Source organism: Enterococcus sp. DIV0561 (assembly GCF_050539875.1).
Classification (GTDB): Bacteria; Bacillota; Bacilli; order Lactobacillales; family Enterococcaceae; genus Enterococcus; species Enterococcus faecalis.
On the sequence record NZ_CP172927.1, the window covers coordinates 1,250,858 to 1,481,543 of the forward strand.

The window sequence follows — 230,686 nt, forward strand, 5'->3', positions numbered from 1 at the left end:
GTTATAAAAAGAAAGCATGTAACTAGACCAACTTTGATAAAAATTCCAATTCCTCTTTTATTTATCATTTTTTGGTTGTTTACACGGTCTATACCAGTTATAATAGAAGAGGAGATGAACGAAGAGGAGGAAGCGTAAATGGTTCAAAATATACCAATTTATATTCAAATTCACGATAAAATCAAAGAAGATATTGAAAAAGGTGTCTGGAGTATCGGGGATCGTTTGCCCTCTGAGCGAGAATTAGCCTTGAAATTTGATGTTAGTCGAATGACCTTACGCCAAGCCATTCAGACTTTAGCAGACGAAGGGATTTTAGAACGAAAAATTGGTTCAGGAACGTATGTAGCACGTAAGAAAGTTCAAGAAACAATGACTGGTACCACTAGTTTTACAGAAATTACCTTGTCTCAAAATCGCGTTCCTTCTAGTCGGACGGTGTCTTATTTTGTAGCGAAACCTAGTTCTAGTGAGATGGAAAAATTACAACTAGGTCCAGAAGATTCAATTTTACGAATGGAAAGAATTCGGTTTGCGGATGACATTCCGATTTGTTTTGAGGTGGCGAGCATTCCTTATTCATTGGTCTCGCAATATGGCAAATCTGAAATCACGAACTCTTTTTATAAAACTCTTGAAGCTAAATCTGGCCACAAAATTGGCCACTCTAACCAAACAATCTCTGCTGTTCAAGCATCGGAACAGATCGCAGAATATTTAGAGATTAAACGAGGCGATGCGATTCTGCGTGTGCGCCAAGTATCCTATTTTGAAAACGGACTACCTTTTGAATATGTTCGTACGCAGTATGCAGGAAGTCGATTTGAGTTTTATTTAGAGAAGTAGAGAAATGATAAGTATGGAAAAATGCCGAGGAATAGGCTGAGGTAAGATATTTTAACCCCCAAAAGTTGTATCTGAAAAATACAATTTTTGGAGGTTATTTTTATGAACTTATAAGGTAGAATTCAAATTAAAATTAGTGAAAGCATCTCAATTCAAATAAATATTGAATAGAGTAGCAAGTCTGAATACCAGAAAAGTGAGATGGTTTGTCCCGCTATAAATATTGTTAAAAATAAACTTATAATAGCTGCTAGTTTATTTGCTTCTGTTCTTTTTTTGGCTGTAGTTCGTTCTTGTCCATTTTTTATATTTCTTTTTTAAACTGTAACCTAATATAAGATATACCCGTTCAACGCTTTAATCAAAAAGTTGCAAAATTATCAGTTGTTTTGCAAATTGTTACATTGAAATTGTTAATTATTACCAATCAATAATACTTATGATTGTCAAAGTTATTATATAGATATACTGAAAGAGAAATTTATTTTCTTTTTCAATAAAAAGTTTAGCGGAAGGAGTGATGCGGAATGAAAAAAATTAACGTACGTAAAGCCGATACAGTTGATGCAACAGCATGGTGGATTATTATCTAATTTGATAACCAAATAACGGTTAGACGAGATAGAAATATCTCGTCATTTTTTAATAAGGAGTGAAAAAAATGAAGTATAAATATCCCAGAATAAAACCAATCTATCCATTGTATCAATTAAATAAAGAGAGATTTAGAGTTGGGGCCCAATTAGGAATCACTATTGAATTTGATGATGATGAAGGTCAATTTTGGACATTATCTAATTTACTCGATGGAGTTAGATCATTTGATGAAGTTGTCACAGAAATGAAGAGGAAATATCCGGAATTAACAGTAAAAGATATCGAAGAAGGGATAGATTTTTTAAATGATGAAGGTCTAATCGAGGAGACGTTTCCTGGTAGAATGATTGAAGATAGATACTTAGCTAATGTGAATTACTTTAGTAGGTACTGTAAAGCTGATGATGATAGATTTGAAATACAGGAAAAGATAAATAACTTGAAAATACTATTATTAGGTCTTGGTGGAGGAGGATCAAATATTCTAACGTTACTAGCGGGTCTTGGCCCCAAGATGATCAGAATGGTGGACTATGACCGAGTTGAAACAAGTAATTTAGGTCGTCAATTACTATATAGAGAAGCAGATATTGGTGAGAAGAAAACTGTAGTTGCTAAAAGAGCCATTAATGAAATGAACTCAAATATTAACGTTGAAACTGTAGATAAAAAAATAATAGATGTGAATGATGTTGTTGAATTGACAGAAGGAATAGATATCATTGTTTGCGCTATTGATGAACCCCCTTTCCTTATACATAGAATTGTGAATGAAGCTATTGTAAAAGTTGGTTTGCCGTGCGTGTTTGGTGCCTCACAGGTTAGCCGAGGAAGAGTATACACTGTAATACCCCAGAAAACAGGATGCTTTGATTGCATGAATTTGAACTTCAGTAAAAATGACCCTAAATTTGTTGAACAATTTGTAGGTTTTAGAAATATTCAATTTGCTCCCCCATCCATAGCTTATGGTCCTGGTATCTTTCAATTAACAGCATCAATTGTAGATGAGTTAATAAGAGTGGTAACAAGATATGCTGAGCCAAAAAGTTTGGGAACGCAATATGAAATTAACTATGAGGACGGAAACTCGTTCACACATAAAACTTGGCCAAGGTTTGAGAGTGAATGTCCAACTTGTGGTAAAGGAGATGTCTCCCAATGGGAAATATTTCAATATTATCAAGAGAAGAAATAGGCCGAGACTATACCGAAGCTCGTACGTTAAAACGTAAGCTAAACAATGGCGATTGGGTTTATGTATCAGAAGAAAATCAACTATTAGTGTTGAGTGATGAAGTGGCGAGACAAATTAATTCATCCGAACTAATCGAAGAAGAGGTACTTAATGAATTAGTTGAAAATAAAATTATGATAAAAAAAGCCGATCAGAGAGATGATTATAAGCCGCTATTTGTCGAGCCTAAGAATATCTTATTTAAAAGCTCCTCTTTCCTGATTGATGTTAACGGTATTGTTGCGTTTACGATTAGCATATTTTTATTCGTAATCAAGGGGTCTCCTTTTGGAAGTGCAGTAAATGTTTTGTTTACAAATCCTTTAAAATTTCTTCTAATTGCTATTCTTGTCTCAATCGTATCTACAACTTTTCATGAATTTATGCACATTATATTTTCAAGGAATTCAAGGAAAATCAATTTAAACATAGTTAAAGCCGTTGCTACGATACCTATGACTCATGTATGGACGTGGAGTAGGTTTGGTAGAATCACGGCGATCACCTCTGGAATGTCGTCGGATGCAATATTCTTGTTAGTTTTTTTGATTATGAATAATAAAAGTGTTGGAGTTAATTCTATTGCGGCATCAATACTTATAACAAGGATATTGTGGCAATTTATCATTATACAAAAAACAGATATTAACATTTTGATTTCTTTTGTGGTTGATAATCCTTTCTACTTTGAAGAGGTCGCAATTATGAAATTAATCATTATTAAAGTAATAAGCATAAGTGTGCTAGCAATGATAATTTGGTTATGGTTCCAACCTGTTATCAATCAATTTAATTAAGTCTAAATATAGGAGGTTTGCTTTGAATCAACAGTTAGAATTACATTCGCTAAGTAAAAAGTACAAGAAATCAGAGAGCTATGCAAATGATAATATAAATTTGCGCTTTAATAAAGGTGAAATAACTGCCATAGCTGGACATAATGGCGCTGGTAAAACAACAATGTTGAATCAGATTATAGGTATAACGAAATCAACAAAGGGCTCTATAACATTTAATGGTCTATCATTTGCGAGAGATAGTAAAATTGCAAGAGAATATGTCTCTATGATGCCTCAACTACATGCTCCCTTGGCAGGTATAACGATGGCTCAATCTGTCGAGTCAATAATAAGAATAAGAGGAGGCAGTCAGAAAATAGCTGAAGAAGAGTGTATTAAAATTTTAAAAGAATTAAAAATAGATGGATGGAAAGATATACCAGGACAGAAACTTTCAGGCGGACTTAGAAGGCTCACTTCATTTGCAATGGCCGTTGTATATCCTTCTCCAATAATAGTCCTTGACGAACCTACTAATGATGTGGATCCTATTAGACGGCAAAAAATATGGAGATATCTGAAAGAATTATCTAATAAGGGGCATATAATCATCGTGGTCACACACAATATTTTAGAAGTTGAAAAATATGCTGATAGATATATTCTAATGAATCATGGAAAGGTTCTTGAGGATAAGAACTTAAAAAAACAGTCTATAAAAATAAACGATCGAAATTATATGACTGTTAACTTTCTTAATCTAAGTGATTTGAAGAGTGTAATAGTACCGAGTGCAATTCAGACTAACATAAACGATGAGGAATTAATGATAGAAATGGAATTAGAGAACAGTCAAGTGTTAGAAGCAGTTGACTGGGTCATGAAATTAGTAATAGAAAGAAAAGTTCAAAATTATAAAGTTTCCCCAAAATCCTTAAATGAAACCTATGGAGAGTTAATAGATGAAAATGATAAAAAATTATAGAAGAAAATCAATGATTAAGGAATTATTTGCTTTAGTAGGGTGGAGTTTATTAAGACATAAATACTTATTGCCTGTTTTTACATTAACTCAAGTATTTCTATCATTAGCAATTGTCTACGGGTTAGCACTTCTAATACCAGATGTGAATAATCAGACAGCTATCTATCTGTCATCTGGAGCAACTACTCTTGGGATTATTGCGGTAGGGTGCGTTCTTGCTGCTCAAATAGTAAGTACAGCAAAACAGGAGGGCATTGTGGACTATCAAAGGACATTGCCAGTTTCTCGGTTGAACATATTAATTTCCGACTTTATAATTTGGGGAATGGCCTCACTACCTGGGGTGTTTATGTCATTTTTAGCGGCATATTTAAGATTCGATGTCCAAATTAGATTCTCAATGAAGGCCCTAGCTATTCTTAGTCTAATTCAATTATGTATGATCTCTATAGGTTTTGCTTTGGCATATTGGTTAACACCTAATGTAGTAGGATTAGCAACTCAGATAATTATGATAGGTGGACTTTTATTCTCGCCTATTACTTATCCAACAGATAGATTGCCTTCTGCTTTAGTGAACTTTTTTGAATTTTTACCATTTGTTCCATCGAGTAATTTGATAAGATCACTGTTTTATGAACAGAATACTGTTAATATTTCTAATATTATTGTAGTTTGTTTTTGGTTCGTGTTAACTACATTACTTTCACTTATTTCATTGTCAAGAAGGGACTGAATTGCAAAATGCAAACAATAAATATAAATAATTTATATAAAAAAGTAAGTGATACATTCAATTTAAAGGTTGATCAATTAGATTTAGAAGTAGGGAAAATTTATGGATTAGTTGGTCCGAATGGTGCAGGTAAAACAACTTTGATGAAATGTCTATGTAGTTTGCTTAGACCTGATAGTGGAATACTTAAAATAGACAATCGGCAAGTAGAAATAGCAGACCCTAAAATATTATTGCAAGTGGGTACTAACTTTGTTAACTCAGATAGTTTAAATGGATTTATGCTTGAAGATATATACAATGACCATGCTTTTTATTACAAGTTAAAAAATTTGTTAATGATAGAGACTCTATTAATGGATGTTGGTCTAAATGTAAATAAAAAAAGAAAGTTTAATACGATGTCTTTAGGAATGAAACAAAGGTTTTTGCTAGGTCTTGCTACAGCTCACAACCCTTCATTAGTATTATTAGATGAGCCATTTAACGGTTTAGATCCTGATGGTGTAGAGTTATTTATTGAGAATGTTAAGACCTTGTCCGAAAATAGAGTGTTGATAATTAGTAGTCATATATTGAGAGATATGGAAACATTTCTTGATGACGTTATATTTATAGAGAAAGGCAATGTACAAGAACCAAAATCAATGGTTGAGATTCGAGAAGAGTATAGAGAGGGGTTGAAAGAGTATTATGATGAACAAAAGAGAAAACATGATTAGTGACTCAAAATTGAATGTTTATAGATATGAATTAGATAAAATTAAAAATGTTTGGTTTAAAGTTTTCTTAATTACACTGGTAATCCAAATGTTATTTTTTATGTTTTTCTCATTTGTGGGAGTATTTGATGAAAGTGCTGATACGATCTCGTCATTTCAAGGAATTATAGCATTATCGAACACTGTTTCTATGTGCGGCATATCAATTTATGGAGCTGTATTACTAAGGAAAGAGCTTGTACGATTTTATGTTGGCAATCACCGGAATAGAACGTTTCTTTTTCCGATTGATCGAAAAGAGCTTCTCGTAAAAAAAACAAGTTCTTTTTACGTGATAATCTTATCTAGCTTTGGAAGTGCGCTTCTTATTTCATTTGTGACTGAGGTTTTGCTTAACTTAATTTTGAAGTTTCATAGTTCAAATTTATTTTTTGAAATTTACCTTGGTTTTATTACCATAGTTACAAGTTGTAGTCTACTATTCGTAATTTTGATATTGTCAGAAATAATTTCAATTTGGAAACAATCGGAAATTGCTTCAATAATAACGTCAGTGGTACTAATGCTAATATATTCGAATTTTTCTGCTATGGGTCTTATGAATTTTCCAACTATAACGTTCCTATTTTCAACGATTATGGGATTGATGCTTGTTTGGTTATTTTTGAAATTTTCTGATAAATTATGCGACATGGAAGTATACTAACAAATGCGGTGATTTACTTGATTAGTTATCACCGCATTTGTTTCCTTTGTATACATTAAATATAACTATAGTTACAAAATATCTACGTTCTTTCGTCCAGTGACGTTGAATACCACCTAATTGTTGTAAGAGATCACCAATGTTTTTCATTCCTAAACCTTTATCTTTTCTATGTTTTCTTGTAAAAATTTCTTCAGAATTATAGTTATTAGATACTTCAATAAATAAATCATTATTGACTTGCTTGATAATTATATTGACATATCTGTCAATCGGCTTGATTCTCTTTGATGCTTGTATGGCGTTATCAATTATATTTCCAATTACAATAGTTAGAACGTCATTATTAATTTTTATATTTTTAGAGACAAATATCTGATGATCAACATTAATTTGATTCTTTCTTGCTTCAGCAAGCTTTTCATTCAATAGGTAGTTTAATACTCCATCGGCAGCATAAGTTTTTGTTGGTGGTTCTAAAATATCAAAACTACTCTTAATATAATCGATAGCTTCATTAACTTCTTCATTTTCGATAAGTCCGAGGATTGTTAAGTATTGATTCTTCAAATCATGTTTTAATTTTAAAACGTTAGTTCTGTTTCTCTTTATTTCATTTAAAATTCTATACTCCACTTCGATATTTTTTTTTCTCAAAGTAAGATCATATTGATTTTTTTGATATTCTATAGTAATTTTATAAAGAAAAATTACACAGATGTTTAAAAATATGACACTAATCGTAATAGTAATCTCAGAAATTTTGTCATTGTTGTTTCCTATTAAAAGCCCAAATAAAATGATTATTGATAGTATGGGAATAGGTAATAAAATCACAATAAATGATAAGTTTGTCGATAATTCAGACTTTGCTTCTTTAACTATTGAAAATTTAAGTATGACTATCCAGGCTACCCCAATCAAAGTTGTAATTGTTATTGAAGTTATGAAAAAAGTAGGGCTACCATAGGATGTTAATTCTGCATTTAAAATTATTTTCGTAAAGTGTAACGACAATACTTCACAGATTAAATTTATTGATATAAGTGTCATTGTCCATACGGCCGAGTCGAGATAAGGGACTGAGTGTAGCATAGCAATAGTGTAAGTTAAAATGAAACTTAGTAATAAGTTAAGATACGGTAAATAAATGTTCGGTATGTAAGCATTGGATAATATAATCGTAACCATGGCTGATATGATTATAACAATCCAGATGACATTATAAAATTCTCTATGATTTTTAATAGCTGTTGACCAATTAGAAAAAAAATAAGAGATAAGAAATAAATAAACTAACAAACTTAGGCTTCGTAATGTTATATCAAGCATTATATCTTTCCTCTCATGGACATAACTATACTTTTATGAGCGGCGGCTTTGAAGCGCCTACTTATTGGTATTTCAATACATTTTTCTTTAGAATCCATTAATAGGAAATTTTTTCCTAACTCTTTTATATAAGCGCAATTTATTATGAAAGAAGAGTGGACTTGCACAAAATTCGTATCAAGTTGTTCGTTTATCTGATTCGTTGACATATAGGGTTTGTAGATTTCTCCAACTGTATGAATCAATACTTGTCTTTTATCTTTTTCGAAATAAATGATATCTTTGGTTGGTATTTTATAAGTAACTTTGTTACTAGAAAATACAAAGTAATTTCTTTTTTTTTCTAGCTGTTGTCTCAGTTTTTCCAAAACTTGGTGCAACCGATCTTCCGTAGGCGGTTTCAATAAATAATCAAAAGTTTGTACTTGGAAGACTTCTTCCATGTATTCTTTGTAACTCGTCAAAAAAACGATAGGTGATAAAATATCACGTTCTCGGATTTTTTTTGCCAAGTCTATTCCGCTCATTTCACTCATTTCTATATCTAAAATAAAAAAGTCAAAATTTTCTTGGTCAAGTTGATTGACTAACTTGAGAGGATTGTAGTAGGTATAGGTTTCAAATATATTTGGGTTATAATTAAATAGCATCGTGTTTATTTTTTCGGTTAACGTTGGATTGTCATCACAAATAGCAACTTTCAACAATAAAACCTCCTTTTTTTCATTCTATATATATTATGAATTAAATTATCTTTAAAAACAATCATTTTTTTGTTAGCACAACTGATAAACCGACATAAGTAATCTGGATAAAGATATCAAAAATTCAGCTTACTGACAAACATTTAATTAGCATCTAAAAAATAATCATGTAAATTAAATGAACAGCGAAAGCATCAGTTAGAGTGCTATCAATTTTTTTAAATCTACATATGATTAAAACTTGATGCTATAATGCTAGTAGTAAGGTTAATGTATACCATAGCGGTACTTGAGAAGAGTAGAAGTGTTTCTGATGAACAGATGGATTAGTGGATATTGATACTGAACAGTCAATTGTTTAAAAAAGTGATTTTCAAACGGTAACAAAAGTATATTTAAAGGAACTTGAATTTTCAGAAAGTAGCTTCAAATTTAGTTTGAAAGAATAGCTTTCGGCTATAAAAAAAGTTAAAAGGAGCCTGCCATGTTACAGAAATATATAGAAATTTTAACAAGAGACGAGGCCATCTTTCGTAAAAAGCCAGATGGAACAGAAGTAAATTATTTTCTATTTCCAGAGTTTGAAATACATATAAATAGCTTGCCAGGAAAAACTGTGCAAGGTTGGCATAGGCATCACGAAATCGAAGAAGTTTTACTTGTGCAGTCGGGAAAAGTGAAAATAGAAGAGCTAGAAAATCAGCAAATTATTTCAAGAATTTGTGCAGGAGGAGAACTTATTCGGATGCATAATAGTCTTCATCGGATTAGTAATCCTGATACGTTATCTGCATCATTTACAGTATTTCGTTTTGTTCCACAAGGGCAAAATCAACAAGAATGCATAAAAAATGATAAAGAAGAATTCTCTGATGCGGCAGTACAACGGCTTCTAAAAATAAATGATTCATTGTGATCGTTATTTTTAAACTTTTCTTTTCCCCCTCCTAGAAAACACAAAACCGTGGTACAATAACTTACGTAATAGACACACCTACTCCGAATGTCAAAAAAGGGCAGAAAAGTAGACAAGAAATTGTTTAAGGAGTAAAGTAAACTTACTTAAAATTTTGGGGGAAATAAAATGTATGATGTAATTATCATTGGTGCCGGTCCTGCTGGGATGACGGCAGCACTTTATGCATCACGGTCCAATCTTTCTGTATTGATGATTGAACGCGGTGCGCCTGGTGGGCAAATGAACAACACTGCTGAGGTAGAGAATTACCCAGGCTTTGATTCTATTATGGGTCCAGAATTGGCCTATAAAATGTATGAAAATGTAGAGAAATTTGGTACGGAAAATGCGTATGGCATTGTGATGGGCATTGAAGACCACGGATCTTATAAAGAAGTGATTTGTGATGACAAATCTTATGAAGCTAAAGCGGTAATTATTGCAACAGGCTGTGAACACCGAAAATTGGGTGTAAAAGGCGAAGAAGAATTTGCTGGCCGTGGTGTTTCTTATTGTGCCGTTTGTGACGGTGCTTTCTTTAAAAATAAACGCTTAGTAGTCGTTGGCGGCGGCGATTCTGCAGTTGAAGAAGCAATCTATTTAACGCAATTTGCTTCTGAAGTAGTGATTGTTCACCGTCGTGATGAATTGCGTGCGCAAAAAATCATTCAAGATCGTGCCTTTGCAAATGAAAAGATTTCCTTTGTTTGGGATACAGTTGTCGAAGAAATTGTTGGCAATGAAATGGTTGTGACAGGTGTGAAAGCCCGGAATGTCAAAACAGATGAAGTTTCTGAAATTGAAGCAAACGGCGTGTTCATTTACGTGGGGCTAGATCCATTAACAGAACCATTTAAGAAAGCTGGTATTACGAATGAGGCTGGTTGGATTGAAACAGACCAAGAAATGAGAACAAAAATTCCTGGTGTTTATGCCATTGGTGATGTCCGTGAAAAAACATTGCGTCAAATCACTACAGCGGTCGGTGAAGGCGGTATTGCTGGACAACAAGTATTTAACTACATTGAAGAATTAAAATAAAAAAATGCTTTTGCCTTTATTATTAAAGGCAAAAGCATTTTTTAATAGGTTCCTTTAATGCCAAAATAAGAGCCGCGAATGGTTCCAGCTAATTTTGATTTTTGACGAGCAAATTTGAATTTTCCTTCAAATTCTGCAGGAATTGCCATACCGTCTGAAAGTTTAAACCCAACGGCGCGTTTGCCTTCATCAGCTAATGTGTACATCACGTTAACTGCTAAGCCATTTTCATAAAATACATAGGCCATTTTTATGCCATCTAAAGTGAAAGAAGAAATTTCAAGTGGCTTGTAAGGGAAATGTAATTCTCGTTCTAATAAAATTTTTTCAATCCAGGCCAATGTTTCTGGAGCTTCAGAGGCAGGGACGGTCGTAAAGCGATGTTTGTATTTATTCCAAAAATAGCGAGCTTCATTCGCTCTTAGTCCAGCAAGAACAGGTGCCACTGGTGAACTTTCTAAACCAAGAGTGGCTACTTCTTTAAAATCAACTGTATAAACCATGAATTGATACTCCCATCTTTTCTTTTAAACTAAGTATAACGGTAGCAGGGGTAACGAACAATTATTATTGCTTAAAAGAATGAAATTAGGACAGAACGATCGGCTTCAGAAAATGTTAAGCTTTCCGAAAGCGTAGGTTCTGTCCCGAAGAGTATTTTAAGATTTGGTTATTTAGTGATAAGTTATACGCTTGTACTTATTTATTGGCATCTAAAGTAACTTTTTCATCTGCCGTAGTCGTTTTAACATCTACTGTATAAACAAGTTTGTTGTTATTTTTGGTTAACTTCCAAGTCAAAATACGTGGAGAAAGTCCTCCAACTTCTTTTTTTGCTTTGGATAAGACGTCGTTAACAGCGCCTAATTCTTTGACTTCAGCAGCTGAAAAGGCTGTCTCGTTTTCGCCAAGTTGATTTGCTTCAGTATTTTTGGTGACTTTTCCTGTTTCAGGATTCACGTAGAGTGTTTCTGTATCGTTGGTAAAGATATAGCTGTAGTCACTTTCTGGTTTTGTATCAAATTGGACATTTACTAATGGTTTACTGTTGCCGGCTTCTTTTTCGTAGATTTCAGCAGCTTGCTGCAAACTAACTTTGTACTTAGTATCTGTGACAGCATCTTTTCCTATGCCACAACTAGCTAAAATAAAAATAGCTCCTAAAAGTGAAAAAAATAGTAAAAATGGTTTTTTTAACATGAAATTACCTCGTTTCCTTTTATTAAGTATTCACAATCACTTAGTATACGGAGGTTTTATAAGAAATACAAATAAAAAACAATCCTTTAAGAGAAATTAAAGGATTGTTTTTTGTTATTTATTCTGCACGTAAAGCAACTGCCGCATCTTTTTTCGCTGCCATTCGGGCAGGAATATGGCCACCAATCATGGTTAAGATTGTGCTAATTACAATCAAAATAATCCCGTGAATTGGATTTAAGGTGGCAACATTTTCTAAATCAGTCAGGTTATAGAGTACTGCGTTAATCGGAAATGTTGCGAGAAAAGCAATCACAACACCAAGAATGCCAGAGGCAACACCTAAAATAGCAGTTTCGGCATCAAACACCCGGGTAATATCTTTTTTACGAGCTCCTAACGCTTTCAGGATACCGATTTCTTTGGTTCGCTCAATGACAGAAGTATAGGTGATGATTCCAATCATAATCATACTTGTAACAAGGGAAATCCCAGCAAATGCAATCAGCACATAGGTGATGGCATCCATTAAACCACCTGTTAAGCGGGTCATTGTTCCAGCTAAATCAGAATAGATGATTTGGTCTTTTTTATCTTTTCCTTTGTTATAAGCATCTAAATAATCAAGAATTTTATCTTTTGATTTGAAATCGTTTGGATAAATCATAATACTTGAAGGAATTTCATTCGCTCCTAAATAAGACAACAGGTTTTCTTTCGCGGAAGCATCTAATGTTTCGTTAGTCATAACGTTAGTATTGCTGGCTTCTTGCGCTTTAACAATGTCAGAGGTTTTGTTTTTGGCAATCATATTAGTTGAAAGTGCATCGCTATAAGCAATTCCAGGTGCTAATAGATTCATTGTTGAAGAATCTTTAATTCGCAAAATCCCTGAAATTGTTAATTCAGTATTTTCTGGGTTATCGTAAACAGCTTGCAAATCTTGGTTAGGAATGAAGTTGCCTGTCGGTAATTTGGTGTAAAATGCATTATTATTGGCTAATTTCATTTTTGTGCCAACAATGTCTGAAAAGGCAATCTTTTGATTATCTTTCACGTCAAAGCCAAGATTTTTTAAAGCATTAATATTGGTGGTATTGTTACTATCGACGATTAAAACGACATCGGTTTCTTTTTCTGGATAATTTCCTTCAAGCAACGAGTAATTGTCTTTTAAGAAATTGTTTTTTCCATTTTCTAGTTGTTTAGGAAAAGCAGAAACGCCGACGCCAGTTTGGGCAGCCATCATAGAAGCCATCGCGTTTGATTGGCCGTCGGGCGCATCGTTTGAAAATTTGACAGTTTGTGCTTTCCCGTTGATTTCTCTTAATAAGTTCATATTGACTAGACGAGTATAGCCGATATTATTACTTAATTCAGGATCAATGTGATTGACATAGTCAATAAACTTTTGATCAATTAAATTCGTGTGTTGCGCACGGTCCGCATCGCTAATTTTAGCAGTCACTTCTTTTTCTTTCGGGAAGGTCCCTTTTTTGTCCTGATTATTGAAACTTTCTGGATCTTGATCTGTCGCTATTTTAGAAATGGTAATCGGAAATTGCGCTAACGTTTCCGACTGAGTTTTATCAATTTGTTTCTGGAATCCTGTTGAAAGAGAAAGGACAATCGCGATACTGATAATTCCGATACTTGAAGCAAAGGCGGTTAAAAAAGTTCGCCCTTTTTTAGTGCGGATATTATTAAAAGACAAACGCAGCGCAGTCGTGAATTTCATTTTGGTGCGTTTCAATTCGAAAGGTTCTTTTTTTTCATGTTCAATATGAGGACGCGAGTCATGACGAATTTGGCCATCTGAAAATTCAATAATTCGATCAGCGTATTCATGAGCTAATTCAGGGTTGTGGGTCACCATAATGACTAATTTTTCTTTCGAAAGTTCTTGGATAAGTGCCATAATTTGCAGACTGGTTTCTGAATCCAATGCACCAGTTGGTTCATCACAAAGTAAAATATCGGGATCATTAGCTAAAGCACGAGCAATGGCAACCCGTTGCATTTGACCGCCAGATAATTGGGAAGGTTTTTTATGGATATGGTCCTTCAAACCGACACGGATGAGTGCATCTTCGGCTTTTTGGCGTCTTTCTGCTTTTGAAATACCACTTAGTGTCATACCAAGCTCGACATTATCCAAAATCCCTTGATGACTAATTAAGTTGTAACTTTGAAAAATAAAACCAATTGAGTTATTCCGATAAGCATCCCAGTCGGCTTCTTTAAAATTTTTTGTTGATTTGCCGTTAATGATTAAGTCACCAGAATCGTAATTGTCCAATCCGCCAATTACATTCAACATCGTCGTTTTACCAGAGCCGCTGGGACCCAGAATGGCTACAAATTCTTGTTTTCGAAAAGCGACAGAGACGCCATCTAAAGCTTTAGTGGTCGTTCCGCCGACAGTATAATATTTTTTTATCTCTTTGAGTTCTAGCATATTTTTCGCATCCTTCTTCCAATTTATCAACAACACAACCTTAAGTTAGTGTATAACGTAACATAATAGTTAACAAAAATCAATCATTACCATTTGATAATCAAGTGAATTTAGTATACACTAGGTGGGAAACGAGGGAGAACATATGGATAAAGAGAAGCATTCATCAAATTTAGATATTAGTGTCTTTACTGAAATTTTTTCATATATGAGCCAATTGCTTTTTAAAGACCTAGACTTGGAGGATCTAAAATTAACAAAGTTAGACATGTTAATTTTATTAATTGTGGCAACGAATGAAGGAATCAGTATGACAGAGTTAGCCAACCAAGTAGGAACGTCGAAAGTTCAAGTGAGTCGCTCTATTGCGGGGTTAGAAGAACGAGCGATTGTTCAACGTCGCCATAATCAGGAAAATCGCCGCGTGGTTAATGTTTATACGACAAAAGAAGGCGAGAAGCTCTTTAAGCAAAAAGAAAATCAAGTAAAACAGCAACTATCTGAAACACTTAGTGTTCTTTCGTTAGAGGATTATCAAGAAGTCAATCAACACTTTTTGGCGGTCATGAAAATTTTGTCCAATTATCAAGCGCTACGAAGAAAAACGTGTAAGGAAAACAACGCCAAAAAATAAAAAAACATCGTTTGGCTATAAACCAAACGATGTTTTTTCTAGCCTTTGACAGAGCCAGAAGTCACGCCTTCTACATAGAAACGTTGCATTAATATAAATAAAATAGTAATTGGAATGGCAATTAGCACACATCCAGCTGTAAAAGCCATGAATAGTGAATTAGCTGTTGATTTGGTCATCATCGAAAAGAGACCAATCGCAACGGTGTAATTTTCAACTTTATCACCCATAATAACTTTTGCGAAAATAAAATCCATCCAAGGACCCATGAAGGCGGTTAAAGAAGTATAGACAATAATTGGTTTCGATAATGGCAACGTAATTTTTGTGAAAATTTGCCACTTGTTGGCACCGTCAATCATAGCCGATTCGTCTAAAGCCATCGGAATGGTATCGAAGAACCCTTTGGCGATGTAAAAACCTAGCGCCGAGCCTGCAGAGTAAACCAGAATTAAAGCGAATAAACTTTCAGTTAAATTTAAGGCTTTTAAAATATAGTAAACGGCAATCATACTCATAAAACCAGGGAACATATTTAAAACGAGCGCCACTTTTAAAAATGGTTTTCTTAAGCGGAAACGCAACCGTGACAGCGCATAAGCCATTGCGATTGTAATAAAAGTTGATAACAGACAGCTTGCGATGGAAACGAACAAGGTGTTCAAAAACCAACGGACAAAGGGGAAGTTGCCAGTCTGATTTGTTAATAATACTTTATAGTTTTCTAAAGTGAATGTTTTGGGAATGATATAGGGAACAAATGCACCGCCTTCGCCACGAAAACTTGTTAAGATAATCCACACAATAGGGAACATCCAAAAAACTGCTAAAATGGTTAAAATGATGTAAACGCTGGTAAGTGCAGTACGTTGTTTTTTCTGGTAACTTTTTGCTTTAGCCATAAGTTACGCCTCCTTAAATGAATTCGTCCGTGTATAGGCAATTAAACTGAAGACTGCGGAGAGAATGAAGATTAAAATACCAATCACAGAGGCTAAATTGTAATCCATTGTATCGACAGTCAATTTGTATAACCAGGTAACTAAAAGGTCAGTTGAGCCTGCACCGTAGAAGTTAGAATTGGCTGGCCCACCACCTGTTAATAGATAAATGACATTGAAGTTATTGATGTTGCCAATAAACTGTTGAATCAGCGCCGGGGTCATCACAAATAGAATTTGTGGAAACGTAATACTTTTAAAAATTTGCCATTTATTGGCGCCGTCAATTCTAGCAGCTTCGATTTGATCTTCAGGGAGATTTTGGATAATCCCTGTAGAGATTAACATCGTAGCAGGAATACCAATCCACATATTGACAACAATAATGGTTAATTTTGCCCAATTCGGATCTGTTAAGAAGGGGATAGAAGAATCGATTAAGCCCCAGTTTAACAACAGAGCGTTGATAGGTCCGGAACCATTTAAGAGGTTTCGCATAATTAAAAGTGAAACAAACGGAGGTACGGCCATCGTGATGACAAAAATAGTCCGCCAAAACGCTTTATATTTTAAGCCTTTTGTATTGATAAGCAAGGCTAAAATGATTCCAAAAAAGAAACAAGTTGCGGTTGCAAAAACAGCCCAAATCAAGGTCCAGCCAAGTACTGGAAAGAACGTTGAAGCCATATCGCCTGTGATTACATTACCTAAATTTGCCAATCCAACCCAAGTAAAAAGGTTTTTCGGTGGCAAATGGTTATGGTCGTAGTTGGTAAAGGCAATGGAAATCATATATAACAACGGCAAGATGGTAAAGAAAAGAACGCCTAGTAAGGGAATCGTCATTAAAGTTGCATGGAAACGTTCGTTTAACAAGCTACGTAAATCATCCATAGTTGTTGGAATTTTTTTGCCGGCTGTCTTTAATTCATATAGGTGACGGGCGCTTTTTAAATTGATTACATATAAAATGATTAGCGATAAACAGACTAAAATTGCTGCAATTCCGAATAATAATAAGAGCATTGAATTATCGCCTTCTTTTAGAACTTCAATCCCTAAAGAATCATCATATACTAATCCTTGCTGTTGGGTCCCTAGGGTTCCTAGCATCATTAATGCGTGGAAACCATTACGGATTAACCAATAGATAAAGCCAATTTCAGCTGTTAAAAAGATGATTCCCTTTAACCACTGCTTGTTGGCGAAGTTTGCAGCACCCATAACTAAAAAAGATAGTTTTGTAGCGAAGTCGCCTTTTTTAAAGACCTCTCGAAATGACGTCTGGGCTTTCTTTTTCTTGAACATCTTCGTTCACTCACTTTCTACTTAAATAAAAAAGATAGAGGAAATGGGACAGCAGATTGAAGCTCGTCCCATTTCCTCTATCTTTTTATTCTTTTGCTTCTTTTGATGTGTCTTGGACTAATTTATCTAATTTTGCTTGATAATCCGCAGGTTTGATATTGCCTTTGTACGTATCATTGATCACTGCATCCATCGCAGGCCAGAATGAAACGATTTCTGGGATTTTTGGCATTACCACAGAGTGAGTTGGTTGCGCCATTTCTAAGATAGCTTTTGCAACAGTATCTTGTGTGATTTCTTCGTTTGTTTGTAATTTTTTGTTTGAAGGGACAAAACCGATTTCTTTGAAGTAAGTCATTTGTGATTTTTCACTTGTTAAATAGTTTGCTAATGTCATTGCGGCCAATGGTGCTTGTGTTTGTTGGTTGACAGCAAAACTACGAACGCCCAAGAAAGCTTTCATTTGTTTTTCTCCATTGCCAAAATCAATGGTTGGATAGGCAGCAGCCCCCATTTTGTCGCCAAGAGCTTTTTCTACATCGTTTTTAGACCAAGGACCAGAAAGGAAGGCATCCGTTTTGCCAGAACCTAGATTAGACAATGCTTCTGTATTTGATTGGATCACACCAGGATTATTTTTTTGATCGGCAATCCATTGTAATACTTCTATACCTTGTTGGTTATTAAAGTTGGTACCTTTTGGATCTTCGCCATTTTCACCATATAAGTAATCGCCGTTACTCATAAATAGAGGACCGAAGATATAATTTGCGCCATCTTCGCCAAAATTGGTACCGATTTTGCCTTTTTCAGTTAAAGACTTCCAAGTTTTAATTTCCTCTGGAGAATACGTATCTTTGTTATAATAAAGAACTTGTGACTCTACGGCATAAGGGTAGGCATAGACTTTGTCTTTCCAAGTGACCCCTGCAACTGCTGAGTCGATATTGTTTTCTTTGACTTCTTTTTCATATTTTGTGTTAGGGTAAATCAGACCAGCTTCTGCCATTTGACCAATTTGATCATGTGGCATCATGAAAACATCTGCGGCAGCTTTAGGATCTTTTGCAATGTCTTTTTTAGCATCTGCCGAATTTCCAGCAGTTAAGTTAACTTTAATATCGGGGTTTTCTTTTTCAAAATCGGCGACAACTTTTTTAAAGACGCCCATATATTCAGTATCAACCCATAATTTTACGTCACCAGCTGCTTTATTTGCTGAACCGCTTTCATTTTCAGCTTTCGTTTTTTCTGCGCCACCACAGGCAGTAAGTAAAACCGCAGAAGCACTTAAAAGGATACCGCCCATTAAAATCTTTTTCCAATTCGCTTTCATTTTTGAACCCTCCAAAAATTATTTTTTACAAGTCTTATTATGCAACCGATTGCGGAAATAATCAAGTGTTTTTCATAAAGAAAGTTAAAAAAGTTTTTTTGTTATAAATAACATACTGTTTGTTTAAAGTGGTGTATACCACTAATTAAGCATTTTAAATAAAAAAATAAAAAAGGGTATACAAATGCAATCGTTTGCGCTAAAATGTGTTCGAGTATTAGAAAATACACGAAAAGCGACAATTAAAGGAGAGAATTAAATGAACACTGCTGCAATCTACCATCGTCCAGAAAGTGAATTTGCTTATCTTTATACAGAAGAAACCATGCATATTCGTTTGCGTACGGCAAAAGGCGACATTGCCTCTGTCCAATTAGTGCAAGGAGATCCTTATCTTTTAGGAAAAGAAAAGTGGTATCAACAGTCGTTAACCATGGAGAAGTTAGTATCTACGGAGTTATATGATTACTGGTTTATTGCATTAAGTGCAAAATTTAAACGCCTTTCATATGCTTTTACTTTAGTAGGGGCGGATGGTTTGAGGGCGTTTTATGGCGAACACGGCATTTATCCTTTAGAAGAAAAGTATTTAGAGATGGCGAATAATTATTTTCGGATGCCGTATTTTCATGAAATCGATCGTTTTAAAGCACCTGAATGGGTAAAAGAAACGGTTTGGTATCAAATATTTCCAGAGCGTTTTGCAAATGGTGATCTCGCCAATGATCCTGAAGGGACGTTACCGTGGGGATCTAGAAGACCAGATCGACAAGATTTTTTTGGTGGGGATTTGCAAGGGGTGCTAGATCATCTTGATTACATTGAAGATTTAGGTGTTAATGGCTTATATTTTTGCCCGATTTTTGAAGCGTTTTCTAATCACAAATATGATACGATTGATTATTTAAAAATTGACCCAGCTTTTGGTGATGGCGCTACCTTTAAGCGTTTAGTCGAAGAGTGTCATCGACGGGGCATCAAGATTATGTTGGACGCCGTTTTTAACCATATGGGGGACACTTCGCCTCAATGGCAAGATGTGTTAAAAAATGGCCAGGACTCAATTTATGCCGATTGGTTCCACGTAAATGAGTTTCCAGCTAGCTATGAAGAAAGTGCTGATTTTGAAGAAGCAAGCAACATTACCTATGATACTTTTGCATTCACTCCGCATATGCCTAAATTAAATACAGCAAATCCAGAGGTGCAAGCCTATCTTTTAGAAATTGCTCGTTATTGGATTGAGGAATATGATATTGACGCCTGGCGTTTAGATGTGGCAAGCGAAGTGGATCATGCGTTCTGGAAAAAATTCCGGCAAACATGTGATGACGCAAAAGAAGATTTTTATATTTTAGGAGAAATTTGGCACTCGTCGCAAAGCTGGCTCCAAGGAGACGAATTTCATGCAGTGATGAATTATGCATACACAGATGCGATTATGGGCTACTTTGTCAAGCAAGAACTGTCCTTGGAAAAGATGCTTTCTGAAATGAACAACCAGTTAATGCTCTATCGCCAACAAACGAATCAAATGCAGTTTAATGTTTTAGATTCCCACGATACACCACGCTTATTGCATGAAACGAAAGAGGATAAAGAGTTGATGCGCCAAGTATTAGCGTTTACGTATATTCAACCAGGTGTCCCTTGTCTTTACTATGGTGATGAAATTGGTATGACAGGTGATATGGATCCTGATTGTCGTCGTTGTATGGTTTGGGAGGAAAATCAGCAAGATTTGGATTTGAAGGAATTTGTAAAATCATTGATTGCCCTTCGCAAAAAGTATGCGGCTGTTTTTTCTGGTGGAACAATCGATTGGACAGGAACTTCTTTTGAAACGGGGTTGATTAGACTCGCTTGTCGTTTGGAGGAACAAACGATCTATGGGATTTTTAATACTGGCCAAGAGACACAATTTGTTGATAGAACTGATCGAGAAGTTTTGCTAAGTTCTTCTATCGAAATTGCTTCAGAACAGATAATGGTTTTACCAAAAGGTTTTCTTTTATATCAAGCATAATAATTAAGCAAAGGAATGTGAAGAAGAATGGAAAAACATTGGTGGCAAGAAGTCGTGGTTTATCAGATTTATCCTCGCAGTTTTAAGGATAGCAATGGAGATGGCATTGGAGATTTACCAGGAATTATTGAAAAATTGGATTATTTGGAAACGTTAGGCATTGGGGCTATTTGGTTATCACCAGTTTATCAATCACCCAATGATGACAATGGTTATGACATTTCTGATTATGAAGCGATTATGACAGAGTTTGGGACGATGGCGGATATGGATCGTCTAATTGAGGAAGCGAAAAAGCGAAAGATTGAAATTATTATGGATTTAGTTGTTAACCATACGTCAGATGAACATCGTTGGTTTATTGAAGCGAAAAAAAGCAAGGAGAACCCCTACCGAGACTATTATGTATGGGCTGATCCTGCTTCAGATGGCGGTGTGCCTAACCGATTGAAATCTGCCTTTTCGGGTTCGGCGTGGACGTTTGATGAAGCGAGTGGGCAATACTATTTGCATTTGTTTAGTAAAAAACAACCAGATTTAAATTGGGAAAACCAACAAATGCGTCAGTCGGTTTACGAGATGATGAATTTTTGGATTGATAAAGGAATTGGCGGTTTCCGTTTAGATGTAATTGACTTAGTGGGTAAAATTCCAGGAGAAGAGATCACCGCGAATGGACCTCATTTACATCGTTATTTACAAGAAATGAACGCCGCGACATTTGGAGGCAAAGAGCTGTTAACTGTAGGTGAAACATGGGGGGCCACACCTGAAATTGCAAAAATGTACTCTAGTCCAGAGCGTCATGAATTATCTATGATTTTTCAGTTTGAACATATGAGCTTGGATCAACAACCAGGTAAAGAAAAATGGGACCTTCAGCCAATGGAAGTTGCCAAGTTGAAACAGGTTTTTGCAAAATGGCAAACAGAATTAGGAAATGATGGCTGGAATTCTTTATTTTGGAATAACCATGATTTACCGAGAATGATTTCGCGTTGGGGAAATGATCAGGAACATTGGTTGGAAAGTAGTAAGTTATTCGCTATTTTACTGCACATGATGAAAGGCACACCTTATATTTATCAAGGGGAAGAAATTGGTATGACCAATACGCCGATTACAGATATTCGTGAAGCGCGGGACATCGAAACGATTAACATGTACCATGAGTATCTAGAAAAAGGATATTCTAAAGAAGAAATTTTGCTGAAAATTAATACTAAAGGTCGCGACAATGCACGCCGGCCTATGCAGTGGACCGCTGAAAAAAATGCGGGCTTTACGACTGGTACACCTTGGATTGATGTTAATTCCAATTATCAAACGATTAACGTCGCTGCTGCTTTGGCAGATAAAAATTCACTATTCTATACGTACCAAGAAATGATTCGTTTGAGAAAAGAACATCCTTTAATTGTTTGGGGCAACTTTGAATTGCTGGAAACGGTGGACGAAGTGATCAGTTTTTATCGTACCTATGGTGAGGAACGCTGGCTTGTTGTAACGAACTTTTCTGACAAAGTTCAGCCATTTTCTGCAGACGTTCATGTAGAACAAGTAATGATTGAAAATATGCCGACAGATGTCACTGCTTTAGCAGACTATTCGTTAGCGCCTTGGCAAGCATTTGTTGTGAAAGTGAGTCAATAAGATGGAACAATGGTGGAAAAATGCTGTCGGTTATCAAATTTATCCTCGGAGTTTTAAAGATAGCAACGGGGATGGCATTGGTGATTTGCGGGGAATTATTGAGAAATTACCGTATTTAAAAGAACTAGGGGTCGATTTTTTATGGTTAAATCCGATTTACACTTCGCCAAACGTTGACAATGGTTATGATATTGCGGATTATCAAGGGATTCAGCCAGAATTTGGTACGATGGAAGATTTTCAAGAACTTTTGGATCAAGCGCATCAATTAGGTTTGAAGATTATTCTTGATCTGGTAGTCAATCATACCAGTGATCAACATCCGTGGTTTGTTGAAGCGAAAAAAAGTTTAGATAATCCGTATCGTGAGTATTATTTATGGGCCGATGCGACACCAGAACGTATGCCGAATGAATGGCAAAGCTTTTTTGGTGGCTCGACTTGGACGTATGACGAGGGTACAAAGCAAGCATATTTTCATGTGTTTGCAAAAGAGCAACCTGATTTGAACTGGAAAAATCCTAAAGTTCGTGAAGAGATTTATGCGATGATTCGCTGGTGGTTAGATTTGGGAATTGATGGTTTCCGATTGGATGCGATTAGTCATATCCAAAAAGAACCTTGGGATTTTAAAATTACCACGAATCCATGGGCTCCCTTTATGAATGTAAAAGGCATTGAAGACTATATGCTGGATTTGAAAGTTATTTTTGCTGAGTATGACATCATGACAGTGGGGGAAGCTAGTGGCGTTTCAAGTAAAAAAGCGGTGGAATGGACCAATGATGCGGGCTATCTGAATATGATTTTTGAATTAGAGCACAATGTTCGAGAAGGAAAGCCAGGAGAAGAACGGTTAAATATTTTAGGCTATAAAAAAGTAATGGCTCGCTGGCAAAAGCATTTAGGGACAGAAGGCTGGAATGCATTATATGTAGAAAATCATGATAATCCCAGAATCAATTCGATTTTAGGCAATGAAACCTCTCATTCTGCTAAGGCGATTGGAACAATGGCCTTGCTCTTGCGAGGAACGCCGTTTATTTATCAAGGACAGGAAATCGGCATGGTTAATTATCCGTTTCAACAGATTGACGAGTTAGATGCTAAAGATTCTCATAACCATTATCGTTTGCTTATAGAAAGTGGCTACGATGCGAAACAAGCATTAAAAGAAGTGGCGCATTGGACGCGGGACCATTCGCGTACGCCTATGCAGTGGACGAGTCAAGAGGCAAGTTCATTCACCTCGGGGCATCCGTGGTTAGCAATTCATCCCAATTTCAAAGAAATAAATGTGGCTGACCAAGAAACGGATGCACAATCCGTGTTGAATTATTATAAAAAGTTAATTGCGCTGCGGAAAGAAAATTCAGTCTTTACAGATGGACAGTTTGAACTATTAGCGCCCAATCATCCGTCTGTTTTTGCTTTTTTAAGAAAAACAACTGAGGCAACAGCGTTAGTGATTGTCAATTTAAGTGGAGAAAAATGCCAATTTGACTTGCCAAATAAATTACTAGGCAGAAAGTGGCAACAATTGTTAGGGAATCAAGATTTTACAGTGGAGAAACGAATGCAGTTAGCACCTTATCAGGCAGGAATCTTCCAATAACTGATTTGTTCTATAACGAGTGTAAGAGGCTTACTTTTAAGTAGGACTCTTGCACTCGTTTTTAGGAACTTCAACAACCGAGAGACTTCATAAATAATTGAATTTTTACAGAAATGCGTTATACTTACTTTGGGTAAGTTATTTAATTTTATGAAAGTAGGAGAAATGATGCCGAAAACACGTGTAGAAGCATTTACAGATGCAGTCATTGCGATTATTTTAACGTTATTAATTTTAGAATTAAAAATTCCTGAAAAAGCAGATTGGTCTGCTCTGACCCAATCTGGACACAAAATCATTATTTATTTAATTAGTTTTGTTACTTTATTGATTTATTGGAACAATCATCATCATTTATTTCAAAGCGTCCGTAAAATTGATGGACGTGTCCTTTGGATGAATAATTTTTTAATTTTGACGTTGACGTTTTTCCCGTTTGTTACTGGTTGGGTAGGTGAACATCCGTTTTCTTGGCCGCCACAAGCTTTGTATGGCTTAGTAGTATTAGGAGCTGATGTTGCTTATTATCTAGTGGTGCGGGCATTGATTCAGGCAAATGGGCCCAAATCCGAAGTACAACGTTTGTTTGGCCACTATCCAAAATTAACGCTTTCGATTGTGTTGAATATTATTGCGTTGATTGTGGGTAAAATGGTAGCGCCAATCGCTGTCCTGATTATTGATACGATTGTTTTAGTCATGTGGTTTATTCCTGAGCGAAAAGCAGAAATAAAGGAAACTTTAAAGTAGTTATTTTTTATTTATAACAAAAAAGTCATAAATCTTTTGACAAGAATGTCAAACTCCTCTATTATAAGAAGTGGATAAAAACTGAATAATTGTTAGGTGAGGCTCCTATTTGGACAAATGCTGCTGCCGCGAAAGGATCGAGAGACCCTTAGTTGGTTGAACAGGAATAATCGTGAAGGTTATTCATAATGTAGCTGATACATGTTATCTACGCCCTATAGTGCTAAAGCTCAACGATAGAGAATCTTATTTAAAGATGGTATTTTGGGACGTACTCTATTGTTGAGTAGGTCCTTTTTTGTGTGTTTGGCAAAAAAGCAATTATTCACTGGAAGTATAAATAAGAAAAAGAAAGGATGACTGTCATGGAAGACCCTGGAAGTGAACAGAGAAACAAAATACAGTCACCAACGAAAGGAGAAGATTTTAGTACTCTTTTCGGCAGGTGACCACAACCTTGGAGGAAAAGAAAATGATGAACAAAAAAACAATGGATATGAGAAAAGCAACCAAAGATCAAGAATTACGTAAATTGGCGTTGCTTTCTGAACGGGAATTAATGATGGAATTACGGACATCTGAAAAAGGACTCTCGAATGAAGATGCCGAAAAAAGATTAGAGGAATTTGGACCAAACGAAGTTTCTGCACAAAAGCCAACCCCAGCAATTATTTTATTTTTAAGTGCATTCAAAGATCCATTTGTCTATGTCTTAGCCTTATTGATGGTCGTTTCAACTTTAACGAAAGATTTCGAAGCCGCTATCGTGATGGGCGTGATGATTTTAGCCAGTGTCTTGATTGCTTTTATACAAGAATATCGTTCGCAAAAAGCGAGTTTGGATTTAAAAGAATTAATTGAAAACACCGCTGCAGTGACACGGGAAGGGATTACGAAAGAAATTCCAATGGACGAAATTGTTCCAGGAGACATTGTAACTTTAGCTACAGGAGACATGATTCCTGCAGATGCCGTGTTGATTTGGACCAAAGATTTATTCGTTAATCAATCGTCGCTAACAGGCGAATCCATGCCTGTCGAAAAATTTGTGGATGCAGGTGTGGATCGTCAACAAACAGAGGTTTCTGCATTAGATATGCAAGACCTAGTGTTTATGGGCACAGATGTCTTGAGTGGACAAGGAAAAGCGATTATTTTAAAAACTGGGCAACATACATTTTTTGGTGATATTGCTAAAAATGCTACGACGCAACGAGGAAAAACTAGTTTTGACTTGGGCTTAGCAAAAGTCAGTAAGTTTTTATTACGAATGGTAATGATTTTGTTTCCAATCGTTTTCTTGATTAATGGTTTAACTAAAGGTGCTTGGGGCGAAGCATTTTTCTTCGCGATTGCCGTTGCAGTTGGTTTGACACCAGAAATGTTGCCAATGATTGTTACGAGTAACTTAGCCAAGGGTGCATTATCCTTATCGAAACATAAAGTCATTGTTAAAGAATTAGCGGCTATCCAAAATTTGGGTGGTATGGATGTGCTCTGTACAGATAAGACTGGAACGATTACCGAAGATCGTGTAGTTTTGGTTCAACATTTGAATCCATTAGGTGATTTGAGTGACGAGGTTCTAAATTTAGCCTACTTAAATTCTTCTTATCAAACAGGTTGGAAAAATTTAATGGATATTGCCGTTATTAATTTTTATGAAGAGCATCAATGGAAAACGCCGTTTAAAAATGTCACTAAAATTGATGAAATTCCTTTTGATTTTTCCAGACGCCGCTTAACGGTTGTCGTAAATGCAGATGATCATCAATTGATGATTACGAAAGGCGCCGTGGAAGAAATGGAAGAAGTGTGCACGCATGCGCAAATTAATGGCGAAATTGTACCATTAAGCACTGCTGTACGAGAAGAACTACGCCGAGTGAATGTTCAAATGAACAAACAAGGGATGCGTGTGTTAGCGGTAGCTGTTAAAAAAGATGTCCATAAAGAAGCAGTTTATTCAGTTGAAGATGAAAAAGAGATGACATTGATTGGGTTTATGGGTTTTCTTGATCCAGCAAAAGAGTCAGCTGTCAGCGCTATCCGCTCCTTACATGAACATGGTGTCAACGTGAAAGTGCTAACGGGCGATAATGACATTGTCGCCAAAAAAGTCTGTAAAGATGTAGGCATTGAAGTTTCCCATGTGTTATTAGGTTCTCAAATTGAAGCAATGACAGATGAAGAGTTGCGGGCGCAAGTAGAAGAAACTAATTTATTTGCCAAATTAAATCCAATGCAAAAATCTAAAATTATTGAATTGCTACAAGCAAAAGGTCATACGGTTGGTTTTATGGGGGATGGGATTAACGATGCACCAGCATTACGAAAAGCTGATGTGGGCATTTCAGTAGATACTGCAGCTGATATTACTAAAGATGCTAGTTCGATTATTTTACTGGAAAAAAGTTTAAATGTACTGGAATCTGGTGTGATTGAAGGACGAAAAGTATTTAGCAATATGATGAAATATATTAAAATTACTATCAGTTCTAATTTTGGGAATGTCTTTTCAATTTTAGTAGCCAGTGCCTTTTTACCATTCCTACCAATGCTTTCCTTACAACTCTTGATTCAAAATTTGATTTATGATGTGGCTCAGTTGACAATTCCTTGGGATAATGTCGATGAAGAAGAGTTATTAAGCCCTGTTCGTTGGGAAACAAACGGCCTAGCGAAATTTACAGTATGTATTGGCCCGGTAAGTAGTATTTTCGATATTCTAACGTATCTTGTCATGTGGTTTGTGTTTAGCGCCAATAGTTTGGCAACTCAACATTTATTCCAAACAGGTTGGTTTATGGTGGGACTTGTTAGTCAAACATTAGTTGTTCATATGGTCCGGACGCGGAAAATACCATTCATTCAAAGTCGTGCGTCAATGCCTGTGATGTTAAGTAGTTTAGGCGCAATTTTACTCGGTTTCCTGATTGTAGCAACGCCTATAAGAGAGGTTTTTGACTTTGTGAAACTTCCGGCTAACTACTGGCCATGGTTCTTTGGAATCATCATTGCGTACATGTTAACTGTTGAAGTAGCTAAACGTTTATATATTAAAATTACCAAGGAATGGATTTAGTAAAATCTACTGAAAGAGAAAAGAATTTGCTAAGCTGTATTACTCATTTTGCGAAAATTTGGTGATTTTACGCAATGAATGTTCGTGATAAAACCTAAGGTAAAGTATTTGGTAAAAAAACGAGCAAAAAAAAATAAAAATTAACGAAAAAAACTTTGTTCTCTAAAAAATAAAAAACCGCATGCTGAGTAGGTTACTCGGCTGACGGTTTTTATTTTTTGGTTTTTTCAAGATAATTTTCATGAAAACACAAAGTTCGGAAATCAGATTACTAGCCAGCTCGGGGATAAGGGGGCTTGAATTAATAGAACTGTTATATAATATTTTCAAAATAGAATATAACAGTTAGAAGAAAAATAGTACAGAAGAAGTGTGAAACAGAAACCGTTTTCTTGTTTGTGAAAATTATCACTAAACCGCAAAAACATGCGGTTTTGCTCTTTTGTGAAAAAATGAAGAAATTAGAGTTTTTTTCTTGCGCTTTTTCGAATTTAGTGATAATTTGTTAAGTGTAGTCGATAAAAAGTAATACAGTTTCGCACTCTGTTTTACTTTTATCGAAATTAAAGAAACGTAATAGAGAGGATTGTGTGACAAAATGGCAAAGGCTAAGAAACAAAAACCTATTGACTTTAAAGAGCTAATGGCTAAAGTCGACGCTGATTTCCCAACTTTCCAAATCTTGGATCAAGATGGAAAAATTGTGAATGAAGATTTAGTACCTGATTTATCGGATGAGGAATTAGTTGAATTAATGACACGCATGGTTTGGTCTCGTGTGTTAGACCAACGTTCTACTGCATTAAACCGTCAAGGACGCTTAGGATTCTTCGCGCCAACAGCTGGACAAGAAGCAAGCCAATTGGCAAGTCAATTTGCAATGGAAAAAGAAGACTACTTATTACCAGGTTACCGTGATGTACCTCAATTAGTACAACATGGTTTACCATTAAGAGAAGCTTTCTTATGGTCTCGTGGTCACGTAGCAGGGAACTACTACGCGGAAGATTTAAATGCATTACCACCACAAATTATCATCGGTGCTCAATACATCCAAGCAGCTGGTGTTGCTTTAGGATTGAAAAAACGTGGAAAAGAAAATGTTGTCTTCACTTATACTGGTGACGGCGGTTCTTCACAAGGGGACTTCTATGAAGCAATTAACTTTGCTGGTGCTTACCAAGCAAACGGTGTCTTCATTATCCAAAACAATGGTTTTGCGATTTCTACACCTCGTGAAAAACAAACAGCGGCTAAAACTTTAGCTCAAAAAGCTGTTGCAGCAGGAATTCCTGGTATTCAAGTTGATGGTATGGATCCATTAGCAGTTTACGCAATTGCAAAAGAAGCACGCGATTGGTCAGCTGCAGGAAACGGTCCAGTTTTAATTGAAACATTAACCTATCGTTATGGTCCACATACTTTATCTGGAGACGATCCAACACGTTACCGTTCAAAAGAGATGGATGACGAATGGGTACAAAAAGATCCATTGACTCGTTTCCGTAAATATCTAACAGATAAAGGCTTATGGTCTGAAGCAAAAGAAGAAGAAATTATTGAAAAAACAAAAGAAGAAATCAAAGTAGCAATTGCAGAAGCGGATAAAGCGCCAAAACAAAAAGTTTCTGATTTCTTGAAAAATATGTTTGAAGTTCAACCTCAAACAATTAAAGAACAAATTGCATTTTATGAAGCGAAGGAGTCGAAATAAAAATGGCACAAAAAACTATGATCCAAGCAATTACAGATGCCTTAGCTCTTGAATTAGAGAAAGACGAAAATGTCTTAATCTTCGGTGAAGACGTTGGTAACAACGGTGGGGTTTTCCGTGCAACTGAAGGTTTACAAGAAAAATTTGGTGAAGACCGCGTCTTCGATACACCTTTAGCTGAATCTGGTATCGGTGGATTGGCTTTCGGTCTTGCCTTGCAAGGTTACCGTCCAGTTCCTGAAATCCAATTCTTTGGTTTCGTTTTTGAAGTATTTGACGAAATCGTTGGTCAAATGGCTCGTACGCGTTACCGTATGGGTGGAACTCGTAATATGCCAATTACTGTTCGTGCCCCATTTGGTGGTGGTGTTCATACACCAGAACTTCACTCAGATAACTTAGAAGGATTAATCGCACAATCACCAGGTGTTCGTGTTGTTATTCCATCAAACCCTTACGATGCAAAAGGACTATTAATTTCATCTATTCGCAGCAACGATCCAGTTGTCTACTTAGAGCACATGAAATTATACCGTTCATTCCGTGAGGAAGTGCCAGACGAAGCTTATGAAGTGCCTTTAGATAAAGCGGCTGTAACTCGTGAAGGAACAGACGTATCAATCATCACTTACGGCGCTATGGTTCGTGAAGCGATTAAAGCAGCTGATAGCTTAGCGAAAGACAATATTTCAGCAGAAATCATTGACTTACGTACAGTGGCTCCTTTAGATGTGGAAACAATTATTAACTCTGTTGAAAAAACTGGCCGTGTGGTTGTCGTTCAAGAAGCACAAAAACAAGCTGGCGTTGGCGCTATGGTTGTTTCTGAAATTTCTGAACGTGCCGTATTATCATTAGAAGCACCAATCGGACGTGTATCTGCTCCAGATACAATCTTCCCATTCGGACAAGCAGAAAATATCTGGTTACCAAATGCGAAAGATATCGAAGCAAAAGCTAGAGAAATCGTCGAATTTTAATAGTTATTCGAAGTAGATAAACGAAGAATTAAACAGGTGGATTACGGCTATAGGCATGAAATGTTCAGCTACTATAGTCGTTTCCCCGCGTTTTGCTCCTAAGAAAATAGACAGATCCAACGAAGAAGGGAAGACTTAAAAAATGGCTTATCAGTTTAAATTACCGGATATCGGTGAAGGGATTGCCGAAGGCGAAATCGTTAAATGGTTTGTAAAACCTGGCGATACAATCAACGAAGACGATACGTTATTAGAAGTACAAAATGACAAATCAGTGGAAGAAATTCCATCACCAGTAACAGGTACTGTAAAAAATATTGTTGTACCAGAAGGAACAGTTGCAAACGTTGGTGACGTGTTAATCGAAATCGACGCACCTGGTCACGAAGATAACGATGCAGCACCAGCAGCTCCTGCACAAGAACAAACACCAGCACAACCTGCTGCTGTACCAACAACAGAAGCAGCTGGCGGATTTTTCCAATTCAAATTACCAGACATCGGTGAAGGAATTGCCGAAGGCGAAATCGTTAAATGGTTCGTTAAAGCGGGCGACACAATTAATGAAGATGATTCATTATTAGAAGTACAAAATGACAAATCAGTAGAAGAAATTCCATCACCAGTAACAGGTACTGTAAAAAATATCGTTGTACCAGAAGGAACAGTTGCCAATGTGGGTGACGTGTTAGTTGAAATTGACGCACCTGGTCATAATTCAGCAGCACCGGCAGCCGCAGCACCAGCTACTGACGCTCCTAAAGCGGAAGTATCAGCTCCAGCCGCTTCAACAGGCGTAGTTGCAGCCGCTGATCCAAACAAACGCGTTTTAGCAATGCCATCTGTTCGTCAGTATGCGCGTGAAAAAGACGTTGATATTACACAAGTAACTGCAACTGGTAAAGGTGGCCGTGTCATTAAAGCGGATATTGATGCCTTTGTCTCTGGTGGTTCTCAAGCAGCACCAGCTACTGAAGCTGCTACAACAGAAGCAGCACCTAAAGCGGAAGCCGCTGCACCTAAAGCAGCGCCAAAAGCCTTTACTTCTGATTTAGGCGAAATGGAAACACGTGAAAAAATGACACCAACACGTAAAGCAATTGCTAAAGCAATGGTTAACAGCAAACACACTGCTCCTCACGTAACATTACATGATGAAGTAGAAGTTTCTAAATTATGGGATCACCGTAAGAAATTTAAAGATGTTGCTGCTGCAAATGGTACAAAATTAACATTCTTACCATACGTTGTAAAAGCATTGACTTCAACTGTTCAAAAATTCCCAATCTTGAATGCATCAATTGATGACGCAGCACAAGAAATTGTTTACAAAAATTACTTTAACATTGGTATCGCTACTGATACAGATCATGGCTTATATGTACCAAATGTTAAAAATGCTAATACGAAGAGCATGTTTGCTATCGCTGATGAAATCAACGAAAAAGCAGCATTGGCTATCGAAGGTAAATTAACTGCACAAGATATGCGTGATGGTACAATCACAATTAGTAACATTGGTTCAGTCGGTGGCGGCTGGTTTACACCAGTAATCAACTACCCTGAAGTTGCTATTTTAGGCGTTGGTACAATTGCACAAGAACCAGTTGTTAATGCAGACGGCGAAATCGTTGTGGGACGCATGATGAAATTATCATTAAGCTTTGACCACCGTATCGTTGACGGCGCAACTGCTCAAAAAGCAATGAACAACATTAAACGCTTATTAGCTGATCCAGAATTACTATTAATGGAAGGATGATTAACAAATGGTAGTAGGAGATTTCGCCATTGAACTAGATACAGTCGTAATCGGAGCTGGACCTGGAGGATACGTTGCTGCAATTCGTGCCGCAGAAATGGGTCAAAAAGTTGCGATTATCGAACGTGAATACATCGGAGGCGTTTGTTTAAACGTTGGATGTATTCCTTCAAAAGCTTTAATTGCTGCTGGACATCATTACCAAGAAGCACAAGATTCTTCAACTTTTGGTGTAACAGCTAAAGGAGTCGAATTAGACTTTGCCAAAACACAAGACTGGAAAGATAACACAGTTGTTAAATCATTAACAGGCGGCGTTGGCATGTTATTGAAAAAACACAAAGTAGAAATTATTGAAGGCGAAGCATTCTTCGTTGACGAAAATACATTGCGTGTTATTCACCCAGACTCAGCACAAACTTACTCATTCAATAATGCTATTGTAGCAACAGGTTCTCGTCCAATTGAAATCCCAGGATTCAAATTTGGCGGACGTGTGTTAGATTCTACAGGTGGTTTAAACTTAAAAGAAGTTCCTAAAAAATTCGTTATTATCGGTGGCGGTGTCATCGGTGCTGAATTAGGTGGCGCTTATGCTAACTTAGGTTCAGAAGTAACAATTTTAGAAGGTAGCCCATCAATTTTACCAACTTATGAAAAAGATATGGTTAAAGTTGTCACAGACGACTTCAAGAAGAAAAACGTAACAATCGTGACTTCAGCAATGGCTAAAGAAGCTGTTGACAATGGCGATAGCGTCACTGTTAAATATGAAGTTAACGGAAAAGAAGAAAGTGTTGAAGCAGATTACGTAATGGTTACTGTTGGACGTCGTCCAAACACAGACGACTTAGGCTTAGAACAAGCGGGCGTTGAAATTGGCGAACGTGGTTTAATCCCAGTTGATAACCAAGGACGTACTAACGTGAAAAACATCTTCGCAATCGGCGACATCGTACCAGGTGCTGCGTTAGCGCATAAAGCAAGCTACGAAGCAAAAATTGCTGCTGAAGCAATTTCTGGTAAGAAAGTTGCAGTTGATTACAAAGCAATGCCAGCTGTTGCCTTTACTGATCCAGAATTGGCAAGCGTTGGTATGACTGTTGCAGAAGCAAAAGAAGCGGGAATCGAAGCAAAAGGTTACAAATTCCCATTTGCTGGTAATGGCCGTGCAATCTCTTTAGATAAAACTGAAGGATTTATGCGTTTAGTTACAACTGTAGAAGACAATGTCATCATCGGTGCACAAATTGCCGGTGTCGGTGCAAGTGACATGATTTCTGAATTAGCTTTAGCTATTGAATCTGGCATGAATGCAGAAGACATTGCTTTAACAATCCACCCACACCCATCATTGGGCGAAATTACTATGGATACAGCTGAATTGGCTTTAGGTTTACCAATTCATATTTAATAGTATCACTTTGTCGCACGACAGATATAATGCGCCTTTTGCACTTGTTGCATTAGCCACAGCAAGAGCAAAAGGTGTAAAAAAACAACGACTTCTAGGAGTCGTTGTTTTTTTATGTTCTGTTCTTTCTTTTACGGTATTTAAGGGGTGTTTCACCCGTTTCTTGTTTAAAGATACGGACAAAATAGCTATCTTCAACAAACCCTAAATCTTCACTGATTTGGGCAATTGTTTTATCTGTCTCCAAAAGAAGTTGTTTAGCCCATGTGATTTTTAATTGTCGATAAAATTGACTAAAGGGAATACCAAACTCCTCTTTTAATAAACGACTTAAATACGTCGGTGTCAAATGAACAAGGTCTGCCAGTTCTTGTAAATTTAAACGCAGCGATTTGTTTTCCCAAAGGGCATCTAAAACCGGTTGTAATTGCTTATTTTTAGTTTGATAGGCACTTGAAGGAGTTAATTGAGCAGTTAATAAAGTTTGTTGAATATCTTTTTGGATCATATTCAATGGCTCCAGCTCTTCTTTTCGCGAACTAATCTGTAAGGATTGTTTGTACGTATTGATTAAATAATCTTTTTTGATGGCTTCAGAAATAATATATTGGCTTAGATCAGCGATTAATGTCGCGCTCTTTTCTAAGTCTGCTAGTTCTAAAACAGGGTATTGTTGATACAGCTCTTGGTGTGTTACTAAAAATTCTTGAATGAAGGCATCATTCATGGTTAAAACCTGTTCTAACTCTTCTTGGTGATCTTCGAGCAAAACTTCACCAGCCATAATGGCTCCTACATACTGGTTATCAACAATAATGGGGATGGCCATATCAACGATGTTAAAGTGACAACGGTAGATAAAAGGCTGACCAGTGCGAACAGCTTCCAAGCCACCACGAGCATCACATTTTTCACAAAGTTTCGAGAGCTCAGGGGAGTGACGTACCAGTTGGCAAAAGGGTTGAACTTGACTATGTTTCGTCACAGGTCGACCTTTATAATCGACTAAAATAATGGCTAAGCGAGTGCTTAAGGCCAATGATTCTTGCAATTTTTCCCACTTTTCTAAATCTAAAATATTTTTTAATTCTACAGTCATAAGGCAATCCTTCAATCTAAAGTTTAAAAATCATAATATTTTATTATTTCACAAAATAATTCTATCATTTTTTGCAAGAAAACGATACCAAAAGTTCAATGTTTTTCGGATGAAAGCGTTTTATACTATGTATGTAAACAAAATATAGGAGGCTATCAACATGAGAAAAGCATTGATTTTACCAACGAAATATGTTCAAGGGGAAGATGAATTACTAAACTTAGGTTACTTCGTTTCAACTTTTGGAAAAAAAGCGTTACTAATTGCAAATCCTGCTGACGTTGATCGTGTACGTCCACAATTGGAAGAAACAGCGAAAAAGTTTGACATTACCTTCGTAGAGGGTGGCTTTAGTGGAGAAGTAACGCGTGAAGAAACAAAGCGCTTGCAAAACGTTGGACAAAAAGAACAAGCAGACTGTATCATTGGTTTAGGTGGCGGTAAAGCAATCGATGCTTCAAAAGTCGTAGCAGAAGGTGAAAACTTAATTATTGTACCAACGATTGCGGCTCAAGATGCACCAACTTCGCATTCAGCTGTACTATATCATGAAGATGGCTCATTTGATGATTATGCTTACTTTAAACAAAGTCCAAGCGTCGTGATGGTTGATACAAAAGTGGTTGCCAAAGCGCCAACTAGATTTTTAGTTGCTGGAATGGGGGATGCCTTATCCACATATTTTGAAGCACGCGCAACACACAATTCATATTCTCGGGTTAATGCTAGTTTGCCAATGGGTTCAAGAGAAGGCTTAACGCCCGCTGCTAGCGGCACATATGCAGCTTTGGCCATGGCAAAACTTTGCTGGGAAAACCTACAGGAAGATGGGTTAAAAGCGAAATTAGCTTGTGATGCAAATGTGGTTACTGAATCATTGAATAAGATTATCGAAACAAATATCTTACTTTCAGGGTTAGGTTTTGAAAGTGGTGGTTTAGCTGCAGCGCATGCGATTCATAACGGTATGACAGTCTTACCTGGTGCGCACAGTTATTTACATGGTGAAAAAGTAGCCTTTGCAACGATTGCACAACTTGTATTAGAAGATGCAGCAAAAGACGAATTAGAAGCTGTTTTAGACTTTAGCGCTTCTGTAGGTTTACCATTAACTCTTTCAGATATTGGTGTCGATGAAATCACTTATGAAGAAGCGTTGGAAGTAGCCAAAATTGCTTGCATTCCAGAAGAATCAATTCATTCAATGCCATTCCCAATTGTCGTTGAAGAAGTAGCGAATGCAATCATTGTTGCAGATAAAGTCGGACAAGAATATAAAACAAGACATAAATTAGATTAAGGAAGTGTCCACATGAAAGCAGATATTTTACTCGTTTCACATAGCAAAATGATTACAGATGGTATTAAAGAGATGATTGAACAGATGAACGCCAGTGAAGAAATTACGATTCATTCACTTGGTGGCACATCAGATGGTTCATTAGGTTCAGATCCAATGAAAATCATTGACACGATTAACGAAGCGGACTCTGACCGAGAATTTTTAATTTTTGCCGATTTAGGCAGTGCCGTTTTAAGTTCAGAATTAGCTTTTGATATGCTAGAAGAAGACCAACAGAAACATTATCATTTAGTCGATGCACCATTGGTTGAAGGTGCCTTTGCGGCAGCAATTACTGCAGGTGTCTCAGATGATTTGACGCAAATTTTAGCAGAAGCTCAAAATGCTGGTAAGAAAGGGTGGAACTAAATGAAAAAAATTATTAATGAACCTGGTAAAATTGTCGAAGAAATGCTCCAAGGAATTGTGAAAAGCTATGGAAACCTTGTTCATCAAGTCGAAGATTCTCGCGTGATTGCTCGCAACGACTCAAACAAACAAGTTGGGCTAGTATCTGGTGGTGGAAGTGGTCATGAGCCTGCACATGCTGGGTTTGTTGGTGATGGAATGTTAAATGCCGCAGTTTTAGGTGATGTCTTTACTTCACCAACACCAGATCAAATTTTAACAGGGATCCAAGCGGCAGACCAAGGGGCCGGTGTTCTGTTAATCGTAAAAAATTATACAGGCGATATTTTGAACTTTGAAATGGCCAAAGATATGGCTGATATGGAAGACATTCATGTAGAAATGGTCGTTGTCGATGACGATATTGCAGTCGAAGATAGCACCTATACCGCTGGAAAACGAGGCGTTGCCGGGACTGTTCTTGTCCATAAGATTTTAGGACATCATGCCCGCCAAGGTGCTTCTTTAGAAGAGCTCGTTTCTTTAGGAGAAAAGATTGTAGCAGCCACGAAAACAATTGGAGTGGCTTTAAAAGCAGCCACTGTGCCTGAAGTTGGCAAACCAGGTTTTACTTTACCAGAAGATGAAATTGAATTTGGCGTAGGGATTCACGGAGAACCAGGCTATCGTCGTGAAAAAATCCAACCATCGAAAGAGTTAGCGAAAGAATTAGTTGAAAAAACATTAAGTAGCTATGAACAACAACCACAAACAGTGGGGGTACTTGTCAATGGCATGGGCGGCACGCCATTAATGGAACAATTTGTATTTATGAACGACGTGCTAACATTATTAGAAGATAAAGGTGTTCAAGTGACCTTCCATAAAGTGGGTAACTATATGACGTCTATTGACATGCAAGGATTATCTTTAACGATGATTGACTTGGCGACAAAAGACTGGCAAACAGCGCTAGAAAGCAATGTAACAACAATTTCTTGGTAAGGGTGATAAAAGATGGAATTAACAGTAAAAGACATTCAAACATGGTTAGACAATTATTCAAAAGTTATTGAAGAAAAAAGAGACTATTTAAGTGAATTAGACACGCCGATTGGTGATGGGGATCATGGTAACAACATGGCTCGTGGTATGGCTGAATACAAAATTGCGTTTGACAAAAAAGTACCAACAACAATCACGGAGACATTTAAAGTCCTATCCATGGCTTTGATTTCAAAAGTTGGCGGAGCTTCTGGTCCTTTATATGGTACTGCGTTTATGAATATGACTAAAGCGACAAAAGATTTGGAAACCATCAGTTCGCCAGAGCAATTAAAAGAAATTGTTCAGCAAGGTCTAGCTGGGATTCAGATGCGCGGCAAAGCTGAACCAGGAGATAAAACGATGGTTGATGTCTGGGCACCTGTTGCTGAAGTAATTGGAACGGAACAATTTAATGAAGAAAAAATTGAACAATTTGCTGAAGCAACAAAAGATTGGGTGGCGAAAAAAGGACGTGCCTCTTATTTAGGGGAACGAGCAATTGGTCATATTGATCCAGGCGCAGCATCTAGTGCATTATTATTTGAAGAACTAGTCAAAGTAATCAATCAATAACAGTGAGAAAAAAGTTTAGCAAGTGCCTCTCTTGAAGCGCTTGCTAAACTTTTTTATAAATAATGGTTTCTTTTGTTCATCTATGGGATAATTTAAGTAACAAAAAATAACAAAGATAAACAAATGGGGGATTTAAAGATGAAAAAGCATGTGATTGTGGGATGTTTATTAATCGTTAGCTCAATGTTTGTAAGTGCTTGTGGAAGTTCGTCAGACGTGACCACGGAAAAAACCAGTGTCACAAAACAAGTCGAAGCTACGGGACAAAGCACATCCTCTTCCGTAGACCAAACCAAGTATGATGCCATTATTACAGAAGCTAAAAAGTTAACGGCAGAGGGGCAATATAAAGAATCAGAAGAAAAATTAGCTACGATTCCTGTTAGCGATTTAGGGAAACCTCATTATTCAATCGTTAAAGAAACGGTTGAGAAACTAAATAATCAAAATAATGAAGGCTTAAAAAGACAAGAAGAAGTCGCGGTTGAAAAGCAAACGAAGTCGAGTCCGGCACCAACGGAATCACTTAAACCAATTCCAGATGGATTTGCTAAATGGGCAACCACGTATCTTTTTTATTATCCACGAGGAGATCAAAAGCAAGCGGGTTTAATCATTGAAGCGAATGGAGCGGTCACGCAGACGAATACGAATGGCGAAATTTACACAGGAAAAGCCGAAATAAGTGGAGCTTCGGGCACTATTTTAAGTTATGATACGACTAATTATCGCCCGACGACCCAACCAGCTACAAAATCGATTACTCCAAATGTTAAAATCACTGTTACTTGGAACAATGGCGGCGGTGTTGATGTTTATTATGGCTACGTTTCTTATTCACAACGTTTAGCTTTGACAGATGGTATCGCCGTGACAGACGGGGTCAAAGAAGTTTGGCTTTCATAAAAAGAGCTAGACATTCAAGCAAAAACTTGAATGTCTAGCTCTTTTGTTGATTGAATCGGGGGATTTAAATACTTAGTTTCGATAAGAACGAACGGTATTATTAATAGCAGAAATACTATATTTTAATTCATCTTCTAACGTTTGATCAATGTCTGTGTCTAAAGTTTCTGCAAACATGGCTTCATATTCAGCGATAGAAAGTTCTGTCCGATTATCCAGCAGTGCTAAATGAGTTTCTTTTTGTAAATGATTTTGATAACCAGCTACTAATTCACCAGTGAAAAATTCAGCGACAGCACCAGAACCATAACTGAATAACCCAATTTGATTGCCTGCGGTTAAAGTCGTTGCATTTTCTAAAAGGGAAATGAGTCCCAGATAAAGTGAACCCGTATACAAGTTTCCTACGCGACGACTATAGATGATACTTTCTTCATAACGAGCTAAAATTCGTTCCTGTTCTGCTTCAGTTTGGTCAGAGATTTTTGCTAATAAGGCTTTTTTGCCCATTTTTGTGTAAGGAATATGGAACGCTAAAGCATCATAATCTGCAAAATCAAGACCGGTCCGTTTTTTATGTTCATCCCAGACTTGGGCAAAAGATTGGATGTAGGTTTCGTTTGACAAAGGACCATCGACCATAGGATACGGATGGCCTGTTGGACGCCAAAAGTCATAGATATCTTGCGTCAGCATCACATTATCCTCTTTTAAAGCCAAGATGCGCGGTTCACTAGCAACTAACATTGCAACCGCCCCAGCTCCTTGTGTAGGCTCACCGCCAGAATTTAAGCCATATTTTGCAATATCTGCCGCGACAACCAAGACTTTTTTATCTGGATGTAAGGCGACGTGATTCTTAGCTAACTGTAAGCCTGCTGTTGCTCCGTAACAAGCTTCCTTGATTTCGAAAGAGCGAGCGAAAGGTTGAATCCCCATTAAACGATGTAAGACAACTGCGGCCGCTTTTGACTCATCGATACTGGACTCAGTCCCGACAATCACCATATCAATGGCCTCTTTATCTTCTTTGGTCAAGATGGCTTCTGCGGCATTGGCTGCAAATGTCACAATATCTTGGCTGATTGGGTTCACCGCCATTTGGTCTTGCCCAATACCAATATGAAATTTCCCAGGGTCTACATTTCTGGCTTCAGCCAGTGCCGTCATATCAATATAATAAGGGGGCACAAAAAAACTAATTTTATCAATCCCAATTGTCATTTCTTTAACTCCTTTACGATAAATAGATTCATTATATAAAATAGCACGAAATGAACCAAAATGGGGAATTTTTGTATTAACTTCATAGATTATTAAAAAATATCTTATAAGTCTGTTAACATTCAGTAATTGGCACTTGTGATTCTGGGATTTTATGATATATTTCAAGATGGAGGTGCATTTAGTTGAAAACAGTAGTTATTATTGATGCATTACGAACACCAATTGGAAAATATAAAGGCAGCTTAAGTCAAGTAAGTGCCGTAGACTTAGGAACACATGTTACAACACAACTTTTAAAAAGACATTCCACTATTTCTGAAGAAATTGATCAAGTAATCTTTGGAAATGTTTTACAAGCTGGAAATGGGCAAAATCCCGCACGACAAATAGCAATAAACAGCGGTTTGTCTCATGAAATTCCCGCAATGACGGTTAATGAGGTCTGCGGATCAGGAATGAAGGCCGTTATTTTGGCGAAACAATTGATTCAATTAGGGGAAGCGGAAGTTTTAATTGCTGGCGGGATTGAGAATATGTCCCAAGCACCTAAATTACAACGATTTAATTACGAAACAGAAAGCTACGATGCGCCTTTTTCTAGTATGATGTACGATGGGTTAACGGATGCCTTTAGTGGTCAAGCAATGGGTTTAACTGCTGAAAATGTGGCCGAAAAGTATCATGTAACCAGAGAAGAGCAAGATCAATTTTCTGTACATTCACAATTAAAAGCAGCTCAAGCACAAGCAGAAGGGATATTCGCTGACGAAATAGCCCCCTTAGAAGTATCAGGAACGCTTGTGGAGAAAGATGAAGGGATTCGCCCTAATTCGAGCGTTGAGAAGCTAGGAACGCTTAAAACTGTTTTTAAAGAAGACGGTACTGTGACAGCAGGGAATGCATCAACCATTAATGATGGGGCTTCTGCTTTGATTATTGCTTCACAAGAATATGCCGAAGCACACGGTCTTCCTTATTTAGCTATTATTCGAGACAGTGTGGAAGTCGGTATTGATCCAGCCTATATGGGAATTTCGCCGATTAAAGCCATTCAAAAACTGTTAGTACGGAATCAACTTACTACGGAAGAAATTGATCTGTATGAAATCAACGAAGCATTTGCAGCAACTTCAATCGTGGTCCAAAGAGAACTGGCTTTACCAGAGGAAAAGGTTAACATTTATGGTGGTGGTATTTCATTAGGTCATGCGATTGGTGCCACAGGTGCTCGTTTATTAACGAGTTTAAGTTATCAATTAAATCAAAAAGAAAAGAAATATGGCGTGGCTTCTTTATGTATCGGCGGTGGCTTAGGACTCGCTATGCTACTAGAGAGACCTCAGCAAAAAAAAAACAGCCGATTTTATCAAATGAGTCCTGAGGAACGCCTAGCTTCTCTTCTTAATGAAGGCCGGATTTCTGCTGATACAAAAAAAGAATTTGAAAATACGGCTTTATCTTCGCAGATTGCCAATCATATGATTGAAAATCAAATCAGTGAAATAGAAGTGCCGATGGGCGTTGGCTTACATTTAACAGTGGACGAAACTGATTATTTGGTACCAATGGCGACAGAAGAGCCCTCAGTGATTGCGGCTTTGAGTAATGGTGCAAAAATAGCACAAGGATTTAAAACAGTGAGTCAACAACGCTTAATGCGTGGACAAATCGTTTTTTACGATGTTGCAGACCCCGAGTCGTTGATTGATAAACTACAAGTAAGAGAAGCGGAAATTTTTCAACAAGCAGAGTTAAGTTATCCATCTATCGTTAAACGCGGCGGCGGCTTAAGAGATTTGCAATACCGTGCTTTTGATGAATCGTTTGTATCTGTCGACTTTTTAGTAGATGTTAAGGATGCAATGGGGGCAAATATCGTTAACGCTATGTTGGAAGGTGTGGCCGAGTTGTTCTGTGAATGGTTTGCGGAGCAAAAGATTTTATTCAGTATTTTAAGTAATTATGCCACGGAGTCGGTTGTTACGATGAAAACGGCTATTCCAGTTTCACGTTTAAGTAAGGGGAGCAATGGCCGGGAAATTGCTGAAAAAATTGTTTTAGCTTCACGCTATGCTTCATTAGATCCTTATCGGGCAGTCACGCATAACAAAGGAATCATGAATGGCATTGAAGCTGTAGTTTTAGCTACAGGAAATGATACACGCGCTGTTAGCGCTTCTTGTCATGCTTTTGCGGTGAAGGAAGGTCGCTACCAAGGCTTGACTAGTTGGACGCTGGATGGCGAACAACTAATTGGTGAAATTTCAGTTCCGCTTGCTTTAGCCACGGTTGGCGGTGCCACAAAAGTCTTACCTAAATCTCAAGCAGCCGCTGATTTGTTAGCAGTGACGGATGCAAAAGAACTAAGTCGAGTAGTAGCGGCTGTTGGTTTGGCACAAAATTTAGCGGCGTTACGGGCCTTAGTCTCTGAAGGAATTCAAAAAGGACACATGGCTCTACAAGCACGTTCTTTAGCGATGACGGTCGGAGCTACTGGTAAAGAAGTTGAGGCAGTCGCTCAACAATTAAAACGTCAAAAAACGATGAACCAAGACCGAGCCTTGGCTATTTTAAATGATTTAAGAAAACAATAAAAAATAGTTCAGCAGAAATTATTCTGCTGAACTATTTTTTTTCACATTAGGTAGCCGTTTCAGGCCACGAATCGGTTTTACTTTTAAGACATCTAAGAAGAAAGTGAATACAGGGATTCCTACAATAAGTCCCCATACACCAAAGAGACGCTCACTAACTAATAAGATGACAAACGTATAAAAGATTGGTAACTCTGTTTTACTAGACATGAATTTAGGATTTAGCACGTAAGATTCAAATAAATGGACGATTGTAATTAAAGCTAAGATATAAATCACATCGTTCAAGCCACCTTGGGAATAAGCGATGAAACTTAGCGGAATGCAAGAAATAATCACACCAGCAACTGGGACTAAGCTCAAAATGAAGATCATAATGGCTAAACTAGGTAACTGAGTAAAGCCGATTATCGCCAAGGCCAAGGTAGTAATGACTGTATTCACCACAGCAATGAAAAACTGAGCTTCCATTACGACACCAAATGTGTTAACGAACTTGTTGGCGAAATAATAGATATCCTGAAAAAACCAATCAAAATCACTTTTTAAAAATAACTTAGAAAAATCAGCCATTTGCTTCTTCTCAATCATAAAGAAGAAACTTAAAATAAAGGACATGACAAATGATAAACCGACAGCGCCAATATCTTGAATGTAGCGTAAAATCATTGAAGCGCCATTCTGGAGTTGAGAGAGTAAGTTAGATTTTTCCAAGTATTGATCAATAAATTGCAATACTTGATTTGTATCTGTATGTGGACTTTGATAAAAATCAACTACAGAATTAATCATTTGAGTCGTTTGGTTAACTAGAACGGGAACATATTTAGTAATCGCTAAATAGATTAGAAAAACAACCAATGCATAGGTTAAGAGAACGATGACAATCGTCGGGATTTTCATATAGCGTTGAACAAAATGGACCAAACGAACAGCTAAATAGGTAAAGATAAATGTTAAAAGAATTGTTGTAATCATGCTTCTGGATAAATAAAGCACAAAAATAATCAAAGCAAGGACGCAAAAACGTCGCAAACGTTCATTTTGAATAAATTTTTGATACAAACTCATAGGGGAAACTCCTTCTTTACTGAATAATCAATCCTGTTAAGAATAACATAACCATACCGATGGCAGCTAGGCCGCAAACAATAATATGGCGACGTTTGTACATCACTACAATGGCGATGAACTCTCGAATAAACGCGTTAGGTAAAAAATAAAAAGCGGTTTTTGCACCAATGCCATCAGCTTTTAAGCCAGCCATTCGAGCGAAAAGACCCGCTCGGAAAAGGTGATAATTGTTTGTAGTAAAAATGGCTTGGAAATTAGCATTTCCAAAATCCTCAATCATTGTTTCTTTGGAAAAACGCATATTTTCTAGTGTGTTTTTTGAATGAGCTTCTACTAAAATATCATCATCAGGAATACCTTGTGTCAAAGCATACATTTTCATCGCGACACTTTCAGGAAGTAATTCATCGGGGCCTTGGCCACCAGACATGACGATTTTTGGTGGATTTAACGTTGCGCGATTTTGAGCCTTGTAAAATTGAATGGCTTTGTTGATGCGGGCTTGCAATAACGGCGGCACAATCTCACCATTGATTAACCCCGAACCTAACACAACAATATAATCCTGTGTATATTTTGGCTGATTAAATTGATACAACGTAGAAACAGTTAAAAAATTATAAAAAACAAACGCGAAATAAGTCAAAATAAATGGCGCAATAGTTAAGGGTAAGGAGAGCCACGTTGGTAACAACGATTGAAAAAAGAAATTATAGATTAATAGTAATGTTAAGCCAATTGCCAGCAACAACGTCAACAAGTTCCCTAGAGACCGACCTTCTTTTCTCATAACAACGACCGCATTCCAATAAAGGAAAATAATTAAGGCATAGAGTCCTAAAGCCAAAGCGATAAAAATCGCCAGCAGGGCAATAATTGCTAAGGTGATTAGAAAGTAGTTGTTTGTACGAATCGCAGTAATCCCTAAATAAGTCGCTAGAACCACAAGAAAAATATTAAATAATGTTCCATTCAGTAAACGCCTTTTTTCTTTGAAGTAGAAGAGCGCAAACAAGCCAAAAAAAGCAATGGGAATTAAAAAGAAGGCTGTGCCACGAATGATTTCTAAATATAAAACATATGAGAAGAACATAAAGACAGTCCAGCCAAACATCCACGGCAACCAATCGTGTTCTTTTTTCTTTTTCCGCCACGAGGGAATGAAAAAGAGACCCAATAAATAAACACCTAAAAAGGTTAAATCACCATAAAATTGCATAAATAAACTCCTTTAAAACATTTTTCCTCTTCAGTATAACGAAAACTCTTCAAAAAAAATAGAGGAAGCACTTAGTTTCAGAAAGTTTTCTTGTTCTTTTTTTTATAAAAAAAACCTGACGATTAACGTCAGGTTTTTGAGTCAGTATTGTTTAATTAAGCTTTAGTAACGTTAGTTGCTTGAGGGCCACGTTGACCTTCTTCGATTTCGAAAGTTACTGCTTGACCTTCTTCTAAAGTTTTGAAGCCGTCACCTTGGATAGCTGAGAAATGTACGAATACATCGTTTCCGTTTTCTGCAGTGATGAAGCCAAAGCCTTTGTCTGAGTTAAACCATTTTACTGTACCTGTTTCCATAATAAATATCCTCCTAGATGTGTGTTATAACACATTCATATTTTGCAATTACTTGAAAGGTGAAAAATGTGGAAGATGTTTATTTGAAACAGCTACCCATATTACCGAACAAAAACTACATCTATTACTATAGCATACTAACTGGTTTTTGTATAGCGATAACCTTATTTTCTTTTTTATCGGATGTTTTTTAAAAACTAGAAAGTGAAGATAAGGCTGTTATAGTGCTGTTTCAATAAGTCTCAGAAAAAAAGCCCATTGTAAGGCGCTTTCTTACAATGGGCTTTTTGCCTGTTTTTAATAACGGAGGATAGCCGCTAAAGATTTTTCATCTGGTGCAGCTTTTTGGTCTAAAACAAAAACTTGACCGCCGTTTTGAATGACTTGATAAGCAATAGTGTTTAAAAGTTTGCGACGATCGTACTCTTCAGATGACATTTCATTGTTTTCAGTAACAAAGAGTGACGTTGCAATAAAAAGATGGGAAATTTTGCCGTCAGCTGCCGCTGGCGAAATATCTGTAAATTGATCTAAGAATTTACGATCTAGTAATTTGTTATAAGAAGCTGTTTCTTTTTCTGTTAACTCTGCAGCTATTTTTTCACTAGCGCTGCGGATATCTTGAATGGTTGCTTGTGCAGGTGAAGCAGCAACTGAAATTGAGCAATCATAATAAGGGTTTTTAGCAATCTTTTTAAAGAGTGTTTGGTTTTCTGGTAAAGCATAAAGATAAAGCGGTAATTTTTCAGGATTATCCAGTTGATCTTTTAAGAAAGTATCGACTGCTTGATAGTAGTTCACCCAATCAATTTCAACTTCTTTATCTTTAGTATTGATGCTATGATAAGCGACACCTTCTTTAGAACCGTTAGAACTACCTTGAGTTGAAAAGTTTAAATTACCCCCCGTTAATTCATCACCTAAAGCTGTGACCACGTCTGTTGGTGCATCTTTAGGCAATTCAACAGGAGTCACAGTCGTATGATCGACCTTGTAAAGTTTCATTGAATCGCGATTTAGAGCAAGTAGGTAATAATGGTAGTTAAATTGTTTGTCTTTGACTAGTCCAAGTAAATAAGGAATCGTGTCCACGTAATATTGATCGTCAACGGGCACATCTAATCGTTGAACAAAGGTGTTCTCTGGAGATAAGATGATTGAAACACTTGCTGTGCCGTTGCGCCAGAAGGAAGCATCAGCTAGAAGTGCGTCAATTTTTTCTTGAAAAACAGCCCATTTTTCCTCAGGAAATTTTTTTTCAAAGCGTGTTTTTGCCGCTTTTGCAAAATTTTTCAAAACAAGCGAATCTTTTTCTACGTTTTGATGAGCGACATGGGTGTTAAACAAGAAAGTAACAAACGGTCCATGAACTTCTTCAGAAAATAATGTTGATAAGCTATCTTTTTTTTGATTTGCCATAATAAAATCCCCCTTCTAAAAGTAAGTGTAGCACAGGAAATCGAATGTTTAAAACAATATGTTCAATAAAAGAAAACGCTTTAAAGAATCTAAATAAAGGACTGTTAATGGTGTTCTAATAAAAGTTTTATAAAAAATATAGCTGAAACTCATGATAAAAAAGGCACAAACTACTATACTTACGTTATGCCAATTATCCCGAATTGGTTTTTTCATACTTACTCCTACCAAGAGTAAATAACAACCTTCATTTCCACCACAGACGACGGTCGTGGTGGTTTTTTTTGTTTAGGTTCTAGTTTTTTTTGCTATCAACTTTTGAGAAGGACAGAGCAAGATAGTTAGAGAGGTTATGACAAGTACGAGAATGGTGAGAAGAGTTATTAAGATACCGTTTTGATAGGTTAACAATGGATTTCGCAAAGGTCTCATAATGTCACCACCTAATAGAATATGAGGCATATCCAAGTAGCTTAAGAGAATGTAAGGTTTTAAGTTCTCGTTAAGTAACGTATTGAGTACATCGTATTGTCCGATCACTAATGGAATAATTAAAACAGAGAGATTTAGAATTAAATTACTTGTTAGAATGCTGAATACTAAACTTAACAATGCTAGAAATGCTAGAAATAATATAAAAAAGAAGATTGTTTTAACGACAAAGTCACCTGTTGCTATCAAATTGACTTCCGTATTTTTCGAACTGGTGGCAATCGGGTAATTAAACACACCCAGTCCATTTTTCAGAAAGACAAATGCAAGTACAAGGAGAAATGCGCTGAGTAGGTTTGCAAAGAGCGACAAAACAATGGCAAAAAGTTTGGTGTAATATGTTCGTACATAAGAGTTAGGAGAAACACAATACCAAATGAAATTATGTTTTTTATAGTCTAAATTAAATAAATAAGCAATCTGGAAACTAACCAGAATTAAAATAATTTGCATTAATTGAGGAGAAGAAAAAACCAAATTTAGATATTGGATCACGCCCATCTTTTTTGGATTATCACTCGTTTTATTTAGCCCATTGTTTTTTAAATACTCCAGTACGGCCACTATACTTTTTTGTTCACTAATTGATCTAGCTTGCAAACTACCATCTAGAATTCCTTCTAGCGTTTTTTTTTCCAAGTTATACTCATTTTCAACAATCGCTTTTTGATCTCCTTTCTTTAGAGAATCAATGAGTTTTTTTAAATAACCATTTGTTTCCTTGATGTCTTCAACGATTTTTGTTGCAGTTGGGTCATCTTTGATACTTTCAATCGTTGTTATGCCGGCATAGTAATTATCTTCGTAATATTTTACATAATTAAAATTGGCATTTCCTAGAAAAAAAGGAACGCTAATAACGAGAACGAATAATGCAAACAGAAAATAAGTGGTTTTCTCTCGAAAAATTTTAATTAGTTCAAATTTTATCATTTAGGCACGACCTTTCGTTGCATATAGTTCGTAGTATTCTTCTTTTAATTGTAGATAGTCTAGTGACGCTGATTTCAGAATACCGCTATCTAAAAAATAAATTGCATCACAAAGCTTGCTTATTTCGAAAATATTATAAGATGACAAAAGTAATGTTTTTCCTTGCTCTTTTAAAGTAAGAAAGACGGTTGCTAGGTACTCAACATTTTCAATATCGAGACCATTTAATGGCTCATCAAAAATCAGAAAAGACGCACCACTAGCGATGGCGACTGAGAGCAAGGCTTTTTGCTTCATACCTGCAGAAAGGTGTTTAATTTTTTTGTTTATGTACGTGTTAACACCGACTAAGTTAATGATTGATTCAAAATTAGCATCATGTTTCCATAACTTGGCCGCTACTTGCATATTCTCGTAAACGGTAAGATTTGCAAATAATTGATTCGCGGATTCTATGAAAAAGATTTTTTTATTGTAGTCAGTTCTGTTTTTGATTGATGTTTTGTCAACTATTACTTCACCAGATTCGAGCGGGATAAGTTGGACGATTGATTTAAAAAAAGTCGTTTTTCCTGTACCATTTGGGGCAACAATACATGTGATTGATCCCGTATTTAATGTAAGCGACAAGTTATTCAAGATGTTTTTATTGTTCAATGCTACGCAGATCTTGGTTATTTCTATTGAATTATTCAATTTTTCCCTCCTTTTATTAGAAATTAGTTATATAGATTATGTTAACATTAAATTAAAGAAAGAGAAAGGTTGTTTTTCGAATGATTATTTGATGGTATAAATTATAAATAGTGAAAGTATATATTATGTTAGGAGTAGAAACAATAGAAAAGAAAGTTATGTATGGTTGTGTTCTAACAAATTTGTTGGGTGTTAGTTTGGTGTTTAATTCACCAGTAGAGGCAGAAGAAGTCATTCAAAATGATGCGTTAGTTGAATTGCAAAACGAAATTGGTAGTCAATCTGTTAACTCAAGAAACAGAGCTTATGTTGGTTGGGTCGTGAGGTATTTCCATCAATATCAAACTCGAGCAACAGGGAACTGGGCGCCAAATTTACATGGATATGTTTATGGGAAAATCAATGTGCGTAATGGTTATTCTGCGAATGGATGGACGTATTTGGGAACAACGAATAATTCTAATTGGTTTACGATTGAACACAAGTTTAGACAAAATTATCGAGTATGGTGAATCGATTATTTTATAATTAAGGATAAATAAAGAAGATAAACCAAATAAATGCCAGAAGGTGACTCCTTCTGGCATTTATTTGGTTTATTATACAATGAATACGCTAGTTGTCGAATAAATTAATAAGTACAAACAACACAGAGCCGCTGACTGTCGTATTACTTAAGAATTTGTCATTTCAAATTTACGGAACCGCAAGAAACGATTTGCTTCTTCCTCTAACTGAGTAATTTCTTCTTCTGTTAACTCTTCCGTAGTAATGTGAATATGTAACTCTTTTTGTGTGCTTGTCATAGGTGCCTGATGATTAATCTCTGTTTGTTGGGTGCGGCCCATTAAATAGTCCAAGGAAACAGAAAAATAGTCTGCTATTTTTAAAAGATTCTCTACTTTAGGCGAAGAGGTATCCCAACGACGAATTTGTCCATTGGAAATGCCGACGTTTCTTTCTAATTGGGCGAGGGTTAATTGCTTTGACTGAGCTAGTTGTTTAATGCGAGAAATTAAGGTCATTTCAAGTCCTCCTTGCGTTTTCCGTTTGCTAATTTTAAATTAGCGTAAAAGCGAATGGTTGTCAATTGTGAGCGTGTAATAAGAAGGTGAACATCTCATGAGTGATTTTTTAGAAAATTTCCGATGAAAAAAAGAAGAAATAGAGTTATTATTAGTAAGTAAACTGTTTTGGAGCGAGAGGGGATGAATCAATGGAGAAAATTAAAAGTTACCAAGAGGATTCTGAAGTGCAGAAAAATCGTTGGTGGATCTTAGTTTCTGTGGCTATGTTTACCTTCATGTCTACATTAGATTCCAGCATTGTAAATATTGCTTTACCGACTATTTCAAAAGAAATGTCCGTACCCATGAATCAAGCGGAATGGGTCGTATCTATTTATTTAATGGTTGTCTGTGCTTGTTTATTATTATTTGGAAAAATTGGCGACAGTTTTGGAAAAATAAAAGTTTATCGAATTGGCACGGTTATTTTTACGATTGGTTCGTTACTTTGTGGCTTTAATCAATCGCTGAGCTTTCTATTATTTGCGCGAGTCGTTCAAAGTATTGGTGCTAGCATGACCATGGCGACCAATTCAGGAATTATTACGGAAGTATTCCCTTTAAACGAAAGAGGGCGGGCGCTTGGTGCAGTAGGTGCCTTTGTCTCTTTAGGCGCGATTGCTGGTCCTGGGATTGGTGGATTGATCTTATCAAACTTTTCTTGGTCGTATATTTTTTGGATTAATGTTCCTGTGGGGCTAGTTACAATTTTAATTGGCGAAAAGTTTCTACCAAAAGATATTACAAAAACAAAAGAAAAAATCGATTTTCCAGGATTTGCTTGTATTGCGATTGCGATTATGACGTTCTTCGGCGGGATTTTCCTCGGACAAGAGAGCGGGTTTGGCTCGTTACAATCCTATTTATTGTTCATTATTGCAGTAATCGCATTAGGATTATTTATAATGGTTGAACGAAAAAGAAAAAGCCCACTTATTAAGTTCGCAATTTTTAAAAACAAAATTTTTACTTTAAGTTTATTGTCTGCCGTTTTAATTTTTGCCTCAAACTTTTTTGTAAATGTTGTCATTCCATTTTATTTGCAGGATGCACGCAAACTAAGTGCTAGTTATGCTGGTCTATTAATGATGGTATTTCCGTTATTGATGGTGGTTGGGGCTCCTCTGAGTGGCTATTTGACGGATAAGATTGGCCCAGGTATTTTAACGTTTGGCGGATTGTTGCTTTTGTGCTGTACGTCGTTAATGTATATGTTTTTAGATATGAATTCCCCCATCTGGTATTATGTGATTGCAACAGCCATTATGGGATTGGGAAATGCACTTTTCCAGTCTCCAAACAATACAATGGTTATGAGCAGTGTTGAAAAGCAAGATTTAGGTGTAGCAGGAAGTATGAATTCTTTTGCTAGAAACTTAGGAATGGTCATTGGGATTGCGTTGTCAACGACCATTTTATATCGTGGCATGAGCGAAGCCTATGGTGAACGAGTAACCACGTATCTGGCTAATCGCCCAGATATATTTATTGTGGGAATGCGTGAAACCTTTTTTGTCGCCTTTCTATTATGTGTGGCGGCCTTTATATTAACGATTTTACGTTTTCGGAAAACAACCAAATAAGTAAAAAGAAACAGACGAGAAAGATTCATGATTTTTCTCGTCTGTTTCTTTATTAGCTAAGAAAATAAGCAAATGCGATTGTATATTTCTAATTCTCTGTTACAATAAAGAAAGTAAACTGTACTAAACTGTACTACTTTTAAAAATGAATTTGACGATTAATTATCATAAGATTGTGTAGAAAATACCGTAGGAGGAATACAAATGGAACTGATAGGACATGGACATTCATGTATTGAAATTCGTCTAAACGACGGCACGAATCTTTTATTTGATCCTTTTATTAATGGAAACCCTTTAACGGACGTTTCACTTGCAGACTTACACCCTGATTACATCTTAATCACTCACGGACACAGCGATCATATTGGCGATATGCTAGCAATTGCTCAAGCCAACAAGGCAACAATTATTGCGATAGCTGAAGTGGCTACGTATGCGCAGTCGCAAGGGGTAAAAGCGCATGGAATGAATCTAGGTGGGCGTTATGTCTTTCCTTTTGGTTCGGTTAAATTTGTGCCAGCTTTGCATAGTTCCGGTTATGAAATAGACGGCGTAATGACCTACATGGGCGAAGCAAGTGGGATTATTTTAGAAGCAGAAGATAAAAAAATTTATCACGCTGGTGATACGGCGTTGTTTTCAGATATGCGCCTTTTTGCAAAAGACAAATCCATTGATGTAGCGTTCTTACCAATTGGCGATAATTACACGATGGGACCAGAGGATGCGCTACAAGCAGTCTCTTACTTAAATCCCAAAATAACCATTCCAATTCATTACAATACCTTTCCTGTTATCCAACAAAATCCAGCAATATTCGTAGAGCAAGTAGTTGGCGGGAAAGTATTAAACCCAGGAGAGACGATCCTAGTTTAGGAGGAAATTATGGCGACGAAACATGATCAAATTTTAAAACATATTGAAGAATTACCGATTGGCGATCGAATCTCTGTTCGAAGCATTGCCAAAAGTTTAAGTGTTAGTGAAGGAACAGCGTATCGGGCCATCAAAGATGCAGAAAATATTGGGCTTGTTTCCACCATTCAACGTGTTGGTACGATACGAATTGAGCGGAAGTTAAAAAAACATATTGAAAAATTAACATTTGGTGAAGTGGTCCGGATTATTGAAGGGGATGTGTTAGGCGGTAGCTCTGGTCTAGACAAAGTCCTTAATAAATTTGTAATTGGTGCGATGACAGAAACCGCGATGACGCGATATATTACTCCCGGATCCTTAATGATTGTTGGTAACCGCCAAGGCGTGCAAAAGCTTGCTTTAGAAAATGGGGCAGCCGTTTTAATTACAGGTGGATTTGAAACATCTGAAGAGATTGCGCAGTTAGCAGATCGTCTGGGTATGCCTGTCTTGAGAACCACATATGATACATTTACTGTGGCTACTATGATTAACCGTGCTTTAAGTGATCAGCTGATTAAAAAAGACATTTTACTCGTCAGTGATATTTATACAGCGCTTGAAAAAACCAATTATTTGTTGACAACTCAAACGATTGCAGATTATCAGGCATTATCTGAAAGTACCCATCATTCTCGTTTCCCAGTAGTAAATAAGAAATTACGTTTAGTGGGGATTGTCACAGCCAAAGATGTCATTGGTAAAAGTGAACATTTAACCGTGGATAAAGTCATGACCAAGGATCCCAATGTTGTGAAAAAGATGATGAGTGTAGCGAGTGTCAGTCATCAAATGATTTGGGATGGTCTAGAAGTCATGCCGGTGGTGGAAGATGATTTAGCGCTTGTTGGGATTGTTTCTCGCCAAGATGTGATGAAAGCCATGCAATTGGTGCAACGACAACCACAAATTGCAGATACAATTTCAGATCAAATTTCCGGGGAAGTGATGCCTGTTGAAGAAAATGGCAAAGAAACAACCCGTTTTCGTTTTTCGGTTGCGCCCCAAATGGTTAACAGTGTTGGTACCATCTCGTTCGGTGTCCTAAGTGAAATTATTTCTAACGTGACACAACGAACAATGTTGATGAATCAAAAAAGAAATGTACTAATTGAACAAGTGAATCTACATTATTTGCGGCTAATCCAGTTGGAAAGTGAATTGGACATTCGTCCACGGATTTTAGAAATTGGTCGTCGCTCTGCAAAATTAGATATTGAAGTTTATTTAGAAAATGTCATTGTGGCAAAAGCAATTGTTGTTTGCCAAGTGATGGAGAGAACGTAGGAGGCTACAAAGAATGGACGTAGTAAAAGAAATTATGGCAGCAATTAAACAATATGAAACAATTATTATTCATAGACATCAAAGGCCCGACCCAGATGCGATTGGCTCACAGGTTGGGTTAGCAGAACTCTTAAGAGCGAGCTTTCCTGAAAAAAATATTTATCAAGTAGGCGGACCAGTGGAAGGTTTAGAGTTTTTAGCTGAAATGGACGTTATTACTGACGATGTCTATCGAGGTGCATTAGTCATTGTAACAGATACTGCAAATGCTCCACGAGTTAGTGATGCGCGTTTTTCTTTAGGCGATCAATTAATTAAAATCGATCATCATCCGAATGATGAACCTTATGGAGATTTAGTTTGGGTGAATACAAATGCAAGTAGTTGTAGTGAAATTATTGTTGATTTTTGGCAACAGCATTTAGCAGAATTAACGATGACAGATAATGCAGCTCGTTTATTGTATGCTGGGATTGTGGGGGATACAGGACGTTTTCTTTATCCTTCTACTTCGGCGCATACACTCGCTGTTGCTGCGCAATTGCGTACGTTTAACTTTAATGCCGCAGACTTAAATCGTGAGTTAGACCAAATGCCTTTAAAGGTTGCTAAATTAGCGGGTTATATTTATCAAAATTTAGAAATCGATGCAAATGGCGCTGCTCGTGTCATTTTACCACAAAGTATTTTAAACAGTTATGATATTGTCGATTCTGAAACGGCAGCCATTGTTTCAATGCCAGGAAAAATTGAAGATGTTCTCTCATGGGCAATCTTTGTTGAACAGCCAGAAGGTTATTATCGCGTTCGGTTACGTTCCAAAGGACCAATCATTAATACAATTGCTAAAAAACATCATGGCGGCGGCCATCCTTTGGCAAGTGGCGCTAATGCCCGTGATACAGCTGAAATTGAAGTGATTTACCAAGAAATCCAGGCAGCTTGCCAAGAGTGGGCTCAAAAATAAATAAGTAATTAGAAAGTAGTTATCGGTTGTTGATAAATCATTAGGACTACTTTTCATTCACTAGAAAATAAGGTAAAATGAAAAAGAATTATTTTTTACAAAGGAGAACGTTAATGACAGAGCAATTACCAAACTGCCCTGAATGTGGGTCGGCATATGCCTATGAAGATCGCGGATTATTTATTTGTCCAGAATGCGGTCATGAATGGTCACCAACGGAAGAAGTTGCAGAAGAAGGCTTAGTAGTTAAGGATTCAAATGGCAATCTTTTAGCGGATGGTGACAGTGTTACTGTAATCAAAGATTTGAAAGTTAAAGGTGCCAGTGGCGCAATTAAACAAGGCACAAAAGTGAAAAACATTCGTTTAGTGGAAGGCGATCATAACATCGACTGTAAGGTAGATGGCTTTGGTCCAATGAAGTTAAAATCAGAGTTTGTTAAGAAAAATTAAATTTCATTTGAATGATGAGACAGTAAGAGTCTAGGACACAACCATCGTCCTAGACTCTTACTAATGTTTATCGGTCTTGTATTTTATCATTGTACGAAGGCCGTGCCAAGCGTTGTAAAGTGTGAGGATTAACCCGATACCTAAAGGAATCCATAACCATTGCGGAGAATAAGCGGCATCTTTTAACGTTTCAGGGTTGATGGTCCATGATTCTTGCAATACTTGGAAACTAAAAACCATGAGAAATGTTGAAATAAGTAACAAAATAAACCGTAAATAATGAATCGTTGTTTGACGGTGAATCAGTGCAAAGAGTAAGTAGAGCACAAGTAAAAATAGCGGCACTCCAAACGCAAAATATGGCTGTAACATGAGAACGTCCTCCTTTTTCTTAATGATACTGCAAAGAAGAGGATTTGCAAAATAAAATTTATTGTTGGTACATTTTTCTAGAAACAAGTATAGTGTTATTGAGGCATTCATACTTGAAATTGTTTATCTTGGAGGGATTTTTATGGCAGTATATAGCGAACCAATTAAATGGGCAATCATTATTTTCCCGTTTCTAGCATTTTTTATTTCTGGGGCATTATTAATCTATGAATACCGCAAATATGGTTCCTTTGTTTGGACACGAGCAATGATTTTGTATTCATTTGTTTTTTATTTATTATGTGCCTATTTCTTGGTGATTTTACCGTTGCCATCTCGAGCAGAAGTGGCTCAATACACAGGACCAACAATGGAACTGCGGCCTTTTCATTTTATTTCAGGTATTTTAAACGAAACTGTTTTTTCGATCAAAGATCCTAGTACGTATTTGCCAGCATTAAAACAGCATGCCGTTTTAGAACCACTGTTTAATGTTTTATTAGTTTTACCTTTTGGTGTGTATTTACGGTATTATTTCAAATGTTCATTTTTAAAAACAGTTCTTGCAAGTTTTTTATTGTCATTATTTTTTGAATTAACACAGTTATCTGGCCTTTATTTTATTTATCCACGTTCGTATCGCCTGGCGGATGTCAATGATTTAATTAATAATACCGTCGGAGGCATGGTCGGTTATTGGTTGACGCCACTCTTTACCTTTTTATTGCCAACAAGAGAAGAAATTGATGCCACCTCTTATGAAAAAGGGCAGACAGTTAGCCTGTTAAGACGTTTCTTTGCATGGGGGATTGATTGGTTGGTGATTGGCTTTGTGCAAGGCCTGCTCGTTTTTGGACTAAATTTCATTCCAGCTTATAAAAATTTGGCAACCAATTATCCGTTTTTTTCAGATCGGATGTGGTTCTTTATCATGGTGTTTGCGGTCTTTATCGTCATGATGAAACTGACAAATGGTCAAACGTTAGGGAAAAAAGTTGTGCGCATTCGGGTGGTTGAAACAGGACATGAAAAAATTCGTTTAAAAGCTTTGTTTGTTCGCTACGGTTATTTGTATTTTGTATATGGCTTAATTAGTATTTATCTAGCTAATGCCGCTGATTTATTGAATTCTTCTAATCGGATGTTGCAAATGGTGTCATTGCTTCTGTATTTGTTCTGTTTAATTTTATATTTACTATTTTTGATCAACGTTTTGTTAACCTTGATTCGTAAAAAACGGCGTTTGTTTTATGAAAAAGCCAGCCATACTTATACAGTCAGTACATTAGAAGTTGCGAAAACAAAGGAATCAGCAGGTGAGTAAAAGTTGTTTTTGTGTTATAATGCCAAAGTGCATAAAGAATTTAACGAGAAGAGGTGAGGCAAGTGCCTTCATTTAAACAATTTCAATTTCAACCTTTTATCAACGAAGCACTCGCAGAAAAAGGGTTTGAAGAACCAACAGAAGTCCAAGAAAAATTAATCCCAATCATTAAGAAAGGGAAAAGTGTCATTGGACAATCGCAAACAGGAAGTGGAAAGACGCATACTTTTTTACTTCCATTAATGGATAAAGTTAAGCCAACTATCGACGAAGTGCAAATTGTGATTACTGCGCCTAGTCGTGAATTAGCCAATCAAATTTATCAAGAAGCGCAGCAACTGGCTCGTTTCAGTCAACCAGAAATTCGCGTATCAAATTTTGTTGGCGGAACAGATAAACAACGTCAATTAACTAAATTAAAGCATCAGCAACCTCATGTGGTGATTGGTACACCAGGGCGGATTTTAGATATGATGAATGAACAAGCTTTGAAAGTGCATACGGCTTTTGCCTTTGTTGTCGATGAAGCAGACATGACATTAGATATGGGCTTTTTAGCAGAAGTCGATCAAATTGCAGGTCGTTTGCCAGAAAAATTACAAATGCTCGTTTTTTCTGCAACCATTCCAGAAAAATTACGACCATTTTTAAAAAAATATTTAGAAAATCCAGTGATTGAACATATCAAACCAAAAGCAGTTATTTCAGAAACAATTGACAATTGGTTGATTTCCACCAAAGGAAAAAACAGCAATCAAATAATTTATCAATTATTGACTATCGGGCATCCTTATTTAGCGATTGTTTTTGCAAATACTAAACAAAGAGTTGATGAAATCACCGATTACTTAAAAGATCAGGGCCTAAAAGTTGCCAAAATTCATGGAGACATCACACCACGCGAAAGAAAACGTGTGATGCGTCAAGTTCAAAATCTTGACTACCAATATGTGGTAGCTACTGATTTAGCCGCACGTGGGATTGATATTGAAGGGGTTTCACATGTCATCAATGCAGAAGTTCCACATGAATTGGACTTCTTTATTCATCGGGTTGGCCGCACAGGACGTAATGGATTGAATGGAACTGCCATAACATTATATTCACCAGCAGATGATGAAGCGATTACTCAGATTGAGCAGTTAGGTGTTTCTTTCAAACCAAAAGAAATTAAAAATGGTGAGATTGTAGAGACGTATGATCGCAACCGTCGAACAAAACGAGAAAAATCTCGAGAAGAATTAGACCCAACGTTAATTGGTTTAGTGAAAAAGAAAAAGAAAAAAATTAAACCAGGATACAAGAAAAAAATTAATTGGGCAATTGAAGACAGCAATAAGAAAAAACGTAAAATTGAACGTCGTCAGAAAGATCGTTCTGCTAGAAAAGCAAAAAAGAATTCTTCTAACTAAAAACGTTGTGGATTATTTAAAGTAAGGGACGAGAATCTTTAAGATTCTCGTCCCTTACTTTTTTATATGATAAATATTTAAGTCACTTTTAAAATAACTCTTTTTTTAAAGTGACTATTGCTAAAAGTAGAGAAATTTACCGATTAATTGTAAAGATTTTTGTTAAAAACATCAAAATGTTAGTGTTTAGAACCAACATTTTGATGTTTTCTCAAGAAAAAAATGATAAAATTACAGATTTTTTGGCATGTTTTAGCAAAAAGTAGGAAGTTTCGGCCTTTTTTTTGTAAAAAAATCGGCTTTATTAGTTGATATTAAAGGAAATTCATTTTTTTTTACGGAGGATAAAAAAATTTCACACACAAAAAAATGCATTTTCTAATATAATATAAATAACCACTAAAATAAAGAATAAAGGAGCGAAGAGAGATGAAGATAAAAAGGTATTTATTAATCAATCGCTGGAGGAAACACGCGATTTGGTAACGTATTTTGATCGGTGCGTTTAGTTATGGGTAACAGAAAGAAGTTCTAGGAGGAAAGAAAAAATGAGAAGGATTTTGGTATTAACAAAGAACATTTTAGTTGAGCAAACATTTCAGCAGCAATTACAATATTTAAATTATGAAGTCTTTTGTACAAACTGCTTTGAAGAAACTGTAGAACACGAGTTAACTTTTTTTAATTATTTTGATGCAATTGTGTTAAGCGAAACACTTTCTCAGAACGATTGCTTGAGATTATTAGGAAGTCTTTCATCATTAGAGAAGCCGATTTATCGACGTTCACAATCGATGTGTAACAAACGTGAAGCGGAGATTTGGCAGGAAAGAGGCATTATCCGGTGGTTGGGCCTCAAAGATTCATTGGAAGAGATTCGTGAAAAAATTGACACGGTGGATCAAAGTTTTGCCGAAGCAACAGCCGAGCTACTTGATGACCAAGTAAAAAAGATTCGCTTTACAAAAAACGAGCAACGCTTTTTAAAAATCTTGTATCAGCATGCCCACGAAGGGTTGGATCGTGATCAAATTTGTCGCTTGCTTTGGCAGAAAGAACCAGATGCTTCTACAAAATCGCAGCTGTCTTTTGTATGTAAACGAGTGAAACAAAAATTTAGTGATGCAGGTATGAATGAAGAGATTATTACGACCTCTTGGGGAAAAGGGTATCAAATAAATGAAAAAATTTTGCCTTATTTAGAGCAAACGTTGTTTGAAACAGCTTAGTAAGGAAAGATTCCTACGAAAACAATTGACTTTTCGGTAGATTTTTCTTATACTTTGGACTATAAGCTAAAGGATATGAGGAATCTTATTTGGATCACAGAAAGCCGTTCATTGCTGAGAGAAGGGCATCAGATAAATTTACTTGCTCCCTTTAGATGGACTTGATAGAAATATCAACGCGACTCTGCGTTATAGAGCTTAAGAGGTAATGATCCAACATCATTGCAATCAAGGTGGTACCGCGAGCAATCGTCCTTGACTGCAATGGTGTTTTTTGTGTTCACAATCTGCCACTTAAGAGGGTACAAAATATAAATAGTTAATTATTAATAGAAAGTAGGAAAATCAATGAAAGAATTAACAAGTAGTCAAGTTCGCCAAATGTATTTAGACTTCTTTAAGTCTAAAGGACATTCAGTAGAACCAAGCGCTTCTTTAGTACCAGTAAACGATCCAACATTATTATGGATTAACTCTGGTGTTGCAACCTTGAAAAAATATTTTGATGGCTCTGTTGTGCCAGAAAATCCAAGAATTACGAATGCTCAAAAATCTATTCGTACAAATGATATTGAGAATGTTGGGAAAACGGCTCGTCATCATACAATGTTTGAAATGTTAGGGAACTTCTCAATTGGAGATTATTTTAAAAATGAAGCGATTCACTGGGCCTGGGAATTTTTAACTGGTGCTGAATGGCTTGCTTTTGACCCAGAAAAATTATATGTGACTGTTTATCCGAAAGATACAGAAGCAAAACGCATTTGGCGTGATGAAGTTGGTTTATCTGAAGACCATATTATTGATGTAGAAGATAACTTCTGGGATATCGGTGCTGGTCCAAGTGGTCCGGATACGGAAATCTTTTATGATCGCGGCGAAGAATTTTTAGATATTCCAGAAGATGATCCAGAAAATTATCCTGGTGGCGAAAATGAACGCTATTTAGAAATTTGGAACTTAGTGTTCTCTGAATTTAACCATACACCAGAAGATACGTATGAACCATTACCACATAAAAACATTGATACGGGCATGGGCTTGGAACGTGTTGTTTCTATCATTCAAGATGCACCAACAAATTTTGAAACTGATTTATTTATGCCAATCATTCATGCGGTAGAAGCTTTAGGAACCAACGTGAAATATGGAGATGCACCACAAACGGATGTTTCCTTTAAAGTGATTGCTGACCATATTCGTGCTTTATCCTTTGCAATTGGTGATGGTGCGCTTCCTTCAAATGAAGGTCGTGGCTATGTGTTACGTCGTTTATTACGTCGTGCGGTAATGCACGGGAAAAAATTAGGCATTAATGAAGCCTTTTTATACAAATTAGTGCCTGTTGTTGGGGAAATCATGGTAAGCTACTATCCAGAAGTATTACAACAAAAAGACTTCATCGAAAAAGTGGTTCGGACAGAGGAAGAACGTTTCCATGAAACCATCAATGAAGGTTTAAGCATGTTAAATGAGGTTATTAAAGAAGTTAAAGATGCAAAAGGCAATACATTAGATGGAAAAATTATCTTCAAACTTTATGATACTTTTGGCTTCCCGGTAGAATTAACGGAAGAAGTTGCAGAAGATGAAGGCTTGAAAGTCGATCATGCTGGGTTTGAGACAGAAATGGAAGCACAGCGTGAACGTGCTCGTTCTGCCCGCAGTAAAGAAACTTCAATGGGTGTTCAATCTGCTTTATTAACAGATATTAAAGTAGAAAGTAAATTTGTTGGCTATACAGAATTAACACATGATAGTGAATTATTTGTTATTATTCAAGGTGACGCACTAGTAAATGAAGCATCTGCAGGAACAGCCGAATTAATTTTTGCTGAAACACCATTTTATGCTGAAATGGGTGGACAAATTGCTGACCGCGGCTATGTAAAAAATACCGCAGGGGAAGTCGTTGCCAACGTGGTGGATGTGAAAAAAGCACCAAATGGTCAATTTTTACACAAAGTAGAAGTTTTGGCGCCATTAGCTGAAGGCCAAATTTATCAATTGCAAGTGGACGAACGGATGCGGACACGTATTTTGAAAAACCATACGGCAACCCATTTATTGCATCGTGCTTTAAAAGATGTGTTAGGGGAGCATGCCAACCAAGCAGGCTCATTAGTGGCACCAGGACATCTACGTTTTGACTTTACTCATTTTGGGCAAGTTACATCAGAAGAACTAGCGCGGATGGAAGCCATCGTTAACGAAAAAATCTGGGAAGCTATTCCTGTTGTCACAATTGAAACAGATATTGATACAGCGAAAAACATGGGCGCAATGGCGTTATTTGGCGAAAAATATGGCAAAGAAGTCCGTGTAGTTAATATTGGGGATTACTCTATCGAATTATGTGGTGGAACACACGTTGCTAATACAGAAGATATCGGGATTTTCAAAATTGTTTCCGAATCTGGGATTGGTGCAGGAGTACGCCGTATTGAGGCAGTGACGAGTAAAGAAGCGTATCAACTTTTACAAGAAGAAGAACGTCAATTGAAAGAGATTGCTACATTAGTTAAATCACCTCAATTAAAAGAAGTGGTTACGAAAACAGAGCAATTGCAACAACAATTACGTGATCTACAAAAAGAAAACGAACAATTGGCTGGCAAATTAGCGAACCAACAAGCTGGTGACATTTTCAAAGATGTCAAAGAAGTCAACGGTGTTCGTTATATTGCCGCTCAAGTCAATGTTAAAGACATGAGTCAATTACGCCAATTGGCCGACCAATGGAAACAAAAAGAATTGTCTGATGTACTAGTTCTAGCAACTGCACAAGATGAAAAAGTAAGTTTGTTAGCGGCTATGACAAAAGACATGAACGGAAAAGGCCTAAAAGCCGGTGACTTAATCAAAGCAATTGCGCCAAAAGTTGGCGGTGGCGGCGGTGGTCGTCCTGATATGGCTCAAGCTGGTGGGAAAAATCCAGCAGGGATTGCGGATGCCTTAGCAGAAGTTGAAAACTGGTTGGCAAAGGCCTAATTAAAAATGTTTTCCCTATTATTAATATAAGGAGAATGCTCTTTATAGCAATAATGACAGCCCTCTTCAAAGTTATGAAATTGATTTTGAAGGGGGTTCTTTTTGATAAGTGATTACGGAGAGAAAACAGTAGATTGCACGAATGTGTAAGTTTTCATCTTCAATTGACAATGGTATAATAAGCAACGGAGGAATCAAAAATATGAATGAAAATCAATTATCAAAACGTCTCGCAACGGTTGGTGATTTAATCCCTAGAGGAAGTCGCTTAGCAGACATTGGTTCAGACCATGCTTATTTACCAGTTGCTTTAATGTTAGAAAATAAACTGTCTTTTGCTGTGGCTGGGGAAGTGGTGGAAGGCCCTTATCAATCTGCCAAAACTCAAGTTAGTAAATCCAATTTGACGGATAAAATTATCGTACGTTTAGCGAACGGGCTAGATGCAATTGAACCTGAAGATCAAATAGACGTCATTAGTATTTGTGGAATGGGCGGCACATTAATCCGAGATATTTTAGAAGCTGGACGCAAAAAAAATCGTTTAACAGGGAAGGAACGCCTTGTTTTACAACCGAATATTGGTGAACCAACTTTACGCCGCTGGTTAATGGTAAACGACTACAGTATTATTGATGAAACAATCGTGGAAGAAAACCGTAAATTGTATGAAATTATCGTAGCCGAAAAAACAGAGCAATCCGTTTCTTATACGGACCAAGAATTACTATTTGGGCCAGTTTTAATTAAAAAACAAGGACCGGTTTTTACTAAAAAATGGCAACGAGAATTAAAACAGCGCAAAACTGTTCTTGCACAACTAGCAAGAGCAAGTGGAGAACATATTGAAAAACAAGCGAAACTACAGCAAGACCAACAATTAATTGAGGAGGTACTGACCAATGGCTGTGAACGGTAAGACATTGATTCGACGCTTCAATGACTATTGTCCCGAGTGGTTAGCTGAAACGGGAGATCCTGTGGGCTTGCACATTGGCACGTTAGATAAACCAATTGAAAATGTGATGGTTACCTTAGATGTTCGTCCTGAGGTCGTTGCAGAAGCAATTGAGAAGCAGGTTGATTTAATTATTGCGAAACACCCACCTATTTTCCGCCCAGTTAAGCGATTAACCACAGATAATTTTCAAGAAAAAATGTACGCTGATTTATTAAAACACGATATTGCTGTTTACGCAGCGCATACTAATATGGATATTATTGACAATGGCTTAAACGATTGGTTTTGTGAATTATTGGGAATTAAACAGACCACCTTTTTAACTAAAACACATACTGTTCCTTATAAAAAATTAGCCGTTTTTGTGCCAATTGATGAAGCTCCGCAAATGAGAGAAGCTTTAGGTCTAGCTGGCGCTGGAGCTCAAGGTGATTATTCTAAAACAAGTTACTCTTTAATTGGAACAGGACGTTTTACACCAACACAAGGAGCAAATCCCACGATTGGCGAAATTGGTCAAGAAAGTGTCGTCCAAGAAGCAAAAATCGAAGTGATTTTCCCTGAAACTAAGCAGGAACAAGTTCTTGCAGCTATGTTACAAGCGCATCCTTATGAAGAACCGGCGTATGATGTTTATACCATTGAAAATCAATCAAAAGAATTTGGTTTAGGTCGGGTTGGAGTATTAGACAAGCCTGTGAGATTCTCTGATTTTGTACAGCAAGTCAAGGAAGCTTTCCAATTGGACGGCTTGCGGGTCATTGCAAAAGATGATACTAAAATGATTCAACGGGTAGCCATTTGTGGTGGAAGTGGTGAAAAATTCTATCATGATGCATTACGTAAACAAGCCGATGTCTATATTACTGGTGATGTGTATTATCATACGGCACATGACATGATTGCTGAAGATTTACCAGTCATCGATCCTGGTCATTACATTGAAGCGCTTTGTAAGCCAAAACTTGTGGAATTAATGAATCAATGGAAACAAGAAAATGAGTGGGCTGTATCCATTTTTGAATCAGAAGCGAATACCAACCCATTTCGTTTTAAATAAAAAATGAAGATTAAAGGAGTGTTCTTTTATGTATGAAAATTTATTACCTCGTTTTTTACGCTATGTGAAAACAGAAACACGCTCAGATGCAACAAGCACAACGACACCATCAACACAAACACAAGTAGCCTTTGCACAAACCTTAAAAAAAGAATTAGAAGAATTAGGAATGAGCGATGTTATTTATAACGAAACAAATGGTTTTGTAATTGCTACGTTACCTAGTAACGTGGAGAAAGACGTTCGTTCAATCGGCTTTATTGCCCATATGGATACCGCTGATTTTAATGCAGTGAATGTTTCTCCGCAAATTGTTGAGAACTATGACGGAGAATCAACGATTCCTTTAGATAAAGAAGGCAAATTCACTTTAAATACGAAAGACTTTCCTAACTTAAAAAATTATCGTGGTGAAACACTTATCACAACCGATGGTACCACTTTATTAGGGGCTGATGATAAATCAGGTATTGCGGAAATAATGACAGCCATGGAATATTTAATTAATCACCCAGAAATTAAACATGGCACCATTCGTGTGGCTTTCGGTCCTGACGAAGAAATTGGTGTAGGTGCCGACAAATTTGATGTCGCTCAATTTAACGTGGATTTTGCTTATACAATGGATGGCGGACCAGTAGGTGAATTACAATTTGAAACGTTTAATGCGGCGCAAGCAGAAATTACAATTCAAGGGAAAAACGTTCATCCAGGAACAGCAAAAAATACAATGATTAATGCGTTACAATTAGGAATTGATTTCCATAATGCCTTACCTGCTGACGAAGTTCCAGAAAAAACAGAAGGTGAAGAAGGCTTTTATCATTTAGCAGCGTTTGCTGGAACGCCAGAAGAAGCTACAATGACATATATTATTCGCGATCACAATCGCGAGATTTTTGAAGCACGTAAAGCTAAAATTAAAGAAATTCAGCAAACATTGAATGCACCATTTGATGAAGAACGAATTAAAGTTGATTTATTTGATCAATACTATAATATGCGAGAAGTGATTGAAAAAGATATGTCCATTATCGAAATTGCTAAACAAGCAATGGAAGAATTGTCAATTCAACCAATTATTGAACCTGTTCGCGGTGGAACGGATGGCTCAAAAATTTCTTATTTAGGGATTCCAACACCAAATATCTTTGCTGGTGGCGAAAATATGCATGGCCGTTTTGAATTTGTTTCATTACAAGCCATGGAAAAAGCGACCAATGTGATTATTAAAATTGCTGAATTAAATGCAAAATAAATGAGGCACTCAATAGGAAAGTAAGAAAACGGGCAACCGAGAGCTTACTTTCCTGTTGTAGTTTCATGAGTCATTGAAAATTTTTTTGCAATTAGAATCAGAACAAGGTATCCTAGTACAGTAACTAGTTAGGAGGCCAGAAAGAATGCTTCAGTGGATAGTAATCATTTATCTCCTCGTCATTAATTTAGTATTGTTTAGTATGATGGGTTATGATAAAAAACAAGCAAAACGTGGGAACTGGCGTATTCCAGAACGCCGCTTATTGACGATAGGACTTGTCGGTGGTGGTTTAGGTGGGCTAATGGGACAAAAGAAATTTCATCATAAAACCCAAAAACCAGTTTTTGCATTGTGTTATTCAATTGGCGTAATCGCGATGATTAGTTGCATCTATCTAACGTTTAAGTAAGAACAAAAAAGGAGAAGCGATGAAAGGAAAAGTAAAAATTGGCTTAAATATGTTGTTAATGATTATCGTTTTAGGCGTAATCTTTTATGTCATGGATAATTCATTAAGTGATATTTTTGCTCAACTGATGGAAACAAGTTGGCTGGTGCTGATTGCTGTTATTTTTTTTGGTGTAGTTTATCAATTTGCAGAAGGGCGCTCAATCAAGGAAATAGCTCGTTATTTTAACAAAGACTTTACGACAGTGGATGGTTTTTTTACTTCTTGTTATGTAGCATTTTATCGGATTATTTCATTTGGCACGGGAACCTTGCTTTCAGAAATTTATTTTTATAAGAAAAAGGGAATTCCTGTTTCTAAAAGTGTGGGGATAACGGCATTACATATGATTATGTACAAAGCAGCCGTGATTTTTTTAGCAATTATTGGTTTGATTATTCAATTTTCCCTGTTTTATGAAAATGCGCCTAAGATGATTCCATTTATTTTAGCAGGTGTTATTTTAACATTAGTAATAATTGCAGCATTACTTATTTTATCTAGTAGCTTAAAGTTGCAAGTTTTATTGGTTAAGTTTGCCAATCGTTGGTTTAAACGACCAAAACTAAGAGATTGGGTGGATAATTGTAATTTACAAATCTATTCCTTGCGGGCGGCTGTCCAAACAATTACACAAGATCGCTCAGCGTTGCTTCGAATCTTTTCATGGAATGTATTTAAATTATTATTTTGGTACATTATTCCTTACATTGTTTTAGTAGAAAATCACCCGAATATTGATTTATTATTAGTGATGTCCTTTACCAGTTTTGCTGTTATTCTTTCAGGAGTTATTCCGACACCTGCTGGCATTGGTCCATTTGAATTTGTTTACTTATTGTTGTTTAAACCATTGGTCGGCAATGTTGATGCTGTAGCATCTGTTTTACTGTATCGATTTGGTAGCTTTGTGTTACCCTTTTTGATTGGCTTGGTTTATGTCGCCATTGAGAAACGAAAATCATTACGCATTGAGATTGAAGAAATAAAACGTCAAACCGATGAATAAGGTAGAATGAGAAAAAGAGCGACTCTTTTTCTCGTTCTTTTTTTTAAAAGGAATTGACTTGTACGAGGGATGTCTTATAATAGACTTAATACATGACTAAAAAATATTTTTTTGAACTAATAAAAATTATGGTAAAGGAGTGGCGAAAATTATTGCTGATTGTACAGCAGTGCTGTTATGCGGCGGGAAAAGTTCACGGATGGGATTTGATAAAGCATTATTGAAAATTCAAGGCCAATACGTGATCTTGCAAACAGCTGAAAAGTTAATGGAACTGTTCGAAGAGGTTATTTTAGTAACGAATGATAGTCAAAAATTTCCTAAGGCGTTTAGAAAATGCACAATCATTCAAGATATGTATCTTGGAAAGGGGCCATTAGGTGGGATTGTGACAGCAATGAACTATACTCAGAAAGCTGAAGTGTTTGTAATTGCCTGTGATATACCAACTTTTTCTCCTAAACTTGTGTATCAGTTAGCCTCTAAGCGTGGACAAAATCAAGTAACAATCTTTGATTTTGAAGGTCGTCAAGAACCATTATTTGGCTTTTATCGATGTTCTTGTTTACCAACATTTCAAAAACAGCTTGCGCAAAATAACTATCAGATTCGGCAAGAATTTGAGCATCTATCTGTAAAAACGGTGCAACTATCAAAAGAGAATCAACTTAAAAATGTCAATCGAAAAGAAGAATTGTCTCAGTGGTATCGATAAAAAGGAGGAATCGTAATGGATTTTTTCAGTAGTGAAGAAATAGTTGCAAGCTTAGGTGATAAGGCAGAAATGAAAGGGAAATTATCGTTTGTTCGGCTCTGTATTTTAGGCATCATGGCTGGTTTTTGTATTGCACTGGGTTACTTGGCGTTTATTCGTATCACTGGAACCGCCCCCACAGAATGGGGAAGTTTTAACAATTTTCTGGGTGGAGCTTTATTTCCAGTCGGATTGATAGCGCTTACTTTTGTTGGTGGTGAGTTAGCAACAGGCAATATGATGGTAATGACATTAGGCGTATTACAAAAAAAGGTTCGAGTGGGCGCTCTTTGTTATAACTGGATAGTTGTTTTATTGACCAATTGTCTAGGCGGATTTCTTGTGGCGTATTTATTTGGCCATATTGTTGGGTTAACTGAAGGTGCGTTTCTGGATAAAACAGTCGCAGTTGCTCAGGCGAAAATTGCTGATCCACCGCTAGTTGCTTTTGTTTCAGGGATTGGCTGTAATATTTTTGTTTGTTTAGCGGTTTATCTCGGAGCGTTGGCAAAATCATATTTAGGTAAAATGTTTGGCTTATGGTTTCCTGTCATGGTTTTCGTTGTTTGTGGGTTTCAACACGTGGTCGCCAATGCATTTATTATTCCAGCGGCAATTTTTTCACAAAGCACCACAATCAGTTGGTGGGATTATTTGCAAAATACACTATGGGTATTTTTAGGCAATGCGGTAGGGGGCAGTCTTTTTATGGCCGTACCATTGATCTTTATGACAAAACCAGCAACTGTCAAACCAAGAGTTGAGAAAACGATTCAGACGGAGGAGCTCTATGGCAATTGAGGTACCAAACATGATTCAAATTGGATCTACTGGTCGGAATAGTGGCAAAACGACATTAGCCGAAGACCTTATTAAACAGTACCAAGAAGTCTATCCAATTTATGGCTTGAAGATTATTACGATTAGTGGTCAACGAGGGGTGTGTCAACGAGGCACAAAAGGATGCGGAATTTGTACCAGTATTACAGCTGGTTATGAATTAGTAGAAGAGCAAGAGACGATTGGCAATAAAGATACCATGAAATTATTAGCTGCAGGTTGTCAAAAAGTTTTTCTATTGAAAGTTTTTCAAGAAAATTTGGCGGAAGCCATTCAGCAATTTCTGAAAGCTGTGCCGGCCCAAGCATTAATCATTTGTGAATCAAATTCATTACGTAATGTTGTGCAGCCAGGACTATTTCTTATGATGAATAACCAGAATCGCCAAAAAGAATCAGCAAAAAAAGTCATAGATAAAGCCGATTTTTGTTTACTATCTGCTGAAATACCAAAAGAATTGCGTATCTATTATCAAGGAGAACAACTTCAAGTTTCACTAAAAAGGGGGAATAAAAAGGAATGTGTGCATTAAGCTTAATTGAAAAAGAAGCGATTATTCTAGAAAACGATGCTGATCCACAACGAATTTTAAATATTTTAATTGAATTACAATTTGCTTCAGAGGAAGGGTATATCGATCAGGAAACAGCTCAATTAGTTGCAGAGCATCTACATTTAACGGAAGCGCGAGTCTATGAAATCGTCAGTTTCTATGCCATTTTAAAGACGGAACCGCAAGCGAAGTATGTCTTGAAGATTTGTAACAGTACGCCGTGTCATTATACTGGTGGAGCGATGGTTGCAGAGGTTTTAGAAACCATTTTAGAAGTGCCAGAGAATCAGCCGACCCCAGATGGCTTATTTATGTATCACAGTATTCCTTGTATTGGGGCTTGTGATTTAGGTCCAGTAATTAAAATTAAGGACACCGTTTTTAGCCAACTAACAGAAGAGAAAATTTATCAATTAATTCAATATTTGCAAAATGATTGCTATGAAGGATTGTAGGAGGTGAGTCAATGCTTAAGAGAAACCAACCAATGTTATTAGAGAGAATGGGGAAAATGCAATCTGCGACCGATGTTGCTGAATATTGTAAATACGATGGATTTGATGGTTTAAAAAGAGCAATTTCACTATCGGATGAAGAAATTTTAAACGAACTGGATATTGCGCACTTAAGAGGTCGCGGTGGAGCAGCCTATCCTTTAGGAAAAAAATGGCGCCATCTTTATCATGCAAAAGGAACCACAAAGTACATTGTTTGTAATGCTGATGAAGGCGAACCAGGGACCTTTAAGGATAAAGTACTTTTATCTGAAGATCCATTGAGTGTGATTGAAGGAATGATCATTGCTGGCTATTTATTTTCAGCAAAAGCAGGTTATATTTATATGCGAGGAGAATATCGCAGAATCCAAAAAACATTTCAAGAAGCACTGGATAATGCACGACAAGCTGGCTTTTTAGGGGAAAACATTTTAGGAATTGAAGGATTTAATTATGATATTACGATTATTTCTGGTGCTGGCGCCTATATTTGTGGGGAAAATTCAGCACTTTTAAATTCAATTGAAGGAAAAACGGGGCGGCCGCGTGTCAAACCACCACACTTAGCAGATGTTGGCTTATATTTGCAACCAACATTAGTGAATAATGTTGAATCATTTGCAAGTGTTCCTGTAATTTTACGAGAAGGTGGACAAGCCTTTTTAGAGATGGGTACTGCCGATGGCGGCGGAACAAAGCTAATTTGTTTGTCTGGACATATTAAAAATCGGGGCTTATACGAGGTCAACCTTGGAACACCATTAGAAGAAATAATTTATGGCGAGCAATACGGCGGAGGCTCTGCAACTGGTCGAGCATTGAAATTTATTCACTTCGGTGGACAATCCGGTCCAATTGGTGCTGTCGCAACGTTAAGGGATTGTTTGTATTCCTACGAAGATTTATGGGCCCATGACTTATCTGTCGGCTCTGGTGCAATTGTAGTAATGGATGATTCAGTCAATGTTGTGGACTATTTAGTACACGTGGCGGCCTTTTTTGCTCATGAGTCCTGTGGTAAATGCACCCCTTGTCGATTGGGAACAACTAGGATTTTGGAATTATTGAGTAAATTCAATCGGAAAGAGGCAACAGCTAGTGATTTGCCACGATTGGAAAAGATGCTCACGCATGTCACGCGATTATCAGCTTGTGGTTTGGGCCAATCCGTCGCAACTTCAATGAAGAGTGCATTGGCTTTGTTTCCAGAAGAATTTGAAACGACTGCTGAAACAGAAATCTATGCCACCAGCAAAGGAGGTTGGTAAAAATGAAAACAAAGTTGCATACGCAAACAGTTACGTTGTCTATTGATAACCAAGAAGTAACTGTGCCTAAAGGGACTACCATTCTCGAAGCAGCGAAAGGGCTAGGTGTTGAAATCCCAACGCTCTGTCATTTAAAAGAATTAGCGCCTGATGGTTCTTGTCGGATGTGCGTGGTTGAGGTGGAAGGCGGCCGACGTGGTGGCTTAACAACTGCTTGTACGGCACATTGTCAAGAGGACATGGTTGTGTCAACGCATTCTGAAAAAGTTGCTGATTCCAGACGTTTTATTCTTGATTTATTATTGAGTAATCATAAATTAGAATGTTTTTCTTGTGGAAAAAACGGGGATTGTCAATTACAACAGTATGCGCTAGATTATGGGATTGATGCCACTAGCTTTACCGAGGGGAAAAGAATGCCTTGCCACCAAGAAGATACCAGTAATCCATTTTTCTCTTATGATCCAGAAAAGTGTATCATGTGTCGTCGTTGTGCCCGTGTCTGTCAATTGCGGCAGGGAAGAGATGTACTTAGTATTGCTAATCGTGGCTTTGAAACAAAAATGATGCCAAGTTATGGGCAGCCGTTTGATCAATCTATCTGTGAATCATGTGGCAATTGTGTCTCTTCCTGTCCTACAGGTGCGTTAACAGCAAAAGATACGAAAGAGTACCGCAAATGGGAAACCCAGAAAATCCCTACAACTTGTCCGCATTGTGGGACAGGCTGTCAGATGAATTTACTCGTTAAAAATAATCGTTTGGTGGGTGTTGAACCCCTGGATGGACCAGCTAATAAAAATTTACTTTGTGTGAAAGGAAAATTTGCTTCATATAAATTTGTTGGGTCAGGAGATCGCTTAACGGAGCCATTAATTAAACGGAATGGGATTTTTGAACCTGCTTCTTGGAAAGAAGCCTTAGCGCTTGTTTCGTCAAAATTTAACGAAATTAAAGCAGAAAACGGCGCGGATGCTCTTGCCGGTTTTTCGTGCTCTAGAGCGACAAATGAAGATAATTATGTCTTTCAAAAAATGGTGCGTGCTGCTTTTGGTACCAATAACGTTGATAACTGTGCCCGTGTTTGTCATTCGGCTTCGGTCCATGGTTTAGCCCAAACCTTAGGCTCTGGTGCGATGACTAATCCTATTGCTGATATCACTGAAGATGTCGACATGATTTTATTAGTAGGTTCCAATCCAGAAGAAGCTCATCCAGTTATTGGTGCGCAAATTCGCCAAGCTGTCCAAAGAGGAACGCAAGTTGTTGTTGTTGACCCGCGGAAAATTAACTTAGTGAAGGATAGTGCACTGCATTTACAAGTTCAGGCGGGAACGAATGTCGCATTTGCTAATGGCATGATGCATGTGATTTTGAAAGAAGGTTTAGCAGATCGCCACTTTATTGAAGAACGGACAGAAGGATTTTCAGATTTAGAAAAAATGGTGGCTGATTATACGCCGGAAAAAGTCGCAGAAATTTGTCATATTCATCCAGAAGATCTAATTCAAGCAGCACGCATGTATGCAAAAGCAGAAAAAGCACCAATCATTTATTGTTTAGGCGTAACGGAACATTCGACAGGAACTGAGGGTGTTATGAGTATGTCTAATTTGGCAATGTTGGTTGGTAAAGTTGGAAAACCTGGCTGTGGTGTCAATCCTTTGCGAGGTCAAAATAATGTTCAAGGTGCTTGCGATATGGGCTGTATGCCTTATGATTTCCCAGGATATCAAAAAGTCAATAATCCAGAAGTAATCGACAAATTTGAAAAAGCTTGGCATGTGCCGCTAAATCGAAACACCGGTTTAACTTCTACTAAAGTCTTGCCAGCAGCAACGGCAGGAAACGTCAAAGGCCTTTATATTTTTGGAGAAGATCCAATTGTTACGGATCCAGACACAGGACATGTTCGTCAAGCTTTAGAAAGTTTAGACTTTTTAGTCGTTCAAGAATTATTTATGACCGAAACGGCTGCTTATGCAGATGTTGTTTTACCTGGCATCAGTTATGCAGAAAAAGATGGGACATTTACAAATACAGAACGGCGCGTGCAAAGAGTCCGCAAAGCTGTTGAACCAAGGGGACAAGCGCGAGAAGACTATGAAATTTTTTGTGAAGTCATGACACGGATGGGCTATCCTTGTGCGTATGAATCTGCAAAAGAAATTATGGAAGAAATTTCAGCTGTGACGCCTTCGTTTGGTGGAATTAATTATGAACGTTTAGAGAAGGAGAGCTTACAATGGCCTTGTCGTAGCTTGACAGATCCAGGCACGCCGATTATGCATGTGGGCAGTTTTGCTCGTGGGAAAGGTTTATTTAAAGCAATTCCGTATAAGCAAGCACAAGAATTACCAGATGAAGAGTACCCGTATTTAATGTCGACAGGCCGAATGCTTTACCATTACAATACCCGAGCAATGACAGGACGAACGGAAGGGATTAACCAAATAGCGAATCACTCTTATATTGAGATAAATGCCGTCGATGCACAAGCTCTGGGAATCCAAGAAGGTGACAAAGTTGAAGTTCATTCTCGACGTGGCAAAATCGAAACCTATGCGGCTGTCGGAAATCGAGTATTTCCGCAAGAAGTCTTTATGACATTCCACTTTCCAGATGGGAATGTTAACGAAATTACCAATGCTGTATTTGATGATATCGCCACAATTCCTGAATATAAAGTTTGTGCCGTTGCGATTAAACCAGTGAATAAATAAAAAAGGATGGTTAAAACATGATCGAGTTGGAAGAAGCACGAGAGAAAATGACCCAACATATGAAGAGTCAATGTGAAACAGAAGAAGTGGCGCTGCTTGATTCCTTGGGGCGGATTAGCGGAGAAACCATTTTTGCAGAGACAGCGATTCCTCATTTTCCTCGTGCCGGGATGGATGGGTATGCCGTTCGTGCAGTAGAAACACGAGGTGCGACTGCTGAAAGCCCAAGTTGTTTAAAAGTCGTTGGTTCTTTAGTGGCAGGGGATTCCATGTTTTATTGTAATCAGACGAATAACTGTGCGATTAAAATAACGACAGGTGCTTTTATTCCAACCGATTTTGATGCTGTAGTGCCACAAGAATGGACGGATTTTGGGCAGGACCATGTTAAAATTTTTCGCTCTGTCACTGCGGGCCAAAACTATGCGGAAATTGGAGAAGATATTGCTTTTCAGCAAAAAATTTTAGCAAAACATCAACAGATTAATAGTCGTATGATTGGTTTGTTGGCAATGCAAGGGATTGATAAAGTTGTTGTTTTGAAGCGCATGAAAGTGGGGATTTTAGCGACCGGTAGTGAGTTAGTTTCTTTGGAAGAACCGCTGTCAGTTGGGAAAATTTATAATAGTAATCTCTACATGTTAGCAGCTTTTGTCAAAGCGAGTGGTAATGAAGTAATCCACCTAGACCATTGTTCAGATGACCCTGAAGAATTAGCGAAGAGGCTGATTGAGATTTCACCAAAACTTGATTTATTAATTACTTGTGGTGGTGTTTCGGCAGGTGAAAAGGACAATTTACCTTTAGCGATTAAACGTATCGGAGGAACAGAGTTGTTTCATTTTGTAAATATGAAACCTGGAACCCCAGTTATGGGAAGTCAATTTCAAGAAACACTCATTTTAAGCGTTTCAGGCAATCCGTTTGCGGCAATGGTTAATTTACATCTTTTTTACTGGACATTATTAGCTACTTTTTTTAATTGTGTTGAGTTAAATCTAAAGGAACGAACAGTAATTTTAGCGCATGAATTAGCCCCCAGTAGACTACGTCGATTTTACCGAGCGAAAGAAATAGATGGCACAGTAAATTTAGTGACAAAAAGTCATCTTTCATCCAATTTATCAAATACTTTAGAAACAAATTGTCTGCTAGAACAACCAGCTGGTGTACTACTCAAAAAAGGCGCGCTTGTAAAAGTCTATTATTGGCAAACTTGATGACAACCTGACCTAAGATTAGTATGAAAGTAAGAGCCTGGAACAAAAATCATTTTGGATTTTTGTTCCAGGCTTAAAAATTGATAAACGGCGGGAACAGAAGCAACTCCTTCGGAAATAAGCCGAAATTCTCCAAAAATTATAGAACAATTTTCGGAAATTCCTTCTTATTTCTCGGAGTTAAGCACTTCTGTCCCGACCTCTTATTGCTTATCAAGTTTTAAGACTTAGACAAAAGTCTGGTCAGGCTAAGCAAAGCACGTAATTTTTGTCGCTTAACGTTTTTTTACTTCGATTTCTCGCTAAAAAAAATTGTGGATGCCAGATTGTTTTTTTGATGCAAGAGTGATACACTTGAAAAAGAAGTATTGTGTAAACGTTAACAAATGTCAAATGTGAGGTGGAGAAATGGTTCAAAGTAAGGAATTTACGCACTTGAATACACAAGGAGAAGTGCACATGGTTGATATTTCGGAAAAAAATGACACTGAAAGAACAGCCCTCGCTTATGGAGAAATTCACATGTTGGAAGCGACAGCAGAAGCGATCCAGACCCAAATGATTAAAAAAGGTGAAGTATTACAGGTAGCAAGAGTCGCTGGGATTACCGCCGCAAAACGAACGTTTGAATGGATTCCTTTGTGTCATTTGGTTGCTTTGACAAAGTGTGAAATTCAGTTTAATTGGCGCAATCAAACTTGTTTAGAAGTACGTTGCTTTACAAAAACAGTGGGTTCAACTGGCGTTGAAATGGAAGCGCTAACAGGTGTGCAGGCAGCACTCTTAACAATTTATGATATGTGTAAAGCAATTGATCGAGGAATGACAATGACAAACATTGGTTTATTAGAGAAAAATGGTGGACGCAGTGGTCATTTCATTCGTTCTTCAATTAAATCAAAGGAAAGTGATGAGTGAACAGCATGAAAGATGCATTTAACCGTGAAATTGATTATGTTCGTTTGTCTTTAACAGATCGTTGTGACTTACGTTGCACGTATTGCATGCCAGCAACAGGTCTTTGCTTTTTAAAAAAAGAGCAGCTTCTAACAGATGATGAGATTATTTTTTTACTGAGGATATTAGCGAAAGAAGGCATCAAAAAAGTTAAATTAACAGGTGGTGAACCGCTTGTTAGACCGAATTTACTCTCTTTAATTAAAAGGATAAAGCAAATCTCAGGCATCGAAAAAGTAACCCTAACAACTAATGGTATGAAGTTAGCTCGTGAGGCTCAAGGGTTAAAAGAGGCGGGCTTGGACGGCATTAATATTAGCTTAGACACTTTGGATCCAGAAGAATTTCGAGAAATAACAAGAGTTGGTCAGTTAAGGAATGTTCTGGCGGGCTTAGAACAAGTGATTGATGCGGGACTACCTAATATCAAAATTAATACTGTAGCTAGGAAAGAGCTAAGTGAAGCAACAATTGTAGAACTGGCTGAAATCGCTAAGAAAGAGACTGTCCACCTTCGTTTCATTGAAATGATGCCAATTGGATTAGGAAAGGAGCATCCAGGTAAGCAGCAAGAAGAAGTAGAAGCCATTTTAACCAAACATTATGGAATGTTGCAACCATACCAAAAACCATTGGGCAATGGCCCTGCTAGTTATTACGCCTTAAAAGATTTTAAAGGGAAAATAGGTTTTATTAGTGCATTAGGGCATTGTTTTTGCGAGACGTGCAATCGAATCCGAATTACTGCAGACGGCCATTTAAAAACGTGCCTGCATTCTGCAGACGGCTACTCGTTAAAGGAAGCTTTAGCTAAGGAACAAACAGCAGAATTGTTAGGGATTATCAAGAGTGGCATTGCCTGTAAGCCTGAAAAACATCTTTTCTTGGAACAACAAGGAGAACAACGATTTATGTCACAAATAGGAGGGTAAGTATGAAAACAGGAGAAATTATTGCAATAAATATTAGCCCACGAAGAGGCACACAGAAAAAGGAAATTCCTGAAGTCAACTTAATTAAAGGCTTTGGATTAGAAAATGATGCGCACGGCGGTAATTGGCATCGACAAGTCAGTTTGTTATCTTTTGAAGAAATAACGGCTTTCAATGAAAAAGGAGCTCGGGTTGGCAATGGTGCTTTCGGGGAAAACATAATCGTCTCAGGGATTGATTTACGTCAATTACCTGTTGGAACGAAATTGAAAATAGGCGATTCCGAATTGGTGGTTACTCAAATTGGGAAAGAGTGCCATAAACACTGTCAGATTTATGCGCGAGTGGGCGATTGCATCATGCCTAGAGAAGGAATCTTTGCAGTTGTTGTGACAGAAGGTCATATTAAAAAAGGAGACCAGTTAGACGTTGTTTAAAGTGGGCATTGTAACATTAAGTGATCGTTGCTTTCAAGGACTTGCTGTCGACCAATCGGGTCCCTTGATTCGTGAACAGTTACCTGCGCTCTACCAGGTAACCAAACAAACCATTTTACCAGATGAAGAAAATCAATTAGTAGAGCTATTGCAAGAGTGGTCTAAGACCTGTGATTTGATTTTAACGACAGGCGGCACAGGGTTGAGTGAACGGGATCGGACCCCAGAAGCTACCTTACGTGTAGCAGAGCGAATCATTCCTGGGATCAGTGAGGGCTTGCGTCAACTTAGCTTGGAAAAAACACCATTTGCTATGTTAAGTCGAGGCGTTTCTGTTCAAAGAGGACGCACGCTCATTGTTAATTTGCCTGGTAGCCCGAAAAGTGTAACAGAACATTTGCATTTTTTGTTGCCTGTTTTGCCCCACGCTTTGGATTTAATCACAAATAAAAAAATCATACATGATGAGGAATAAACCATGAAAACAATTCGAACAGAACAGGCAGTTGGCCTTCCGTTGAGTCATGATATTACGCGAATTGACTATGGAAAGACCAAGGAAGTGTGTTTTAAAAAAGGACATATAGTTGTTCAAGAAGATATTCCAATTCTTTTATCATTAGGGAAAAAACATCTGTTTGTTTCCTTGGATCCAGCAGAAATACATGAAGAAGAGGCAGCGACATTTTTGTATAACCTGTTAACAGATGACTCATGTCAGCCGAGTGAAGTCCATGAAGGAAAAATTGTTGCTAAAGCTAGCACGAGAGGTCTTTTAAAAGTCAATCGAGAAAAATTAATTGCTTTAAATGAAATTGAAGGTCTCGCCTTGTCAACTAAAGTTACCAATATAGAAGTTCAGAAAGATGAAAAAGTTGCAGCCTTTCGAGTGATTCCACTAACGATTTCTAAAAGCCAATTAGAAAAGGCACGCCAGCTCAGCACGTCTGAGCCACTAATCTCTGTGAAACCTTTCAAAAAAATACGGGTCGGGATTGTAACTACTGGCAGTGAAGTTTACACAGGATTGGTTGAGGATGCTTTTTACCCTGTGTTAAAAGCCAAGTTCTCCGCGTATCCTTTAGTTACGATTGTCAAGCAAGAAATTGTCGATGATCAGCCGCAAAAAATTACTGTTGCGATCAAAAAGATGTTAGCACAAGGGTTTGATCTGATTGTTTGTACAGGTGGTATGAGTGTAGATCCTGATGATTTGACACCGTTAGCAATTAAGCAGACAGGTGCTGAAATCGTAACCCATGGGACACCAGTCTTACCAGGTTCAATGTTTTTGCTAGCTTATAAAGGAGAGCAAACGATCATTGGCTTACCAGGCGGTGTTTTATTTTCAGAAAAAACGGTTTTTGATTTGTTGTTACCAAGATTAATGGCCAAAGAAGTGATAAAAAAATCTGAAATTATTGACTTGAGTTATGGCGGGTATTTATAAAAGAAAAGAGGCGTTCAAATGTCTAAACAAAAAAAGGCTGTGTTCCTGCTTAGTTTATTCAGTTTAGTTGCCCTAATTGCTGCATGTACGAATCAGCCGCAAAAAGAAACAGTTTCAACAAAAAAAGAAGAAATAACCCTTGCGGCAGCAGCTAGCTTAGAATCAGTCATGGAGAAGAAAATTATTCCTGCCTTTGAAAAAGAGCATCCAGATATTCAGGTAACTGGAACCTATGATAGTTCTGGAAAATTACAGATGCAAATTGAAAAAGGCCTAAAAGCCGATGTATTTTTCTCGGCTTCGACAAAACAAATGAATGCATTGGTTGCAGAAAAACTAATTAATAAGAAAAGTGTCGTTCCTTTATTGGAAAACCAGCTCGTTCTAATCGTACCTAATCAAGATCAAGCAAAGTGGCATGATTTTTCTGATTTAAAAAAGGCCCAAATGATAGCAATTGGTGATCCTGCGAGTGTTCCAGCTGGTCAATATGCCGAAGAAGGCTTAAAAGCTTTAGGTGCTTGGTCCTATGTAGAAAAACACGCAAGCTTTGGCACGAATGTAACAGAAGTCCTTGAATGGGTAGCTAATGCAAGTGCAGAAGCTGGCTTAGTTTATGCGACAGATGCAGCAACCAATTCAAAAGTAGCGATTGTTGCGGCCATGCCTGAAGCTGCTTTGAAAAAGCCAATCATCTATCCAGTTGGTAAAGTTGCCGCCTCTAAGAAACAAAAATCAGCGGATGCTTTTTTAAATTTTTTACAGAGTCAACAATGCAGAAAATATTTTGAAAATATTGGCTTTAAGTTAACAAAGTAGGTGGGAAAATGGATGTTCGACCAATTCTTTTATCTTTTCAGACAGCAATAATCGCCATTTTATTTACTTTTGTTTTAGGAACAGGCGTTGCGTATATTGTTTTTCGTTTGAAAAATCGTAAATTAAAAATTCTTTTGAATAGTTTATTTACGTTGCCATTAGTTTTACCGCCGACTGTTTTTGGTTTTTTTCTCTTAACTATTTTTGGTGTTCAGCAACCAGTGGGCCAGTTTTTACTTGATTTTTTTGCCATTCAAGTTGTTTTTTCGTGGCCAGCTACGGTTATTGCTGCCGTTGCTGTTTCATTTCCTTTAATGTATCGTTCAGCCTTAACGGCGTTTGAACAAATGGATAGTGAATTGTTGGCGGTAGCCCAGACACTTGGGTTTTCGGAAAGTCGATATTTTAGAAAAATTGCGCTACCTTTGTCGATGAACGGTCTCTTGGCCGGTGGCGTGTTAGCCTTTGCCCGTGGGTTAGGCGAATTTGGAGCGACGACAATGTTAGCAGGGAATATTGCTGGCAAAACAAGAACGCTTCCTTTAGCTATCTACTCTGCTGTAGCAAGTGGGGATTGGCGCTTAGCCAATCAATATGTTGTAATTATGTTATTACTTTGCCTGATTATTTTATTTTTTACGGAATTTTTTAGTCAGCGCGCTTGGAGAAGATCGGAATGAGATTAATTGTTGATATTCAAAAAGAATTGAAAAGTCATACTTTGCAAATTCAGTTTGAAACAAAGACGCAAACAACAGGAATTTTAGGTGCTTCTGGTTGTGGCAAGAGTATGTTATTAAAATGTATTGCGGGTGTTGAGACTGCGGATAAAGGTCAGATTGTTTTAAATGATCAAGTCTTATTCGATGCTGAAAAAAAGATCAATTTGTCGCCGCAACAACGAAAAATTGGTCTTTTGTTTCAGCAGTATGCGTTGTTCCCTCATTTGTCGGTAGTAGAAAATCTCACGTGCGTGACAAAAGATTTACAATTGGTCACTCAATTGCTTGCGTCTTTTCACTTAACTAAAGTCCAACAACAATATCCTAGTCAACTTTCTGGAGGACAAAGACAACGAGTGGCTTTTGCGCGAATGCTAGCGGCTCAGCCGGCTTACCTGTTATTAGATGAGCCATTTTCCGCATTAGATGCACCCTTAAAGGAAGAGCTGCAAATTGAACTTCAACAGCGATTAAGTAATTTAAATCAACATGCCTTAATTGTGAGTCATAGTTTAGATGAACTGTATAAGTTATGTCAGAGTTTAGTGATAATCACAAAAAGCAAAACACTTTTTGGTGCAACAAATCAATTATTTAACCAACCTCAAACGATTGAAGCAGCTAAACTCACTGGTTGTAAAAATATTTGGCCTGTCAAACGCATAGATGCGCACAGAGTCCAAGTGATTGGTTGGCAACAAACACTAATGGTTACACAAGAAGTTCCTATTTCTTGTCATTCTATTGGTATTCGGGCCCATGATTTCACAACAGAACCGCAGGCAACCAATCAAATCGAAGTGCATCACTTACAAACATTGTCAGCACCTTTTGAACAAAGTGCTTGGTTTCAACACCAACAAACCAAAATTTGGTGGAAAGGCAGCAATAGACTCAATCCGAAAGTTATTACTCAGTTATCCATTCCACCTACAGCAATTATGCCATTATGTCTATAAAATAGAAAAAGATTACGTGAAGCGGTTGACATATGATTGCATCTTCATTTATAATAGATTCATGAAAGGTTATTCATGTAAACGGAATAATCGCTATTATATAGGGAGTGAAGGTGTTTAAATGCAAAAGAGTTATAAACTAGAAGGACTTGATTGTGCAAGTTGTGCAGACAAAATTGAAAAATCTGTCCAAAAAATTCACGGAGTAGAAAAAGCGCGTGTGGACTTCATGGCTGAAAAAATGACACTGGAAGTTGAATCAGGACATGATTTAGAAGTCGAAAATGAAGCGCGTGCAGTGATTGGTAAGTTAGAACCAGATGTCAAAGTTATTTCTTTAAAAGATGTCAAAGAAGAAGAAGGACGTAATCCCAATAAGAATCGCTTAATTCGTATCATTATTGCATTTGTTTTATTTTTAGCACTTATTATCATTAAGCCAAGTAATAATTGGGTTGCTTTGGCGTCTTATTTAGTCGTTTATGTCTTAATTGGTGGCGACATTGTCAAACGAGCGGTAACGAATATTTTTCGTGGGGAAGTGTTTGATGAAAATTTCTTAATGTCTGTGGCAACGATTGGGGCATTCTTTATTGGGGAATATCCCGAAGCTGTGGCAGTAATGTTGTTCTACCAAGTCGGCGAATGGTTCCAAAGTGCTGCGGTTGATCAATCCAGAAAATCAATTGCCAAATTAATGGATATTCGTCCGGATTCAGCAAATCTTTTAGTAAATGGACAAATAAAAGCGGTCGCTCCAGATACAATTGAAATTGGGCAACAAATATTAGTGAAACCAGGTGAAAAAGTTCCATTAGATGGTCAAATTATTGATGGCTCAAGTATGGTAGATACCTCTGCGTTGACTGGTGAATCCGTTCCGAGAAAGGTCAAAGTCGGCGATGAAATCTTAGGTGGTTTTATCAATAAAAATGGGGCCTTGACCATTAATGTTACGAAAAAATTTGGGGATTCAACAGTTAGCAAAATTTTAGATTTAGTTGAAAATGCTAGCAGTAAAAAAGCCCCTGCAGAAAACTTTATTTCTAAATTTGCTCGTTACTATACACCAGTTGTCGTTGTTTTAGCTGTCTTATTGGCAGTGATTCCACCATTTATTTTCCCTGATACTTCTATTAATGAATGGGTTTATCGGGCATTAACGTTCTTGGTTATTTCTTGTCCATGTGCCTTAGTCATTTCTGTTCCTTTAAGTTTCTTCGGTGGAATTGGCGGAGCCAGCAAACTAGGTGTTTTAATTAAAGGAAGCAACTATTTAGAAATTTTAGCGAATACGGAAACGATTGTTTTTGATAAAACTGGTACGCTAACAAAAGGAAATTTTGTGGTTCAAAACATAACTAGTGTTGTTTTACCCGAAGAAGAGTTGTTACGTTTAACAGCAACAGCAGAACAATTATCCACTCATCCTATTGCTATTTCTATTAAAGAAAGCTATGGCAAAGAAACTGTTCCAGCAACAGCAATTGAAGAGGTTGCCGGACACGGTATCAAAGCCACAATTGAAGGCAAAACAGTTTTAGTCGGTAATGCGAAGTTAATGAAACAATTTGGTATCGAAGCACCAGAAGTGAAGGAAGCGGGAACTTTAATTTTTGTCGCTATTGATAATCAATTTGCAGGCTACTTAGTGATTGCGGATCAATTGAAACCAGATGCCATTTCAGCAATAAAAGAATTAAAAGCTGAAGGGGTCAAACAAACTGTTATGCTGACTGGAGACAATCAACAAGTTGCAGAAGCTATTGCAAAAGAAGTTGGTGTTGACAAAGTTTATGCAGAACTTTTACCAGATGGCAAAGTGGATCGTTTAGAAGAGTTGTTAAAAGCATCTTCACCTAAAAACAAAGTTGCCTTTGTTGGTGATGGTATGAATGATGCACCTGTTTTAGCCCGGGCTGATGTTGGGATTGCCATGGGTGGTTTAGGAAGTGACGCGGCAATTGAAGCTGCTGATGTGGTGATTATGAATGATGAACCAAGTCGTATCGCCTCTGCGATTAAATTATCAAGAAAAACATTGAGAATTGTTAAACAAAACATTATCTTTGCGATTGCTGTTAAAATCATTGTTTTGGTACTAGGTGCATTAGGCTTGGCTTCAATGCAAGCAGCAGTCTTTGCTGATGTTGGTGTAACTATTATCGCTGTTTTAAATGCTATGCGTTGTTTACGTGTAGAAAAGATGAAAGATAATAACTAAGCCTTAAAAAGTACAGCTGAAACAAACATTTTTAGCTGATTATCAGGCTTTGAGCGTGGGACAAAAATCACTTTGACTTTTTGTTCCACGCTTTTTCTCCTACACAATTTCTATTCGTTCTTAAATTGCCAGAGTTCTTGTAAAGAAATCTTTAAATTTTTCGCTTTGTGGCATATAATAAGAGAGAATTTGTACGAAAATTGCGCTTCGCTTTTTTTTCATGGTACAATAAGCAAGAATGGATTGATTTACAGGAGGGAACCTCAACATGGCATCAAATGAAAAAACACGATATAAAGCAATCATTGCAGACCATACGTATACAATTATTGGCCAAGAGTCAAAACAACATATGGATTTAGTCACAAAAATTGTCAACGAACAACTGGCGGAAATTAAACATCTTTCTCCGCAAACTGATACGGAACAAGCTTCTGTTTTATTAGCAATTAATGCAATTTCAGATCAACTAAAAAAACAAGAATATGCTTTAAAATTGGAAAAACAAGTAGCAGATTTAAAACAGAAAACCATTCGTTTGGCTGAATTAGAGAATCGTGTGCGCCGAATGGAAATTATCGAAGAAGAAGCACGGGATGTTTTGAAAAAGAATGGACAAGAAGATGTAGAAATTCATAATCATGTGGAAGCCCAACAAATTTTGAATGAAAATCGAAAACAGCAGATTCAAAATAAAGGTGTTTCGGAGTAGTTCCTGAAAGGATGACAAGATGTTAACAATACTTATTTTATTACTTTTAGCCTTTGGATTTTATACAGGAGCTAAACGAGGCTTGATTTTACAAGTGCTCTATTCGGTAGGTTACTTAATTTCATATTTTGTTGCTCGAACCTATTACAAAGAGGTCGCCTCTCATTTAGAATTGTATATTCCATATCCATCGGTTACGCCAACGTCAAAGCTTGTCTTTTTTAATCAAGAGATTTCTTTAGACTTAGACAAAGCCTTTTATTCAGCGGTTGCGTTTCTATTATTGCTGTTTGCAGGCTGGTTAGTCGTTCGTTTTTTAGCTATCTTTTTACATGGATTAACATTTATTCCAGTTTTGAAACAGGTAAATGGACTATTAGGTGGCGTATTAAGTGTTCTTGTATTATACGTGGGTCTTTTTCTAGTGTTAGCTACGGCGTCAATGATTCCGTCAGATATTGTCCAAAATCAGTTTCGGTCAAGTGGCTTGGCACGAGGCATTGTAAAAAATACCCCAATTCTAACAAAACAAGCATATGAATTATGGGTTGAACCAATTACGAAATAAAGCTGAATGGGACTGAGATAGAGATAAGAAGTAAGTGAGCAAAAGCGAAACTTCTTATGTTATGTCTCAGTCTTTTCAACAAATGAAAAAGTTAGAAAAGTAGGTGGAAAAATGAATCAGCGTATTCTATCAACATTAGGGTTTGATAAAGTAAAACAACAGTTGTTGCAATTTATTGTGACAGCTCAGGGGACAAACGAAGTTTCGGAATTATTACCGATTGCTGATGAAAATAAAATTCAATCATGGCTAAATGAAACACAGGATGGTTTAAAAGTTCAACGATTACGTGGTGGAATCCCCATTCCTAAATTAGAAAATATCCAACCACACATGAAACGGATTGAAATTGGTGCGGATTTAAATGGTGTAGAATTAGCACAAGTAGGCCGTGTCTTGTCGACTACTTCAGAACTGACTCGTTTTTTTGATGAGCTAAGTGAAAATGAAGTGGATTTTGAACGTTTATATATGTGGCGAGAGCAACTAGAAGTTTTGCCTGAATTAAATCGCCAACTCAAACAAGCCATTGATGATGATGGCTACGTCACAGATGAAGCTTCGCCAGCCTTAAAGGCAATTCGGCAAAATATTCGTCGTAGTGAGCAGACCATTCGAGAAGAACTAGATAGTATTATTCGTGGGAAAAACGCACGTTATCTGAGTGATGCCCTTGTTACTATGCGAAATGAACGCTACGTGATTCCAGTCAAACAAGAATATAAAAATATTTTTGGTGGCGTGGTTCACGATCAAAGTGCTTCAGGTCAAACCTTATTTATTGAACCTAAACAAATTTTAGAAATGAATAATCGCTTGCGACAACAACAAATTGCCGAAAGAAATGAGATTACTCGCATCTTGGCAGAACTGTCGGCCGAGTTGGTCCCTTATCGCCGTGAAATTACGCATAATGCTTATGTAATCGGTAAACTTGATTTTATTAATGCTAAGGCGCGACTAGGAAAAGAACTAAAAGCAGTTGTTCCAGAAATTAGTCAAGCAAATCATGTAGTTTTTAAACAAGCTCGGCACCCGCTATTGGATCCAGAAAAAGCTGTAGCCAATGACATTGTGATTGGAGAAGAATATCAAGCAATTGTGATTACAGGGCCTAATACCGGCGGGAAAACCATTACTCTGAAAACGTTAGGTCTTTTACAATTAATGGGCCAAGCTGGACTACCTATTCCAGTTGAAGAAGAGAGTAAAATGGGGATTTTTACAGAAGTATTTGCGGATATCGGGGATGAACAATCGATTGAACAAAGTTTAAGTACTTTCTCTTCACATATGACGAATATCGTGTCTGTCTTAAAGAAAGTCGATCATCAAAGTTTAGTACTGTTTGATGAATTAGGTGCTGGGACAGATCCGCAAGAAGGGGCCGCTTTAGCGATTGCCATTTTAGATTCATTGGGCGCTAAAGGAGCTTATGTGATGGCAACAACCCATTATCCTGAATTAAAAGTGTATGGCTATAATCGAGCTGGAACAATCAATGCCAGTATGGAATTTGATGTAGATACCTTGAGTCCAACCTATCGTTTATTAATTGGCGTGCCTGGCCGAAGTAATGCTTTTGAAATTTCGAAACGTCTTGGATTAGACAATAGTATTATTGAAGCTGCAAAACAAATAATGGACGGTGAAAGTCAAGATTTAAACGAAATGATTGAAGACTTGGAAAACCGTCGCAAAATGGCCGAAACTGAATATTTAGAAGCTCGCCACTATGTTGATGAATCGGCCGCTTTGCATAAGGAACTAAAAGAAGCCTATCAAGTATTTTTTGAAGAACGAGAAAAAGAATTACAAAAAGCGCGGAAAGAAGCAAATAAAATTATTGCAGAAGCGGAAGAAAACGCAGAAACCATTATTTCTGATATTCGCAAAATGCAATTGGAAAGTGGCCAACAAGGTGGTGTCAAAGAACATCAGTTAATTGATGCGAAAACACAGCTTTCTCAATTACACCACGAAGAAACCAAGCTTGCTAAAAACAAAGTGCTGAAGAAGGCGAAAGAACAGAAAAAATTAAAAGCTGGCGATGAAGTAATTGTCAATACTTACGGCCAACGAGGGACATTATTAAAAGACAACGGCAAAGGACAATGGCAAGTCCAATTAGGCATTTTAAAAATGAACGTCTCTGAAGAGGATATGACGCCTGTCGCTCCACAAAAGGAAGCAAAACCAAGAGTTACAACGGTTCGTTCTGCAGAAAGCAGTCATGTTGGCACACAACTAGACTTACGTGGCAAACGCTACGAAGAAGCATTGGCAGAAGTTGACCAATATATTGATGCTGCGATTCTAGCAGGCTATCCACAAGTAACCATTGTTCACGGTAAAGGAACAGGTGCATTAAGAACCGGAATAACGGAATTTTTAAAAAATCACCGCAGTGTGAAAAGCTATGAATTTGCGCCACAAAACCAAGGTGGTAATGGTGCGACTGTCGTGAAATTCCAATAAACAAGGACTTACAATAAGTAAGCAGAACACTCGCTATCTTAGAGATGACGTGTTATACTAAGCATGTAGTAAGAGTAAAGAGTAGGAGGTTTGTGAAATGACACAAGCAATTACCGATAAAGATTTTGCAACAGAAACAGATGAAGGATTAGTCTTAATCGACTTTTGGGCAACTTGGTGTGGCCCTTGTCGTATGCAAGCACCCATCTTAGAACAATTATCTGAAGAATATGATGAAGACGAAGTAAAAATCGTCAAAATGGATGTGGATGAAAATCCTACAACACCAGCAAGTTTTGGAATCATGAGCATCCCAACATTGCTATTGAAAAAAGATGGCGAAGTTGTTGAAAAAGCAGTCGGTGTTCATACAAAAGACCAATTGCAAGCAATGATTGCCAAACACTTATAAACGTTGATTAGTCATTACGAATAGTCTGATTCAGTCTGAAGAGAAATCATTAGCGATTGTCTTTTCAGGCTGTTTCTTTCGTACATAAAGTAGCGGCTTTTTTTGTTTAATTACAAAAAGAGGTGTATAATAGATGAAGTATTTTGTTAGAAAGGAAGTATCGTATGAACGAACGAATAAAAAATAAATTAGCACTGCTTCCTGATCAACCTGGTTGTTATTTAATGAAAGATAAAAACGGCACGATTATCTATGTTGGGAAAGCCAAAATTTTGAAAAAACGTGTCCGGTCTTATTTTCGTGGTAGCCATGATACTAAGACAGAACGATTAGTCAGTGAAATCGATGATTTTGAATATATTGTGACAGAATCGAATATTGAAGCACTTTTATTAGAAATTAATTTAATCCATAAAAATAATCCCAAATATAACATCATGTTAAAAGACGATAAAACCTATCCTTTTATCAAAATCACAAACGAAAAATATCCTCGTTTAATGATTACTCGAAAGGTTTTAAAAGACAAAGCGTTATATTTTGGCCCATATCCAGATGTAAATGCAGCGAATGAAACAAAGAAACTGTTAGATCGGCTTTTTCCTTTGCGAAAATGTAATCCGTCGCAAAAAACACCTTGTTTGTATTATCATTTAGGACAATGTCTGTGTCCCTATGCTTTTGATGTGGATCCGCAAGTCTACAAAGATATGGTGGAAGAGATTAAAGGGTTTCTCTCTGGTGGACATACAGAAATTCAGGACCGCTTACAAGAAAAAATGGCTTATGCAGCTGCACATATGGAATTTGAAAAAGCTGCAGAATTTCGCGATCAAATTAAAGCGATTGAAACAGTTATGACCCGCCAAAAAATGACGAATGTAGATTTAATTGATCGTGATGTGTTTGGTTATGCTGTTGATAAAGGCTGGATGTGTGTCCAAGTATTCTTTGTCAGACAAGGAAAATTAATCGAACGTGATGTATCGATTTTTCCATTTTATGATGATGCCAGTGAAGCATTTTTAACTTTTATTGGACAATTTTATCAAGAGAATGAGCATTTTGTGCCAAAAGAAGTCTTGATTCCTGATGACATTGATAAAGAAAGCGTTGAAGCGTTATTAGCTACGAAAGTCTTGCAGCCGCAACGGGGAGAAAAGAAAAAACTGGTTAAATTAGCCAGTAAAAATGCTGCAGTTGCTTTAAATGAAAAATTCGATTTGATTGTACGGAAACAAGAACGAACAATTGGCGCAGTTGAAAAATTAGGCAATGCGATGAACATACCTGCGCCCATTCGAATTGAAGCATTTGATAACTCAAATATTATGGGAACAAACCCTGTTTCTGCGATGGTTGTGTTTATTGACGGACGGCCAGCTAAAAATGAGTATCGAAAATATAAAATAAAAACCGTCCAAGGTCCTGATGATTACGCTTCTATGAGAGAAGTCATTTATCGCAGATATTCACGAGTTTTAAAAGAAGGCTTGCCTTTTCCTGATTTAATTTTAATCGATGGTGGTAAAGGTCAAGTCGATGTTGCCAAAGATGTGTTAGCCAATCAACTAGGAGTCGATATTCCTGTAGCTGGATTAGCCAAGAACGACAAGCACAAAACGAGTGAACTTTTATTTGGTCCAGACTTAGAAGTTGTACCATTGGAAAGAAACTCACAAGAATTTTTCTTGTTGCAACGAATCCAAGATGAAGTCCATCGTTTTGCCATCACATTTCATCGTCAATTACGTAGTAAAAATAGTTTTGCTTCCAAATTAGATAACATTGAAGGTTTGGGACCGAAACGCAAAAAAAATCTTTTAAAAGAATTTAAATCGCTTAAAAATATTACGGCAGCCAATGTTGAAGAATTAAGAAAAGCTGGGTTACCTGAAACTGTCGCAAAGAATGTGTATCGTCATTTACACCAAGAAACAACCTCTGAGATAGAAAAATAAATGAAAACAAGCCAGAGGTCGGGACAGAAACGTTTAGCTCCGAGAACCAAGTAGGTACTGTTCAACATCTATTTGCTTTGCAAATAGTGTTTCTCAGCAATAAGAAGAAATTTCCGAAAATTGTCATAAAACACAACGAGGAACGAGTTGATGTTGCATGATACACTACACTCCGTTTCGTTCGCATCAATTTCTACGCATGGAACATGCTAGAATTGAAGGACCCGGTGTTCTTTAATTTTTGGAGACCAAGTCCTTCAATTCTTAGTGATTTATCACTTAGAGATTGATGAGATCGGAGCTCTGCGAAGTAGGTATTGTTCATCATCGAATCACTACGTTCTTCGTGATTCTCAACACTTGGAAGGATTAAGATACGCCGAACACTTGTGTGAGAAAGTCAATTTCGGCTTATTGTTTTCTCGCCAAAGGCTCGTCACAGTTTTATACTTGTAAGTTCCGAAGGACCTTCACCAAGTAGGTACGATGATTTCATCTGTTCATGCTTCACAGTGAAACATCGTAACTCTTAGAGCTGTAGCTCTTTTGAAGGCTGTACTGTGACGAGACGCATGTCGAGAAAACACCTTAGAAGTTGTTGAGATCGGAGCAACGCGTAGTGTTGGTTCTGTTCCCGCCGTTTATAAGGTTTTAAGCCTGGGACAAAAATCCAAAGTGATTTTTGTCCCAGGCTCTGTTTTTTTTATTCAATTTTTTCATGAAAAGTTGAACTCTCAAGAAAATATGATAACGATTTCTTTCGTGATATACTAATACTAACTTAAAAGAGAGGACGTCTGATCATGAAAATACTAACACCCGTTTATCAAATAAAATTTAAAAAAGTACCAAATCAATTACTGATTGATGAGCGTTTAATAAATGAATTGGGTACGTGGCTGAATCGTACAGGTCGAATTTGGGCCTGTCAATCATCAAAATCGGCAAAGGAATTTAAAAATAAATTTTATGAAAGCACAGGCTTGACCGCAAATGAAGTGCATATTTCTGCCGAGACGGATGGCCTTTTTCGCTTAGCAGAAAATAAAGCGTCTGATTAAAGTGCAACATCTTTTCATAACAATTGTGATTGACAAGCCAACACAGGAAAGATACGATATGAGTAACTAAACAGCGGTTTAGAAAAAGTGAAGGGGGCGTTTATGTGTTAGAGGTAAAAGAGTTAGTCAAAACCTTTGGGGATTTTAAAGCAGTTGATCATGTATCCTTTACGATACCGGACGGGAAAATTTTAGGATTAATTGGCCAAAATGGTGCCGGAAAAACAACTACGTTTCGCTTGATTTTAAATTTTTTAACACAAGATAGCGGGTCGGTTTTATGGAATGGTCAACCATTAAACGAAAAAGAATACAATATTATTGGTTATTTACCAGAAGAACGGGGTTTATATCCTAAAATTACGATTGAAGACCAACTAATTTATTTCGCTTCATTGCGGGGGAAAACTAAAAAAGAAATTGAACCTAAAATTGACTTTTGGATGGAAAAATTTCAAGTTAAAGGCAAAAAAACGGATAAAGTTAAATCTTTATCAAAAGGCAATCAACAAAAAGTTCAATTGATTGCGACACTTATTCATGAACCGAAGTTAATTATTTTAGACGAGCCTTTTAGTGGCTTGGATCCAGTTAATGCAGAATTATTAAAAGACGGCATTATTGAATTGAAAAATCAAGGTTCTTGTGTCATTTTTTCCAGTCATAATATGGACAATGTGGAGAAAATCTGTGACCATTTAGTCATGTTAAAAAATGGACGCATGGTTTTAGATGGTCAGGTTCATGAAATTCGACAACAATTTGGTCGAACAAAATTATTTTTAGAATCACCGTTATCTGTTGAGGAAGTTGCTGCTACAGCAGGTGTGAAAGAAGCGCACTTGCGACAAGATGGCGTCTTAGAAGCGACATTAGAAAACGCTGAAGTGGGCAAAGTGTTGTTTGATAAAGCGACAGCCAACGGCTACATTCCAATGTTTAATCAACAACCACCAACATTGGAAGAAATTTTCAAAATGAAAGTAGGTGGGCAAGATGAGTAAATTTTGGATTATTGCGACTGATGTCTATAAGAAAAATGTGAAGTCGCTGTCTTTCTTAATCATGATTTTAGCGCCATTTCTTCTTGTAGGAATTGTTTACTTAGCGGGCTCTCTAGCTAGCGGTTTTTCAGGAGATACTACCATTGGTCTGGTTTCGGAAAATCAAGCGCTCGTTAAAGAGTTGACAAAGAATAAAACAGAGGACTTTTCTTTCAAAGCTGTTTCTTCTGAGAAAAAGGCCCAAGAACAATTAAAAGACGAGAAAATTGATGCCTATTTACTTTTGAACACTACAGATAATCAGATTTCTGGTCAGCTTTACTCTGAACGCTCTTTAGGAAATGCAACCGAGATGCTAATCCCTCAAATGTTAAACCAATTACAAACAATGGCGAATGCCAATCGTTTAAATTTAACAGCTGAGCAAGTTGCCATGTTGAATCAACAAGCAACATTTAAAAAAGCTAAAATTAGTTTTGATGAAAATGGCAAAATAAAAACAGGAGAAGATAACACAGGGATTCAAATGGCGTTAGCAATGGGGATAACAATTTTGTTATTTGTCTTCATCAGCAGTTATTCTTCAATTATTGCCCAAGAGATTGCTTCTGAAAAAGGCACTAGAATCATGGAAGTTATTCTCTCTAGTACAAAAGCGCAAACCCATTTTTATGGCAAATTAACTGGGGTTATTCTAGTAGCTTTAACACAAATTTTCATTTACGGAGTGGCGTTTGTTCTCGGCTATTCTCAATTGAAAAATCTTGATTTTATGAAAAGTCTATTAAGTGGTATTTCACCACAAAATATTTTTTCATCAACCTTTATTTTTACATTAGGCTTTTTCATTATTGGTATTCTCGTTTTTGCTGTTTTGGCAGCACTTTGTGGTTCTCTTGTTTCCAAACCAGAGGATACAGCAAAAGCAGTTCAGCCCATCATGTATATTGGTTTAATCGGTTATATGATCGGCATTACGTTTGGGACGAATGATCCACAAAATATCGTGGTGAAAGTGACTTCCTTTATTCCGCTGATTTCGTCATACATTATGCCAGTACGCTTGGCGACCGAAACGGCATCAACAATGGAAGCAATTGTCTCATTAGTGATTTTGGCAGTCTTTGGAATTATTTTAACAATCTTCTCTGCTCGTTTATACAAATCAAACGTTCTTGTATACAGCGAAGGCGGCATGATTCAATCCTTAAAACAGTCAATTTCTATTTTAAAAAATGAACAAAAGCATAAATAATTTTTGTTTAACTCTAAAAGGACCCGGTAAATCAGTCAAAGTGACTGATCTGCCGGTTTTTTTTTAGGCACCGTTCGTCGTTCAACTAGACGAACGGTTAATTTTTTTTCAGGAATGTTCGTCTGATTTAATTGGTTGTATAGGTAAATAAATGAGTTTTCGGCTTGATACTGAATGGCATAATCAACAGTCGTAATATGCATCAATTCACTGACATAACTATTATCAAAGCCAATGACAGCGACATCTCGAGGAACGGCATAATTTAGATTTTCAAGTTCTGAAATAAACTCAGCTGCTACGTGATCATTATAAAAGGCCAAAGCTTCTGGCTTTTCGGTTAATTGTTGCCAGTAATGGGCAATTTTGCGACCAGAATGGTTAGTATACTGATCATTAATCAGCCACTCAGCTTGCCAAGGTGCCTGAGTGTTTTCATAAAAATCTTTCATTGCACGTTTTCGTGCTTGCGTGTTTAAATTTTCGGGATTACCGAGGACATGACCGATTTTTTGGTATCCTTGTTGTTGTAAATATTCTAAGGAACGATAGTAACCAGAGTAATGATCAATGTAGGAAGAGTATATATTAGGTGAATCGATACGATGCCAGGTTGCTAAAGGACCATATGCGCTGTAAGGCTCAATCACCGACCATTCATTTGTTCGTGTCAATAAAAACAAGCCATCTAATTGTTTGTATTTTAATTGGTTCAAGGCATCAATTTCTTTCTGCTGATCGCCATCTGTAAAAAATAAGGTTACGGAATAATTGTAATTTTTGGCAATTGAAATAAAGCGATTCAAGAAAATGCCTAAGGAACCTAAATAACTAGGGGCTAAAAAGCCAATGGTTTTTGTGGCACCTGCTCGTAAATTCCGCGCCACATAATTCGGAGTATAATTTAATTCTTTCATTGCTTTGAGAATTTTTTCTTGACTATCGGTACTCACATATCCTTTTCCAGAAATTAAGCGAGAAACAGTCGATTTCGAGACACCGGCAACTTTTGCTACATCAATGATAGACGTCATTTTTTACCTCCAAAGTGGAATGTATTCTTATAAGAAGTATAGCATACATTTTTTTGAAAATAGTGCTTGACATGGGAACATTCCCATAATTTATCCTAAAGATGTAAACGATAACAATTTAATCAAGGAGGAAGAAGACGGATGACAAGAGGAGCATTAAAAATTGCAACAATTGGTGGCGGTTCTAGTTATACACCTGAATTAATTGAAGGATATATTAAAAGAAAAGATGAACTGCCAATTAAGGAAATTTGGTTAGTCGATATTGAAGCTGGTAAAGAAAAATTGGAAATCGTTGGGGCAATGGCGAAGCGCATGATTAAAGCTGCTGGTTTAGATTGGGAAGTTCATTTAACATTGGACCGTGAAGCAGCCTTAGAAGGGGCGGATTTTGTTTCAACACAGTTTCGTGTAGGATTATTAGATGCTCGCATTAAAGATGAACGGATTCCTTTGTCCCATGGAGTATTAGGCCAAGAAACAAATGGCGCGGGAGGAATGTTTAAAGCATTTCGAACGATTCCTGTCATTTTAGCTATTATTGACGATATGAAACGTCTTTGCCCAGATGCTTGGTTAGTGAATTTTACCAATCCAGCTGGAATGGTTACGGAAGCCGCAATTAAACATGGCGGTTGGAAAAAAACAGTTGGCTTATGTAATGTGCCGATTGGTCATAGAAAACAAGCGGCCGAAATGCTGGGAATTCCAGAAGAAGACTTATTCTTTAAATTTGCTGGAATTAATCATTTCCATTGGCACCGCGTTTGGGACAAAGAAGGACAAGAGCGAACACAAGAACTCATTGATTTAATTTACGGACCTAAGCAAGAGCAAGGAAGTCATTTGAAAAATATTTTTGATGCGCCGTTCCATTATGAACAGTTAAAAGATTTAGGAATGTTACCATGTGGTTATCATCGCTATTATTATATTGAAGATGAGATGTTGAAGCATTCCATCGAAGAGTATGAACGGGGCGAAACAAGAGCACAAGTGGTTAAAGAAACGGAAGGTCGTCTGTTTGAATTGTATAAAGATCCCAAACTAGATTACAAACCAAAAGAATTAGAAGAACGGGGCGGCACACACTATAGCGATGCAGCTTGTGAAATGATCGCATCAATTTATAATGATAAACGAACGGATATGGTTGTTTCTACTGAAAATAATGGGACAATTACTGATTTACCGTATGATTGTGTTGTAGAAGTATCTGGACCTGTAACAGCACATGGCCATGAACCTTACAACTGGGGGGCCTTTCCGCCAGCAGCACGAGGAATTATTCAAAATATGAAAGCTATGGAAGAAACGGTTATTCGAGCAGCCATCAATGGTGATTACGGCGCAGCATTGCATGCTTTCACTATTAATCCATTAGTTCCTGGCGGCGTCATGGCGAAGACCTTGTTGGACGAATTATTAATTGCCCACAAAGCACATTTACCGAATTTTGCAGATGCGATTAATAAAATTGAAGAAACACAACCAGAAACAGTCACATATGTGGCCGAATTAATGAAAAGTAATTAAAAAATATCGCACGCTAAAGATTCGTTTAGTGTGCGATACTTTTTTTAGAATAGGAAGCAAAGGATTCCGTTTTTTTCTTGACAGTAAAATGATAGGTTTGTTGCCGGAACAGCCACTGAATACCAGAGTAAATTAAAATTTCAGCAATAATAAATGTCGAAAGTTTCTGTGCGGAAAGGAATAATAGCGTTAAAATTAAAAATAAGACGACACAGGTATAAAAAACGTGTTGCAATTTTTTAGAATTGATAATCGTGATTTCTTTGGTATCTTCAGTAACTTCAATGCGCCGATAAAATTGGAACCAGCCTTCATAGAACGTTAAAACATCCCCAGGATCAGCCTCAATTTCAATAGGTACATTAGTAAAAAGTTTCCCTTGATGCACACCATTTTTATAAAATGTAAAATAGCGTAACGCGCCCCAAGCTGATGTTTTTCGTGTCAATGTAATCTTCATGGTTTTCACCTCCGTCTTTATTTTGCCATAGTTTCGGTAAAATTGTATCCTACTAAAGTCCGATTCTCTGATTTTAGGGTCAGAATTGACAAAAGAAAGCAGAGGTGTTAATGTGGGAGTAATTAAACGAGGAGGTATAATTGTATGTTGGCATCTATCAGAATTTGGATTGACTTTTTGACAAAATAAATTGAATAAATCTTATCAAAAAGTCTGAAATTAAAATTCATGGGTGACGTGTGTACTTTTATACGAAACTACAAGGATAGCGATTAGGCTGTCCTTTTTTGCGTACCCAAGATTCTTTCGTTTCAGAAATGAAAGAAGAGGGCGAAATGAAAAAATTAAGTATTCATCTGAAAGAAGTAAGTATTCACTTTTCGGGAAAACCAATTCTAGAAATTGATGAATTATTTGTATATGAAAATGAAAAAATTGGGATTATTGGTAAAAACGGCGCAGGAAAATCAACACTGCTCAATTTAATTATGGGTAAGATTCAATCAGATAAAGGAAAAGTTCAAAGATTGAACGACTTTCATTACTTGGCACAAGTAGCTGAAGAAATAACGAATGAATCAGAGAAAACTGACAAAAACTGTTTGCTAAATCAGAAAAATCAAAAACTAAGTGGTGGCGAAAAAGTCCAAAAACGCTTAGCAACATTATTTTCAGAGTATTCAACAGGGGTTATTTTAGATGAACCAACCACACATTTAGATAAAGAACATCGTCAGTTGTTAGTGGCAGATTTAACGTATTATTATGGGACCGTTTTGTTTGTTAGTCATGATCGCTTTTTCTTGAATCAATTAGCAGAGAAAATTTGGGAAGTTTCGGATGGACATGTCAAAGAATATTTAGGGAACTACGATGCGTATTGTCGTCAAAAAGAATTGGAACAGCAAACACAATATAATGTCTATCATCAATATCAAAAGGAAAAGAAAAAATTACAGGAATCTTACGCAAAGAAACAAGCACAAGCGCAAAAATCTAGTCATGTTTCAAAAAAACAAAAACAAAAGCAAATTCAACCTAGTTGTTTAGCTGGTTCTAAACAAAAAGATACCGTACAAAAAGCACTCCAAAAACAAGCGAAAGCGATTAATGCCAGAATTGACAGATTACCCGATGTTGCGCAAGCAAAACAAGAGCGAAAAATTATTTTTCCTACTAATAATCAGTTCTCTTTATACAATCCATATCCAATTAGAATTGAAAATTTAACTTTCGCTTATGAGAATCGAACAATTCTTAACCAAGTGAACGTTCAAATTCCTTTAAACGAAAAAATAGCACTTTGTGGAAAAAATGGTGCTGGGAAGAGTACCTTCCTTCAACAAATTGAAGCCCGTCACCCGGCCATTTACTTTTCTCCCAAAGTCCGGTTAGGAACGTATCATCAATTAGATTATCGATTAAAAAATGATGAACCACTGTTGACTTATTTATTGAAGCGGACAAATTATTCTGAAAAGATTGTGCGTTCACTTTTATATCGTCTAGGTTTTCAACAAGAAAATTTACAGACAAAGATATCTTCTCTAAGTGGTGGCGAAGCCATAAAAATTACTTTGGCTCAATTATTTATAGAACCAAATAATATCATCTTATTGGATGAACCCACCAATTTTCTTGATTTAGAGACAATCCAAGCACTTGAAGAATTTATAAGTGCCTATCAAGGAACAGTAATTTTCACCTCGCATGATGAAACGTTTGTGGAAAAAGTAGCCACCCGCACTATTTATTTAGAAAACGGGAAAATTATTGATAAATAAAAAAAGTAGACAAAAAGTCGCTATTTTAGCGACTTTTTGTTTAGACTTCTTCAATTGGTAAATAGGTGTATTCTGCAATTTCTGCGGCATGGGAGCCAGCAACATGTCCAGTGACAAATGCAGCTGTAACATTGTAGCCTCCAGTATAGCCATTAATATCTAAAAGTTCACCAGCAAAAAATAAACCATTGACTAATTTGCTCTCCATTGTTTTAGGGGTCACTTCTTTGAGGGAAATCCCACCGCCTGTGACAAAAGATTTTTCCAAGGGCAATGTTTTCGTAACAGTGAACTGAAAGTCTTTCAGTAGTTCCACAAAGGAAAGACGTTGCTTTTCTGTCAGTTGTTTGGCAGGCACTTCTTCAATTGCTAGTTTCTCTAGATAAAAAGTAAGCAGACGTTCTGGTATTAAAGAATGAAAGGCATTTTTTGCCACTTTATTTGGCTGTTCCTCAATCATGTAATCAACGTTTTTCAGCACTTCTTCAAAAGATTTTGTAGGAAACACATCCAAGGCTACCGTGACAGGTTGATTGCCGTTGCGAGTTAATTCTTGGTTAATAAAACTAGAACAGCGGAGCGCGGCAGGTCCTGAAATGCCAAAATGTGTAAACAGCATATCCATTTGATGATTAACTAAAGGTTTTCCTTTTTGGTTCAAAACAGTTAAATTAATATCTTGTAAAGAGAGACCTTGCAACGTTTTATCAAGGATAAAAGGTTCTTCAGAAATAATAGGCGATTCGGTAGGGTAGAGAGGGCTGATGGTATGCCCCATTTTTTTGGCTAGTTTATAGCCATCACCAGTTGCTCCTGTGGAAGGATAAGTGCGGCCGCCAGTTGTTAATACAACACACGGTGCATAAATTTTTTCCAGTTCGGTTTCAACGCCAATTATTTGATCGTCTTTTCGTAGTAATTTTGTGACCTGTGTTTTTGTAAAAACAGTGACTCCTAATTCGTTAATGCGGTTAAATAGCGCATCAACAATTGACTTCGATTTATCTGTAACAGGGAACATGCGTCCGTGATCTTCTTCTTTTAAGTGAATACCATTGGATTCAAAAAAGTTCATGATATCATAGTTATCAAATTGTGAAAATGCGCTGTATAAAAATTTTCCATTCCCAGGAATAAATGAAATGATTTCTTCTGCGGGCCGATTATTGGTTACATTACAGCGGCCGCCACCAGTCATTAATAATTTTTTCCCAACACGGCGATTTTTTTCAATCAATAATACTTGAGCGCCTGCTTCTGCGGCCGCAATCGTGGCCATCATACCACTCGTCCCAGCGCCGACAATAATTACATCAAATTTCTTCATAGTTCTCCTCCAATTCAATAGGTAGTGTACCATAATTACGGGATTTTTTCTGGATTTAAGGAAAAAATAAACGTTTGACTATGGTAATTTTTGAATTTTCAGTTAAAATAAACCTATAACAATGAGAGGATGATTAAATGGACGCAAAACAATATGTTAAAAATATTCAAGAAAAGATTCACCAATTAGACCAAGGTCAAACAGAATATTTACAAGCAGTCGATGAGTTTTTACCAACCGTAGAAGGTTTTTTAGAAAAAAATCCTCAATACATTGAAGCAAATATTTTAGGTGTCTTGATTGAACCTGAACGTATTTTTCAATTTCGTGTGCCGTGGCAAGATGACCAGGGCAACTGGCATGTGAACAGAGGCTATCGTGTTCAATATAATTCAGCGATTGGACCATACAAAGGTGGTTTGCGGTTTCATCCAAGTGTGAATTTAAGTGTGATGAAGTTTTTGGCCTTTGAACAAATTTTTAAAAATAGTTTAACTGGTTTGCCAATCGGTGGCGGCAAAGGCGGTAGTGATTTTGATCCAAAAGGTAAGTCAGATGCTGAAGTGATGCGCTTTTGTCAAAGTTTCATGACCGAACTTCAAAAACATATTGGTCCAAGTACAGATGTTCCAGCAGGCGATATTGGCGTAGGCGCTCGTGAAATTGGTTATTTGTTTGGCATGTATAAACGCTTGCGCAACTATGATGCAGGAGTGTTGACTGGCAAACCTTTAGGATACTGGGGAAGCCAAGCAAGAACAGAAGCGACGGGTTATGGAACGGTTTATTTTGTTAAACATTTATTAGCAGATAAAAACGATACGTTTGAAGGCAAAAAAGTTGCTGTTTCTGGTAGCGGGAATGTCGCAATTTATGCCATGGAAAAAGCAACTGAGCTAGGTGCCACAGTAATCACATGTTCCGATTCGTCTGGTTTTGTCTATGATCCAGAAGGAATTGATGTGGCGTTAGTAAAAGAACTAAAAGAAAAAAATCGTGAACGCATTTCAAAATATGTTGAAACACGTAAAGGCGCAACTTATTATGATAAAGAATCTGTTTGGGATTTCGAAACAGCGTATGACATTGCGTTACCATGTGCAACACAAAATGAAATCAACGAAAAGCAAGCTGCTATTTTAGTGAAAAACGGAGTGAAAGTCGTGGCAGAAGGCGCAAATATGCCTTGTACACTAGAAGCAGTCGCCGTTTTTGCTAAATCAGCTGTAATTTATTGTCCAGGTAAAGCCGCTAATGCAGGTGGTGTTGCGGTTTCTGCATTAGAGATGAGCCAAAATGCTGAACGTTTAGCTTGGTCCTTTGAAAAAGTTGATGGTATGCTAGATCAAATTATGCAAAATATTTATGAGACTTGTCGTGATACAGCTAACGAATATCAGGCACGAGATAACTTTGTTTTAGGTGCGAATATTGCTGGCTTCGAAAAAGTAGCGGCAGCGATGCTAAGTCAAGGACTCGTTTAATAACAAAAAATGCTAGGAAATCCTAGCATTTTTTATTGGTTTGTTTGATTAAGAGAATAAATATCTCTAATTAAATAGTTAAAATTAAACAATTGGTCTATCCAAAAGAATTTGCTTGAAAAAATGTCTAAAAACACGTAAAGTATACATGTAGTAAGTTTACTTTCGAGGAGGAAAAGGAATGTCACACATTCAATTAGATTATTCCAAATTAGCACCATTTGTTGCTGACCATGAATTGGAATACATGCAAACACAAGTCACTGCAGTGGACAAAGCATTACGTGAAGGTACAGGAGCTGGTAATGATTTTACTGGCTGGATTGATTTACCAGAAAACTATGACAAAGAAGAATTCGCGCGCATTAAAAAAGCAGCAGCAAAAATTCAATCTGACTCTGAGGTATTAGTAGTCATTGGTATCGGTGGTTCATATTTAGGTGCCCGTGCAGCAATTGAATTTTTGACACATTCATTTAATAATCTATTATCAAAAGAAGAACGGAAAGCGCCACAAATCTTCTTTGCTGGAAATAGCATCAGCTCAACTTATTTAGCTGATTTAATCAATGTGATTGGTGATCGTGATTTTTCTGTCAACGTTATTTCAAAATCTGGAACTACGACAGAACCAGCGATTGCTTTCCGCGTCTTTAAAGAGTTATTAATTAATAAATATGGCAAAGAAGAAGCCAATAAACGTATTTATGCGACAACTGACCGTGCTAAAGGAGCAGTAAAAGTTGAAGCTGATGCGGAAGGTTGGGAAACATTTGTGATTCCTGATGATGTGGGCGGCCGTTTCACTGTTTTAACGCCAGTAGGTCTTTTACCAATCGCTGTTAGCGGCGCGGATATTGATCGTTTAATGGAAGGTGCAAATGATGCACGTAAAGAATACGGCGCAACGAGCGACTTAAAAGAAAACCAAGCCTATCAATATGCTGCGTTACGTAATATTTTATATCGTAAAGGCAAAACAACTGAAATGTTAATTAACTATGAGCCTGGCATGCACTATTTCTCTGAATGGTGGAAACAATTATACGGTGAATCAGAAGGTAAAGATGGCAAAGGTATTTTCCCAGCAGCCGCAGACTTTTCAACTGACTTACATTCTATGGGTCAATATGTTCAAGAAGGCATGCGTAACTTATTTGAAACAGTGGTTAAAATTGAAAATCCACGCCATAGCATTTCAATTCCAGAACAAAATGAAGATCTAGATGGCCTAGGCTATTTACAAGGAAAAGAAATTGACTTCGTCAATACAAAAGCGTTCGAAGGTACGTTGCTTGCTCACACAGATGGTGGTGTGCCAAACATGATCGTTAAAGTGCCAACAATGGATGCTTATTCATTAGGTTATGTTATGTACTTCTTCGAAATTGCGGTGGGCATCTCAGGTTACTTAAATGGGGTTAATCCATTTGACCAACCAGGTGTTGAAGCTTACAAACGCAACATGTTCGCTTTATTAGGTAAACCAGGTTTTGAAGAATTAGCAAAAGATTTAAATGCACGCCTATAATTTGTAAATAACAGAAGAAAAGAGCCAGAAACGTAAGTGTTTCTGGCTCTTTTCTTCTGTTTAAATTATTTTTCCAATGGTTCGTTCCATTTTTTAGGACTCCAAATAGTTCCTTCCAATGCAACTTGAAGACTTTCATTATCATCTTCTAATTGTTCAATATATTTGATGGTTTCCTCGATAATAAAAGAATTGGGTTCTTCGCTGATTGACTGAAGTTGTTCTGCTAACCATGTATTTCTCATTTTTCATCACCTCAAAATGTAGTCTATCATAGGTGAGCTTTTTAGTAATGAAACTTGCTTATTGGTTTTTCTTTAAAATAGCATAAATTCGTTCAATATCCACTTGAGTACCTCTTAATTCATAGTCAGCTAAGAAGGGAAAGTTAAATTGTTCCGCATACTGTTTAGCTGTCAGGCAGTATTGGTGGTTAAAGTTTTTATTGCCGCTGCCCACCACACCAGAGCAATAACGATAATTATTTTCAAAAGCAAGATATTCTCGCATGACTTCTGTTAAAATTTCGGTATTGCCGTTGTTGATGCCATCGCCACCATCTAAATAGGTAGGCACAAAAGTAAAAAATGGTTCTGTTTCTACTTCTAACGGAGAATTTTCCGAAATTTCTTTGAAAGTAATCGTAGGATTTTTTTCGTTGTGCTGATGTTGCTCTTCGGCATAAGCTGTTAAATGTTGAACAAATGAGCGTGTATTACCAGAGATTGAAATATATCGTATATTCATCAGAGATCCCTCCAAATAAATTTAATTGTTTACGTAAGTATAGCACATCTATGTGAAAAAAATTCAAGATCAATAATTATAAAGCGAAAAAAATAATGCCTTTTTATTACCTATTATAAAAGTGAAAATTTGTTATTTTAATTCATTTGGGTAAGTATTGAATTTTGCGAAAAACTTTGCTAAGATGGTAGAGTATTGAATAAAGAATGGTTGGGCGAAAGCTTCAAGGATTCAGTTCTTCAAGGGGTGAGAAGAACAATTTTTGAGTTTGCGCCTTTTTGCATACCTAAAACAAAAGGGCTGAGCGTATCTCTATTTCGCTAGTCCTTTTTCTTATATGCTAAAGGTGTAAAAACTAAGGAGGTGGAGACAATGGTACAAGAAGTACTAGAGCAAATCAAGGCAGCGGAGGATGCGGTGGAAGAGCATCGGCAACAAGCTAAGATGAATTGTCGTTTATATGAAGAACATAAGCAAGAACGTTTAGCTGAACTACGTCAAGAGAGTGAAGAAGCTGTTGAAAAAGTGCTGACGGATTCACTAGCAACGCAAGAAAAGATGTTACAACTTGAAAAAGAACAACTTTTAGATGAAACAAAGCGCACTGAACAAGCGCTTCACGAACGTTATGAAGCGAACAAAGAACAAGTCATTGATTCAATTATTGAGAGGGTGAAAGACGTTTATGGCAGTTAGTAAAATGGAAAAAATGACAATAATTGCCGCTGCCGAAAAAGAAGCAGCAATTCTACAAGCCATTCAAGGCTTGCAAATTGTCGAAGTAAAACGGATTTTTCATTCGCCTGAAGAAGAACAAGCCTTAAAGAGTCAATATTCTTTTTTACAAGCAGAACAGTCAACTGAACAGCTACGTAAATATGAAACGATGCTACAACAATTGCAAGAGCTTCTTTTATTTTTGACACGCTCTTCAGGAAAAGGGTTAAAGATAAAAAGAAAAGTCTATACCTTAGAAGAGTTGGAACAAACCTTTGATGAAAAAACATTACAAAGCTATTTGACGGAATTAAAGAATATTCAAGAATCTTTGAAACAAATTCAAACAGATCGTCAAGGATTAGAAGCTGAAGAAGAATTATTAGGCCGCTGGCAATATCTGGATATTTTACCGCATAAACAGCAGTTAAAAAGTAGTTATGTCGTTCATGGTTCGATAAATCTAGCCAATAAAGCCAGTTTCTTGAGCGCTTTGTCTCAATGGCCAACGGTTTATTTTGAAGAAATTTATCAAAGTATGCATCATAGTTATTTTACACTCGTTTACCTGAAGGAACATCAGCAGAGTGTAACCGAGTTATTAAACCAATATAGTTTTGAACCACTCCAATACCGTTATGATGTTCCGCCTAAAGAGGCATATCAACAAGTCAAAGAACAATATGAAATTTTACAAAAAGAAGAAAAAACCTTAAAGCAACAACTGGCTTCTTATCATGATTTCTATGAAACGTTTTGCTTGGCTGAAGAAGTCTTATTGGCGGTTATCCAAAGAGAACAAGCACGTCAACATTTGTTAAATGCTTCGTCATTTTTCATCTTGCAAACGTGGATTCCAGTCGAAGAAAAAGCTGAGATTTTGACAGCGATTGAAGAAAAAGTTCCTAAGGACGAAATAGCACTTACTTTTGAAAATCCTACGAAGGCGGAAATTGAGACAGATATACCGGTTAAACTAGCGAATAATAAATTGGTGCAGCCGTTTGAAATGTTAACAGAGATGTATAGCTTACCAAAATATGAAGAAGTTGATCCGACACCTGCGATGATGCCGTTTTATCTAGTCTTTTTTGGCATGATGGTAGCGGATATTGGCTATGGCTTACTGATGCTACTCTTGTCTATTATTGCTCTGAAAGCATTTGTTTTACCGAGAGGCATGAAACGTTTTGCCGACTTTTTCTTGATTTTATCATTTCCAACAATTATTTGGGGCTTCATTTACGGTTCGTTTTTCGGTGCAGCATTACCGCCAACAATGTTTGGAATCAAATCACCATTTCCGATTTTATCAACGACCGAAGATGTAAATACGATTCTTATTTTATCGGTTATTTTTGGGTTTATCCAATTGGTTGTCGGTTTAATGATTAATGGGATTCAGTTATCAAAACAAAAGCGCTATTTAGATAGTATTAACGAAAGTTACGCTTGGTTAGGGATTTTGTTTGGTTTAGCATTGTTAGTCGTTGGTAAATTAGTGGTTAAAAATGAAGGCTTATTTACAGCAGGTGCGATTTTAGCTAGTCTTTCTGCCATTGCAATTATTGTGATTCCAATGATTCAATCGAAGGCCAAATTAAAAGGCTTAGCCAAAGGACTGTATGGACTATACGGTGTGACAGGTTATGTCGGTGACCTAGTTAGTTATACACGTTTGATGGCGTTAGGAATTGCTGGGGGAAGTATTGCTTCAGCGTTTAATATGCTCGTTGAGTTCATGCCGCCAGTTGCCCGTTTTAGCGTGGGGATCTTGCTGTTAATTGTTTTACATGCGTTAAACATATTCTTATCGTTATTAGGTGCGTATGTTCATGGCGCACGTTTGCAATATGTTGAGTTCTTTGGAAAATTTTATACAGGCGGTGGCCGGGCGTTTAATCCGCTAAAAACAAAAGAAAAGTATGTCAATGTTGAGAAAAAATAGAAAATTATTTATTGGAGGAAAATAGAGATGATGGATTACTTAATTAATAATAATGGTGGAATTGTTTTTGCAGTATTAGGAATGGCGATGGCGACAATTTTTGCTGGGATTGGATCAGCCAAAGGGGTTGGCTTTACTGGGGAAGCAGCAGCAGCTTTAACGACGGAGCAGCCAGAAAAATTTGGTCAAGCGTTAATTTTACAGTTATTACCAGGTACACAAGGACTATACGGTTTCGTTATTGCTTTCTTAATTTATATTAACTTAGGAAACGATATGAGTATGGTTCAAGGATTGAACTATTTTGTAGCAGCTTTACCAATTGCCTTTGCTGGATTGTTCTCTGGGATTGCCCAAGGTCGTGTAGCCGCTGCGGGGATCCAAATTTTAGCGAAGAAACCAGAACATGCAACAAAAGGAATTATCTATGCTGCCATGGTTGAAACTTATGCCATCTTAGGGTTCGTAATTTCCTTCTTACTTGTATTGAACGTCAAATAATTGAGGAGGCAGATGGATGGATGCCATTGAAAAAATCATCAGTGAAATTAAGCAGCAAGGAAAGCAAGAAGTCGAAGCCTATGTCACCAGTGAACAAACGCGCATCGATCAAGAATTCCAAGCAGCACAACAAGAAATTTTGCTGAAGCAAGAACATGAAATAGAAAAACGACAACAACAATTATTAAAAGAATTTAAACAACGCCAACAACGGCAAACACTAGAAATTCGTCAGGATGCATTAAATAAAAAACAAGCATATCTTAACCAATTATTTGACGAAGTGGTCTTAAAGATGAGTGAATGGTCAGCGGAAGAATTTCAACAATTTATGAAAGCACAATTAGGCTCACTTGAATTAACAGGAAAAGCAACCATTCTTTTAGGCGAGTATTCTCAAACGAAAGTGACGCAAGAATGGCTGACCGCTCTTTCTGATGCTACTGTTCAATGGGAGCTTTCAGAGGAAGTTGTTCCAAAAGAAAGTGGCTTTATCGTTGCAAAAGACGGTTTGGATTATAATTTTCTCTTTTCAGCATTAGTTGAAGAGATTCAAAAAACAGAAGGCTTTAAAGTAGCAGAAAAACTTTTCAGTTAAGAAGGGAGGACGTAGCATGAGAAAACCAACGTATCATCAAATTAATCCGCTGATTCGTTTAAAAGAAACGGAGCTGCTTTCTGAGCAACAGTTTCAACAACTTTTAGAAGCGGAAACAGTTGAAGACGTTAAAAATATGTTAAAAAGTACGGTTTATCAACCTTATTTAACCGAAACTTTTGAAGAAAAATTTGACTACCATTCTTCTGAAGCGCTGGGAAATCTTTATCGCTGGTTATATGAAATGGCTCCAGAACCAGCTGTAGTAACGTTGTATACGATGCGTTTTACCTTCCATAACTTGAAAATTTTGACGAAAGCTGAGCAAACAGGTAAAGATTTTGATTATCTTTATTTAGAGGATGGTCGTTATTCTCTAAACACAGTCAAAAGTGCCATTCATACAAAAAACTCTTCCGAACTTGAGCCAGCATTATTAGAAGTGATCCGTGATGTTTTTGCCTATCTGGAAGAAGGCGGTTTGCCACAAGCAATTGATATCCTTTATGATCGAGCATTTTTACAGCAACAGCGAAAATTAGCGGATGAATTGGGCTATGAAGAGTTAAGGAAGGAAGTCATCGCTTTTATTGATTTAACCAATCTATCAACGATGGCTAGAGGGATTGTTCAACATCAAAACAGTAACTTTTTATCAACCGTGCTTTCTAGCGCTGGCAGTATCTCAAAGAAAGAACTGTTGACCTATGCGGAAAAGTCACTTGTAGAATTTACAGCATTTGTCAGAACAACGAATTACGGACAACTATTAGAAAAGATTATCAATAAAGAAACCAATGAATTAAATTTATTGGCTTTTGAAAAACTCAAAGATGATTACCTGACCTCAATGTATGAAAACGGTCGAACGGTTGCTTTTGGGCCGCTCCCATTACTAGCCTTTTTGAATGCGAAAGAGGTTGAATGGAAAAATCTACGTTTAATTTTGGTCGGAAAACATAGTGGGTTTTCAAATGAAAAAATTCGAGAAAGGATGCGAAAAGTCAATGGGGTATAAAATTGGTGTCATTGGAGACAAAAATTCAATCTTACCATTTAAACTGTTTGGCTTTGAGGTCCATCATGCCATTTCAGAAATGCAAGTTAGAGAAGCCATTGAAACTATGGCAAAAAATAAGTTTGGGGTCATTTTCATAACGGAAGAAGCCTCTACTTTAGCAGAAGAAACGATTGAACGATACAAAGAACAAGTGACACCAGCGATTATTTTAATCCCAAGTCATAATGGTACAATCGGAATCGGTTTAAGTGAGATTGAAAAAAATGTTGAAAAAGCAATTGGACAAAATATTTTATAATGCAAAGGAGAATGAGCGTGCAAATTGGAAAAATTGTCAAAGTTTCAGGTCCTTTGATTTTAGCTGAAAACATGTCAGATGCTAGTATCCAAGACATTTGTCATGTAGGAGATTTAGGCGTTATCGGAGAGATTATTGAAATGCGAGGCGACGTCGCTTCGATTCAAGTATATGAAGAAACAACAGGCATTGGACCAGGAGAACCAGTTATTTCAACAGGAGAACCATTATCTGTTGAATTAGCCCCAGGTTTAATTGCCGAAATGTTTGATGGTATTCAACGACCATTGGATACATTTCAAGAAGTAACCCACAGTAACTTTTTAGGCCGTGGCGTTAAAATTGATGCGTTAGATCGTGAGAAAAAATGGACGTTTGAACCGACTGTGGCAGTTGGTGAAGAAGTGTCGGCAGGTGACATCGTCGGTGTGGTTCAAGAAACAGCGATTATTCAACATAAAATTATGGTGCCTTTCGGCGTTTCAGGAACGATTGCCGAAATTAAAGCAGGGGATTTTGCCATTGATGAAACAGTTTATTCAGTGGAAACGGCTAAAGGAACAGAAAGTTTTAGCATGATGCAAAAATGGCCCGTTCGGCGGGGACGTCCCATTTTAGAAAAACTAAGTCCCAAAGTACCGATGGTGACCGGACAACGCGTAATTGATACTTTTTTCCCAATTACGAAAGGCGGAGCGGCAGCAGTTCCAGGACCATTTGGCGCTGGAAAAACAGTCGTTCAGCACCAAATTGCTAAGTGGGCCGATGTCGACTTAGTCGTTTACGTTGGTTGCGGGGAACGCGGGAATGAAATGACAGATGTTTTAAATGAATTTCCAGAATTAATTGATCCAACAACTGGTGAGTCTTTGATGAATCGGACGATTTTAATTGCGAATACGTCAAATATGCCGGTAGCGGCACGGGAAGCCTCGATTTATACAGGGATTACCATTGCAGAATATTTCCGTGATATGGGTTACTCAGTCGCAATTATGGCGGATTCTACTTCTCGTTGGGCAGAAGCGTTACGAGAAATGAGTGGCCGGTTAGAAGAAATGCCTGGTGATGAAGGCTATCCAGCCTATTTAGGTAGCCGTTTAGCTGAATATTATGAACGAGCAGGACAAGTCATCGCGTTAGGAAAAGATCATCGTGAAGGAAGCATTACAGCGATTAGTGCGGTTTCGCCATCTGGTGGGGACATATCAGAACCTGTCACCCAAAATACGTTACGCGTTGTTAAAGTATTCTGGGGCTTAGATTCTCAATTAGCACAAAAGCGTCATTTTCCTTCTATTAACTGGTTGCAAAGTTATTCTCTTTACTCCACAGAAGTAGGGCAATATTTAGACTTGGAATTGCAAGGAAACTGGGCCGCTATGGTAGCTGAAGGGATGCGGATTTTACAAGAGGAATCTCAACTGGAAGAAATTGTTCGCTTGGTTGGGATTGATTCCTTGTCGGATAAAGACCGTTTAACGTTGGAAACGGCCAAATCATTACGGGAAGACTATTTGCAACAAAATGCTTTTGATGACGTGGATACGTTCACTTCTCGAACCAAACAAGCGAAAATGTTGCAATTGATTCTAACTTTTGGTGAAGAAGGTCAAAAAGCCTTAAGTTTAGGCACTTATTTCTCTGAGTTAATGGCGGGAACAGTTGAAATCCGTGATCGCATTGCTCGTAGCAAGTATTTACCAGAAGAAGAATTAGAAAAATTGGATCGTTTACAAGCAGAAATTAAAACAACGATAAAAGAAATCATTGCTGAAGGAGGAATGACGAATGATTAAAGAATATCGCACAATCAATGAAGTCGTTGGTCCTCTGATGATTGTTGAAAAAGTGGCAGGCGTAAAGTACGAAGAATTAATTGAAGTACGCATGCAAAATGGCGAAATTCGCCAAGGGCAAGTTTTAGAAATCAATGGAGATAAAGCGATGGTCCAAATATTTGAAGGAACGAGTAACATCAATATTCGTGATTCAAAAGTTCGCTTTCTGGGACATCCTTTAGAATTAGGGGTTTCGCCAGATATGATGGGGCGCGTTTTTGACGGCTTAGGTCGCTTAAAAGATAATGGACCAGAATTATTACCTGAGAAAAAATTAGATATTAACGGCGAAGTTATCAATCCAGTCGCTCGTGATTATCCCGATGAGTTCATCCAAACAGGGATTTCAGCGATTGACCATTTAAATACCTTAGTTCGTGGTCAAAAATTACCTGTTTTTTCAGCATCTGGCTTACCTCATAAAGAATTAGCAGCACAAATTGCCAGACAAGCCAACGTGTTAAATAGTGAAGAAGAATTTGCCGTAGTTTTTGCGGCCATTGGGATTACCTTTGAAGAAGCGGAATATTTTATGGAAGATTTCCGTCAAACAGGCGCAATTGATCGTTCAGTCTTGTTTATGAACTTAGCGAATGATCCAGCCATTGAACGGATTGCAACACCTAGAATGGCTTTGACAGCTGCTGAATATTTAGCTTATGAAAAGGGCATGCATGTCTTAGTTATCATGACGGATATGACCAATTATTGCGAAGCGTTGCGAGAAATTTCAGCAGCACGCCGTGAAGTTCCAGGACGTCGTGGTTACCCAGGTTATCTTTACACGAACTTAGCAACGTTGTATGAACGGGCAGGACGAATTCGTGGCTCAAAAGGTTCCGTAACACAGATTCCTATTTTAACAATGCCAGAGGAGGATAAAACACATCCAATTCCCGATTTAACTGGCTATATTACAGAAGGGCAAATTATCTTGTCCCGGGAACTATATAAGAGCGGTATCCAACCACCAATTGATGTATTGCCATCACTTTCCCGTCTTAAAGACAAAGGAACTGGCGAAGGCAAAACGCGCGGGGATCATGCAGCGACGATGAATCAATTGTTCTCAGCCTATGCACAAGGGAAACAAGCCAAAGAATTAGCTGTCATTTTAGGAGAATCAGCTCTTTCCGATGTCGATAAAATTTACGCAGCTTTTGCCCAACGTTTTGAAGAAGAATATGTCAACCAAGGATTCGATACAAACCGTTCGATTGAAGAAACGTTAGATCTTGGGTGGGAACTATTAAGTATGCTACCGAGAACAGAACTAAAACGAATTAAAGAGGATATGCTCGATCAATACTTAACTGAAGGGAAGTAGAAAAATGGCTCGATTAAATGTTAATCCAACCCGTATGGAACTTTCCCGATTGAAAAAACAGTTAACTACGGCCACGAGAGGTCATAAGTTGCTGAAAGACAAACAAGATGAATTGATGCGACGGTTTATTGCGCTAGTCAAAGAAAACAATGAGTTACGTATTCAGGTTGAACAAGAAGTGACGGATGCGTTATCAAATTTTGTATTGGCAAACGCAACGTTGAACGAAGCCTTTATTGAAGAGTTAGTGGCAATTCCAGCCGAAAAAGTTGAATTAGAAATTATTGAACAGAACATCTTAAGTGTGCCAGTTCCTAAAATGATTTTTGATTACGATGAATCAGTTCAAGAAGCACCCTTAGATTATGGCTACGTGAATTCAAACAGCGAGCTTGATCAAGCTTTTGCTAAAATTTCAAGCATTTTACCGAAATTATTAGCACTTGCAAATGTTGAAAAGACGTGCCAATTATTATCAAAAGAAATTGAAAAAACGCGTCGTCGTGTCAACGCCTTAGAGTATATGACGATTCCACAATTAGAAGAAACAATTTACTACATTCAAATGAAATTAGAAGAAAATGAACGTGGCGAAATTACACGTCTAATTAAAATTAAAAGCATGAACAAAGAAAATTAATGGTTAGAAAGAACGAGTGCGAAGCCAGTTGGTAGCTTTCGTGCTCGTTTTTAATAAAAAAGGGAGTGGAAAAAATGAAAAATGAAGAACGCCGCAAAGCGATTGCACTGAATTGTCAAAAATACGAAAGTGACTATGCTCACTTGGTGGAACCAATCAATGAGCTACTGTTAAACTTGGGAGCGGCTATTTCAGAAGAAGCCGCGAAGCAAATCATTCTGAATGTAAAACGCTATCATCACGGCGTGAAATATCTTCCTGAGTGTCATTTAGATGAAAGTAACCAATTTATCGAAGATGGGCTTGAAGCTCTTAAAAAGGGAGATTTAGGCAACGGTGCGTTACAACTATTTGGGGCTGGCTTAAACTTTGCTAGTTTTGCAACAAAAGCACAAGGAACCAAAAAAATTGATGCCCACCAAATGTTGGCAGAACGTTTTACGAAGTTGTTGTCTGTACAAACGGATAATAATAACAAACAATAAAAATACCCTTGGTTTATTAAGTCGTCTTAATAAACCAAGGGTATTTTTTAACTGTTATTGATTAGGATATTCAGACACCTGTAATTGCCATAGCTTATCTGTCACTGAAGCAATAAACGCAGCACTCTTAGCATTATCAGGTCCTTTAGTAAAAATTGCTAAAGCAAAGGGGTGAGGTGTTTCTAAAATCCCCATATCATGAATAAATTCATCATAGGAACCAATTTTATGAGCAACTTTTCCTTGAGTTGTGGGAGTTTCCATTCTTTCATGGAAAACACTTTGTTTCATAGAATCATAAATCGCTTGGTAATCTGGTTTTGTTGCTTTTTCAGTATATAATTTTTGTAGAATAACAAGCGCATCTTCCGAAGAAAATTGTGGCTCTTCAATCGAAGGTGTCTTGTGCAAATAACGCTGATACATTTCTCGTTTTGCTTTTGCATCACCACCCAATGTGTCATAGAGCATATTTTTAGCGATATTATCAGAATAGGTGATGGCATATTCTTGTAACGTTTTTAATGGATATTCTGGTTGGATATTATAGGCAATGATCCCAGTTCCTTCTTCATAATCTTCTTCGGCGTTATAGGGAATCAGGTCTGTCCATTTTTTTTGACCAGAAGCAACCGTGTCGGCGACTAGCATCGTCAGTGGCACTTTAATAGTGCTAGCTGTATAAAATTCATGTTGGCCATTCACGGAACGTTGTTCGCCAGTTTCCAAATCTAAATAACTAATCCCGACCGTTCCTTCAAATTCTTTGACAGAAGCGACGAGCAGGTCATTTATTTTATCAAAAAATACTGTATTTGCTGAATTATTTTCTTCCTTGTCTTTCGTATGTTTCTCATGTTTGGCGGAATCAATTGTAACTTTTTGTTCAGATTCTTTGGCATAATCTTCGCCACGACTTGAGAAGAAGAAGCCCACAATTAGGAAAAAGCAAAGAAAGAAAATGGTGCCGTAAAGTGAGAGTTGCTGTTTCTTCAATGTAAAACCCTTTCCGTTTCTCTAATAGATATTTTCTCAACTCCTCCATTTAATCATTTTTCGGATAAGAGCGCAAGCGTCTTTTTAATGGCACTACTGGTTTTGTTTCATTTGTTTTTGGAGTGCTTGCGATTGCTTTAATAGCTCTTTGCCGATAGTGGTATCTTTCACTAATAGCCGCTGTAAGGGGCGATCGATGACTTGTTTGATGGAATGAATGTCTTGATTATTTAAAATGGCTGTTTCTTTACTAGAAAAAGATTTATGCGCGGTCAGTTGTAACCCGAACGAGTTGTACAACAATGTATAACCAGCAATTCCAGTAATTGTCTGATAAGATTTTGAAAAGCCGCCGTCAATTACGAGAAGCGTGCCATTTGCTTTGATTGGCGATTCGCCTTTTGTTCGTTTAACTGGTGTATGGCCATTAATGATATGTCGATTTTCACCAGTCACTTCAAATTCATCTAGGATTCTTTCACAAACTTCAACCGTATCACGCAAAGAGTAGTAAGGATTCTTTTCTTCATGATGTGTTTCTTTTTCAGCGAGAAAATAACGCTCAAAGGTTTTCATAGCTCGTTTACCAAATAATGAGGAGCCTTCGCCACACCAAAGATACCATAAACAATCTGTCGCATAGTCATCTGTAATAGCAGGCTGAGCGTAAGCTTCTTCTAACATTTCCTGAAAGAAGTCAACTAAAGCTTTTCCTGAATAGGAGTGGCCTTTAAATGTATAAGCTTGAAAAGTACCGTCCGCATTCAGAGGCAGACAGCCATGAATCAATAAATTTTGATTATACACAAGGTAAAGAGAAGCTTTTTCCATTAGAAAGCGCATGTGTTTTGTTAACCGCGGCGAAGACTGAAATTGCGTTAATAAATCATCAATTATCTGTTTTTCCTCACGTGTTAATTGGTAAGGCTGCTCTTCAGAAACGGTTTGGAAACAGCTGTTAATTAATGTATAACGACATTCGTCAAAAGTAATAGTTTCCCCTTGAATCTTATCTAAGCGTAGCCGATGTGCCAAGTTAAAATCAGGGCGTCGACCAATAATTTGCCCTTCTAGTTTTTCTTGAATAATGGCAATAGCTTGTTGCACACGCATCGCTACTTGTTTTTCAGCTTCAGTTAACGCACGATAGGGATTTTTCTTGGGTGCAAAAGCAGGATTTTCTTTATATGTTTCTAAACTAAATTTTTTTAAGGCGGTTAAATCGATAGCATAACGTTCTTCTAACAAATCTAAATTTCCATAGCGAGCACAAATACGTACTACATTGGCTAAACAAGCCAGTGAACCACTATAAGCAGCCAGCCAAATCATATCATGATTGCCTAGTTGAATATCCAAGGAGTGATAGGACATTAATCGGTCCATAATTTTATCTGGTGCTGGCCCCCGGTCATAGATATCCCCAATAACATGTAGGTGATCGATAATCAGACGTTGGATTAGATAAGCTAATTCTGTCACGAAACGTTTGGCTTCACCTAGTAAAATAATTTTTTCAATAATTTGTTGATAGTAACCGTTTTTGGTTGTTGTTTCATCATATTGATAAATCAATTCTTCGAGAATATACCCATAGGTTTCAGGAAGGGCTTTGCGAACTTTAGAACGTGTGTACTTCATCGAAGAAGAACGGACGATTTCAACCAGACGGCGAATCGTTAATAGCCACCATTCATAAGAGAGGGCGCTTTCATTTTCTAAAAGTGTTAATTTTTCTTCTGGATAGTAGATAATAAAACAAAGCTCGTCCATCTGATGGGCATTTAATTCTTGTTTAAATAAAAATTGAACTTTTTCTCGGATTCGCCCAGAACCATTTCTTAAAATATGGTCAAAAGCTTCAAATTCACCATGTAAATCACTGACAAAATGTTCTGTTCCTTTCGGTAAATTCAAAATTGCTTCCAAATTAATAATTTCTTCAATTTGTTGATCGCGGTTCAGTGTAGCCAAGTCATCTGCCTTCTTTCTTTTTTCGTATATACCAATTTTAATTTAAAAGATTAAAGTGTTGATAATAAAGGTTTTTTATTCGTATGCCAATTATTTTAGGCTATTTGGCGAAAAAAAGCAACAGGAGAAAGTCAGAGAAAAATGTGGAAAATTATAGGAAGCTACTGGGTTTTATGCTATGATTTTTAATAAAACAAAATGAAGGGGCGGGAAAACATGTTATTTGGTACAGCAAAAATGAATCGGGAAAATCATTTAGAAATCGGTGGTTGTGACACCGTAAAGTTGGCGCAAAAATTCGGGACGCCGTTATTTGTCTATGATGTCGCTCATATTCGCGCACAAGCACGTGGTTTTAAACAAACGTTAAATCAATTAGGTATCAAAAATAAAGTGGTTTATGCAAGTAAAGCATTTAGTTGTTTAGCTATTTATCAAGTGTTAAAGGAAGAAGATATTGCTTGCGATGTTGTCTCTGGTGGAGAACTATTCACAGCTTTAAAAGGGGGCATGGAGCCAGCGGAAATTGAATTCCATGGAAATAACAAAACCCCTGAAGAATTACGTTACGCCTTGGATAACAAAATAGGTACAATTGTCATTGATAATTTTTACGAAATTGACTTGTTGGAAGAATTATTAGCTACACGAAACCAAACACAAAAAGTTCTTTTTCGGGTGAGTCCTGGCGTGGATGCAGAAACACATGATTACATTTTGACAGGCCAAGAAGATTCAAAATTTGGTTTTGATGTTGCAAGTGGCCAGGCAACAGAAGCGCTCGTTCGCCTTTTATCAAACCCCTCTTTTGATGTACAAGGGGTCCATTGCCATATTGGCTCGCAAATTTTTGCTGTGGAAGGCTTTTTAGCTGCTGTTGAAAAAATGTTCACTATTTTAGAAGACTGGCGGCAAGTCCATCAATTTACAGCACATGTTTTAAATATGGGTGGTGGTTTTGGTGTGCAGTACACGCAGCAAGATGAGCCATTAGCACCAGCAACATTTGTTGAAAAAATTGTTTATTCCTTGAAAGGTCATTGTGAACAATTAGGGTATCCACTGCCTGAGCTTTGGATTGAACCAGGCCGCAGTTTAATTGCCGAAGCGGGCACAACGATTTATACAGTTGGCGCACAAAAAGAGGTTCCTGGTGTTCGTCATTTTGTTTCCGTAGATGGTGGCATGGGTGATAATATACGGCCTGCTTTGTATCAAGCGGTTTATGATGGATTTTTAGCGAATCGTGAGGGGCATGATTCAGTCAAGAAAGTCACAGTGGTTGGTAAATATTGCGAATCAGGAGATGTCTTACTTCGAGATATTTTATTGCCAGAAGTTAAAGCAGGGGATTTATTGGCCATTAGTAGTACGGGGGCTTACGGTTATTCAATGGCAAGTAATTACAACCGAAATCCTCGACCAGCGGTGGTTTTTGTCGAAGATGGACAAGCAAAATTAGTTGCTCGTCGTGAGACATATGAAGATATGACAACGTTGGATTGTTGATAGATTAAAAGTAGCCGCCTCTTTTTGAGACGGCTGCTTTTTTTTCAAAAAATAACAAAATGTAAGGGTGATTTCTTTCAGAAATGAAAAATCCATAGTATATTAAATGAAGAAGGAAATACTTTAGAAGAGGGTGTGATTTGCAGATGAAATGGCTCCTCGGGTTACTGATCATTTTTGCAATGATTGGCGTTGTTTTTTCTTTTTACATTGCCAATTATTTTTTGAAAATCGCGTTGCTTAAAGACAACCCTTGGTATCATAAAAAAGGGCATCGGTTATTAAATCCTGATAATTTTCAAGAACGAGAAACAAGATATACTAAAATAGAAGAACAACAAAAACAAGAAGGCGAAGCTTTTTGGACAGAGTCTTTTGCTGAAGATCGTTGGTTGAAAATTAAAGATGAAACATTGTATGCACGGTGTTTTACTCCTTATCCAGATAACCATCGTTGGGCGATTTGTGTGCATGGTTATCGTTCTAGCGGAAAACGCGATATGGCCTATACTGCATTACGTTTTGCAGAAGAAGGCTACAATGTTTTAATTCCCGATTTGCGTGCGCACGGGAAAAGTTCAGGGAATAAAATTGGGATGGGATGGCTGGATCGGTTAGATTTATTAAGTTGGATTAGTGAAGTTCTTGCTATTGATATGGAAGCAGAAATTATTTTAGTGGGCGGTTCCATGGGAGCGGCTACTGTCATGATGGCAAGTGGTGAAAAGTTACCAACGAATGTCCGCGGATTAATAGTGGATTGTGGCTACACTTCTGTCTATGATGAATTTAAATATGTCCTACATGAATCTTTTCATTTACCCGCTTTTCCTATTTTAACGATTGCTAATCAATTAGCATTAAATAACTATGGCTTTCAATTGAAAACCGCTTCTTCCGTGAGACAATTACACAAAAATACGTTGCCGACATTTTTTATTCACGGTACAGGTGATCGCTTTGTTCCAATGACAATGTTTGAAGAAAATTTAGCGGCAACTCAGGGGATAAAAAAAGGTCTCATTGTTGCTAAAGCACCACATTTATCTTCAAGTGTCTACGAACCTGAAAATTATTACAGTAGTATTTTTGAATTTTTGGAAGAAAACTGTCCTGCAGTAAAAATAATATCCGACTAAAAAAGACATGGATTTTCATGATTCCATGTCTTTTTTTGTCTGACTCGTTTAGCTAAATTTAAAGTGCTTAAAAAGAAAAATAATAAAGTTGGACTAGCAAACTATTAGCTAAACAAAAAACCACATAAAAAAACTAATCAGTCAGTTCTTTCAGGCGGTTTTTATCATTAATCAAAGTCTCGAAATAACTAGCGAATACCCAAAGCAATTCGTGCGTAACGGCTCATTTTGTCCGTTGTCCAAGCAGGATACCAGACTAATTTTACTTCGATATTATTTACTTCAGGAATATCTTTTAAAACACCATGGATTTGTTCTGTTAAAACATCTGCTAACGGACAACCCATTGTGGTTAAGGTCATTTTGATGACAGTATCACCAGTTTCTTCTGCAAATTCAACTTCATAAATTAGTCCTAAATTAACAATATCGATGCCTAATTCAGGGTCAATCACTGTTTCTAATGCAGTTAAAATATCTTCTTTAATTGCTTCAACTTCTTCGGTTGAGCGTTGTTGAGGTTGTTCACTCATTCGTCTTCTACTCCTTTGCAAGTTGCCTCTTTACTATCATACCTTTTTTAAGAATGTTTGTAAATGAGAAGTATCTCACATGTCTGGAATTTACTGATTTATAAAAAAGCTCGTAAAATTGGAACTTCATTTTATTTTAATCGAAATCTCATTATTTTGTTGACATTAGAAAACAATGAGTTTAGAATGATCGATAACAATCTAAATTTAATTTTTGGATATTTTTAAAAAACTGAATTTTCAATCAATTGAAAATATCAAAGGGAGGATTTTATGAAAATTAAGCAGGTACATGTTAGGGCATCGAAAATCAAGCTGAAAGAAACATTTACAATCGCTTTGGGGACGATTGAATCCGCGGATAGTGCAATTGTGGAAATTGAAACAGAAGAGGGCCTTATTGGATATGGAGAAGGAGGCCCAGGCATTTTTATTACCGGTGAAACGTTAGCTGGCACGCTTGAAACGATCGAATTATTTGGCCAAGCAATCATTGGCTTAAACCCCTTTAATATTGAGAAAATTCATGAAGTGATGGATAAAATATCTGCTTTCGCTCCAGCGGCAAAAGCAGCAATCGATATTGCTTGTTATGATTTGATGGGTCAAAAAGCCCAACTGCCTCTTTATCAATTGTTAGGCGGCTATGATAACCAAGTAATAACGGATATTACACTAGGCATTGATGAACCAAATGTGATGGCACAAAAAGCCGTCGAAAAAGTCAAACTAGGTTTTGATACGTTAAAAATTAAAGTCGGAACAGGAATTGAAGCTGATATTGCAAGAGTAAAAGCGATTCGTGAAGCAGTTGGCTTTGATATCAAGCTCCGCTTAGATGCAAATCAGGCTTGGACGCCCAAAGATGCTGTTAAAGCAATTCAAGAATTGGCAGATTATCAAATTGAATTAGTGGAACAGCCAGTTAAAAGACGCGATTTAGAAGGTCTAAAATACGTTACCTCACAAGTCAATACGACAATTATGGCTGATGAAAGCTGTTTTGATGCCCAAGATGCGTTGGAATTGGTTAAAAAAGGCACAGTCGATGTTATCAATATAAAATTAATGAAGTGTGGTGGCATTCATGAAGCGCTGAAGATTAATCAGATTTGTGAAACAGCAGGTATCGAATGCATGATTGGGTGTATGGCAGAAGAAACAACCATTGGCATCACGGCTGCTGCCCATTTAGCTGCTGCTCAAAAGAATATCACACGAGCAGATTTAGATGCGACATTCGGTTTAGAAACTGCGCCCGTAATTGGGGGCGTATCCTTAGAAGCAAAACCATTATTGGAATTAGGAGAAGTAGCTGGATTAGGCATTTCTCATTAAAAAAGGAGTAAAGCTAATGAAGTATGATTTAAAGTATCTTAGTGTCCCTTTGCCTGAGGAAATTCAAAGGGTGAAAGAATTTGGCGATTTTGCAAGTGCGGATACTGCCATTGATTTTTGGTTGACAAAAGAACTTCCGCAGGCATTAAAAGAACGTTTGATAATTGAAAAAGATGTCATTAAAATGATGCGTATGAATGAGTATCCTCATAGCTTTGCAAAAGCTGATCAAATGATGAGAGATACTTTTCAGGATTATCAAACAGAGGAATTAATTCGTTTAAAAGAAACGGGTTTAGTGGACTGGGTTTATATTGACGGTGAACCGTATTTCCAACTTCGATTTTTGGCCAATTTAATTAAAACAAATGCGGCATATGTTGCACGTTTGCGGGAAGCAGAAAGCAATCAATTAGAAATTCTCCGCAAAAAAGAACTAAAAGAGAACATCGAACAAATGCAAAAAAACGGTGGTAGAAAAGTGAGAACAACAATTAAAGCCACCATTCAGGTGAAAAAAGAATTTGAGCGTCCAGGTGAACGTGTTCGTGTCCATTTGCCGCTACCCAAAGCGTGTCAACAACAATCAGAAATTGAAATCCTAGCTACGTCACCTGAGGCAACCTATATTGCGGCAGAAGATGCGCCTCAACGAACACTGTGTTTTGAAACAATCTTAAAAGAAAATCAAACGTTTATAGTTGAATATTGTTATGTTAATCGGATGGTTTACCAACAGTTAGAAGAAAGTAACGTAGACAAAATGCAACCAAGCTTTGATTTAGAGGAACAGTTACCGCATATTCGATTCACGCCTTATTTAAGAAATTTAGCAGATGAGATTGTGGGCGATGAAAGTAATCCCTTAAAAAAGGCACGCTTGATTTATGACTTTGTGACGACAAAGATTCATTATTCATTCATGCGTGAATATTTTACAATTTCCAATATTTCAGAGTATGCTGCAACTAATTTAAAAGGTGACTGCGGCGTGCAAGCGATTTTGTTTATCACGCTTTGTCGGATTGCAGGGATACCAGCCAAATGGCAATCGGGATTATATGTTTCTACACATTATACAGGCTGTCATGATTGGGCACAATTTTATATAGAACCGTACGGCTGGCTCTTTGCGGATTTATCTTTTGGCGGAGGTGCTTACCGAGACGGGGATAGACAGCGGTGGAATCATTATTTCGGCAATTTAGATGTTTTTAGAATGGTCGCAAATAGTGAAATCCAGGCAGACTTTCAGCCGGCAAAAATGCAATTGCGTGCAGACCCAATTGACAACCAGCGGGGAGAATTTGAGTACGAAAATGAGGGCTTGCCCTACGCATGCTTGATAGTTTCGCAAGAACGGCTTTCCATGGAAGAGTTGCCTTTTGATTGACACATAGGGGGAATAGTATGAAAAAGTTAAAAATGATGGGGATTATGTTATTTGTTAGTACGGTCTTGGTAGGTTGTGGCACAACAGCAGAAACAAAAATAGACGAGAAAGTAACTGAGAAAACCAGTGTCTCGAAAAAAGTTTTAAATTTAATGGAGAACTCGGAAATCGGTTCAATGGATTCTATTTTTACACAAGATGAAGCCAGTATTAACGCACAGTCCAATGTCTTTGAAGGGTTATATCAATTGGATGAAAAAGATCAACTAATACCAGCTGCCGCTAAAGAGATGCCTGAAATTTCTGAAGATGGCAAACGATATACCATTAAACTAAGAGAAGATGGCAAGTGGTCCAATGGTGATGCTGTAACAGCCAATGATTTTGTTTTTGCTTGGCGTAAATTAGCGAATCCCAAAAACCAAGCCAATTACTTTTTCTTGTTAGAAGGAACGATTCTGAACGGAACAGCTATTACAAAAGAGGAAAAAGCACCAGAGGAATTGGGTGTCAAAGCGCTTGATGATTATACTTTGGAGGTTACTTTAGAAAAGCCTGTACCATATTTTACGTCCTTATTGGCATTTTCTCCATTTTTCCCACAAAACGAAGCATTCGTGAAAGAAAAAGGACAAGCCTATGGCACTTCTAGTGAAATGATTGTATCTAATGGTCCATTTTTAATGAAAAATTGGGATCAGTCAGCGATGTCATGGGACTTTGTGCGTAATCCCGACTATTACGATAAAGAAAAAGTAAAATCAGAAACGATTCATTTTGAAGTTCTTAAAGAAACCAATACCGTTTATAATTTGTACGAATCAGGTGAATTAGATGTGGCTGTCTTAACAGGAGATTTTGCTAAACAAAATCGAGACAACCCAGACTATGAAGCAATCGAACGGTCAAAAGTCTATTCCTTACGTTTAAACCAAAAAAGAAACGAAAAACCATCCATTTTTGCAAATGAGAATGTCCGCAAAGCTTTAGCTTATGCTTTGGATAAAAAAAGCTTAGTCGACAACATTTTAGCAGATGGTTCAAAAGAAATTTATGGGTACATTCCAGAAAAATTTGTATATAACCCAGAAACGAATGAAGATTTTCGTCAAGAAGCAGGCGCCCTTGTCAAAACAGACGCCAAAAAAGCCAAAGAGTATTTAGCTAAAGCAAAAGCAGAGCTAAACGGAGATGTAGCCATTGAACTTCTTTCAAGAGATGGTGATAGTGACCGAAAAGTTGCTGAATTTATCCAAGGCCAGTTACAAGAAACGTTGCCAGGTCTCACTATTAATGTCAAAACAGTTCCTTTAAATAATGCGATTGAATTAATGAGAAAAGGGGATTATGAATTGTCTGTTGGCATGTGGGGACCCGATTATCAGGATCCAATGACTTTCTTAGAAAGCTCAGTTAGTGGGAACCGTATGAACTATTCTAGCCCAACGTTTGATCAACTAATTGAAGAAGCAACAACTAAATACGCAAATGAGCCTGAAACTCGTTGGCAAACATTAATTAAAGCTGAAAAAGTATTGGTGGAAGAAGATGCCGCTTTAATTCCTTTATACCAAGAGGCCCGTAGTCAGCTTGTACGACCAGGTGTCAAAGGTATTCAGTATCATAACTTCGGTGCAACGAGCACATATAAGTATGCCTATAAAGAATAAATTAGTGAACGAGCGTGGGACAAAAATCACTTTGGATTTTTGCTCCACGCTCAAAAACTGATAAACGGCGGGAACAGAAGCAACACTACGCGTTGCTCCGATCTCAATAACTTCTAAGGTGTTTTCTCGACATGCGTCTCGTCACAGTACAGCCTTCAAAAGAGCTACAGCTCTAAGAGTTGCGATGTTTCACTGTGAAGCATGAACAGATGAAATCATCGTACCTACTTGGTGAAGGTCCTTCGGAACTTACAAGGATAAAACTGTGACGAGCCTTTGGCGAGAAAACAATAAGCCGAAATTGACTTTCTCACACAAGTGTTCGGCGTATCTTAATCCTTCCAAGTGTTGAGAATCACGAAGAACGTAGTGATTCGATGATGAACAATACCTACTTCGCAGAGCTCCGATCTCATCAATCTCTAAGTGATAAATCACTAAGAATTGAAGGACTTGGTCTCCAAAAATTAAAGAACACCGGGTCCTTCAATTCTAGCATGTTCCATGCGTAGAAATTGATGCGAACGAAACGGAGTGTAGTGTATCATGCAACATCAACTCGTACCTCGTTGTGTTTTATGACAATTTTCGGAAATTCCTTCTTATTGCTGAGAAACACTATTTGCAAAGCAAATAGATGTTGAACAGTACCTACTTGGTTCTCGGAGTTAAACACTTCTGTCCCGACCTCTTCCCGATAAGAGCTTCTTTTTTGTTAATAGTCAACAATTAATAAAAAAATAATTGAAAAAGGTTGACAAAAATAATGATACTCGTTAGAATAAGCACTGTTAACAAATGAATAGCGTTTTCATGTGACTAGATAATACTAGGCATGGAAGAATTTCGTAATACAATGTGGTGTACAATGGTTACGCAACATGTTTAACGGGATTGTTCTATGCTTTTTTTGTTGTTTTCACTGAAGATGTTAGAATTACTTCTGCAGAAGAGGGTCATTTATGAAAATTAAAAAGGTGCTAAATCAAAATGCTGTACTTGTTCTTGACGAAGGACAGGAGAAAGTAGCTGTCGGTAAAGGCGTCGGGTTTAATAAGACTAAAAATGATGTCTTATCTCGACAATTGGTGGAGCGGATGTTTGTGATGGAGCCAGAAGGACTGAAAAAACTTCAAGTACTGCTATCACAAATTGAAGACAAATACTTTTTAGCGAGTGAAGAAATTATCCAACATGCTGAAACGGTATTGGGTGAAAAGTTGAATGAACATATTAATATTGGGTTGAGTGATCACATTGCTTTTGCAGCTGAAAATATTCAAAATAATATTATTGTTCGGAACAAGCTTTTAAGTGAAATTGAGATTTTATATAGTGAAGAATTTGCTATTGCTCAATGGGCTGTAGAATATTTAACACAAACCTTAGAAATTCCATTTAGTTATGATGAAGCGGGATATATTGCAATTCATATCCATAGTGCTCGCAGCGGGCGTACTGATAATAGTAAAAGTATCCGTGAAGTTACAATCGTTTCTGAAATTATTCATTTAATCGAGCAGGAATTGGCTATTGATATTCATGATGATAAAAATAGTCTCAGTTATTCACGTTTGGTGAATCATTTACGTTTGTTTATTCATCGCTTCCAACAAAATCAATATGCTGTTTTAGATGAAGAAATTTTGGAAGTCGTAAAGAAAAAGTATGCTGAAAGCTATGAAATCTCAAAAAAAGTACAAGTCTTATTAATGAGAAATTTTCATTATCAAGTACCAAATGAAGAACTTGGTTATTTATCGATTCACATTGAACGATTAAGAATGACCAAATAATAAAAATTAAATAGTTTATGTGAGGAGTTACGTATAATGAAAGCGTATATGCAAAGAATGGGACGTTCGTTAATGTTACCAGTTGCTGTATTACCGGCGGCTTCTTTATTAGTCGGTATTGCTAACTGGATCGTGGGAACAATCGGCGCTAGTCCAGCCACAACTTTTCTAATGAATGGTGGTTTGGCTATCTTAAACAACTTAGCATTATTATTTGCGGTTGGTTTAGCGTTAGGAATGTCAAAAGATAAAGATGGATCGGCAGCATTAGCTGGTTTAGTCGCTTATTTAGTGCCAAAAACTGTTTTAGCGCCTGCTTCTATCCAAGCCATTAAAGGCTTCAAGGATATTGCTGAAGTAAACCCAGCCTTCAACAGCATGGACAACAATGTCTTTGTCGGGATTGTCGCTGGTTTAGTTGCTGCGGCAATGTATAATCGTTTCTCTGGTGTGAAATTGCCAATGGCTTTATCATTCTTTAGTGGAAAACGTTTAGTTCCTATTATGTCAGCTATTTCGATGTTAGCAATCTCAGCTGTCTTATTCTTCTTCTGGCCAGTTGTTTATAACGGATTAGTTGCTTTTGGTAAAGGAATCTCTAGCTTAGGTTTCGTAGGAGCTGGCTTGTATGGTTTCTTTAACCGACTATTAATTCCAACAGGCTTACACCATGCCTTGAATTCTGTTTTCTGGTTTGATGTTGCTGGTATCAATGATATTGGGAACTTTTTAGCTGGTCAACAAGCGTTAGATACTGGTAAAGCAATTGTAGGACAAACAGGGATGTACCAAGCTGGTTTCTTCCCAGTAATGATGTTTGGTTTACCAGCAGGCGCGTTTGCTATTTATCAATGTGCGCGTCCTGAGAAGAAAAAAGTTACAGCTTCATTAATGTTAGCTGCTGGTTTTGCGGCTTTCTTTACAGGCGTTACTGAACCTTTAGAATTCTCATTTATGTTCGTTGCTTGGCCTTTATATGTTTTACATGCAGTCTTTACAGGTATTTCTTTAGCATTCGCTGCGTTTATGCATTGGACAGCTGGCTTTGCCTTTAGTGCAGGTTTTGTAGACTTTTTCTTAAGTTTGAAAAACCCAGTCGCGAATCATCCAATGATGTTGGTGGTTCAAGGACTTATCTTTGCGGCAATTTACTACTTCGGTTTCCGTTTTGCAATCACTAAGTTTAACTTAATGACACCAGGACGTGAAGAAGGCGATGGCGAAGAAACGCCAGATGTTGCAGAAGGTGACAACAAATTTGCTTCTCTAGCTCGTCGTATTTATGATGGTTTAGGCGCTGATGCTAATGTAACTTCTATTGATAACTGTACAACTCGTTTACGCTTAACAGTGAAAGATACAGGCAAAGTGGATCAAGCAAAAATTAAAGCAACTGGGGTTCCTGGTGTGAAAGTCATTGATGACACCAATATCCAAGTGATTGTTGGTACGGAAGTACAATTTGTTGCTGACGAAATGCAACGATTATATAACCACCAAGCGCCAGCAACACCAGTCAAAGAAACACCTGTTTCTAAACCAGTTGTTGAAGAAAAAGCGCCAGTTTCAACGAAAGAAACTGAATTATATTCTGTAGCGAATGGGAAAGTTATTCCTATTTCTGAAGTACCAGATGATGTTTTCTCAGCAAAAATGATGGGTGACGGTTTTGCTGTCGTTCCAACAGACGGCGAAGTTTCAACACCCGTTGCTGGTAAAATTACTAGCATTTTCCCAACAAAACATGCGTTAGGTATCCAAACAGATTCAGGCATTGAAGTATTATTACACATGGGTCTAGATACTGTTGAGTTACAAGGTGGACCATTTACATTACATGTTGAAGAAGGCCAAGTTGTAAAACAAGGCGATAAAATTGCAACCATTGATTTAGCCGCATTAGAACAAGCTGGCAAAAAATCAGATTTAATTGTTGTTTTCACAAATCAAGATATCGTTGCTCAATACGATTTACAAAAAGCAGGTCAAACGACTTCAATAAATGATGTAATCGGAAATGTTACCGTAAAATAAAAGTAAAAAAGGGCTAGCCGTAAGGCAGCCCTTTTTTGTATTCTTTGAAAATATTAGTGTCTGTAGAGCCAGTAATTCAAAATCGCTTGCTCTACAGATTTTTATTTATAAATAGCCTTAGAAAGTTTCGCATAATTGAACACTTTAACCACTCACAAAAATGGCCAATGTAACGGACAGAAAACAAGGAAGCGTTTTCTTTTGTATGGATTATAATAAATATATCAAGGAGGGGTTGCTATGAGTTCGAAAAAAGAACGTGGACAAAAATTGTTGTTACTTCTCTCAAAAAAAAAAGATTATATGACTGCAGAAGAATTGGCAAACTGCCTAAGTACTTCTCCTAAGACAGTTTATCGTTTGATAAAAAAAATTAACGATGAATTTTCAGAAGGTTCACTCATATTATCTGAGAAAGGACGAGGATACAAGCTAGACTATGAACGATTTATGGAACAGAATCGACATTTAGTCGAAAAAGAAAGTGATTTTTCGCCAAGGGAAAGACGCAATCGAATTCTGGAGGAATTGTTGTTAGCTTCTCCACAAGCTAAAAATGTTTATGAATTATTTGCAAGATACTATGTTGGCGATTCTGTGATATTTAGCGATGAACAACAATTAGCCGAAGATTTAAAGAAATATGATTTAACACTCAAACGGAAAAATCGAACGTTGGCAATTATCGGGGAGGAAAGAGCTATCAGGAAAGCCATTTCCGATAGAATACAACTGTTGAACATTATCGATATTGAGGATCTTCGAAACAACAAAGCATTAAATTTTAATAATTATGATGTCCTTTTTACGTTAGATCAAGTCAGGAACATTGAAAAGAAACTAGATATTACTATTCCACATCCATATAATGTAAACATCTTTTCGCATCTTTATATCTTAATTAGTCGTTCACGAAAAGTAGCCATTTCTGAAAAATACCAATTATCTGACGAAGAAGAACAAGAATTAACAAAGGACTTAGTACTCAAAAAGGTCGCGCAAACAACGATTCAACAGATTGAAACTTATTTAAATAAGAGACTGCCTAACGTTGAAATTTATTACTTATATCAATATTTAGTTTCTTCTAGGATGCAAGGTTCATTTAGTAAAGTAACTAATTTTTCTTTCAAAGTAATGCAAATTACTCAATTTTATTTAGAGGAAATGAGTGCACAACTAAAAATTTTAACTGATAATGATCAGCTACTTTTTGAATTGGCTAGTCATATAAAACCAATGATAAATCGTCTTGAAAACGGCATACATGTTAAGAATAGTTTATTGGATCAAATAAAAATGACGTATGAAACAATTTTCAGAAAAATTGTGCAAGTTTCTAAGCAAGTAAGTAAAAACTATCAACTACCGGCTATAAACGAAGACGAGAATGGGTTTATTACATTGTATTTTGCGCGAATGATTGAAACCAATCAGTTACCTATTCGTACTTTGATTATGTGTACCACTGGAATTGGAACTTCAGAACTATTGAGAGTAAAAGTTGAAAAGAAATTTCCTGAATTACAAATTGTTGAAATTATTGCCACACGAAATATAAGGAAATCATTAAAAGATTATTCTGATATTGAATTGATTCTTACAACGATTCATTTACAGGAAAAGGTCCCCATTAAATCATTGTTGGTAAGTGCCATGTTTACAATGGATGATCAGTATCGATTACAAAGAAAAGTTGAGGAAATCTATCATGAACGTTAATCCTTTATACCAAGTTTTCCTAAACCAAAAACTTCTTTCAAAACAGCAAGTATATCAATTCATTGCAGAAACAGCAGCACCTTTGTTAACGCTCGAAGAAAAAAAGCAGATTGAGGAATCTTTGGTAAATCGTGAGAAGATGGGAAGTAATCAGATTGCAGAGCAAATTGTCTTGCCACATTTAGAAAATGCACTCTTGAAAAAAAGTGAAATATATCTGATTGGCTTAAAAACAGAAATCCAAGAATGGACGGCAGACATTAAGCAAGTGAAATTAATTATTGTCATCTTACTAAAAGAAAATGAACGGTTAAAAGTAAAAAAAGAAATCAGTCGATTTACTAGAAAATTAGCAAATGAAGACTTCTTAGAAAAGCTGTTGTGTTTAAAAACAGAAACAGATTTTTATAAAAATATAGAAAAATTTGAGGAGGAAAAATAATGAAGATAGTCGGCGTAGCAGCCTGCACAGTAGGAATTGCTCACACATATATCGCACAAGAAAAATTGGAGAACGCTGCAAAAAAAGCAGGAGTTGAGATCCATGTAGAAACACAAGGGACCATTGGGATTGAAAACAAACTAACGGATGAACAAATTAAGGAAGCGGACATTGTTATATTAGCCATTGATGTAAAAATTTCTGGAAGAGAGCGTTTTGATGGGAAACGAATCATTCAAGTACCTACAGAAGTTGCTGTAAAATCACCCACTAAACTAATTGAAAAAGCAGAAGAAGTTATGACACAAGAAAAGTAATCTTCTAGGAGGAATTGTAATGGAAGTAAAGGATATCATTGACTTAAAAACCGTTAAAACGAATATGAATGTAAATACAAAAGAGGAAGCGTTAAAAGAATTAGCCAATCTTTTACTTGAAAATGGCAATATTTCAGAGGAAAAAGGCTTTATAAAAGATATCTATGATAGAGAGGCGGAAGGCCAAACGGGCATCGGAAACTATCTAGCCATTCCACATGGCAAAAGTGCGTATGTAAAAAAAATAGGCGTGGCCATCGGTATTAATAGTACAGAAATTCCTTGGGAATCTTTAGATGATAATGGCGTAAAAGGAATCATTCTTTTTGCTGTGGGCAATGATCATAAAGAAACAACTAGCCATCTTAAACTATTATCATTGTTTGCCAGAAAACTCGGAAATGATGAAGTAGTGAGAGAATTCCTTCAATCAAAATCGCCAGAGGATGTAGTGAAGGCATTCTCTTAATGAAATTACTAAGACAGCATATTGTGGATATTTTCTACAGAAGAATCCACAACAGTAATTTTTTTAAATAGAAAATAAAATAAAAGAACAATGTTTAGGAGGATAAAAATGAAAAAACTAAAAGAGTTAAATCTTAAAGGTCATTTATTAACAGCAATCTCATATTTAATTCCAATTGTCTGTGGTGCTGGCTTTTTAATTGCAATTGGTATGGGGTTTGGTGGCTCAAGTCAAGGAACCTTGGTACCAGGTGAATTTTCGCTTTGGGATGCTTTAGCTACTATGGGTGGCGCTGGCTTAGGCTTACTTCCAGTTGTTATATCTACTGGCATTTCCTTTTCAATCGCCGGTAAACCTGGAATTGCTCCGGGCTTTATTATTGGTTTAACTGCGAATGCAGTTGGCGCTGGCTTTATTGGTGGTATCTTAGGTGGTTACTTGGCAGGATATCTTGTATTAGCTATTTTGAAATATGTGAAATTACCCAATTGGGCGAGAGGGTTAATGCCAACATTAATTATTCCATTTTTAACCTCAATTACTGGTGGATTAATCATGGTATATATTATCGGGACCCCAATAACGGCATTTACTTCATTATTAACGAACTTTTTAGATAGCTTAGGTAACTCGTCATTATTAATTTTTGGTGGTGTAATTGGTTTATTAAGTGGTATAGACTATGGCGGACCCATTAACAAAACTGTTTTTGCCTTTGTTTTGACAATGCAAGCGGAAGGACTTAATGGACCAATTACAGCATTGCAATTAGTAAATACAGCAACGCCAATAGGCTTTGGATTAGCTTTCTTCTTTGCTAAATTATTTAGAAAAAATATTTATACAAAACTAGAAGTTGAAACGTTAAAGTCTGCCGTACCAATGGGCGTGATTAACATTGTTGAAGGTGTTATTCCTTTAGTTATGAATGATATTGTCCGAGGAGTCATTGCTACAGCGATTGGTGGCTTCGTGGGTGGCGCAACAACAATAATCTTAGGGGCAGATGCGACAGTTCCATTTGGCGGTGTTTTAATGATTCCAACAATGAGTAAACCGCTGGCTGGCGTGATTGCAATTGTTGTAAACGCAGTGGTTACCGGTTTAGTTTTAGCTATTATTAAGAAAGATGTAACTGAGAAAGATATGGACGCTTTAGTAGAAAAAGAAGAAGAGGAGATAAACTTGGAAGATATTCAGATTTTCTAAACAAAATGAAAAAGCGCAACAAAATTAATGCAATTTATATTGCCTATCAGAGATGTGTCAACGTCTGAATATAACGAGTTAGAAAAATTTTCAAAAACATCAACCAAATAATCAGATAGAAAGAGTTGAAAATTAGAATGAACAAAGTTGAATTTTCTCCGTCACTAATGACGATGGATTTGGACAAGTTTAAACAACAAATCACCTTTTTGAATGATCATGTTGCTTCGTATCATATAGACATCATGGATGGTCACTATGTGCCAAATATCACGCTATCTCCGTGGTTTATTGAGGAGTTAAGAAAAATTTCGAAGCTCCCAGTATCTGCCCATCTAATGGTTACGAATCCAAGCTTTTGGGTACAACAACTAGTAGATATCAAATGTGAATGGATTTGTATGCATGCAGAGGTTTTAGATGGTCTAGCATTTCGCCTAATTGACCAAATTCACAATGCTAATCTTAAAGCAGGGATCGTCCTTAATCCCGAAACGCCTATTGAATCAATCTTTCCATATATTGAATTGTTGGATAAAATCACAATCATGACCGTTGATCCAGGCTTTGCTGGCCAACGATTTATTGAAGGAACACTTGATAAAATTGTTGCTCTTCGTAATTTACGTGAAGAAAAAGGGTATCGTTATGTAATTGAAATGGACGGCTCATCGAATAGAAATTCATTTAAGCGAATTGATGCTGCAGGACCTGATATTTATATTGTTGGTAGAAGCGGATTGTTTGGATTGAACAAAGATATTGAAAAAGCTTGGAGAATGATGAGTAGAGACTATGAAGAAATGACTGGGAAAAAAATTCCATAAAACATTTGACTGTTTGTTAAAAGAATAGATAAGTTGTATAAAGTCAAGCCTAGAAAAGAATTTTGTTCATTCTTATCTGGGCTTTTTTGATGCAATAAATAAGCGCCAATAGAACAAAATTACTTGTTATTCTATTCTAGGTGAAAACGTTCAATCTTGCGAAGTTACGGTTTGTTCACAAAAAAGTTACTTTTATTAAATAAAACTAAAGAAGTAACAAAAACTTCGCTTTTTTCAGTTATTTCAAGTAACATAGAACGTATCTTAAAAGAAAAAGTTTGGATGATTCGATGCGTAGAGTAAGAAAAATAATTTATAAAATCATGCTACTTTTGTTTGTTGGTTTAGTTGCTGGTCTTGGCTATCTTGGCTATAAAATACATCAAAATGTTGAAACGGTAATGACCTTTGAAAAACAAGTAGAAGCAGAAGTCAAAAAAAATAAAATACCTGAATACAAAACATTAGCTTTAGCGATTATCTATACAGAATCTAAAGGGAAATCTGGCGATATTATGCAGAGCAGTGAAAGTGTTTATGGACAACAAGAAGTGATTGAAACACCAGAGGAAAGTATCGCACATGGCGTAAAATTTCTCGCGGAAGCGTTAGCGAAAGCAAAAGAAGCTGGCTGCGATGAGTGGACAGGCGTACAAGCATATAATTATGGACTGGATTATATTCAGTTTGTTAAAGAACGTGGCGGGAAACACACGACAGAGTTAGCAGAAGAATATTCAAGAGAAGTCCTTTCACCGTTGCTAGGGAATGACCAAAATACGAAATATCGTTATTATCGTTGGCAAGCGTTAGTTTACAACGGTGGTTACCTTTATCAAAATGGTGGCAATATGTTCTATGCAGAAATTGTCAAAATGAATCGTTGGTTTATTGAAAAGTTAAATTAAAACGAGAAAAGTCTAAAGAATTCTTTCAACTTACAGGAATTTTTTAGGCTTTTCTTGCAGTTTCATGAAAATGCAAGTAAACTAGAAGGGATGTAACTGATTAATTGAAAAGGTAGGGAAAGAGCTGGATGTTGAATAAAGTCGACCTGAAAAAAGGGTTAAGTACAGAAGAAGTTGCCAAGCAGAAAGAGTTAGGCCTTCAAAATAATTATGAGGAAAATGTAGCAAAATCTACAAAAGATATTATTTTTGATAACGTCATGACGTTATTCAACTTTTTAAACTTTGCAATCGCTGTTTGTTTACTATTTGTCGGAGCGTATTCCAATCTGGCTTTCTTAGCGATTATTATTGTGAACATGTCAATCGGGATTTTCCAAGAAATTCATGCCCGTAATTTAGTTCAAAAATTATCTATTGTGGCAAAAGAAAATGTTCATGTTGTTCGAAATGGCGTACAACAAGAAATTGATACAAAAGAACTAGTTATGGAAGATATTGTTGTTATCTCTGCAGGGGAACAAGTTCCTTCTGATATGGAAGTTATTGACGGTAAAGTCGAAGCGAATGAAGCGTTGTTAACAGGTGAATCAGATTTAATTGAAAAGGAAATCGGCGATACCTTGCTTTCTGGAAGTTTCATTGTTAGCGGACAAGCCTATGCCCGTGTTATCCACGTTGGTGCCGAAAACTATGCTGTGAAAATCACCCAAGAAGCCAAAGTGCATAAACCAATTCAATCAGAGTTAGTCAATTCGATTCGTAAAGTCTCTAAATTTACAAGTTGGGTGATTATTCCTCTGGGGATTATTTTATTTGTTGAAGCTTTTTGGTTAAGAGATGCTGGCATTAAAACATCTGTTGTTGCTTCTGCAGCTGCTTTGTTAGGGATGTTACCAAAAGGATTAGTACTATTAATTAGTATTGCGCTGACAACAGGTGTCATTAAGTTAGCCAAAAAACGTATTCTAGTACAAGATATGTACTCAATTGAAACATTGGCCCATGTGGACACTTTGTGTTTAGATAAAACTGGAACGATTACAGAAGGTAAAATGAAAGTGCAAAAGGCGATTATCTTGCATGACCAATATGAAGAACTTTTCCCGCAGATTATCGGAAGCTACCTATCTGAAAGTACGGATAATAATATTACAATGCAAGCAATTCGTGATCATTATGAAGTATCCAATCGATTTGGCGCAAAAGAAGTCTTGGCTTTTTCTTCTGAACGAAAATGGGGAGCTATTGAATTTCCAGAAATTGGGACAGTTTATTTAGGGGCTCCTGAGCGTTTGGTAGACGATAGTCGGTTGCCAGAAGCTGTTTTTACAGCACAAGAGAATGGGTATCGCGTCTTGATGTTAGCTATTGCGGAGCAACAACCGTTAAACGAAACCAAAATGCCTTATTTAGAGCCGTTAGCAATTCTAGAAATTGATGATCCAATTCGCCAAAATGCCAAAGAAACACTGGCTTATCTAAAAGAAGAAGGAATCGACTTAAAAGTAATTTCTGGCGATAATCCGGTGACTGTTTCAAATATTGCTCGTCGTGCTGGGCTACCTGGTTATGAGTCTTATATTGATTTGTCGACCAAAACGACAGAAGCAGAAGTGCGTGAAGCAGTTCAGCAATACACGGTGTTCGGACGTGTATCTCCTCAGCAAAAACGAACCATTGTACGTGAGTTGAAAGACACAGAGCATGTGGTGGCGATGACCGGCGATGGCGTCAACGATGTTTTGGCGTTACGAGAAGCGGATTGTAGTATCGCTATGGCAGAAGGAGATGGCGCTACTCGGCAAATTTCTAATCTAGTTTTACTAGATTCTGATTTTACAACGTTACCAGATGTCTTGTTTGAAGGACGGCGTGTGGTAAATAATGTAACTCGAGTTTCCAGCGTTTTCTTCATTAAAACGATTTATTCGTTTATTCTCTCAATCATTTGTGCCTTAACAGCCATTGCGTTCCCGTTCATTCCGATTCAAGTGACCTTGATTGATTTAGCAATTGAAGGATATCCAGCCTTCTTCTTATCTTTCGAAGGGGACAAACGAAAAGTTGTCGGGAAGTTTTTACCAACGGCTTTGAAAAATGCGTCTGTTAATGCGCTTTTAGTTGTAGCGAATATCATTGCTGTTTATCTGATTGGACAAAATCAAGGATTTTCTTCTTTAGACACCACGACGTTAATGTATTATTTATTAGTTGGAATTAGCTGTATGGCTGTTGTTCGAGCATGTCTGCCTTTCAATCCATTACGCATTTTCTTGGTTTTCAGTACTATTATTGGTATTTATGTAGCAGCTATGTTATTCCACAACATTTTAGAAATTGGTTTCTTAACTTCGCAAACAATGGGTCTCTTCTTTATTATGATGGCCATTAATATTGTAGTGCGTGTAGCAATTGGTTTCGTACAAATGAAACGTGCTGGAAAAACAATTAAAGATTTATAAAAAATAGAAGTTGAGCTAAAAGTATTCGTCTCCAGAAATGCAGTTCTTCTTTAAATCTTGAAGGAAGTCGGAGCAAGCTTGATGTTTCACTGATTATTTTAAGAGTTAGTGTCTGGGGCAGGAGTCAGGATGACTTTTGTCCTAGATACTTTCTTTTTTTGTTGAGGTGAAACAAGATACTTGAAAAACAGAGATTATGTGATACAATAAATCATGTGTAAATGTGTCCATTGGAATTCGCACTGAAATGACAGTGCGTTTTTTAAACGGTCAATCACATGAGTTAGCACAATGCTATTCTTAGGAGGTGAGGACAATGGCACAACGCATTCCTCAGGAAGTCATTGAGGAAGTTCGTCACCGAACGAATATAGTAGATATTATTGGGCAGTATGTCCAGTTAAAAAAATCCGGTAAAAATTATATGGGTTTATGTCCGTTTCACGAAGAACGTTCCCCTTCATTTTCAGTAGCAGAAGACAAACAAATTTTTCACTGTTTTGGCTGCGGGAAAGGTGGAACTGTTTTTAATTTCTTGCAAGAAATTGAAGGCATTAGTTTTCCCGAATCCGTGAAACGTGTTGCAGATTTGGAACATTTATCTGTGGACTTTGATTGGTCAGAGCCGCGTGAAGTAGCGGATACCCCAGAAAACCAACAAAGACGGATTTTGTTACAACTGCATAGTAAAGCCGCAGAACTTTACCATCATATTTTAGTGAATACTAAAATTGGCGAACCCGCATTAAACTATTTATTAGAGCGGGGGTTAACACAAGAACTAATTGAGACCTTTCAAATTGGATTTGCGCCGCAAAAACGTGATTTCTTAAGTCAAGTTTTTAAAAATGAACAACTGGATGAAACGCTTTTTGAGCCTTCTGGTCTGTTTGTTCAAAGAGATAACGGTACGTTTTTGGATCGTTTCTATCAACGAATCATGTTTCCAATTAATGATCCCCAAGGCAATGTCATCGCCTTTTCTGGTCGCTTGTTAAAAATAGCTGATTTTCCAGGGGATGAGATGCCTAAATACTTGAATAGTCCTGAAACAACACTTTTTAATAAGCGAGAAACGCTGTTTAACTTTGATAAAGCCAGAAAAGAAATTCGTAAAGAAAATACAGTCTTGCTTTTTGAAGGATTCATGGATGTTATCGCTGCTTGGCAATCAGGCGTAAAAAGTGGTGTGGCTTCAATGGGGACTAGTTTGACCAATGAACAAATTCGGCGTTTGGAACGGGTCGCTAAGGAAGTAGTTATTTGTTACGATGGCGATAATGCCGGTGTTCAAGCCACAAACCGTGCGATTCAATTATTGCAAGAAAACAGTCATTTTGACTTGAGTATTGTCAGCATCCCTGAAAAGCTGGATCCTGATGAATATGTGCGGAAATATGGCGCAGAAGCTTTTCAAAATTTAGCCAATCATGGCCGAGAAACAGTTTTTAGTTTTAAAATGAATTATCATCGGTTAACTAGAAACATGAATAATGAAAAAGAACAATTGGATTATGTGAACGAATTGTTACGGGAGTTAACCAATGTTCAATCTCCCTTGGAACGTGATCGTTATTTAAACCAAATTGCTCAGGAATTTCAACTTTCTGTTCATAGTTTAGAAGAACAATTCAATCAATTGAAGCAAGAGCAACGTTCAGTCCAACGGCAAGAACGGCAACAATTTTATCAAGATGAAATGATGCCACCACCAATGGAAGAACCTGTTTTTGAAGAGAATCACGTCCAGAACAAGTTACCGTTAACACAAGTTCAAAAAGCAGAACGTTCTTTATTATTTCGTTTAATGAATGAACAAGGAGTACGGCAAACCGTTCAACAATTGCCAGATTTTTCGTTCGCTCATGATGAATACCAAGAATTATATTTCTTGCTAGAAAGTTATGCGACACTGCATCAAAGTTTCGACATTGCCGATTTTATTAATTTTTTGCAAGATAATCAAACCAAACAATTAGCAATTGAAATTGCGTATCAGAATTTATCGGAAGAAAGCTCTGAGCGAGAAGTTGCCGATTTATTACATGTAATTGCCTTATCAAGTATTGCAGAGGCAATTGAGCAGAAAAAGATTCAACAGCAAGAAGCAAAACGAGTGGGCAACCAACAGCTTGAAGCCGAATTAACAATGGAGATTATCCAATTGGCTCGACAGCTTAAAGCTCAACGAACATTTACTTAAGTAATAAATGAATAGAACTAAGCGTTTTGTTCATTTTATTTTGATAAGTCCCGGTGATTTATCAGTTATTTCAAGCGTGAACCGAAAAATGAAGGGGGCCTTCTTTCATGGAAAAAGAAACAAGTAAAAAATATGAAGCTGCAGTGGCAGCATTTATCAAAGAAAACAAGCCTAAAGGAACAGTGGTTTATGATGATTTAGCGAATCAATTAGCCACACCGTATACTTTGGATGCAGAAGCTATGGAAAAATTAATCCAAAAAGTTGAAGATGCTGGTATCAGCGTAGTCGATGAAAATGGAGACCCAAGTGAACATAGCTTGAAAAAAGATGAAAAAGAAGCGGAAAAGGCCCAAGCAGAAGACTTATCTGCGCCAACAGGTGTTAAAATTAATGATCCCGTGCGTATGTACCTAAAAGAAATTGGGCGCGTTCAATTATTAACTGCTGCAGAAGAAGTTGAATTGGCACTTAAAATTGAAGAAGGCGATCAAGAAGCAAAACAACGTTTAGCAGAAGCTAACTTACGTTTGGTTGTTTCAATTGCCAAACGATATGTAGGTCGTGGTATGCAATTCTTGGATTTAATTCAAGAAGGTAATATGGGCTTAATGAAAGCTGTTGAAAAATTTGACTACCGTAAAGGGTTCAAATTCTCTACGTATGCTACTTGGTGGATTCGTCAAGCGATTACGCGGGCAATTGCGGACCAAGCTAGAACAATTCGAATTCCTGTTCACATGGTTGAAACAATCAATAAATTGATTCGGATTCAACGCCAACTATTGCAAGATTTAGGTAGAGAACCAACGCCAGAAGAAATTGGTGCGGAAATGGATTTACCAACAGAAAAAGTTCGTGAAATCCTAAAAATCGCACAAGAGCCAGTCTCTTTAGAAACACCAATTGGTGAAGAAGATGATTCACATTTAGGTGATTTCATTGAAGACCAAGATGCTACAAGTCCTGCTGAACATGCAGCTTACGAATTGTTAAAAGAACAACTAGAAGATGTTCTGGATACTTTAACAGACCGTGAAGAAAATGTTTTACGTTTACGTTTTGGTTTAGATGATGGTCGGACACGTACGCTAGAAGAAGTCGGAAAAGTTTTCGGTGTCACTCGCGAACGTATTCGTCAAATTGAAGCAAAAGCGTTAAGAAAACTAAGACATCCTTCTCGTTCAAAACAATTAAAAGACTTTTTAGAATAAACATACCGTTTAGCGGCTCTTTTCGTGCATGCGAGAAGAGCCGCTTTTGATTTTTAAAAAGTCTCTAAATGTCATTGCTAGTTATTGGAAGAAGGCGCAAGTTGTGGTAAATTAGAAGTAATGGAATATTAGCAGAATGTGAGGCGGAAGAATGACAAAGAAATGTCCGAAGTGCGGGAACGAATTCGATGCAGAATTAACGACCTGCCCAACATGTGGCTATTCACTAACTGACACAACAGTTGATAAAGAAGAAGCGGAAACGACTTCAACAAATATAGATTTTAAAACACAGGAAAATGAACAACATGAAGATCAATTAAATGAGAATATTGAATGGTCTGAGTTAAAAGATATGAGCTTAGGCCATGTGATGGAACTGTTTGGCGAATCACCTGAAGAAGAAAGTAATGATGACAAAAAAGAAGAGTCGATAGAAGATAACTTAATAGTCTCTGATTCAGAGGATGTTTCTGATTCAGAAGCAGTGCTTCAAGAAGGGGCTAGTGAGGAGACTCATGATTCGGTGGAGGAAACGATACCAGCGACAGAAGCGATGCCTACTCATTCAACAGAAGAAAAACTAGCAACGGACGAAGCAGTTAATTTAGAGGAAACAACAGAAGAAACAACTACTGTTGAAGCAGAAACAGCTGAGGTATCTGAGACAGTGAAGTCAGAAGAGGAAGCTTTAACAGAGATTTCAGGAACTGAAGTTATCTCTACCACTTCTGAAGAAGAAATTTTTTCACAACCACCGATAGAAGATCAAGATGTAACACCAAACGAAACTTTGCAAGCTTATATTCAAGCGCATCGAGCAGATACAGAAATGTCTGAAAATCCATCAGAAGAAACAGCAGAGACCCAAGAGTTAGAAAACAGCGTTGAGGCAGTATTAACCCAAGCCGAAACACCAACTGAATCCATTTCAGATTCTGAAGAAGGGTTAACAAGTGCAGCGTCGCTAGAGGAACCGAGCGAAGCTGATACAACCGAGGAAAAAGTTTCAGATTCAGGTGTGATACCACCGATGAATGAAACTGGGAATGCTCAACCAGCGCCTGCTCCAAAGAAACCATCAAAAAAAGTGGCTTTCGTTGCGCTTGCGGTTGTTTTATTAGCTGGAGGTAGTGCTTGGGCGTATCATGATCAAACGCAAAAAGCTGCCGCGCAAGAGGCGGCGGCACTATCCAAGAAAACAGATACGCTGAAAGATGAACTAGCAGCCTTTTATACCACAAAGGAACAAGTTTTTATTAAACCCGATATGGTGACTGTTAGTCCAGAAAAACTCTCAAAACAAGTCGCGGAAATTAAAGATTCAGAAGAGTATTCTCAATTAAATAAACAAATTCAAACATTGAAAGAGAAACAACAAACCATTCAACAAATCAACCAATTATTTGAGGCCCCGATTGTCAATGGCAATGAGTTGAAACCGGCGATTCTAGCTGCTGATCAACCAATTTCCGTAAAGAAATTAACAGGAAATGATCCGTTTGACCAATTGATGAACCAAGCAATCGATCAAGCGAACCAACAATACAACCAATTACAAAAAGCTAAAAAAGCGGTTGAGGTCATTTATAAAGATGGAAAAACTACCAATCAGCTGAATCGAGACACGTATCAAGCTGCTAAGGCAGAAGTAGATAAAGTAACAAGTGATAAGCTGAAAAAAGAACTGATCAAACAAGTCACGACAGCTGACCAAGCGTTAACCAAGGTTGAAGAAGAACAGAAAAGAATTGCAGAAGAACAAGCTGCCGCAGAGCAAGCAAAACAAGCAGAAGAACAAGCGAAACAAGCTGCTGCCGCGAAAAAAGAGAACGCTAAGAAGGAAGAAACAGCAAAAACAGAAGCGAATGGCTACACGGCACCGAACAGTGACGGGGTGTACACTAGTCCGCTTTATGCGCCAGATGCTGCCGATATCGCTGATAGTAGCAATCCAGCGTGGACATGGGCACCAGGTGTGAAAGAAAAAGTCTTAGACACAGTGATTGCTCGTGGCTATGTGGTTCCTGGCGGATATTCTTTAGAACCTGCCAAAATTGTGAATGGCGAAGGTTACTACAATCTTTATGCAACCAACAATCAATCAAAATTATTAGAAGGCACTACAGAGAAAAATGTTCACATGTATTTAGTTACAATCAATGCTAAAACAGGTTGGTTCAAAGGGAACGCTTCTCGTAATGCAGGGCAATAAAAGAAAATAGAAACAATCGAACAAAAGCGGAAATCTTTTGTTCGATTGATTTTCCTTGAGGAGTTAATGATAAATGAGAGAATTACTAGCAACAACATTTACCGGCATTGTGGTCGATGAAAATGAACAATTTTATTTTGTTCAAAAAAATGGCATCACATTCCGTTTAAAAAAAGAAGAAGGTACGCATGCTATAGGGGAGGCTGTAGAAGGGTTTGGTTATTTAAATCAAAAACAAGAGCCAGCACTGACAACTACAATCCCTACTGTGCGCATTGGTAGCTATGGCTTTGGTACTGTCACAGGAACGAGACGTGATTTAGGTGTCTTTGTGGATGTTGGCTTACCAGATAAAGATGTCGTTATTTCGTTGGATGAATTACCAACCATGCGGGAACTTTGGCCTAAAAAAGAAGACCGAGTAATGGTTACTTTAAAAGTGGACAGTAAAGACCGCATTTGGGGCGAATTAGCAGATGAAAAAGTCTTTAAAGCCATGGCAAAACGCGGGAATGCTGAAATGCAAAACCAAAACTTAACTGGGCATGTGTATCGTCTGAAACTTGCAGGAACGTATATTTTAACTGATGATTTATACATTGGATTTATCCATCCTTCTGAACGTTTCCAAGAACCACGTTTAGGTGAAAAAGTAGTGGGACGTGTGATTGGCGTGCGGCCGGACGGCGTATTGAATCTTTCATTAAAACCAAGAAGTCATGAAGTAATCAGCGATGATGCGTTAATGATTCTAACTTTCTTAGAAAGAGCAAACGATCACCAAATTCCTTTCACCGATAAATCAAGCCCTGATGAAATTAAACAGACTTTTGGTATTAGTAAAGCTCAATTTAAACGCGCTTTAGGTCATTTAATGAAACAAAAATTAATTAAACAAGAAGATGGTAAAACAATTCTAATTGGCTCGTTGGAACAATCAAAAGAAAAAAATTAAGGTAGCTAATTGAGAATATCTTGCAAATTACAGTTATTTCTTTTATAATTATTTTAATTTGATTGATAAATTAAGTTTCTTAATTTGTAATCATTCTAAACAAGGAGCTGTAATAATGGATTCGACTGCTGCTTTAAAAAAGACAAAAAAACAATTACATGAATCAGGCTTTAAATTAACACCACAACGGGAAGCAACCGTACTTGTATTATTGGAAAATGAAAAAGATCATTTATCAGCAGAAGAAATTTACTTCTTGGTAAAACAAAAAAGTCCGGAAATTGGTCTAGCAACAGTCTATCGAACGCTAGAAATTTTAACAGACTTAAAAGTCGTTGATAAAGTGAGCTTTAACGATGGTTTAGCTCGCTATGATTTAAGAAAAGAAGGCGCCAAACACTTTCACCACCATTTGTTATGCTTAGAATGTGGCACAATTGAGGAAGTGGAAGAAGACTTGCTTGGTGAAGTAGAGCAAATTGTTGAAAGTCGGTATCATTTTTTAGTCAAAGATCATCGCTTAACTTTTCATGGTATTTGTCAAAGTTGTCAAAGTAAACATTAAAAAAACTGCCTTGCATTAATTTATGCAAGGCAGTTTTTTATTCATTGGAATTATAAATTAGCGAATTTTTCCAATAAGCGAATCATTTGGCAAGTAAAACCATATTCATTGTCATACCAAGCCACAGTTTTCACTAATTGGAAATCGCCAGCTGTCGTTACTTCTGTTTGCGTTGGGTCAAAAATCGAACCTTCTGTCGTGCCGATTATGTCTCCAGAAACAATTTCACGATCATCATAACCGAAAGAAGGGTTATCAATGGTGTGTTTTTTCATTGCTTCATTTACTTGATCAGCTGTTACTTTTGTTTTTAAAATGCTAACTAATTCTGTTAAGGATCCATCCACAACGGGAACACGTTGGGCATGGCCTTGTAATTTTCCATTAAGTTCTGGAATAACTAAGCCAATTGCTTTAGCAGCACCAGTTGAATGGGGAATAGTATTGTCTGCAGCAGAGCGTGCCGCACGAAGATTTCCGCCACGAACAGGGCCATCTAATAGCATTTGTGTTGATGTGTAGGCATGGACAGTTGTCATGGTACCAACTTCAATACCGAATTCGTTATTTAAGAAGTAAGCCATCGGTGCTAGACAGTTTGTCGTACATGAACCAGCAGAAATGATTTTATCGTTGGCATCAAGTGTATCATCATTGACGTTGTAAACGATTGTTTTCATTGCGCCTGCAGGAGCAGAGATAACCACACGTTTCACACCTGCATCTAAATGAGCTTGTGCTTTTTCTTCAGAGGTATAAAAACCTGTACATTCAAGGACAATGTCTACTCCGTTTTCTTTAACCCAAGGGATTTTACTTGCATCTGGTTCTGCGTAGACACGGGTTTCTTCGCCGTCAACCACAATGCCATTTTCAGTGGCTGTCACGGTGCCAGGATAGGTGCCATGCGTAGAGTCAAATTGTAATAAGTGAGCCAACATTGTTGGGCTAGTCAAATCATTGATTGCCACAACTTCAATATCATCAGAAACTTCTTTTATTCGGCGAAAGGCTAAACGACCAATTCTTCCAAAACCGTTAATTCCTACTTTGACTGTCATAACAAAAATTCCTCCTTTAGATGTTTGTGTTTCTTTGGACCCTTGCTGAAAAAGTGATTTTCTTCAACTATCTATAGTATGAACCTCTAAAATTTTTTTGTCAAAAGACTGATAGCGAAGCGACAAAAAGAAAGCGAAAGATTCATGAGAAATTTTGCTTTTTCCAACGATAACTAACTAGAATTGCTAGACAAACGGTTGTTTTCCCGATACAATAATAAAGACTTTCGAATCATGCTTTTTGAGGTGATTAAAGATAGTAGAAGTAGAATAGGAGGACAAATTATATGTCCATGTTTTTAGATCAAGTGACGATTGATGTCAAAGCTGGTAAAGGCGGCGACGGAATGGTTGCTTTCCGTAGAGAAAAATATGTACCAGACGGGGGTCCCGCTGGTGGTGATGGCGGTCGCGGTGGCGACGTTGTTTTAGTTGTTGAAGAAGGATTACGCACATTAATGGATTTCCGGTTTAATCGTCATTTTAAGGCGACACCTGGAGAAAATGGTATGAGTAAAGGAATGCACGGTCGTGGTTCAGAAGATTTACTTGTCAAAGTTCCACCAGGTACAACAGTTCGTGATGCAGAAACTGGAGCTTTAATTGGGGATTTAATTGAGAATGGTCAGACCTTAGTAGTAGCAAAAGGCGGACGCGGTGGTCGCGGGAATATTCGCTTTGCTTCCCCAAGAAACCCTGCACCAGAAATTGCCGAAAACGGCGAACCGGGCCAAGAACGTAAAATCGAATTAGAATTAAAAGTTTTAGCAGATGTTGGCTTAGTTGGGTTTCCTTCTGTAGGGAAATCAACGTTACTCTCTGTTATCTCGTCCGCTCGTCCGAAAATTGGTGCCTATCATTTTACGACGTTAGTTCCAAACTTAGGGATGGTGACTACTAGTGACGGTCGAAGCTTCGCTGCAGCAGATTTGCCAGGCTTAATTGAAGGAGCTTCTCAAGGTGTCGGCTTAGGAACACAGTTTTTACGCCACATTGAACGGACGCGTGTTATTTTACATGTCATTGATATGAGTGGTATGGAAGGACGCGATCCTTATGAAGATTATTTGGCAATCAATAAAGAATTGGCTTCACACAATTTACGTTTGATGGAGCGACCTCAAATTATTGTTGCCAATAAAATGGACATGCCTGAAGCAGAAGAGAATTTAGCGAAATTTAAAGAGCAACTTGCGAAGGAACGCACAGATGAGTATGCTGATGAGCTACCTATTTTCCCAATCTCTGGGGTTACTCGTAAAGGTATTGAACCTTTATTAAATGCAACAGCTGACTTGTTGGAAGTAACGCCTGAATTCCCATTATATGAAGATGAAGTAGTAGAGGAAGAAACCGTTCGTTATGGCTTCCAACCAGAAGGTCCAGAATTTACGATTGATCGTGAACCAGATGCTTCATGGGTTTTATCTGGTGAAAAATTAGAAAAATTATTTGAAATGACGAATTTCGATCATGATGAAACAGTAATGCGTTTTGCACGTCAATTACGTGGTATGGGTGTCGATGAGGCATTACGAGCACGTGGCGCGAAAGATGGCGACATTGTTCGGATTGGTAATTTTGAATTTGAATTTGTCGAATAAGCATAAAACCAGTTCACTCAGTGAACTGGTTTTTTATTTTAAAATTAGTATTAAATCAGCGAATAGATTGAAATAATATTTTTAATAGCTTATAATTTTAAATGTAACAAAATAACAAACGAAAGGAGCGAAATTGAAATGGAAAACAATCAAGCAATTGTTCCTAAGTTTTCAGTTAAAAGTGCTGGTTTTCTTTTTAGTATGGGGCTCTTATGTGGTGTCCTGTTGCCGAGTGTTTTATTATGGACTTTCAATCTGCCGTTTAATATTGGTGCCATGATTTTTTTGCCTGTTGGGATTGCTTTTGCGTTAGCGTATAGTCATTATTTTATTGAAACGAAAACAGGTTTTTGTAAGCGTTTTATTTGGTTGTTTTTAATTTCTCTTATTTTATTAGAGATTATCTCTTATTTATGGCTGATTAAAGGAGTTATTTTTTAAGAGAAAAACAGAGGAGAGTGTTATTTATGTTAGATAAACTGACTGTTTGGATTGAAAATCATCTAGCTGGACCAATGGCTAAAATTGCCAATCAGCGCCATTTACGTGCGGTGCGGGATGGGATTATTGCGACATTACCTTTAATTATTGTCGGTTCTTTTTTTCTAATTATTGCGTTTCCGCCGTTACCAGAATCTTGGGGCATTACTCAATTTTTAACAAGTAATGCTGCTACAATCTTACTGCCTTACCGAATGACAATGTACATTATGGCGTTATATGCGACTTTTGGCATTGGCGCTAGTTTAGCGAAATCATATAATCTTGATCAAGTCTCTGGAGGGATTTTGGCTACGATTGCTTTTTTATTAACATTAGTACCTGTAGCGATTCCTGAAGAAGCCAGTAAAGCAGCTGGCGTTTCTGGGTTTGTTTTACCAATGGCTAATTTGGGTGGCGCAGGGATGTTTGTCGGGATTGTGACGTCAATTATTGCTGTCGAAATCTATCGAGTAACAGATAAGTCTAAGTTCAAAATTACAATGCCTGATAACGTTCCACCTGCTGTTGCTCGTTCATTTGAATCATTGACGCCGACGTTAATTGTCATGTTATTGATTGGTTCAATCACTTATTATTTAGGCTTTGATTGGCACACATTTGTAGGGAACTTAGTAGGACCACTAGTTCAAGCAGCAGATTCTTTATTGAGTGTCTTGCTGTTAGTCTTTTTAACCACATTTTTCTGGTTCTTTGGGATTCACGGTGCTTCAATCGTAGGATCGTTGGCGCGTCCTCTATGGCTACAACTATTAGAGGAAAACACGACTGCTAAAGCAGCTGGCGAAGCATTGCCTCGGATTGCGGCAGAGCCTTTTTACCAATGGTTCATTTGGATTGGTGGTGCTGGAGCCACAATTGGCTTAGCTATATTATTAGCCTTTCGGGCAAAATCAGAATATGGTTCAAAACTAGGAAAAGCTATTTTAGCACCGTCTATTTTTAATATTAATGAGCCAGTTATTTTCGGTGTACCGATTGTCTTAAATCCGATTTTAATGATTCCTTTTATCTTTGCACCAATGGTTTTAGCAACGATTGCTTGGTTTGCCACTAAATTAGGTTTAGTAAGTGAAGTTGTCTTTACCGCACCTTGGACCTTACCAGGGCCAATTGGCGCCTTTATGGCGACAGGTGGCGATTGGCGTGCTGCTGTTTTGAATATTGTTTTAATTCTAGTGGCCATCTTGATTTACTATCCGTTCTTTGTAGCTTATGATAAAAATGAGCTTGCCAAAGAGCAAGGCAAACAAATAGAAGAATAAAGAGTGCAGCCGTTTAGTGTCCAGAACAAAAGGTGATGACCTTTTGTTCTGGACCTATTTGTTTATAGGTGATGAAAATTCTCAATTTTTTTGAAATGTATAGAAAATTTTGAGAAAAGAAACGCATAAAAAAGTGTAAAATATTATATATATAATGAAAATGGTTTTCTTTTGTGTGAACATAATAAAGTTATTGTTAACTAAAAGAGAAAAGGGGTATGAAAATGGTTAGAACGAAGGTATATACAAAGGAAAAAATCTTAAACGTAGCTGAAAAAATTTTAGTAGATAAAGGTTTTTCTAATTTAACTGCTAGAAATATTGCAGATACTATGGGGATTTCTACGCAGCCAATTTATTTAGAATTTGTCAACATGGACGATTTAAAACGAACCTTAATTAAATCGTTATTTCATCGTATGCAATTATTTTATAAAGCAGACGTTGGTGCCTCAGACCCAGTGATTGCATTGGGTCTGAACTTTATATTATTTGCCCAAAAACATCAAAAAATCTATACGGCGTTATTTATGAAAGCACATGGTTATGAAGAAGAATTGCAGCAAATGCTTCAAACTTTTTTTGAAGAGCGTTTATTATTGGATAAAAAATATGTACAAATGGACAAAGGAAAATTTGTCGAATTATTTCCTAAAATGGTGGTAATCTATTTAGGTTTAGCCACAGCAGTTACAATGAAAACAATTGACTTAACTAAGAATCAAGAAATTCAATTATTAAGTCAATTATTGATAGAAGAGTAGTGTTTTGTTATTTATTCAAAATAACAAAAATACGACATAAGTCTGAGAAAAAACTGGTCGTTGCGCCCGAGGAAGGATTGTTTAAAACTTGCTATACTTTGGAAGAAGTAACAGAGAATAATTACTCGGGAGGATCTATGTGATGAAATTTATTAAATTTTTAGTGGTGACAGCAATTGTTATTGGTGGTGGTTTATTTGGGGCCAAGTTTTACGCAGAGAAGAACTCTGGCGAATTAGCTGGTGTGTTAGATCAATTAAATCCATTGGTTAAAGAAGGAAATGTGTATGTTAAAACAAAGAAAGCCGATAGTGTTAATGGCTATGGAATTGCTAGTTATACGCAAGTAGCCGCAGATGAGGAAGGCAAAACGCGAGAAATAACTTTCACAGCGGACCATGAATTAAAAACAGATCATTATCTAAAAGTCTCAAATAAAGGGGCCCACATCAATACGTATGAAGAGGTCAATCAAGACCAAGTGCCAGAAAAGGCATTACAAGCGATTCAAAAATAACAAAAAGTCAGAACGTACGCTGAAGATACGTTCTGACTTTTTGTTATTTTTTTGCTTCTTGAAGAATATTGATTTTTTCAATTTTAACATCAGTTTTTGGTTTATCGTTGGCACCAACTTCGACTTTGGCAATTTTATCGACAATATCCATTCCTTTGGTTACTTGACCGAAAACAGTATGTTTTTTATCAAGAGAAGGATAGCCGCCTTTTTTGTAAGCATCAATGATTGCTTTTGGATAATCATCATATAAAAGACCATCAGATTGATCATCTGTATTTTGGACAATAAAGAACTGACTGCCGTTAGTATTAGGTCCTGCATTCGCCATTGATAATGCGCCACGAATGTTATATAACTGGTTTGAAAATTCATCTTCAAATGGTTTATTCCAGATGCTGTTTCCGCCAGTTCCATCACCGCTAGGATCGCCACCTTGGATCATAAAGTTATTGATGACACGGTGGAAAGTCAAGCCATCATAATAGCCATCTTTAGCATGTTTCATAAAGTTCTCGACAGTTTTTGGAGCCTGTTTAGGAAATAGTTTGATTTCAATATTTCCCATTGAAGTAACCATTTGGACTAAGTCTTGATCTTCGGCAACTTTGTCATCTAGTTGTGGTAAATCTAGTGAATTTAAGTCGACCGAATCCTTTGTTTTGCTTTCACTGGATTTAGCGATAGAATCACTCGTTGCGGTCGTGCTTTTATTATTGGTTGTGTTACAGCCTGCTAAAAGCAAGGTGAATGCTGCAACTGAAGCAACAGCAAGCATTTTCTTATGTTTCATCTGTTTTCCTCTTCCTTTCACACTGACAATTAGGTTCTTTTTTATCATAACAAAAGAGAAGATAACAAACCAGTGGAATTTTTATAAGATTTCCTATAGGAAAGGTGTAGACCACTTTTGTTTTTTTTGTTACAATGTAAGCAGATACATTATTATGTTTTACAATTTAGGAGGCAATCACATGGGAAAATTAGGTATTTCAATTTATCCAGAACGTTCAACATTTGAAAAGGACAAAGCATATTTGGATTTGGCTCATAAATACGGCTTTAAGCGTGTCTTTACTAGTTTATTGCAAATCAATGATGATCGGGAAAAGGTATTAGCAGAGTTTAAAAAAGTCGTAGATTACGCCAACCAATTAGGTATGGAAGTGATGGTCGATATTAATCCTGCATTGTTCGAACAATTAGGCATCTCTTATGATGATTTATCATTTTTCCATGATATGGGCGCTTACGGTATTCGTTTAGATCTTGGTTTTACTGGGCAAGAAGAGGCGAATATGACAAGAAACCCTTATGGCATTAAAATTGAAATTAATATGAGTTCAGGCACAAGTTATGTTGATAATATTATGGCCTACTCACCAAACACAGAAAATTTACTAGGCTCACATAATTTCTATCCACATCGCTATACAGGCTTAGGCTATGATCATTTTGTTTATTGTTCAGAAAAATTTAGAAAATATAATTTAAATACGATGGCGTTTGTGAACTCACACGATGCTACATTTGGGCCATGGCCGACACAAGATGGGTTATGTTCTTTGGAAGACCACCGCGATTTAGAAATTGCAACGCAAGTTAAGCATTTAGTTTTAACAGGATTAATCGATGATATTTCTGTCGGAAATGCTTATGCCTCAGAAGCAGAATTAGCAGCAATGGCAGAAGCCTTTCGTGCACCGTATCCTTCGATCAAAGTGGATACAGAACCAGAAATCACAGAAGATGAAAGAATTGCATTGTTCGATAACTTACACAGTTATCGTGGAGATCGTTCTGATTACGTTTTGCGTTCAACAATGACACGTGTTTACTATAAAGATCGTCCTTTCCCAGCTCATACAACGAGAGATATTGTTCGAGGTGATGTCTTGATTGACAACGTTGGCTATGGACAATACAAAGGGGAAACACAAATTGCTTTAAAAGAAATGAAAAATGATGGCCGTGTAAATGTGGTTGGTCGTATTTCTGATGACGAACGTTTCTTATTAGAATTTTTGAAACCATGGTCAAGTTTTAAACTTATTGAAAATAAATAATTTTTAGTTTCCTATAAATAGATAAGTGGAGCATAGCGCAAAAGGTAACATTTTTGTGCTATGCTTTTTTGTCGCAACAAAATTGTCTCATTTTAGTGGTAAAGAAAGATGGCTAAATCTTTGAATGGTAGTTGTCAAAAAAAGGGCGACAACTTATAATGAATCATACAGTTTAAATAAAAGGAGTACGTAGATGAATCGATGGTTAAAAATTTTGATTGCGCTTATTGTAGTAATTGCAATTGGTTTAATTGCGGCAGGCTTATATTTTTATAATTATGCAGTAGTTCCAGGAAAGAAAGACTTTATAAATGAGAATACCCCAGGGTCAAAAGTGGTCCAGACACCTGAAGGCGCGTGGTTTAAAGATGACAAAAATCGACAAGAATGGTCAATTACTTCGGAAGATGGGCTACGTCTAAAGGCTATTTATTTACCAGCCGACAAAAAAAGTAATCGTACCGTTATTATGGCGCATGGTTATATGGGTTCGGCAGAAACGATGTCTGTCTTTGCGAAAATGTATCATGATTGGGGCTACAATGTGTTAGCGCCAGATGCGCGTGGTCACGGGAAAAGTCAAGGAGATTATATTGGGTTCGGCTGGCCCGATCGTAAAGATTATGTCCAATGGATTGAGAAAGTTTTAACCGAAAATGGTCAGCAAGAACAAATCACTTTATACGGTGTCAGTATGGGTGCTGCTACAGTCATGATGACGAGCGGGGAAAAATTACCAGATAACGTGAAAGCCATTGTGGAAGATTGTGGCTATTCTACAGTCAATCAGGAGTTGCAATATCAATTGAAAGAGCTTTTCAATTTACCAAGTTTCCCATTAGTTAATGTTACTAGCGGGATTACGAAACTTAGAGCTGGCTATTTCTTTGGGGAAGCAAGCGCTGTTAAGCAATTGCAAAAGAATCATTTACCAATGCTCTTTATTCATGGTGAAAATGATACGTTTGTGCCGTTTAGTATGTTAGACGAAGTTTATAATGCAACCCAAGGACCTAAAGAGAAATATGTCGTGCCTGGAGCAGAGCATGCGAAAGCTTATAATAAAAACCCAGAAAAATATAAGGAAACAGTAGCTGCTTTTCTAGATAAATATATAAAATAACAAATTTATTCTTTACTAATAGTAGCAAAAACAAAAGACTTGTTCTTAAGTTAACGACTTAGTGAACAAGTCTTTTGTTGTCAGTTGATTTTTTTTAATAAGTTGGAATTTACCCATGCAATCTAGGGCATAATCTGATAGGATAGTACTAGAAATGAGGGAAGGATAATGGAAGAACAATTAGTCGATTATTTACACTATTTACAAATAGAGCGGGGCTTATCAAATAACACACGACGGAGTTACGAACGAGATTTAAAAAAATACGTAGCCTTTTTACAAGAACAAGGCTTGCATTCTTGGGACGAAGTTGACCGTTACATGATTACAGAATTTTTGCAATCCCTTCACGAAGAACAGCAAGCTTCAGCAAGTGTGATTCGGATGATTTCTAGTTTGAGAGGATTTCATCAATTTTTACGTCAAGAACGCTTAAGCGAACATAATCCGATGCAACATATTGACTCCCCCAAGAAAGTTCAAAAATTGCCAAGTACATTATCTGTTGACGAAGTGACTCGATTAATTGAAACGCCTGATACAAGTAAACCACTAGGTATGCGGAATCGTGCTATTTTAGAAGTGATGTATGCAACGGGCCTGCGAGTTAGTGAGCTAATTGAAATAAAATTAGGGGATCTGCATTTATCCATTGGTTTATTGCAAACAATCGGAAAAGGGGACAAAGAACGAATTATTCCTTTAGGCGATTATGCGATTCAATGGATTGAGCGCTATATGAACGAAGCCAGACCTCAATTGATTAAAAATCATCCGAATGAAACACACCTATTCGTTAATCATCATGGCGAACCGTTATCTAGACAGGGCATTTGGAAAAATTTAAAACAGATTGTCCGAGAAGCCCAGATAGAGAAAAATATTACGCCGCATACATTACGGCATAGTTTTGCGACACATTTGTTGGAAAATGGCGCAGACCTTAGAATCGTTCAAGAATTATTAGGACATGCAGATATCTCCACGACACAAATTTATACACATATTACCAAACAACGAATGGCAGATGTTTATAAGGAACATTTTCCTCGGGCTTAATTTGCGAGAATGCCCACAAACGAATAAATTTATGGTAAACTAGGAAGTCGAGAAAAGAAAGTAGGTGTCGTTTTTGCAAGAAATTAATTTAAAACTAGATGTCTTTGAAGGACCACTGGATCTTCTACTACATTTAATTCAAAAATTAGAAATCGATATCTATGACATTCCCATTACAGCAGTAACTGAACAATACATGTCTTATATTCATGCGATGCAAACCTTAGAGTTAGAAGTCGCTGGAGAATATCTAGTCATGGCTGCCACCTTAATGGCTATTAAAAGTCAGATGTTGCTTCCAAAACAAGAGCTTGAAATCATTGATGATGAAGATTTTTTTGAAGAGGAAGACCCACGGGAAGCTTTAGTAGCTCAGTTATTGGAGTATCGGAAATTTAAATATGCAGCGACTGTTTTACATGAAAAAGAAGAAGAACGTAAACTCTATTATACAAAAGAACCAATGGATATGGATGATTATAAAGAGGAAGATACAACACTACCGCCTAATCAAATCAATACAATTGATTTATTTCTAGCCTTTCATGCCATGTTAGAAAAGAAAAAAAATCGCCAGCCTGTTGAAACAACTGTTGCCAGTGACGATGTTTCCATCGAAGAAAAAATCTCCGCTATTTCAGAGCGTATGCGTCAAGTACAGAAAGGGAAGGCAGTGTCGTTTGACTCTTTCTTCGATTCTTATTCCAAACAAGAAATTGTGACAACGTTCATGGCTCTTTTAGAATTAATGAAAACGGGCGTGATTTATGCTGAACAAGAAAATAATTATAGTGAAATTTTGTTATTTAATACAGAAACCCAGCAGGAAGATACAACAGAGGTGGAGGAAACACAGTGACATTAGTTAGTCAAATTGAAGCAATTTTATTTGTGGTTGGCGAAGAAGGAATTGGCTTGGAAGAGCTTGCGTACTTATTAGAGAAGTCAACAGCAAAAACCTATGAAGAATTAACGAAATTGAAAGAACATTATGCTTCTGACAATAAATCAGCGTTGAATATTTTAGAAGTCGGCAATCATTTTGTCTTAACAACGAAGAAAAAATATGCCTCATTACTAAAAAAATATGCGCAATCGCCTATGTCGAACGCCTTATCACAAGCGGCGCTAGAAACATTATCCATTATTGCTTATAAGCAACCAATTTCGCGTATTGAAATTGATGAAATTCGTGGCGTACAGACTTCTGGCTCTATCCAAAAGTTAGTTGCCCGTCAGTTAATAGAAGAAAAAGGCCGCGTAGATGGTCCTGGTAGAGCGATTTTGTATGGCACAACGAAGTATTTTATGGATTACTTTGGGTTGAAAAGTTTAGATGAATTACCAGATATCCAACAAATGGAAGATGAATTAGAAGAAGAACTACCAATGGATCTATTTTTTGATCGTTATCAAGAAACGAACCCAATGTCTGAAACAACAGAAGGCGAGGAAGCTTAAACAATGGAAAGATTACAAAAAGCAATTGCTCATGCTGGGGTGACTTCGCGTCGCAAAGCAGAGGAATTGATTGTCAAAGGTCGCGTAAAAGTCAATGGCCAAGTGGTCAAAGAATTAGGAACGCAAGTAAGTAAACAAGATACTGTTGAGGTTGATGGTGTACCAATTTATCAAGAAGAATATGGTTATTATTTATTCTATAAACCAAGAGGGGTTATTTCTGCAGTATCTGACGACAAAGGCCGTAAAGTAGTAACGGATTATTTTACAGATGTTACTGAGCGAATTTATCCAGTCGGTCGTCTGGATTATGATACTTCTGGGTTGTTACTTTTAACGAATGATGGAAGTTTTTCACAAAAATTAACCCATCCTAAACATGAAGTAGATAAAGTCTACGTAGCAAAAATTAAAGGTGTACCAACTAAACGGGATCTATTGCCATTAGCCAAAGGCATTCGCATTGATGGCAAACGCACAGCACCAGCCAATTTTCAAATTCTTTCAGCGGACATTAAAACAGGTAGCAGCGTCGTGGAATTAACGATTCATGAAGGACGTAATCATCAAGTGAAGAAAATGTTTCAAGCTGTTGGTTTCCCTGTTCAAAAATTAAAACGTGAACGTTACGGTGAGTTGACCTTACAAGGTTTGCGACCAGGGCAATATCGTGATTTAACTAAAAAAGAAATCAGTCAATTATTAAATCAAGCTAAATAAGATAAAATGACTCGATCTCTTCGCGCTTATGGCGGAGGGATTGTTTTTTTTTTGAGAAACGAAACAATCAATGAAATTTAATAAAAAGCTTAGTTAGTTGCATTCATTGTTCAAATCGGTTACACTAAGTAAGTAAAAAAATATAATACAAGGTTCGTCTTCAGGGGCAGGGTGTAATTCCCGACCGGTGGTTATAGTCCACGACTCGTTTTTAACGATTGAATTGGTGTAATTCCAATACCGACAGTATAGTCTGGATAAAGAAGATAGGGCTTATTTGAGACGCTTTTTCATCAGATAATCCTACTCTATTTTTCCCTGCAGAAAAATAGGGTTTTTTTGTATGACAAAGAAGCGAATCAAAAAGTTCGTTGAAGATGGGTCCTTAATTGGAGGATTTCAGATGAACAACAAGGTACAAAAAATGGTCAGCATTGCAATGTTGGCTGCAATCGGTACAGTATTACAATTTGTGGCATTTCCGATTATGCCAGCGTTTAGTTTTTTGAAAATCGATTTTAGTGATATTCCGATTCTACTCGGAATGTTCTTGTACGGACCGTTAGCAGGAGTAATTACTGCTTTTGTTCGTTCGTTGCTACACCTGTTCTTAACCGGACTAGCACCGCAAAATATGGTGGGAGATTTCGCTAGCTTTTTAGCAAGTAGTATCTTCACCTTGCCAATTTTTTATTTCTTTGGTAAAAAGAAAAATATCCGTACAAATCGGATAGTGGGCTTAGTAAGTGGGATTTTAGCCTTGACAATTTTCATGAGTATTGCGAATTATTTTGTCATTACACCCATTTACTTACAATTATATGGTGTGACCACACAACAATTTTTAGGAACATCTTTAGCAAGCTATGTGGCGATTGGTATTGTGCCATTCAACCTTATTAAAGGCCTCTTAGTCAGTGGTGTTTTTCTAGTACTACATGCGAAGTTATTGCCATGGCTATCAAAAAAACAACATACTATTCAGAAAAAAACACCGTTAACAAAATAAATGATAAAAAAACCTGCTGTTGAACAATGTTTGACAGTGGGTTTTTAAAATTTACGCCTAAAAGAAAAGAGGTTGTCACAATCTGTCATCATTCTGTTAAAAAATACTAAACCATCTGCATTGTAATTTTAACTTTCCCTTGGTATGATAGAAATCATCAAAGAAAGAGGAGTTTTCCTGAGTGAAAAAGTGTAAAAATTGTCGTCACGTGAATCGTGATACGGAGTCCTTTTGTGAAGAATGCGGCGCTCCGCTAATGAATGAATCAATGCATCAAGAGGAAAACCAAGCACAACCATCAATGAATAAAGGGAACGAATCTACTCCTCTCAGATCAAAAAGAAGCTGGATCTGGGTGTTTCTTTTTGTGTTCATCGTTCTTGGAACGGGTAGCTATTTTCTCGGGACGCATTATTTTTCTAAGGAACAACAAATTTCTCATTTTATTGAAGCGATTGAGAATGGTGATGCCCAAGAATTAAGTAAAAAAATGAGGACGAACGAGTCTGAATTTCAAGTGAATCCGCAAAGCATTAAGCCTTTAATCACTTATTATCAAAAAAATCCAACTGAGCTAAAAAAATTAGAAAAAGCGCTATTAAAGGATAAAAAGCTACATGGTTTAACTATTCGTGAAACGAGTCAAACAGCATTTTTCTTTCACCGTTATCAATTCATTTTAACGCCTGTTTCTGTTCAGTTAACGACAAATCAGCGCGGTGTGACGCTGGCAATGAACGGGCGGGAAGTGGGCACTTCCGACTCAACTACTTATCAAAAGGAATTGGGCCCCTTAGCGCCAGGACAATATACCTTTACAGCCACAGTGAAAGATAGCACCGGCGAACCTGTTATCACAGAAGAGTATCGTTTATTAGAAGAGGAAAATTATATTTCTAGTATTCCTTTAGATTTTAAACGAATGAATTTTGTTGTGGAGAGCAATCTGCCAGACGCAGATATTTATATTAATGATCGGAAAGTTGGTACGCTAACGAATGGAAGCAAAACGATTGGCCCTTTGTTCTGGTCCAAAGGGATGACGATTCAACTTAAAAAGACGATTAATGGAGAAGAAATTCAAACATCAAAAGAAACGATTGGTGAAAATGATTTTGTCGAAGCGCTCTCCGATAATCCTACGCTACAATTGAATTTTCCGTTAGCTAGCGACTATGATGCCCGCAAAGCGCTAGAAACCTTTTATCAAGCATTTGCCAAACAAGTGAAAAGTCATACGGATAGTGCAGAATTTGCTGAAAAATATCTCGTTGGTGGGGAAAATAATCCTCAATTTCCTTCTTTTATAGAAGCACTTGAACGATTACGTGAAAAGAAATCGACCGATGGTTCACCAGATTTTGAAGTGACCATTAATACGCTACAATTGGATGGTAAAGAAAATTACCATGTCAATTATTATTTAGAAGCCAAAAATTCTAAAGCAAAAGAAAATGGTCTTCGTTATGAATGGATCAATGGCCTAAATGATCAAATTCATTTAGTCAAAGAACCGCTAAAAGAAGGACAATTACAGTTTGTTTCGATAGATGAACAAACACTTGCTTGGCTCGAAAAAATACTCTAAGCAAAAATGAGTGCTAAATTATTTAGCACTCATTTTTGCTTATTTCTATTGCACGCGTGGGACATTTGCGGTACGCTTTTAACACATTCTCGCGTTCGTTTTCTGGAATAAATTGTTGTCGAGCATGCGGCTCGTCTTTAAAAAGGACAATCCCATGATCATCATAATCAAATATATTGGGCGCATAAACTTGACAAAGTCCACAAGCAATACATTTTTCAGGAACTAAACGTGATTGCATAAACAGTGACACATCCTATCTAAAAGAGGTTTACTATGGAAGCAACTTTTATTTTAGCGTTATTATCTCACGGATACAAGGTACGTGCATCAACTTTGTATCATCTTTTAAAAGGCAAACGGACTAGCTCTGTTTTGATTTATGGTTTTTTATATGATTGTTTACGGTTCATTGGCTGGTGGCCAACGATTTCCGAACAAGCCTATTTTCAATTTCTTGAAAAACTTTCGAAGGCGAAACAAATTCAGTATCACAAAGAGACAAATGAAATTCAACTAACAAAAGAAGGGCAACTATTTTTAAAGGAGCACCATTTTTCGTTGCTGGATTATCCTGCAATTGATCTTTATCGTTTTGGCAGAAGTGATCAAGAAAGTTGGCAACTCATTCAATTTGCCGTGCAAGTGACTTCGTATTTATCATTTGAGGAAAAACAGTATATTCCACTTTTATCAACACCGATTCCGCAACTATATTTGAAACGATGGTTACAACAAGACAAGAAAGAGCAGCGCATTCAATCAATCAAAGAAGAACTGTTGCGAGGGTTTGAGTTACTACCTGAAGCAGAAAGCGACTATTTGGTTGCGCAACTTTCTGGTTATCAGCAAACTGGCAAAGTTCCTCAGCAATTAACAAGCCATAAGACAGCTCTTGAACAGCGTTTGTGGCATACACAAGCGGTTCATCATTTACTGCAGTTGATAATGTACGGAGGAAACTATCCTGCTTTACAAACGCTTGTATGGCCGTATCTAGAAAAAAATCTAAACCAAAGTATGCAAGAAACTCAACGATTGTTAACGGAAGGTAAGACACTTCAAGAAATTGCTGAGCAGCGAAAAATAAAACTGAGTACCATTCATGACCATCTATTAGAGTTGGCTATTCAAGGGCAGCTGCAGGCGTCTGTTTATCTTGAAAAGGAGGCAATGCTCCAAAACTTGGCTCAAACAGAACAAGATCCGCGGTTGTGGGTGTATCGGGATTGGCGAGCCCAAGAAGAGACGCTTTCTTATTTAGATTTCCGCTTATATCAAATCAAACAAATTTGGCAAGAAAAGGAGTGAGTGTTGTTGACATTAGAACAAGAATTATTCACTCGATTTGGTTATGCAGCGTTTAAGCCTGGTCAAAAAGAAGTGATTACAAACTTACTTGACGGTATGAATACATTGGCTGTTTTGCCAACAGGGACTGGTAAATCATTGTGTTATCAATTTGTGGGCCAGAAGTTAGAGGGACTAACGGTAATTGTTTCTCCTTTACTTTCGTTAATGGAAGATCAGGTGCGTCAATTACAAAGACAAGGAATTAAAGGTGCGGTTGCCTTAAACAGTACGTTACAATATTCAGAAAAGCGTTATATTTTAGCGGAAATGTTCCAATACGATTATCTGTTTTTAAGCCCAGAAATGCTTTTGCAGCAAGAAGTACTTAGTGTGTTACAACGCCAAAAAATTGCATTATTTGTGGTGGATGAAGCCCATTGTGTTTATCAGTGGGGCGTCGATTTTCGCCCTGAATATAGTAAATTAGATCTGGTCCAAAAACAGCTAGACTTTCCTTTGACCTTGGCGTTAACTGCCACAGCGACACCCGTTGTACAGCACGCAATTATAAAACAATTATTTTCTCATGGTAGCTATCAAGAAGTTCTTTCTTCAGTGAATCGAAAAAATATTGGCTTGTTCGTGAAGGAAACGTCAGAAAAAGAAGAAGTGTTACTAGATTACTTATCTAAAACGGCTGGTAAAATCATCATCTATTGCGCCACGCGCAACAAAACAGAACAAATTAGTCAACTTATTCAGGCAAAAACCAGTTTTAAGGTGGCCTATTATCATGGGGGCTTGGAGGCTAGTGAACGTAGTCGCTTGCAAGAACAATTTATTGATAATCAAATCGATATTCTTTGTGCAACGAATGCTTTTGGGATGGGAATCGACAAACCTGATGTTCGTGGAGTGATTCATTTTGATTTGCCTGATAGCTTAGAAAATTACCTGCAAGAAATCGGGCGAGCTGGACGTGATGGTCAAAAAAGTTGGGCGCTATTATTGTATAAAAAAGGGGATGAATTTATTCATCGGTTTTTCTTAGAAGAGACAAGAGCGAATCGAGCGACCTTAAAATCGCTGATTGAAGGAGAAGAACAAGCAGGTTTGTTAGAAAATGCCACCGAGTTACAACAAAAATGGGTCCAAGGCTATTTAGCCAAGGATTATTCTTTTGAAGAGCTAGAGCATCGTTTAGAGGAGAAAGAAAAAGATCGTCAAGCACAATTAAGAGGGATGCTGACGTATATTGAAACCACAACCTGTCGAAGAACGTTGATTCAAACTTATTTTCAAGAATCGATTGTCAAACAATCACCGGAAACTTGTTGTGATAATTGTGCGTTATTCTTTGACATTTACCAAGATTCAATAGTAAAATCGAACAAGACCAGCAATCAAAATGAAGAAGATTGGCGTTCTAAATTTCTAAAATTATTTAAAGAACGTGATTAATTCATTTTTTTAGTCGGCAGTTGGCAAAAGCTATGATATAATAACAAGCGAGAGAAGTTTAGGAGGAAATTAGCAGTGAGTAAAAAGGACAAAAAGAAAAACCAAGCTCGTGAGCCATGGGAACAATCAATTTATGAACCTGATCAAAATGGTGGTGGTTCTCGTTTAGCAAAACGCCAACAGCAACGAGGAAATTCATTATTTCTAACTGTTTTAGTTATTTTGCTATTATTAATTATTGCCATTCCAATTGGGACTTTCTTATGGATGATGCAAGACAAGAAACCGAACGAAAGTGCTAGCAAAAATAGCCAGCCATCTTCTTCATTAGTCCAATCATCATCAAAAGAGAAGAAAAAAGAAAGTACGTCAAAATCAGTGGAAAGCTCAGAACCAGCAAGCAGCCAACCAGCTGAAAATACAACACCTTCAAGTTCAGATGCTGCTGCACAGCAACAACAGGACCAACAAGCACAACAACAGCAACAACAAGAGCAGCAACAACAACAAGAAGCTCAAAATCAACAACAGCAACAAGCGCAGAACCAACAACCTGTTTATGATACCGTTCAAAGTGGCGAAGGGGCACGTCAAGTTGCCGAACGTAACGGAATGACATTAGAACAAATTTTAGCGTTAAATCCTGGGATTGATACATCTGTGTTTTATCCAGGACAACCATTACGTATTAAATAATCCAGAAAAAGAGGTTTGGACAGCACTTTCAAGGGCTAAACCGCGACGGATGATTACATGAGAATGCCAATAAGCAGAAATTTCCGAAAGATGTTTTGCGTCTTTCGAGGGATTTCGGCTTATTGCTTTTTCGTTAGAAACTCGTCATCAGTTTAAATCCAAGTTCTTTTCTTCTGATTTTAATATAAAAGAAGAAGCGCATTTTAAAGGATGCATATCAGTTAAGGAGTTTTTTCATGGGGAAAATCAGTATTGCTATTGACGGACCAGCTTCGTCAGGCAAAAGTACAGTTGCAAAAATTTTAGCAAAACAATTGAATTATGTGTATTGTGACACGGGGGCCATGTACCGAGCGATTACGTATTTGGCCTTGCAAAATCAAATCGACATTCAAGCGGAAGAGCCATTAGTAGCGCTTTGTGTCAACCACACTATTTCTTTTCAGCAAGCAGAAAATGGCCAACGTGTTTTTATCGATGGTCATGAAGTGACCGAAGCGATTCGCCAGCCAGATGTAACGAATGCTGTTTCAGCTGTTTCAAAACATGCAAAAGTTAGAGAAGAAATGGTGGCGTTACAACAGAAAATTGGTCAAGCCGGCGGAGTTGTCATGGATGGTCGAGATATTGGTACTGCAGTTTTACCAAAGGCCGAAGTAAAGATATTCTTGGTGGCTAGCGTTGAAGAACGTGCAGAACGTCGTTTTAAAGAAAATCAAGAAAAAGGGATTGAGACGGATTTTGAAACCTTGAAGGCGGAGATTGAACGTCGGGATTATTTAGATTCAACCAGAGAAGTATCACCCCTTGTCCAGGCAAGTGATGCTGTGAAAATCGATACAACAGGGTTGACGATTGAAGAAGTCGTCGCCGCTATACAAAATGTGATTAAACAAAAAGGTTTTGAACTTTTTTAAAGAATTTTAAGAAAAATAGAAGAAATCGCTTTATTTTTTTACAAAAATCTCGTACTATGTAAGTATATATAGCTAAGTTTTGGAATTTTTGTTGGCATAGGAGGATAAGAGGCATGACAGATTTTGAAGACAAACAAGTAGCAAACAACGAAACAATGGAAGATGCAATGAACAGCGTTCAAGAAGTCAGTGTTGGCGATATTGTTAAAGGCGAAGTTTTAGCCATTGAAGACAAACAAGTTGTTGTCGGCATTGAAGGAGCGGGCGTTGAAGGCGTTGTTCCTGCAAAGGAATTATCGACTTTACCAGTTGAAGATGTACACGAACTTGTGAAAGTCGGTGATGTGTTAGATTTAGTTGTTATCACATCAATTGGCAAAGATAAAGAAAACGGCAGTTATTTACTGTCAAAACGCCGTTTAGATGCTAAAAAAGTTTGGGAAGAAATTGAACAAGATTTCCAAGCGGGCAAAGTAATCGAAGCACCTGTTACAAATGTTGTTAAAGGTGGTTTGGTTGTTGATGTCGGTGTTCGCGGATTTGTTCCTGCCTCAATGGTTGAAGATCATTTTGTTGCAGATTTTTCTGAATATAAAGGTCAAACACTAGCATTTAAAATTATTGAAATCGAACCTTCAGAAAACCGCTTAATTCTTTCACATAAAGCAGTTGTTGAAGCTGAAAAAGAATCGAAAAAAGAAGAATTACTTTCTTCTTTACATGACGGAGACGTTGTTGAAGGGAAAGTAGCTCGTTTAACAGATTTCGGCGCATTCATTGATTTAGGTGGCGTGGATGGTTTAGTTCATGTTTCTGAAATTGCTCATCAGCATGTGGGCAAACCAAGTGATGCGTTAACTGTTGGCGAAGACGTTCAAGTAAAAATTCTTTCAATTAATCCAGAAGAAGGACGTATTTCTTTATCTATTAAAGAAACATTGCCTGGACCATGGACAGATATCGAAACAAAAGCAGCCGCTGGGACTGTTTTAGATGGAACAGTAAAACGCTTAACCAGCTTCGGTGCGTTTGTGGAAGTTTTCCCTGGTGTGGAAGGATTAGTGCATATTTCTCAAATTTCTCACAAGCATATTGCAACGCCTCATGAAGTCCTTCATGAAGGGGATCAAGTACAAGTGAAAGTTTTAGAAGTTAATCCAGAGGAACATCGTATTGCTTTAAGTATCAAAGCGTTAGAACCAAAACCTGAGTCTCAAGAAGAACCAAAAGAAGAACAGGAATATGAATTGCCTGAAGAAAATACTGGTTTTACCATGGGCGATATTTTAGGTGACGCTTTATCTGATGCGAAAGAAGAGGAATAACACGTTACTTTCTTGAAATTTATGAGTTTGACATAGCCGTAAATAGATCGGCTATGTCAAACTCATTTTTTCTTGAATTGGTTAGAAAATCAGCAGAAACTAAAACTTTTCTTGCACTTTAAGGTTTGATTAGGTAAACTAGTAAGGATTGAAATTCTCAAGGAGGGAATCAAATGGCAAATCCAACTATTGCGATTGTCGGTAGACCGAATGTCGGTAAATCGACTATTTTTAACCGCATTGCCGGTGAGCGTATCTCGATTGTAGAAGATACTCCTGGCGTAACACGCGACCGTATTTATACAACTGGAGAATGGTTAGGGCGTGAATTTAGTATTATTGATACAGGTGGGATTGATTTAGGTGACGAACCATTTATGGACCAAATCAAACACCAAGCAGAAATTGCGATTGATGAAGCAGATGTGATTATCTTTGTTGCTAGTGGCCGTGAAGGCATTACTGATGCAGATGAGTTAGTAGCAAAAATTTTATATCGTAGTAATAAACCAGTGATCTTAGCTGTTAATAAAGTTGACAATCCTGAAATGCGTAATGATATTTATGAATTTTATGCTTTAGGACTAGGGGATCCTTTCCCAGTTTCTGGTAGTCACGGTTTAGGCATTGGCGATGTGTTAGACGAAGCAGTTAAACATTTTCCTAACACTTCAGAAGAAGAGGACGAAGATACAATTAAATTTAGTTTAATCGGGCGTCCAAATGTCGGTAAATCATCATTGATTAATGCTATTCTTGGTGAGGATCGCGTGATTGTTTCAGATATTGAAGGAACAACGCGAGATGCAATCGATACGTATTTTGAATCTGAAGAAGGTCAAAAGTTCTTAATGATTGATACGGCTGGTATGCGTAAACGTGGGAAAGTATACGAATCAACTGAAAAATATAGCGTCATGCGCGCAATGCGGGCGATTGAACGCTCAGACATTGTTTTAATGGTCTTGAATGCAGAAGAAGGTATTCGTGAGCAAGACAAGCGTGTGGCGGGCTATGCCCATGAAGCAGGTCGCGGTATTATTATCGTGGTCAACAAATGGGATACAGTCAAAAAAGATACAAATACAATGCGTGATTTTGAAGCGGAAATTCGTGATGAATTCCAATATTTAGATTATGCACCCATTATTTTTGTGTCTGCATTAACCAAACAACGTTTAAATAAACTGCCTGAACTAATTGAAACAGTAAGTATGAATCAAAACTTACGGATTCCTTCAGCGTTGTTAAATGACGTTGTAATGGATGCTGTAGCAATTAATCCGACACCAACCGATAAAGGAAAACGTTTGAAGATTTTTTATGCAACACAAGTGGCAGTCAAACCACCTACATTTGTTATTTTTGTCAACGAAGAGGAACTAATGCACTTTTCTTATGCCCGGTTTTTAGAAAATCAAATCAGAAAAGCATTTACGTTTGAAGGTACACCGATTAAAATCATTCCGCGACGCCGAAAATAGTGCATTCTACCATACTTTTTTTAGATATTCAAATAAATTTATCAACTTTGAGAAAAAATGATTATTTTTTGAAAAAACTGGTTAAAATACACTAAAAACCTTGCTATTACAACTTTCTTATGCTATCTTGTTAACAGAATATTGAACCAGATCAATATTTGCTGTCTGTTTTTGGACCACTCAAAAATAGACGGAACTTTAGGTGTGTAAAAACATCGTATCTCTTATAGAGGAGGTGAAATGATCCATGGCAAATAAAGCAGAATTAATCGAAAACGTTGCATCTTCAACTGGTTTAACTAAAAAAGATGCTACTGCAGCAGTAGACGCTGTCTTTTCAACAATTCAAGAAACTCTTGCTAAAGGTGAAAAAGTTCAATTAATCGGTTTTGGTAACTTTGAAGTTCGCGAACGCGCAGCTCGTAAAGGACGTAACCCACAAACTGGACAAGAAATTCAAATCGCTGCAAGCAAAGTACCTGCATTCAAACCAGGTAAAGCATTGAAAGATGCAGTGAAATAAGACAGACAATTAGAACCCTTGGTTTCCAAGGGTTCTTTTTTGAAGCATACATAAAAAATGTTATTTTAAGAGGTGGTCGAAACAGCACGCTAAAAGGTTAAATTGTGACGAAACTTGGGTGAAAAAACGTGCTTCGCTCCGAGAATCAAGTGGGAACGGTTCGACACTCGCTCCTTGCTTTTTTGATAAAAAGAGAAAGATTTATGAATGAAGGACAAAAATAAGTTGTTGCCAGTAGCTGTTTTTTAGTGGTTATGCTAGACTTGGGGTGAAGGAAGAGGAAACAGTCTTAAGGTGGTGAATCAATGAAATACAACTATTCTAGAGGGGAAAACAAGGTCGCTATTATTTATGGAGAAACATTTGCTTCCGTCCTAAAAAAACGACCAGTAACGACGGAGTCAATCGTTGTTTTGGCGAATCAGCGTTACTATGATCTTTTTTCTGAGAAGATTAATTATGCCTTTGGGGAACAGTTGGGATTAAACTGGTATATTTGTCGCAATGATGTTCATTGCAATGACTTATCAGAATTAGAAAGTGTGTTACGTTTCTTAGCTGATTGGCCAGAAAATCAGGATGTTTTATTGATTGGTTTGGGTAATGAAGGGGTACTACAATTAACCGCATTTCTGCACCAAGTAAGTAAGTGTTCCTCCAAATGTTGGCTGATGCCTGTGTCTGTTCAAGCGTTACGGCAAGGACTTTTACCAAGTGTCACAATTCAGCAAGCACAGCATGCAACTATGCATATAGAAAATCATTCAGAAGAAATTTTGTTTGATAGTACCTTGACCAATAAAAAAGGTGCTGCCCCTTTAATTGATTTGCTCGTTTTTATTCGAGCGGGTCTTGTCTGTGATTATACTTATTTACAAATGCTATACCAAACGTATCCAGATAAAAAACGGTTGAATCAAACGTCATTTAATGGTATTTTAGACGAGTTGTTATCTTTGTATGAACAAGCAGGGGAAAAAGTGGATCAATTTGGACGAGTTTTTGAAGCGGCCTTTGCTACAACCGAAAATGGCCATTTGTTATCAGGTCCTATGAAACGATTATTGGGATTATTGTTACAAGTTTTATGGAGCCAGCAAGTCAATCACTTTGACTTTCAATTTAAAAATTTTATCGTTTGGTTTATTCGCTTAGGTTTTCCGGTGGCGTTTCCAAAAGAAATTTTAAGTGCTGATTACGCAGAACAAGTCTTGGCTCACACAGAAACACTAGGTCCTCCTATGGTGTTGGAAAAAATCGGTCAACTAGGAGTAGCTTTAAAGCCAACGCCCGATCAACTGTTAACAACGATTGAAAGATACCAAGAAATTTTAAAAGAGATTTGAGGGGAAATTATGTCATATAGTGAAAAAATGGTTCAAGCATTACAAGCTGAAAATTTAGCAGAAGCACAGTTGATGTTTGAAGAAGCATTAAAGAAAGATGATGAAAATACCTTAGCTGATTTAGGGGAAACGTTATTATCTTTAGGTTTTCTAGAAGAAGCCAAACAAATTTTCCAACAATTGTTGGAACAATTTCCCGATGCAGATGGCTTAAACATTCCATTAGCAGAAATCGCCATTGAAAATAATGAAATAGATGACGCATTCATCTATTTAGAAAAAATTCCAGAAACTAGTGACAGTTATGTCCAAAGTCTCTTAGTTACTGCGGATTTGTACCAAGTTTTAGGGATTCCAGAAGTCAGTGAAGCGAAATTAAAAGAAGCAGCCAATCTTATGCCAGAAGAGCCGTTAATTCAATTTGCTTTGGGAGAACTATATTTTACAAATGGTCAATTTGTCGAGGCTATCACTCGTTATCAAAGCATTGTAGAAAGCGGGACAGCGCAAATCTCTGCTATTTCCTTGAATGAACGCTTAGGAAGTAGTTACAGCATGTTAGGTGATTTTGAAGAAGCAGTTCCTTATTTGGAAGCCGCGGTCAAAGAAGAACAAACAGATGATCGTTTATTCCAATTAGCTTTCACTTATTTACAGTTACATGAGAATCAAAAAGCCATTGCGTTGTTCCAGCAATTAAAAACACTAAACCCACATTATCAATCACTTTATCTATATTTAGCGGAAGCGCTCCAAGAAGAAGAGCAATTAGAGGAAGCAAAAGCGGTGATCGAAGAAGGAATTGCGGAAAATCCCTTCCAAGTAGAGTTATACCAATTTGCCTCTGAAAATGCCTATCGCTTACACGACATTGCTGGTGCTGAAAATTGGTTGTTAAAAGCTTTGGAATTAGGTGAGAAAACAGATGAAAGTCGTTTGACCTTAAGTAATCTCTACATCACGGAAGAGCGTTTTGAGGAAGTAATTACTATCTTAAATGATTTAGAGGAAACGGATCATCCTTATGCTGAATGGAACTTAGCAAAAGCGTACAACGAATTAGAAGACTTTGCCGTCGCTAAAGTTCATTACGAACAAGCAGCGCAAGAATTGTCTCACGAACCAGAATTTCTAAAAGAATACGCATTGTTCTTACGAGAAGAAGGCGAACTTGAAAAAGCAAAACACTTGTTGCACCATTATTTGGAACATGAACCTGGTGATGTCGACATGCAATCTGTGCTAGCAGATATGGAAGAAAGATAGGAAACGACGATGTTTGTTAGTTTATCAGAAAAGAAAAAATTTTTAACTTGGTTAGTGAATACAGTGCCTTTTGGAAGAAGAGAAGTACTGTGGATTTTAAATTACTTATTAACGCACGATGCGATTTTAAATAATGTTCATTTTGTTGAGAACGTAGAGAAGACTGATCGAGGGATCCGCGTGGTAGCAGATGGTTTAGGTAAGGAGCCGTTATTGCTTTTTATCCAAGCACAAGAATTTACAGATCCGGAACAAATTTTTCATGAGATTCGAATGAATTGGCGGAAAGCTCTTTATTTAGAATGTGTATTTCCAGAGGCATGGCAAACGAGCCAGTATTTATCTGTTTTAGAAGATAATCCGTTTGCGCCATGGAATGAACAAGTGGATCAGGAAGTTGCCAGAGCGATTGATCAATACTTTAAGCAAGAAGAACAAACGCAACGAATGGCATTAATTAAAGCTCAAATTGACGATGCTTTAGAAACAGGCAACAAAGAAGCGTTTTTAGAATTATCCGATGAATTAAATCGTTTGAAACAACAATAAATAAAACCCAGCATTTTCAATAAATGCTGGGTTTTATTTATTGTTTTAATTTAAAGCGCCGTTGTTTGCTGGGTTTTGCATAAGTAAAGCCTTCGCCAATTGCTTCATGTACGTTAATGATGGACACAAAGGCTTTTTCATCTATTTCATTAGCAATTCGTTTGACTTCCATTATTTCTCGAGGGCTGACTACCGTGTAGAGAACCCGTTTTTCCACTTGTGAATAAGCACCTTCACCATTTAAATATGTTACCCCACGTTCTAAAGAAGCCATTAAACTTTGACCGATTTCTTCGGAATGATTGGAAACAATTAAAATTCCTTTCGCAGCATAGGCTCCGTCGAGTACAGAATCGACAACACGACTGAAAACAAAGGACACAATTAAAGTATACATCATTCGTTTGACATCAATATAGGTCAACGAGAGGAGTAAGACTGCAACATCAAAAAGTAACAACGAGCGGCCCATGCTAATCCCAAAGTATTTTTCGAAAATGCGGGCAATGACGTCGGTCCCACCAGTGGTTCCGCCTACGCGGTAAACAAGGCCACTCCCGAATCCTGCGGCCAAACCAGCTAAGAGAGCAGCAATCAATAAATCATGATCTAAATTAATTTCAACAGGAAATTTTTGCCAAAACCACAAAAATACCGATAACGACACGGTACCAATTAGCGTATAATAGAGGGAACGTTTGCCTAAAATTTTACCACCAATTAATAAGAGCGGAATATTGATTAATAATGTCGTATATGCTGGGTTAAAATGAAATAAGGCTCTTAAAATCAAAGTAATCCCTGTGACACCACCTTCGGCCAGGTCATTGGCAATATTGAAAGTAACCAAACCAAAGGCATAGATACAGCTTCCTAATACAATAAATAACACATCTTTAAAATAAAATCTTTGTTCTTCCATTTAATCACGTCCTTTTACAGTATAAACTGTATCATTCTCTATATAAAACAACAAGTAGAACCTTTCCAGATAGCCGAGTTTTTGATAAGATGTAGGAGGTAGAGTAAGAAAGGTTGGGGTAAAATGTCAGAATCAGAACAACGTAGTTTGCAATCGATGCAAACGGAAGTTGATGATTATATTCAACAGTTTAAAACAGGCTATTTTTCACCATTAGGACAAATGGCTCGTTTGACGGAAGAGGTCGGAGAATTAGCCCGTGAAGTCAATCATTATTATGGTGAAAAACAGAAAAAAGCAGACGAAAAACCAAAGACAGTATCAGAGGAACTTGGAGATGTCTTTTTTGTATTGATTAGCATGGCAAATTCTTTAGAGATTGATTTAACCGAAGTTTTTGAAGAAAATATGGCCAAATTTAACAAGCGGGATCGCTATCGCTTTGAAAGAAAGGATGGGAAAACACATGATTAAAATAATTGTCGCTGGGTTTAAAGGACGGATGGGCAGTACTGCTACACAAATGGTCTTAGAAACCGCAGATTTTGAATTAGTAGGTGTGTATGATCCTCATGAAGCACAAGAAACTGTTTCTTTCAATGATGAAACAGCAATTCCCGTTTTTCAGCGCTTAGAAGAAGTCCTAGCTGTCAAACCAGATGTTTGGATTGATTTTACGGTTCCTGAAGCTGCCTATCCAAATACGCGTTTTGCGTTGGAACACGGTATGGCGCCAGTTGTTGGGACGACAGGCTTTACGGAGGAACAAATCAACGAATTGACAAACCTATCTCAAGAAAAAGCCATCGGCGGCTTAATTGCGCCAAATTTTGCAATTGGGGCAGTTTTAATGATGCAATTTGCCCAAAAAGCGGCACAGTATTTTCCGGATGTGGAAATCATTGAATTACATCATGATAACAAATTAGATGCACCAAGTGGAACGGCTATAAAAACTGCAGAAATGATTCAAGAAGTTCGGCCAGCAAAAAAACAAGGGAATCCGCAAGAGGTAGAATCAATACCAGGGGCACGCGGGGCTGATTTCGAGGGTCTGCGAATCCATAGTGTCCGCTTACCTGGTTTAGTGGCACACCAACAAGTCCAATTTGGCAGTGTAGGTGAAGGGCTCACTATTCGGCATGATTCTTATGATCGGCGTTCATTCATGACAGGAGTAGCGTTAGCTTGTCGGCAAGTGGTACAGAGAACAGAACTACTTTACGGATTGGAACAGATGCTATGAAATTGACAACTATTCCAAACGAATTTAAAGAAGCCGCTCCCGTTATTCGTGAAATCAATGCACAGGGCTTTGAAGCGTATTTTGTCGGGGGCAGTGTCCGTGATGCTTTATTAAATAAACCAATCCATGATGTCGATATTGCGACAAGTGCCTATCCAGAAGAAATTAAGCAAATTTTTAAACGAACCGTTGATGTGGGCATCGAACATGGCACAGTCCTTGTATTGATGGAAGACCAACAGTATGAAGTAACAACCTTTCGTACCGAGTCAACTTATCAAGACTTTCGCCGACCAGATGAAGTCACCTTTGTTCGCTCCTTGAAAGAAGATTTAAAACGACGAGATTTTACGATTAATGCCTTGGCGCTCGACAGCACAGGTGAAATCATTGATTTATTTGATGGTATCGAAGATTTAACTAATCAAACCATTCGTGCAGTCGGTAATCCCCATGAGCGGTTTCATGAAGATGCTCTGCGGATGATGCGGGGCTTACGCTTTGCTAGCCAATTAGATTTTAAAATTGAAGAAAAAACCTTAGCCGCTATCGCTGAATTTCATCCTTTATTAGAAAAAATTTCAGTAGAGCGCATTACGATTGAATTTGTAAAAATGCTTTTAGGGGTTAATCGACAAGGTGGCTTAGCTCCGTTTATTGAAACAGAATGCTATCAATATTGTCCCAAATTACGAGAACAAGGGGCTGGACTTTTTCGTTTAATGGACTTGCCTGCTCGTCAAATTGAAACAGAAGTAGAAGCGTGGACGTTACTTATCCAATCATTGAATTTACCAGAAGCAGAAATCCGCTCCTTCTTAAAGGCTTGGAAACTTTCAAATCAATTAATTCAAAATGTTTCACAATTAGTACGTGGTCTGCGTTTCCGCTTGAGTAACGACTGGCAGCCAATGATGCTTTATGAATTAGGCGAAGAATCAGCAGTCCTTGTTGAAAGGCTTTTATATTATTACCAACAAGAGAGTCAAGTACAAGTAACAAAAGAGTTAGTTAAGGCATTACCCATCCATCAAAGACATGAATTGGCCATAACAGGAAAAGACCTTTTAGCCGTCTTAGAAGAAACACCAGGCAAATGGTTAGGGGAACTGATTGCTGAAATCGAGCAACACGTTGTTGAAGGTAGCTTAGAGAATAAACAAGAAGTTCTGCTTTCGTTTGCCAAAAAACAACGTTCAAAAGGAGAGAAAGCATAATGCCAACAGAAATGTTTACAAAAGAATTTTTGGTGAAAGAATCACAAACGGCAAAAATGCTCGGTTCTGGTGACTTAGAAGTTTTAGGAACCCCTGCTTTAGCTGCCATGATTGAACAAACAGCCAAAGAAGCTGTGAAGGACCAATTATCAGTTGGGGAAACAACTGTCGGAACGGTGTTAGAATTGCGCCACTTATATCCATCCGCGGTAGGGGCGACAATCGTTGTTACGATGACCAGCATTGAACAGACTGCACACAAAATACGCTATGAATTTGTTGCTTATGAAGGAGAACGAAAAATTGCCAAAGGTTCTCACCAACGTGCAGTAGTTGAGATTGATTCTTTTTTAAAAAGAATAACAAAAGATTAAGAATCTACAGCGAAAGTTTGTGACCGTTTATCAAAAGTATGGTAAACTAATAATGTAAGAAATTATTTTTAAGTAAGGAGATTTGTGCTATGGCTAGAGAAATGACAGGACTTAAATTTTATTTCAGAAATGGTGAAACTTGGACGATTGATCGTCGTTTTATTGGTGATTTATGGATTAAACATATTACAACAAGTTTTGGCCGTATCCATGGTAGTGAATTTGTTGAAATTCATCCATGTGAAGGGTTCAAAATTGAAATTTTCCAAGAAGGAGATCATGTTCAAACCCACGATATTAACTTAGGTGGCTTAGAATTAGGGATGTTCTCTCGTGCTTTAAAATATGAAGATATCGAACGTATGGAAATTCTTTACAAAAATGGCACACCAGATTTAGTTTATTTCCCTTACAAAGATAAAACAGATGAGGGCTTGGATAACATCTATCAATCTACAAAAGTCAGCGAAAAAACTAAAAACTTATACATTGTTATCGACCCAACACAAACAGTTGATGATGTATACGCTGAAGAATTAAAATAATTTTTGCCCCACAGGAATCAGTGAAATGACTGGTTCCTGTGGCTTTTTTAGTCTTTTGGCGAATAAAATAACATTGTTTTTAATGGAATAGTCAAAAAAATAAGCGAATAAGTGTTGACACATGTTTTTTCTAGCGGTATACTGTTAACAATTCTTAATTAAATCAGTTTTGGAGTGATTCTTATGACAACAACGAAGAAAAACCATACACAACTGAATAACTTTTACTTTAGCTATTTTAGATAGGTTTGTATTCATAACATTATGGGTACAGACAACAAACGTTTGTATCTATAATGGCTAGGGAAATTTAAGATGACTTTCAGCCATGTAGATTTAAGAAAATCTATAGTGGCTTTTATATTGCTTTTTTGTAGGGTATTCACTGTAGATTTTTCTTAAAATTTACTGTGAATATCCTTTTTGTTTGGCCAAAAATTAGGATTTCAGAAACTTACTAAAAAAATTTCGTAAAGGAGCACACAGGATGAAAGAAATAACTGGATCTACTCGTTTAGCTGGGCTATTCGCGAAACCCAGCCAACACAGTATTTCACCGTTGATTCATAATACAGCATTTCAAAATTTAGGAGTTGATGCTCGGTATCTGGCGTTTGACGTTGGACAAGAGACATTGCCACAAGCAATTGAAGCGATTCGAACGTTTCACATGTTAGGGGCCAACTTATCAATGCCCAATAAAGTGGCGGCTGTAAGTTATATGGATGAACTAAGTCCTACCGCCCAACTGGTTGGCGCGATTAATACGATTGTCAACAAAGATGGAAAACTTTACGGAGACAGCACGGATGGTACTGGTTTTATGTGGAGTTTGAAAGAGAAAAAGGTTGACGTTTTTCAGAATAAAATGACCATCTTAGGAACAGGTGGTGCAGCCTTATCAATCATTGCCCAAGCTGCTTTAGATGGCGTGAAAGAAATCGCCGTTTACAACAGGAAAAGCGCGGGGTTTAACGACAGTCAAAAAAAACTGGCAAATTTCACTGAACGAACCAACTGTGTAATTCATTTAAACGATTTAGCGGATACTGAAAAACTAGCAAAAGATGTTGCTGAAAGCGTCTTGTTAGTTAATGCAACGAGTGTGGGTATGCATCCACATGCACATAGTAGTCCTATAGAAAATTATGCAATGATTCAGCCGAAGTTATTCGTGTATGATGCTATTTATAATCCCAGAGAAACACAGTTATTAAAAGAAGCCCGTTTACGTGGCGCAGAAACAAGCAACGGCTTGGACATGCTACTTTATCAAGGAGCTGCTGCTTTTGAACAATGGACAGGACAAAAAATGCCTGTATCAGTCGTAAAACGTAAAATTGAAAATAGATAAAAAGAGCGCCGTTTAAAGGCATGAGGAGAGAATATAATGATCGTAATTATGAAAGAAAATGCAACCGAAAAGCAAATGAAACAAGTCATTGATTTAGTAACAGGTGCAGGCTTAACTACTCAAACAAGTCAAGATAATGGAAAAACAGTGATAGGCTTGATTGGTGATACAGAAAAATTAGTTGAAGCAGAGTTAACAGCATTAGAAGGCGTGGAAAAAAGTGTCCGCATTTCGTTGTCTTACAAACTAACGAGTCGTTTATTTCATCCAGAGAATACAGTGGTTGATGTGAACGGTGTTAAAATCGGTGACGGCAGTATGACCATGATGGCGGGCCCTTGTTCAATCGAAAGCTTAGATCAGATTCGTGAATGTGCGCGAATTGCTAAAGCTGGCGGTGCAACAATTTTACGAGGTGGTGCATTCAAACCTAGAACGTCGCCATACGCTTTCCAAGGGCTAGAAGAAGAAGGACTGAAATACATTCGCCAAGCGGCTGATGAATTAGATATGCAAGTCATTACAGAAGTGATGGATGAAGCGAATTTAGAACTTGTCGCAAAATACAGTGACATTTTACAAATCGGTGCGCGCAACATGCAAAATTTCAAGTTATTACAAGCGGTTGGTAAAACTGGAAAACCTATTGGCTTAAAACGCGGGATTGCCGGTACGATTGATGAATGGCTAAACGCAGCTGAATACATTGCTGCGCAAGGAAATTTCAATGTGATCTTCATTGAACGTGGGATTCGTACGTACGAAACCGCTACGCGCAATACACTTGATTTAAGTGCGGTGCCTTTAATTAAAAAATTAAGTCATTTTCCAATTATTGTTGATCCGAGTCATGGTGTTGGTATCTGGGATTTAGTACCGCCAATGGCCCGAGCAGGTGTTGCTTCAGGTGCGGACGGCTTGATTGTAGAAATTCACCCAGATCCAGCGAATGCGTGGTCAGATGGGCCACAATCCTTGAATGAAAAAACTTACCTACGTATGATGAAAGAAGTTCATATCATCGAAAAAGCAATGAAAGAAATTAATGCTTTAGAAGATTAGTAAAGACAGAGGAGTAGAGGACATGAAATTAACCGTAACGTTACCTACACATTCATATGATTTAACCATCGAAACAGGTGCCTTAGATAAAATTGGCACCTGGGTACGTAGCCTGTGGCAGCCACAACGGGTAGCGATTATTACCGATGAAACGGTGAATAAATTATATGGCGCAGCTGTTGAGAAAGAATTGCAAGCTACTGGTTTTGAAACATCATTGATTGCTGTAGCGGCAGGTGAACAAAGTAAGAGCCTCGAAACAGCTCAACTGCTTTATGATTTTTTAGCGGAACAGCAATTGACTCGAAGTGATGGTCTAATTGCTTTAGGTGGAGGCGTTGTGGGAGATCTAGCTGGATTTGTCGCTTCAACCTATATGCGCGGCATTCACTTTTTGCAAGTACCAACAACCTTACTGGCACAAGTAGATAGTAGCATTGGAGGTAAAACAGCGGTTAATACTAAAAAAGCCAAAAATCTTGTCGGTACTTTTGCCCAACCAGATGGGGTTTTAATTGATCCTAATACACTTAAAACATTAGAACCTAGACGTGTGCGTGAAGGAATTTCAGAAATTGTAAAATCAGCAGCTATCGCTGATGTTGAATTGTGGCACCGTTTATCCTCTTTGGAAAATGAACAAGATTTAGTGGCACATGCAGAAGAAATTATCACGGCCTGTTGCAAGATTAAACGTGATGTCGTCGAAGAAGATGAATTAGATTTGGGCTTACGTTTGATTCTGAATTTTGGGCATACGATTGGCCACGCATTAGAAAATACAGCTGGTTACGGGGTGATTGCTCACGGTGAAGGCGTTTCTTTAGGAATGATTCAAATAACTCAAGTCGCAGAACAACGAGGGCTTTCCCCACTTGGGACTACCCAAGAGTTGGTCACCATGCTAGAAAAGTTCCATTTACCAGTAACGACAGATCGTTGGCCAGAAGAACGTCTCTATCAAGCAATTACACATGATAAAAAAACACGTGGGGGACAGATTAAAATCATTGTCTTAGAAAAAATTGGTCAAGCGAAAATTGTCTCTTTACCAACGGAAGAAATTCGAGCATTTTTAAATAGAGAAGGAGGAATTTAAGATGCGCTTTATTACAGCAGGCGAATCACATGGACCTGAATTAACTGCTATTATTGAAGGCTTACCAGCCGGCTTGCCTTTAAGTAGCGAAGAGATTAACCGAGAATTAGCAAGACGTCAAGGCGGTTACGGTCGTGGGGGACGGATGAAAATTGAAAAAGACCAAGTACGTATTACTTCGGGTATTCGGCATGGTAAAACACTTGGCTCACCAGTAACGTTGATTGTCGAAAACAAAGACTGGAAAAATTGGACCTCCGTGATGTCAGTAGAGCCAGTTCCTGAAAAACAAAAGAAAATCCGCCGCGTCAGCAAACCACGTCCAGGACATGCTGATTTAGTCGGTGGAATGAAATATCAACATGATGATTTACGGAATGTTTTAGAACGGTCTTCGGCACGAGAAACAACAATGCGTGTGGCGATTGGTGCGGTTGCTAAAAAACTCTTAGCTGAATTGGATATCCAAGTTGCTGGGCATGTCGCGGTATTAGGTGGGATTGAAGCTACGATTCCTGAAAATTTAACGATTCGTGAAATTCAAGAACGATCTGAACAATCTGCCGTTCGCGTATTAGATCCTTCCGTAGAAGAAAAAATGAAAGAACTAATTGACCAAACCAAGAAAAATGGCGATACAATTGGTGGGGTAGTAGAAGTACTTGTGGGTGGCGTTCCAGCTGGCTTAGGGAGCTATGTTCAATGGGATCGTAAACTAGATGCCAAAATTGCGCAGGCTGTTGTAAGCATCAATGCTTTTAAAGGTGCTGAGTTTGGCATTGGATTTGAAATGGCACAACGCCCTGGTAGCCAAGTGATGGACGAGATTGTTTGGGACGAAAGTACAGGTTATACCAGAACTTCCAACAATTTAGGCGGTTTTGAAGGAGGAATGACCAACGGAATGCCAATCATCGTTCGTGGTGTCATGAAACCTATTCCAACCCTTTATAAACCATTGCAAAGCGTAAATATTGATACAAAAGAGCCTTATAAGGCCAGCGTTGAGCGCTCTGATAGCACGGCAGTACCGGCCGCTAGCGTTGTTTGTGAAGCCGTTGTTGCAACGGAAGTAGCGAAGGCTATGCTCGAAAAATTTGATAGTGACTCATTTGAACAAATGAAAGAAGCAGTGAAACGTTATCGTCTATATACTCAAAACTTTTAATGGAAGAAAGTCGCAAGTATATGGAGGGAAAAAATGAAGAAACGTATTTTAATCGTAGGATTAGGGCTAATCGGGAGTTCACTGGCTTTGTGTATCAAAAAAGGGCATCCAAACAGTGAGATTATCGGTTTTGATAATCAAGCGGAGTCAACTGAATTTGCTAAGAAAACGGGTCTAATTGATGAGATAGCTGAATCTTTAACAAGTGGGGCAAGACGAGCAGAGATTATTTTTCTTTGTTCCCCAGTTAAAGCAACTTTAGTACAACTAGAAGAATTAAACCAATTATCACTAGAAACTGCTCTGATCACAGATGTGGGTAGTACCAAGGTGGAAATTAATCAGTTAGCAACAAAGCTTAACATGAAAAATTTTATTGGTGGTCATCCAATGGCTGGTTCACATAAATCCGGCGTAACAGCCGCTGATGAACGTTTGTTTGAAAATGCCTACTATATTTTTACCGATGACCATGGCGAAAAAAGCAAACAGATTCAGGAGTTACAAACGTTATTAAAAGGAACGCATGCGAAGTTTATTACGATGCCTGCACAGGAACATGATGAAATTACTGGTGCTCTAAGTCACTTGCCACATATTGTTGCCGCAGCTTTAGTGAACGAAAGTCAGCAACTGAATACCACTTACCCTAGAGCACAGCAGCTAGCGGCTGGAGGATTTAGAGATATTACTCGAATTGCTTCCTCTGATGCAACGATGTGGACGGATATTTTATTAAGCAATCGCTTAGTATTATTGGACTTACTAGAAAATTGGCAAAAAGAGATGACTACTGTTTGCCAATGGTTAACGGAAAAAAACGCCCCAGCTATTCGTAATTTTTTTGATAAAGCCAAAGAAACACGTGCTCAATTGCCTATTCATAAAGAAGGCGCAATCCCAGCTTTCTATGATCTGTTTGTTGATGTACCAGATCAACCAGGAATCATTGCTGAAATTACGCAAATTTTAGGCGAAGCGGACCTTTCTCTTACAAATATTAAAATTTTAGAAACGAGAGAAGAAATCTATGGGATTCTTCAATTGTCTTTTAAAAATCAACCAGACTGCCAAGCTGCAAAACAAATTTTATCTAAAAAAACGAACTATACATGTTACGAAAAATAAGAGGTGATGAGGGTGCAACTACGTACAAATGTGAAACATTTACAAGGGACTCTGATGGTTCCTAGCGACAAATCGATTTCCCATAGAAGTATTATGTTTGGAGCGATTTCTTCTGGAAAAACGACGATTACAAATTTTCTAAGAGGCGAAGATTGTTTAAGTACCTTAGCGGCGTTTCGTTCTTTGGGTGTGAACATTGAAGATGACGGGACGACAATCACCGTTGAGGGGCAAGGATTTGCAGGCTTAAAAAAGGCGAAGAATACAATTGATGTTGGAAATTCAGGGACAACAATTCGTCTAATGCTAGGCATTTTAGCTGGCTGTCCCTTTGAAACGCGCCTAGCTGGTGATGCGTCTATTGCTAAACGACCGATGAATCGTGTGATGCTTCCTTTAAACCAAATGGGAGCGGAATGTCAAGGGGTTCAACAAACGGAGTTTCCGCCAATTTCTATTCGCGGGACTCAAAATTTACAACCTATTGACTACACAATGCCTGTTGCGAGTGCTCAAGTGAAATCGGCTATTTTATTCGCCGCTTTGCAAGCCGAGGGCACTTCTGTAGTGGTTGAGAAAGAAAAGACACGTGATCATACAGAAGAGATGATTCGACAATTTGGTGGGACGCTTGAAGTAGATGATAAAAAAATTATGTTAACTGGACCACAACAATTAACAGGTCAAAACGTGGTAGTTCCTGGCGATATCTCTTCTGCGGCTTTCTTTTTAGTTGCGGGTTTAGTAGTCCCAGATAGCGAGATACTTCTGAAAAATGTTGGCTTAAATCAAACGCGGACAGGTATTTTAGATGTGATTAAAAACATGGGCGGTTCCGTCACTATTTTAAATGAAGATGAGGCCAATCATTCTGGCGATTTACTTGTAAAAACGAGTCAATTAACAGCTACAGAGATTGGTGGCGCTATTATCCCACGTTTAATTGATGAGTTACCGATTATTGCTTTGTTAGCTACTCAGGCTACTGGCACGACAATCATTCGAGATGCAGAAGAATTGAAAGTCAAAGAAACCAATCGGATTGATGCAGTAGCGAAAGAATTAACAATTTTAGGCGCCGACATCACGCCTACTGATGATGGCTTAATTATACATGGGCCAACTTCTTTACATGGTGGAAGAGTTACCAGTTATGGGGATCATCGTATCGGGATGATGTTACAAATTGCTGCATTACTTGTAAAAGAAGGCACTGTTGAATTAGATAAGGCTGAAGCAGTTTCAGTTTCTTATCCAGCATTTTTTGACGACTTAGAACGTTTAAGTTGTTAACGAAGGAGGATAACGAACCATGGAAAGCATTGTTTTAATTGGTTTCATGGGTGCGGGTAAAACAACTATCGGCCAAAGATTGGCCAATAAACTAAAGATGCCTCATCTTGATTTAGATACAGCGTTAATGGAAAAAATAGGACGCTCAATTCCTGACTATTTCGAAAAATATGGTGAAGCAGCTTTCCGAGAACAGGAAACCCAACTTTTAAAGGAGCTGTCAAAAAATACAGCCGTCCTTTCAACTGGGGGCGGGATTGTTGTCGGACCAGAAAATCGTAGCTTATTGAAATCTTTTCAGCAAGTGATTTATTTACATGCGACACCAGAAGAGCTGTTAAAAAGAATCACAGAAGATACTGAAAACCAGCGGCCCTTAGCTATAGAACGTTCTTCAAAAGGAATCATTACTTTGTTTGAGTCTCGTAAAAGTTTTTATGAAGAATGTGCGAAGATGACAATTGATACGACCAATCGCTCACCAGAAGAAATTATCAATGAAATTCTGCAACAATTAAAGGAGTAGAGAAACGATGAAAGTTGGTTATTTAGGTCCGATTGGTTCCTTTACGTACAGTGCAACGTTGGCTGCTTTTCCTGAAGCTACGTTGATGCCGTACGCATCGATTCCAGCTTGCTTGAAAGCAATTGAACAGCAAGAAGTGGCATGCAGCATTATTCCAATAGAAAACACGATTGAAGGAACTGTTAACGCATCGATAGATTATTTGTATCATCAAGCGCAGTTACCTGTCCAAGCAGAGTTAGTTTTACCGATTCAACAACAATTAATGGTGGCAAAAGAGAATCAAGCGATCTGGCAACAAAGTCAGAAAATTTTATCACATCCGCAAGCATTAGCTCAATCGCAGATGTTTCTAGAGAAAAACTTTCCAGAAGCGATTTTAGAAGCAACGCCTTCAACAGCTTACGCCGCCAAATACATTGCAGAACATCCAGAATTACCTTTTGCAGCTATTGCACCAAAACTTTCTGCGGAAATGTATGATTTGACCATCGTAGAAAAAAATATACAAGATTTATCGGTAAATCAAACCCGATTTTGGGTTCTTGGTTCTGAAAATTTAGCGATTTCTTTCCCGTTATCTGAGAAAAAAATAACGCTGGCGATTACGATGCCAAGTAATGTTCCTGGCTCTTTACACAAAGCATTAAGCGTGTTTAGTTGGCGAGGGATTAATCTTAGCAAAATAGAATCACGGCCGTTGAAAACAAAGCTCGGAGAGTACTTCTTTTTAATGGAATTAGTGAATGATCAACCAGAAAAACTAATTGAAGCAGCTTTAACAGAACTGGAACTGATTGGCGCAGAAATAAAAATTTTAGGGGATTACCCGATCTATGTTTTGTCCACACTTTAAAGAGTTAAAAATGAAAATGAAGCTTACTTATTAGATAAAGTGAGTTTCATTTTTTATTAAATTACATATTTGTAATAGGAATTTCCTGCGAAATGAGGTATCCTAATAAAGGTGATAAAACACAGAGGTAAAGGAGTGACACGATGAGTCGTGTAGATCGTTATAAACATATTCATGAAAAATCGAGACCAGCAGAGCATAAAAAGACCTTTAATCCCCGAAAATCAATGGGTGAACATAGAGAAGAAGAACCAGAAGAACTAGCTGAAAGCCTTCAAGAGCCAGTTTACGAAGACAGCTATACTGAGGACAGTCGCAGAAGGGAGAGGCGACATCAAACAGATTCAGGTGGTGGCAACGGTTCTGACCAACCACCCCGCGGAAAAAAAGACAAGAAACCAAAAAAGAAACGTAAAAAATCAAAAACAAAACGCTTTTTCAAATGGCTAGTGATCCTATTGATTCTGTTATTTGCCTATAGTACAGTCATGTTTTTAAAAGGAAAATCTGCAGCAGAACATGATGACTCGTTGCCTCAAGAAAAAGTAGAAACATTTAATGGTGTCAAAAGTAGCAATGGGGCTAAGAATATTTTAATTCTTGGCAGCGATACACGTGGGGAAGATGCTGGACGAGCCGACACAATAATGGTTCTCCAACTAAATGGACCATCAAAAAAACCGAAATTAATTTCATTTATGCGTGATACATTCGTGGACATTCCTGGTGTCGGGCCGAATAAAATTAATGCCGCATACGCTTATGGCGGTGCTGAATTGGTTCGTGAAACGTTAAAACAAAACTTTAATTTAGATACGAAATATTATGCTAAGGTAGATTTCCAATCATTTGAAAAAATTGTTGACTCTATGTTTCCAAAAGGTGTCAAAATCGATGCAGAAAAATCACTGAATTTAGATGGTGTTGATATTGAAAAAGGGCAACAGGTCATGGATGGACATGTCTTACTTCAATACGCTCGCTTTAGGATGGATGAAGAAGGCGACTTTGGTCGGGTTCGTCGCCAACAACAAGTTATGTCAGCTGTAATGAGCCAAATGAAAAACCCAATGACTTTATTAAGAACCCCAGAATCACTTGGGAAATTAGTCGGCTATATGTCGACAGATGTGCCTGTTAGTTTCATGTTAACGAACGGACCATCATTGCTGATTAAAGGAAAAGCAGGGGTTGAGTCATTATCGGTTCCGGTACCAGATTCTTGGAATTTTGGTGAATCCTCTTATGCAGGCAGTATTTTAGAAGTAGATGAACAAAAAAATGCTGACGCCATCGAAAAATTCCTGAACGAATAAGGAAAGCATTTTAAAATATCCTTTTTTATGCTATATTAGAAACAACGTGGAAAATTAGTGAAACGAGGTTACAAAATGAAAATTGCTATTGTGACAGATAGTACAGCTTATTTACCCGAGCGCATTAAAGATCATCCGAATCTTTTTGTAATTCCCATCCCAGTCATTTTAGATGGAAAAATATACAACGAAGGCATTGACATTGAAGCAGATGAATATTATGCATTGCTAAATAATAGTAAAGAATTTCCGACGACTTCACAACCTGCTTTAGGAGAAGTGTTAGAGCTTTACAAATCAATCGCTGAACAAGGGTACGACACCATCATCAGCATTCATCTTTCTTCAGGAATCTCTGGTTTTGTTCATACATTGCACGGACTTACTGATGAAATCCCAGGCGTTGCTTTGTATCCATATGACTCAAAAATTACAAGTATGCCAATGGGACACATGGTAGAAGCTGCTTTAGATTTAACAGAAGAAAAAGCCAGCTTAGAAGAAATTTTTGCCAAATTAGATTTAATTCGTGACAATACGTATGCATATCTAATTGTAGAAGATCTGAACAACTTAGTTCGTGGCGGTCGCTTAACGAATGGCGCAGCCTTGATTGCTGGACTATTGAAGATTAAACCTATCTTGACTTTTGAAGATGGAAAGATTGTATTATTTGAAAAAATCCGTTCAACAAAGAAAGCTTTTGCTCGTGCAGAAAAGATTATTGGTGAACGAAACGCAGGGATTGAAGCACCAGTTAAACTGTATGTGATTCATGCTAATAACCGCATCGTTGCTGAAAAAGAACAAGCAAAATTACAAAAGCTATACCCAAATGCAGAAATTGAAATCGGTCATTTTGGTCCAGTTATCGGGACCCACCTAGGGGAAAAAGCAATTGGTTTAGCGATTTCAGCTCAATAATAAAAGATGAGACAAAAGTAAACTACTTCTGTCTCATCTTTTATTCTATTATTTTATCGTTCGCTGGTGTTACTCAGCCGAATACTTTTTGTTTATAAGAAAATGTAAAATTACTCCTTTTTATTAGAAAATATCTTGCAAATTAAGCAATTCCTTACAAAGTAATGTATACTAAGGAAGAGGAGGCGGTTAAATGAAAAGAAATATAGCCTTGTTGCAAAGCGAAAAAATGAAAAAAGTTCAAGCTTTAGCAAACTACTACCAAGAATCAATTGACTTACCGCCTGGAAAAAACCGTGAGGCGGTTATCAAAAAGATTAATGAATCAAAAAAAGAAATTAAAGAAATAAATGATATATTAACAGATATTCAAAAGAAAAAGAAATAAAGGAGTCGTTTGTGATTATCGATGGATTTACGTTATTGCTATTTTTATTTGTCGTCGTTATGTATGGTTACTTTTACTTCGTACGTAAAAGTATTGTAATTCCGGCTGCAAAACATCCTACAACAAAATATCTAGTTGCTTTTTTTAGTTTAATGATTCTGGCCAATGCATTTTCGGCAGGAGATAAAATTGAAATGATTCGAAGTGTGTTATATATTTTGATTATCTTCAGTTTTCTTTACGATGCAAGAGGTTTTGCGGAGAATTGTATTATTACGCATCCTTTTGACAATCGGGGCACGGCCTTTAAAGATATCGAAAAGATTGTCCTTGTTCAAAAGCCAAACGGTATTCGTTTAGGGTATTTAAAAAAAGGCAGAAGAGGGGTGGTTTTACGCTTTTCTGCGCCACTAGAAGAAATGGTTCTTTTTCTTTCAACACGGATGAATGAAGAGGCAGAAATTGATATTATTGTTAATGAAGATTAAACATGTTCAGCTCCTAGAAATCAGCTTTTCCCGCGTTAAGTTTTGTCTGAATTTCTTTTGAAAAAAAGAAAGCAATTTTGCTTGTACTTTTGGTAAAATTTGTTATAATTAGTCAGATTAAATTTTGGAAGGAAGTTGTTTCGGTGAGTGAAGAATTTGAAAAGTGTGTCGCTGACTTGAAAAAGAAATATCAAGCAATCCCTGAAGAAAAACGACAACACTTTGCAGAACGTATGCAAAAGAAAAATTTCTTACGCTACAAAAAAATTGAATTAATTAAAGGAGAACTTCTTCGTTTAGAAGCACGACGCGCTCAATTGGAACTTTGCGAACGCAGTTCTGAGTTAGAAGAAGTCGAAAAGAAAATTATTCTTAAAAAGAAAAAATTACTTAAATGTTTTGATCGGTAAGTCAATAAAAATTTAATATAGAAGGGAATGATAGGATGGAATTTACCTTTCTAATCATTGTTTTTGCACTGTCTATTACCTTCTCAAACATATTCAACCGGATTGTTCCCGTCATTCCGCTGCCAATTGTGCAAATTATTGTAGGTGTTCTAATTGGTTTAACTAAAATGGGGCAGGAAATTGAATTTGAGCCTGAAGTGTTTTTAGTAATGATTATTGCACCGCTTTTATTTAGAGAAGGGGAGCTAATCAATCTGAAAGCAATGATGAAAAATTTCGGGATGATTCTTTTCTTGGCCTTTTTTGGTGTGTTAATCACTTTAGTCGGAGTCGGCTGGACCCTGCATATGATTTTGCCTACTTTACCATTAGCCGCTTGCTTCGCTTTTGGAGCGGCTCTAGGACCAACGGATGCGGTGGCGGTAGGTTCGTTATCAGGTCGAATTGACATTCCTGAACGTTCGATGAACATTTTATCTGGTGAAGGACTCATTAATGATGCATCAGGCGTTACAGCCTTTCAATTTGCATTAGCGGCTTTATTAACGGGGTCATTTTCGCCGGTGGAAGCGGCAGGGACCTTGGTTATTTCCAGTATTGGTGGAGCGGTAGTCGGAATCGTGTTAGTTCTATTAAAACAGCAAATTGTTCATTTACTTGAAACTGCAGTGGCAAAAGATGTTACAGGCTACTTGTTGATTGAATTACTCTTGCCATTTATTGCTTATTTAATTTCAGAGTTGATTGGCGTTTCTGGAATTATTGCTGCTGTGATTGCTGGAATTATGCAAGCGTCTAGTTTGAAAAAAGTTTCGCTTTTTGAAGCAGAGCTGTCAAATGTTGGCGAAAGTATTTGGAGTATGATTGAGTTCACCTTAAATGCCTTAGTTTTCTTATTCTTAGGAATTGAACTTTCTCAAGTGTTTTCGCCAATTTGGATTGACCAACAATATTCAAACTGGTTCCTACTAATGGTTGTTCTAATTATTAGCGCCGTTGTCTTTTTGATTCGTTTCTTAGCCATTTTCAGTGTTTACACGCTTCAACATGGACTTAAGAAAGTTAAAAACGCAATGAATGAAATGCTGATTTTAACTTTTGGCGGTGTTAAAGGAACAGTGAGTTTAGCCACCATCTTTATTTTGCCAACAGCGATTAACGGGGAGCATTTTAAAGAACGACCGTTATTACTATTCATTACGGCTTGTGTTATTTTGGTGACTCTGATTGGCGGGATTCTAGTTTTACCATTTTTAACTGATTCAGAGACAGAAGTGGAAAATGAAGAGTCAGTCGAAATTGATTTATTACGTGATGTCATTGATGTCTTAAAACAGCAAAATGAAGAGAATCCTCGTGGTGAAATGAATGCGGTCATTGAAAATTATCAGGATCGTTTAAAAGAATTGTATACCGAGCAGCTAAGTGCAGAACGAAAACAAGAAGTGCAAGAGTTGCGGACGTTAATTGTGTCCATTGAACGAGACGGCCTAGAAGAAAGTCTGAAACAAGGAGAAATTAGTGTCAGAAGTTATCGTATGTATCAACGCTTGATTACACGGATGCAACGGTCGATTGCCAAACAATTATTATCGATTGTAGGCTTTTGGTTATTATTTGCTCGACAAATCATTTCGATTCTTTTACATCCTAAGCTATTTTTCAATCGTGGTGAAGCTTCTGAAGAAGAAAAAGAATTACGAAATGAAGAACTAGAAAATATTCGCCAAGTTTTTCTAAGAAATTCTCAAGTTATTCTGAAGAGTTTAGATAATTTGCGCGGTGTCTATGATGATGATTTAATTGATTTCTTCATTGACGGACGCTTGGATTTAGCCCATAAGTTTGAAAAAGGCGAATTTATTGATTCGTATATTGTTCATACGGAGACAGACTATGTCAAAGACCTATTATTAGGCTTCCAAGAAGAACGACGGATGATTGATCATTATGAACAATCTGAACGCATTTCAATTATCGAAGCGAACGAGTTACGAAAAAATGTCAATTTATTAGAGAGTTATTCGATTAGCGGCGAAGTGAATAACGTTCCGCTGAAACGATTTGTTAAAAATTTTAATAAAGAATAAGTAATAGTGTATGAGATGAAACCAAGACGATTTTTATCTCATGCACTTTTTTTATAATCCAATTTTTGATACAATAAGCAAGACCAAAATAGAAGGAGTTGGTAGTGTCGGTGAAAGAATTAAAAGTAACAGATTTAACCAAAACATATGGGGAAAAAACACTATTTGATCATCTTTCTTTTTTGATTCATGAAAAAGATCGCATTGGTTTAATTGGGATTAACGGCACAGGGAAAACCAGTTTATTAAATATTATTGCTGGCGTAGATAGCGGTGATGGTGATTTTGCTGCGATTCAGCAGCCAAGTGATTATCAAATTGGGTACCTTTCCCAGAATCAAACATTTGACGAGAATATTACGATTGCAGAAGCCGTGTTTCAGGGAGACAGCCCAATCATAAAAGCGGTCAAAAATTATGAATTAGCGTTAGCTGCTTTAAGTGAGAATGGTTTAGACGAAGGGGTTCAAAGACGTTACACGCAAGCAGAAGAAGCCATGAATAAACAAGATGCTTGGACAGCAGATACCAATGCAAAAATTATTTTACAAAAATTAGGCATTCCCACATTGGAAAAGAAAATAGGTGAGCTTTCTGGTGGGCAGTTAAAACGAGTAAGCTTGGCGCAAGTCTTAATTGAAGCGCCTGATTTACTGTTATTGGATGAACCAACGAACCATCTGGATTATGAAACAATTGAATGGCTAGAAAACTTTTTAAATAACTATCGTGGTGCGGTTTTAATGGTGACCCATGACCGCTACTTTTTAGATCGAGTAACCAATCGGATTTTCGAACTTTCTTTTGGAAAACTGTATGAATACAAAGGAAACTATGAAACGTATGTAATGGAAAAAGCCGAACGTGAACGCGTCGCTGTAGAGCAAGAAGAAAAAAGAAAACGGCTCTTCAAACAAGAACTAGCGTGGATGCGAGCGGGCGTTCAAGCACGAGGAACGAAACAGCAAGCAAGAATTGATCGGTTTCAGGATTTAAAAGAAAACTTGTATCAGGTACAAACCAATGGCACCTTAGAAGCAGACTTTGCCACGCAGCGTTTAGGGAAAAAAGTTCTGGAAATCAAGGAAGGAAATTATGCCATTGATCACAAACAGCTTTTGAAAGACTTTAATTTACTCATTCAAGCAAACGATCGAATTGGCATTACTGGTAAAAACGGTGCAGGCAAATCCACGTTATTAAATATTTTAGCTGGCCGCATTCCTTTAGAGAGTGGCCTATATAGTATCGGTGAAACCGTCCGAATTGGCTATTATACCCAGCAAAACGAAGAAATGGATCCTAATCAACGGATGATTGCTTATTTGCAAGAAGCAGCAGAAGAAGTGAAACGCAGTGATGGAAGCAGCGTTGGGGTCGCTGAAATGTTAGAGCGCTTTTTATTTCCTCGTTTTATGCATGGCACACTGATTGGCAAACTGTCTGGTGGAGAAAAACGCCGGTTATATCTCTTAAAATTATTAATTAGTCAGCCTAACGTGTTATTATTGGATGAGCCAACCAACGATTTAGACATTGATACGTTGACCATTTTAGAAGATTATATTCAAACGTTCAAAGGAGCGGTAATTGCGGTTTCTCATGACCGTTATTTCTTGGATAAAACAATGGATAAATTGTTAGTTTTTCAAGGAAATGGTCAGATCCTATCATTTTATGGCACGATGAGTGAATATTTGGCGAACCAAAAAGAACAAGAAAAGGTCAAAGAAAAACCGCTCAATAAACCAGTAAAAGAAGCATCGACAGAAAAGAAAGAAAAAACAAAGCTGACTTATATGGAACAAAAAGAGTGGGCAACAATTGAAGAAGATATCACACAATTAGAAACGAAATTAGAAACATTAACTGAAGAAATGAATCATCAGGGTGATGATTTTGTTCGTTTACAAGAATTGCAAGAAGCAGTAACTGCAACGGAACAATTGTTAGAAGAAAAAATGAATCGTTGGGAATACTTGAGTGAATACGCGGATTAAGAGACGGAGGGAATAAGATGGAAGAAGCATACTTAGCGCTAGGAAAAAAGATTTTAGAAGAAGGTCATTTTAAAGAAGACCGTACAGGAACTGGGACGTATAGTTTATTTGGCTATCAAATGCGTTTTGATTTGGCCAAAGGATTTCCCTTACTAACAACCAAACGAGTACCGTTTGGCTTGATTAAAAGTGAGTTATTGTGGTTTTTAAAAGGCGTCACGAATATTCGTTATTTGTTAGAGCGAAATAATCATATTTGGGATGAATGGGCGTTCGAACGCTATGTAAAAAGCGCAGATTATCAAGGACCAGACATGACGGATTTTGGGCATCGTGTCTTACAAGATCCAGCGTTTGCAGAACAATACAAAGAAGAACATCAAAAATTCTGTGACGCCATTTTAAACGATGAAGAATTTGCAGAAAAATATGGTGAATTAGGGAATATTTATGGTGCACAATGGCGTCACTGGGAAACCAAAGATGGTAGCTTTATCGATCAATTAACTAATGTGATTGAAATGATTAAAACCAATCCTGATTCTCGCCGTTTAATTGTTTCCGCTTGGAATCCAGAAGATGTGCCTTCAATGGCGTTGCCGCCTTGTCACACTATGTTTCAATTTTATGTAAATGAAGGAAAATTAAGCTGTCAACTTTATCAGCGCAGTGCCGATGTTTTTTTAGGTGTTCCTTTTAACATTGCAAGCTATGCTTTATTGACACATCTGATTGCACATGAAACAGGTTTAGAAGTGGGGGAGTTTGTACACACGCTAGGAGATGCCCACTTATATCAAAATCATGTGGAGCAAATGCAAGAACAATTATCACGAGAAGTTCGTTCTTTCCCAACGCTCGTTTTGAATCCAGACAAGGCTTCTGTTTTTGATTTTGATATGGAAGATATTAAAGTAGAAGGCTATGACCCACATCCAACGATTAAAGCGCCGATTGCCGTATAAAAAAGGAGAGAGAAGCTATGTTAGCAGCTATTTGGGCCCAAGATGAACAAGGAGTGATTGGTAAAGAAGGCAAATTGCCTTGGCATTTACCCAACGACTTGAAATTTTTCAAGGAAAAAACAATTCATAATACATTGGTTTTAGGACGTGCAACTTTCGAAGGTATGGGATGTCGTCCGTTACCAAATCGAACAACGATTGTTCTTACCAGTAATCCGGATTACCAAGCTGAAGGCGTTTTGGTTATGCATTCCGTAGAGGAAATTCTTGCGTATGCTGACAACTATGAAGGTGTGACCGTTATTGGTGGAGGTTCTGTCGTTTTTAAAGAACTGATTCCCGCATGCGATGTCTTATATCGGACGATGATTCATGAAACGTTTGAAGGCGACACCTTCTTTCCAGAAATCGACTGGTCTGTTTGGGAAAAAGTTGCCACTGTTCCCGGCGTCGTGGACGAGAAAAATCTCTATGCACATGACTATGAAACGTATCATCGAAACGATAAATAATAAAATGAAGGGAGGCATGAGCAATGCCAACATTGAAAGAAAAAATTATTCAAGAGAGTCAACGTTTAGGCATCGATAAAATCGGCTTTACTCATGCTGAACCATTTATTGAATTAGAAGATTCTCTGCATGAACAACGAGAGCGAGGATATAACTCGGGGTTTGAACATCAAAATGTGGAAGAACGAATTTACCCAGAAAAAACGTTTGAGCATCCTAAAAGTATTATCTCCATTGCTTTAGCTTATCCCACCAAAGCTCAGGAAAAAATGCCTAGAGATGAAAAGCGTGGACAATTTGCGCGAGCCTCTTGGGGAATTGATTATCATCACATTTTGCAGGATCGGTTGCAAAAATTAATTGCTTTTATTGAAGAGCAAGCTGCCACTGAAGCAGAAAAAGAACACTGGCGCTTTCGGCCGCAAGTAGATACTGGCGAATATGTTGACACCGCTGTTGCTCAGCGGGCGGGTTTAGGATTCATTGGTAAAAATGGTCTACTGATTACCGAAGAATTTGGTTCCTTTGTATATTTAGGTGAGGTGACCACCAACATTCAATTTGAACCAGATGAACCTGTTCCAAATGGTTGCGGTGATTGTACTCGTTGTATCACAGGGTGTCCTACAGGGGCTTTGTTAGGGGACGGTCGAATGAATGCTCAAAAATGTTTGTCTTATCAAACGCAAACAAAAGGCATGATGCCTGAAGAGTATCGGAAAAAAATGCGTAACGTCATTTATGGTTGCGACATTTGTCAGCTGGTTTGCCCTTATAATAAAGGAAAAGATTTTCATTTTCATGAAGAGATGGAACCAAAGATTGAAGAAGTCTATCCCAAATTGGCACCGTTATTAACTATTTCCAATAAAGAGTTTAAACAGCAATTCGGACACTTAGCAGGCTCTTGGCGTGGCAAAAAACCATTGCAACGAAATGCTTTAATTGCGTTAGCGAATTTGGGCGGCCGTGAAGCTATCCCACAAATTATTCTCTGTTTAAATGATCAGCGTCCTGTCATTCGCGGAACAGCTGCTTGGTCGTTAGGTGAGCTCGCAAAAAGAGAACCCGAGCAAAGTTTAGAAGCTTTAAATTATCTACTTTCTGTAGAAACTGAAGAAGAGGTTATCGAGGAAGCTCAAAAGGCTATTCACTTGTTAACAAGCAAAAAAGGAAGCCGCTCAACAGAGTGACTTCCTTTTTTTATTAAATATGATTGCGATATAAACCAACAACTTTACCTAAAATTGTAACGTTATCTAAAAGAATAGGCGCTAATGCATCATTTTCAGGCTGCAAGCGGATATGATTTACTTCTCGGAAGAATCGTTTACAGGTTGCTTCATCTTCATCGGTCATTGCGATTACGATGTCGCCATTATTGGCATTCGATTGCTTACGAACAATCACTTGGTCGCCATCTAGAATACCTGCGTTAATCATACTTTCTCCTCGAATCGTCAACATAAATAAAGCATTTTCTTCTGTACGTAAATCAGGAGGTAACGGGAAGAAATCTGATGCTTCTTCCACCGCTAAAATTGGTTCACCAGCAGTTACGACACCTAACATCGGAATAGTTGTCGGTTGAATCCCGATCTTTTCCAAGCCTTCTGGTGTTAATTCGATTGCTCGCGGTTTTGTTGGGTCACGTAAGATTAGACCCTTTTTTTCAAGACGAGCTAAATGTCCGTGAACGGTAGAAGTTGAGGATAAATCAACAGCCTTCCCAATTTCGCGAACGGTTGGCGGATAACCCTTTAATTCGACTTGTTCGTATATATATTTAAGTACTTCTAATTGTCTTGTTTCTGTACGTTTCGCCAAAACCCGCACCTTCTTTCAATTGATAAAATTAGTGTACCATAAAATGCGAACGAAATCAAACAAGCGTTCGTGTTTTATAAATATCAGAATATAGTTGTTTTTTTAAGGCAGTTCTTATAATATAGACAGTGAGAGTAAGGAGGGATTTTGATGTTATCGAAAGAAAAAATTGCCCGTATAAATGAATTAGCGAATAAAGCAAAAGTGGAAGAACTTAGTGCGAAAGAAAAAGTCGAACAACAAGAATTACGTAAAGAGTATTTAGAAGCATTTCGTGGAGGGATGCGTCACCATATCGAAGGAATGAAGGTCGTGGATCAAGAAGGGACCGATGTGACTCCTGAAAAACTAAAACAAATTCAACGTGAAAAAGGACTTCACAACAGAAAGTAATTGCTTTCATTGTCGAAATAAGCTACACTATGAATAAAGGTAAAAAAAACCTAAATTAGGAGATGATTTTTTTGTTTGACAAGACAGATCAATTGGGCGTTAATACAATCCGGACATTAAGTATTGAAGCCGTACAAAAAGCGAACTCAGGACATCCTGGTTTACCAATGGGTGCTGCCCCAATGGCGTATGCACTTTGGACAAAACATTTAAAGGTGAACCCAACAACTTCTAGAAACTGGGTTGATCGTGATCGTTTTGTACTTTCAGCAGGCCACGGCTCTGCAATGTTGTACAGCTTATTACATCTATCAGGATACAACGTAACAATTGACGATTTGAAAAATTTCCGTCAATGGGATAGTAAAACACCAGGGCATCCAGAAGTGCACCACACAGATGGTGTTGAAGCAACAACAGGACCTCTAGGACAAGGGATTGCTATGGCTGTTGGTATGGCAATGGCTGAAGCGCATTTAGCTGCAACTTATAATCGTGATAGTTTCCCTATTATGGATCATTACACGTACGCAATTTGTGGTGACGGCGATTTAATGGAAGGTGTTTCTCAAGAAGCAAGTTCAATGGCTGGTCATATGAAATTAGGTAAATTAATTGTCTTGTACGATTCAAATGACATCTCATTAGATGGACCAACTTCTAAAGCCTTTACTGAAAATGTTGGGGCTCGTTATGAAGCATACGGATGGCAACATATTTTAGTTAAAGATGGCAATGATTTAGATGAAATAGAGGCTGCGATTGAAGCGGCTAAAGCTGAAACAGATAAACCAACACTGATTGAAGTTAAAACAGTCATCGGTTACGGAGCACCAAAAGAAGGAACTTCTTCCGTTCACGGCGCGCCAATTGGTGAAGAGGGCATTACAGCGGCTAAAGCTGTTTATGGTTGGGAATATCCTGACTTTACTGTGCCAGAGGAAGTCGCTGCTCGTTTTAAAGAAACGATGATTGACGAAGGCCAAAAAGCTGAAGAGGCTTGGAATGAGATGTTTAAGAACTATGAACATGCACATCCAGAATTAGCCAAACAATTTAAAGAAGCTTTTGCCAACCAATTACCTGAAGGTTGGGAACAAGAATTACCTAAATATGAACTAGGAACAAGTGCTGCAAGTCGTGTAACAAGTAAAGAAACGATTCAAGCTATTTCAAAAGTTGTTCCAAGTTTCTGGGGCGGTTCAGCCGATTTATCTGCCTCAAATAATACAATGGTTGCTGCAGAAAAAGATTTCGAACCTGGTCAATACGAAGGCCGTAATATTTGGTTTGGTGTTCGCGAATTTGCAATGGCTGCAGCAATGAACGGGATTCAATTACACGGTGGTAGCCATGTTTATGGCGGGACATTCTTCGTCTTTACTGACTACTTGCGTCCAGCAATCCGTTTAGCCGCTTTACAAAAAGTTCCTGTAACTTACGTCTTAACACATGACTCTGTTGCGGTGGGTGAAGATGGGCCAACACACGAACCAATTGAGCAATTAGCAAGTGTTCGTTGCATTCCAAATGTTCATGTGATTCGTCCAGCAGACGGCAATGAAACTGTTGCTGCTTGGAAAATTGCTATGACTTCTACGGAAACACCAACTATTTTAGTTCTAAGTCGTCAAAACTTACCTGTTTTAGAAGGAACGTTAGAACACGCTTCTGCTTCTGTTCAAAAAGGTGCTTATGTATTGTCACCACAAAATGGTGAACAACCAGCAGGGATTTTAATTGCGACTGGTTCTGAAGTAAATCTAGCAGTGGAAGCACAAGCGAAATTAGCGGAAGAAGGCATCGATGTATCTGTCGTGTCAATGCCAAGTTTTGATTTGTTTGAAAAACAATCTGCTGAATATAAAGAAAGTGTGTTACCTAAAGCTGTGACAAAACGTGTGGCAATTGAAGCTGCAGCAAGCTTTGGTTGGGAACGCTATGTAGGAACGGAAGGCAAAACAATTACAATTGATCACTTCGGCGCTTCTGCACCTGGCGGTCTAGTTCTTGAAAAATTCGGCTTTACTCCTGAAAATGTGGTTAATACCTATAAATCACTATAAATAAACATTAAAAAACCTGAATGCTTGTGATAGCATTCAGGTTTTTTGCTTCATTTCTTTTTGGGAGCAAAGAGCATAAAGTGGAAAAATAATGCGAACAATTGGAACCCAATACCAGTTAAAGTAACACCAGACCAACCATAGTTTTGCCACATTAATGTACCAATCAATGAACCCAGTGAACCGCCGATGAAATAGAAAAACATAAAGACGGTATTGTTACGATTGCTGGCTTCTTCTCCCAAATTTTGGACGCGTGTTTGATTGGCTACTTGCCCAAATTGGGTACCGATATCTAAAACAATAATTGCTAAGGTTAGTAAGACCACATGTGTTCCACCTAGAAAAAGTAAGATAAAACTACCGAACTGCATCAACAGGCCAATCAAAACAATCTTCCGTTCTGGATAATAATCGGATAGACGACCAATAATGGGTGCTACGAAAGCTCCCGATAAACCAAAAATTGCTAGAATACCGACTTCTTTCGGTCCCCAATAATAAGCTGGACTACTAACAAAGAAAATTAATGTAGACCAAAAGATTGAAAAGGTTGCAAACATAAAAAAGCCATTGACAGTTGCTTCTCTTAACAAAGGTTGCGATTTGATTAGCTTAGGAAGACTTTTCAAAGAACCCAAATAAGTTAATCGATTTGAAGTTTGAGTATGTATCACTGTTTTGGGCAATTTTAATTGGAGTAGAACGACCAATGCTAACACGAATATTACGGCGATTAGGTACACTGTTCGCCAAGAAGCTGCACTAGCAATGAAACCCGAAATCGTTCGAGACAATAAAATCCCTGTCAATAGTCCGCCAAGCATTCGACCTGTTACTTTACCACGGTTCGCTGGCCCCGCCATGACCGCTGCATAAGGAATAATAATTTGGGCGACAATAGAGAGCAACCCAATAAAAAAAGAAGAGAGTGCAAACAGGAGAAAACTTGGTGCAAAAAACGCAGCACTTAGAGACAGCGAGGAGAGTGCGGCTACTCGAATGATTAATTTGCGGCGATCAACGACATCGCCTAATGGAACAAGAAAAAGTAAGCCTAGCGCATACCCTAATTGGGTCAGCATAGTAACAAAACCAATAGAACCAATACTGACTTGAAAGGCCTGAGCAATTTGGGTGCCAATTGGTTGAATATAATACATATTGGCGACCACGACCCCGCAAGTTAACGCTAATAAAAACGTCACTTGATTTGTTAAACCCGATTGTTGTTTCTTCATCTAACCACCTACATTTCTATGTAATTCATTTTGTAATACAACAACTACTCGGTAATAGTTGTTTTGACTAAAAAACAGACTTCTCTTATAAAGTTTGTTCAAAAAGTGACAAGTCCATTAAAAAGTTTATCACAATAAATAAAGAAAAGTAAGAGGATAAATAACAAAAATCTCATCAAAACGAAAAGAAGAAGTGGTTGTTTTCACAAGTGTAGAGAGGGTTAATTAAATACAAACAAGATTTCAATTACATTACAGAAATTTTAAAACTCAAAATTTAATACGTTTATTTCTTGTTTCAATAGGAAATTAACGGTAAAATAGAAAAGTGAGACAGTGAGGAGGAAAAATGAATGAGCGAACAGTTAACAAGAAGTAGTAAACATATTCAAAAAGCTCTTAAAAAGCAAAAAGCTTATAAACGTGCTACCGCCGTTGCGGGGACTTCAATGATTTTAGCACCTGTGGTTGGTGCTGCGGTACCTGCCCAAGCAGAATCAAGCCAGCAAGCATTTATTAATGAAATCGGAAATTCAGCAGCAGCCGTTGCCAATAGCAATGATATGTATGCTTCCGTCATGATTGCTCAAGCGTTGCTAGAAAGTAGTTATGGTAGTTCTGGGTTAGCATCTGCACCGAACTATAACTTGTTTGGTGTAAAAGGAAGTTATAATGGACAATCTGTTTATATGCCAACAAAAGAATATTTAGACGGACAATGGGTGACCGTCACAGCAGCATTTAGAAGTTATAATTCTTATGCGGAATCGTTCCAAGATCATGCCAATGTTATTCGTTCCACTGCTTTTGGGGATACATACCATTATTCAGGCGTTTGGAAGAGTAATACTAGCAGTTATCGCGATGCAACAGCCGCTTTAGCTGGAAGTTATGCAACTGATCCAGGCTATGCCGAAAAATTGAATTGGTTAATTGAAGCATATAATTTAACTCAATATGATTGGGGAGCACCAGTCGCTCAAACCACTAGTTATTCAGATACAACGGGAACCGTTGATACAACAATCGATACAGCGGCTTCTGCAACAGCAACAGCAGAAACTGTAGCTAGTCAAAGTTACACTGTCGCAAACGGCGATACATTGTGGGACATTGCTGCACGTTTTGGAACGACAGTTGATAATTTAATGTCACTAAATGGATTAACATTGGATTCTGTTTTATCGGTGGGTCAAACCATCCAAATCGGTTAATTTTGCAATTATTTAGTTGAAGAAAGACCTTACAAAAGCAGTAGTTTTTGTAAGGTCTTTTATCGTGAAAATAGGTAGGGCCAGCAGCAATTATTTGATGAGTATAATCCGTTTTTTTATTTAATTTTTCACAAACTAAAATTCGTTTTTCTGGTAGAAATCGTTTTTTTGAGCTATGCTTAGAGAAAGAATTATTATATTGTTTGTAAAATTGGAGGATGTAGGATTATGACTAAAGGTTATGTAAAATCAGTAACAGAGTTAATTGGTCAAAGCCCAGTTGTGAAATTAAAACGGATGGTACCAGAAGGAGCTGCAGATGTTTTTGTTAAACTAGAGTTCTTTAATCCTGGTGGCAGTGTGAAAGATCGAATTGCTTTAAGCATGATTCAACAAGCCGAAGCAGATGGTCGCCTAAAACCTGGACAAACGATTATTGAGCCGACTAGTGGTAATACAGGCATTGGGTTAGCAATGGTAGGTGCTGCGTTGGGATATCCAGTTAAGATTGTGATGCCAGATACTATGAGTATTGAACGCCGCAAATTAATGCAAGCATATGGGGCTGATTTATTATTAACCCCTGGTGCCGAAGGAATGAAAGGGGCAATTGCAAAAGCTACAGCATTAGCAGAAGAACACGGGTACTTCATGCCTTTGCAATTTAATAATCCAGCTAATCCAATGGTACATGAACAAAAAACAGGAAAAGAAATTGTTGATGTCTTTGGTAAACGTGGCTTAGATGCGTTTGTTTCTGGTGTTGGCACTGGAGGAACCGTTACAGGAGTTGGCCATGAATTGAAACGGATTTTTCCAGATATTGAAATTGTTGCAGTAGAACCAACAGAGTCGCCTGTTTTAGAAGGTGGCGAACCAGGTCCACATAAAATCCAAGGAATAGGCGCTGGCTTTGTCCCAGACGTTTTAGACACCACCGTTTATCAAAAAGTTGCCGCCGTTTCTAGTGAAGACGCATTAGAAACTGCTCGTTTAATGGGGCCAAAAGAAGGCATCCTTGTGGGGATTTCAGCAGGGGCAGCAATTAAAGCTGCCATTGATTTGGCAGTCGAATTAGGCGCAGGCAAACGTGTCTTAGCGTTGGTTCCGGATAACGGTGAACGTTATCTTTCGACAGCTCTTTACGAATTTCCAGAATAAAAAACACGCCAAAAAACGAGCATTTCTCTTAGTTTAGTAAAATGCTCGTTTTTTCCACGAGAATCCTACAATAATTCTTGTCAATCGTAATAAGAAATAGTATTATTTAAGAAAGATAGACAGGGGAGGGATACAAAGATGGACAACGTATTGGTTAAAAATGCACTTGCTGAATTAAAAGAAGCCAATATCCGAATTACTCCGCAACGTTATGCTATCTTGGAATATTTAATCGAAAATCATACACACCCAACAGCTGATGAAATTTATCGCGCACTAGAAGATCATTTTCCAAATATGAGTGTAGCAACGGTTTACAACAATCTACGTTTATTTACTGAAATCGGTTTCGTTCAAGAAATGAGTTATGGCGATGCATCTAGTCGTTTTGATTTTAGTTCGAAGAAACATTATCACGTGATTTGTCAAAAATGTGGTAAAATCGTTGATTTTCATTATCCAGGGTTAGAGGACGTTGAAATGGCCGCTAGTAAATTAACAGGCTTCGAAATTAATGAACATCGTTTAGAATTATATGGATTATGTCCAGATTGCCAACAAGCACAACAGGAGAATGTGTAAAAAATTACATACTGTTAAAAATTTATCAAAAGATAAGTCACTTGTCTAGGCAAATTTCACAAGCGTAAGAGTTTTCACTCTTATGCTTGTTTTTTTGTGTGGTTATTGACTTTTAAATTCTTAAAAACAAAAAATTAACTAGCTATTATTAAGAATTAGCAACAGTTTGTGAATTTTTTTATATGCGATTCACAAGCATAGAACTCGAATAAGCTTGATTCCTCTGATATATTTTAAACAGACAGAGGGAGACGTCACCTCTGCAAAACAAAGATTGTGAAAGAAGGGATTTACAACATGAAAGTCGTAGTCGTAGGATGTACCCATGCTGGAACTTCAGCAGTTAAAAGTATTTTAGCAAATCACCCGGAGGCGGAAGTCACTGTATATGAAAGAAATGACAATATTTCCTTCCTATCTTGCGGAATTGCCTTGTACGTTGGAGGCGTAGTTAAAAATGCTGCTGATCTATTTTATTCAAATCCAGAAGAACTGGCTTCTTTAGGAGCAACAGTGAAGATGGAACACAATGTTGAAGAAATCAACGTGGACGACAAAACTGTTATAGCGAAAAACTTACAAACGGGTGCAACAGAGACCGTTTCTTATGATAAATTAGTAATGACAACTGGTTCTTGGCCAATTATTCCACCAATTCCAGGAATTGATGCTGAAAATATTTTATTATGTAAGAACTATTCACAAGCCAACGTGATCATCGAAAAAGCGAAAGATGCCAAACGTGTCGTTGTCGTTGGTGGCGGTTATATTGGTATTGAATTAGTAGAAGCTTTTGTAGAATCAGGTAAACAAGTTACTTTAGTTGACGGGTTAGACCGCATTTTAAATAAATATTTAGATAAACCATTCACAGATGTTCTAGAAAAAGAATTAGTTGATCGTGGCGTTAATTTAGCTTTAGGTGAAAATGTCCAACAATTCGTAGCAGATGAGCAAGGAAAAGTAGCAAAAGTCATTACACCAAGTCAAGAATTCGAAGCAGATATGGTGATTATGTGTGTTGGTTTCCGTCCAAATACAGAATTATTAAAAGATAAAGTTGACATGTTACCAAATGGTGCAATCGAAGTCAATGAGTATATGCAAACAAGCAATCCTGATATTTTTGCTGCGGGTGATAGTGCAGTTGTTCACTACAACCCAAGTCAAACAAAAAATTATATCCCATTAGCAACGAATGCTGTTCGTCAAGGTATGCTAGTAGGTCGTAATTTGACTGAACAAAAATTGGCTTATCGTGGCACACAGGGAACTTCTGGCTTATATTTATTCGGTTGGAAAATTGGTTCAACAGGTGTGACAAAAGAAAGTGCCAAATTAAACGGACTAGATGTCGAAGCAACTGTTTTCGAAGATAACTATCGTCCAGAGTTTATGCCAACAACTGAAAAAGTTCTGATGGAATTAGTTTATGAAAAAGGAACACAACGCATTGTTGGTGGTCAATTGATGTCTAAATATGATATCACACAATCTGCCAATACTTTATCATTAGCGGTCCAAAATAAAATGACTGTCGAAGATTTAGCGATTTCTGATTTCTTCTTCCAACCACATTTTGATCGCCCTTGGAACTACTTAAACTTATTAGCCCAAGCCGCTTTAGAAAATATGTAATTAATAATAGAAAAAGGATGAAGAACAGAAGTTCTTCATCCTTTTTGTTAGTCACTAAGCGCTCCAGTTGTTTGGTTCATTAATGCCATTAATTGCTCTTTCGTTGTTCGTTTGATAGAAAGAGGGGGGAGATTATCTAAAGAAAAATAAACACAATTCGAGGTTTCAATGTTTTTTTCAAAGGGATGATTTTCTAAAATCTCACAAGAAAAGATCATTTTATAGTACTGAAATAGTTGAGGAATGTCTTTTCGTTTATCTGTATCATAAACAGCAAGCAATTCTTTTGCTGTAACAACTAAGCCAGTTTCTTCCAATACTTCTTTTTCAATATTTTCTTTAGGGGAGTAGCCAATTTCGGCATAGCCACCAGGTAATGACCATTCTTTGGTCCGTAAATCTTCAACTAATAAAAAACGATTCTCTTTTTTTATCAAACCGCGAACATCTACTTTCGGTGTTGGATAACCTTCCTCTTTAGTTAAGATTTTTTCTAAGTCGGGCAAGACAGTCGCTTCGTGTCCGGTTGCGCTAATAAGTTGTAACGTAAGTTCCCGTAGTTCTTGGTAACGTTCTTGATCAAAAGCATCTTTCCCGTAAAAAAGACCTGCATCTGCCAATGCTAGCAACCGCTTATAGGTGTTCAGATAATCCATATACGCACGCTCCTCATAGACTTAATACGTTTAGTTTAACAGAAAAAAATAAAGGAAGGGCAGATTAAGTGAAAAAAGGAGTCGGTTTAAGGAAATAATAAAGAATAAATGACTAGCTTACATTTTTAAACTACTTATGCTATTATTTAATAAAAAGGATCGTGTATACAATAATTTTGTTATGTAAACAAAAAGGAGGTTGTAAATTGAAAGAATTCACAATTATGAGGGAAAAAAATGCAGATAAAAAGACTCAGATAGCACAAGAGGTATTGTTTAATCTTCCAGAATGGTTTGGCCTTGAAAAAGAGACCCGTAAGTATATCGATATAGCTAGTACTTTACCTATGTGGGTGGCAAAGGATGTAGAGAATAAAATACTCGGTTTTATAACACTTTCAGAAACAAGTAAAGATACAGTAGAAATCCATTGTATGGCAGTTAAAAAGCGGTATCATCGCAAAGGTGTCGGCAAGTTATTGATAGAAAGCGTGGAAACGTATTCTAAAAATAACTATTTTTTTATTCAAGTCAAAACAGTTGACGAAGGAAATTATTCCGTGTACGATCATACTATTCGTTTTTACGAATCATTGGGTTTTAAGCGCCTTGAGGTTTTTCCGACATTATGGGACGCTTGGAATCCTTGTTTAATTTTAATTAAACAGTTGATTTAATCTACAAAGGAGTTTTAGTATGTCAGTATTTATTAGAGAGTGTACCGTCGCAGACGTACCAGAATTAGAGGCCATTTGCCAAGAGACTTTTGCAGATACTTATGGAAATGGCGAAAACGAAGAGGATTTACAGGCACATTATGAGAGGAAATTTAGTCCAGCAGTTTTAGAAAGCGAAATCTTACATAAAGATTCGCAATATTTCTTTGCTTTTTATAATAATGAACTTGCAGGTTATGTGAAATTAAATCACGGTGATGCTCAGATTACCTATCAACATCCACAAGCGTTACAAGTTGAGCGCATTTATATTCGTAAATCTTTTAAGCGTTTAGGCTTAGGCAAACATTTGATTACGAAAGCAATTGAATTAGCGGAAGAAGCAGAAAAAGAGACGGTTTGGTTAGGTGTTTGGGAACATAATCATCCAGCGCAAAAATTTTATCAATCATTAGGCTTCGTCAAAACAGATGAACATGATTTTTATATGGGAAATGAACGTCATACCGATTATACAATGACGAAACAGTTAAAAGAGTCAACGTAAAGCAAAAACAAGGAAACGGACGCAATGAAGCCGACGATTCCTTGTTTTTTTATCTTAAAATTGTGAAGGGGATTTTCCATAATATTTTTTGAATAATTTACTGAAATGATAGGCATCTTCGTAACCAACCGTTTTTGCCACTTCTTTGACACTTAAGGAATCATTTTTCAGCAATTCTTTCGCATGGTTTAAGCGGATTTGAATTAAATAATTGATTGGCCCAACGCCTGTGGCCGCTTTAAAGGTTTTCGACAAATAAGTCGGGGTAACATATAACATTTCTGCTAACTGTTCCAAAGTAATTTCTTCGTCATGGTGCGTTTCCAGATAATAAATCGTATGATTGACTAAATTTCGTTTTCTTTTTTCCGTTTTCGATAGCCGAGTTTCAATTTTATTTTCTTGATCAACTGCTAAGCTTCTTAAAATATAGACCAATAGTTCAATAACTAAAGCTTTAATTTGTAACGCTGATTCAACTTCTTGATGGTTTAATTCATGAACAATTTGCCAAGCTTTTTCTAAAAAAGCACCATGTAAATGACTTAAATCTAATAAAGCTGATTTATTTGGAAATACGTTTCGCGCTAAGCCTTCTAAATAGAGATTTGAAATGCCAATGTGTAGTTGATGTGAGTAAGTTCCTGCTTTTTGTTGCTCACCATGTTCCGTTCGCGGATTAAAAAGAAACACCGTACCAGCAGTGGCATGGTACTGTTGCCCTTGAACAATATATTCAGATTCACCTTCTAAAAGAATAGATATTTCCAGAAATTCATGATGATGACAATTATAAGGGTGGGTCTCTTCGTTCCAAGGATCGAAGGCATATAAAATTTCAGGATTAAACGTTCGACTATTTGTGTAGTTCATAAAAAATCACTCCTACTTGTATCCGCTTTCTATACTATATTGTACATCAAAATATACAAGAATGCCCATTTCTTTTCCTATAAAAAAACAGTAATCTTATACACGTCCATAAAAACAAGAGAGAGTAGGGGAGAAAATGAATAGTTTTGAATGGATTTGGCAATATGCTAAAAAAAATAAGAATAAGTTACTGCTAGCTGTTATTTTTGTCGTTATTAACGCTATTTTAATTGTTATTATTCCATTGTTATCTGGCAGAATTGTAGACCAAGTAATCAATCAGGGGAAAACTGAAGAGCTTGTCCCAATTCTTGGGGTTATGATTGGGGTGACCGTTATTCGGACAGTTGTTCGTTATAGTTATCAAGTCTTGTTTGAATCGGTTGGACAATCTGCGTTATTTGACTTAAGAAAAGATATGTATGTCAAACTTCAAGAATTAGATTTTGATTTCTTTAATCATACACGTGTTGGCGATATTATGGCGCGAATGACAGGGGATACAGACGCTATCCGCCATTTTGTTTCTTGGGTCACTTATAACCTCTTAGAATGTATTTTATGGTTCATCGCAGCCGTGATTGTGATGGGGACGATCAATTGGCAATTGATGCTAGCATTAATTTTAATTACACCTTTGATTTTTCTGTTAACACAAAAAATGTCGAAGGAATCGCATCCGGTATTTTTTGAGATCCGGGAAAGTTTTTCTCGGCTAAATTCGATGGTCGAAGAAAATATTGGTGGAAATCGGGTGGTTAAAGCTTTTTCTCAAGAACCTTATGAAATTGAAAAGTTTAACAAGCACAATGAAGACTATAAAAAATGGAATATGGCTTCTGCAGATGTCTCAAAAAAATATTTACCGTGGTTAGACGGTTTTGCAGGTAGTTTAAATGTTATTGCCTTAGTTCTTGGTGGCCTCTTTGTAATTCAAGGTCGGATGACAATTGGTGATTTAGTGGCCTTTAACGGTTTTCTCTGGATGTTGAACATGCCGATGCGAATGAGTGGCTGGTTGATCAATGATGTGCAACGCTTTACGGCATCGTCCATTAAAATTCGTCAGTTATTAGCAACGAAACCGAAGATTCCCATTGCTCGGGAAAAAGAAGCAGAACCAATCCAAGGCTATGTGACGTTTGATCACGTGTCCTTTCATTTTTCAGATGATCCAGAAACCCCCATTTTATCGGATGTTTCATTTTCAGCAAAACCTGGTGAAACAATTGGTATTTTAGGGGAAACTGGTTCAGGCAAAACCACTTTAGTTAACTTAATCGCTCGGTTCTATGATCCAACAAAAGGCACTGTTTATATTGATGGAAAAGATGCTAAAAGCTATTCTGTTCGTAAATTGCGAGAAAATATCTCCATGGTTATGCAAGATGTCTTTCTTTTTTCCAATACAATAGAAGATAACATTGCTTTTGGTAACACATTGGCTAACTTGGAACAAGTGCAAATGATGGCTGAAATTGCTGATGCCCATAGCTTTATTTCCAGAATGCCCGAAGGTTATGCAACAATTGTTGGTGAACGCGGCGTTGGCCTATCTGGTGGCCAAAAACAGCGGATTTCACTGGCCCGTGCCTTAACCAAAGATCCAGCTATTTTAATTTTAGATGACACAACTTCCGCTGTTGATATGGAAACAGAATCAAAAATTCAAAAAGAACTAGGTCGTTTGACGGAAAAGAAAACGACATTTATTATTGCCCACCGAATTTCTTCTGTGAGAGAGGCCAATTTAATTTTGATGATGGAAAAAGGCCGTGTGGTAGAAAGCGGTACGCATAGCGAATTAGTCGAACAAAGAGGCAAATATTTTGACGTATATCAAAAACAATTAGGTCTGACAAAGGAAGGTGAGTCGCGTGGCTAGAAATACGTTTGATGTAGATGAGACTTTAGAAAAAGAATTTAATTGGTCCCACTATAAACGATTAGGCGCCTATATTAAGCCTTACAAAAAAGCTGTTTTTAAAACATTATTTGTCATCATATTAGCTAATCTGGCAAGTATGTTAGGCCCTTACTTTACTAAAATTGCGATTGACCAAGTAATTCCACAAAAGAATCTCTCGTTACTCTTGATACTAGGAGCTATTTTCCTATTTTCCTTGGTGATTATTGGTTGGTGTATGCGCTATCGGATATATGCCATCACAGAAATTGGACAAGATATTTTAAAAGATATGCGTTTTTCAATTTTTGAGCATCTACAAAAATTACCATTTTCTTACTTTGACAGTCGGCCGCATGGGAAAATCTTAATTCGGGTGGTCAATTACATCAATACGTTAAGTGATTTATTAAGTAACGGATTGATCAATTTAATTTCTGATTTATTTAATGTGATTATTACCTTAATTTTCATGTTATTTATTGATGTGAAATTAACCTTATACAGTTTACTGCTATTGCCTGTGTTGTTCGTGATGGTTCTATTTATTCAAGGGAAACAACGGAAAGCTTACCAAGAGCTTAGCAATAAACAATCAAACTTAAATGCCTATATTCATGAAAGTATTTCAGGAATTAAAATTACACAATCTTTTGCACGAGAAGATGAAAATTTCCAGATTTTTAACGAGGTAAGCGAAGAATATCGTCAATCCTTTATGAAAGCTGTGCGTGTCCAGTATTTATTATGGCCAGCAGTGCAAAATATATCCGTCATTACGACTTGTTTTATCTATTTCGTAGGAATCCGTCAATTAGGTGTGTCCGTTACTACTGGGACGCTAATTGCTTTTATCGGTTATATCAATAACTTTTGGAATCCAGTCATCAATATTGGTAACTTCTACAATTCTCTGATTACTGCAACTGCCTATTTGGAAAGGATTTTTGAAACGATGGATGTTGTTCCAGAAATTCAAGATGCGCCGCATGCTATTGCGTTGCCGCCAATTAAAGGAACCGTTGACTTTCAGCATGTTTATTTCCGTTATGAAGAAGGGAAAAATATTTTGACCGATGTTAGTTTTCATATTGAGCCAGGACAAACAATCGCCTTGGTTGGGCCAACAGGTGCGGGTAAAACAACAATCATCAATTTGTTAAGTCGTTTTTATGATGTGAATGAAGGGGCCGTTAAAATTGATGGTTATGATGTTCGCGATGTGACACTCCGTTCGTTAAGGAAACAAATGGGGGTAATGCTTCAAGATACGTTTATTTTTTCAGGAACAATTATTGAAAACATTCGGTACGGAAATTTAGCAGCCACAGAGGAAGAAGTTATCCAAGCCGCAAAAATTGTTCGTTCGCACGACTTTATCAAGGATTTAAAAGATGGCTATGAAACAGTTGTGGAAGAGCGGGGGAGTACACTCTCGGCAGGACAACGCCAATTAATTTCATTTGCTCGTGCTTTACTGGCAGATCCCAAAATTTTAATTTTAGACGAAGCAACCTCCAGTATTGATACAAAAACAGAAGAATTGTTACAAGAAGGACTACAACAACTTCTGAAAGGACGGACATCGTTTATTATTGCTCATCGACTTTCTACCATCAAAAATAGCGATAAAATTTTCTATATTGATGGTGGTCGTATTGTGGAAGAAGGATCTCATGATCAACTAATGGCAAAACATGCGTTATATCATCATTTATATCAATCGCAATACGACTTATTAAAGAGTTAGATGATAAAACAGAGAAAATTCTTAGTTGAATCTTTCTCTGTTTTTCTGTATCGTAACCTTAACAAAGGAAAAAATGATGAGGTGCCAAATGAAACGGAATTTTGAAGTGGAATTAACAACATTATGTATGATTAGAAATCAGAAAAATGAAATCCTTGTGCAAGAACGACAAAAAAAGGATTGGCCTGGTTGGACGTTCCCTGGCGGACATGTTGAAAAAAACGAGGGCATGGAAACAGCCATGGTTCGCGAACTCCTTGAAGAAACAGGATTAGTGCTGAAGCCAGAATTAGTAGGTGTTGCAGAATGGCTGAATGATTGTTCAGGTGCGCGGGAATTAGCCACATTATTCATTGCAGAAACAGCGGATGAACTACCAGAAGAAACGGAACAACCCTTGTTTTGGGTCACTGAAAAAGAATTGCGAGAAGGTCCTTTAGCTGGCAGTTTAGCAGAACTTTTCCCAGTATTTTTTGGCGAAAAGCAATTTTATTTAAAAAATAATACAGCTTAATGATTCAAACCTAAAAGATTAAATCAATCCCACTTATTAAAAGAGAGGAAATCTAAAATTAAACATTGCTATTTATAAGCAATGTTTGCTATTCTTAATAAAAGGGAATTAATTTTTTATATAATGAGGGGGAAAAAGTGTGTTAAAAAGAAAAGTGGGGATTATCGCAGGCGTTTTCTGTTCAGCTTTGTTACTGACAGGCTGTGGCAAAAGCGCGAAAGATGAGTTCATTCAAGGAATCGGCAATCAAAACGCACAAGAATCTGGGGTTTGGGATTTCTCTATGTCAATTAGTGACATGAAATTTTCACAAGAAGATGGTGCACAAACGAATCCTATGATTGGGATGCTCATCACGCAAATCAAAGACGCATCGCTTTCTGGGAAGATTCAAGTAGATGCCAAAAAAGAAAAAGCATTCAACTTAGAGATGAAATTAAAAGCGATGGGCATGGATGTACCGATTTCATTGGTTGGATCATTAGATAACGAGGGCAAAGAGCCAAAACTCTATTTAGCAACAGATATGATGGAATATATTGTCGCTGTCGCAGACTCAATGACTGACGGTGCTATTGATAGTTCTCAGTTAGATACAGAAAAACTAAAAGGAAAATACATTGATCTTTTAGCCGTGAACGAGGAAAGTGCGAAAGAATGGCAAGATACAATCAAAGAGTATCAGGAATCGGAAAAAGAACGAAAACAGTCTGCTAAGGCATACAAAGAGTTTTTAGAAGGATTAGACAAGGATACGTTCGAGAAAAAAGGGGATACCATTACCCATACGTTTACAAAAAAAGAATTACAAAAGTTAATCAAAATTACGACAGAAACATCTGAGAAAGGTAAAGAACAAGATCCTTTCGAAAAAGTCAAAGATGTTTCTGCCAAAGTTTCCGTTAATACAAAAGAAAATAAAACAAATATGTTGATTAATGTGAAACCGCAACAAGACAAGAACGTTGACATGGGACTTGAATCATTATCTAGTAAAATTAGCATTACACAAAAAGCCAAAAAAGCGATGATTTCAATGCCTAAGAAAGAAAATATTTTATCAGAACAAGAAGTTGAAAAAATTTTTTCCGATAGCACCTCTATGACAGGTCTATCGACAGAAGACACGACTGTTGCAATCAATCAATAACCATGAATTAATGCTTTGTATAACTTGCTGCCTAAATTATGCTAGGTCTTTTTTGAATAAAAAACTGCAGCAAACAATCAAAGAAAATTTAATTAACAAACATAATTTTTATAACGTAAATGACAAAACCAGTCTAGATAACTAAAGACTGGTTTTGTTTGATTTTCAATGCTTTTTACTCTACTTTGTATAATGTATATTATGTAAACTAGAGTAAAATAAAAAACTTTAGCCGATAAATTGCCACTTCTCCTTTCGACTAATCAATTCACCCAACTAACCTTACAGTAGTTTGCTAAGCTAGTTGGGTGAATTGATTATTTAAACCTTGGATTGTTCATTTCTTGATGAATTTCTTTGCTCGCTTCATATAGAAACAATGCTTGTTTTTTACTTGATGCATAATCGACAATGGGTTTTGGATAATTTTCTCCTAAATGTACATGATATTGCGTTTGTAAGGCTTCGTTCATTAGATTTGGTTGATGAATATACTTTTGTGGCACTTGCTTAAGTTCTGGAACATATTTTTTGATAAACTGGCCGTCATTATCAAATTTTTTTGACTGGATAATTGGATTAAAAATCCGAAAATACGGGACAGCGTCCGTTCCCGTTGAAGCAGCCCATTGCCAGCCACCGATATTATTGGCGGCATCATAATCAATCAACATTTTTTGAAAGTATTTTTCACCCCAACGCCAATCGATGTGCAAATTTTTAACTAAAAAAGAGGCAGTTATCATTCTTAAGCGGTTGTGCATCCAACCAGTTTGATTCAGTTGTCGCATGGCGGCATCAATTATAGGGTACCCCGTCTCCCCTTTTTGCCACTTGACAAACATTTCTGGGTCATTTGCCCATTGAATATAACGAAATTTTTCTTGAATAGCTTCCTCTTTTTGTTGTGGAAACGTACTATAGATCATATTGTAAAAGTCGCGCCAAGCTAATTCTTTTTTAAAGGTTTCTTTACTTAAGCTAGAAGGCGCAGATGCAAGCTCTTGCCAAATGGTGCGAATCGAAAGTTCTCCCGTTCTTAAAAAAGTAGACAGATGACTCGTTTGATCCTGATAAGGAAAATCACGCTTATTTTCATAGGATTGAAGTTTTTGATCAATAAAAGTATTTAAGCACCTTCTGGCTGTTTTTTCGCCGACACTATAGTGTTTTAAAGGAATCCTCGCAATCTGTTCACGATAAGCTGCTTCCTCTTCTGGAAAAAGACACGCACTAAAAATTTTTTCAGCTGTATAGGAAACAGGAATCGGTGTTTCTTTAGGCGCCTCTTTCCATTTATTGTAATAGGGCGTAAACACTTGGTACTTGCTGCCATCGTTCTTCTTAATTTCTTCAGAGCCATGCAAATAGGCATCTTGAAAAGAGAAAGACTGAATATTATTTTCTTCAAAAAAGCGCATAGCTTGCTGGTCCCGCTTTGCCCCAAAGCCACAAGTATCTTCATTAAAATAAATGGCCTGCCAATCGGGTAATTTGCGTTTCAAACGTGAAAATAAATCTAACGGTTCGCCGACCATGATTTGTAAATGTGCCTCTTGATCGATTCGTTCTTTAAACGAGGCTAAACTTGCAAAAAAAGCGTTATGATTAGCACTTTCTTGAATAAATTGTTGAGGATTCATTTGGAATAATAAAATCAATTCATCAGCTGCAGAATTTTGTAACGCGTGTGCTAATGCTTTATTATCTTGTAATCGTAAATCACGTCTAAACCACATTACTCTTTTCATTTTTAAATCCTCCTAAATACTTCGTCTTGCTTATCGTAACCGTGACTGCTGATTTTTAAAAGTAACTTGCCTAGACTTTTCAAAAAGCCGGTAAAAACTGAGTTTTCAGCTTTTACCGGCTTTTTGATTAAATTAATAGGAAATATTAAAAGCTTTCATATCTTTCTCAATATATTGCAGGACTTCTGTATTGCCAAAAAATTGTGTAAAATAATAGGCTTGACGATAGTCATCGGCTGTGTCTTCCCCGAGCATTTGTTTGTTAAAGGCTTTTTCATATAAAAGATAATCTAGCAAATAAATGGAGTGTTTGTCACGACAAATCTGAATCCCTTTTTCGCTTAAAATGACACTTTTTTGGTAATCTTTTATTTCCGAGTAGAATTTAGCAGAATTATAATAAATTCTACAACGCTCCAAGGAACATTCTAATTTAAATTGTTCCAATTCTTGTAATGATTTTTCGTAATACACTTGCGCTTTTCTCATATCTTTTTCCAGTTCGTATAGCGTACCTAGCGCATTCAGGCTTAAAATGTTGTAAATATTGACTTTACGGTCAATTTCCGCGCCCCGGTATAGGTAAAACAAGGCCTCTGCTTTATCTTTTTTTCCTAATAAACAAGTAATTCCCTTATAATATAACAATTTAGTCGTTAGTTCATTATTAGATAAGATAAGACCTTCAGGCACTTCTTGTAATAATTTGTAGGCCTCTAAGTGAAATAACCGTAAAGATAAATCCTCGACTTTGTTTAGTAGATTTTCAATTTTCTTTTCTTCAGAAATCATCATGCATTCTTCTACTTCTAAATCTAATCGGAGGCAAATAGATGAGAAAATATCTAAACTGTCACATAGATTACGGTTTTCAATATTACTAATTGTTGCTTGCGTACAGATGCCGTTAGCCAGCTCTGATTGTGTGATTTTTTTAAGTTTTCTCGCTTGTTTTATTTTGTCTCCTGCTACCTTCACGAACAGACCTCCACTTGTATTATTATGTAAATTCATTAAAAGATGTTATACTTTGATTATCAATTAAAGGAGGTACATGCTATGTTTGATTTACTTGCATTATTGACTGGAACATCAACTTATGGCAACGTTCCCCATGTTTAATTAGTCAATGCGTGTCAAGTATGGTCTTCCATACTTGGCATGTTTCCTTTAAAACTGACTCAATCATACTACAAACGGATAGACAAATACAACCGAAAATTATTGGTTTTTTCTTAAGAAAAAGAACAGCAAGAAGTATTCATCACTTCTTGCTGTTCTTTTGTTTAGTTAGGTGTATTTAGATTTAAAATAATTTGTTTCTTCTTTTTAACAACCTTGCGGATAATCTCTAATTAATTGTTGATACCAATAAAAAGAATCTTTCCGATAACGGTCTAATGTTCCTGTACCATCGTCATGTTTATCCACGTAAATAAAGCCATAACGTTTTTTCATTTCACCTGTTGTGGCACTGACTAAATCAATCGGTGCCCAAGTTAAATAACCAATTACCTCAATAAAATCTTCTGTCATGGCTTTTTGGACTTGCTCAATATGTTGTTGCAAATAGTGAATACGATAGGTGTCATGCACAGTGCTGTCTTCAAAAACATCAACAGCCCCTAAGCCATTTTCCGTTATCATAATTGGTAACCCATAACGTTGGTAAAGCATGTTTAATAAATAACGAATGCCCATAGGATCAATTGCCCAACCCCATTTAGAAACTTCCAAGTGAGGATTTTGAGTGCCACCCCATAGAGAACTTTCAGCGTCGTCGTCTCCTTCAAATTTCGCAACTTCGCTAGCATAATAGTTTAAACCAATCCAATCAATTTTACCTTCGGAAAATGCTTCCTGATCTTCGGGCGAAATAGTAATGTGGAGTCCAAGTTTCTCGTATTCCTTTTGTTTATATAGTGGAAAGGCCCCATTGCACATTGCATCTATCTGATAAAAATCACGAGTTGTTTGTTTTAATGAATTTAACGCATTCGTTGGATGGCAATCTTTGGCATAAGCGGGTGTCAAACCAAAAACACAACCAATTTGGAAATCAGGATTAATTTTATGACCTAATTGAACAGCTTTTACTCCGGCCAGTGTCATATTATAGCCGATTTCGGCTAACACTTGTGGCCGATTTTGGATTTTACCGTATTCTAAACCTGTCAAAATATAGGTGAAAGGTTCAGAAGCGTTTGAGGTCGGATCGAGGTGATTCATTTCGTTAAACGTAGACCAATAAGTAACCTTCTCTTTAAACGATTCAAAAACAGTCTGACAGTAATGCAAATAATAATCAATAACTTTCCGATTTTTCCATGAACCATATTGTTTGACTAAATGAACTGGCATTTCAAAATGATACAAAGTGACAATTGGTTCGATTCCCTGACTGAGTAATTCATCAATGATTTGATGATAGAAAAACAAACCTTCTTCATTCGGTTCGGTTTCATCTCCTTTTGGAAAAATTCGTGACCAATCAATAGAGATACGAAGTGAGGTAAAACCCATTTCCGCAAATAAGGCGATATCTTCCTGATAGCGATGGTAAAAATCAATGCCAGTGTGTGAAGGATAATATTTGTCTGCCTCAATGGTTTGGGTGATTTCTCGTGGCTGATCTACAGCACCCACTGTAACCAGATCCATGATTGCTAAGCCTTTGCCGCCTTCTTGATAAGCGCCTTCTAATTGATGAGCGGCGATACTGCCGCCCCATAAAAATTTTTTGTTTTTCATGATCGGTGTCTCCTTTTTATAATACAATATTTAGCATTTCTTGATCATACGAAGCACATTCTCCTGTAGTTCCGATAACATCTAAAAATTCATTTGTATTGGTAATTACACAAATAACAGTATCTGAAAGTCCCTGTTGGCGAATGTAATCAAAATCAACGGTGACTAATGATTGTCCTTGTTGAACATGCTCGCCTTCTGTCACATGGACAGTGAACCCTTTACCATTTAAAGAAACAGTATCAATACCGATATGAATCAACAATTCGACACCATCTGCATTTTTAAGTCCGATGGCATGCTTTGTCGGGAAAACAGAAACAACTTCGCCAGAAAAAGGGGCAACCACTTCGGTATCAGTTGGAACGATACCAACGCCTTTACCTAATGCTTCTGTTGAAAAAGCCGCATCTTCTACTTCACTTAGAGGGATGACGGTTCCTTTAATTGCTGCAAAAACAGGATTTTTGGTCAGTAGTCGTTCTTTTTGTGTTGTTTTGTTAGTCGTTGTTTCTTTAGGTAGTTCTTTTTCTTCTGATGGAATCCCTAGGATAAACGAAGCAACCGCTGCACCGACAAAACCGACAATTACTGCGATTAGCATAGCCATAAAGTTCTTCGTATCATTTGTTTTGCCTAAATAAGAAGGCAAACTAGTTAGGCCCCACACATAGCCATAAGTTTTGACTTTCAACAGTCCAGCAATTAGTCCTCCTAAACCACCGCCAATCATTACAGCGATAAACGGCCGGCGGAATTTTACGAATACACCATAGACAGCAGGTTCCGTCACTCCCATCAATGCAGTAAAACTAACTGAGCCAAATAATTCACGTTGTTTTGCTTGACGAGCACGCAGGAAGTAACCAAACATGGCTCCCGCAACAGCAATATCTGAAATTGTTGAAGCATGTAAAAAGATGCTATCATAACCTTGCTCGCTTAACATTTGCATAATAACTGGCATAACGAAATTACCAGCACCCAGTAAAATTAAGAATGGTTGGCAAGCGGCATATAAGGCTGTGACAGCCCATGAACCAACTGTATTTTGTAAAATATCACAAACGAAGAACAACGCATCACCAATCCATGTACCTAATGGTCCAAAAATTAATAATGTCACTGGTAAGGTAATCAGCATAATTAGTAATGGATTTAAAAAATATTGCAAGGCATCAGGTATCCATTTTTTAAAGCGCTCAGTTAAAATCCCCATAAACCAAACACCTAAAAAGATTGGCACAAAACTATTTGAATACGTAATTTGTGGTAAACCTAACCCAAAAATACTTAGACCTTTTACACCGTCAATTGAATCAGACAATAACGTAACCGCTAACAAAACGGCTAAATAGGGACTCGCTTTGAGACGTTTAGCTGCCGATGCTGCAATAAACACTGGTAAAAATTGAAAAGCAGCAGTACTAATCGTGTTTAACACAATGAACGTGGAGCTATCTTCTTGGATAATTCCAAGTAATTTAAATAATGATAAAAAGCCTGCCAAAATCCCGGCAACAAAAATTGGTTCGATTAAAGGTGTCATTGTTTCACTCACGACATCCACAATTGCTTTGAATGGATTAGTCTTTTTCTTTGGTGCGTCTGTAGTTGTTTCTCCTATTCCTAACATAGGTAATAATTCTTGATAAATATCTTTCACCTGTGTTCCGACAACGACTTGATAAGCCACATTATTGTCGATAACGTCAATCACTTGTTTCATTTCTTGGATTTCGGCTGTTTGGGCTTTACTACGATCTTTTAATTGAAATCTCAAGCGCGTGACACAGTGTGCAACACTATCAATATTTTCTGGTCCACCAACTAAGACAATTAATTCTTTTAAAAATGTTTCATATTTCATTTTCTACACATCGCTTTCTTTTCGCTTTTCTGTTCGTTCAGTCATGCGATGAATGTGCATCATTAAGTATGTTTTTTCATCTTCAGAAATCAGTTTTCCAAAAGTGCCAATGACATACAATTCGATTTTTTTCACCGCACCATAAGCTTCTGGGTAGAGCTGTGAAATTTGTTGATATAACTCAGAATCGTTTTCACTATACGTATCATTGGTTAAAATCCGTTGGACGAAGTATTGTAAATGCTGCATGAAACGCGTGTAATTAATGGATTCATGATTCATTGGCGCACCAAAATGGTATTGAACGATGGACACAATATCTTTCATAATTTCTGTGACTTTTTCATTCTCTTGGCTATTTTGTACAGCTTCTTGGATATTTACCAAATGTAACGCAATTGAAGCAGCTTCGTCTTCTGGAAATGAAACGTTGTATTCTTTGTTTAATCGTTCCACCACTTCTACTCCTAATTGATAGGACTTCGGATAATAGCGCCGTACTTCCCAAAGAAGAGGATTGGAAATATATTGGCCTTTCTTACCACGTTTCAGGGCGTAATCAATATGATCTAAAAGCGTTAAATACAGGTAATCAGTTGCTTTTTTTTGAAAAAGCTCCTCCGCTCGTAAAATAATGCTACGAACAATTTCAAATAATGATTCTTCTGTATTCGCTAACAAATAACTAAAATGCTCTAAAACATCTGCCGAGTCTAACACAAAGACTTTGTCTACTTCTTCTTTAGAAACTGATTGGCCTACTTTTTTTCGAAAAGCAATTCCTTTAGAATAGACGATTACCTCATTGGTTCCTTTTGTTAAAATCGCTACATTGTTATTTAGTATTTGTTTGACTTTCATATAACCCCTTCTTCCTATAAAAAACCGCGAAAAAAACTCAACAAACAAACTGTCATCCTTAACCCATGTAAAGATTTATAACAGTTGTCTGTTGAGTTCTGCCTGGTCGAACCAGTGACATACTCTTTTCTTGCAACCCCTTGTTGCAATCGTTTTCTTCTTACCCTTATAGTAACAATTTTTATTCGAAATTACAACATCTTTTTGTCTGTTTTATCATTTTCCCTTAATTCCAAAGCACAGAGATTAAATAATACAACAACATGATCCCTACAAATACACCGAGCATTAGTAAAACATACCACCAATTTTTGGCGCTATAGGTTTCATTTTGATTTTTTTCGGTTCGTTTACCTGCAACCCATTTCCATAAATCGTAATTATTCATCTCTCTCACCACCTTTAACGGGTTTATTAGTAAGCCTAACACGGAATGAGAGAACTTGAAAACAAAAGGATCACCCACTTATGCAATGGATGATCCTTTTTGGTCACTATTCTTCTGGTAACCCATTATTTTTAATCACTGATTGGTACCAATAAAAACTATCTTTTTTAATGCGTCGTAAATCTTTTAACTCATGGTCTTCACGATTGACGTAAATAAAACCGTAGCGTTTTTTGAATCCTTGATGAGAACTTAAAATATCCATGACCGACCAAGGGCAATAGCCAAACAACTCAACACCGTCAGAAATAGCCGCATGACAAGCAGCAATATGATCATGCAAATACGCAATTCGATAGTCATCATGAACTTTTCCGTCCTCTGTTAGGTGATCGGGTGTGCCTAAACCGTTTTCTGTAATGATTAACGGCAAACGGTATTGACGATAATAATCATTTAAAACTAAACGTAGACCAGTTGGATCAATTTGGGCACCATACTTAGAGGTTTTTAAATGTTGATTTTTTTCGATTTTAAAATAACCGTATAGATCAAAATCAATGTCCTTTTCTTTCGTACCCAATGGATGTTGCTCATCTGTCGGTAAATAGCTAGCGACTAACGTCCGATAATAATTAAGAGCGATAAAATCTGGTTTAGCGGCTTTCAAAATTGCTTGATCTTCTGGCTGTGTTTCGGGATAAATGCCGCATTTGGTCAAATACTCTTGATAGTAACCAGGGTATTCGCCAAAACAATACATTTCTAGAGCGTAATTCGTTTTAAAGTTATCATTCATACGAGCCGCCCAAACATCTTCAGGCTTATTGGAACTAGGATAAGTCATCGTTGAGGAAACAGAGGGACCGACTTTTCCCCCAGCGACCAATTGGTGACAATCATTCGTCGCTAGCGCATGGGCAACAAACATATGGTAATCCATTTGTGCACGAATTTTTTCAGCATTTTCTGGTGCAACATCGTACATATTCATTCGTTCATCGACACGAATCATTAAGTTTTGTTCGTTTGTAACCTGCCAATTTTTGACTCGATCACCAAACGCTTGATAACAAACTTGCGCATAGTGTTGAAATGCGGAAACGCAGCGACGATCCGCCCAACCATTGTATTTTTCCACCAACGCAAAAGGTAAATCAAAATGATACAGTGTGACAAACGGCAAAATATCGTTTTCTAAAAGTGTATCAATGACGGCATTATAAAAATCGATGCCGGCTTGATTGATTTCGCCATCACCTGTTGGAATGATTCGTGCCCATGAAAGAGAAAAACGATAGGTTTTTAAGCCTAATTCTTTCATTAACGCAATGTCCTCTTTGAAACGATGGTAAAAATCGCTGGCGACTTTCGTATCTGCTTGTACAGCTGACTTTTTAAAAGAATTGTAATCAGCAACTGTTAGGCCTTTGCCGTCCTCATTCCAAGCTCCCTCAATTTGAAAAGCGGAGGAAGAAGCGCCCCATAAAAAATCGTTCTTAAATTGTTTAACCATTAGTTTTGCTCCTTTACTTGCATGAAAAATAAATTTGTTTGTGGTGTAATCTCTGTTTGTTTGGTTGTCTCAATTATAGCCATTTCCGCAGTATTTGTTACGATGACTAAGACGGTTGGATCATAACCAGCAGCTTGGATGATTTGTTTATCAAAAGAGAGCAGTTTCTGTCCTAGTCTGACCCTTTCTCCTACTTTTACGAACGTTTCAAATCCCTGCCCTTTTAATTCGACGGTATTGATTCCAATGTGAAGGAGGATTTCAGCACCATTGTCTAACTTTAAGCCAATTGCATGATGAGTTGGATATAAAGCCGTCACCTGCCCATTTCCTGGAGAAACAATTTGTTCCTCTATCGGATAAATAGCTAGTGTTTTTCCCATTTGTTGAGAAGCAAAGACTTCATCGTTGATTTGGTCTAAAGATACGAGTTGTCCTTGAAGAGGTGCTTGAATCCGTTGCTTTTCTTTGACTGTCGTTGCCTCTGTCTTTAGGACTGGTTCTTGACGTGACTCGTCAAGCGGTAAATCATTAAAGCCTAGAAAAATCGTTAATAGAAATGCACCAAAAAAAGCAATACCACAACCTAATAAATAACAAATAAAGGCTTTGGTTCCTGCTTCTGCGTAAACTGGGATGGTCAAGAGTCCTTGGTTAGCGAAGGCTGTCCCATAGGAGCCGCCCCAGCCCATTAAGGCCCCACCTGCTGCTCCGCTAGCCACCGCATAAATCATCGGTTTTTTTAGCCGCAAGTTTGCACCATAAATGGCTGGTTCTGTGATACCAAATAATGCAGTCACTGTTGCAGAGGCAGCAACGGCTTTCAAGCCTTTATTTTTTGTGCGGACAAACACGCCAAATGCGGCGCCCGCTTGAGAAAAGTTCGCTGCACCAGCAAACGCTAGCAAATTTTGCCGACCTGTTCGAGCGACATCATTAATCCCATTTGGTACAAGTCCGCGGTGAGCCCCAAAAATGACTAAGACACACCAAATTCCACCGATAAAACCGCCTAACAAGATGGGACTCAAATTCATTATATAATAATACAACCAATTTACGCCGTCACCTAAATAAATCCCTATCGGTCCAAATAATAATAAAGTGGCTGGAATCATTAAAAGTAATGATAGCGTAGGAACCATAATAATTTTTAGAACTTCTGGAATCACTTTTTCCAAAAAGCGTTGCACATAAGCTAAAATAAAAATTGCAAGAATAATAGGAATTACCGTGGAAACATAATTGGCTTTGGTCACATGTAATCCAAACAAGGTAACCGCTGATTCTTCAGTCATTAATGAAACGATGGTCGGATAACATAAGGTGGCACCAATTACCATAGCGATATATTCGTTTGTTTTGAAAACCTTAGCAGCTGAATAACCTAAAATAACTGGCATAAAATAAAAAAGTGCATCGGAAGCGGCGCTTAAAATAATATACGTATTCAAAGGTTTTAAATCGACCTGGTAAAAATTGTTTGCGACCATCACAGCAATGGCTAGAATTCCTTTTAACATGCCTGAAGCGGCAATTGCTGGTACGACAGGCGTGAAAATCGCGGCAACAGTATTTAAAATTCGATTGCCTAATGAATTTTTTTCTTTTATGGATGTTTTGGTCGTAAGTTGCTGAGCCAACAAAGGTTCTAAAACATTATAGACATGCGCGACTTTATTGCCTAAAACCACTTGATACTGACCGCCACTTTCAACAACAGAAATGACACCTTCTGTTTGTAGTAAGGCTTCTTTGTTCACTTGTTTCGTGTCTTTCAATACGAAACGCAATCGTGTATAACAATGTGTGACATCCACGATATTGTCTTTGCCACCTACGTCTTTCAAAATTTCTTTTGCTATTGCTTGGTAGTCCATGGTGACCACTCCTTATCTATAAAATAACAGCTCAATAAAAAAGATCAAATCACACATGCACGTTTCAGCAAACACACTCAATATTTGCTCGTCGTGAATGTCCCTTTGATCTGATCTACGTAATAACTATGTTTCTCACGATAGAATAGCTGATTGAATTTATTTTTAATTTACCATTATTTAGAGGGATTATCAATGAATTAGGTAGACCACCTCAGTGTTTTGTTACTAAAATCAGCAGTGAAAATAGTAGTTTACTACATTCACTGCTGATTCATTTGATTACAAGACTGGGGACAACAAGCGTGAAAAGTTTTGCTTGAAGCGTAGCCAGTACCCTTGTTTTTTAATTATCTCGTCGGTTAGTAAGACACTTTTTTCTATATCTTCTTCAAAGACTTGCGCTAACATCCACGCAATGTCGGGATTGTAAATAAACGTACTTACCTCAAAATTCAATGAATAACTGCGAATATCTTGGTTTGTTGTGCCAACCATAGCTAATTCATCATCAATCACCATTGTTTTTGCATGAATAAACCCACTATCATAAATATAAATTTTAATGCCGCGTTTGTGTAAGTAATTCGCGTAATATTGTGTTGCGCGGTAAATAAAGGGATGGTCAGGCATACAAGGAATCATAATTCGCACGTCGACACCTGAACGAACCGCCACTAACAACGCATTAATCATACTATCGTCAGGGATTAAATACGGTGTTTGAATCCAGACACTCTTTTCTGCAGAAAAAATCATCCGAACAAACCCGCTTTTCAAAATTTCTTCTTCTGAATCAGGACCATCTGAAACAACTTGTAAGGACAAATGCTCCACTTCATGATCTTCTGGTAATTTAAAATATTTTTCATGATACGTCATACGTTCTTCAGGATATTTGACTGAAGCATTCCAATCCATGATAAATATCTCTTGCAATGAAAATACGGCCGTCCCGACCAAACGAATATGGGTATCTCGCCAGTAACCAAATTTTTCGGTGACATTCAAATATTGATCCCCAACATTGAACCCGCCGGTCCAGCCAATTTTCCCATCGATGACAACAATTTTTCGATGCAAGTGATAATTTAGACGTGTTTTACGGATCATATCGCGAGAAGTAATAAAGGGAGCTACTTTTCCTCCAGCGTCAACGTAACGAGCAAAAAACTTTTTATTTGCGCCGGGTGAACCCCAAGGATCGTAAATTAAGTAAACTTCCACGCCTTCATGCAACTTTTCGATTAATACATCTAAAAATTGATTACCAATTGTGTCATTAAAAAACGCATAATACTCCACATGAACGGTTTCTTTCGCTGCACGAATATCTTCAAATAATGCTTGGAATTTTTCTTGGCCATCTGTGAATAATTGCAAACTATTTCTTTTGGCCAACGGTGATGCGTCCATATTCCGGAAATAACGATTTAAAACTTTCGCATCATAAAGTAAATCATAACGTTTATCGCGCCCTGCTTTTTTGTTATCAACGTCCACTTTTTCTTTAATTCGTTGAACCATTTGTTTTTCATCATCAGACAATTTAAAAACTTCTTGTCCATCGATACCTCGCCCACAGAATAAGTAAATAATAAAGCCGATACCAGGCAAGAAAATCAACGTCATCATCCATGCTAAAACGCTGGAAATACTACGAGGTTTTCTAAAAACAGTAATTAAGGCAGCAATAACGTTAATTACTAATAAAAATAACAAAATCCAAACAAAAATTTTCATCGCTTACCTCCTTCTTACTTCATACTAAGATTATATCAAATAACAGTTAAATTAGGCGAATAATATGAGCGAGTATTCAAAAAAGAATTCATTTCTATAAGTGTTTCGCCTTTGATTCTCAGTTTTTCTGTACTATAATGAGGGCTGGATGTAAAGATTTTGAAAAGAGGTACTTATTTTATGGTTGTTGATTTGAAAATGTTAGCTATGATTTTTATCATTAATTTTGCGTATATTACCTTAAATACTATTCGTTTTATGTTAACGATGAAAGGTTATCGGGTTATTGCACCGCTGGTTAGTATGGCTGAAATAACAATTTATGTCTTAGGGCTAAGTATGGTTCTGAATCGGTTAGACAATCCTTTAAATTTACTTGTTTATGCGCTTGGTTACGCTGTTGGCATTAGTGTAGGAATTAAAATCGAAGACTATTTGGCCTTGGGTTATATTATGGTATCGGTTATCCTCCCTTCTACTACTGAACAATTTCATTTACCAGAAACACTTCGTGAACACGGCTATGGTGTTACGCAAAGTGTCGCCTACGGACGCGAAGGAGAACGAATGGTTTTAGAAATCCTTTCCCCAAGAAAAAACGAACGTACATTGTACAAATTAATCAATCAATTAGAGCCGAGAGCATTTATCATTTCCTATGAGCCTAAGTTCATTTCCGGTGGTTTTTGGACGAAAAAAGTTCGCAAAAGAAATGACGCCATTTCTCACTAAGAAGCGGCGTCATTTCTTGTTATTGATTTTTAGTTTACATAATATAATTATCGTAACTTTAATTTATTCTAAGATAACTTAGAGAGTTCGTACCTAGTTGCTCAATCAATTGTTGCATAAAAACTAAGCGTTCGATGGCCGATCGGTTAGCAATTTTTTCATAATAAAAGGCTAGAATATCCGACTGTGCTTCTAAAGGCTCGGCTTGTTCTGTTGCTACTGGTAAAAGGAGTTTTAAGTGGTCCTGGTCAATCACAATCACTTGGGTCAAGTGCAAACTTTCTTGAAAAATATTAGGCACAGTACTGACTTTGCGGCCTCGCAGAGCTTGTTTAATAACTCTTCTCGCTTGCGAAAGATAGTATTCAGGATTTACGTCCCCTAGCAAGTCATATAAAGCACTGAAGGCTTCTGGCAAGGATTGCTCTTTGCCCAAGTAATCAAAATAACGAGGCATTGTTGGAACCTCTGTCTTTTCTTTTTCAAGCGTAATCATAGATAGTTGTGCCGAGGCCAATCTTTGTTTTTGATAAAATGAGGGGCCACCGCTCACGCCAAAAAAATAGTCTTCCTCTTCTGGAAACACTTGTGGCCAAAAAGATTCAGCTAGCCAAAATAATTGCTCTGTTACAGTTCCTTTAAACTTAGGAAGTTCGTCTTCAGCCAAGGTCAAACTCGCAACTTCAGCTGCCGTATAAATAGGAAAATTCAAACGATATTGACGATTTTCCCGAATGATTAACTGACAATCAATCATTTCTGATAAAAATTGTTCTAACTTGCCTTCTGTTGCAAAGGCCGCTTTTAATTGTCTTAAAATGATTCTTTCTTCCCGATGTTCATACATAAAAGTAACAAGAGGGAAAAAAAGTGATTGGTTGAGCAAATGATTGTATTGTTTCGTTTGTTGCGGAGAATGATAGTAAATTGCTAAATCATTCATGTTAACGCCCCTTTACTATTGAAGCGCCTAAGCAACAAGGAATTTATCGCGTTGCTTAGGCGCTTACGGTTTTAGTTAAAGACTTCTGTTAATTGTGGTACTACTTGTTTTTTACGAGAAACAACGCCTGGTAAGAACGCACGATTGTTAACTAATGTTACATTGAATGCTGCTTCAATTTTGGCTTGTTCCGCACCAATCGCTAATAATTCAGAATCACTGTCTAGGATATTCGTAATAATTAAGACAAACAAGTCATAATTATTGGCTGCATTTTCTGCGGCCATAGCTGCTTCTAATTCAGCTTGACGATCTAAAACTTCTGCTAAATCGACGGTATTTACTTGAGCAACCCGAACTGTTTTGCCGTTCATTGGGAAGCTCTTAGCATCTAAATCTAAAAGGACTTCAGCTGATTTATCGCTTAAATTTGTTCCTGCTTTTAATAAGTCAAGACCATAGCCTTCTAAATTAATTTCAGCAATATCAGCTAGGGCGTGCGCTGCATCGATGTCTTCTTGTGTGCAAGTTGGTGATTTAAATAATAATGTATCAGAAATAATCGCTGAGACCATCATACCAGCAATTTGAGCTGGAATTGTCACGTTATTTTCTTTAAACATTTTATAGATGATTGTACTGGTACACCCTACTGGTTCTGCACGATAATACAATGGATCTGCTGTTTCGAAGTTGGCAATCCGGTGATGATCCACTACTGCTAAAATGTTTACTTCAGCGATATCTGAAATGCTTTGTTGGAATTCGTTATGATCCACTAACATGACTTGGTTTGTTTCGCTAGCTGCTTCAGTGACAACACGTGGTGCTTCAATATTAAAATAATCTAAGGCATATTGAGTTTCTTCACTTGGTGTTCCTAAAGCGACAGCTTCTGTCTCTTTTCCTAATTCTTTTTGTAAGTAAGCAAAACTAATTGCTGCTCCGATAGCATCTGTATCAGGATTTTGGTGTCCAAAAACTAAAATTTTTGACATAATACACACTCCTTGGTTTTGATTCACTCTTAATGATAACAAAAAATAGAAAAGAAACAACAAAAAAATTGTCTTCTTTTCTATTTTTTCGTTTGTTAACGTGCTAGATAACCTTGATAGTCCTCGACATGTAGTAGTTTTTTCGCATTTTCAACACGATCATTTTTAGGAGGCTCAATTCCTTCTAATGGATAAGGAATACCTAGTTCTTCCCATTTGTACTTGCCCATCGTATGGTAAGGAAGCACTTCAACTTTATCTACATTGTTTAATGTTTTTATGAAGGCATCCAGACGGATTAAATATTCGTCGTAATCACTACGTTGAGGCACCAATACGTGGCGAATCCAAACAGGTTTGTCAATTTCAGATAAATAGGTAGCCATCTCTAAAATATTATCATTTGATTGCGTTGTTAACAGTTTATGCTGCTCGTTATCAATATGTTTGATGTCGAATAAGAGTAAATCTGTGTACTTCATCAATTCATCAAATTGACTAATGAAGGGTTCTTCCCGAGTAAAAGGCTTGCCACACGTATCTAAGGTTGTATGAATGCCTTGTGCTTTGGCTTTTTTAAATAAATCGATCAAAAAGTCCATTTGCAATAGCGGCTCACCACCACTGACAGTGATACCACCCTTTTCGCCCCAATAAGAGCGAAAACGTAATGCTTCCTCTAATACTTCGTCAGTCGTCACCACACGACCACCGGAACCAATTTTCCAAGTATCTGGATTATGACAGAATTGACATCTCATGCGACACCCTTGTGTAAATACGATAAAACGGACACCTGGGCCATCAACGGTACCAAAATTTTCTGTTGAATGAATTCTACCTGTAACTGGTGTTGTCATAATGATCCCTCTTCTTTCAAACGAAAAGGATGACACGTTAAATGTCACCCTTTCAGTTAAATAATGTAAATGTTTTTTATAGTCTGTCGTGTGAAGTTCTTGAAATAACGTCTGCTTGTTGTTCAGGAGTTAAGTCACGGAATTTCACGGCATATCCAGATACACGGATAGTTAAGTTTGGATATTTTTCTGGATGTGCTTGTGCATCTAATAATAATTCGTTTGTAAATACGTTTACGTTTAAGTGGTAACCACCTTTATCGAAGTAGCCATCTAATACGTTACGTAAGTTGTTAATTCTTGTGTCGTCGTCTTTACCTAAACCATTAGGGTTGATGGTTTGTGTATTAGAAATACCATCTAAAGCGATTGTATATTCTAAACGAGCTGTTGAGTTTAATGAAGCTAACAAGCCATTTTTCTCACCTAAGAATTTACCGTCTTGATAACTTGGGTTCGCACCTGGTGCAAGAGGTTTGCCGGCCCGACGTCCGTCAGGCGTGTTCCCTGTTGCTTTACCATAAACAACGTTTGAAGTGATTGTTAATAATGAAGTCGTTGGTTTAGAGTTACGGTATGTGTGTTGACGTTTAATTTGTGTCATAAAGTAATCTAAAATCCAGTTAGCCATTGCATCGGCTTCTTCGTTATCGTTTCCGTATGTTGGGAATTCTTTTGTTGGTACATAATCAATTGCCATACCATCTTCGTCACGGATTACTTCTACTTCACCGTGTTTAATTGCCATGATACTATCAGTCGCATGAGAGATTCCGGCAATACCAGTTGCGAATGTCCGTTGTAAATCAGTATCCATTAAAGCTAATTGTGGTGCTTCATATGCATATTTATCATGCATGTAATGAATAATGTTTAATGTGTTAACATACAATTCAGCTAACCAGTCTAAGATGTCTTTATAGCGTTCCATGAATTCATGGTAATCTAATTTGTCACCAGTCATTGGACGATATTTTGGTGCTACTTGCATTTTAGTTTTTTCGTCGACCCCGCCGTTAATTGCATAAAGAACAGCTTTCGCTAAGTTCGCACGAGCGCCGAAGAATTGCATATCTTTACCCATAACTGTTGCAGAAACACAACATGCGATTGCGCAGTCGTCAGAACCCCAGTTTTCACGTAATAAGTCATCGTTTTCAAATTGGATAGATGAGCTTTCTTTCGCGATTTTAGCTGCATATGTTCTGAAGCCTTCTGGTAAGTGAGAAGAATACAATACAGTTAAGTTCGGTTCTGGAGATGGTCCCATGTTTGTTAAGGTGTGTAAGATACGGAAGTCATTTTTGGTAACTAATGAACGACCGTCAATACCCATACCAGCAATAGATAATGTTGCCCAAATTGGATAACCAGAGAATAATTGGTTGTATTCTGGTGTCCGTGCAAATTTAACCATACGTAATTTCATGATTAAATGGTCAATCATTTCTTGTGCTTCAAATTCAGTGATTAAACCAGCTTCTAAGTCACGTTGGATATAGATGTCTAAGAATGCTGAGATACGACCAATTGACATTGCCGCACCATTTTGAGATTTAATGGCACCTAGGTAACCAAAGTATAACCATTGGATTGCTTCTTGCGCATTTGCAGCAGGACGAGAAATATCGAAACCATAAGAAGCAGCCATTTGTTTTAAGTCATTTAACGCACGGTATTGTTCAGAAATTTCTTCACGTAAGCGAATAACATCGTCTGTCATTTCTTTGTTACCAGTGTTATCATGATCTTTTTTCTTTTGTTCCATTAAGTAGTCGATACCATATAATGCGATACGACGATAGTCACCGATAATACGGCCACGGCCATAAGCATCTGGAAGACCAGTAATGATTTTGTTTTTACGTGCTAAACGCATTTCAGCTGTGTAGGCATCAAAAACACCTTGGTTATGTGTTTTTCTGTATTCTGTGAAGATTTTTGTCATTTCTTCGTCAGTTTCATAACCATTTGAAACTAAGGCATTGTTCGCCATTTTAATACCACCGAATGGCATAAATGCTTGTTTTAATGGTACATCTGTTTGTAAACCGACAATTTTTTCTTCTTCTTTGATTAAGTAACCAGGTTCATGTGACGTAATAGTTGCTGGGATATCGCTATCCATGTCATAAACGCCATTTTTTTCATGTTGGATTTCAAATAATTCTTGTAGTTTTGTCCATAATTTGTCAGTGCTTGGAGCGATTGGTTCTAAGAAACTGTCGTCGCCTTTGTACTCTGTGTAGTTGTTTTGAATAAAATCACGAGTGTCAACGCTTGTTCTCCATTTGTCGCCTTTAAAGCCTTCCCATTGTTTCATGAAGTGTTTGCCTCCTTAGTTAACTGCTACTTGATTGTATGTAACAGCTTTATGTGATAAGTATAACACATAACCTTTTAGATGCAAGCGTTTTTTTATTATTTATTGCACTTTCTTAATAAATAAATGGGGAGCGAAGATTCTAAACGCTGATATATAAACATTTATACTTGTGAAAATAAGAACGATTTATAGTTGTTATCACTTGTGAAAAATGTACTTCTGTATTAAAAACAGCAGCCATCTGTATTAATACAGATGGCTGCTGTCGAGATATTTATAACACAGTTTAGTTTGTTTGCTCTTCTTCAATCACTGCAGAATGCATCTCGTGGACTTCCATTACTTGGCCATCTTTTTGTTCATCGATGACAAAGGAACCGTTGGATGTTCGTTCACTGATTGGATAGTTTTTCGACTGAATAACTTCTTGTGTGCCTTTTTGCGTAGTAACTAATAAATCTAAATCGGTACTTTCAGACATAAAGACAACACGATGTGGATTTTTCTTCAATTCCCGTAAGACCATTAATCCACGTTTTGCTCGTCCTAATTGTGTTAATTCTTGGGCTAACATACGTTTAACACCGCCACGTTGGGTAACGATGACAATTGGTGTATCCCCTTCAGAATGAACCAGTAAACCATTAACGACATAATCGTCTTCTTTGAGGTTCATTGATTTAACTCCAGCCGCTTTACTACCCACGACTGGTACTTCATATAATGGATAACGTAAGCCAAAACCGCGATTGCTAACGAGGAAAACATCCAATAAGTCTTGATCATTTGTTAAATAAACATTGGTAATTTCATCTTGGTCTGATTTTAATTTCATACAAGATGTCGGGCGGCTCTTATAAGTGCGCCAAGGCTCAAAATCAGCCATTTTGGTTTGTTTAATCATGCCAGCTTTTGTAATGAAAACAAAGGTTTTTGTCGGACTTAACTCTTTATAAGGATATACAGCAATAATCGATTCATCGATAGCAAGATTTAAAATGGTTTGAGAAATATGTTCGCCAATTTCTTTCCAGCGTAAATCTGGCAACTCATGGACGGGGCGATAGATCATATTTCCTTTATTTGTTACTAGTAAAAGATGATCTAATGTATTGACTTCGCCAGCATATAGTAAAAAGTCGCCTTCTTTCATGCCGATTTCTTCTGGTTTTGATGCTGTATAAGAACGAATACTACTCCGTTTGATATAGCCTTCGTGCGTCACGGTTACGACCACGTCTTCCTGTGCAACTAACACGGCTGTTTCAATCTTGATTTCTTGGATTTCCTCTTCAATTTGAGTTAAGCGAGGATTGCCATATTGCTTTTTAACTTCGCGAAGTTCTTTTTTCATGACTGAGAATAGTTCTTTTTCATTGTTTAAAATGTTCAATAACTCAGCAATTTGTTGCTCTAAAGTTTTTGCTTCTTCTTGTAAATCAGTAATATCCGTATTGGTTAAACGGTATAGCTGTAAAGTAACGATTGCTTCAGCTTGTTCTTCAGTAAACGCATAGTCGGATACTAAGTTCTTCTTCGCATCTTTTTTATCTTTACTGCCACGGATTGTTGCAATCACTTTATCTAAGATAGACAATGCTTTAATTAAACCAGCAACAATGTGCTCACGTTTGCGAGCTTTGTCCAACTCAAATTGACAACGATTAATGATAACTGATTTGCGGTGCGTAATGTAACTTTCTAAAATCCGTTTAAGGCCCACTTGTTGCGGGGTCATGTTGTCAATCGCAACCATATTAAAATTATAGTTAATCTGTAATTCAGTATTTTTAAATAGATAATTTAAAATACCTTCTGCATTGACATCTTTTTTTAGTTCAACAACAATTTGCAAGCCAGTTCTGTCACTTTCGTCACGAACTTCGGCAATGCCGTCTACTTTTTTATTTAAACGGATTTCATCCATCTTCTTCACTAGCGTTGCTTTATTGACTTCATAAGGAATTTCAGAAATGACAATTTGTTGTTTGCCGCCTTTTAAGGGCTCAATCTTTGTCTTCGCACGTAAAATTACTTTACCACGGCCGGTTTCGTAGGCTTTTTTAATTTCTGCTTTTCCTTGTAAGATCCCACCTGTTGGAAAATCTGGTCCTGGAATGTATTCCATTAATTTCTCTAAACTTGCATTAGGATGATCAATTAAATACACGGTCCCATCAATAATTTCCGCTAAATTATGTGTAGGAATTTCTGTTGCATAACCTGCTGAAATCCCCGTTGAGCCATTTACCAATAAATTAGGATATTTGGCTGGTAAAACAGTGGGTTCTTTTTCTGTATCGTCAAAATTCCAGACGAAATCGACGGTATTTTTGTCGATATCTTTTAACAACTCACCGCTTAACTGTGATAAACGAGCTTCTGTATAACGCATCGCCGCTGGCGGGTCGCCATCCATACTTCCGTTGTTTCCGTGCATTTCAATTAGTACTTCCCGTAATTTCCAGTCTTGACTTAGACGGACCATCGCTTCATAAATACTACTGTCGCCATGGGGATGATAATTCCCCATAATGTTTCCGACAGATTTTGCTGATTTACGAAAGCCTTTATCAAAGGTATTGCCATCTTTATTCATTGAAAAGAGAATGCGGCGTTGTACTGGTTTTAGCCCATCTCGAATATCTGGTAGGGCCCGTTCTTGAATGATGTATTTGGAATATCTTCCAAAACGATCGCCCATTACTTCTTCAAGGGTTAATTCTTGAACTTCTTGGCGTTTTTCCAAAATTGTCACTCCCTACTCTATGTCAAACAAACTGATTTCAGTGTCATCGGTTTGTTCTGCTTCTTTTGTTTTTTCCGCATCTAAAAGGCGTTCTCCTGTTGGTGCAGAAGTGTCTTCTTCTGAACGATCTAAAATACTGCCATCTTCTTCCAACGTAAATTGAACATGTTGCTCAATCCATTTTCGACGAGGTTCGACTTTGTCGCCCATTAATGTGGTCACACGGCGTTCTGCTTGAGCTGCATCATCAATCCGAACACGAATTAAGGTTCTAGTTTCAGGATCCATCGTTGTTTCCCAAAGTTGTTCTGCATTCATTTCCCCCAGACCTTTATAGCGTTGGAGCATATAGCCTTTACCAACTTTATCAATCACTTCTGCCAATTCACCATCGGTCCAAGCATACTCAATGACTGATTTTTTTCCAGTTCCTTTAGAAACTTTATAAAGAGGTGGTAAGGCAATATAGACTTTGCCGGCTTCAATTAATGGTTTCATATAACGATAGAAGAACGTTAATAGCAACACTTGAATATGGGCACCATCGGTATCCGCATCGGTCATGATGATGATTTTATCATAATTACAATCTTCAATTGAAAATTCAGGACCAACGCCTGCGCCAATTGTATAGATCATAGTATTGATTTCTTCGTTTTTCAAGATGTCTTGCATTTTCGCTTTTTCCGTATTAATGACTTTTCCTCGTAGCGGTAAAATGGCTTGGAATTTCCGATCGCGTCCTTGTTTTGCTGAGCCACCAGCCGAGTCTCCTTCGACAAGATATAATTCATTTTTCTTAGGATTTCTGGATTGAGCCGGTGTTAATTTTCCAGAAAGTAACGATTCACCTTTTTTCCGTTTTTTACCGTTCCGGCTTTCTTCACGGGCTTTACGAGCCGCTTCACGGGCTTCACGGGCTTTAATCGCTTTCCGAATTAATGATTGACTCATTTCACTGTTTTCTTGTAAATAGAAGCCCATTTGTTCGCCTACGACGTTGTCGACAACGGTTCTTGCTAAAGGTGTACCTAATTTTCCTTTGGTTTGGCCCTCGAACTGTAGTAAGTTTTCTGGTACTCGAATAGAAAGGACGGCTGCTAAGCCTTCACGGAAGTCGCTACCTTCTAAATTTTTATCTTTTTCTTTTAATAGTCCTACTTTACGTGCATATTCATTGTACGCCTTTGTCATTGACGTTTTCATACCGACTTCGTGGGTACCGCCATCTTTTGTGCGGACATTGTTAACGAAAGATAAAACATTTTCAGAATAGCCATCGTTGTATTGATAGGCTAATTCAACTTCAATACCTTCTTTGGCTCCTGAAAAATAAACAACGGGTGTTAATGTATCTTTTTCTTCATTTAGATAGGCAACAAATTCTTTAATGCCTTCTTCGTAGTGAAAGACTTCTTCTTTGGGTTCTTCCCCACGTTCATCCGTTAAAGTAATTTTGACGCCTTTTAATAAGAA

Annotated in this window: 206 protein-coding genes, 2 riboswitches and 1 other annotated feature (1 of these 209 only partly in view); of the genes, 157 read left to right on the plus strand and 49 right to left on the minus strand. The window is 37.3% G+C overall.

Annotated features, from left to right (window positions below):
• The first annotated feature begins 138 nt into the window (after positions 1–138).
• From IGM13_RS06130 to IGM13_RS06160, 7 genes are all read left to right on the plus strand, one after another.
• On the plus strand, positions 139–846 hold the full coding sequence (locus IGM13_RS06130) for a GntR family transcriptional regulator (protein ID WP_002357800.1): 708 nt from the start codon (positions 139–141) through the stop codon (positions 844–846).
• A 661-nt stretch (positions 847–1,507) separates the two neighbouring features.
• Positions 1,508–2,641, plus strand: coding sequence for a ThiF family adenylyltransferase (locus tag IGM13_RS06135; RefSeq protein ID WP_002419798.1), 1,134 nt, complete (start codon positions 1,508–1,510; stop codon positions 2,639–2,641).
• Complete coding sequence (locus IGM13_RS06140; protein WP_002363835.1) at positions 2,605–3,477, plus strand: hypothetical protein; 873 nt, start codon at positions 2,605–2,607, stop codon at positions 3,475–3,477. Before IGM13_RS06135 ends, IGM13_RS06140 begins: the two co-directional genes overlap by 37 nt.
• 22 nt (positions 3,478–3,499) lie before the next feature.
• Positions 3,500–4,444 carry an ABC transporter ATP-binding protein gene (locus tag IGM13_RS06145; RefSeq protein ID WP_002419797.1) on the plus strand — a complete coding sequence of 315 codons (945 nt, stop codon included), beginning with the start codon at positions 3,500–3,502 and terminating at the stop codon, positions 4,442–4,444.
• Complete coding sequence (locus IGM13_RS06150) at positions 4,422–5,180, plus strand: ABC transporter permease (protein ID WP_002419796.1); 759 nt, start codon at positions 4,422–4,424, stop codon at positions 5,178–5,180. The genes IGM13_RS06145 and IGM13_RS06150 overlap by 23 nt, the downstream gene beginning before the upstream one ends.
• An 8-nt stretch (positions 5,181–5,188) precedes the next feature.
• A complete protein-coding gene (locus tag IGM13_RS06155) occupies positions 5,189–5,902 on the plus strand; it encodes an ATP-binding cassette domain-containing protein (protein WP_002378341.1) in 714 nt (237 codons plus the stop codon).
• Positions 5,874–6,608, plus strand: a complete 735-nt coding sequence (locus IGM13_RS06160; protein WP_002419795.1) for a hypothetical protein — start codon at positions 5,874–5,876, stop codon at positions 6,606–6,608. The genes IGM13_RS06155 and IGM13_RS06160 overlap by 29 nt, the downstream gene beginning before the upstream one ends.
• A 21-nt stretch (positions 6,609–6,629) precedes the next feature.
• Here the strand turns inward: IGM13_RS06160 and IGM13_RS06165 are convergent, their stop codons facing one another.
• Positions 6,630–7,661 carry a sensor histidine kinase gene (locus IGM13_RS06165; RefSeq protein ID WP_224785632.1) on the minus strand — a complete coding sequence of 344 codons (1,032 nt, stop codon included), beginning with the start codon at positions 7,659–7,661 and terminating at the stop codon, positions 6,630–6,632.
• 278 nt (positions 7,662–7,939) lie between these two features.
• Positions 7,940–8,644 (minus strand): LytR/AlgR family response regulator transcription factor, encoded by a 705-nt coding sequence (locus tag IGM13_RS06170; RefSeq protein ID WP_002399975.1) that lies wholly within the window; start codon positions 8,642–8,644, stop codon positions 7,940–7,942.
• Between the two features lie 484 nt (positions 8,645–9,128).
• Between IGM13_RS06170 and IGM13_RS06175 the strand changes: the two genes are divergently transcribed.
• On the plus strand, positions 9,129–9,560 hold the full coding sequence (locus IGM13_RS06175; RefSeq protein WP_002419793.1) for a cupin domain-containing protein: 432 nt from the start codon (positions 9,129–9,131) through the stop codon (positions 9,558–9,560).
• Positions 9,561–9,728: 168 nt separating this feature from the next.
• Entirely contained in the window at positions 9,729–10,643 is a 915-nt protein-coding gene (gene trxB, locus IGM13_RS06180; RefSeq protein WP_002357780.1) for a thioredoxin-disulfide reductase, read from the plus strand.
• Positions 10,644–10,684: 41 nt separating this feature from the next.
• Here trxB and IGM13_RS06185 read toward each other — a convergent pair whose 3' ends face one another.
• The 3 genes from IGM13_RS06185 to IGM13_RS06195 form a co-directional block, all read right to left on the minus strand.
• Positions 10,685–11,146, minus strand: a complete 462-nt coding sequence (locus IGM13_RS06185; protein WP_002419792.1) for a hypothetical protein — start codon at positions 11,144–11,146, stop codon at positions 10,685–10,687.
• A 196-nt stretch (positions 11,147–11,342) separates the two neighbouring features.
• Positions 11,343–11,843: a plasmid sex pheromone cAM373 precursor gene (camE, locus tag IGM13_RS06190; RefSeq protein ID WP_002419791.1), complete on the minus strand. Its 501-nt coding sequence runs from the start codon at positions 11,841–11,843 to the stop codon at positions 11,343–11,345.
• A 118-nt stretch (positions 11,844–11,961) separates the two neighbouring features.
• On the minus strand, positions 11,962–14,301 hold the full coding sequence (locus IGM13_RS06195) for an ATP-binding cassette domain-containing protein (protein WP_010715140.1): 2,340 nt from the start codon (positions 14,299–14,301) through the stop codon (positions 11,962–11,964).
• 124 nt (positions 14,302–14,425) lie between these two features.
• On the opposite strand from IGM13_RS06195, the gene IGM13_RS06200 reads away from it, so the two are divergent.
• Positions 14,426–14,935: a MarR family winged helix-turn-helix transcriptional regulator gene (locus IGM13_RS06200; protein ID WP_002365578.1), complete on the plus strand. Its 510-nt coding sequence runs from the start codon at positions 14,426–14,428 to the stop codon at positions 14,933–14,935.
• Positions 14,936–14,973: 38 nt separating this feature from the next.
• On the opposite strand, the gene IGM13_RS06205 is transcribed toward IGM13_RS06200, so the two are convergent.
• The 3 genes from IGM13_RS06205 to IGM13_RS06215 all read right to left on the minus strand — a co-directional run bounded on the left by IGM13_RS06205 (position 14,974) and on the right by IGM13_RS06215 (position 18,520).
• Positions 14,974–15,837: a sugar ABC transporter permease gene (locus IGM13_RS06205; protein WP_002360454.1), complete on the minus strand. Its 864-nt coding sequence runs from the start codon at positions 15,835–15,837 to the stop codon at positions 14,974–14,976.
• Positions 15,838–15,840: 3 nt separating this feature from the next.
• The gene (locus tag IGM13_RS06210; protein WP_002357775.1) at positions 15,841–17,184 is read right to left on the minus strand and encodes a carbohydrate ABC transporter permease; all 1,344 of its coding nucleotides are present in this window, start codon (positions 17,182–17,184) and stop codon (positions 15,841–15,843) included.
• 85 nt (positions 17,185–17,269) lie between these two features.
• The gene (locus IGM13_RS06215; RefSeq protein WP_002395113.1) at positions 17,270–18,520 is read right to left on the minus strand and encodes an extracellular solute-binding protein; all 1,251 of its coding nucleotides are present in this window, start codon (positions 18,518–18,520) and stop codon (positions 17,270–17,272) included.
• Between the two features lie 259 nt (positions 18,521–18,779).
• Here IGM13_RS06215 and IGM13_RS06220 point away from each other — a divergent pair, with 259 nt between their 5' ends.
• The 9 genes from IGM13_RS06220 to lpdA all read left to right on the plus strand — a co-directional run bounded on the left by IGM13_RS06220 (position 18,780) and on the right by lpdA (position 33,519).
• Positions 18,780–20,546: a glycoside hydrolase family 13 protein gene (locus tag IGM13_RS06220; RefSeq protein WP_086269718.1), complete on the plus strand. Its 1,767-nt coding sequence runs from the start codon at positions 18,780–18,782 to the stop codon at positions 20,544–20,546.
• A 27-nt stretch (positions 20,547–20,573) separates the two neighbouring features.
• Positions 20,574–22,199: a glycoside hydrolase family 13 protein gene (locus IGM13_RS06225; protein ID WP_002419788.1), complete on the plus strand. Its 1,626-nt coding sequence runs from the start codon at positions 20,574–20,576 to the stop codon at positions 22,197–22,199.
• A gap of 1 nt (position 22,200) precedes the next feature.
• Positions 22,201–23,814, plus strand: coding sequence for a glycoside hydrolase family 13 protein (locus tag IGM13_RS06230; protein ID WP_002419787.1), 1,614 nt, complete (start codon positions 22,201–22,203; stop codon positions 23,812–23,814).
• A gap of 168 nt (positions 23,815–23,982) precedes the next feature.
• Entirely contained in the window at positions 23,983–24,564 is a 582-nt protein-coding gene (locus IGM13_RS06235; RefSeq protein WP_010715145.1) for a TMEM175 family protein, read from the plus strand.
• Positions 24,565–24,645: 81 nt separating this feature from the next.
• Positions 24,646–24,813, plus strand: a riboswitch (M-box (ykoK) riboswitch).
• A 223-nt stretch (positions 24,814–25,036) separates the two neighbouring features.
• On the plus strand, positions 25,037–27,649 hold the full coding sequence (mgtA, locus tag IGM13_RS06240; RefSeq protein ID WP_002388982.1) for a magnesium-translocating P-type ATPase: 2,613 nt from the start codon (positions 25,037–25,039) through the stop codon (positions 27,647–27,649).
• Positions 27,650–28,247: 598 nt separating this feature from the next.
• Entirely contained in the window at positions 28,248–29,363 is a 1,116-nt protein-coding gene (gene pdhA, locus IGM13_RS06245; RefSeq protein ID WP_002357768.1) for a pyruvate dehydrogenase (acetyl-transferring) E1 component subunit alpha, read from the plus strand.
• A 2-nt stretch (positions 29,364–29,365) separates the two neighbouring features.
• Complete coding sequence (locus IGM13_RS06250) at positions 29,366–30,343, plus strand: alpha-ketoacid dehydrogenase subunit beta (protein WP_002357767.1); 978 nt, start codon at positions 29,366–29,368, stop codon at positions 30,341–30,343.
• Positions 30,344–30,485: 142 nt separating this feature from the next.
• A complete protein-coding gene (locus IGM13_RS06255) occupies positions 30,486–32,105 on the plus strand; it encodes a dihydrolipoyllysine-residue acetyltransferase (RefSeq protein WP_002419785.1) in 1,620 nt (539 codons plus the stop codon).
• 7 nt (positions 32,106–32,112) lie between these two features.
• The gene (gene lpdA, locus IGM13_RS06260) at positions 32,113–33,519 is read left to right on the plus strand and encodes a dihydrolipoyl dehydrogenase (RefSeq protein ID WP_002357765.1); all 1,407 of its coding nucleotides are present in this window, start codon (positions 32,113–32,115) and stop codon (positions 33,517–33,519) included.
• Positions 33,520–33,631: 112 nt separating this feature from the next.
• Here lpdA and IGM13_RS06265 read toward each other — a convergent pair whose 3' ends face one another.
• A complete protein-coding gene (locus IGM13_RS06265) occupies positions 33,632–34,618 on the minus strand; it encodes a PocR ligand-binding domain-containing protein (RefSeq protein WP_002419784.1) in 987 nt (328 codons plus the stop codon).
• 160 nt (positions 34,619–34,778) lie between these two features.
• On the opposite strand from IGM13_RS06265, the gene IGM13_RS06270 reads away from it, so the two are divergent.
• From IGM13_RS06270 to IGM13_RS06290, 5 genes are all read left to right on the plus strand, one after another.
• Positions 34,779–35,918: a glycerol dehydrogenase gene (locus IGM13_RS06270; RefSeq protein ID WP_002363858.1), complete on the plus strand. Its 1,140-nt coding sequence runs from the start codon at positions 34,779–34,781 to the stop codon at positions 35,916–35,918.
• 12 nt (positions 35,919–35,930) lie between these two features.
• Positions 35,931–36,329 (plus strand): dihydroxyacetone kinase phosphoryl donor subunit DhaM, encoded by a 399-nt coding sequence (gene dhaM, locus IGM13_RS06275; protein ID WP_002357762.1) that lies wholly within the window; start codon positions 35,931–35,933, stop codon positions 36,327–36,329.
• Positions 36,330–37,313 (plus strand): dihydroxyacetone kinase subunit DhaK, encoded by a 984-nt coding sequence (dhaK, locus tag IGM13_RS06280; RefSeq protein ID WP_002357760.1) that lies wholly within the window; start codon positions 36,330–36,332, stop codon positions 37,311–37,313. It begins immediately after the preceding gene.
• Between the two features lie 12 nt (positions 37,314–37,325).
• Complete coding sequence (dhaL, locus tag IGM13_RS06285) at positions 37,326–37,928, plus strand: dihydroxyacetone kinase subunit DhaL (protein ID WP_002419783.1); 603 nt, start codon at positions 37,326–37,328, stop codon at positions 37,926–37,928.
• 123 nt (positions 37,929–38,051) lie between these two features.
• Positions 38,052–38,834, plus strand: coding sequence for a hypothetical protein (locus tag IGM13_RS06290; RefSeq protein ID WP_002419782.1), 783 nt, complete (start codon positions 38,052–38,054; stop codon positions 38,832–38,834).
• A 72-nt stretch (positions 38,835–38,906) separates the two neighbouring features.
• Here IGM13_RS06290 and IGM13_RS06295 read toward each other — a convergent pair whose 3' ends face one another.
• The gene (locus tag IGM13_RS06295; protein WP_002357756.1) at positions 38,907–40,058 is read right to left on the minus strand and encodes a hydroxymethylglutaryl-CoA synthase; all 1,152 of its coding nucleotides are present in this window, start codon (positions 40,056–40,058) and stop codon (positions 38,907–38,909) included.
• A gap of 185 nt (positions 40,059–40,243) precedes the next feature.
• On the opposite strand from IGM13_RS06295, the gene IGM13_RS06300 reads away from it, so the two are divergent.
• Complete coding sequence (locus IGM13_RS06300; RefSeq protein WP_002419781.1) at positions 40,244–42,655, plus strand: hydroxymethylglutaryl-CoA reductase, degradative; 2,412 nt, start codon at positions 40,244–40,246, stop codon at positions 42,653–42,655.
• Between the two features lie 18 nt (positions 42,656–42,673).
• Here the strand turns inward: IGM13_RS06300 and IGM13_RS06305 are convergent, their stop codons facing one another.
• The 6 genes from IGM13_RS06305 to IGM13_RS06330 form a co-directional block, all read right to left on the minus strand.
• Complete coding sequence (locus tag IGM13_RS06305) at positions 42,674–43,726, minus strand: AI-2E family transporter (protein WP_002357754.1); 1,053 nt, start codon at positions 43,724–43,726, stop codon at positions 42,674–42,676.
• A 16-nt stretch (positions 43,727–43,742) separates the two neighbouring features.
• On the minus strand, positions 43,743–44,948 hold the full coding sequence (locus IGM13_RS06310) for a YdcF family protein (protein WP_002382277.1): 1,206 nt from the start codon (positions 44,946–44,948) through the stop codon (positions 43,743–43,745).
• Positions 44,949–45,103: 155 nt separating this feature from the next.
• The gene (locus IGM13_RS06315; protein WP_002357750.1) at positions 45,104–45,304 is read right to left on the minus strand and encodes a cold-shock protein; all 201 of its coding nucleotides are present in this window, start codon (positions 45,302–45,304) and stop codon (positions 45,104–45,106) included.
• A gap of 297 nt (positions 45,305–45,601) precedes the next feature.
• Positions 45,602–46,723 carry a hypothetical protein gene (locus tag IGM13_RS06320; protein ID WP_002357749.1) on the minus strand — a complete coding sequence of 374 codons (1,122 nt, stop codon included), beginning with the start codon at positions 46,721–46,723 and terminating at the stop codon, positions 45,602–45,604.
• 288 nt (positions 46,724–47,011) lie between these two features.
• Positions 47,012–48,148 (minus strand): hypothetical protein, encoded by a 1,137-nt coding sequence (locus IGM13_RS06325; RefSeq protein ID WP_002419780.1) that lies wholly within the window; start codon positions 48,146–48,148, stop codon positions 47,012–47,014.
• Positions 48,149–48,844, minus strand: a complete 696-nt coding sequence (locus IGM13_RS06330; protein ID WP_025188653.1) for an ABC transporter ATP-binding protein — start codon at positions 48,842–48,844, stop codon at positions 48,149–48,151.
• A 125-nt stretch (positions 48,845–48,969) separates the two neighbouring features.
• Between IGM13_RS06330 and IGM13_RS06335 the strand changes: the two genes are divergently transcribed.
• On the plus strand, positions 48,970–49,356 hold the full coding sequence (locus IGM13_RS06335) for a hypothetical protein (protein WP_002419778.1): 387 nt from the start codon (positions 48,970–48,972) through the stop codon (positions 49,354–49,356).
• Between the two features lie 162 nt (positions 49,357–49,518).
• On the opposite strand, the gene IGM13_RS06340 is transcribed toward IGM13_RS06335, so the two are convergent.
• A complete protein-coding gene (locus IGM13_RS06340) occupies positions 49,519–49,869 on the minus strand; it encodes a helix-turn-helix domain-containing protein (RefSeq protein WP_002357747.1) in 351 nt (116 codons plus the stop codon).
• Positions 49,870–50,060: 191 nt separating this feature from the next.
• Between IGM13_RS06340 and IGM13_RS06345 the strand changes: the two genes are divergently transcribed.
• From IGM13_RS06345 to IGM13_RS06365, 5 genes are all read left to right on the plus strand, one after another.
• Complete coding sequence (locus IGM13_RS06345) at positions 50,061–51,494, plus strand: MFS transporter (protein ID WP_002369482.1); 1,434 nt, start codon at positions 50,061–50,063, stop codon at positions 51,492–51,494.
• Between the two features lie 204 nt (positions 51,495–51,698).
• On the plus strand, positions 51,699–52,373 hold the full coding sequence (locus IGM13_RS06350; RefSeq protein ID WP_002419777.1) for a metal-dependent hydrolase: 675 nt from the start codon (positions 51,699–51,701) through the stop codon (positions 52,371–52,373).
• Positions 52,374–52,382: 9 nt separating this feature from the next.
• Entirely contained in the window at positions 52,383–53,702 is a 1,320-nt protein-coding gene (locus tag IGM13_RS06355) for a DRTGG domain-containing protein (RefSeq protein ID WP_002357743.1), read from the plus strand.
• A gap of 13 nt (positions 53,703–53,715) precedes the next feature.
• A complete protein-coding gene (locus IGM13_RS06360; protein WP_002419776.1) occupies positions 53,716–54,669 on the plus strand; it encodes a DHH family phosphoesterase in 954 nt (317 codons plus the stop codon).
• A 113-nt stretch (positions 54,670–54,782) separates the two neighbouring features.
• Positions 54,783–55,121 carry a zinc ribbon domain-containing protein YjdM gene (locus tag IGM13_RS06365; RefSeq protein WP_002357741.1) on the plus strand — a complete coding sequence of 113 codons (339 nt, stop codon included), beginning with the start codon at positions 54,783–54,785 and terminating at the stop codon, positions 55,119–55,121.
• A gap of 60 nt (positions 55,122–55,181) precedes the next feature.
• Here IGM13_RS06365 and IGM13_RS06370 read toward each other — a convergent pair whose 3' ends face one another.
• The gene (locus tag IGM13_RS06370) at positions 55,182–55,580 is read right to left on the minus strand and encodes a hypothetical protein (protein WP_025187065.1); all 399 of its coding nucleotides are present in this window, start codon (positions 55,578–55,580) and stop codon (positions 55,182–55,184) included.
• A 55-nt stretch (positions 55,581–55,635) separates the two neighbouring features.
• Here IGM13_RS06370 and IGM13_RS06375 point away from each other — a divergent pair, with 55 nt between their 5' ends.
• The 33 genes from IGM13_RS06375 to IGM13_RS06535 all read left to right on the plus strand — a co-directional run bounded on the left by IGM13_RS06375 (position 55,636) and on the right by IGM13_RS06535 (position 92,994).
• Positions 55,636–56,817 carry a VanZ family protein gene (locus tag IGM13_RS06375; RefSeq protein WP_002419773.1) on the plus strand — a complete coding sequence of 394 codons (1,182 nt, stop codon included), beginning with the start codon at positions 55,636–55,638 and terminating at the stop codon, positions 56,815–56,817.
• Positions 56,818–56,870: 53 nt separating this feature from the next.
• Positions 56,871–58,229, plus strand: coding sequence for a DEAD/DEAH box helicase (locus IGM13_RS06380; protein WP_002419772.1), 1,359 nt, complete (start codon positions 56,871–56,873; stop codon positions 58,227–58,229).
• A 548-nt stretch (positions 58,230–58,777) separates the two neighbouring features.
• Positions 58,778–59,458: a helix-turn-helix domain-containing protein gene (locus tag IGM13_RS06385; protein WP_002389199.1), complete on the plus strand. Its 681-nt coding sequence runs from the start codon at positions 58,778–58,780 to the stop codon at positions 59,456–59,458.
• Between the two features lie 348 nt (positions 59,459–59,806).
• A complete protein-coding gene (gene alaS, locus IGM13_RS06390; protein ID WP_002419770.1) occupies positions 59,807–62,449 on the plus strand; it encodes an alanine--tRNA ligase in 2,643 nt (880 codons plus the stop codon).
• Positions 62,450–62,651: 202 nt separating this feature from the next.
• On the plus strand, positions 62,652–63,368 hold the full coding sequence (locus IGM13_RS06395) for a tRNA (adenine(22)-N(1))-methyltransferase (protein WP_010827370.1): 717 nt from the start codon (positions 62,652–62,654) through the stop codon (positions 63,366–63,368).
• Positions 63,352–64,470, plus strand: a complete 1,119-nt coding sequence (locus IGM13_RS06400) for a Nif3-like dinuclear metal center hexameric protein (RefSeq protein ID WP_002413840.1) — start codon at positions 63,352–63,354, stop codon at positions 64,468–64,470. The genes IGM13_RS06395 and IGM13_RS06400 overlap by 17 nt, the downstream gene beginning before the upstream one ends.
• Before the next feature lie 28 nt (positions 64,471–64,498).
• Positions 64,499–65,728, plus strand: coding sequence for a peptidase T (gene pepT, locus IGM13_RS06405; protein WP_002419768.1), 1,230 nt, complete (start codon positions 64,499–64,501; stop codon positions 65,726–65,728).
• A 145-nt stretch (positions 65,729–65,873) separates the two neighbouring features.
• Positions 65,874–66,140 (plus strand): DUF1294 domain-containing protein, encoded by a 267-nt coding sequence (locus tag IGM13_RS06410; RefSeq protein WP_002384578.1) that lies wholly within the window; start codon positions 65,874–65,876, stop codon positions 66,138–66,140.
• Between the two features lie 19 nt (positions 66,141–66,159).
• Positions 66,160–67,188, plus strand: coding sequence for a lysylphosphatidylglycerol synthase transmembrane domain-containing protein (locus IGM13_RS06415; RefSeq protein WP_002360426.1), 1,029 nt, complete (start codon positions 66,160–66,162; stop codon positions 67,186–67,188).
• A 139-nt stretch (positions 67,189–67,327) separates the two neighbouring features.
• Positions 67,328–67,903, plus strand: a complete 576-nt coding sequence (mobA, locus tag IGM13_RS06420) for a molybdenum cofactor guanylyltransferase (RefSeq protein WP_002361748.1) — start codon at positions 67,328–67,330, stop codon at positions 67,901–67,903.
• Positions 67,904–67,918: 15 nt separating this feature from the next.
• Positions 67,919–68,743, plus strand: a complete 825-nt coding sequence (locus tag IGM13_RS06425) for a formate/nitrite transporter family protein (protein ID WP_002357725.1) — start codon at positions 67,919–67,921, stop codon at positions 68,741–68,743.
• Positions 68,733–69,314: a hypothetical protein gene (locus IGM13_RS06430; RefSeq protein WP_002419767.1), complete on the plus strand. Its 582-nt coding sequence runs from the start codon at positions 68,733–68,735 to the stop codon at positions 69,312–69,314. The genes IGM13_RS06425 and IGM13_RS06430 overlap by 11 nt, the downstream gene beginning before the upstream one ends.
• A complete protein-coding gene (locus tag IGM13_RS06435; protein WP_002419766.1) occupies positions 69,302–69,790 on the plus strand; it encodes an NAD(P)H-dependent oxidoreductase subunit E in 489 nt (162 codons plus the stop codon). The genes IGM13_RS06430 and IGM13_RS06435 overlap by 13 nt, the downstream gene beginning before the upstream one ends.
• Before the next feature lie 11 nt (positions 69,791–69,801).
• Positions 69,802–71,100, plus strand: a complete 1,299-nt coding sequence (locus IGM13_RS06440) for a complex I 51 kDa subunit family protein (protein WP_002419765.1) — start codon at positions 69,802–69,804, stop codon at positions 71,098–71,100.
• Positions 71,101–71,102: 2 nt separating this feature from the next.
• The gene (gene fdhF / locus IGM13_RS06445; protein ID WP_002419764.1) at positions 71,103–73,823 is read left to right on the plus strand and encodes a formate dehydrogenase subunit alpha; all 2,721 of its coding nucleotides are present in this window, start codon (positions 71,103–71,105) and stop codon (positions 73,821–73,823) included.
• A gap of 17 nt (positions 73,824–73,840) precedes the next feature.
• The gene (locus IGM13_RS06450; protein ID WP_048945293.1) at positions 73,841–75,043 is read left to right on the plus strand and encodes a molybdopterin molybdotransferase MoeA; all 1,203 of its coding nucleotides are present in this window, start codon (positions 73,841–73,843) and stop codon (positions 75,041–75,043) included.
• Positions 75,044–75,451: 408 nt separating this feature from the next.
• Positions 75,452–75,961: a cyclic pyranopterin monophosphate synthase MoaC gene (gene moaC / locus IGM13_RS06455; protein WP_002397254.1), complete on the plus strand. Its 510-nt coding sequence runs from the start codon at positions 75,452–75,454 to the stop codon at positions 75,959–75,961.
• A complete protein-coding gene (moaA, locus tag IGM13_RS06460; RefSeq protein ID WP_080114283.1) occupies positions 75,958–76,932 on the plus strand; it encodes a GTP 3',8-cyclase MoaA in 975 nt (324 codons plus the stop codon). Before moaC ends, moaA begins: the two co-directional genes overlap by 4 nt.
• A 2-nt stretch (positions 76,933–76,934) precedes the next feature.
• Positions 76,935–77,369: an MOSC domain-containing protein gene (locus tag IGM13_RS06465; protein WP_002410706.1), complete on the plus strand. Its 435-nt coding sequence runs from the start codon at positions 76,935–76,937 to the stop codon at positions 77,367–77,369.
• Positions 77,362–77,844, plus strand: a complete 483-nt coding sequence (locus tag IGM13_RS06470; protein ID WP_002361756.1) for a MogA/MoaB family molybdenum cofactor biosynthesis protein — start codon at positions 77,362–77,364, stop codon at positions 77,842–77,844. Before IGM13_RS06465 ends, IGM13_RS06470 begins: the two co-directional genes overlap by 8 nt.
• A 3-nt stretch (positions 77,845–77,847) precedes the next feature.
• On the plus strand, positions 77,848–78,819 hold the full coding sequence (locus tag IGM13_RS06475) for a molybdopterin-binding protein (RefSeq protein WP_002419762.1): 972 nt from the start codon (positions 77,848–77,850) through the stop codon (positions 78,817–78,819).
• 18 nt (positions 78,820–78,837) lie between these two features.
• The gene (gene modA / locus IGM13_RS06480; protein ID WP_002360416.1) at positions 78,838–79,638 is read left to right on the plus strand and encodes a molybdate ABC transporter substrate-binding protein; all 801 of its coding nucleotides are present in this window, start codon (positions 78,838–78,840) and stop codon (positions 79,636–79,638) included.
• A gap of 8 nt (positions 79,639–79,646) precedes the next feature.
• The gene (modB, locus tag IGM13_RS06485; RefSeq protein WP_002357709.1) at positions 79,647–80,318 is read left to right on the plus strand and encodes a molybdate ABC transporter permease subunit; all 672 of its coding nucleotides are present in this window, start codon (positions 79,647–79,649) and stop codon (positions 80,316–80,318) included.
• Positions 80,315–81,319 carry an ATP-binding cassette domain-containing protein gene (locus IGM13_RS06490; protein ID WP_002419761.1) on the plus strand — a complete coding sequence of 335 codons (1,005 nt, stop codon included), beginning with the start codon at positions 80,315–80,317 and terminating at the stop codon, positions 81,317–81,319. Before modB ends, IGM13_RS06490 begins: the two co-directional genes overlap by 4 nt.
• A gap of 121 nt (positions 81,320–81,440) precedes the next feature.
• Entirely contained in the window at positions 81,441–83,543 is a 2,103-nt protein-coding gene (locus tag IGM13_RS06495) for a heavy metal translocating P-type ATPase (RefSeq protein ID WP_048945270.1), read from the plus strand.
• A gap of 268 nt (positions 83,544–83,811) precedes the next feature.
• A complete protein-coding gene (gene zapA / locus IGM13_RS06500; RefSeq protein ID WP_002357706.1) occupies positions 83,812–84,255 on the plus strand; it encodes a cell division protein ZapA in 444 nt (147 codons plus the stop codon).
• Positions 84,256–84,274: 19 nt separating this feature from the next.
• Positions 84,275–84,823, plus strand: a complete 549-nt coding sequence (locus IGM13_RS06505) for a CvpA family protein (protein WP_002357705.1) — start codon at positions 84,275–84,277, stop codon at positions 84,821–84,823.
• Between the two features lie 111 nt (positions 84,824–84,934).
• A complete protein-coding gene (locus IGM13_RS06510; protein ID WP_033600560.1) occupies positions 84,935–87,301 on the plus strand; it encodes an endonuclease MutS2 in 2,367 nt (788 codons plus the stop codon).
• 97 nt (positions 87,302–87,398) lie between these two features.
• A complete protein-coding gene (gene trxA / locus IGM13_RS06515) occupies positions 87,399–87,713 on the plus strand; it encodes a thioredoxin (RefSeq protein WP_002419758.1) in 315 nt (104 codons plus the stop codon).
• 164 nt (positions 87,714–87,877) lie between these two features.
• Positions 87,878–89,674, plus strand: a complete 1,797-nt coding sequence (gene uvrC, locus IGM13_RS06520) for an excinuclease ABC subunit UvrC (RefSeq protein ID WP_048945269.1) — start codon at positions 87,878–87,880, stop codon at positions 89,672–89,674.
• Between the two features lie 803 nt (positions 89,675–90,477).
• On the plus strand, positions 90,478–90,735 hold the full coding sequence (locus IGM13_RS06525) for a DUF3884 family protein (RefSeq protein ID WP_002360406.1): 258 nt from the start codon (positions 90,478–90,480) through the stop codon (positions 90,733–90,735).
• A 104-nt stretch (positions 90,736–90,839) separates the two neighbouring features.
• Positions 90,840–91,739 carry an ABC transporter ATP-binding protein gene (locus IGM13_RS06530; protein ID WP_002357699.1) on the plus strand — a complete coding sequence of 300 codons (900 nt, stop codon included), beginning with the start codon at positions 90,840–90,842 and terminating at the stop codon, positions 91,737–91,739.
• Positions 91,732–92,994 (plus strand): ABC transporter permease, encoded by a 1,263-nt coding sequence (locus tag IGM13_RS06535; protein WP_002419309.1) that lies wholly within the window; start codon positions 91,732–91,734, stop codon positions 92,992–92,994. The genes IGM13_RS06530 and IGM13_RS06535 overlap by 8 nt, the downstream gene beginning before the upstream one ends.
• 35 nt (positions 92,995–93,029) lie before the next feature.
• Here IGM13_RS06535 and IGM13_RS06540 read toward each other — a convergent pair whose 3' ends face one another.
• A complete protein-coding gene (locus IGM13_RS06540) occupies positions 93,030–94,028 on the minus strand; it encodes a LacI family DNA-binding transcriptional regulator (RefSeq protein ID WP_016613969.1) in 999 nt (332 codons plus the stop codon).
• A gap of 141 nt (positions 94,029–94,169) precedes the next feature.
• Here IGM13_RS06540 and IGM13_RS06545 point away from each other — a divergent pair, with 141 nt between their 5' ends.
• Positions 94,170–95,564 carry a 6-phospho-beta-glucosidase gene (locus IGM13_RS06545; RefSeq protein ID WP_002419307.1) on the plus strand — a complete coding sequence of 465 codons (1,395 nt, stop codon included), beginning with the start codon at positions 94,170–94,172 and terminating at the stop codon, positions 95,562–95,564.
• 25 nt (positions 95,565–95,589) lie between these two features.
• Here IGM13_RS06545 and IGM13_RS06550 read toward each other — a convergent pair whose 3' ends face one another.
• Positions 95,590–96,096: a hypothetical protein gene (locus tag IGM13_RS06550; protein ID WP_002357693.1), complete on the minus strand. Its 507-nt coding sequence runs from the start codon at positions 96,094–96,096 to the stop codon at positions 95,590–95,592.
• Between the two features lie 245 nt (positions 96,097–96,341).
• Here IGM13_RS06550 and abc-f point away from each other — a divergent pair, with 245 nt between their 5' ends.
• Positions 96,342–97,808 carry a ribosomal protection-like ABC-F family protein gene (gene abc-f, locus IGM13_RS06555; RefSeq protein WP_179188575.1) on the plus strand — a complete coding sequence of 489 codons (1,467 nt, stop codon included), beginning with the start codon at positions 96,342–96,344 and terminating at the stop codon, positions 97,806–97,808.
• Positions 97,809–97,848: 40 nt separating this feature from the next.
• Here the strand turns inward: abc-f and IGM13_RS06560 are convergent, their stop codons facing one another.
• Entirely contained in the window at positions 97,849–99,135 is a 1,287-nt protein-coding gene (locus IGM13_RS06560; RefSeq protein WP_002361770.1) for an NAD(P)/FAD-dependent oxidoreductase, read from the minus strand.
• A gap of 137 nt (positions 99,136–99,272) precedes the next feature.
• Between IGM13_RS06560 and gdhA the strand changes: the two genes are divergently transcribed.
• Both gdhA and IGM13_RS06570 read left to right on the plus strand, forming a co-directional pair.
• On the plus strand, positions 99,273–100,619 hold the full coding sequence (gene gdhA, locus IGM13_RS06565) for an NADP-specific glutamate dehydrogenase (RefSeq protein ID WP_002366640.1): 1,347 nt from the start codon (positions 99,273–99,275) through the stop codon (positions 100,617–100,619).
• Positions 100,620–100,800: 181 nt separating this feature from the next.
• Positions 100,801–102,150: a glucose-6-phosphate isomerase gene (locus IGM13_RS06570; RefSeq protein WP_002357685.1), complete on the plus strand. Its 1,350-nt coding sequence runs from the start codon at positions 100,801–100,803 to the stop codon at positions 102,148–102,150.
• 65 nt (positions 102,151–102,215) lie between these two features.
• On the opposite strand, the gene IGM13_RS06575 is transcribed toward IGM13_RS06570, so the two are convergent.
• Entirely contained in the window at positions 102,216–102,395 is a 180-nt protein-coding gene (locus IGM13_RS06575) for a hypothetical protein (protein ID WP_002357684.1), read from the minus strand.
• Positions 102,396–102,453: 58 nt separating this feature from the next.
• Complete coding sequence (gene nrdI, locus IGM13_RS06580) at positions 102,454–102,897, minus strand: class Ib ribonucleoside-diphosphate reductase assembly flavoprotein NrdI (RefSeq protein ID WP_002419306.1); 444 nt, start codon at positions 102,895–102,897, stop codon at positions 102,454–102,456.
• Positions 102,898–103,105: 208 nt separating this feature from the next.
• Positions 103,106–103,153, plus strand: a sequence feature (sodium ion sensor (DUF1646 type); this cis-regulatory element may regulate processes involved in with the transportation of sodium ions).
• Positions 103,154–103,269: 116 nt separating this feature from the next.
• On the opposite strand from nrdI, the gene IGM13_RS06585 reads away from it, so the two are divergent.
• The 10 genes from IGM13_RS06585 to IGM13_RS06630 all read left to right on the plus strand — a co-directional run bounded on the left by IGM13_RS06585 (position 103,270) and on the right by IGM13_RS06630 (position 112,273).
• Positions 103,270–103,593, plus strand: a complete 324-nt coding sequence (locus tag IGM13_RS06585; protein ID WP_002419305.1) for a hypothetical protein — start codon at positions 103,270–103,272, stop codon at positions 103,591–103,593.
• Positions 103,583–105,562 (plus strand): V-type ATP synthase subunit I, encoded by a 1,980-nt coding sequence (locus IGM13_RS06590; protein WP_002419304.1) that lies wholly within the window; start codon positions 103,583–103,585, stop codon positions 105,560–105,562. The genes IGM13_RS06585 and IGM13_RS06590 overlap by 11 nt, the downstream gene beginning before the upstream one ends.
• A gap of 27 nt (positions 105,563–105,589) precedes the next feature.
• Complete coding sequence (locus IGM13_RS06595) at positions 105,590–106,063, plus strand: V-type ATP synthase subunit K (protein ID WP_002363905.1); 474 nt, start codon at positions 105,590–105,592, stop codon at positions 106,061–106,063.
• Positions 106,064–106,079: 16 nt separating this feature from the next.
• On the plus strand, positions 106,080–106,661 hold the full coding sequence (locus tag IGM13_RS06600) for a V-type ATP synthase subunit E (RefSeq protein WP_002365627.1): 582 nt from the start codon (positions 106,080–106,082) through the stop codon (positions 106,659–106,661).
• Positions 106,662–106,677: 16 nt separating this feature from the next.
• Positions 106,678–107,679: a V-type ATPase subunit gene (locus tag IGM13_RS06605; protein WP_086269717.1), complete on the plus strand. Its 1,002-nt coding sequence runs from the start codon at positions 106,678–106,680 to the stop codon at positions 107,677–107,679.
• On the plus strand, positions 107,669–107,980 hold the full coding sequence (locus IGM13_RS06610) for a V-type ATP synthase subunit F (protein WP_002357676.1): 312 nt from the start codon (positions 107,669–107,671) through the stop codon (positions 107,978–107,980). Before IGM13_RS06605 ends, IGM13_RS06610 begins: the two co-directional genes overlap by 11 nt.
• A gap of 17 nt (positions 107,981–107,997) precedes the next feature.
• A complete protein-coding gene (locus IGM13_RS06615) occupies positions 107,998–109,779 on the plus strand; it encodes a V-type ATP synthase subunit A (protein WP_010713426.1) in 1,782 nt (593 codons plus the stop codon).
• Complete coding sequence (locus IGM13_RS06620) at positions 109,772–111,148, plus strand: V-type ATP synthase subunit B (RefSeq protein ID WP_002357674.1); 1,377 nt, start codon at positions 109,772–109,774, stop codon at positions 111,146–111,148. Before IGM13_RS06615 ends, IGM13_RS06620 begins: the two co-directional genes overlap by 8 nt.
• 4 nt (positions 111,149–111,152) lie before the next feature.
• Complete coding sequence (locus IGM13_RS06625; RefSeq protein WP_002357673.1) at positions 111,153–111,788, plus strand: V-type ATP synthase subunit D; 636 nt, start codon at positions 111,153–111,155, stop codon at positions 111,786–111,788.
• 74 nt (positions 111,789–111,862) lie between these two features.
• Complete coding sequence (locus tag IGM13_RS06630) at positions 111,863–112,273, plus strand: hypothetical protein (RefSeq protein ID WP_025188635.1); 411 nt, start codon at positions 111,863–111,865, stop codon at positions 112,271–112,273.
• A gap of 54 nt (positions 112,274–112,327) precedes the next feature.
• On the opposite strand, the gene IGM13_RS06635 is transcribed toward IGM13_RS06630, so the two are convergent.
• Both IGM13_RS06635 and IGM13_RS06640 read right to left on the minus strand, forming a co-directional pair.
• On the minus strand, positions 112,328–113,209 hold the full coding sequence (locus tag IGM13_RS06635; protein ID WP_002374908.1) for a serine hydrolase: 882 nt from the start codon (positions 113,207–113,209) through the stop codon (positions 112,328–112,330).
• Positions 113,210–113,362: 153 nt separating this feature from the next.
• Positions 113,363–115,243, minus strand: a complete 1,881-nt coding sequence (locus IGM13_RS06640; protein WP_002419301.1) for a fructose-bisphosphatase class III — start codon at positions 115,241–115,243, stop codon at positions 113,363–113,365.
• 198 nt (positions 115,244–115,441) lie between these two features.
• Between IGM13_RS06640 and lysA the strand changes: the two genes are divergently transcribed.
• Together lysA and IGM13_RS06650 are read left to right on the plus strand one after the other, a co-directional pair.
• Positions 115,442–116,752: a diaminopimelate decarboxylase gene (gene lysA, locus IGM13_RS06645; protein WP_002419300.1), complete on the plus strand. Its 1,311-nt coding sequence runs from the start codon at positions 115,442–115,444 to the stop codon at positions 116,750–116,752.
• Between the two features lie 146 nt (positions 116,753–116,898).
• The gene (locus IGM13_RS06650) at positions 116,899–117,891 is read left to right on the plus strand and encodes an alpha/beta hydrolase (RefSeq protein ID WP_002419299.1); all 993 of its coding nucleotides are present in this window, start codon (positions 116,899–116,901) and stop codon (positions 117,889–117,891) included.
• 188 nt (positions 117,892–118,079) lie between these two features.
• Here the strand turns inward: IGM13_RS06650 and IGM13_RS06655 are convergent, their stop codons facing one another.
• Positions 118,080–118,424, minus strand: a complete 345-nt coding sequence (locus tag IGM13_RS06655) for a metal-sulfur cluster assembly factor (protein WP_002357660.1) — start codon at positions 118,422–118,424, stop codon at positions 118,080–118,082.
• 273 nt (positions 118,425–118,697) lie between these two features.
• Between IGM13_RS06655 and IGM13_RS06660 the strand changes: the two genes are divergently transcribed.
• The 18 genes from IGM13_RS06660 to IGM13_RS06745 all read left to right on the plus strand — a co-directional run bounded on the left by IGM13_RS06660 (position 118,698) and on the right by IGM13_RS06745 (position 142,166).
• Entirely contained in the window at positions 118,698–119,762 is a 1,065-nt protein-coding gene (locus IGM13_RS06660; protein WP_002419297.1) for a dipeptide epimerase, read from the plus strand.
• A gap of 16 nt (positions 119,763–119,778) precedes the next feature.
• Entirely contained in the window at positions 119,779–121,155 is a 1,377-nt protein-coding gene (locus IGM13_RS06665; protein WP_002419296.1) for a transglutaminase domain-containing protein, read from the plus strand.
• A 17-nt stretch (positions 121,156–121,172) separates the two neighbouring features.
• Positions 121,173–122,825 carry a peptide ABC transporter substrate-binding protein gene (locus IGM13_RS06670; RefSeq protein ID WP_002419295.1) on the plus strand — a complete coding sequence of 551 codons (1,653 nt, stop codon included), beginning with the start codon at positions 121,173–121,175 and terminating at the stop codon, positions 122,823–122,825.
• 962 nt (positions 122,826–123,787) lie between these two features.
• Entirely contained in the window at positions 123,788–124,621 is an 834-nt protein-coding gene (locus tag IGM13_RS06675) for a PRD domain-containing protein (RefSeq protein WP_002357655.1), read from the plus strand.
• A gap of 36 nt (positions 124,622–124,657) precedes the next feature.
• The gene (gene nagE / locus IGM13_RS06680; RefSeq protein ID WP_002420223.1) at positions 124,658–126,655 is read left to right on the plus strand and encodes an N-acetylglucosamine-specific PTS transporter subunit IIBC; all 1,998 of its coding nucleotides are present in this window, start codon (positions 124,658–124,660) and stop codon (positions 126,653–126,655) included.
• Between the two features lie 240 nt (positions 126,656–126,895).
• Positions 126,896–128,377, plus strand: coding sequence for a BglG family transcription antiterminator (locus IGM13_RS06685; protein ID WP_002420222.1), 1,482 nt, complete (start codon positions 126,896–126,898; stop codon positions 128,375–128,377).
• Positions 128,367–128,819, plus strand: a complete 453-nt coding sequence (locus tag IGM13_RS06690) for a PTS sugar transporter subunit IIA (RefSeq protein ID WP_002420221.1) — start codon at positions 128,367–128,369, stop codon at positions 128,817–128,819. The genes IGM13_RS06685 and IGM13_RS06690 overlap by 11 nt, the downstream gene beginning before the upstream one ends.
• Positions 128,819–129,136 carry a PTS fructose transporter subunit IIB gene (locus IGM13_RS06695; protein WP_002357651.1) on the plus strand — a complete coding sequence of 106 codons (318 nt, stop codon included), beginning with the start codon at positions 128,819–128,821 and terminating at the stop codon, positions 129,134–129,136. The genes IGM13_RS06690 and IGM13_RS06695 overlap by 1 nt, the downstream gene beginning before the upstream one ends.
• A 19-nt stretch (positions 129,137–129,155) precedes the next feature.
• The gene (locus IGM13_RS06700; RefSeq protein ID WP_002365638.1) at positions 129,156–129,605 is read left to right on the plus strand and encodes a PTS sugar transporter subunit IIA; all 450 of its coding nucleotides are present in this window, start codon (positions 129,156–129,158) and stop codon (positions 129,603–129,605) included.
• A 108-nt stretch (positions 129,606–129,713) separates the two neighbouring features.
• Positions 129,714–130,814 carry a PTS fructose transporter subunit IIC gene (locus IGM13_RS06705; RefSeq protein ID WP_010715184.1) on the plus strand — a complete coding sequence of 367 codons (1,101 nt, stop codon included), beginning with the start codon at positions 129,714–129,716 and terminating at the stop codon, positions 130,812–130,814.
• 137 nt (positions 130,815–130,951) lie between these two features.
• The gene (alsE, locus tag IGM13_RS06710; RefSeq protein WP_002420219.1) at positions 130,952–131,641 is read left to right on the plus strand and encodes a D-allulose 6-phosphate 3-epimerase; all 690 of its coding nucleotides are present in this window, start codon (positions 130,952–130,954) and stop codon (positions 131,639–131,641) included.
• 290 nt (positions 131,642–131,931) lie between these two features.
• Entirely contained in the window at positions 131,932–132,549 is a 618-nt protein-coding gene (locus tag IGM13_RS06715; RefSeq protein WP_002357646.1) for a lysozyme family protein, read from the plus strand.
• Between the two features lie 128 nt (positions 132,550–132,677).
• On the plus strand, positions 132,678–135,014 hold the full coding sequence (locus IGM13_RS06720) for a cation-translocating P-type ATPase (protein WP_002420217.1): 2,337 nt from the start codon (positions 132,678–132,680) through the stop codon (positions 135,012–135,014).
• Positions 135,015–135,330: 316 nt separating this feature from the next.
• Positions 135,331–137,217, plus strand: coding sequence for a DNA primase (gene dnaG, locus IGM13_RS06725; protein ID WP_048945239.1), 1,887 nt, complete (start codon positions 135,331–135,333; stop codon positions 137,215–137,217).
• Between the two features lie 107 nt (positions 137,218–137,324).
• Positions 137,325–138,431 carry an RNA polymerase sigma factor RpoD gene (rpoD, locus tag IGM13_RS06730; protein WP_002360364.1) on the plus strand — a complete coding sequence of 369 codons (1,107 nt, stop codon included), beginning with the start codon at positions 137,325–137,327 and terminating at the stop codon, positions 138,429–138,431.
• A gap of 151 nt (positions 138,432–138,582) precedes the next feature.
• Positions 138,583–140,646: a cell division site-positioning protein MapZ family protein gene (locus tag IGM13_RS06735; RefSeq protein ID WP_002420215.1), complete on the plus strand. Its 2,064-nt coding sequence runs from the start codon at positions 138,583–138,585 to the stop codon at positions 140,644–140,646.
• 73 nt (positions 140,647–140,719) lie between these two features.
• Positions 140,720–141,601, plus strand: a complete 882-nt coding sequence (locus tag IGM13_RS06740) for a CvfB family protein (RefSeq protein ID WP_002361792.1) — start codon at positions 140,720–140,722, stop codon at positions 141,599–141,601.
• Between the two features lie 115 nt (positions 141,602–141,716).
• Positions 141,717–142,166: a Fur family transcriptional regulator gene (locus IGM13_RS06745; RefSeq protein WP_002357640.1), complete on the plus strand. Its 450-nt coding sequence runs from the start codon at positions 141,717–141,719 to the stop codon at positions 142,164–142,166.
• A gap of 50 nt (positions 142,167–142,216) precedes the next feature.
• Here IGM13_RS06745 and gap read toward each other — a convergent pair whose 3' ends face one another.
• Positions 142,217–143,227, minus strand: coding sequence for a type I glyceraldehyde-3-phosphate dehydrogenase (gene gap, locus IGM13_RS06750; RefSeq protein ID WP_002357638.1), 1,011 nt, complete (start codon positions 143,225–143,227; stop codon positions 142,217–142,219).
• A gap of 287 nt (positions 143,228–143,514) precedes the next feature.
• Between gap and obgE the strand changes: the two genes are divergently transcribed.
• The 5 genes from obgE (at position 143,515) to IGM13_RS06775 (ending at position 147,878) form a co-directional block, all read left to right on the plus strand.
• Positions 143,515–144,831 (plus strand): GTPase ObgE, encoded by a 1,317-nt coding sequence (gene obgE / locus IGM13_RS06755; RefSeq protein WP_002384537.1) that lies wholly within the window; start codon positions 143,515–143,517, stop codon positions 144,829–144,831.
• 138 nt (positions 144,832–144,969) lie between these two features.
• Positions 144,970–145,272, plus strand: a complete 303-nt coding sequence (locus IGM13_RS06760; RefSeq protein WP_002420214.1) for a hypothetical protein — start codon at positions 144,970–144,972, stop codon at positions 145,270–145,272.
• A gap of 26 nt (positions 145,273–145,298) precedes the next feature.
• Positions 145,299–146,597 (plus strand): PTS sugar transporter subunit IIC, encoded by a 1,299-nt coding sequence (locus tag IGM13_RS06765; RefSeq protein WP_002363934.1) that lies wholly within the window; start codon positions 145,299–145,301, stop codon positions 146,595–146,597.
• A gap of 218 nt (positions 146,598–146,815) precedes the next feature.
• Positions 146,816–147,361 carry a TetR/AcrR family transcriptional regulator gene (locus IGM13_RS06770; RefSeq protein ID WP_002360361.1) on the plus strand — a complete coding sequence of 182 codons (546 nt, stop codon included), beginning with the start codon at positions 146,816–146,818 and terminating at the stop codon, positions 147,359–147,361.
• Between the two features lie 142 nt (positions 147,362–147,503).
• Positions 147,504–147,878 (plus strand): YxeA family protein, encoded by a 375-nt coding sequence (locus IGM13_RS06775; RefSeq protein ID WP_002357632.1) that lies wholly within the window; start codon positions 147,504–147,506, stop codon positions 147,876–147,878.
• A 43-nt stretch (positions 147,879–147,921) separates the two neighbouring features.
• Here IGM13_RS06775 and IGM13_RS06780 read toward each other — a convergent pair whose 3' ends face one another.
• Positions 147,922–148,671, minus strand: a complete 750-nt coding sequence (locus IGM13_RS06780) for a peptidylprolyl isomerase (RefSeq protein ID WP_010715189.1) — start codon at positions 148,669–148,671, stop codon at positions 147,922–147,924.
• A gap of 181 nt (positions 148,672–148,852) precedes the next feature.
• On the opposite strand from IGM13_RS06780, the gene IGM13_RS06785 reads away from it, so the two are divergent.
• The 8 genes from IGM13_RS06785 to IGM13_RS06820 all read left to right on the plus strand — a co-directional run bounded on the left by IGM13_RS06785 (position 148,853) and on the right by IGM13_RS06820 (position 156,904).
• Positions 148,853–149,944, plus strand: coding sequence for a DUF871 domain-containing protein (locus tag IGM13_RS06785; protein ID WP_010816511.1), 1,092 nt, complete (start codon positions 148,853–148,855; stop codon positions 149,942–149,944).
• Positions 149,945–150,137: 193 nt separating this feature from the next.
• Complete coding sequence (locus tag IGM13_RS06790; protein ID WP_002357629.1) at positions 150,138–151,067, plus strand: alpha/beta hydrolase; 930 nt, start codon at positions 150,138–150,140, stop codon at positions 151,065–151,067.
• A 168-nt stretch (positions 151,068–151,235) separates the two neighbouring features.
• A complete protein-coding gene (xerD, locus tag IGM13_RS06795) occupies positions 151,236–152,126 on the plus strand; it encodes a site-specific tyrosine recombinase XerD (protein WP_002360354.1) in 891 nt (296 codons plus the stop codon).
• Between the two features lie 64 nt (positions 152,127–152,190).
• Positions 152,191–152,985, plus strand: a complete 795-nt coding sequence (locus IGM13_RS06800) for a segregation/condensation protein A (RefSeq protein ID WP_002420210.1) — start codon at positions 152,191–152,193, stop codon at positions 152,983–152,985.
• Positions 152,982–153,587, plus strand: a complete 606-nt coding sequence (gene scpB / locus IGM13_RS06805) for an SMC-Scp complex subunit ScpB (protein ID WP_002357625.1) — start codon at positions 152,982–152,984, stop codon at positions 153,585–153,587. Before IGM13_RS06800 ends, scpB begins: the two co-directional genes overlap by 4 nt.
• A gap of 3 nt (positions 153,588–153,590) precedes the next feature.
• Positions 153,591–154,307: a pseudouridine synthase gene (locus IGM13_RS06810; protein WP_002357624.1), complete on the plus strand. Its 717-nt coding sequence runs from the start codon at positions 153,591–153,593 to the stop codon at positions 154,305–154,307.
• A gap of 152 nt (positions 154,308–154,459) precedes the next feature.
• A riboswitch (FMN riboswitch) is annotated at positions 154,460–154,579 on the plus strand.
• A 71-nt stretch (positions 154,580–154,650) separates the two neighbouring features.
• Positions 154,651–155,316, plus strand: coding sequence for an ECF transporter S component (locus IGM13_RS06815; RefSeq protein WP_002382314.1), 666 nt, complete (start codon positions 154,651–154,653; stop codon positions 155,314–155,316).
• Between the two features lie 256 nt (positions 155,317–155,572).
• Positions 155,573–156,904 carry a zinc ribbon domain-containing protein gene (locus IGM13_RS06820; RefSeq protein WP_002420209.1) on the plus strand — a complete coding sequence of 444 codons (1,332 nt, stop codon included), beginning with the start codon at positions 155,573–155,575 and terminating at the stop codon, positions 156,902–156,904.
• A 22-nt stretch (positions 156,905–156,926) separates the two neighbouring features.
• Here IGM13_RS06820 and IGM13_RS06825 read toward each other — a convergent pair whose 3' ends face one another.
• Positions 156,927–157,145 (minus strand): ferredoxin, encoded by a 219-nt coding sequence (locus tag IGM13_RS06825; RefSeq protein ID WP_002357617.1) that lies wholly within the window; start codon positions 157,143–157,145, stop codon positions 156,927–156,929.
• A 35-nt stretch (positions 157,146–157,180) separates the two neighbouring features.
• Between IGM13_RS06825 and IGM13_RS06830 the strand changes: the two genes are divergently transcribed.
• From IGM13_RS06830 to IGM13_RS06875, 10 genes are all read left to right on the plus strand, one after another.
• Positions 157,181–158,215, plus strand: a complete 1,035-nt coding sequence (locus IGM13_RS06830; RefSeq protein WP_002420208.1) for a helix-turn-helix domain-containing protein — start codon at positions 157,181–157,183, stop codon at positions 158,213–158,215.
• Positions 158,216–159,658 carry a RecQ family ATP-dependent DNA helicase gene (locus IGM13_RS06835; RefSeq protein WP_002420207.1) on the plus strand — a complete coding sequence of 481 codons (1,443 nt, stop codon included), beginning with the start codon at positions 158,216–158,218 and terminating at the stop codon, positions 159,656–159,658. It begins immediately after the preceding gene.
• Between the two features lie 75 nt (positions 159,659–159,733).
• On the plus strand, positions 159,734–160,354 hold the full coding sequence (locus IGM13_RS06840) for a LysM peptidoglycan-binding domain-containing protein (protein ID WP_002384525.1): 621 nt from the start codon (positions 159,734–159,736) through the stop codon (positions 160,352–160,354).
• 236 nt (positions 160,355–160,590) lie between these two features.
• Positions 160,591–161,271 carry a (d)CMP kinase gene (gene cmk, locus IGM13_RS06845; protein WP_002357612.1) on the plus strand — a complete coding sequence of 227 codons (681 nt, stop codon included), beginning with the start codon at positions 160,591–160,593 and terminating at the stop codon, positions 161,269–161,271.
• Between the two features lie 113 nt (positions 161,272–161,384).
• Positions 161,385–162,596: a 30S ribosomal protein S1 gene (rpsA, locus tag IGM13_RS06850; RefSeq protein ID WP_002360341.1), complete on the plus strand. Its 1,212-nt coding sequence runs from the start codon at positions 161,385–161,387 to the stop codon at positions 162,594–162,596.
• 173 nt (positions 162,597–162,769) lie between these two features.
• Positions 162,770–164,080, plus strand: coding sequence for a ribosome biogenesis GTPase Der (gene der / locus IGM13_RS06855; protein WP_002357608.1), 1,311 nt, complete (start codon positions 162,770–162,772; stop codon positions 164,078–164,080).
• A 247-nt stretch (positions 164,081–164,327) separates the two neighbouring features.
• Positions 164,328–164,603 carry an HU family DNA-binding protein gene (locus tag IGM13_RS06860; protein WP_002357604.1) on the plus strand — a complete coding sequence of 92 codons (276 nt, stop codon included), beginning with the start codon at positions 164,328–164,330 and terminating at the stop codon, positions 164,601–164,603.
• A gap of 305 nt (positions 164,604–164,908) precedes the next feature.
• Positions 164,909–165,949, plus strand: a complete 1,041-nt coding sequence (locus tag IGM13_RS06865; protein ID WP_002420206.1) for a hypothetical protein — start codon at positions 164,909–164,911, stop codon at positions 165,947–165,949.
• A gap of 9 nt (positions 165,950–165,958) precedes the next feature.
• Positions 165,959–167,215, plus strand: a complete 1,257-nt coding sequence (locus tag IGM13_RS06870) for a tetratricopeptide repeat protein (RefSeq protein ID WP_002377424.1) — start codon at positions 165,959–165,961, stop codon at positions 167,213–167,215.
• Positions 167,216–167,224: 9 nt separating this feature from the next.
• Positions 167,225–167,764, plus strand: a complete 540-nt coding sequence (locus IGM13_RS06875; protein WP_002361802.1) for a ReoY family proteolytic degradation factor — start codon at positions 167,225–167,227, stop codon at positions 167,762–167,764.
• 37 nt (positions 167,765–167,801) lie between these two features.
• Here the strand turns inward: IGM13_RS06875 and IGM13_RS06880 are convergent, their stop codons facing one another.
• Complete coding sequence (locus IGM13_RS06880; protein WP_002357595.1) at positions 167,802–168,686, minus strand: YitT family protein; 885 nt, start codon at positions 168,684–168,686, stop codon at positions 167,802–167,804.
• A 123-nt stretch (positions 168,687–168,809) separates the two neighbouring features.
• Here IGM13_RS06880 and IGM13_RS06885 point away from each other — a divergent pair, with 123 nt between their 5' ends.
• From IGM13_RS06885 to queG, 23 genes are all read left to right on the plus strand, one after another.
• Complete coding sequence (locus IGM13_RS06885) at positions 168,810–169,160, plus strand: nucleotide pyrophosphohydrolase (RefSeq protein ID WP_002363944.1); 351 nt, start codon at positions 168,810–168,812, stop codon at positions 169,158–169,160.
• The gene (dapB, locus tag IGM13_RS06890; RefSeq protein WP_002420205.1) at positions 169,153–169,932 is read left to right on the plus strand and encodes a 4-hydroxy-tetrahydrodipicolinate reductase; all 780 of its coding nucleotides are present in this window, start codon (positions 169,153–169,155) and stop codon (positions 169,930–169,932) included. The genes IGM13_RS06885 and dapB overlap by 8 nt, the downstream gene beginning before the upstream one ends.
• Positions 169,929–171,149, plus strand: a complete 1,221-nt coding sequence (locus tag IGM13_RS06895; RefSeq protein ID WP_002363945.1) for a CCA tRNA nucleotidyltransferase — start codon at positions 169,929–169,931, stop codon at positions 171,147–171,149. Before dapB ends, IGM13_RS06895 begins: the two co-directional genes overlap by 4 nt.
• Positions 171,149–171,523, plus strand: coding sequence for a thioesterase family protein (locus IGM13_RS06900; RefSeq protein ID WP_002420204.1), 375 nt, complete (start codon positions 171,149–171,151; stop codon positions 171,521–171,523). The genes IGM13_RS06895 and IGM13_RS06900 overlap by 1 nt, the downstream gene beginning before the upstream one ends.
• A gap of 89 nt (positions 171,524–171,612) precedes the next feature.
• The gene (locus IGM13_RS06905; RefSeq protein ID WP_002357586.1) at positions 171,613–172,068 is read left to right on the plus strand and encodes a hypothetical protein; all 456 of its coding nucleotides are present in this window, start codon (positions 171,613–171,615) and stop codon (positions 172,066–172,068) included.
• Positions 172,069–172,555: 487 nt separating this feature from the next.
• The gene (aroE, locus tag IGM13_RS06910) at positions 172,556–173,422 is read left to right on the plus strand and encodes a shikimate dehydrogenase (protein WP_002377421.1); all 867 of its coding nucleotides are present in this window, start codon (positions 172,556–172,558) and stop codon (positions 173,420–173,422) included.
• A 36-nt stretch (positions 173,423–173,458) separates the two neighbouring features.
• On the plus strand, positions 173,459–174,484 hold the full coding sequence (gene aroF / locus IGM13_RS06915; protein ID WP_002363948.1) for a 3-deoxy-7-phosphoheptulonate synthase: 1,026 nt from the start codon (positions 173,459–173,461) through the stop codon (positions 174,482–174,484).
• Between the two features lie 22 nt (positions 174,485–174,506).
• Positions 174,507–175,583 (plus strand): 3-dehydroquinate synthase, encoded by a 1,077-nt coding sequence (gene aroB, locus IGM13_RS06920; RefSeq protein ID WP_002420203.1) that lies wholly within the window; start codon positions 174,507–174,509, stop codon positions 175,581–175,583.
• A 1-nt stretch (position 175,584) separates the two neighbouring features.
• Entirely contained in the window at positions 175,585–176,751 is a 1,167-nt protein-coding gene (gene aroC / locus IGM13_RS06925; RefSeq protein WP_002357582.1) for a chorismate synthase, read from the plus strand.
• 33 nt (positions 176,752–176,784) lie between these two features.
• Complete coding sequence (locus tag IGM13_RS06930; protein WP_002420202.1) at positions 176,785–177,879, plus strand: prephenate dehydrogenase; 1,095 nt, start codon at positions 176,785–176,787, stop codon at positions 177,877–177,879.
• A 6-nt stretch (positions 177,880–177,885) separates the two neighbouring features.
• Positions 177,886–179,172 carry a 3-phosphoshikimate 1-carboxyvinyltransferase gene (aroA, locus tag IGM13_RS06935; protein ID WP_002420201.1) on the plus strand — a complete coding sequence of 429 codons (1,287 nt, stop codon included), beginning with the start codon at positions 177,886–177,888 and terminating at the stop codon, positions 179,170–179,172.
• A gap of 19 nt (positions 179,173–179,191) precedes the next feature.
• Positions 179,192–179,698, plus strand: a complete 507-nt coding sequence (locus tag IGM13_RS06940; RefSeq protein ID WP_002420199.1) for a shikimate kinase — start codon at positions 179,192–179,194, stop codon at positions 179,696–179,698.
• A gap of 7 nt (positions 179,699–179,705) precedes the next feature.
• On the plus strand, positions 179,706–180,554 hold the full coding sequence (pheA, locus tag IGM13_RS06945) for a prephenate dehydratase (protein ID WP_002420198.1): 849 nt from the start codon (positions 179,706–179,708) through the stop codon (positions 180,552–180,554).
• A gap of 143 nt (positions 180,555–180,697) precedes the next feature.
• Positions 180,698–181,870: an LCP family protein gene (locus IGM13_RS06950; RefSeq protein WP_002420197.1), complete on the plus strand. Its 1,173-nt coding sequence runs from the start codon at positions 180,698–180,700 to the stop codon at positions 181,868–181,870.
• Positions 181,871–181,945: 75 nt separating this feature from the next.
• On the plus strand, positions 181,946–182,794 hold the full coding sequence (locus tag IGM13_RS06955; RefSeq protein ID WP_002382324.1) for a DegV family protein: 849 nt from the start codon (positions 181,946–181,948) through the stop codon (positions 182,792–182,794).
• A 193-nt stretch (positions 182,795–182,987) separates the two neighbouring features.
• The gene (locus IGM13_RS06960) at positions 182,988–183,182 is read left to right on the plus strand and encodes a hypothetical protein (protein ID WP_002357574.1); all 195 of its coding nucleotides are present in this window, start codon (positions 182,988–182,990) and stop codon (positions 183,180–183,182) included.
• 11 nt (positions 183,183–183,193) lie between these two features.
• Positions 183,194–183,670, plus strand: coding sequence for a hypothetical protein (locus IGM13_RS06965; protein ID WP_002398295.1), 477 nt, complete (start codon positions 183,194–183,196; stop codon positions 183,668–183,670).
• Positions 183,671–183,747: 77 nt separating this feature from the next.
• Complete coding sequence (locus IGM13_RS06970; RefSeq protein WP_002357572.1) at positions 183,748–184,080, plus strand: ACP phosphodiesterase; 333 nt, start codon at positions 183,748–183,750, stop codon at positions 184,078–184,080.
• A gap of 35 nt (positions 184,081–184,115) precedes the next feature.
• Positions 184,116–186,170, plus strand: coding sequence for a cation:proton antiporter (locus tag IGM13_RS06975; RefSeq protein WP_002360309.1), 2,055 nt, complete (start codon positions 184,116–184,118; stop codon positions 186,168–186,170).
• Positions 186,171–186,280: 110 nt separating this feature from the next.
• Positions 186,281–188,170, plus strand: coding sequence for an ABC-F family ATP-binding cassette domain-containing protein (locus tag IGM13_RS06980; protein ID WP_002420196.1), 1,890 nt, complete (start codon positions 186,281–186,283; stop codon positions 188,168–188,170).
• A gap of 17 nt (positions 188,171–188,187) precedes the next feature.
• Positions 188,188–189,135, plus strand: coding sequence for a thymidylate synthase (locus IGM13_RS06985; protein WP_086269715.1), 948 nt, complete (start codon positions 188,188–188,190; stop codon positions 189,133–189,135).
• Between the two features lie 17 nt (positions 189,136–189,152).
• Complete coding sequence (gene dfr / locus IGM13_RS06990; RefSeq protein WP_002357568.1) at positions 189,153–189,647, plus strand: trimethoprim-sensitive dihydrofolate reductase; 495 nt, start codon at positions 189,153–189,155, stop codon at positions 189,645–189,647.
• A 23-nt stretch (positions 189,648–189,670) separates the two neighbouring features.
• A complete protein-coding gene (gene queG / locus IGM13_RS06995; RefSeq protein ID WP_048945241.1) occupies positions 189,671–190,840 on the plus strand; it encodes a tRNA epoxyqueuosine(34) reductase QueG in 1,170 nt (389 codons plus the stop codon).
• Positions 190,841–190,853: 13 nt separating this feature from the next.
• Here queG and lexA read toward each other — a convergent pair whose 3' ends face one another.
• The gene (gene lexA, locus IGM13_RS07000) at positions 190,854–191,474 is read right to left on the minus strand and encodes a transcriptional repressor LexA (RefSeq protein ID WP_010715203.1); all 621 of its coding nucleotides are present in this window, start codon (positions 191,472–191,474) and stop codon (positions 190,854–190,856) included.
• Between the two features lie 150 nt (positions 191,475–191,624).
• On the opposite strand from lexA, the gene IGM13_RS07005 reads away from it, so the two are divergent.
• Both IGM13_RS07005 and tkt read left to right on the plus strand, forming a co-directional pair.
• Positions 191,625–191,867, plus strand: a complete 243-nt coding sequence (locus IGM13_RS07005; RefSeq protein ID WP_002384502.1) for a DUF896 family protein — start codon at positions 191,625–191,627, stop codon at positions 191,865–191,867.
• A gap of 71 nt (positions 191,868–191,938) precedes the next feature.
• The gene (tkt, locus tag IGM13_RS07010; protein ID WP_048945242.1) at positions 191,939–193,933 is read left to right on the plus strand and encodes a transketolase; all 1,995 of its coding nucleotides are present in this window, start codon (positions 191,939–191,941) and stop codon (positions 193,931–193,933) included.
• Between the two features lie 50 nt (positions 193,934–193,983).
• Here tkt and IGM13_RS07015 read toward each other — a convergent pair whose 3' ends face one another.
• A complete protein-coding gene (locus IGM13_RS07015; RefSeq protein WP_002420192.1) occupies positions 193,984–195,174 on the minus strand; it encodes an MFS transporter in 1,191 nt (396 codons plus the stop codon).
• A gap of 353 nt (positions 195,175–195,527) precedes the next feature.
• Here IGM13_RS07015 and IGM13_RS07020 point away from each other — a divergent pair, with 353 nt between their 5' ends.
• The 4 genes from IGM13_RS07020 (at position 195,528) to IGM13_RS07035 (ending at position 199,769) form a co-directional block, all read left to right on the plus strand.
• Positions 195,528–196,388: a glucosaminidase domain-containing protein gene (locus IGM13_RS07020; RefSeq protein ID WP_002357562.1), complete on the plus strand. Its 861-nt coding sequence runs from the start codon at positions 195,528–195,530 to the stop codon at positions 196,386–196,388.
• Positions 196,389–196,616: 228 nt separating this feature from the next.
• On the plus strand, positions 196,617–197,549 hold the full coding sequence (cysK, locus tag IGM13_RS07025; protein ID WP_002366697.1) for a cysteine synthase A: 933 nt from the start codon (positions 196,617–196,619) through the stop codon (positions 197,547–197,549).
• A 138-nt stretch (positions 197,550–197,687) separates the two neighbouring features.
• Positions 197,688–198,131: a Fur family transcriptional regulator gene (locus IGM13_RS07030; RefSeq protein ID WP_002357560.1), complete on the plus strand. Its 444-nt coding sequence runs from the start codon at positions 197,688–197,690 to the stop codon at positions 198,129–198,131.
• Between the two features lie 297 nt (positions 198,132–198,428).
• Complete coding sequence (locus IGM13_RS07035; RefSeq protein ID WP_002357559.1) at positions 198,429–199,769, plus strand: NADH oxidase; 1,341 nt, start codon at positions 198,429–198,431, stop codon at positions 199,767–199,769.
• A gap of 47 nt (positions 199,770–199,816) precedes the next feature.
• Here the strand turns inward: IGM13_RS07035 and IGM13_RS07040 are convergent, their stop codons facing one another.
• A complete protein-coding gene (locus tag IGM13_RS07040; RefSeq protein ID WP_002420191.1) occupies positions 199,817–200,425 on the minus strand; it encodes an NUDIX hydrolase N-terminal domain-containing protein in 609 nt (202 codons plus the stop codon).
• 224 nt (positions 200,426–200,649) lie between these two features.
• Here IGM13_RS07040 and IGM13_RS07045 point away from each other — a divergent pair, with 224 nt between their 5' ends.
• Both IGM13_RS07045 and IGM13_RS07050 read left to right on the plus strand, forming a co-directional pair.
• Positions 200,650–201,102 carry a GNAT family N-acetyltransferase gene (locus IGM13_RS07045; RefSeq protein WP_033591669.1) on the plus strand — a complete coding sequence of 151 codons (453 nt, stop codon included), beginning with the start codon at positions 200,650–200,652 and terminating at the stop codon, positions 201,100–201,102.
• A gap of 19 nt (positions 201,103–201,121) precedes the next feature.
• Complete coding sequence (locus tag IGM13_RS07050) at positions 201,122–201,649, plus strand: GNAT family N-acetyltransferase (protein WP_002420189.1); 528 nt, start codon at positions 201,122–201,124, stop codon at positions 201,647–201,649.
• Positions 201,650–201,703: 54 nt separating this feature from the next.
• On the opposite strand, the gene IGM13_RS07055 is transcribed toward IGM13_RS07050, so the two are convergent.
• A complete protein-coding gene (locus tag IGM13_RS07055; RefSeq protein ID WP_002357554.1) occupies positions 201,704–202,522 on the minus strand; it encodes a helix-turn-helix transcriptional regulator in 819 nt (272 codons plus the stop codon).
• A gap of 136 nt (positions 202,523–202,658) precedes the next feature.
• On the opposite strand from IGM13_RS07055, the gene IGM13_RS07060 reads away from it, so the two are divergent.
• The 4 genes from IGM13_RS07060 to IGM13_RS07075 all read left to right on the plus strand — a co-directional run bounded on the left by IGM13_RS07060 (position 202,659) and on the right by IGM13_RS07075 (position 207,842).
• The gene (locus tag IGM13_RS07060) at positions 202,659–204,407 is read left to right on the plus strand and encodes an ABC transporter ATP-binding protein (RefSeq protein WP_002420188.1); all 1,749 of its coding nucleotides are present in this window, start codon (positions 202,659–202,661) and stop codon (positions 204,405–204,407) included.
• Positions 204,400–206,178, plus strand: coding sequence for an ABC transporter ATP-binding protein (locus IGM13_RS07065; RefSeq protein WP_086269713.1), 1,779 nt, complete (start codon positions 204,400–204,402; stop codon positions 206,176–206,178). The genes IGM13_RS07060 and IGM13_RS07065 overlap by 8 nt, the downstream gene beginning before the upstream one ends.
• Positions 206,179–206,266: 88 nt before the next feature.
• Entirely contained in the window at positions 206,267–206,692 is a 426-nt protein-coding gene (locus tag IGM13_RS07070) for an NUDIX domain-containing protein (RefSeq protein ID WP_002420187.1), read from the plus strand.
• Between the two features lie 139 nt (positions 206,693–206,831).
• A complete protein-coding gene (locus IGM13_RS07075; RefSeq protein WP_002420186.1) occupies positions 206,832–207,842 on the plus strand; it encodes a hypothetical protein in 1,011 nt (336 codons plus the stop codon).
• 317 nt (positions 207,843–208,159) lie between these two features.
• Here IGM13_RS07075 and IGM13_RS07080 read toward each other — a convergent pair whose 3' ends face one another.
• From IGM13_RS07080 to cls, 9 genes are all read right to left on the minus strand, one after another.
• Positions 208,160–209,593, minus strand: coding sequence for a cryptochrome/photolyase family protein (locus IGM13_RS07080; RefSeq protein ID WP_002420185.1), 1,434 nt, complete (start codon positions 209,591–209,593; stop codon positions 208,160–208,162).
• A gap of 132 nt (positions 209,594–209,725) precedes the next feature.
• Positions 209,726–210,607 (minus strand): helix-turn-helix domain-containing protein, encoded by an 882-nt coding sequence (locus IGM13_RS07085; RefSeq protein WP_002378272.1) that lies wholly within the window; start codon positions 210,605–210,607, stop codon positions 209,726–209,728.
• 315 nt (positions 210,608–210,922) lie between these two features.
• Entirely contained in the window at positions 210,923–212,344 is a 1,422-nt protein-coding gene (locus tag IGM13_RS07090; protein ID WP_025188671.1) for a family 1 glycosylhydrolase, read from the minus strand.
• Between the two features lie 16 nt (positions 212,345–212,360).
• On the minus strand, positions 212,361–214,214 hold the full coding sequence (locus IGM13_RS07095) for a beta-glucoside-specific PTS transporter subunit IIABC (protein WP_002420183.1): 1,854 nt from the start codon (positions 214,212–214,214) through the stop codon (positions 212,361–212,363).
• 3 nt (positions 214,215–214,217) lie between these two features.
• A complete protein-coding gene (locus IGM13_RS07100) occupies positions 214,218–215,075 on the minus strand; it encodes a PRD domain-containing protein (protein ID WP_002420182.1) in 858 nt (285 codons plus the stop codon).
• Between the two features lie 226 nt (positions 215,076–215,301).
• On the minus strand, positions 215,302–215,463 hold the full coding sequence (locus IGM13_RS07105) for a hypothetical protein (protein WP_010715217.1): 162 nt from the start codon (positions 215,461–215,463) through the stop codon (positions 215,302–215,304).
• 106 nt (positions 215,464–215,569) lie between these two features.
• Positions 215,570–216,979, minus strand: a complete 1,410-nt coding sequence (locus IGM13_RS07110) for a glycoside hydrolase family 1 protein (protein ID WP_002420180.1) — start codon at positions 216,977–216,979, stop codon at positions 215,570–215,572.
• Positions 216,979–218,859, minus strand: coding sequence for a beta-glucoside-specific PTS transporter subunit IIABC (locus IGM13_RS07115; RefSeq protein ID WP_086269712.1), 1,881 nt, complete (start codon positions 218,857–218,859; stop codon positions 216,979–216,981). Before IGM13_RS07115 ends, IGM13_RS07110 begins: the two co-directional genes overlap by 1 nt.
• 282 nt (positions 218,860–219,141) lie before the next feature.
• A complete protein-coding gene (gene cls / locus IGM13_RS07120; RefSeq protein WP_002371124.1) occupies positions 219,142–220,602 on the minus strand; it encodes a cardiolipin synthase in 1,461 nt (486 codons plus the stop codon).
• A gap of 180 nt (positions 220,603–220,782) precedes the next feature.
• On the opposite strand from cls, the gene IGM13_RS07125 reads away from it, so the two are divergent.
• Positions 220,783–221,334, plus strand: a complete 552-nt coding sequence (locus tag IGM13_RS07125; protein WP_002361848.1) for a DUF2179 domain-containing protein — start codon at positions 220,783–220,785, stop codon at positions 221,332–221,334.
• 58 nt (positions 221,335–221,392) lie between these two features.
• Here the strand turns inward: IGM13_RS07125 and IGM13_RS07130 are convergent, their stop codons facing one another.
• The 6 genes from IGM13_RS07130 to parE form a co-directional block, all read right to left on the minus strand.
• Positions 221,393–222,277, minus strand: coding sequence for a DUF1803 domain-containing protein (locus IGM13_RS07130; protein WP_002420178.1), 885 nt, complete (start codon positions 222,275–222,277; stop codon positions 221,393–221,395).
• 71 nt (positions 222,278–222,348) lie between these two features.
• Positions 222,349–223,275 (minus strand): manganese-dependent inorganic pyrophosphatase, encoded by a 927-nt coding sequence (locus tag IGM13_RS07135; protein ID WP_002360265.1) that lies wholly within the window; start codon positions 223,273–223,275, stop codon positions 222,349–222,351.
• A 95-nt stretch (positions 223,276–223,370) separates the two neighbouring features.
• Positions 223,371–224,135: a pyruvate formate-lyase-activating protein gene (gene pflA, locus IGM13_RS07140; RefSeq protein ID WP_002357530.1), complete on the minus strand. Its 765-nt coding sequence runs from the start codon at positions 224,133–224,135 to the stop codon at positions 223,371–223,373.
• Positions 224,136–224,211: 76 nt separating this feature from the next.
• Positions 224,212–226,458 carry a formate C-acetyltransferase gene (gene pflB, locus IGM13_RS07145; protein WP_002357529.1) on the minus strand — a complete coding sequence of 749 codons (2,247 nt, stop codon included), beginning with the start codon at positions 226,456–226,458 and terminating at the stop codon, positions 224,212–224,214.
• 289 nt (positions 226,459–226,747) lie between these two features.
• Entirely contained in the window at positions 226,748–229,210 is a 2,463-nt protein-coding gene (gene parC, locus IGM13_RS07150) for a DNA topoisomerase IV subunit A (protein ID WP_002357527.1), read from the minus strand.
• A 12-nt stretch (positions 229,211–229,222) separates the two neighbouring features.
• On the minus strand, positions 229,223–230,686 hold the 3' portion of the coding sequence (parE, locus tag IGM13_RS07155; RefSeq protein WP_002415560.1) for a DNA topoisomerase IV subunit B. It continues 594 nt past the right edge of the window; only the last 1,464 of its 2,058 coding nucleotides appear in the window; the start codon falls outside the window, past its right edge; the stop codon is at positions 229,223–229,225.

What these genes read in the sequence shown, in the direction of transcription:
- IGM13_RS06130 (WP_002357800.1), top strand. Translation starts at nt 139, where the DNA reads ATGGTTCAAAATATACCAATTTATATTCAAATTCACGATAAAATCAAA.
- IGM13_RS06135 (WP_002419798.1), top strand. Translation starts at nt 1,508, where the DNA reads ATGAAGTATAAATATCCCAGAATAAAACCAATCTATCCATTGTATCAA.
- IGM13_RS06140 (WP_002363835.1), top strand. Translation starts at nt 2,605, where the DNA reads ATGGGAAATATTTCAATATTATCAAGAGAAGAAATAGGCCGAGACTAT.
- IGM13_RS06150 (WP_002419796.1), top strand. Translation starts at nt 4,422, where the DNA reads ATGAAAATGATAAAAAATTATAGAAGAAAATCAATGATTAAGGAATTA.
- IGM13_RS06155 (WP_002378341.1), top strand. Translation starts at nt 5,189, where the DNA reads ATGCAAACAATAAATATAAATAATTTATATAAAAAAGTAAGTGATACA.
- IGM13_RS06160 (WP_002419795.1), top strand. Translation starts at nt 5,874, where the DNA reads ATGATGAACAAAAGAGAAAACATGATTAGTGACTCAAAATTGAATGTT.
- IGM13_RS06165 (WP_224785632.1), bottom strand. Translation starts at nt 7,661, where the DNA reads ATGACACTTATATCAATAAATTTAATCTGTGAAGTATTGTCGTTACAC.
- IGM13_RS06175 (WP_002419793.1), top strand. Translation starts at nt 9,129, where the DNA reads ATGTTACAGAAATATATAGAAATTTTAACAAGAGACGAGGCCATCTTT.
- trxB (WP_002357780.1), top strand. Translation starts at nt 9,729, where the DNA reads ATGTATGATGTAATTATCATTGGTGCCGGTCCTGCTGGGATGACGGCA.
- IGM13_RS06185 (WP_002419792.1), bottom strand. Translation starts at nt 11,146, where the DNA reads ATGGTTTATACAGTTGATTTTAAAGAAGTAGCCACTCTTGGTTTAGAA.
- camE (WP_002419791.1), bottom strand. Translation starts at nt 11,843, where the DNA reads ATGTTAAAAAAACCATTTTTACTATTTTTTTCACTTTTAGGAGCTATT.
- IGM13_RS06195 (WP_010715140.1), bottom strand. Translation starts at nt 14,301, where the DNA reads ATGCTAGAACTCAAAGAGATAAAAAAATATTATACTGTCGGCGGAACG.
- IGM13_RS06205 (WP_002360454.1), bottom strand. Translation starts at nt 15,837, where the DNA reads ATGGCTAAAGCAAAAAGTTACCAGAAAAAACAACGTACTGCACTTACC.
- IGM13_RS06210 (WP_002357775.1), bottom strand. Translation starts at nt 17,184, where the DNA reads ATGTTCAAGAAAAAGAAAGCCCAGACGTCATTTCGAGAGGTCTTTAAA.
- IGM13_RS06215 (WP_002395113.1), bottom strand. Translation starts at nt 18,520, where the DNA reads ATGAAAGCGAATTGGAAAAAGATTTTAATGGGCGGTATCCTTTTAAGT.
- IGM13_RS06220 (WP_086269718.1), top strand. Translation starts at nt 18,780, where the DNA reads ATGAACACTGCTGCAATCTACCATCGTCCAGAAAGTGAATTTGCTTAT.
- IGM13_RS06225 (WP_002419788.1), top strand. Translation starts at nt 20,574, where the DNA reads ATGGAAAAACATTGGTGGCAAGAAGTCGTGGTTTATCAGATTTATCCT.
- IGM13_RS06230 (WP_002419787.1), top strand. Translation starts at nt 22,201, where the DNA reads ATGGAACAATGGTGGAAAAATGCTGTCGGTTATCAAATTTATCCTCGG.
- IGM13_RS06235 (WP_010715145.1), top strand. Translation starts at nt 23,983, where the DNA reads ATGCCGAAAACACGTGTAGAAGCATTTACAGATGCAGTCATTGCGATT.
- mgtA (WP_002388982.1), top strand. Translation starts at nt 25,037, where the DNA reads ATGATGAACAAAAAAACAATGGATATGAGAAAAGCAACCAAAGATCAA.
- pdhA (WP_002357768.1), top strand. Translation starts at nt 28,248, where the DNA reads ATGGCAAAGGCTAAGAAACAAAAACCTATTGACTTTAAAGAGCTAATG.
- IGM13_RS06250 (WP_002357767.1), top strand. Translation starts at nt 29,366, where the DNA reads ATGGCACAAAAAACTATGATCCAAGCAATTACAGATGCCTTAGCTCTT.
- IGM13_RS06255 (WP_002419785.1), top strand. Translation starts at nt 30,486, where the DNA reads ATGGCTTATCAGTTTAAATTACCGGATATCGGTGAAGGGATTGCCGAA.
- lpdA (WP_002357765.1), top strand. Translation starts at nt 32,113, where the DNA reads ATGGTAGTAGGAGATTTCGCCATTGAACTAGATACAGTCGTAATCGGA.
- IGM13_RS06265 (WP_002419784.1), bottom strand. Translation starts at nt 34,618, where the DNA reads ATGACTGTAGAATTAAAAAATATTTTAGATTTAGAAAAGTGGGAAAAA.
- IGM13_RS06270 (WP_002363858.1), top strand. Translation starts at nt 34,779, where the DNA reads ATGAGAAAAGCATTGATTTTACCAACGAAATATGTTCAAGGGGAAGAT.
- dhaM (WP_002357762.1), top strand. Translation starts at nt 35,931, where the DNA reads ATGAAAGCAGATATTTTACTCGTTTCACATAGCAAAATGATTACAGAT.
- dhaK (WP_002357760.1), top strand. Translation starts at nt 36,330, where the DNA reads ATGAAAAAAATTATTAATGAACCTGGTAAAATTGTCGAAGAAATGCTC.
- dhaL (WP_002419783.1), top strand. Translation starts at nt 37,326, where the DNA reads ATGGAATTAACAGTAAAAGACATTCAAACATGGTTAGACAATTATTCA.
- IGM13_RS06290 (WP_002419782.1), top strand. Translation starts at nt 38,052, where the DNA reads ATGGGGGATTTAAAGATGAAAAAGCATGTGATTGTGGGATGTTTATTA.
- IGM13_RS06295 (WP_002357756.1), bottom strand. Translation starts at nt 40,058, where the DNA reads ATGACAATTGGGATTGATAAAATTAGTTTTTTTGTGCCCCCTTATTAT.
- IGM13_RS06305 (WP_002357754.1), bottom strand. Translation starts at nt 43,726, where the DNA reads ATGAGTTTGTATCAAAAATTTATTCAAAATGAACGTTTGCGACGTTTT.
- IGM13_RS06310 (WP_002382277.1), bottom strand. Translation starts at nt 44,948, where the DNA reads ATGCAATTTTATGGTGATTTAACCTTTTTAGGTGTTTATTTATTGGGT.
- IGM13_RS06315 (WP_002357750.1), bottom strand. Translation starts at nt 45,304, where the DNA reads ATGGAAACAGGTACAGTAAAATGGTTTAACTCAGACAAAGGCTTTGGC.
- IGM13_RS06320 (WP_002357749.1), bottom strand. Translation starts at nt 46,723, where the DNA reads ATGGCAAATCAAAAAAAAGATAGCTTATCAACATTATTTTCTGAAGAA.
- IGM13_RS06325 (WP_002419780.1), bottom strand. Translation starts at nt 48,148, where the DNA reads ATGATAAAATTTGAACTAATTAAAATTTTTCGAGAGAAAACCACTTAT.
- IGM13_RS06335 (WP_002419778.1), top strand. Translation starts at nt 48,970, where the DNA reads ATGTTAGGAGTAGAAACAATAGAAAAGAAAGTTATGTATGGTTGTGTT.
- IGM13_RS06340 (WP_002357747.1), bottom strand. Translation starts at nt 49,869, where the DNA reads ATGACCTTAATTTCTCGCATTAAACAACTAGCTCAGTCAAAGCAATTA.
- IGM13_RS06345 (WP_002369482.1), top strand. Translation starts at nt 50,061, where the DNA reads ATGGAGAAAATTAAAAGTTACCAAGAGGATTCTGAAGTGCAGAAAAAT.
- IGM13_RS06350 (WP_002419777.1), top strand. Translation starts at nt 51,699, where the DNA reads ATGGAACTGATAGGACATGGACATTCATGTATTGAAATTCGTCTAAAC.
- IGM13_RS06355 (WP_002357743.1), top strand. Translation starts at nt 52,383, where the DNA reads ATGGCGACGAAACATGATCAAATTTTAAAACATATTGAAGAATTACCG.
- IGM13_RS06360 (WP_002419776.1), top strand. Translation starts at nt 53,716, where the DNA reads ATGGACGTAGTAAAAGAAATTATGGCAGCAATTAAACAATATGAAACA.
- IGM13_RS06365 (WP_002357741.1), top strand. Translation starts at nt 54,783, where the DNA reads ATGACAGAGCAATTACCAAACTGCCCTGAATGTGGGTCGGCATATGCC.
- IGM13_RS06375 (WP_002419773.1), top strand. Translation starts at nt 55,636, where the DNA reads ATGGCAGTATATAGCGAACCAATTAAATGGGCAATCATTATTTTCCCG.
- IGM13_RS06385 (WP_002389199.1), top strand. Translation starts at nt 58,778, where the DNA reads ATGAGAAGGATTTTGGTATTAACAAAGAACATTTTAGTTGAGCAAACA.
- alaS (WP_002419770.1), top strand. Translation starts at nt 59,807, where the DNA reads ATGAAAGAATTAACAAGTAGTCAAGTTCGCCAAATGTATTTAGACTTC.
- IGM13_RS06395 (WP_010827370.1), top strand. Translation starts at nt 62,652, where the DNA reads ATGAATGAAAATCAATTATCAAAACGTCTCGCAACGGTTGGTGATTTA.
- IGM13_RS06400 (WP_002413840.1), top strand. Translation starts at nt 63,352, where the DNA reads ATGGCTGTGAACGGTAAGACATTGATTCGACGCTTCAATGACTATTGT.
- pepT (WP_002419768.1), top strand. Translation starts at nt 64,499, where the DNA reads ATGTATGAAAATTTATTACCTCGTTTTTTACGCTATGTGAAAACAGAA.
- IGM13_RS06410 (WP_002384578.1), top strand. Translation starts at nt 65,874, where the DNA reads ATGCTTCAGTGGATAGTAATCATTTATCTCCTCGTCATTAATTTAGTA.
- IGM13_RS06415 (WP_002360426.1), top strand. Translation starts at nt 66,160, where the DNA reads ATGAAAGGAAAAGTAAAAATTGGCTTAAATATGTTGTTAATGATTATC.
- IGM13_RS06425 (WP_002357725.1), top strand. Translation starts at nt 67,919, where the DNA reads ATGGATTTTTTCAGTAGTGAAGAAATAGTTGCAAGCTTAGGTGATAAG.
- IGM13_RS06430 (WP_002419767.1), top strand. Translation starts at nt 68,733, where the DNA reads ATGGCAATTGAGGTACCAAACATGATTCAAATTGGATCTACTGGTCGG.
- IGM13_RS06435 (WP_002419766.1), top strand. Translation starts at nt 69,302, where the DNA reads ATGTGTGCATTAAGCTTAATTGAAAAAGAAGCGATTATTCTAGAAAAC.
- IGM13_RS06440 (WP_002419765.1), top strand. Translation starts at nt 69,802, where the DNA reads ATGCTTAAGAGAAACCAACCAATGTTATTAGAGAGAATGGGGAAAATG.
- fdhF (WP_002419764.1), top strand. Translation starts at nt 71,103, where the DNA reads ATGAAAACAAAGTTGCATACGCAAACAGTTACGTTGTCTATTGATAAC.
- IGM13_RS06450 (WP_048945293.1), top strand. Translation starts at nt 73,841, where the DNA reads ATGATCGAGTTGGAAGAAGCACGAGAGAAAATGACCCAACATATGAAG.
- moaC (WP_002397254.1), top strand. Translation starts at nt 75,452, where the DNA reads ATGGTTCAAAGTAAGGAATTTACGCACTTGAATACACAAGGAGAAGTG.
- IGM13_RS06465 (WP_002410706.1), top strand. Translation starts at nt 76,935, where the DNA reads ATGAAAACAGGAGAAATTATTGCAATAAATATTAGCCCACGAAGAGGC.
- IGM13_RS06475 (WP_002419762.1), top strand. Translation starts at nt 77,848, where the DNA reads ATGAAAACAATTCGAACAGAACAGGCAGTTGGCCTTCCGTTGAGTCAT.
- modA (WP_002360416.1), top strand. Translation starts at nt 78,838, where the DNA reads ATGTCTAAACAAAAAAAGGCTGTGTTCCTGCTTAGTTTATTCAGTTTA.
- modB (WP_002357709.1), top strand. Translation starts at nt 79,647, where the DNA reads ATGGATGTTCGACCAATTCTTTTATCTTTTCAGACAGCAATAATCGCC.
- IGM13_RS06490 (WP_002419761.1), top strand. Translation starts at nt 80,315, where the DNA reads ATGAGATTAATTGTTGATATTCAAAAAGAATTGAAAAGTCATACTTTG.
- IGM13_RS06495 (WP_048945270.1), top strand. Translation starts at nt 81,441, where the DNA reads ATGCAAAAGAGTTATAAACTAGAAGGACTTGATTGTGCAAGTTGTGCA.
- zapA (WP_002357706.1), top strand. Translation starts at nt 83,812, where the DNA reads ATGGCATCAAATGAAAAAACACGATATAAAGCAATCATTGCAGACCAT.
- IGM13_RS06505 (WP_002357705.1), top strand. Translation starts at nt 84,275, where the DNA reads ATGTTAACAATACTTATTTTATTACTTTTAGCCTTTGGATTTTATACA.
- IGM13_RS06510 (WP_033600560.1), top strand. Translation starts at nt 84,935, where the DNA reads ATGAATCAGCGTATTCTATCAACATTAGGGTTTGATAAAGTAAAACAA.
- trxA (WP_002419758.1), top strand. Translation starts at nt 87,399, where the DNA reads ATGACACAAGCAATTACCGATAAAGATTTTGCAACAGAAACAGATGAA.
- uvrC (WP_048945269.1), top strand. Translation starts at nt 87,878, where the DNA reads ATGAACGAACGAATAAAAAATAAATTAGCACTGCTTCCTGATCAACCT.
- IGM13_RS06525 (WP_002360406.1), top strand. Translation starts at nt 90,478, where the DNA reads ATGAAAATACTAACACCCGTTTATCAAATAAAATTTAAAAAAGTACCA.
- IGM13_RS06535 (WP_002419309.1), top strand. Translation starts at nt 91,732, where the DNA reads ATGAGTAAATTTTGGATTATTGCGACTGATGTCTATAAGAAAAATGTG.
- IGM13_RS06540 (WP_016613969.1), bottom strand. Translation starts at nt 94,028, where the DNA reads ATGACGTCTATCATTGATGTAGCAAAAGTTGCCGGTGTCTCGAAATCG.
- IGM13_RS06545 (WP_002419307.1), top strand. Translation starts at nt 94,170, where the DNA reads ATGACAAGAGGAGCATTAAAAATTGCAACAATTGGTGGCGGTTCTAGT.
- abc-f (WP_179188575.1), top strand. Translation starts at nt 96,342, where the DNA reads ATGAAAGAAGAGGGCGAAATGAAAAAATTAAGTATTCATCTGAAAGAA.
- IGM13_RS06560 (WP_002361770.1), bottom strand. Translation starts at nt 99,135, where the DNA reads ATGAAGAAATTTGATGTAATTATTGTCGGCGCTGGGACGAGTGGTATG.
- gdhA (WP_002366640.1), top strand. Translation starts at nt 99,273, where the DNA reads ATGGACGCAAAACAATATGTTAAAAATATTCAAGAAAAGATTCACCAA.
- IGM13_RS06570 (WP_002357685.1), top strand. Translation starts at nt 100,801, where the DNA reads ATGTCACACATTCAATTAGATTATTCCAAATTAGCACCATTTGTTGCT.
- IGM13_RS06575 (WP_002357684.1), bottom strand. Translation starts at nt 102,395, where the DNA reads ATGAGAAATACATGGTTAGCAGAACAACTTCAGTCAATCAGCGAAGAA.
- nrdI (WP_002419306.1), bottom strand. Translation starts at nt 102,897, where the DNA reads ATGAATATACGATATATTTCAATCTCTGGTAATACACGCTCATTTGTT.
- IGM13_RS06585 (WP_002419305.1), top strand. Translation starts at nt 103,270, where the DNA reads ATGGTACAAGAAGTACTAGAGCAAATCAAGGCAGCGGAGGATGCGGTG.
- IGM13_RS06590 (WP_002419304.1), top strand. Translation starts at nt 103,583, where the DNA reads ATGGCAGTTAGTAAAATGGAAAAAATGACAATAATTGCCGCTGCCGAA.
- IGM13_RS06595 (WP_002363905.1), top strand. Translation starts at nt 105,590, where the DNA reads ATGATGGATTACTTAATTAATAATAATGGTGGAATTGTTTTTGCAGTA.
- IGM13_RS06600 (WP_002365627.1), top strand. Translation starts at nt 106,080, where the DNA reads ATGGATGCCATTGAAAAAATCATCAGTGAAATTAAGCAGCAAGGAAAG.
- IGM13_RS06605 (WP_086269717.1), top strand. Translation starts at nt 106,678, where the DNA reads ATGAGAAAACCAACGTATCATCAAATTAATCCGCTGATTCGTTTAAAA.
- IGM13_RS06610 (WP_002357676.1), top strand. Translation starts at nt 107,669, where the DNA reads ATGGGGTATAAAATTGGTGTCATTGGAGACAAAAATTCAATCTTACCA.
- IGM13_RS06620 (WP_002357674.1), top strand. Translation starts at nt 109,772, where the DNA reads ATGATTAAAGAATATCGCACAATCAATGAAGTCGTTGGTCCTCTGATG.
- IGM13_RS06625 (WP_002357673.1), top strand. Translation starts at nt 111,153, where the DNA reads ATGGCTCGATTAAATGTTAATCCAACCCGTATGGAACTTTCCCGATTG.
- IGM13_RS06630 (WP_025188635.1), top strand. Translation starts at nt 111,863, where the DNA reads ATGAAAAATGAAGAACGCCGCAAAGCGATTGCACTGAATTGTCAAAAA.
- lysA (WP_002419300.1), top strand. Translation starts at nt 115,442, where the DNA reads ATGAAGGGGCGGGAAAACATGTTATTTGGTACAGCAAAAATGAATCGG.
- IGM13_RS06650 (WP_002419299.1), top strand. Translation starts at nt 116,899, where the DNA reads ATGAAATGGCTCCTCGGGTTACTGATCATTTTTGCAATGATTGGCGTT.
- IGM13_RS06655 (WP_002357660.1), bottom strand. Translation starts at nt 118,424, where the DNA reads ATGAGTGAACAACCTCAACAACGCTCAACCGAAGAAGTTGAAGCAATT.
- IGM13_RS06660 (WP_002419297.1), top strand. Translation starts at nt 118,698, where the DNA reads ATGAAAATTAAGCAGGTACATGTTAGGGCATCGAAAATCAAGCTGAAA.
- IGM13_RS06665 (WP_002419296.1), top strand. Translation starts at nt 119,779, where the DNA reads ATGAAGTATGATTTAAAGTATCTTAGTGTCCCTTTGCCTGAGGAAATT.
- IGM13_RS06670 (WP_002419295.1), top strand. Translation starts at nt 121,173, where the DNA reads ATGAAAAAGTTAAAAATGATGGGGATTATGTTATTTGTTAGTACGGTC.
- IGM13_RS06675 (WP_002357655.1), top strand. Translation starts at nt 123,788, where the DNA reads ATGAAAATTAAAAAGGTGCTAAATCAAAATGCTGTACTTGTTCTTGAC.
- nagE (WP_002420223.1), top strand. Translation starts at nt 124,658, where the DNA reads ATGAAAGCGTATATGCAAAGAATGGGACGTTCGTTAATGTTACCAGTT.
- IGM13_RS06685 (WP_002420222.1), top strand. Translation starts at nt 126,896, where the DNA reads ATGAGTTCGAAAAAAGAACGTGGACAAAAATTGTTGTTACTTCTCTCA.
- IGM13_RS06690 (WP_002420221.1), top strand. Translation starts at nt 128,367, where the DNA reads ATGAACGTTAATCCTTTATACCAAGTTTTCCTAAACCAAAAACTTCTT.
- IGM13_RS06695 (WP_002357651.1), top strand. Translation starts at nt 128,819, where the DNA reads ATGAAGATAGTCGGCGTAGCAGCCTGCACAGTAGGAATTGCTCACACA.
- IGM13_RS06700 (WP_002365638.1), top strand. Translation starts at nt 129,156, where the DNA reads ATGGAAGTAAAGGATATCATTGACTTAAAAACCGTTAAAACGAATATG.
- IGM13_RS06705 (WP_010715184.1), top strand. Translation starts at nt 129,714, where the DNA reads ATGAAAAAACTAAAAGAGTTAAATCTTAAAGGTCATTTATTAACAGCA.
- alsE (WP_002420219.1), top strand. Translation starts at nt 130,952, where the DNA reads ATGAACAAAGTTGAATTTTCTCCGTCACTAATGACGATGGATTTGGAC.
- IGM13_RS06715 (WP_002357646.1), top strand. Translation starts at nt 131,932, where the DNA reads ATGCGTAGAGTAAGAAAAATAATTTATAAAATCATGCTACTTTTGTTT.
- IGM13_RS06720 (WP_002420217.1), top strand. Translation starts at nt 132,678, where the DNA reads ATGTTGAATAAAGTCGACCTGAAAAAAGGGTTAAGTACAGAAGAAGTT.
- dnaG (WP_048945239.1), top strand. Translation starts at nt 135,331, where the DNA reads ATGGCACAACGCATTCCTCAGGAAGTCATTGAGGAAGTTCGTCACCGA.
- rpoD (WP_002360364.1), top strand. Translation starts at nt 137,325, where the DNA reads ATGGAAAAAGAAACAAGTAAAAAATATGAAGCTGCAGTGGCAGCATTT.
- IGM13_RS06735 (WP_002420215.1), top strand. Translation starts at nt 138,583, where the DNA reads ATGACAAAGAAATGTCCGAAGTGCGGGAACGAATTCGATGCAGAATTA.
- IGM13_RS06740 (WP_002361792.1), top strand. Translation starts at nt 140,720, where the DNA reads ATGAGAGAATTACTAGCAACAACATTTACCGGCATTGTGGTCGATGAA.
- IGM13_RS06745 (WP_002357640.1), top strand. Translation starts at nt 141,717, where the DNA reads ATGGATTCGACTGCTGCTTTAAAAAAGACAAAAAAACAATTACATGAA.
- gap (WP_002357638.1), bottom strand. Translation starts at nt 143,227, where the DNA reads ATGACAGTCAAAGTAGGAATTAACGGTTTTGGAAGAATTGGTCGTTTA.
- obgE (WP_002384537.1), top strand. Translation starts at nt 143,515, where the DNA reads ATGTCCATGTTTTTAGATCAAGTGACGATTGATGTCAAAGCTGGTAAA.
- IGM13_RS06760 (WP_002420214.1), top strand. Translation starts at nt 144,970, where the DNA reads ATGGAAAACAATCAAGCAATTGTTCCTAAGTTTTCAGTTAAAAGTGCT.
- IGM13_RS06765 (WP_002363934.1), top strand. Translation starts at nt 145,299, where the DNA reads ATGTTAGATAAACTGACTGTTTGGATTGAAAATCATCTAGCTGGACCA.
- IGM13_RS06770 (WP_002360361.1), top strand. Translation starts at nt 146,816, where the DNA reads ATGAAAATGGTTAGAACGAAGGTATATACAAAGGAAAAAATCTTAAAC.
- IGM13_RS06775 (WP_002357632.1), top strand. Translation starts at nt 147,504, where the DNA reads ATGAAATTTATTAAATTTTTAGTGGTGACAGCAATTGTTATTGGTGGT.
- IGM13_RS06780 (WP_010715189.1), bottom strand. Translation starts at nt 148,671, where the DNA reads ATGAAACATAAGAAAATGCTTGCTGTTGCTTCAGTTGCAGCATTCACC.
- IGM13_RS06785 (WP_010816511.1), top strand. Translation starts at nt 148,853, where the DNA reads ATGGGAAAATTAGGTATTTCAATTTATCCAGAACGTTCAACATTTGAA.
- IGM13_RS06790 (WP_002357629.1), top strand. Translation starts at nt 150,138, where the DNA reads ATGAATCGATGGTTAAAAATTTTGATTGCGCTTATTGTAGTAATTGCA.
- xerD (WP_002360354.1), top strand. Translation starts at nt 151,236, where the DNA reads ATGGAAGAACAATTAGTCGATTATTTACACTATTTACAAATAGAGCGG.
- IGM13_RS06810 (WP_002357624.1), top strand. Translation starts at nt 153,591, where the DNA reads ATGGAAAGATTACAAAAAGCAATTGCTCATGCTGGGGTGACTTCGCGT.
- IGM13_RS06815 (WP_002382314.1), top strand. Translation starts at nt 154,651, where the DNA reads ATGACAAAGAAGCGAATCAAAAAGTTCGTTGAAGATGGGTCCTTAATT.
- IGM13_RS06820 (WP_002420209.1), top strand. Translation starts at nt 155,573, where the DNA reads ATGAATGAATCAATGCATCAAGAGGAAAACCAAGCACAACCATCAATG.
- IGM13_RS06825 (WP_002357617.1), bottom strand. Translation starts at nt 157,145, where the DNA reads ATGCAATCACGTTTAGTTCCTGAAAAATGTATTGCTTGTGGACTTTGT.
- IGM13_RS06830 (WP_002420208.1), top strand. Translation starts at nt 157,181, where the DNA reads ATGGAAGCAACTTTTATTTTAGCGTTATTATCTCACGGATACAAGGTA.
- cmk (WP_002357612.1), top strand. Translation starts at nt 160,591, where the DNA reads ATGGGGAAAATCAGTATTGCTATTGACGGACCAGCTTCGTCAGGCAAA.
- rpsA (WP_002360341.1), top strand. Translation starts at nt 161,385, where the DNA reads ATGACAGATTTTGAAGACAAACAAGTAGCAAACAACGAAACAATGGAA.
- der (WP_002357608.1), top strand. Translation starts at nt 162,770, where the DNA reads ATGGCAAATCCAACTATTGCGATTGTCGGTAGACCGAATGTCGGTAAA.
- IGM13_RS06860 (WP_002357604.1), top strand. Translation starts at nt 164,328, where the DNA reads ATGGCAAATAAAGCAGAATTAATCGAAAACGTTGCATCTTCAACTGGT.
- IGM13_RS06865 (WP_002420206.1), top strand. Translation starts at nt 164,909, where the DNA reads ATGAAATACAACTATTCTAGAGGGGAAAACAAGGTCGCTATTATTTAT.
- IGM13_RS06870 (WP_002377424.1), top strand. Translation starts at nt 165,959, where the DNA reads ATGTCATATAGTGAAAAAATGGTTCAAGCATTACAAGCTGAAAATTTA.
- IGM13_RS06875 (WP_002361802.1), top strand. Translation starts at nt 167,225, where the DNA reads ATGTTTGTTAGTTTATCAGAAAAGAAAAAATTTTTAACTTGGTTAGTG.
- IGM13_RS06880 (WP_002357595.1), bottom strand. Translation starts at nt 168,686, where the DNA reads ATGGAAGAACAAAGATTTTATTTTAAAGATGTGTTATTTATTGTATTA.
- IGM13_RS06885 (WP_002363944.1), top strand. Translation starts at nt 168,810, where the DNA reads ATGTCAGAATCAGAACAACGTAGTTTGCAATCGATGCAAACGGAAGTT.
- dapB (WP_002420205.1), top strand. Translation starts at nt 169,153, where the DNA reads ATGATTAAAATAATTGTCGCTGGGTTTAAAGGACGGATGGGCAGTACT.
- IGM13_RS06895 (WP_002363945.1), top strand. Translation starts at nt 169,929, where the DNA reads ATGAAATTGACAACTATTCCAAACGAATTTAAAGAAGCCGCTCCCGTT.
- IGM13_RS06900 (WP_002420204.1), top strand. Translation starts at nt 171,149, where the DNA reads ATGCCAACAGAAATGTTTACAAAAGAATTTTTGGTGAAAGAATCACAA.
- IGM13_RS06905 (WP_002357586.1), top strand. Translation starts at nt 171,613, where the DNA reads ATGGCTAGAGAAATGACAGGACTTAAATTTTATTTCAGAAATGGTGAA.
- aroE (WP_002377421.1), top strand. Translation starts at nt 172,556, where the DNA reads ATGAAAGAAATAACTGGATCTACTCGTTTAGCTGGGCTATTCGCGAAA.
- aroF (WP_002363948.1), top strand. Translation starts at nt 173,459, where the DNA reads ATGATCGTAATTATGAAAGAAAATGCAACCGAAAAGCAAATGAAACAA.
- aroB (WP_002420203.1), top strand. Translation starts at nt 174,507, where the DNA reads ATGAAATTAACCGTAACGTTACCTACACATTCATATGATTTAACCATC.
- aroC (WP_002357582.1), top strand. Translation starts at nt 175,585, where the DNA reads ATGCGCTTTATTACAGCAGGCGAATCACATGGACCTGAATTAACTGCT.
- IGM13_RS06930 (WP_002420202.1), top strand. Translation starts at nt 176,785, where the DNA reads ATGAAGAAACGTATTTTAATCGTAGGATTAGGGCTAATCGGGAGTTCA.
- aroA (WP_002420201.1), top strand. Translation starts at nt 177,886, where the DNA reads ATGAGGGTGCAACTACGTACAAATGTGAAACATTTACAAGGGACTCTG.
- IGM13_RS06940 (WP_002420199.1), top strand. Translation starts at nt 179,192, where the DNA reads ATGGAAAGCATTGTTTTAATTGGTTTCATGGGTGCGGGTAAAACAACT.
- pheA (WP_002420198.1), top strand. Translation starts at nt 179,706, where the DNA reads ATGAAAGTTGGTTATTTAGGTCCGATTGGTTCCTTTACGTACAGTGCA.
- IGM13_RS06950 (WP_002420197.1), top strand. Translation starts at nt 180,698, where the DNA reads ATGAGTCGTGTAGATCGTTATAAACATATTCATGAAAAATCGAGACCA.
- IGM13_RS06955 (WP_002382324.1), top strand. Translation starts at nt 181,946, where the DNA reads ATGAAAATTGCTATTGTGACAGATAGTACAGCTTATTTACCCGAGCGC.
- IGM13_RS06960 (WP_002357574.1), top strand. Translation starts at nt 182,988, where the DNA reads ATGAAAAGAAATATAGCCTTGTTGCAAAGCGAAAAAATGAAAAAAGTT.
- IGM13_RS06975 (WP_002360309.1), top strand. Translation starts at nt 184,116, where the DNA reads ATGGAATTTACCTTTCTAATCATTGTTTTTGCACTGTCTATTACCTTC.
- IGM13_RS06985 (WP_086269715.1), top strand. Translation starts at nt 188,188, where the DNA reads ATGGAAGAAGCATACTTAGCGCTAGGAAAAAAGATTTTAGAAGAAGGT.
- dfr (WP_002357568.1), top strand. Translation starts at nt 189,153, where the DNA reads ATGTTAGCAGCTATTTGGGCCCAAGATGAACAAGGAGTGATTGGTAAA.
- queG (WP_048945241.1), top strand. Translation starts at nt 189,671, where the DNA reads ATGCCAACATTGAAAGAAAAAATTATTCAAGAGAGTCAACGTTTAGGC.
- IGM13_RS07005 (WP_002384502.1), top strand. Translation starts at nt 191,625, where the DNA reads ATGTTATCGAAAGAAAAAATTGCCCGTATAAATGAATTAGCGAATAAA.
- IGM13_RS07015 (WP_002420192.1), bottom strand. Translation starts at nt 195,174, where the DNA reads ATGAAGAAACAACAATCGGGTTTAACAAATCAAGTGACGTTTTTATTA.
- IGM13_RS07020 (WP_002357562.1), top strand. Translation starts at nt 195,528, where the DNA reads ATGAGCGAACAGTTAACAAGAAGTAGTAAACATATTCAAAAAGCTCTT.
- cysK (WP_002366697.1), top strand. Translation starts at nt 196,617, where the DNA reads ATGACTAAAGGTTATGTAAAATCAGTAACAGAGTTAATTGGTCAAAGC.
- IGM13_RS07030 (WP_002357560.1), top strand. Translation starts at nt 197,688, where the DNA reads ATGGACAACGTATTGGTTAAAAATGCACTTGCTGAATTAAAAGAAGCC.
- IGM13_RS07035 (WP_002357559.1), top strand. Translation starts at nt 198,429, where the DNA reads ATGAAAGTCGTAGTCGTAGGATGTACCCATGCTGGAACTTCAGCAGTT.
- IGM13_RS07040 (WP_002420191.1), bottom strand. Translation starts at nt 200,425, where the DNA reads ATGGATTATCTGAACACCTATAAGCGGTTGCTAGCATTGGCAGATGCA.
- IGM13_RS07045 (WP_033591669.1), top strand. Translation starts at nt 200,650, where the DNA reads ATGAGGGAAAAAAATGCAGATAAAAAGACTCAGATAGCACAAGAGGTA.
- IGM13_RS07050 (WP_002420189.1), top strand. Translation starts at nt 201,122, where the DNA reads ATGTCAGTATTTATTAGAGAGTGTACCGTCGCAGACGTACCAGAATTA.
- IGM13_RS07055 (WP_002357554.1), bottom strand. Translation starts at nt 202,522, where the DNA reads ATGAACTACACAAATAGTCGAACGTTTAATCCTGAAATTTTATATGCC.
- IGM13_RS07060 (WP_002420188.1), top strand. Translation starts at nt 202,659, where the DNA reads ATGAATAGTTTTGAATGGATTTGGCAATATGCTAAAAAAAATAAGAAT.
- IGM13_RS07070 (WP_002420187.1), top strand. Translation starts at nt 206,267, where the DNA reads ATGAAACGGAATTTTGAAGTGGAATTAACAACATTATGTATGATTAGA.
- IGM13_RS07080 (WP_002420185.1), bottom strand. Translation starts at nt 209,593, where the DNA reads ATGAAAAGAGTAATGTGGTTTAGACGTGATTTACGATTACAAGATAAT.
- IGM13_RS07085 (WP_002378272.1), bottom strand. Translation starts at nt 210,607, where the DNA reads ATGAATTTACATAATAATACAAGTGGAGGTCTGTTCGTGAAGGTAGCA.
- IGM13_RS07090 (WP_025188671.1), bottom strand. Translation starts at nt 212,344, where the DNA reads ATGAAAAACAAAAAATTTTTATGGGGCGGCAGTATCGCCGCTCATCAA.
- IGM13_RS07095 (WP_002420183.1), bottom strand. Translation starts at nt 214,214, where the DNA reads ATGAAATATGAAACATTTTTAAAAGAATTAATTGTCTTAGTTGGTGGA.
- IGM13_RS07100 (WP_002420182.1), bottom strand. Translation starts at nt 215,075, where the DNA reads ATGAAAGTCAAACAAATACTAAATAACAATGTAGCGATTTTAACAAAA.
- IGM13_RS07105 (WP_010715217.1), bottom strand. Translation starts at nt 215,463, where the DNA reads ATGAATAATTACGATTTATGGAAATGGGTTGCAGGTAAACGAACCGAA.
- IGM13_RS07110 (WP_002420180.1), bottom strand. Translation starts at nt 216,979, where the DNA reads ATGGTTAAACAATTTAAGAACGATTTTTTATGGGGCGCTTCTTCCTCC.
- IGM13_RS07115 (WP_086269712.1), bottom strand. Translation starts at nt 218,859, where the DNA reads ATGGACTACCAAGCAATAGCAAAAGAAATTTTGAAAGACGTAGGTGGC.
- cls (WP_002371124.1), bottom strand. Translation starts at nt 220,602, where the DNA reads ATGAAAATTTTTGTTTGGATTTTGTTATTTTTATTAGTAATTAACGTT.
- IGM13_RS07125 (WP_002361848.1), top strand. Translation starts at nt 220,783, where the DNA reads ATGGTTGTTGATTTGAAAATGTTAGCTATGATTTTTATCATTAATTTT.
- IGM13_RS07130 (WP_002420178.1), bottom strand. Translation starts at nt 222,277, where the DNA reads ATGAATGATTTAGCAATTTACTATCATTCTCCGCAACAAACGAAACAA.
- IGM13_RS07135 (WP_002360265.1), bottom strand. Translation starts at nt 223,275, where the DNA reads ATGTCAAAAATTTTAGTTTTTGGACACCAAAATCCTGATACAGATGCT.
- pflA (WP_002357530.1), bottom strand. Translation starts at nt 224,135, where the DNA reads ATGACAACACCAGTTACAGGTAGAATTCATTCAACAGAAAATTTTGGT.
- pflB (WP_002357529.1), bottom strand. Translation starts at nt 226,458, where the DNA reads ATGAAACAATGGGAAGGCTTTAAAGGCGACAAATGGAGAACAAGCGTT.